The sequence below is a fragment of the Rhizorhabdus sp. P4_G5 genome (genome assembly GCF_056401065.1).
Genome location: NZ_JBFUKB010000001.1, coordinates 112,480 through 341,668 on the forward strand (window position 1 = coordinate 112,480; position 229,189 = coordinate 341,668).

The 229,189-nt window shown below is 65.0% G+C and carries 213 protein-coding genes, 6 tRNA genes and 1 pseudogene (2 of these 220 running past the window's edge); 109 read left to right on the top strand and 111 right to left on the bottom strand.

Translation table 11 applies throughout. From position 1 onward, the window contains the following. From AC1DQK_RS00525 to hflX, 4 genes are all read left to right on the top strand, one after another. A protein-coding gene (locus tag AC1DQK_RS00525) for a sensor histidine kinase (RefSeq protein ID WP_477866955.1) crosses the window boundary here: on the top strand, positions 1–262 show its final stretch. It extends 1,991 nt beyond the left edge of the window; only the last 262 of its 2,253 coding nucleotides appear in the window; its start codon lies off the left edge, out of view; the stop codon is at positions 260–262. 3 nt (positions 263–265) lie between these two features. Further along, entirely contained in the window at positions 266–1,654 is a 1,389-nt protein-coding gene (gene ntrX / locus AC1DQK_RS00530) for a nitrogen assimilation response regulator NtrX (RefSeq protein WP_477866291.1), read from the top strand. Positions 1,655–1,795: 141 nt separating this feature from the next. Further along, a complete protein-coding gene (gene hfq / locus AC1DQK_RS00535; RefSeq protein ID WP_477866293.1) occupies positions 1,796–2,317 on the top strand; it encodes an RNA chaperone Hfq in 522 nt (173 codons plus the stop codon). Beyond that, positions 2,314–3,630: a GTPase HflX gene (hflX, locus tag AC1DQK_RS00540; protein ID WP_477866295.1), complete on the top strand. Its 1,317-nt coding sequence runs from the start codon at positions 2,314–2,316 to the stop codon at positions 3,628–3,630. The genes hfq and hflX overlap by 4 nt, the downstream gene beginning before the upstream one ends. A 32-nt stretch (positions 3,631–3,662) precedes the next feature. Here the strand turns inward: hflX and mazG are convergent, their stop codons facing one another. Together mazG and AC1DQK_RS00550 are read right to left on the bottom strand one after the other, a co-directional pair. Further along, on the bottom strand, positions 3,663–4,394 hold the full coding sequence (gene mazG, locus AC1DQK_RS00545) for a nucleoside triphosphate pyrophosphohydrolase (RefSeq protein WP_477866297.1): 732 nt from the start codon (positions 4,392–4,394) through the stop codon (positions 3,663–3,665). 5 nt (positions 4,395–4,399) lie between these two features. Beyond that, positions 4,400–5,290 carry a LysR family transcriptional regulator gene (locus tag AC1DQK_RS00550; protein ID WP_477866299.1) on the bottom strand — a complete coding sequence of 297 codons (891 nt, stop codon included), beginning with the start codon at positions 5,288–5,290 and terminating at the stop codon, positions 4,400–4,402. Positions 5,291–5,434: 144 nt separating this feature from the next. On the opposite strand from AC1DQK_RS00550, the gene AC1DQK_RS00555 reads away from it, so the two are divergent. Both AC1DQK_RS00555 and AC1DQK_RS00560 read left to right on the top strand, forming a co-directional pair. Next, entirely contained in the window at positions 5,435–6,541 is a 1,107-nt protein-coding gene (locus AC1DQK_RS00555; protein ID WP_477866301.1) for an acyltransferase family protein, read from the top strand. A gap of 21 nt (positions 6,542–6,562) precedes the next feature. Continuing rightward, on the top strand, positions 6,563–7,537 hold the full coding sequence (locus AC1DQK_RS00560) for a glycosyltransferase family 2 protein (protein WP_477866303.1): 975 nt from the start codon (positions 6,563–6,565) through the stop codon (positions 7,535–7,537). Here the strand turns inward: AC1DQK_RS00560 and AC1DQK_RS00565 are convergent. Both AC1DQK_RS00565 and AC1DQK_RS00570 read right to left on the bottom strand, forming a co-directional pair. Beyond that, positions 7,504–8,277, bottom strand: a complete 774-nt coding sequence (locus tag AC1DQK_RS00565; protein ID WP_477866305.1) for an ABC transporter ATP-binding protein — start codon at positions 8,275–8,277, stop codon at positions 7,504–7,506. The genes AC1DQK_RS00560 and AC1DQK_RS00565 overlap by 34 nt on opposite strands. Continuing rightward, positions 8,271–9,275, bottom strand: coding sequence for a FecCD family ABC transporter permease (locus tag AC1DQK_RS00570; protein WP_477866307.1), 1,005 nt, complete (start codon positions 9,273–9,275; stop codon positions 8,271–8,273). The genes AC1DQK_RS00565 and AC1DQK_RS00570 overlap by 7 nt, the downstream gene beginning before the upstream one ends. Before the next feature lie 45 nt (positions 9,276–9,320). On the opposite strand from AC1DQK_RS00570, the gene AC1DQK_RS00575 reads away from it, so the two are divergent. Next, positions 9,321–10,196 carry an ABC transporter substrate-binding protein gene (locus AC1DQK_RS00575; protein WP_477866309.1) on the top strand — a complete coding sequence of 292 codons (876 nt, stop codon included), beginning with the start codon at positions 9,321–9,323 and terminating at the stop codon, positions 10,194–10,196. Between the two features lie 43 nt (positions 10,197–10,239). Here the strand turns inward: AC1DQK_RS00575 and AC1DQK_RS00580 are convergent, their stop codons facing one another. Further along, positions 10,240–10,953: a hypothetical protein gene (locus AC1DQK_RS00580; RefSeq protein ID WP_477866311.1), complete on the bottom strand. Its 714-nt coding sequence runs from the start codon at positions 10,951–10,953 to the stop codon at positions 10,240–10,242. Positions 10,954–10,958: 5 nt separating this feature from the next. Beyond that, positions 10,959–12,146, bottom strand: a complete 1,188-nt coding sequence (locus AC1DQK_RS00585; protein ID WP_477866313.1) for a toxic anion resistance protein — start codon at positions 12,144–12,146, stop codon at positions 10,959–10,961. A 383-nt stretch (positions 12,147–12,529) separates the two neighbouring features. Here AC1DQK_RS00585 and typA point away from each other — a divergent pair, with 383 nt between their 5' ends. Beyond that, complete coding sequence (gene typA, locus AC1DQK_RS00590; protein ID WP_477866315.1) at positions 12,530–14,353, top strand: translational GTPase TypA; 1,824 nt, start codon at positions 12,530–12,532, stop codon at positions 14,351–14,353. Positions 14,354–14,459: 106 nt separating this feature from the next. Here the strand turns inward: typA and AC1DQK_RS00595 are convergent, their stop codons facing one another. The 3 genes from AC1DQK_RS00595 to gltB all read right to left on the bottom strand — a co-directional run bounded on the left by AC1DQK_RS00595 (position 14,460) and on the right by gltB (position 21,140). After that, on the bottom strand, positions 14,460–14,723 hold the full coding sequence (locus tag AC1DQK_RS00595; protein WP_477866957.1) for a TFIIB-type zinc ribbon-containing protein: 264 nt from the start codon (positions 14,721–14,723) through the stop codon (positions 14,460–14,462). Positions 14,724–15,046: 323 nt separating this feature from the next. Beyond that, positions 15,047–16,483: a glutamate synthase subunit beta gene (locus AC1DQK_RS00600; protein WP_477866317.1), complete on the bottom strand. Its 1,437-nt coding sequence runs from the start codon at positions 16,481–16,483 to the stop codon at positions 15,047–15,049. A 13-nt stretch (positions 16,484–16,496) separates the two neighbouring features. Beyond that, complete coding sequence (gltB, locus tag AC1DQK_RS00605; protein ID WP_477866319.1) at positions 16,497–21,140, bottom strand: glutamate synthase large subunit; 4,644 nt, start codon at positions 21,138–21,140, stop codon at positions 16,497–16,499. A 121-nt stretch (positions 21,141–21,261) separates the two neighbouring features. Between gltB and AC1DQK_RS00610 the strand changes: the two genes are divergently transcribed. Beyond that, positions 21,262–21,927 carry a hypothetical protein gene (locus AC1DQK_RS00610; RefSeq protein WP_477866321.1) on the top strand — a complete coding sequence of 222 codons (666 nt, stop codon included), beginning with the start codon at positions 21,262–21,264 and terminating at the stop codon, positions 21,925–21,927. A gap of 30 nt (positions 21,928–21,957) precedes the next feature. On the opposite strand, the gene AC1DQK_RS00615 is transcribed toward AC1DQK_RS00610, so the two are convergent. After that, positions 21,958–22,632: a protein-L-isoaspartate(D-aspartate) O-methyltransferase gene (locus AC1DQK_RS00615; RefSeq protein ID WP_477866323.1), complete on the bottom strand. Its 675-nt coding sequence runs from the start codon at positions 22,630–22,632 to the stop codon at positions 21,958–21,960. A gap of 244 nt (positions 22,633–22,876) precedes the next feature. After that, positions 22,877–23,065: pseudogene (locus AC1DQK_RS00620) on the bottom strand (30S ribosomal protein S4); the annotation flags it as partial. A 144-nt stretch (positions 23,066–23,209) separates the two neighbouring features. Between AC1DQK_RS00620 and AC1DQK_RS00625 the strand changes: the two are divergent. From AC1DQK_RS00625 to AC1DQK_RS00635, 3 genes are all read left to right on the top strand, one after another. After that, positions 23,210–23,749, top strand: a complete 540-nt coding sequence (locus AC1DQK_RS00625) for an acyloxyacyl hydrolase (protein WP_477866325.1) — start codon at positions 23,210–23,212, stop codon at positions 23,747–23,749. A gap of 90 nt (positions 23,750–23,839) precedes the next feature. Next, positions 23,840–24,157, top strand: coding sequence for a PilZ domain-containing protein (locus AC1DQK_RS00630; RefSeq protein ID WP_477866327.1), 318 nt, complete (start codon positions 23,840–23,842; stop codon positions 24,155–24,157). 162 nt (positions 24,158–24,319) lie between these two features. Continuing rightward, positions 24,320–26,182, top strand: a complete 1,863-nt coding sequence (locus AC1DQK_RS00635) for a M10 family metallopeptidase C-terminal domain-containing protein (protein ID WP_477866329.1) — start codon at positions 24,320–24,322, stop codon at positions 26,180–26,182. On the opposite strand, the gene AC1DQK_RS00640 is transcribed toward AC1DQK_RS00635, so the two are convergent. The 3 genes from AC1DQK_RS00640 to AC1DQK_RS00650 all read right to left on the bottom strand — a co-directional run bounded on the left by AC1DQK_RS00640 (position 26,175) and on the right by AC1DQK_RS00650 (position 26,803). Then, the gene (locus AC1DQK_RS00640) at positions 26,175–26,375 is read right to left on the bottom strand and encodes a helix-turn-helix domain-containing protein (RefSeq protein WP_477866959.1); all 201 of its coding nucleotides are present in this window, start codon (positions 26,373–26,375) and stop codon (positions 26,175–26,177) included. The genes AC1DQK_RS00635 and AC1DQK_RS00640 overlap by 8 nt on opposite strands. After that, the gene (locus AC1DQK_RS00645) at positions 26,282–26,641 is read right to left on the bottom strand and encodes a hypothetical protein (protein ID WP_477866331.1); all 360 of its coding nucleotides are present in this window, start codon (positions 26,639–26,641) and stop codon (positions 26,282–26,284) included. Before AC1DQK_RS00645 ends, AC1DQK_RS00640 begins: the two co-directional genes overlap by 94 nt. 86 nt (positions 26,642–26,727) lie before the next feature. Next, positions 26,728–26,803: transfer RNA gene (locus AC1DQK_RS00650), tRNA-Glu, on the bottom strand. A 158-nt stretch (positions 26,804–26,961) separates the two neighbouring features. Here AC1DQK_RS00650 and AC1DQK_RS00655 point away from each other — a divergent pair. Next, entirely contained in the window at positions 26,962–27,168 is a 207-nt protein-coding gene (locus AC1DQK_RS00655; protein WP_477866333.1) for a hypothetical protein, read from the top strand. Positions 27,169–27,290: 122 nt separating this feature from the next. On the opposite strand, the gene AC1DQK_RS00660 is transcribed toward AC1DQK_RS00655, so the two are convergent. Next, the gene (locus AC1DQK_RS00660; protein WP_477866335.1) at positions 27,291–28,664 is read right to left on the bottom strand and encodes a class II 3-deoxy-7-phosphoheptulonate synthase; all 1,374 of its coding nucleotides are present in this window, start codon (positions 28,662–28,664) and stop codon (positions 27,291–27,293) included. Between the two features lie 118 nt (positions 28,665–28,782). Continuing rightward, positions 28,783–29,904, bottom strand: coding sequence for an OpgC domain-containing protein (gene opgC, locus AC1DQK_RS00665; RefSeq protein WP_477866337.1), 1,122 nt, complete (start codon positions 29,902–29,904; stop codon positions 28,783–28,785). Positions 29,905–30,037: 133 nt separating this feature from the next. Here opgC and lon point away from each other — a divergent pair, with 133 nt between their 5' ends. After that, on the top strand, positions 30,038–32,440 hold the full coding sequence (gene lon, locus AC1DQK_RS00670) for an endopeptidase La (RefSeq protein ID WP_477866339.1): 2,403 nt from the start codon (positions 30,038–30,040) through the stop codon (positions 32,438–32,440). A gap of 51 nt (positions 32,441–32,491) precedes the next feature. On the opposite strand, the gene AC1DQK_RS00675 is transcribed toward lon, so the two are convergent. From AC1DQK_RS00675 to AC1DQK_RS00730, 12 genes are all read right to left on the bottom strand, one after another. Next, on the bottom strand, positions 32,492–33,067 hold the full coding sequence (locus AC1DQK_RS00675) for a JAB domain-containing protein (protein ID WP_477866341.1): 576 nt from the start codon (positions 33,065–33,067) through the stop codon (positions 32,492–32,494). Further along, positions 33,064–33,492 (bottom strand): hypothetical protein, encoded by a 429-nt coding sequence (locus AC1DQK_RS00680; protein ID WP_477866343.1) that lies wholly within the window; start codon positions 33,490–33,492, stop codon positions 33,064–33,066. The genes AC1DQK_RS00675 and AC1DQK_RS00680 overlap by 4 nt, the downstream gene beginning before the upstream one ends. Before the next feature lie 52 nt (positions 33,493–33,544). Beyond that, positions 33,545–33,889, bottom strand: coding sequence for a hypothetical protein (locus tag AC1DQK_RS00685; protein ID WP_477866345.1), 345 nt, complete (start codon positions 33,887–33,889; stop codon positions 33,545–33,547). A gap of 50 nt (positions 33,890–33,939) precedes the next feature. Then, positions 33,940–34,479, bottom strand: coding sequence for a LuxR C-terminal-related transcriptional regulator (locus tag AC1DQK_RS00690; RefSeq protein ID WP_477866347.1), 540 nt, complete (start codon positions 34,477–34,479; stop codon positions 33,940–33,942). Positions 34,480–34,595: 116 nt separating this feature from the next. Then, the gene (locus AC1DQK_RS00695) at positions 34,596–35,084 is read right to left on the bottom strand and encodes a GreA/GreB family elongation factor (protein ID WP_477866349.1); all 489 of its coding nucleotides are present in this window, start codon (positions 35,082–35,084) and stop codon (positions 34,596–34,598) included. Further along, positions 35,081–35,884 (bottom strand): TrmH family RNA methyltransferase, encoded by an 804-nt coding sequence (locus AC1DQK_RS00700; RefSeq protein ID WP_477866961.1) that lies wholly within the window; start codon positions 35,882–35,884, stop codon positions 35,081–35,083. The genes AC1DQK_RS00695 and AC1DQK_RS00700 overlap by 4 nt, the downstream gene beginning before the upstream one ends. Before the next feature lie 106 nt (positions 35,885–35,990). Further along, positions 35,991–36,260 carry an HPr family phosphocarrier protein gene (locus AC1DQK_RS00705; RefSeq protein ID WP_477866351.1) on the bottom strand — a complete coding sequence of 90 codons (270 nt, stop codon included), beginning with the start codon at positions 36,258–36,260 and terminating at the stop codon, positions 35,991–35,993. Next, the gene (locus AC1DQK_RS00710; RefSeq protein WP_477866353.1) at positions 36,257–36,664 is read right to left on the bottom strand and encodes a PTS sugar transporter subunit IIA; all 408 of its coding nucleotides are present in this window, start codon (positions 36,662–36,664) and stop codon (positions 36,257–36,259) included. Before AC1DQK_RS00710 ends, AC1DQK_RS00705 begins: the two co-directional genes overlap by 4 nt. Before the next feature lie 19 nt (positions 36,665–36,683). After that, positions 36,684–37,610, bottom strand: coding sequence for an RNase adapter RapZ (rapZ, locus tag AC1DQK_RS00715; RefSeq protein ID WP_477866355.1), 927 nt, complete (start codon positions 37,608–37,610; stop codon positions 36,684–36,686). Then, entirely contained in the window at positions 37,607–38,044 is a 438-nt protein-coding gene (locus AC1DQK_RS00720; RefSeq protein ID WP_477866357.1) for an HPr kinase/phosphorylase, read from the bottom strand. Before AC1DQK_RS00720 ends, rapZ begins: the two co-directional genes overlap by 4 nt. Before the next feature lie 3 nt (positions 38,045–38,047). Then, positions 38,048–39,655: a sensor histidine kinase gene (locus AC1DQK_RS00725; RefSeq protein ID WP_477866359.1), complete on the bottom strand. Its 1,608-nt coding sequence runs from the start codon at positions 39,653–39,655 to the stop codon at positions 38,048–38,050. Further along, complete coding sequence (locus tag AC1DQK_RS00730) at positions 39,624–40,331, bottom strand: response regulator transcription factor (protein WP_477866361.1); 708 nt, start codon at positions 40,329–40,331, stop codon at positions 39,624–39,626. Before AC1DQK_RS00730 ends, AC1DQK_RS00725 begins: the two co-directional genes overlap by 32 nt. A 267-nt stretch (positions 40,332–40,598) precedes the next feature. Between AC1DQK_RS00730 and AC1DQK_RS00735 the strand changes: the two genes are divergently transcribed. From AC1DQK_RS00735 to AC1DQK_RS00760, 6 genes are all read left to right on the top strand, one after another. After that, positions 40,599–42,197, top strand: coding sequence for a phosphoenolpyruvate carboxykinase (locus tag AC1DQK_RS00735; protein WP_477866363.1), 1,599 nt, complete (start codon positions 40,599–40,601; stop codon positions 42,195–42,197). Between the two features lie 90 nt (positions 42,198–42,287). Then, positions 42,288–42,728 carry a hypothetical protein gene (locus tag AC1DQK_RS00740; protein ID WP_477866365.1) on the top strand — a complete coding sequence of 147 codons (441 nt, stop codon included), beginning with the start codon at positions 42,288–42,290 and terminating at the stop codon, positions 42,726–42,728. A gap of 64 nt (positions 42,729–42,792) precedes the next feature. Further along, positions 42,793–43,923 (top strand): GGDEF domain-containing protein, encoded by a 1,131-nt coding sequence (locus AC1DQK_RS00745; protein WP_477866367.1) that lies wholly within the window; start codon positions 42,793–42,795, stop codon positions 43,921–43,923. A 151-nt stretch (positions 43,924–44,074) separates the two neighbouring features. Further along, on the top strand, positions 44,075–45,532 hold the full coding sequence (gene guaB / locus AC1DQK_RS00750; RefSeq protein ID WP_477866963.1) for an IMP dehydrogenase: 1,458 nt from the start codon (positions 44,075–44,077) through the stop codon (positions 45,530–45,532). Between the two features lie 6 nt (positions 45,533–45,538). Beyond that, positions 45,539–46,708 (top strand): RsmB/NOP family class I SAM-dependent RNA methyltransferase, encoded by a 1,170-nt coding sequence (locus tag AC1DQK_RS00755; protein ID WP_477866369.1) that lies wholly within the window; start codon positions 45,539–45,541, stop codon positions 46,706–46,708. Between the two features lie 35 nt (positions 46,709–46,743). Further along, positions 46,744–47,274, top strand: a complete 531-nt coding sequence (locus AC1DQK_RS00760; protein ID WP_477866371.1) for a hypothetical protein — start codon at positions 46,744–46,746, stop codon at positions 47,272–47,274. A gap of 28 nt (positions 47,275–47,302) precedes the next feature. On the opposite strand, the gene rsmA is transcribed toward AC1DQK_RS00760, so the two are convergent. From rsmA to AC1DQK_RS00780, 4 genes are all read right to left on the bottom strand, one after another. Then, positions 47,303–48,136 carry a 16S rRNA (adenine(1518)-N(6)/adenine(1519)-N(6))-dimethyltransferase RsmA gene (rsmA, locus tag AC1DQK_RS00765; RefSeq protein ID WP_477866373.1) on the bottom strand — a complete coding sequence of 278 codons (834 nt, stop codon included), beginning with the start codon at positions 48,134–48,136 and terminating at the stop codon, positions 47,303–47,305. Next, positions 48,133–49,128: a 4-hydroxythreonine-4-phosphate dehydrogenase PdxA gene (pdxA, locus tag AC1DQK_RS00770; protein WP_477866375.1), complete on the bottom strand. Its 996-nt coding sequence runs from the start codon at positions 49,126–49,128 to the stop codon at positions 48,133–48,135. The genes rsmA and pdxA overlap by 4 nt, the downstream gene beginning before the upstream one ends. A gap of 4 nt (positions 49,129–49,132) precedes the next feature. Continuing rightward, positions 49,133–50,479: a peptidylprolyl isomerase gene (locus AC1DQK_RS00775; protein WP_477866377.1), complete on the bottom strand. Its 1,347-nt coding sequence runs from the start codon at positions 50,477–50,479 to the stop codon at positions 49,133–49,135. A 71-nt stretch (positions 50,480–50,550) separates the two neighbouring features. Further along, positions 50,551–52,797, bottom strand: a complete 2,247-nt coding sequence (locus AC1DQK_RS00780; RefSeq protein ID WP_477866965.1) for an LPS-assembly protein LptD — start codon at positions 52,795–52,797, stop codon at positions 50,551–50,553. Between AC1DQK_RS00780 and AC1DQK_RS00785 the strand changes: the two genes are divergently transcribed. Then, positions 52,730–52,921 carry a hypothetical protein gene (locus AC1DQK_RS00785; RefSeq protein ID WP_477866991.1) on the top strand — a complete coding sequence of 64 codons (192 nt, stop codon included), beginning with the start codon at positions 52,730–52,732 and terminating at the stop codon, positions 52,919–52,921. The genes AC1DQK_RS00780 and AC1DQK_RS00785 overlap by 68 nt on opposite strands. 48 nt (positions 52,922–52,969) lie before the next feature. Continuing rightward, a complete protein-coding gene (locus AC1DQK_RS00790; RefSeq protein ID WP_477866379.1) occupies positions 52,970–54,439 on the top strand; it encodes a leucyl aminopeptidase in 1,470 nt (489 codons plus the stop codon). A 110-nt stretch (positions 54,440–54,549) separates the two neighbouring features. Here the strand turns inward: AC1DQK_RS00790 and AC1DQK_RS00795 are convergent, their stop codons facing one another. The 5 genes from AC1DQK_RS00795 to AC1DQK_RS00815 form a co-directional block, all read right to left on the bottom strand. Next, complete coding sequence (locus tag AC1DQK_RS00795; RefSeq protein ID WP_477866381.1) at positions 54,550–55,053, bottom strand: energy transducer TonB family protein; 504 nt, start codon at positions 55,051–55,053, stop codon at positions 54,550–54,552. 243 nt (positions 55,054–55,296) lie between these two features. Continuing rightward, the gene (gene cofC, locus AC1DQK_RS00800; protein WP_477866383.1) at positions 55,297–55,878 is read right to left on the bottom strand and encodes a 2-phospho-L-lactate guanylyltransferase; all 582 of its coding nucleotides are present in this window, start codon (positions 55,876–55,878) and stop codon (positions 55,297–55,299) included. A gap of 1 nt (position 55,879) precedes the next feature. Next, positions 55,880–56,803, bottom strand: a complete 924-nt coding sequence (gene cofD / locus AC1DQK_RS00805; RefSeq protein ID WP_477866385.1) for a 2-phospho-L-lactate transferase — start codon at positions 56,801–56,803, stop codon at positions 55,880–55,882. Next, entirely contained in the window at positions 56,800–57,573 is a 774-nt protein-coding gene (cofE, locus tag AC1DQK_RS00810) for a coenzyme F420-0:L-glutamate ligase (RefSeq protein ID WP_477866387.1), read from the bottom strand. The genes cofD and cofE overlap by 4 nt, the downstream gene beginning before the upstream one ends. An 85-nt stretch (positions 57,574–57,658) precedes the next feature. Beyond that, positions 57,659–57,735 (bottom strand) — tRNA-Arg (locus AC1DQK_RS00815). A gap of 59 nt (positions 57,736–57,794) precedes the next feature. On the opposite strand from AC1DQK_RS00815, the gene AC1DQK_RS00820 reads away from it, so the two are divergent. Continuing rightward, positions 57,795–58,553, top strand: a complete 759-nt coding sequence (locus AC1DQK_RS00820) for a queuosine precursor transporter (RefSeq protein WP_477866389.1) — start codon at positions 57,795–57,797, stop codon at positions 58,551–58,553. 6 nt (positions 58,554–58,559) lie between these two features. On the opposite strand, the gene AC1DQK_RS00825 is transcribed toward AC1DQK_RS00820, so the two are convergent. The 11 genes from AC1DQK_RS00825 to AC1DQK_RS00875 form a co-directional block, all read right to left on the bottom strand. Continuing rightward, a complete protein-coding gene (locus tag AC1DQK_RS00825; RefSeq protein ID WP_477866391.1) occupies positions 58,560–58,973 on the bottom strand; it encodes a GFA family protein in 414 nt (137 codons plus the stop codon). Further along, positions 58,970–59,635, bottom strand: coding sequence for a phosphoribosylformylglycinamidine synthase subunit PurQ (gene purQ / locus AC1DQK_RS00830; protein ID WP_477866393.1), 666 nt, complete (start codon positions 59,633–59,635; stop codon positions 58,970–58,972). The genes AC1DQK_RS00825 and purQ overlap by 4 nt, the downstream gene beginning before the upstream one ends. 15 nt (positions 59,636–59,650) lie before the next feature. Then, entirely contained in the window at positions 59,651–59,881 is a 231-nt protein-coding gene (gene purS / locus AC1DQK_RS00835) for a phosphoribosylformylglycinamidine synthase subunit PurS (protein ID WP_477866395.1), read from the bottom strand. Between the two features lie 68 nt (positions 59,882–59,949). Beyond that, positions 59,950–60,813, bottom strand: a complete 864-nt coding sequence (locus AC1DQK_RS00840) for an FAD:protein FMN transferase (protein ID WP_477866967.1) — start codon at positions 60,811–60,813, stop codon at positions 59,950–59,952. A 95-nt stretch (positions 60,814–60,908) separates the two neighbouring features. Continuing rightward, positions 60,909–61,775 (bottom strand): DUF4198 domain-containing protein, encoded by an 867-nt coding sequence (locus tag AC1DQK_RS00845; protein WP_477866397.1) that lies wholly within the window; start codon positions 61,773–61,775, stop codon positions 60,909–60,911. Between the two features lie 11 nt (positions 61,776–61,786). Then, positions 61,787–62,269, bottom strand: coding sequence for a DUF2271 domain-containing protein (locus AC1DQK_RS00850; protein WP_477866399.1), 483 nt, complete (start codon positions 62,267–62,269; stop codon positions 61,787–61,789). 10 nt (positions 62,270–62,279) lie between these two features. Then, positions 62,280–62,948 (bottom strand): PepSY-associated TM helix domain-containing protein, encoded by a 669-nt coding sequence (locus tag AC1DQK_RS00855; RefSeq protein ID WP_477866401.1) that lies wholly within the window; start codon positions 62,946–62,948, stop codon positions 62,280–62,282. Positions 62,949–63,112: 164 nt separating this feature from the next. Next, positions 63,113–65,137 (bottom strand): RNA polymerase sigma factor RpoD, encoded by a 2,025-nt coding sequence (gene rpoD, locus AC1DQK_RS00860; protein WP_477866403.1) that lies wholly within the window; start codon positions 65,135–65,137, stop codon positions 63,113–63,115. Between the two features lie 53 nt (positions 65,138–65,190). Continuing rightward, positions 65,191–67,077, bottom strand: coding sequence for a DNA primase (gene dnaG / locus AC1DQK_RS00865; protein WP_477866404.1), 1,887 nt, complete (start codon positions 67,075–67,077; stop codon positions 65,191–65,193). Continuing rightward, a complete protein-coding gene (locus tag AC1DQK_RS00870) occupies positions 67,074–67,424 on the bottom strand; it encodes a GIY-YIG nuclease family protein (protein ID WP_477866406.1) in 351 nt (116 codons plus the stop codon). The genes dnaG and AC1DQK_RS00870 overlap by 4 nt, the downstream gene beginning before the upstream one ends. A 107-nt stretch (positions 67,425–67,531) precedes the next feature. Then, positions 67,532–67,984 (bottom strand): GatB/YqeY domain-containing protein, encoded by a 453-nt coding sequence (locus AC1DQK_RS00875; protein WP_477866408.1) that lies wholly within the window; start codon positions 67,982–67,984, stop codon positions 67,532–67,534. 141 nt (positions 67,985–68,125) lie between these two features. Here AC1DQK_RS00875 and carA point away from each other — a divergent pair, with 141 nt between their 5' ends. From carA to AC1DQK_RS00900, 5 genes are all read left to right on the top strand, one after another. Continuing rightward, positions 68,126–69,295 carry a glutamine-hydrolyzing carbamoyl-phosphate synthase small subunit gene (gene carA / locus AC1DQK_RS00880; protein WP_477866410.1) on the top strand — a complete coding sequence of 390 codons (1,170 nt, stop codon included), beginning with the start codon at positions 68,126–68,128 and terminating at the stop codon, positions 69,293–69,295. Between the two features lie 17 nt (positions 69,296–69,312). Beyond that, positions 69,313–69,579: a hypothetical protein gene (locus tag AC1DQK_RS00885; protein WP_477866412.1), complete on the top strand. Its 267-nt coding sequence runs from the start codon at positions 69,313–69,315 to the stop codon at positions 69,577–69,579. Further along, positions 69,579–72,911: a carbamoyl-phosphate synthase large subunit gene (gene carB, locus AC1DQK_RS00890; RefSeq protein ID WP_477866414.1), complete on the top strand. Its 3,333-nt coding sequence runs from the start codon at positions 69,579–69,581 to the stop codon at positions 72,909–72,911. Before AC1DQK_RS00885 ends, carB begins: the two co-directional genes overlap by 1 nt. A gap of 83 nt (positions 72,912–72,994) precedes the next feature. After that, positions 72,995–73,471, top strand: coding sequence for a transcription elongation factor GreA (greA, locus tag AC1DQK_RS00895; RefSeq protein ID WP_477866416.1), 477 nt, complete (start codon positions 72,995–72,997; stop codon positions 73,469–73,471). A gap of 17 nt (positions 73,472–73,488) precedes the next feature. Continuing rightward, the gene (locus tag AC1DQK_RS00900) at positions 73,489–74,115 is read left to right on the top strand and encodes a rhomboid family intramembrane serine protease (protein WP_477866418.1); all 627 of its coding nucleotides are present in this window, start codon (positions 73,489–73,491) and stop codon (positions 74,113–74,115) included. Positions 74,116–74,123: 8 nt separating this feature from the next. Here the strand turns inward: AC1DQK_RS00900 and AC1DQK_RS00905 are convergent, their stop codons facing one another. From AC1DQK_RS00905 to AC1DQK_RS00925, 5 genes are all read right to left on the bottom strand, one after another. Further along, positions 74,124–74,339 carry a DUF4170 domain-containing protein gene (locus AC1DQK_RS00905; protein WP_477866420.1) on the bottom strand — a complete coding sequence of 72 codons (216 nt, stop codon included), beginning with the start codon at positions 74,337–74,339 and terminating at the stop codon, positions 74,124–74,126. A 125-nt stretch (positions 74,340–74,464) separates the two neighbouring features. Then, a complete protein-coding gene (locus tag AC1DQK_RS00910; RefSeq protein ID WP_477866422.1) occupies positions 74,465–75,061 on the bottom strand; it encodes an MlaC/ttg2D family ABC transporter substrate-binding protein in 597 nt (198 codons plus the stop codon). 102 nt (positions 75,062–75,163) lie between these two features. Next, positions 75,164–75,667 carry a hypothetical protein gene (locus AC1DQK_RS00915; RefSeq protein ID WP_477866424.1) on the bottom strand — a complete coding sequence of 168 codons (504 nt, stop codon included), beginning with the start codon at positions 75,665–75,667 and terminating at the stop codon, positions 75,164–75,166. Continuing rightward, positions 75,664–76,392 (bottom strand): DUF3618 domain-containing protein, encoded by a 729-nt coding sequence (locus AC1DQK_RS00920; protein WP_477866426.1) that lies wholly within the window; start codon positions 76,390–76,392, stop codon positions 75,664–75,666. The genes AC1DQK_RS00915 and AC1DQK_RS00920 overlap by 4 nt, the downstream gene beginning before the upstream one ends. 7 nt (positions 76,393–76,399) lie before the next feature. After that, complete coding sequence (locus AC1DQK_RS00925) at positions 76,400–76,957, bottom strand: hypothetical protein (RefSeq protein WP_477866428.1); 558 nt, start codon at positions 76,955–76,957, stop codon at positions 76,400–76,402. Positions 76,958–77,096: 139 nt separating this feature from the next. Here AC1DQK_RS00925 and eno point away from each other — a divergent pair, with 139 nt between their 5' ends. The 3 genes from eno to AC1DQK_RS00940 all read left to right on the top strand — a co-directional run bounded on the left by eno (position 77,097) and on the right by AC1DQK_RS00940 (position 81,805). Then, positions 77,097–78,380 (top strand): phosphopyruvate hydratase, encoded by a 1,284-nt coding sequence (eno, locus tag AC1DQK_RS00930; protein WP_477866430.1) that lies wholly within the window; start codon positions 77,097–77,099, stop codon positions 78,378–78,380. A gap of 111 nt (positions 78,381–78,491) precedes the next feature. Further along, on the top strand, positions 78,492–80,093 hold the full coding sequence (gene purH, locus AC1DQK_RS00935; protein WP_477866432.1) for a bifunctional phosphoribosylaminoimidazolecarboxamide formyltransferase/IMP cyclohydrolase: 1,602 nt from the start codon (positions 78,492–78,494) through the stop codon (positions 80,091–80,093). Positions 80,094–80,140: 47 nt separating this feature from the next. Continuing rightward, entirely contained in the window at positions 80,141–81,805 is a 1,665-nt protein-coding gene (locus tag AC1DQK_RS00940; RefSeq protein WP_477866434.1) for an MFS transporter, read from the top strand. 29 nt (positions 81,806–81,834) lie between these two features. On the opposite strand, the gene AC1DQK_RS00945 is transcribed toward AC1DQK_RS00940, so the two are convergent. From AC1DQK_RS00945 to AC1DQK_RS00955, 3 genes are all read right to left on the bottom strand, one after another. Further along, on the bottom strand, positions 81,835–83,322 hold the full coding sequence (locus AC1DQK_RS00945) for a lipopolysaccharide biosynthesis protein (RefSeq protein ID WP_477866436.1): 1,488 nt from the start codon (positions 83,320–83,322) through the stop codon (positions 81,835–81,837). Beyond that, positions 83,319–86,108, bottom strand: coding sequence for a DNA polymerase I (gene polA, locus AC1DQK_RS00950; protein ID WP_477866438.1), 2,790 nt, complete (start codon positions 86,106–86,108; stop codon positions 83,319–83,321). The genes AC1DQK_RS00945 and polA overlap by 4 nt, the downstream gene beginning before the upstream one ends. A gap of 248 nt (positions 86,109–86,356) precedes the next feature. Beyond that, entirely contained in the window at positions 86,357–88,114 is a 1,758-nt protein-coding gene (locus AC1DQK_RS00955; protein WP_477866440.1) for a cation:proton antiporter domain-containing protein, read from the bottom strand. A 60-nt stretch (positions 88,115–88,174) separates the two neighbouring features. Between AC1DQK_RS00955 and AC1DQK_RS00960 the strand changes: the two genes are divergently transcribed. Further along, positions 88,175–89,407: an FAD-dependent oxidoreductase gene (locus AC1DQK_RS00960; protein ID WP_477866442.1), complete on the top strand. Its 1,233-nt coding sequence runs from the start codon at positions 88,175–88,177 to the stop codon at positions 89,405–89,407. A 170-nt stretch (positions 89,408–89,577) separates the two neighbouring features. Here the strand turns inward: AC1DQK_RS00960 and AC1DQK_RS00965 are convergent, their stop codons facing one another. Beyond that, complete coding sequence (locus AC1DQK_RS00965) at positions 89,578–90,798, bottom strand: NADP-dependent isocitrate dehydrogenase (protein WP_477866444.1); 1,221 nt, start codon at positions 90,796–90,798, stop codon at positions 89,578–89,580. 164 nt (positions 90,799–90,962) lie between these two features. Between AC1DQK_RS00965 and AC1DQK_RS00970 the strand changes: the two genes are divergently transcribed. Together AC1DQK_RS00970 and AC1DQK_RS00975 are read left to right on the top strand one after the other, a co-directional pair. Continuing rightward, the gene (locus tag AC1DQK_RS00970; protein ID WP_477866446.1) at positions 90,963–91,697 is read left to right on the top strand and encodes a phosphatidylserine decarboxylase; all 735 of its coding nucleotides are present in this window, start codon (positions 90,963–90,965) and stop codon (positions 91,695–91,697) included. Positions 91,698–91,728: 31 nt separating this feature from the next. Then, complete coding sequence (locus tag AC1DQK_RS00975; protein WP_477866448.1) at positions 91,729–92,517, top strand: CDP-alcohol phosphatidyltransferase family protein; 789 nt, start codon at positions 91,729–91,731, stop codon at positions 92,515–92,517. Here AC1DQK_RS00975 and AC1DQK_RS00980 read toward each other — a convergent pair. Next, the gene (locus tag AC1DQK_RS00980) at positions 92,465–92,686 is read right to left on the bottom strand and encodes a hypothetical protein (protein WP_477866450.1); all 222 of its coding nucleotides are present in this window, start codon (positions 92,684–92,686) and stop codon (positions 92,465–92,467) included. The two genes, AC1DQK_RS00975 and AC1DQK_RS00980, sit on opposite strands and share 53 nt — an antisense overlap. A gap of 224 nt (positions 92,687–92,910) precedes the next feature. Here AC1DQK_RS00980 and rpsB point away from each other — a divergent pair, with 224 nt between their 5' ends. The 14 genes from rpsB (at position 92,911) to AC1DQK_RS01050 (ending at position 105,519) form a co-directional block, all read left to right on the top strand. Next, positions 92,911–93,666: a 30S ribosomal protein S2 gene (gene rpsB / locus AC1DQK_RS00985; RefSeq protein ID WP_340315899.1), complete on the top strand. Its 756-nt coding sequence runs from the start codon at positions 92,911–92,913 to the stop codon at positions 93,664–93,666. 116 nt (positions 93,667–93,782) lie between these two features. Further along, positions 93,783–94,706: a translation elongation factor Ts gene (gene tsf / locus AC1DQK_RS00990; protein WP_477866452.1), complete on the top strand. Its 924-nt coding sequence runs from the start codon at positions 93,783–93,785 to the stop codon at positions 94,704–94,706. 184 nt (positions 94,707–94,890) lie between these two features. Next, positions 94,891–95,613: a UMP kinase gene (gene pyrH / locus AC1DQK_RS00995; RefSeq protein WP_477866454.1), complete on the top strand. Its 723-nt coding sequence runs from the start codon at positions 94,891–94,893 to the stop codon at positions 95,611–95,613. 2 nt (positions 95,614–95,615) lie between these two features. Further along, positions 95,616–96,173, top strand: a complete 558-nt coding sequence (frr, locus tag AC1DQK_RS01000; RefSeq protein WP_477866456.1) for a ribosome recycling factor — start codon at positions 95,616–95,618, stop codon at positions 96,171–96,173. Next, a complete protein-coding gene (locus tag AC1DQK_RS01005; protein WP_477866458.1) occupies positions 96,170–96,916 on the top strand; it encodes an isoprenyl transferase in 747 nt (248 codons plus the stop codon). Before frr ends, AC1DQK_RS01005 begins: the two co-directional genes overlap by 4 nt. A 6-nt stretch (positions 96,917–96,922) precedes the next feature. Next, positions 96,923–97,729, top strand: coding sequence for a phosphatidate cytidylyltransferase (locus AC1DQK_RS01010; protein ID WP_477866460.1), 807 nt, complete (start codon positions 96,923–96,925; stop codon positions 97,727–97,729). Continuing rightward, positions 97,726–98,889: a 1-deoxy-D-xylulose-5-phosphate reductoisomerase gene (locus AC1DQK_RS01015; protein ID WP_477866462.1), complete on the top strand. Its 1,164-nt coding sequence runs from the start codon at positions 97,726–97,728 to the stop codon at positions 98,887–98,889. The genes AC1DQK_RS01010 and AC1DQK_RS01015 overlap by 4 nt, the downstream gene beginning before the upstream one ends. Then, complete coding sequence (gene rseP, locus AC1DQK_RS01020; RefSeq protein WP_477866464.1) at positions 98,886–100,019, top strand: RIP metalloprotease RseP; 1,134 nt, start codon at positions 98,886–98,888, stop codon at positions 100,017–100,019. The genes AC1DQK_RS01015 and rseP overlap by 4 nt, the downstream gene beginning before the upstream one ends. 126 nt (positions 100,020–100,145) lie before the next feature. Further along, complete coding sequence (gene bamA, locus AC1DQK_RS01025) at positions 100,146–102,800, top strand: outer membrane protein assembly factor BamA (protein WP_477866969.1); 2,655 nt, start codon at positions 100,146–100,148, stop codon at positions 102,798–102,800. Then, positions 102,800–103,438, top strand: coding sequence for an OmpH family outer membrane protein (locus AC1DQK_RS01030; protein WP_477866466.1), 639 nt, complete (start codon positions 102,800–102,802; stop codon positions 103,436–103,438). Before bamA ends, AC1DQK_RS01030 begins: the two co-directional genes overlap by 1 nt. Positions 103,439–103,448: 10 nt before the next feature. Then, complete coding sequence (gene fabZ / locus AC1DQK_RS01035; RefSeq protein WP_477866468.1) at positions 103,449–103,922, top strand: 3-hydroxyacyl-ACP dehydratase FabZ; 474 nt, start codon at positions 103,449–103,451, stop codon at positions 103,920–103,922. Positions 103,923–104,025: 103 nt separating this feature from the next. Continuing rightward, positions 104,026–104,256, top strand: a complete 231-nt coding sequence (gene rpmE, locus AC1DQK_RS01040) for a 50S ribosomal protein L31 (protein WP_340315886.1) — start codon at positions 104,026–104,028, stop codon at positions 104,254–104,256. A 70-nt stretch (positions 104,257–104,326) separates the two neighbouring features. After that, a complete protein-coding gene (locus AC1DQK_RS01045) occupies positions 104,327–104,695 on the top strand; it encodes a VanZ family protein (protein ID WP_477866470.1) in 369 nt (122 codons plus the stop codon). Then, positions 104,692–105,519 carry a class I SAM-dependent methyltransferase gene (locus AC1DQK_RS01050; RefSeq protein WP_477866472.1) on the top strand — a complete coding sequence of 276 codons (828 nt, stop codon included), beginning with the start codon at positions 104,692–104,694 and terminating at the stop codon, positions 105,517–105,519. The genes AC1DQK_RS01045 and AC1DQK_RS01050 overlap by 4 nt, the downstream gene beginning before the upstream one ends. On the opposite strand, the gene AC1DQK_RS01055 is transcribed toward AC1DQK_RS01050, so the two are convergent. Further along, a tRNA-Ser gene (locus tag AC1DQK_RS01055) sits at positions 105,486–105,575 on the bottom strand. The genes AC1DQK_RS01050 and AC1DQK_RS01055 overlap by 34 nt on opposite strands. Before the next feature lie 124 nt (positions 105,576–105,699). On the opposite strand from AC1DQK_RS01055, the gene AC1DQK_RS01060 reads away from it, so the two are divergent. The 9 genes from AC1DQK_RS01060 (at position 105,700) to AC1DQK_RS01100 (ending at position 113,863) form a co-directional block, all read left to right on the top strand. Further along, positions 105,700–106,815 (top strand): lytic murein transglycosylase, encoded by a 1,116-nt coding sequence (locus AC1DQK_RS01060; RefSeq protein WP_477866474.1) that lies wholly within the window; start codon positions 105,700–105,702, stop codon positions 106,813–106,815. Next, positions 106,799–107,719: a septal ring lytic transglycosylase RlpA family protein gene (locus AC1DQK_RS01065; RefSeq protein ID WP_477866476.1), complete on the top strand. Its 921-nt coding sequence runs from the start codon at positions 106,799–106,801 to the stop codon at positions 107,717–107,719. The genes AC1DQK_RS01060 and AC1DQK_RS01065 overlap by 17 nt, the downstream gene beginning before the upstream one ends. Then, positions 107,716–108,894 carry a D-alanyl-D-alanine carboxypeptidase family protein gene (locus AC1DQK_RS01070; protein WP_477866478.1) on the top strand — a complete coding sequence of 393 codons (1,179 nt, stop codon included), beginning with the start codon at positions 107,716–107,718 and terminating at the stop codon, positions 108,892–108,894. Before AC1DQK_RS01065 ends, AC1DQK_RS01070 begins: the two co-directional genes overlap by 4 nt. Positions 108,895–108,898: 4 nt before the next feature. Beyond that, entirely contained in the window at positions 108,899–109,525 is a 627-nt protein-coding gene (gene tmk, locus AC1DQK_RS01075; RefSeq protein ID WP_477866480.1) for a dTMP kinase, read from the top strand. After that, positions 109,522–110,493, top strand: a complete 972-nt coding sequence (locus AC1DQK_RS01080; RefSeq protein ID WP_477866482.1) for an AAA family ATPase — start codon at positions 109,522–109,524, stop codon at positions 110,491–110,493. Before tmk ends, AC1DQK_RS01080 begins: the two co-directional genes overlap by 4 nt. Before the next feature lie 100 nt (positions 110,494–110,593). Then, positions 110,594–112,153, top strand: a complete 1,560-nt coding sequence (metG, locus tag AC1DQK_RS01085; protein WP_477866484.1) for a methionine--tRNA ligase — start codon at positions 110,594–110,596, stop codon at positions 112,151–112,153. Next, positions 112,153–112,929 carry a TatD family hydrolase gene (locus tag AC1DQK_RS01090; RefSeq protein ID WP_477866486.1) on the top strand — a complete coding sequence of 259 codons (777 nt, stop codon included), beginning with the start codon at positions 112,153–112,155 and terminating at the stop codon, positions 112,927–112,929. The genes metG and AC1DQK_RS01090 overlap by 1 nt, the downstream gene beginning before the upstream one ends. Continuing rightward, on the top strand, positions 112,926–113,690 hold the full coding sequence (locus AC1DQK_RS01095) for an MBL fold metallo-hydrolase (RefSeq protein ID WP_477866488.1): 765 nt from the start codon (positions 112,926–112,928) through the stop codon (positions 113,688–113,690). The genes AC1DQK_RS01090 and AC1DQK_RS01095 overlap by 4 nt, the downstream gene beginning before the upstream one ends. Beyond that, a complete protein-coding gene (locus AC1DQK_RS01100) occupies positions 113,687–113,863 on the top strand; it encodes a hypothetical protein (protein ID WP_477866490.1) in 177 nt (58 codons plus the stop codon). The genes AC1DQK_RS01095 and AC1DQK_RS01100 overlap by 4 nt, the downstream gene beginning before the upstream one ends. A gap of 84 nt (positions 113,864–113,947) precedes the next feature. On the opposite strand, the gene AC1DQK_RS01105 is transcribed toward AC1DQK_RS01100, so the two are convergent. From AC1DQK_RS01105 to mutL, 3 genes are all read right to left on the bottom strand, one after another. Continuing rightward, positions 113,948–114,328 carry a hypothetical protein gene (locus tag AC1DQK_RS01105; RefSeq protein WP_477866492.1) on the bottom strand — a complete coding sequence of 127 codons (381 nt, stop codon included), beginning with the start codon at positions 114,326–114,328 and terminating at the stop codon, positions 113,948–113,950. 125 nt (positions 114,329–114,453) lie between these two features. Continuing rightward, positions 114,454–115,428: a DMT family transporter gene (locus AC1DQK_RS01110; RefSeq protein ID WP_477866494.1), complete on the bottom strand. Its 975-nt coding sequence runs from the start codon at positions 115,426–115,428 to the stop codon at positions 114,454–114,456. Further along, a complete protein-coding gene (gene mutL, locus AC1DQK_RS01115) occupies positions 115,425–117,194 on the bottom strand; it encodes a DNA mismatch repair endonuclease MutL (protein ID WP_477866496.1) in 1,770 nt (589 codons plus the stop codon). The genes AC1DQK_RS01110 and mutL overlap by 4 nt, the downstream gene beginning before the upstream one ends. A gap of 127 nt (positions 117,195–117,321) precedes the next feature. On the opposite strand from mutL, the gene AC1DQK_RS01120 reads away from it, so the two are divergent. From AC1DQK_RS01120 to AC1DQK_RS01145, 6 genes are all read left to right on the top strand, one after another. Next, positions 117,322–118,362 (top strand): rod shape-determining protein, encoded by a 1,041-nt coding sequence (locus AC1DQK_RS01120; RefSeq protein WP_477866498.1) that lies wholly within the window; start codon positions 117,322–117,324, stop codon positions 118,360–118,362. A gap of 16 nt (positions 118,363–118,378) precedes the next feature. Further along, a complete protein-coding gene (gene mreC / locus AC1DQK_RS01125; RefSeq protein ID WP_477866500.1) occupies positions 118,379–119,254 on the top strand; it encodes a rod shape-determining protein MreC in 876 nt (291 codons plus the stop codon). Next, positions 119,251–119,763 carry a rod shape-determining protein MreD gene (locus AC1DQK_RS01130; protein ID WP_477866502.1) on the top strand — a complete coding sequence of 171 codons (513 nt, stop codon included), beginning with the start codon at positions 119,251–119,253 and terminating at the stop codon, positions 119,761–119,763. The genes mreC and AC1DQK_RS01130 overlap by 4 nt, the downstream gene beginning before the upstream one ends. Beyond that, positions 119,760–121,769, top strand: coding sequence for a penicillin-binding protein 2 (gene mrdA, locus AC1DQK_RS01135; protein WP_477866504.1), 2,010 nt, complete (start codon positions 119,760–119,762; stop codon positions 121,767–121,769). Before AC1DQK_RS01130 ends, mrdA begins: the two co-directional genes overlap by 4 nt. Next, positions 121,766–122,866, top strand: a complete 1,101-nt coding sequence (gene rodA / locus AC1DQK_RS01140) for a rod shape-determining protein RodA (RefSeq protein ID WP_477866506.1) — start codon at positions 121,766–121,768, stop codon at positions 122,864–122,866. The genes mrdA and rodA overlap by 4 nt, the downstream gene beginning before the upstream one ends. A 121-nt stretch (positions 122,867–122,987) precedes the next feature. Next, positions 122,988–123,063 (top strand) — tRNA-Lys (locus AC1DQK_RS01145). A 78-nt stretch (positions 123,064–123,141) separates the two neighbouring features. On the opposite strand, the gene AC1DQK_RS01150 is transcribed toward AC1DQK_RS01145, so the two are convergent. Continuing rightward, on the bottom strand, positions 123,142–123,951 hold the full coding sequence (locus tag AC1DQK_RS01150; protein WP_477866971.1) for a kinase: 810 nt from the start codon (positions 123,949–123,951) through the stop codon (positions 123,142–123,144). Positions 123,952–123,976: 25 nt separating this feature from the next. Then, positions 123,977–124,972: a 2-hydroxyacid dehydrogenase gene (locus AC1DQK_RS01155; protein ID WP_477866508.1), complete on the bottom strand. Its 996-nt coding sequence runs from the start codon at positions 124,970–124,972 to the stop codon at positions 123,977–123,979. Positions 124,973–125,169: 197 nt separating this feature from the next. Here AC1DQK_RS01155 and cofH point away from each other — a divergent pair, with 197 nt between their 5' ends. Further along, positions 125,170–127,536, top strand: a complete 2,367-nt coding sequence (gene cofH, locus AC1DQK_RS01160; protein WP_477866510.1) for a 5-amino-6-(D-ribitylamino)uracil--L-tyrosine 4-hydroxyphenyl transferase CofH — start codon at positions 125,170–125,172, stop codon at positions 127,534–127,536. A 30-nt stretch (positions 127,537–127,566) separates the two neighbouring features. Here the strand turns inward: cofH and alaS are convergent, their stop codons facing one another. The 9 genes from alaS to dapA form a co-directional block, all read right to left on the bottom strand. Continuing rightward, the gene (gene alaS, locus AC1DQK_RS01165; RefSeq protein ID WP_477866512.1) at positions 127,567–130,221 is read right to left on the bottom strand and encodes an alanine--tRNA ligase; all 2,655 of its coding nucleotides are present in this window, start codon (positions 130,219–130,221) and stop codon (positions 127,567–127,569) included. 187 nt (positions 130,222–130,408) lie between these two features. Then, positions 130,409–131,035, bottom strand: coding sequence for a glutathione S-transferase family protein (locus AC1DQK_RS01170; protein WP_477866973.1), 627 nt, complete (start codon positions 131,033–131,035; stop codon positions 130,409–130,411). A 44-nt stretch (positions 131,036–131,079) separates the two neighbouring features. Further along, a complete protein-coding gene (locus tag AC1DQK_RS01175) occupies positions 131,080–131,427 on the bottom strand; it encodes a VOC family protein (RefSeq protein WP_477866975.1) in 348 nt (115 codons plus the stop codon). Positions 131,428–131,530: 103 nt separating this feature from the next. After that, positions 131,531–132,604, bottom strand: coding sequence for a recombinase RecA (gene recA, locus AC1DQK_RS01180; protein WP_477866514.1), 1,074 nt, complete (start codon positions 132,602–132,604; stop codon positions 131,531–131,533). A 113-nt stretch (positions 132,605–132,717) separates the two neighbouring features. Next, positions 132,718–135,144 carry a hybrid sensor histidine kinase/response regulator gene (locus tag AC1DQK_RS01185; RefSeq protein ID WP_477866516.1) on the bottom strand — a complete coding sequence of 809 codons (2,427 nt, stop codon included), beginning with the start codon at positions 135,142–135,144 and terminating at the stop codon, positions 132,718–132,720. A gap of 86 nt (positions 135,145–135,230) precedes the next feature. Continuing rightward, positions 135,231–135,404: a hypothetical protein gene (locus tag AC1DQK_RS01190; RefSeq protein WP_477866993.1), complete on the bottom strand. Its 174-nt coding sequence runs from the start codon at positions 135,402–135,404 to the stop codon at positions 135,231–135,233. A gap of 70 nt (positions 135,405–135,474) precedes the next feature. Continuing rightward, positions 135,475–136,047 (bottom strand): DUF2062 domain-containing protein, encoded by a 573-nt coding sequence (locus tag AC1DQK_RS01195; RefSeq protein ID WP_477866518.1) that lies wholly within the window; start codon positions 136,045–136,047, stop codon positions 135,475–135,477. Continuing rightward, positions 136,047–136,529 carry an SsrA-binding protein SmpB gene (gene smpB / locus AC1DQK_RS01200; protein WP_477866520.1) on the bottom strand — a complete coding sequence of 161 codons (483 nt, stop codon included), beginning with the start codon at positions 136,527–136,529 and terminating at the stop codon, positions 136,047–136,049. The genes AC1DQK_RS01195 and smpB overlap by 1 nt, the downstream gene beginning before the upstream one ends. 115 nt (positions 136,530–136,644) lie before the next feature. Then, entirely contained in the window at positions 136,645–137,520 is an 876-nt protein-coding gene (gene dapA / locus AC1DQK_RS01205; protein ID WP_477866522.1) for a 4-hydroxy-tetrahydrodipicolinate synthase, read from the bottom strand. A 97-nt stretch (positions 137,521–137,617) separates the two neighbouring features. Here dapA and AC1DQK_RS01210 point away from each other — a divergent pair, with 97 nt between their 5' ends. From AC1DQK_RS01210 to AC1DQK_RS01235, 6 genes are all read left to right on the top strand, one after another. Next, on the top strand, positions 137,618–139,615 hold the full coding sequence (locus AC1DQK_RS01210; protein ID WP_477866524.1) for a transglycosylase SLT domain-containing protein: 1,998 nt from the start codon (positions 137,618–137,620) through the stop codon (positions 139,613–139,615). Positions 139,616–139,763: 148 nt separating this feature from the next. Beyond that, a complete protein-coding gene (locus AC1DQK_RS01215; protein WP_477866526.1) occupies positions 139,764–141,212 on the top strand; it encodes a circularly permuted type 2 ATP-grasp protein in 1,449 nt (482 codons plus the stop codon). Then, positions 141,212–142,147, top strand: coding sequence for an alpha-E domain-containing protein (locus AC1DQK_RS01220; RefSeq protein ID WP_477866528.1), 936 nt, complete (start codon positions 141,212–141,214; stop codon positions 142,145–142,147). Before AC1DQK_RS01215 ends, AC1DQK_RS01220 begins: the two co-directional genes overlap by 1 nt. Further along, positions 142,147–142,974 carry a transglutaminase family protein gene (locus AC1DQK_RS01225; protein WP_477866530.1) on the top strand — a complete coding sequence of 276 codons (828 nt, stop codon included), beginning with the start codon at positions 142,147–142,149 and terminating at the stop codon, positions 142,972–142,974. Before AC1DQK_RS01220 ends, AC1DQK_RS01225 begins: the two co-directional genes overlap by 1 nt. A gap of 64 nt (positions 142,975–143,038) precedes the next feature. Beyond that, a complete protein-coding gene (gene sppA, locus AC1DQK_RS01230; RefSeq protein ID WP_477866532.1) occupies positions 143,039–144,922 on the top strand; it encodes a signal peptide peptidase SppA in 1,884 nt (627 codons plus the stop codon). Then, a complete protein-coding gene (locus AC1DQK_RS01235; RefSeq protein ID WP_477866534.1) occupies positions 144,907–145,446 on the top strand; it encodes an N-acetyltransferase family protein in 540 nt (179 codons plus the stop codon). Before sppA ends, AC1DQK_RS01235 begins: the two co-directional genes overlap by 16 nt. A 6-nt stretch (positions 145,447–145,452) precedes the next feature. Here the strand turns inward: AC1DQK_RS01235 and AC1DQK_RS01240 are convergent, their stop codons facing one another. Together AC1DQK_RS01240 and AC1DQK_RS01245 are read right to left on the bottom strand one after the other, a co-directional pair. Beyond that, positions 145,453–146,109: a hypothetical protein gene (locus tag AC1DQK_RS01240; protein ID WP_477866536.1), complete on the bottom strand. Its 657-nt coding sequence runs from the start codon at positions 146,107–146,109 to the stop codon at positions 145,453–145,455. 105 nt (positions 146,110–146,214) lie between these two features. Continuing rightward, on the bottom strand, positions 146,215–146,823 hold the full coding sequence (locus AC1DQK_RS01245; protein WP_477866977.1) for a trimeric intracellular cation channel family protein: 609 nt from the start codon (positions 146,821–146,823) through the stop codon (positions 146,215–146,217). 84 nt (positions 146,824–146,907) lie between these two features. Here AC1DQK_RS01245 and AC1DQK_RS01250 point away from each other — a divergent pair, with 84 nt between their 5' ends. The 8 genes from AC1DQK_RS01250 to AC1DQK_RS01285 all read left to right on the top strand — a co-directional run bounded on the left by AC1DQK_RS01250 (position 146,908) and on the right by AC1DQK_RS01285 (position 158,506). After that, entirely contained in the window at positions 146,908–147,918 is a 1,011-nt protein-coding gene (locus AC1DQK_RS01250) for an arginine N-succinyltransferase (RefSeq protein WP_477866538.1), read from the top strand. Next, the gene (locus AC1DQK_RS01255; RefSeq protein ID WP_477866540.1) at positions 147,915–149,189 is read left to right on the top strand and encodes an N-succinylarginine dihydrolase; all 1,275 of its coding nucleotides are present in this window, start codon (positions 147,915–147,917) and stop codon (positions 149,187–149,189) included. The genes AC1DQK_RS01250 and AC1DQK_RS01255 overlap by 4 nt, the downstream gene beginning before the upstream one ends. Positions 149,190–149,258: 69 nt before the next feature. After that, positions 149,259–150,263, top strand: coding sequence for an arginine N-succinyltransferase (locus AC1DQK_RS01260; protein ID WP_477866542.1), 1,005 nt, complete (start codon positions 149,259–149,261; stop codon positions 150,261–150,263). Continuing rightward, entirely contained in the window at positions 150,260–151,663 is a 1,404-nt protein-coding gene (gene astD, locus AC1DQK_RS01265; protein ID WP_477866544.1) for a succinylglutamate-semialdehyde dehydrogenase, read from the top strand. The genes AC1DQK_RS01260 and astD overlap by 4 nt, the downstream gene beginning before the upstream one ends. Further along, positions 151,660–152,862, top strand: coding sequence for a hydrolase (locus tag AC1DQK_RS01270; RefSeq protein WP_477866546.1), 1,203 nt, complete (start codon positions 151,660–151,662; stop codon positions 152,860–152,862). Before astD ends, AC1DQK_RS01270 begins: the two co-directional genes overlap by 4 nt. Before the next feature lie 39 nt (positions 152,863–152,901). After that, on the top strand, positions 152,902–154,731 hold the full coding sequence (locus tag AC1DQK_RS01275; protein ID WP_477866548.1) for a tetratricopeptide repeat-containing sulfotransferase family protein: 1,830 nt from the start codon (positions 152,902–152,904) through the stop codon (positions 154,729–154,731). A gap of 87 nt (positions 154,732–154,818) precedes the next feature. Continuing rightward, on the top strand, positions 154,819–157,194 hold the full coding sequence (locus AC1DQK_RS01280; RefSeq protein ID WP_477866550.1) for a TonB-dependent receptor: 2,376 nt from the start codon (positions 154,819–154,821) through the stop codon (positions 157,192–157,194). 7 nt (positions 157,195–157,201) lie between these two features. After that, positions 157,202–158,506: an amino acid permease gene (locus tag AC1DQK_RS01285; RefSeq protein ID WP_477866552.1), complete on the top strand. Its 1,305-nt coding sequence runs from the start codon at positions 157,202–157,204 to the stop codon at positions 158,504–158,506. A gap of 156 nt (positions 158,507–158,662) precedes the next feature. Here AC1DQK_RS01285 and AC1DQK_RS01290 read toward each other — a convergent pair whose 3' ends face one another. Both AC1DQK_RS01290 and AC1DQK_RS01295 read right to left on the bottom strand, forming a co-directional pair. Further along, on the bottom strand, positions 158,663–160,264 hold the full coding sequence (locus AC1DQK_RS01290) for a phytoene desaturase family protein (protein WP_477866554.1): 1,602 nt from the start codon (positions 160,262–160,264) through the stop codon (positions 158,663–158,665). Beyond that, positions 160,261–161,451 (bottom strand): aromatic ring-hydroxylating oxygenase subunit alpha, encoded by a 1,191-nt coding sequence (locus AC1DQK_RS01295; RefSeq protein ID WP_477866556.1) that lies wholly within the window; start codon positions 161,449–161,451, stop codon positions 160,261–160,263. The genes AC1DQK_RS01290 and AC1DQK_RS01295 overlap by 4 nt, the downstream gene beginning before the upstream one ends. A gap of 177 nt (positions 161,452–161,628) precedes the next feature. Between AC1DQK_RS01295 and AC1DQK_RS01300 the strand changes: the two genes are divergently transcribed. The 12 genes from AC1DQK_RS01300 to AC1DQK_RS01355 all read left to right on the top strand — a co-directional run bounded on the left by AC1DQK_RS01300 (position 161,629) and on the right by AC1DQK_RS01355 (position 182,283). Further along, positions 161,629–164,094: a glycogen/starch/alpha-glucan phosphorylase gene (locus AC1DQK_RS01300; RefSeq protein WP_477866558.1), complete on the top strand. Its 2,466-nt coding sequence runs from the start codon at positions 161,629–161,631 to the stop codon at positions 164,092–164,094. A gap of 148 nt (positions 164,095–164,242) precedes the next feature. Beyond that, entirely contained in the window at positions 164,243–166,402 is a 2,160-nt protein-coding gene (glgB, locus tag AC1DQK_RS01305) for a 1,4-alpha-glucan branching protein GlgB (RefSeq protein ID WP_477866560.1), read from the top strand. Continuing rightward, complete coding sequence (gene glgC / locus AC1DQK_RS01310) at positions 166,402–167,682, top strand: glucose-1-phosphate adenylyltransferase (protein WP_477866562.1); 1,281 nt, start codon at positions 166,402–166,404, stop codon at positions 167,680–167,682. Before glgB ends, glgC begins: the two co-directional genes overlap by 1 nt. 7 nt (positions 167,683–167,689) lie before the next feature. Continuing rightward, the gene (gene glgA / locus AC1DQK_RS01315; protein ID WP_477866564.1) at positions 167,690–169,147 is read left to right on the top strand and encodes a glycogen synthase GlgA; all 1,458 of its coding nucleotides are present in this window, start codon (positions 167,690–167,692) and stop codon (positions 169,145–169,147) included. After that, the gene (locus tag AC1DQK_RS01320; protein WP_477866566.1) at positions 169,144–170,775 is read left to right on the top strand and encodes an alpha-D-glucose phosphate-specific phosphoglucomutase; all 1,632 of its coding nucleotides are present in this window, start codon (positions 169,144–169,146) and stop codon (positions 170,773–170,775) included. Before glgA ends, AC1DQK_RS01320 begins: the two co-directional genes overlap by 4 nt. After that, the gene (gene glgX, locus AC1DQK_RS01325; protein ID WP_477866568.1) at positions 170,776–172,746 is read left to right on the top strand and encodes a glycogen debranching protein GlgX; all 1,971 of its coding nucleotides are present in this window, start codon (positions 170,776–170,778) and stop codon (positions 172,744–172,746) included. After that, complete coding sequence (bglA, locus tag AC1DQK_RS01330) at positions 172,743–174,374, top strand: beta-galactosidase BglA (protein WP_477866570.1); 1,632 nt, start codon at positions 172,743–172,745, stop codon at positions 174,372–174,374. The genes glgX and bglA overlap by 4 nt, the downstream gene beginning before the upstream one ends. Before the next feature lie 86 nt (positions 174,375–174,460). Further along, positions 174,461–176,566 carry a TonB-dependent receptor gene (locus AC1DQK_RS01335; protein WP_477866572.1) on the top strand — a complete coding sequence of 702 codons (2,106 nt, stop codon included), beginning with the start codon at positions 174,461–174,463 and terminating at the stop codon, positions 176,564–176,566. 57 nt (positions 176,567–176,623) lie between these two features. After that, on the top strand, positions 176,624–177,022 hold the full coding sequence (locus tag AC1DQK_RS01340) for a DUF2946 family protein (RefSeq protein WP_477866574.1): 399 nt from the start codon (positions 176,624–176,626) through the stop codon (positions 177,020–177,022). Positions 177,023–177,069: 47 nt separating this feature from the next. Further along, positions 177,070–179,343, top strand: a complete 2,274-nt coding sequence (locus AC1DQK_RS01345; protein ID WP_477866576.1) for a TonB-dependent receptor — start codon at positions 177,070–177,072, stop codon at positions 179,341–179,343. Positions 179,344–179,345: 2 nt separating this feature from the next. Further along, positions 179,346–180,704, top strand: coding sequence for a PepSY-associated TM helix domain-containing protein (locus AC1DQK_RS01350; protein WP_477866979.1), 1,359 nt, complete (start codon positions 179,346–179,348; stop codon positions 180,702–180,704). A gap of 25 nt (positions 180,705–180,729) precedes the next feature. Next, positions 180,730–182,283, top strand: a complete 1,554-nt coding sequence (locus AC1DQK_RS01355; protein ID WP_477866578.1) for an alkaline phosphatase D family protein — start codon at positions 180,730–180,732, stop codon at positions 182,281–182,283. Here AC1DQK_RS01355 and AC1DQK_RS01360 read toward each other — a convergent pair. From AC1DQK_RS01360 to AC1DQK_RS01430, 15 genes are all read right to left on the bottom strand, one after another. Further along, positions 182,270–182,440, bottom strand: coding sequence for a DUF1289 domain-containing protein (locus AC1DQK_RS01360; RefSeq protein ID WP_477866580.1), 171 nt, complete (start codon positions 182,438–182,440; stop codon positions 182,270–182,272). The two genes, AC1DQK_RS01355 and AC1DQK_RS01360, sit on opposite strands and share 14 nt — an antisense overlap. A 7-nt stretch (positions 182,441–182,447) precedes the next feature. Further along, positions 182,448–184,502: a protein-disulfide reductase DsbD family protein gene (locus AC1DQK_RS01365; RefSeq protein WP_477866582.1), complete on the bottom strand. Its 2,055-nt coding sequence runs from the start codon at positions 184,500–184,502 to the stop codon at positions 182,448–182,450. A gap of 43 nt (positions 184,503–184,545) precedes the next feature. Next, entirely contained in the window at positions 184,546–185,250 is a 705-nt protein-coding gene (gene gspN, locus AC1DQK_RS01370; protein WP_477866584.1) for a type II secretion system protein N, read from the bottom strand. A 14-nt stretch (positions 185,251–185,264) separates the two neighbouring features. Continuing rightward, complete coding sequence (gene gspM, locus AC1DQK_RS01375; RefSeq protein ID WP_477866586.1) at positions 185,265–185,735, bottom strand: type II secretion system protein GspM; 471 nt, start codon at positions 185,733–185,735, stop codon at positions 185,265–185,267. Beyond that, positions 185,732–186,814, bottom strand: a complete 1,083-nt coding sequence (gene gspL, locus AC1DQK_RS01380) for a type II secretion system protein GspL (protein ID WP_477866588.1) — start codon at positions 186,812–186,814, stop codon at positions 185,732–185,734. Before gspL ends, gspM begins: the two co-directional genes overlap by 4 nt. Before the next feature lie 3 nt (positions 186,815–186,817). Then, positions 186,818–187,792 carry a type II secretion system minor pseudopilin GspK gene (gene gspK / locus AC1DQK_RS01385; RefSeq protein ID WP_477866590.1) on the bottom strand — a complete coding sequence of 325 codons (975 nt, stop codon included), beginning with the start codon at positions 187,790–187,792 and terminating at the stop codon, positions 186,818–186,820. Next, entirely contained in the window at positions 187,789–188,478 is a 690-nt protein-coding gene (gene gspJ, locus AC1DQK_RS01390; RefSeq protein WP_477866592.1) for a type II secretion system minor pseudopilin GspJ, read from the bottom strand. Before gspJ ends, gspK begins: the two co-directional genes overlap by 4 nt. After that, on the bottom strand, positions 188,478–188,849 hold the full coding sequence (gene gspI / locus AC1DQK_RS01395; RefSeq protein ID WP_477866594.1) for a type II secretion system minor pseudopilin GspI: 372 nt from the start codon (positions 188,847–188,849) through the stop codon (positions 188,478–188,480). Before gspI ends, gspJ begins: the two co-directional genes overlap by 1 nt. Continuing rightward, positions 188,839–189,294, bottom strand: a complete 456-nt coding sequence (locus tag AC1DQK_RS01400) for a GspH/FimT family pseudopilin (RefSeq protein WP_477866596.1) — start codon at positions 189,292–189,294, stop codon at positions 188,839–188,841. Before AC1DQK_RS01400 ends, gspI begins: the two co-directional genes overlap by 11 nt. After that, positions 189,269–189,694, bottom strand: coding sequence for a type II secretion system major pseudopilin GspG (gspG, locus tag AC1DQK_RS01405; protein WP_477866598.1), 426 nt, complete (start codon positions 189,692–189,694; stop codon positions 189,269–189,271). Before gspG ends, AC1DQK_RS01400 begins: the two co-directional genes overlap by 26 nt. Positions 189,695–189,792: 98 nt before the next feature. Continuing rightward, positions 189,793–191,016 carry a type II secretion system inner membrane protein GspF gene (gspF, locus tag AC1DQK_RS01410; protein WP_477866600.1) on the bottom strand — a complete coding sequence of 408 codons (1,224 nt, stop codon included), beginning with the start codon at positions 191,014–191,016 and terminating at the stop codon, positions 189,793–189,795. Next, positions 191,009–192,514, bottom strand: coding sequence for a GspE/PulE family protein (locus tag AC1DQK_RS01415; RefSeq protein ID WP_477866602.1), 1,506 nt, complete (start codon positions 192,512–192,514; stop codon positions 191,009–191,011). Before AC1DQK_RS01415 ends, gspF begins: the two co-directional genes overlap by 8 nt. Continuing rightward, the gene (gene gspD, locus AC1DQK_RS01420) at positions 192,511–194,628 is read right to left on the bottom strand and encodes a type II secretion system secretin GspD (protein WP_477866604.1); all 2,118 of its coding nucleotides are present in this window, start codon (positions 194,626–194,628) and stop codon (positions 192,511–192,513) included. The genes AC1DQK_RS01415 and gspD overlap by 4 nt, the downstream gene beginning before the upstream one ends. Next, a complete protein-coding gene (locus tag AC1DQK_RS01425; RefSeq protein ID WP_477866981.1) occupies positions 194,625–195,452 on the bottom strand; it encodes a type II secretion system protein N in 828 nt (275 codons plus the stop codon). Before AC1DQK_RS01425 ends, gspD begins: the two co-directional genes overlap by 4 nt. A gap of 102 nt (positions 195,453–195,554) precedes the next feature. Further along, positions 195,555–195,941, bottom strand: a complete 387-nt coding sequence (locus tag AC1DQK_RS01430) for a DUF983 domain-containing protein (RefSeq protein ID WP_477866606.1) — start codon at positions 195,939–195,941, stop codon at positions 195,555–195,557. Positions 195,942–196,766: 825 nt separating this feature from the next. On the opposite strand from AC1DQK_RS01430, the gene AC1DQK_RS01435 reads away from it, so the two are divergent. Together AC1DQK_RS01435 and AC1DQK_RS01440 are read left to right on the top strand one after the other, a co-directional pair. After that, the gene (locus AC1DQK_RS01435) at positions 196,767–198,698 is read left to right on the top strand and encodes a hypothetical protein (RefSeq protein ID WP_477866608.1); all 1,932 of its coding nucleotides are present in this window, start codon (positions 196,767–196,769) and stop codon (positions 198,696–198,698) included. Between the two features lie 518 nt (positions 198,699–199,216). Continuing rightward, a tRNA-Gly gene (locus AC1DQK_RS01440) sits at positions 199,217–199,290 on the top strand. A 129-nt stretch (positions 199,291–199,419) separates the two neighbouring features. Here AC1DQK_RS01440 and AC1DQK_RS01445 read toward each other — a convergent pair. Both AC1DQK_RS01445 and AC1DQK_RS01450 read right to left on the bottom strand, forming a co-directional pair. Then, positions 199,420–200,595 (bottom strand): aminotransferase class V-fold PLP-dependent enzyme, encoded by a 1,176-nt coding sequence (locus AC1DQK_RS01445; RefSeq protein WP_477866610.1) that lies wholly within the window; start codon positions 200,593–200,595, stop codon positions 199,420–199,422. Next, a complete protein-coding gene (locus AC1DQK_RS01450; protein ID WP_477866612.1) occupies positions 200,592–201,413 on the bottom strand; it encodes a tryptophan 2,3-dioxygenase in 822 nt (273 codons plus the stop codon). Before AC1DQK_RS01450 ends, AC1DQK_RS01445 begins: the two co-directional genes overlap by 4 nt. 129 nt (positions 201,414–201,542) lie before the next feature. Here AC1DQK_RS01450 and AC1DQK_RS01455 point away from each other — a divergent pair. Further along, a tRNA-Arg gene (locus AC1DQK_RS01455) sits at positions 201,543–201,619 on the top strand. A gap of 55 nt (positions 201,620–201,674) precedes the next feature. On the opposite strand, the gene AC1DQK_RS01460 is transcribed toward AC1DQK_RS01455, so the two are convergent. From AC1DQK_RS01460 to AC1DQK_RS01475, 4 genes are read right to left on the bottom strand one after another with little or no spacing between them, the layout of a single operon-like run. Then, on the bottom strand, positions 201,675–202,139 hold the full coding sequence (locus AC1DQK_RS01460) for a DUF1178 family protein (protein WP_477866614.1): 465 nt from the start codon (positions 202,137–202,139) through the stop codon (positions 201,675–201,677). Continuing rightward, positions 202,136–202,963 carry a carbon-nitrogen hydrolase family protein gene (locus AC1DQK_RS01465; RefSeq protein WP_477866616.1) on the bottom strand — a complete coding sequence of 276 codons (828 nt, stop codon included), beginning with the start codon at positions 202,961–202,963 and terminating at the stop codon, positions 202,136–202,138. Before AC1DQK_RS01465 ends, AC1DQK_RS01460 begins: the two co-directional genes overlap by 4 nt. Then, entirely contained in the window at positions 202,963–203,220 is a 258-nt protein-coding gene (gene grxC / locus AC1DQK_RS01470; RefSeq protein ID WP_477866618.1) for a glutaredoxin 3, read from the bottom strand. Before grxC ends, AC1DQK_RS01465 begins: the two co-directional genes overlap by 1 nt. Positions 203,221–203,268: 48 nt before the next feature. After that, positions 203,269–204,024 carry a ComF family protein gene (locus AC1DQK_RS01475; RefSeq protein ID WP_477866620.1) on the bottom strand — a complete coding sequence of 252 codons (756 nt, stop codon included), beginning with the start codon at positions 204,022–204,024 and terminating at the stop codon, positions 203,269–203,271. Here AC1DQK_RS01475 and AC1DQK_RS01480 point away from each other — a divergent pair. From AC1DQK_RS01480 to AC1DQK_RS01495, 4 genes are all read left to right on the top strand, one after another. Then, entirely contained in the window at positions 204,023–204,928 is a 906-nt protein-coding gene (locus AC1DQK_RS01480) for a methyltransferase domain-containing protein (RefSeq protein ID WP_477866622.1), read from the top strand. The two genes, AC1DQK_RS01475 and AC1DQK_RS01480, sit on opposite strands and share 2 nt — an antisense overlap. A gap of 51 nt (positions 204,929–204,979) precedes the next feature. Next, a complete protein-coding gene (locus tag AC1DQK_RS01485; protein WP_477866624.1) occupies positions 204,980–206,128 on the top strand; it encodes an alpha/beta fold hydrolase in 1,149 nt (382 codons plus the stop codon). 194 nt (positions 206,129–206,322) lie between these two features. Continuing rightward, positions 206,323–207,864 (top strand): 2-isopropylmalate synthase, encoded by a 1,542-nt coding sequence (locus tag AC1DQK_RS01490; protein ID WP_477866626.1) that lies wholly within the window; start codon positions 206,323–206,325, stop codon positions 207,862–207,864. 42 nt (positions 207,865–207,906) lie between these two features. Beyond that, on the top strand, positions 207,907–208,842 hold the full coding sequence (locus tag AC1DQK_RS01495; protein WP_477866628.1) for a DMT family transporter: 936 nt from the start codon (positions 207,907–207,909) through the stop codon (positions 208,840–208,842). A 9-nt stretch (positions 208,843–208,851) separates the two neighbouring features. Here the strand turns inward: AC1DQK_RS01495 and AC1DQK_RS01500 are convergent, their stop codons facing one another. Together AC1DQK_RS01500 and AC1DQK_RS01505 are read right to left on the bottom strand one after the other, a co-directional pair. After that, positions 208,852–209,607, bottom strand: coding sequence for a molybdopterin-binding protein (locus AC1DQK_RS01500; RefSeq protein WP_477866630.1), 756 nt, complete (start codon positions 209,605–209,607; stop codon positions 208,852–208,854). Next, the gene (locus tag AC1DQK_RS01505; RefSeq protein ID WP_477866632.1) at positions 209,604–210,476 is read right to left on the bottom strand and encodes a cytochrome b/b6 domain-containing protein; all 873 of its coding nucleotides are present in this window, start codon (positions 210,474–210,476) and stop codon (positions 209,604–209,606) included. The genes AC1DQK_RS01500 and AC1DQK_RS01505 overlap by 4 nt, the downstream gene beginning before the upstream one ends. 129 nt (positions 210,477–210,605) lie before the next feature. On the opposite strand from AC1DQK_RS01505, the gene AC1DQK_RS01510 reads away from it, so the two are divergent. Then, positions 210,606–210,926 (top strand): PilZ domain-containing protein, encoded by a 321-nt coding sequence (locus AC1DQK_RS01510; RefSeq protein ID WP_477866634.1) that lies wholly within the window; start codon positions 210,606–210,608, stop codon positions 210,924–210,926. A gap of 22 nt (positions 210,927–210,948) precedes the next feature. Here the strand turns inward: AC1DQK_RS01510 and hrcA are convergent, their stop codons facing one another. After that, complete coding sequence (gene hrcA, locus AC1DQK_RS01515) at positions 210,949–211,977, bottom strand: heat-inducible transcriptional repressor HrcA (RefSeq protein ID WP_477866983.1); 1,029 nt, start codon at positions 211,975–211,977, stop codon at positions 210,949–210,951. A 113-nt stretch (positions 211,978–212,090) separates the two neighbouring features. On the opposite strand from hrcA, the gene rph reads away from it, so the two are divergent. From rph to hemW, 3 genes are read left to right on the top strand one after another with little or no spacing between them, the layout of a single operon-like run. Beyond that, complete coding sequence (rph, locus tag AC1DQK_RS01520) at positions 212,091–212,807, top strand: ribonuclease PH (protein ID WP_477866636.1); 717 nt, start codon at positions 212,091–212,093, stop codon at positions 212,805–212,807. Then, a complete protein-coding gene (gene rdgB, locus AC1DQK_RS01525) occupies positions 212,804–213,442 on the top strand; it encodes an RdgB/HAM1 family non-canonical purine NTP pyrophosphatase (protein ID WP_477866638.1) in 639 nt (212 codons plus the stop codon). The genes rph and rdgB overlap by 4 nt, the downstream gene beginning before the upstream one ends. A gap of 35 nt (positions 213,443–213,477) precedes the next feature. Further along, positions 213,478–214,677, top strand: coding sequence for a radical SAM family heme chaperone HemW (hemW, locus tag AC1DQK_RS01530; protein ID WP_477866640.1), 1,200 nt, complete (start codon positions 213,478–213,480; stop codon positions 214,675–214,677). Here the strand turns inward: hemW and AC1DQK_RS01535 are convergent. Next, positions 214,674–215,858 (bottom strand): penicillin-binding protein activator, encoded by a 1,185-nt coding sequence (locus tag AC1DQK_RS01535; RefSeq protein ID WP_477866642.1) that lies wholly within the window; start codon positions 215,856–215,858, stop codon positions 214,674–214,676. The genes hemW and AC1DQK_RS01535 overlap by 4 nt on opposite strands. 12 nt (positions 215,859–215,870) lie before the next feature. On the opposite strand from AC1DQK_RS01535, the gene rsmI reads away from it, so the two are divergent. The 4 genes from rsmI (at position 215,871) to AC1DQK_RS01555 (ending at position 218,741) form a co-directional block, all read left to right on the top strand. Beyond that, positions 215,871–216,752: a 16S rRNA (cytidine(1402)-2'-O)-methyltransferase gene (gene rsmI, locus AC1DQK_RS01540; RefSeq protein WP_477866644.1), complete on the top strand. Its 882-nt coding sequence runs from the start codon at positions 215,871–215,873 to the stop codon at positions 216,750–216,752. After that, entirely contained in the window at positions 216,749–217,099 is a 351-nt protein-coding gene (locus tag AC1DQK_RS01545; protein WP_477866646.1) for a YraN family protein, read from the top strand. Before rsmI ends, AC1DQK_RS01545 begins: the two co-directional genes overlap by 4 nt. Before the next feature lie 81 nt (positions 217,100–217,180). Further along, the gene (gene gshB / locus AC1DQK_RS01550; protein ID WP_477866648.1) at positions 217,181–218,128 is read left to right on the top strand and encodes a glutathione synthase; all 948 of its coding nucleotides are present in this window, start codon (positions 217,181–217,183) and stop codon (positions 218,126–218,128) included. Between the two features lie 13 nt (positions 218,129–218,141). After that, the gene (locus AC1DQK_RS01555) at positions 218,142–218,741 is read left to right on the top strand and encodes a DedA family protein (protein WP_477866650.1); all 600 of its coding nucleotides are present in this window, start codon (positions 218,142–218,144) and stop codon (positions 218,739–218,741) included. A gap of 18 nt (positions 218,742–218,759) precedes the next feature. Here AC1DQK_RS01555 and AC1DQK_RS01560 read toward each other — a convergent pair whose 3' ends face one another. From AC1DQK_RS01560 to hisI, 3 genes are all read right to left on the bottom strand, one after another. Then, positions 218,760–219,221 carry a DUF1465 family protein gene (locus tag AC1DQK_RS01560; RefSeq protein ID WP_477866652.1) on the bottom strand — a complete coding sequence of 154 codons (462 nt, stop codon included), beginning with the start codon at positions 219,219–219,221 and terminating at the stop codon, positions 218,760–218,762. A gap of 107 nt (positions 219,222–219,328) precedes the next feature. Then, the gene (locus AC1DQK_RS01565; protein WP_477866654.1) at positions 219,329–219,739 is read right to left on the bottom strand and encodes a MerR family transcriptional regulator; all 411 of its coding nucleotides are present in this window, start codon (positions 219,737–219,739) and stop codon (positions 219,329–219,331) included. 102 nt (positions 219,740–219,841) lie between these two features. Beyond that, on the bottom strand, positions 219,842–220,222 hold the full coding sequence (gene hisI, locus AC1DQK_RS01570) for a phosphoribosyl-AMP cyclohydrolase (RefSeq protein WP_477866656.1): 381 nt from the start codon (positions 220,220–220,222) through the stop codon (positions 219,842–219,844). A 153-nt stretch (positions 220,223–220,375) separates the two neighbouring features. On the opposite strand from hisI, the gene purF reads away from it, so the two are divergent. Together purF and AC1DQK_RS01580 are read left to right on the top strand one after the other, a co-directional pair. After that, a complete protein-coding gene (gene purF, locus AC1DQK_RS01575; RefSeq protein ID WP_477866658.1) occupies positions 220,376–221,836 on the top strand; it encodes an amidophosphoribosyltransferase in 1,461 nt (486 codons plus the stop codon). 20 nt (positions 221,837–221,856) lie between these two features. Further along, on the top strand, positions 221,857–222,567 hold the full coding sequence (locus AC1DQK_RS01580) for an SDR family NAD(P)-dependent oxidoreductase (RefSeq protein WP_477866660.1): 711 nt from the start codon (positions 221,857–221,859) through the stop codon (positions 222,565–222,567). A gap of 104 nt (positions 222,568–222,671) precedes the next feature. Here AC1DQK_RS01580 and AC1DQK_RS01585 read toward each other — a convergent pair whose 3' ends face one another. The 5 genes from AC1DQK_RS01585 to AC1DQK_RS01605 all read right to left on the bottom strand — a co-directional run bounded on the left by AC1DQK_RS01585 (position 222,672) and on the right by AC1DQK_RS01605 (position 227,155). Further along, positions 222,672–223,946 carry a class I SAM-dependent methyltransferase gene (locus AC1DQK_RS01585; protein WP_477866662.1) on the bottom strand — a complete coding sequence of 425 codons (1,275 nt, stop codon included), beginning with the start codon at positions 223,944–223,946 and terminating at the stop codon, positions 222,672–222,674. Between the two features lie 85 nt (positions 223,947–224,031). Next, positions 224,032–225,420 carry a cryptochrome/photolyase family protein gene (locus AC1DQK_RS01590; RefSeq protein WP_477866664.1) on the bottom strand — a complete coding sequence of 463 codons (1,389 nt, stop codon included), beginning with the start codon at positions 225,418–225,420 and terminating at the stop codon, positions 224,032–224,034. Further along, a complete protein-coding gene (locus AC1DQK_RS01595; RefSeq protein WP_477866666.1) occupies positions 225,417–225,875 on the bottom strand; it encodes a hypothetical protein in 459 nt (152 codons plus the stop codon). The genes AC1DQK_RS01590 and AC1DQK_RS01595 overlap by 4 nt, the downstream gene beginning before the upstream one ends. A gap of 18 nt (positions 225,876–225,893) precedes the next feature. Then, positions 225,894–226,517 carry a GTP cyclohydrolase I FolE gene (gene folE / locus AC1DQK_RS01600; RefSeq protein WP_477866668.1) on the bottom strand — a complete coding sequence of 208 codons (624 nt, stop codon included), beginning with the start codon at positions 226,515–226,517 and terminating at the stop codon, positions 225,894–225,896. 62 nt (positions 226,518–226,579) lie between these two features. Then, positions 226,580–227,155 (bottom strand): cytochrome b, encoded by a 576-nt coding sequence (locus AC1DQK_RS01605; protein WP_477866670.1) that lies wholly within the window; start codon positions 227,153–227,155, stop codon positions 226,580–226,582. Between the two features lie 115 nt (positions 227,156–227,270). Here AC1DQK_RS01605 and AC1DQK_RS01610 point away from each other — a divergent pair, with 115 nt between their 5' ends. After that, positions 227,271–228,713 carry a glycosyltransferase family 2 protein gene (locus AC1DQK_RS01610; protein ID WP_477866672.1) on the top strand — a complete coding sequence of 481 codons (1,443 nt, stop codon included), beginning with the start codon at positions 227,271–227,273 and terminating at the stop codon, positions 228,711–228,713. An 18-nt stretch (positions 228,714–228,731) separates the two neighbouring features. Beyond that, positions 228,732–229,028, top strand: coding sequence for an alkylphosphonate utilization protein (locus AC1DQK_RS01615; protein WP_477866674.1), 297 nt, complete (start codon positions 228,732–228,734; stop codon positions 229,026–229,028). A gap of 57 nt (positions 229,029–229,085) precedes the next feature. On the opposite strand, the gene AC1DQK_RS01620 is transcribed toward AC1DQK_RS01615, so the two are convergent. Then, a protein-coding gene (locus AC1DQK_RS01620; protein ID WP_477866676.1) for a metallophosphoesterase crosses the window boundary here: on the bottom strand, positions 229,086–229,189 show its 3' end. Its footprint extends 766 nt past the window's final position; only the last 104 of its 870 coding nucleotides appear in the window; its start codon lies off the right edge, out of view; the stop codon is at positions 229,086–229,088.

Consider the following 229,189-nt stretch of genomic DNA (forward strand, 5'->3'; position numbering starts at 1 on the left):
CCTGCCGGCCGAGCGCAATCGCCTTACCGAGCCTTATATGACGACGCGCAAGCGCGGCACCGGCCTCGGCCTCGCGATCGTCCGCAAGATCGTCGAGGACCATCTCGGGACGCTGGCGCTGCGCGACCGGCCCGGCGGCGGCACTCTGGTCGAGCTGGATTTCGACCTCGAATCGCTTCGCGGACTGAGCGTTGCCGACGATGCCGTGCACGACAATGAAGACGCGAAATTTCCTGAACTCACGCGAAGTGGAACTGGTTGAGCCATGGCTCTGGAAATCCTGATCGTCGACGATGAAGCAGACATTCGCGACCTGGTGGCGGGCGTCCTCGAGGACGAGGGCTATTCCGCGCGCACCGCGGCCGACAGCGATGCCGCGCTCGCTGCGCTCGATGAACGCCGTCCGTCGCTGGTGCTGCTGGACGTCTGGCTGCAGGGTTCGCGGCTCGACGGGCTGGATCTGCTCGAGGAGATCAAGCGGCGCGATCCTACCCTGCCGGTGCTGATGATCTCGGGCCATGGCAATCTCGATACCGCGGTGGCGGCGATCCGCCGCGGCGCGACCGACTTCATCGAGAAGCCCTTCGAAGCCGAGCAGCTGCTGTTGCTGGTCGGCCGCGCGACCGAGACCGATCGTCTGCGCCGCGAGAATGCGACGTTGAAGGCCCAGATTGGCCAGGAGGAAGAGCTTACCGGCAATTCCGGGGCCATCAACGCGATCCGCGCCACCCTGAAGCGCGTTGCGGCAACCGGAAGCCGCGTGCTGGTCAGCGGCCCCGCCGGCGTAGGCAAGGAAGTGGCGGCGCGCCTGCTCCATCTGTGGAGCAATCGCGCCCAGGCTCCTTTCATCGTCGTCAGCGCGGCGCGGATGGAACCGGAGCGGGTCGAGGAGGAGCTGTTCGGCGTCGAGGCGAATGGCGAACTGCTCCGTCCCGGCCTGCTCGAGCAGGCGCATGGCGGAACGCTGTTCCTCGATGAGATCGCCGACATGCCGCTCACGACCCAGGCCAAGATCCTGCGGGTTCTGACCGAGCAGGCGTTCAACCGGGTCGGCGGCCAGCGCATCGTCAAGGTCGACGTGCGGGTCGTCTCGGCGACCGCGCGGAACCTTGCCGACGAGATCGAAGCGGGCCGGTTCCGGGAGGATCTCTATTACCGGCTGAACGTCGTGCCGGTTCATATACCCGCGCTCAACGAGCGCCGGGAGGATATCCCAGCACTGGTCGAGCATTTCCTTGCCCGATTCGCATCCGAGCGGCGCGTGCCCACGCCGATGGTCACCGACGATGCGGTCGGCGCGCTGCAAACCTATGACTGGCCGGGCAATGTCCGCCAGCTGCGTAACATCGTCGAGCGGACGATCATCCTGGCGCCAGGCGACCGCATCGGCCGGATCGAGCTCGACATGCTACCGCCGGAGGTGCTGAGCGACCAGGCTCGCCTCGCACCCGGCGAAGCGGCGCGATCGATCATGGGAACGCCATTGCGCGAAGCCCGCGAAACCTTCGAGCGCGAATATCTGCGCGTCCAGATCAGGCGCTTCTCGGGGAATATCTCGCGAACCGCGTCGTTCATCGGGATGGAGAGGTCGGCCCTTCACCGCAAGCTGAAGACGCTGGGGCTGGTCGATCCTCGCGAGGATGAGGTGGAATAGGCCGGCGATTCCTCGGCATCTGTGCGCCGAATTGAATGCTGCAACTGCGAGATAGACGCCGGCGATTCGCTTCGCTATCATCCCTGTAGTCCCGCATAAGGCGTGGCTGCACGACGCTAAGCACGGCGCAACCAGCGGGCCATGACCCGCCAAGACCGGAGACCGGCAATGGCCGATAAGGTCAATAATCTCCAGGATATCTTCCTGAACTCGGTCCGCAAGACCAAGACTCCCGTCACCATGTTCCTCGTCAAGGGCGTGAAGCTCCAGGGCATCATCACCTGGTTCGACAATTTTTCGGTTCTGCTGCGCCGCGATGGCCAGTCCCAGCTGATCTACAAGCACGCGATATCGACGGTCATGCCCGCGCATCCGATCGACATGAGCGAGATCGACAAGAGCTTCGAGGAGAAGAAGGCCCACCTGCTGCAGGAAGTGTTCCTGTCGGCAGTGCGCAAGGCGCGTGAGCCGGTGACGATGTTCCTGGTAAATGGCGTGATGCTTCAGGGCGAGATCGCGGCCTATGACCTGTTCTGCATGTTGTTGCGGCGCGACGGCCTGAGCCAGCTGGTCTACAAACATGCTATATCGACGGTGCAGCCAGCGCATCCTATCAACCTCGCCGAGGTCGACGATAGCGACGACGAAGATGAGGACGATTGAGCGTTTTCAACCGTGAAGATGACGACGGGCTGAGCCGCGGCGCGCGAGCGCTGGTGGCTTTGCCCGAGCGTTCCGGCGACAGCCAGCGCAGTGCCGAGGCACGGCTCGACGAGGCGGCGGGTCTGGCCGCCGCCATCGGCGTCGACGTCGTGGAGAAGCTTGCCTTCCGACTGCGCGATCCCAAGCCCGCCACTTTGTTCGGTTCGGGTCAGGTTGACCAGATCGCAACGGCCGCACGGATGGGCGAGGCCGAACTGATCATCGTCGACGCGGCTCTTACCCCTGTCCAGCAGCGCAACCTCGAAAAAGCGATAGAAGCCAAGGTCATCGACCGAACCGGGCTGATCCTTGAGATATTCGGGGAACGCGCGGCGACAGCGGAAGGCCGCCTGCAGGTCGAGCTGGCCCATCTCGATTATCAGGCCGGCCGGCTCGTCCGCAGCTGGACCCACCTCGAACGCCAGCGCGGCGGCTTCGGCTTTCTCGGTGGTCCGGGCGAAACCCAGATCGAGGCCGATCGCCGCTTGATCCGGGACCGCATGGCCAAGCTGCGTCGTGAACTGGAGCAGGTCCGGCGCACCCGCGGGCTCCATCGTGCCCGGCGGCAGCGCGCGCCCTGGCCGGTTATCGCGTTGGTCGGGTACACCAATGCCGGCAAGTCGACCCTGTTCAACCGGATGACCGGCGCCAAGGTGATGGCTGAGGACCTGCTGTTCGCCACGCTCGATCCGACCATGCGCCAGATCAGCCTCCCCGGCATCGACAAGGCGATATTGTCGGACACCGTCGGCTTCGTCTCGGACCTTCCTACGCAGCTCGTTGCAGCGTTCCGCGCGACGCTGGAGGAGGTGACCGGCGCCGATCTCATCCTCCACGTCCGCGACATCGCTCATCCCGACAGCGACGCCCAGGCCGCCGACGTGCTCGGCGTGCTGGGGGATATCGGGGTCGGCCCCCGCGCGCCGGACCATGACGCCGGAGAGGGCGCCCCGATCATCGAGATCTGGAACAAGATCGACATGCTCGATGCCGAATCACGCGCCGCGATTGAAGCCGAGGCGATGCGTCGCGAGGATGTGGTGACCCTGTCGGCGCTGTCGGGCGAGGGCGTCGATACCCTACGTCGGGTCGTTTCCGAACGCCTCTCGACCGGAAACCGCGTAAGGACCTTGTCGGTTTCACTACAGGACGGCTCGGCGCTCGCCTGGCTGCACCAGAATGGTGAGGTGCTCGGGCAGGAGGTCGACGGCGACCGCATAGCCGTCGAGGTGCGGCTTTCGAACAGCGATCTCGCCCGGTTCGAGGCGCGGTAGACTGGATTGAGCGCCGTTCCGGAGGCTCGCTCTTATGTTCGCTTCGCCTCCACCCAAAGTGCTTCCTTCTCGTCCAGCGAAAGACCCGCGAAGGTATCGCCTGCCATCGCCTCTATCGTCCGGAATCGTTTTTCGAACTTGGCATTCGCGCCACGCAGTGCCGCTTCCGGATCGATTCCCAGCTTGCGCGACCAGTTGACCACCGCGAACAGAAGATCTCCCATCTCCTCGGCGCGATGTTCGTCGGATCGCGCTTCGGCGACTTCGGCGATTTCTTCTTCAATCTTGGCGAGGGCCCCCGCTGGGTCGGGCCAGTCGAAACCGGTTCGCGCCGCCCGCTTCTGGAGCTTTTCGGCGCGCAGTAGCGCGGGCAGGGCGGCCGCGACGCCGGCCAGGGCGCTCCGGTCGTCGGACTTTCCGGCTCGCTCGGCGGCCTTGATCTCCTCCCAGCCGGGGCTTGCGCCCTCGCCGAAGACATGCGGATGGCGCCGGGTCATCTTGTCGCTAATGCCGTCGAGCACGTCCTGGAGGCTGAAAGCCCCCCTTTCCTCGGCTATCTGCGCGTGGAAGACGACCTGGAGTTGAAGATCGCCGAGCTCGTCGCACAGGGCCGGCATGTCGTCGCGCTCGACGGCATCGGCGACTTCATAGGCCTCTTCGATCGTATAGGGGGCGATCGTGCGGAAATCCTGTTGGACGTCCCACGGGCAGCCTGTTTCGGGGTGGCGCAGCCGCGCCATTATGTCGCGGAGTCGTTCGATCATGTCGGTCACCTATCCCAGGGTGGCAGCGGCGAGAAGAGTGCCCGGAAATACTCGATGAACGCCCGCACATTCGGGGCGGTTTCCGCGCCGCGCGGGTGGACCGCGTAGATCGCGACGTCGGTTGCCCCGCAGACATCGGGAAGAACGCGGACCAATGTGCCGTTGCGCAGCGCCGGGCCGATGTCCCAGGTCGAGCGCAGCGCGATGCCAAGCCCGGCGATAGTCAGTTCGCGGGCGACCTCGCTCGAATTGGTGCGAACGGCACTGGCGCCATCGACAGTGACCGGGCCGGCAGGGCCCTCGAGCCGCCAGGGCAGCTGATGGGCGGCAGCGAGCAGTCGATGGCTGGCAAGATCGGCGATGCCGGCGGGCGTGCCATGCTCGGCGAGATAGACGGGCGCAGCGCATAAGATGCGGTGGTTGTCGGCAAGCCGGTGCGCCACCAGCGACCCCGCGGGCTCGGATGCGATGCGAATGGCGATGTCGACCCGTTCGGCGAGAAGGTCGGAAAATCCATCATCCAGTTCCAGCGACATTTCGATGCGAGGATTGAGATCCAGAAAGCCCTTGAGGTGGGGTGCGATGTGCAGCCGGCCGAAGGACGTCGGCGCAGATACGAGCAGTCGACCGCCGGGCTGGCCGATCCGACCGGCGACGCGCGCCTCCGCTGCGCGCGTCTCCTCGATGATGCGGCGGACATCCTCGTAGAAGCCCTGGCCGACGTCTGTCAGCACCAGCCGCCTGGTGGTGCGGTGGACGAGCGTAGAGCCGAGGCGGGCTTCGAGGCGCGCGAGCCGCTTGGACGCCATCGCCGGTGAGATTCGCAGGCGCCGCCCGGCGGCCGAGAGGCTGCCGGCCTCGACGATGGCTACGAACAGCGCATAATCTTCGTGCATGGCGGAGAGCTAGCCCGATCATGCGTTGCAATGCCATCGCTAATCCCTGATGACGGCGCAGGAGTGGCGGGCAGGAGACGGGGGCGTAGCGTGCGCCGGCTCGCCTGGCATTACAGGCAGGAGGCCCCGGGGGCGGGTGGATCTTTGAACGCGTCCGTGGACCAGAGCGACCGACGCCGCACGGCGTTGCGGGATGTCGGCGAATTGGCCGGAGTCCAGTATCTGCGCGGCGTCGCCGCGATCATGGTGCTCATCTATCATGTCCCCGTACAGCTTGGCCGGATGGGCTATGCCGGGCCCTGGCCGGCAGGGTTGGCGGGCGGAGTCGACATCTTCTACGTCATCAGCGGATTCATCATGTGGGTGACCACGGTGGGGCGTCCGCAGGATACGCCACTGACCTTCTGGCGTCGCCGCATCCTGCGCATCGTCCCGCTCTACTGGGCGGTTACCGGCTTCGTCACGGCGGTCATGCTGGTTTCGCCCGGCCTGCTGCAATCCTCGCGGTTCGATCTTGCTCATGTCGCGGCATCATTCCTGTTCGTCGGCTACAGCCACCCGCTCACGCATATGATCGAGCCGGTGGTCATCCCGGGCTGGACGCTCAATCATGAGATGTTCTTCTATCTGCTGTTCGGATTGTTCCTGCTGGTGCCGGCGTCATGGCGTTTCGCCGGCATGATCGCGACCCTGGCGTTGCTGGTGCTGCTCGGCTCGATCAGCCGCCAGGCGCCCGACAGCGTTGGCGGCTTCTACACATCGGGCATGCTGCTAGAGTTCGGGCTGGGCGTCGCGGTTGGCGTGATCGCAACCCGGGGCGCTGGCCTGGCGCGGCTATCCTCCGCTACCGGTTGGGCCATGCTGGCCATCGGCGCCGCGGGGGTCATGATGCTGCCACAGGTTGTCGCCCTTCCACGCCTGCTCGCCAGCGGCCTGCCATCGGCGCTGCTGCTGGCAGGCCTGCTGGTGGTGGAAGCGCATCACGGGCTGTTTCGCTCGGCGCTGCTGCATGGACTGGGCGACGCCTCCTATTCGATCTACCTGTCGCACATGATCACGCTATCGGCGACGAGCCAGCTGTGGCGCGCGCTGGGCTTCGCCACCGACTTGCGGGCGCTGGCGCTATATGCGCTGCTGTCGATCGCGATCAGCGTAGCGGCGGGCTGCCTGTTGTATCTGCTCGTCGAAAAGCCGTTATCGCGGCGCCTTGGTGGGCAGCACCGATTACATGCCAGACTGGCAACCGCCTGAGGGTCGATGACAATAGCCGAAATGACCTCTATCACTGCCGCCATGCCAGCCGATATCGCCGTGATCCTACCTTGCTACAATGAAGAGGCGGCGATCGCCACGACGATCGCCAGCTTCAAGGCTGCGCTGCCTGACGCACGCATCTACGTCTTCGACAACAACAGCAAGGACCGCACCGTCGAGGTCGCGCGGGCGGCGGGGGCGATCGTCCGCACGGAGCGGATACAGGGGAAAGGCAACGTCGTCCGGCGCATGTTCTCCGATGTCGAAGCCGACATCTACGTCATGGCCGATGGTGACGCGACCTATGATGCATCGGCAGCGCCGGAGATGATCCGGATGATGCTCGACGAGCGCCTCGACATGGTGGTGGGCGCGCGGCGATCCGAAGTGGAGGCGGCCTATCGCCGTGGCCATCGCTTCGGAAACGCGATGCTGACAGGTCTTCTGGCGCGTCTTTTTGGGAGAACTTTCTCCGATATCTTATCAGGTTATAGGGTTTTTTCGCGACGGTTCGTTAAGAGCTTCCCGGTGCTTTCGGCAGGCTTCGAGATCGAGACCGAGATCAGCATCCATGCGCTGGAACTGCAGATGCCGGTCGGTGAGGTCGTCACTCATTATGGCGCCCGGCTGGAGGGTTCGACCTCCAAGCTGTCGACCTATCGCGATGGCTGGCGGATCCTGTCGACGATCGGCACGCTGTTCCGGATCGAGAAACCGGTGCTCTTCTTCGGAGCGATCGGAGGGCTGCTCGCCCTGCTCGCGATCATCCTCGCGATACCGCTGGGCATCACCTATCTGCAGACCGGACTGGTACCGCGACTGCCGACGGCCTTGCTCGCGACCGGCCTGATCATCCTGGCCGTGCTCAATTTCTTCTGCGGCCTGATACTTGCTACGGTGGTGCGCGGGCGGCGCGAGGTGCGGCGGCTCGCCTATCTGAGTTTCGCGGCGCCGGGCGGTCAGGATCGCGACAAGGGCAGCACCACCGGCTGATCTTCGATCGTCCCGGTCCAGGCCCGGATATTATAGCAGCGGCTCAGATGTTCCGGGGTCAGCACGGTCGAGGCAGGGCCATCGGCGACCAGCCGGCCTTCGTGGATCAGGATCAGCCTGTCGCAAAAGCGCGCTGCCATCGCCAGGTCATGGAGCACCGCGATCACCAGCGTCCCGGCAGCGGCCTCCGCCTTGAGGAGCTCCATCATCTGCAGCTGATGGCCTGGATCGAGCGCCGCGAGCGGCTCGTCGGCTATGAGGGCGGGCGCTTCGACGGCAAGCGCACGCGCGATCAGCGCGCGGGCGCGCTCTCCGCCCGACAATTCGGTTACGACGCGATCGCGCAGCTCGAGTATTTCGGCGCGCGCCATCGCACGCTCAACCGCCGCCCGGTCGGCACCGCCAACCGAGGAGAACGGCGCCAGGTGCGGCAGGCGGCCTAGCGACACCAGCCGCTCCACCGTCAGCGGCCAATGAACCATCTGCCCCTGCGGCAGATAGGCGATGCGATGCGCAAGCCTCGCGCGCGGCACGCGCTGCACGTCCGATCCGTCGATGAGGACCTGTCCCGCAGCAGGCTGGATCAAGCCGGTGATGGCCCGCGCCAGCGTCGATTTGCCCGCCCCGTTGGGCCCGATCACCCCGACCAGCGCACCGGGTTCGATCCGGGCATCGACAGCATGGAGGACGGTGCGCTTGCCAAGCACCACCTGCAGCGCCGAAATGGTGAGACTCACCATAGCCGTCGCTCGCGAACCAGATGGTAGAGGAACACCGGGACCCCGAGCAGCGCCGTCAGCACGCCGAGGCGGAGTTCGCTGTCGGTCGGGATCAGCCGGACGGCGATGTCGGCCGCGCTGAGCAGTGCCGCTCCGCCTAGAGCGGAAGGCAGCAGCAGCGCCGATGGCGAACGATCGCCGAGCGGACGTAGCAGATGCGGCACGATCAGCCCGACGAACCCGATCGCCCCGGACACCGCCACCGCTCCGCCGACGCCGATCGCGATCCCGCCGAGGAGTCGCCAGCGCAGGGCGCGCAGGTCGACGCCGAGGGTTTGCGCCGCATCCTCGCCAAGGGTGAGCGCATCGAGCGCCCGGCCGTTCCACAACAGCAGCACCGCGCCGATGGCGATGCACGGCAGAGCAAGCCAGAGATGGACGAAGGAGCGATCCTCCAGCGAGCCCATCAGCCAGCTCATGATCTCCATCGCCGCGAAGGGATTCGGCGCGAGGTTGAGCGCAAGGCTGATCCCGGCGCCGGACAGCGTGCCGACCGCTATGCCGGCGAGGATCAGCGACAGCGGGCTCTCGGCGCGGCCGGCGAGCAGCATCAGCGGCGCCAGACCGATCAGCGCGCCACCGATAGCCAGCAGCGGCAGGCTCAGCGGATGGGCTTGCGTCAGCCCGAAATAGAGGGCGACCACCGCGCCGAGGGCGGCCGCGTTGGAGGTGCCGAGCACCGAAGGCTCGGCGAGTGGATTGCGCAGATAGCCCTGCAGCACCGCACCGGCGAGGCCAAGCATCGCACCGACCAGCAGCCCCAGCAACGCTCGCGGCAAGCGCAGCTCCAGCAGCACGGCGCGCAGCATGGGGTCACCGCTGCCGGAGAGGATCTCGATGATCTCGCGGGATCCGAAGCGGGTCGGCCCCGTCAGCAGCGATCCGACGCCAAGCAGCGTCGCGGCCAGCGCGAGAGCGGCAATCAGCAACATGCGTCGGGTTAGGGGGCTGATGGTCATCGCGCTCGCTTGACCCTAGCCGCCCGATCTTCGATTGAGAAGGCGATGCGGTTCCGAAATCATCGCTGGTTCCTGCTGGCCGCAGCACTGCTCTGCGCGGCGCCCGCCACCGCCGCTCCGAAGCGGATCGTATCGCTGAGCCTGTGCGCCGATCAATATCTGCTCGCGCTCGCCGATCCTTCGCAGATCGTCGCGCTCAATCGCTTCTCGCACGATCCGGCGATGTCGTGGGGCGTGGCGAAGGCGCGCCGCTTCCCGGCGATCCGCGGCAGCGCCGAGGAGATGCTGACGCTGAAGCCCGACCTTGTATTTACGTCCGGTTTCGGCACTCCGGCGGCGCTGGCGGTGCTTAGAAGCCACAAGGTCACGATCATCGACCTGCCCCGGGACGATGATTTGGCGAGCATCGAGAGCACCACCAGGATGGTCGCCGCGGCGATCGGCCACCCGGCGCGCGGCGAGGCGTTGATCGCATCGATGCGCAGCCGCCTGGCGAAGCCGGGCAACCCGCCGGGCAGGGGCCGGACCGCGGCTTATTATCAGCGGCGCGGCTATCTGACCGGGCAGGGCACCCTGATCGACGAGATCATGCACCGCGCTGGGCTGGTGAACCTTGCGACGCGACTGAACCGGCCGATGCTGTCTTATCTGTCGATCGAGGACATGGCGATGGCCCGGCCCGACTTCCTGATCGTCGACAATGGCGGCCGCGTGACCGACAAGGGCACCGAGATGCTGGAGCATCCGCTGCTGTCGCGGTCGATCCCGAAGGCGCGGCGGATCGATATCCCCGAGGCGCTGACGACCTGCGGCGGCCCATCCTATCCCGATGCGATCGAAAGGCTTGTGACGGGGATCAGGCAGGCGGACCGGGTCGACCAGCCAGGCTCGTCATCCCGGCGGAGGCCGGGATCTCAGTAGAGGTTCGCCCCCTTGACCCGCTCCGTCCCTGTGACGGAATGGCTTACCTCGTCTCGCCGTCCTCTCCGCGATATTTCAGCTCGAGATAACGCCCCTGCGTGGCGAGCTTGTCGAGGTCGCCGCTCGCGAGTTGTTCGGCCATCCGTACCAACTGCTCGTCGACAACCCGCAGGCCCTCGACAAGCTGCTTGTCGGGCGAACTGCCGTTGCGGTCGGCGCGGCGCATTGCTTCGGGCACGCGCTTATAGCCGTCGATCAGTTCCGGCAGCTCCTCCGCCATCAGCTTGCGCAGTTCGTAGGCCGCGGGCGCACGGGCGTCGAGCGTGGCAAGCTGCGGACCGATCGCCTCGAGCTTGATGCCGATCTCGTCTGCAAGCCGCTGCGCCGGGGCGGGAAGGGCAGGGCGCTGCGCTTCGAGCCAGCGTTCGGTCTGCGAGGGCAGCAGCGGCAGATCGCTCTTCGCCATCTGCTCCGGGGTCGGCTCGGCAGCGTGCGGCCAGCCGAGGATGCCGAAGAAGACGATCGCCATCGCGACCAGCATCAGGAAAAAGCCGCCGATACCCAGTGGAGTTATGAACGTACCGATCAATCCGGCGGCTAGCATCACGCCGAGCACCGCGAAGAACGCATATTTCACGCGGCGGAAGAAGCCGGCCACGCGCCGCCGATGCGCCTTGATCTGCCGGGGCGAGGTGCGCGCGCGGACCCTTTCGAGGATTTCCTCGGCGCGATCCATGGTGCCGCGGCTGTCGACCATGGCGGCTATTCCAGCGCCCGGAAAGGCTCGGCCTGGCTTTGCGCCGCGCCCTCGGCCCGCGCGATATAGCCGCGCGACTTCTCGACTTCGGTAGTAAGCGTGCCGACGGTCTGCTTCATCGAGGACAGCGCTTCGACCTTGAAGCGGTCTATCGCGTCCATCGTGTCGTAGATGTTCTGGAACGCCCGCTGCAACGTCTCGACCGGAATGGTCGAGGCGGCCGCCTGCGTGTGGATCTCGCCGGTCTGGTTCTTGAGCATCTCCCCGGTGGAATCGATCATGTTCGCAGTCGTGCTGTTGAGAGCGGTGATCTGCTCGAGCACCAGCTTCTGGTTGGTCAGGGCCTGCGCGACGGTGACCGCCGTGCGCAGCGCCGCTACCGTCGTGGTGGAGGCGCGGTCGACACCCTTGACCAGTTCGACATTGTTCTTCTTGACGAGATCGAGCGCCAGATAGCCCTGCACCGTCACCGCCATCTGGGTAAGCAGGTCCTGACTGCGTTGGCGCACGTAGAAGAGCGCCGTTTCGCGGATTGCCTTGGCCTTTTCGGGATCGCTGCTGTCGAGTTCGAGCGCCTTGGTCTCGAGCCGCTCGTCGAGCGTCTTCGAGAGATGGATCATCTGCTCGAGCCTGCCCATCGCCGCCCAGAGATTCTGCCGCTCGACATCGATGGCGGCGTTATCCTTGATCAGCTCGTCCTTGCCCGACGCAAGGCTGCGCAGGATGGAGGAGATATGGCTCTGCGCCGATTTGTAGCTGTCGAAATAGTCGCGCATTCGATTGCCGAACGGAAAGATGCCGAACAGCTTCTTGCGCGTGAACAGGTCGCCCTTGCTGCCCGGGTCGAGATCCTCGATCGTCCGCCGCAGCTGGGCGAGATCGGCGCCGACGCCGGTGTCGGCGTCGATCGCGCGCACCGGGCGATCGAGAAAACGGTTCGACTGACCCGCGGCCTCGGCGATTTCACGACGGCCCATGTTGCTGATCGAATCAACCCGCTTGCCGAACTCGGGGCTATTGACGTCCTGCGCCACCAGCTCGTCGACGAAGCTGTCGACCTTTTCATCGAGCTGGCTGCGCTGCTCGTCCTTCAGAGGGACGAGGCCGGCGGCCTTATCGGGAGCGAGCACCTTGACGGGTGCCGGCGCCTGCAGGACGAGATCAGGTTCTTCGGTCGTCGTCGTGCTGGCCATTGCCGGCATCTCCCTATGTTTTGACGAGGCGGAAGATGGCGGCAAGAGGTGCATTATTCAAGCGATACGGTCTGCGGCCCTGCTCCGATCCAGCTGGTGCAAATGCTCAAATTGCAATGATTGCAAAAATTGCATCTATCGTTGTTGCATGAGCAGTTGTCGAATCGAACGCTGCACCGCAAAAGGAACGGGCCTTTCAGGCATCCTCTCCTAATAACTCAAGGGTCGGTTCCAACGAACCGGCCCCTTTTTTTGCCCGTCGCGGCGCGCATTGCGGTTGCGAGATTAGCGCCGCCGCATCGCTCACTCGGTTCCGGCCTTGTTGCGTTGCGCCAATTCAGCTATGCGGCCGGCAAATACCTCCAATCAGGATCATCAGAATCATGAGCCTCCGCAACGTGGCGATCATTGCGCACGTCGATCATGGCAAGACCACGCTCGTCGACCAGCTATTCCGTCAGTCGGGCACCTTCCGCGACAACCAGCGCATCGAAGAACGCGCGATGGATTCGAATGATCTCGAGAAGGAGCGCGGCATCACCATTCTGGCGAAATGCACTTCGGTCGAGTGGGAAGGCACGCGCATCAATATCGTCGACACGCCCGGCCACGCCGACTTCGGCGGTGAGGTCGAGCGCATCCTGTCGATGGTTGACGGCGTGATTCTGCTGGTCGATTCATCCGAAGGCGCGATGCCGCAGACCAAGTTCGTGACGGGCAAGGCGCTGGCGCTGGGCCTGCGCCCGATCGTGGTCGTCAACAAGATCGACCGGCCCGACGAGCGGACCCAGGAAGTTCTGGACGAAGTATTCGACCTCTTCGTCTCGCTCGACGCCACCGACGAGCAGCTCGATTTCCCGGTTCTCTTCGCCAGCGGCCGCAACGGTTATGCCAGCGAAAACCCGCAGGCGCGCGAGGGCACCCTCAAGCCGCTGTTCCAGAAGATCGTCGATCATGTGCCGGCGCCGGCCGCCGATCCGGACGGACCCTTCAAGTTCCTGGTGACCCTGCTCGACCGCGACAATTTCCTCGGTCGGATCCTCACCGGCCTGGTATTCTCGGGTTCGGTCAAGACCAACCAGGCGATTCACGCACTCGATCCGGACGGCAAGATCGTCGAGACCGGCCGTGCGTCCAAGATCATGGCGTTTCGTGGCCTGGAGCGGGTTCCGGTCGAAGAAGCCAATGCGGGCGACATCATCTCGATAGCCGGTCTCGCCGTTGCGACGGTGGCGAACACCATCGCCGATCCGACCGTGTCCGAGCCGCTGCATGCGCAGCCGATCGATCCGCCGACGCTGTCGATGCGCTTCGCCGTCAACGACAGCCCGATGGCTGGTCGCGAAGGCACCAAGGTGACGAGCCGAATGATCCGCGACCGCCTGTTCCGCGAAGCGGAATCGAACGTCGCGATCAAGGTGACCGAAAGCGCCGACAAGGACAGCTACGAAGTCGCTGGTCGCGGCGAGCTCCAGCTCGGCGTGTTGATCGAGACGATGCGCCGCGAGGGGTTCGAGCTCGGCATTTCGCGCCCGCGCGTGCTGTTCCGCGAGAATGAGCAGGGCGGCAAGGAAGAGCCGTACGAGACCGTGGTCATCGACGTGGATGAGGAATATTCGGGGACCGTCGTCGAGAAGATGGCGATCCGCAAGGCGGAGCTTCTGGACATGCGCCCCTCGGGCGGCGGCAAGACCCGCATCACCTTTTCGGCGCCGTCCCGCGGCCTGATCGGCTATCATGGCGAGTTCCTGTCGGACACCCGCGGCACTGGCATCATGAACCGGCTGTTTGAGAAATATGGCCCCCACAAGGGCAATATCGAGGGCCGCAAGAACGGCGTGCTGATCTCGAACGGTGCTGGCGAGGCGAACAGCTATGCGCTTGGCCCGCTCGAGGAGAGGGGCATTCTCTTCGTCGCGCATGGCGAGGCTCTCTATGAGGGCATGATCATCGGCGAGAATGCCAAGACCGACGATCTCGAAGTGAACCCGATGAAGGCGAAGCAGCTTACCAACTTCCGTGCTTCGGGTGGCAAGGACGACGCGATCCGGCTGACCCCGCCGAAGCGGATGACGCTGGAACAGGCGATCGCCTATGTCGACGACGACGAACTGGTGGAAGTGACGCCGAAGTCGATCCGGTTGCGCAAGCGCCACCTCGACCCGCATGAGCGCAAGCGCGCGAGCCGGGCCAAGCAGGCGGCGTAATCGGCCTGACGGAAAGAGGGGCGCCAGAGAGATCCGGCGCCCCTCTTCTTTTTCCTTATGGCGTTACTCCGGTGGAGCCCGGCTTCTCAGGCGTCTGACGCGCGGGTCAGTCGAAAAGCTCTTCCAGAAACGACTTCTTCCGCTTGTGCTTGTAGCGCGGATCATAGCCAAAGGGCTGCTGTTGGGGCGGCGGCGCATAGTGCTGCTCGCGTCCCTGCGGCGCAGGCACGGCTTCTGCGGCCGATCGCTCGATGATCTTGTCGAGCTCGCCGCGGTCGAGCCAGACGCCGCGGCATTGCGGACAATAGTCGATCTCGACATTCTGACGTTCGCTCATCGTCAGCGGTACCGCGCAGACAGGGCAATTCATATTCGGATGGGTCAACTTGTATCTCCCTCGATTTCGCGCTCGGCGCTGAGGAAGAGGGGACCCCGCGGCACCGAGCATTGCTCGATGCGGTCCGACATCACGATCGGTTTCGATCGCCAGAGGGGCCCGGCCCGCGCAACCAAGATAAGGGCGCGGCCGGGTTCGACAAGGGGTTTCGCATCCTCCCTTTTATCGTCACTCCAGCGAAAGCTGGAGTCTCAGGCATTAGGAGAAGATGTCGAGGCAGGAGCCTTGCCGAGATTCCAGCTTTCGCTGGATTGACGGATCAGACTAGGAAAGCAGATCCTCCCTATCCCGACCTTTCAGCTCGGCAGGTCGCTCTTGCCCATCAGGTGAAGATCGACCGCGCGGGCGCACTGGCGGCCTTCACGGATTGCCCACACGACCAGACTTTGACCGCGGCGCATGTCGCCGCAGGCGAAGATGCCGTCTTGGCTGGTCGCGTATCCGCTCGTATCCGCCTTCACATTGCCCCGTGCATCGAGTTCGACGTCTGCCTGTTCGATGAGACCGGCGGTGTTGGGGCCGACAAAGCCCATCGCCAGCAGCACCAGGTCGGCTTTGAGCGTGAACTCGCTGCCGGCGACTTCCTGCATCTTGCCGCCGACCCACTCGACGCGGATGCATTCGAGCGCGGTCAGCTGGCCGTTGGTCCCGACGGCGCGTTTCGTCACCACCGACCAGTCGCGCTCACAGCCTTCCTCGTGGCTCGAGGAAGTGCGCAGCTTGAGTGGCCAATGCGGCCAGGACAGCGCCTTCGCCTCCTTCTCGGGCGGCCGCGGCATGATCTCCAGCTGGGTGACCGATGCGGCGCCATGGCGGTTGGAGGTGCCGACGCAATCCGATCCGGTATCACCCCCGCCGATCACGACGACATGCTTGCCGGTCGCGGTCAGCGTGCCGCGCGGGGCGGCGCGGAGTTCGTCGTCTCCGGCGTTACGCTTGTTCTGCTGGGTAAGGAATTCCATCGCATAGCGGACGCCTGGGAGCTCGAAGCCCGGGATCTCCAGCGGGCGCGGCTTTTCAGCGCCGCCGGAAAGCACGACCGCGTCGAAATTCTCCCGGAGCGAATCGATGGAAACCTGAACACCGACCTCGGTGCTGGTGCGAAAGGTGATCCCTTCGGCCTCCATCTGCACCAGGCGCCGGTTGACGAGGTGCTTCTCCATCTTGAAGTCGGGGATGCCATAACGGAGCAGGCCTCCCATCCGATCGTTCTTCTCGAACAGCGTGACGCTATGTCCGGCGCGGGCGAGTTGCTGCGCGCATGCCATGCCGGCGGGTCCCGATCCCACGACGGCCACCGACTTGCCGGTCTTGCGAGCCGGCGGCATTGGTACGATCCAGCCTTCCTCCCATCCCCGATCGACGATAGCGCATTCGATCGACTTTATCGCGACCGGTGTGTCCTGGATGTTCAGCGTGCATGCCGCCTCGCACGGCGCAGGGCAGATGCGGCCGGTAAATTCCGGAAAATTATTTGTTGAATGAAGCACTTCAAGTGCGTTCTTCCAATCGGACTCATAGACCAGATGGTTCCAGTCCGGGATGATGTTGTTCACCGGACAGCCGGTATGGCAGAACGGGATGCCGCAATTCATGCAGCGGGAAGCCTGATCTCGCAGTTCCTTGTCCGGCATTGGCAGGACGAACTCGTTCCAGGTCTTCAGCCGCTCCGCAGGCTTCAGATAGCTGCGCTCCTTGCGCTCGATCTCGAGAAAACCGGTTGCCTTGCCCATCTTTATTCTCCGGTCATTCCGCGGCGATATCAGCGGCAGCGAGGCGCTCGGCCTCCAGCTGCTGCAGCGCGCGGCGATAGTCTCGCGGCATCACCTTCACGAACCGGGTGATGGTGGTCTGCCAGTCGTCGAGGAGGGCACGCGCCTGGGCGCTGCCGGTGTGCAGATGATGTCGCTCGAGCAGGATGCGCAACCGATCCGCGTCATGGCGGAGCATGTCGCCCATGCCATAATCGTGGACGCTTGCGGGGCGCTGCTGCGGCCGGCCCGTACCCTCATCCGCGTCGGGGGCAGCGTTGATGGGCTCGACATCGACCATCGCCGGATTGCAGCGGTCGCGGAAGCGGCCATCGACGTCGAGCACATAGGCGATGCCCCCCGACATACCAGCGGCGAAGTTGCGCCCGGTCTGGCCCAGCACCGCGACGACGCCGCCGGTCATATATTCGCAGCCATGATCGCCGGTGCCCTCTACCACCGCGATTGCGCCCGAGTTGCGCACGGCGAAGCGCTCGCCGGCGACGCCCTGGAAATAGGCTTCGCCGGCGATCGCGCCGTACAGCACCGTATTGCCGACGATGATATTCTCCAGTGGATCGCGGCTGACATGCCCAGGCTGGCGGACGACGACGCGGCCGCCGGAAAGTCCCTTGCCGACATAGTCATTGCCATCGCCGGTCAGTTCGAGCGTGACGCCATGGGCGAGGAACGCGCCGAAGCTCTGCCCGGCGACGCCGGTAAGGCGGATGGTGATGCTGTTTTCCGGCAGTCCGGCATGTCCGTAGCGCCGCGCCACTTCGCCCGACAGCATCGCGCCGACGGTACGATTGACGTTCAGCACCGGCCGCTCGATCACGACATGCTCGCCACGTTCGAGCGCGGGCGCCGCAGCGGCGATCAGGTCGTTGTCGAGCGCCCCGTCGAGGCCATGGTCCTGGAACTTGGAATGGTGCAGCGTGTTGCCCATCGCCGGTTGCGCCTGGTGGAGCAGGCGGCTGAGATCGATCCCATGCGCCTTCCAGTGATCCAGCGCGGCGCGGGTTTCGAGCCGATCGACCCGGCCGACCATCTCCTGAACCGTGCGGAAGCCCATCTCGGCCATGATCGCGCGCAGTTCCTCGGCGACGAAGAAGAAGTAGTTGATGACGTGCTCTGGCTGGCCGGTGAAGCGCGCGCGCAATACCGGATCCTGCGTGGCGACGCCGACCGGACAGGTGTTGAGATGGCATTTGCGCATCATGATGCAGCCGGCGGCGATCAGCGGCGCGGTTGCGAAGCCGAACTCGTCGGCACCGAGCAGCGCGCCGATCGCGACGTCGCGGCCGGTGCGGATGCCGCCGTCGACCTGCACCGCGATACGGCTGCGCAGGCCATTGAGCAGCAGGGTCTGCTGGGTTTCGGCCAGGCCTATCTCCCATGGGCTGCCGGCGTGGGTCAGCGATGTGAGCGGCGAGGCGCCGGTGCCGCCTTCATAGCCGGAGATCGTCACATGGTCGGCGCGCGCCTTCGAGACACCGGCAGCGACCGTGCCGACTCCAACCTCGGAGACGAGCTTCACCGAGATCCGCGCACCGGTGTTGACGTTCTTCAGGTCATGGATGAGCTGCGCCAGATCCTCGATCGAATAGATGTCATGGTGCGGCGGGGGCGAGATCAGGCCAACGCCGGGGGTCGAGTGGCGCACCTTGGCGATGTTCTTGTCGACCTTGTCGCCGGGCAGCTGGCCGCCTTCGCCGGGCTTGGCGCCCTGCGCCATCTTGATCTGGATGTCGTCGGCATTGACCAGATATTCGGCGGTGACGCCGAACCGGCCCGAGGCGACCTGCTTGATGGCCGAGCGCATCGAATCGCCGTTGGCCAGCGGCACGAAGCGATCCGGCTCCTCGCCGCCTTCGCCGGTGTTGGAGCGGCCGCCAATGCGGTTCATCGCCACCGCCAGCGTGGTGTGCGCCTCGCGTGAGATCGAGCCGAAGCTCATTGCGCCCGTGGCGAAGCGCTTGACGATCTCCGACGCCGGCTCGACTTCGCTGATATCGATCGGGCGATCGGCCGGCTTCAGCCGCATCAGACCGCGGATCGTCAGCAGCCGCTCGCTCTGCTCGTTGATCGACCGGGCGAACTCGGCGTAGCGATCCTGGCTGTTGCCGCGCACCGCATGTTGAAGCGAGGCGATGTTTTCGGGCGTCCAGGCATGGTCCTCGCCACGGACGCGATAGCCATAGACCCCGCCCACATCGAGCATGTTGCGATAGATCGGATTGTCGCCGTAGGCAGCGGCGTGGCGGCGGACGGTCTCCACCGCGATCTCGGCAAGGCCAATGCCTTCGATGGTGGTCGCCGTGCCCGTGAAATAGCGTTCGACGAACGTCGAGGACAGCCCGATCGCGTCGAAGATCTGTGCGCCGCAATAGCTCTGATAGGTCGAGATGCCCATCTTGGACATGACCTTGAGGATGCCCTTGCCGACAGCCTTGATATAGTTCTTCCGAACCTCGTAGCCGGACAGCGGCAGCGCCTGGCGGACGCGGATCTCTTCGAGCGTGTCGAAGGCGAGATACGGGTTCACCGCTTCCGCGCCATAGCCCGCGAGGACGCAGAAATGGTGGACTTCGCGCGCTTCGCCGCTCTCGACGACCAGGCCGGTCTGCATGCGCAGCCCCTGCTTGACGAGATGATGGTGGACAGCCGCGGTCGCCAGCAGCGATGGCATCGCGATGCGGTGCGCATCCTGCGCCCGATCGGACAGGATCAGGATATTCTTGTCGGCCAGGACAGCTTCGGTGGCGGCCCAGCACATTTCCTTGATCGCAGCGGCAAGTCCGGCAGCCCCGGCTGCAGCCTCCCAGGTGATGTCGATCGTCTGGGTGCGGAAGGCGCCGTCGAGTTGGGCCTCGGCCGAACGAATCTTGGCCAGATCCCCGTTGGTGAGGATCGGCTGATCGACCTCAAGACGCTTGTGGGTGCCGGCCTGGCGGCCCAGCAGGTTGGGACGCGGACCGATCATCGACACCAGCGACATGACCAGCTCCTCGCGGATCGGATCGATCGGCGGGTTGGTGACCTGAGCGAAGTTCTGCTTGAAATAATCGTAGAGCAGCCGCGACTTGCTCGACAGCACCGCGATCGGCGTGTCGGTTCCCATCGACCCGATCGGATCCTCGCCGTTGCGGGCCATCGGCTCGAGGAACTTGGCGATATCCTCCTGCGTGTAGCCGAACGCCTGCTGGCGATCGAGCAGGGTCTGGGGATCATTCGGCAGGGCGGGAGCCTCGGCCGTCTCCAGCGCCTCGAGATCCTTGAGCTTGTACTGCGCCGCCTCCAACCACTTGGCATAAGGCTTGGCGCTGGCAAGGCTGGCCTTGATCTCTTCGTCCTCGATGATTCGGCCCTGCTCCATGTCGATCAGCAGCATCTTGCCCGGCTGCAGCCGCCATTTGCGGACGATGTTCTCCTCGGGGATTGGCAGCACGCCCGACTCGGAGGCCATCACGACATGATCGTCGTCAGTCACGCAGAAGCGCGCCGGCCGCAGGCCGTTGCGATCGAGCGTGGCGCCGATCTGGCGGCCGTCGGTGAAGGCGACGGCGGCGGGGCCATCCCATGGCTCCATCAGCGCGGCGTGATATTCGTAGAAGGCCTTCCGTGCCGGATCCATCATCGGATTGCCCGCCCAGGCTTCGGGAATGAGCATCATCACCGCATGGGCGAGCGAGTAGCCGCCGGCGACGAGAAGATCGAGCGCATTGTCCAGGCAGGCGGTGTCCGACTGGCCGTGCGGGATGATCGGCCACATCTTGTCGAGATCGGAGCCCAGCAGCTCCGATTCCATGGTGCGGCGGCGCGCGTTCATCCAGTTGACGTTGCCGCGCACCGTATTGATCTCGCCATTGTGGGCGATGAAGCGATAGGGGTGCGCCAGCTTCCAGCTTGGGAAGGTGTTGGTCGAGAAGCGCTGGTGGACCAGTGCGATCGCCGAGGTGGTGAGCGGATCACCGAGGTCGCGATAGAAGCTGCCGACCTGGCCGGCGAGCAGCAGCCCCTTATAGACGACCGTGCGGCTCGAAAAGGACGGCATGTAGAAGTCGGTGAGACCCGGCAGGCCGTGCGTGGCTTCGAGTTCGGCGAGCGGATTCTGGGTTTGCTTGCGGATTGAGAGCAGCTTGCGCTCGAAAGCATCCTGATCGGCGCAGTCCGGGCCGCGGCCGATGATGGCTTGCCGGATGACCGGCATCTCATCGAGAACGGCCTGACCCAGGCCGGTCGTGTCGACGGGCACGTCGCGCCAGCCGATCAGGCTTTGGCCTTCCTTGACGATCAACTTCTCGAAATGCGCGATGCCGAATGCGCGCGCGGAATCATTTTGCGGCAGGAAGCACATAGCGACCGCATAATCACCGGCGGGCGGAAGGGTGAGGCCGGCGCCGGCCGCCCAGTCGCGCAGCAGCGCATCCGGGATCTGGATCAGGATACCGGCGCCATCGCCGAGCAGCGGATCCGCGCCCACGGCACCGCGATGGTCGATCTTGAGGAGGATCTCGAGGCCGCGCTGTACGACCGTGTTGGACTTGGCGCCACGGATGTTGGCGATGAACCCGACGCCGCAAGCATCATGTTCATTGCGGAAATCGTACAAACCCTGATTCGGCGGATAGGTCATCCGGCGGCAAGCTCCCCCTGGTCCGTACCGACGGACCTTCGCGGTGGCTGCTATACATATATGACCCGCGGAGTGAAGCCTACAAAAGTCCCTTGCCCAACTAGCGCAGCTTTCAGCAATCATGTTGCGTAGCCAGATCGCGCAAGCCGCGACGCGCCTTGGCTACTCGATGAACGGAGGGTGCCGCTCCGGCGAATCGCGGCCGAAGGCATCAGGCCGACGAAGGCCAGCAACACGGCTGCAAGCGCATATGTCCGATGACCCAGGCCCGGCCGGAGCGGATGCGGCGGATAGCCGCTGGTCGCGAAGAACGCGTCTTGAAGCTGGAGGAGGTGGACTGGCCCGCCGCCGCCCCCGGCAGGGAGAAGCTTCGCATGCGGGAGCTGCCCGGCCCGCAGAACAAACCGGACGGGATCGAGCCCTGCATTCGACATCCCTCGGAACCGGGAAAACCTCCCGCAGTTTAGCACCGCAGGAGGACTTTCCCATGATGCCACGTGATCCCGCCGATATCGAACCCAACAGCGAGCAGCGCGATGAAGGGCAGGCGCAGGATGTCGCATCCGACGCGCTCGACATCGAGCATCTCGCGGTCATCGACACCGAGCGTGGGAGCGGGTCCAATCCGGCGTCGCTGATTCCGGACGATGTGCCCGATCTGGTGGAAAAGATGAACGATATGATCGCAAGCGGCCGCCTCGACTTTGATGCCTTCGCCGGCGAGCCTGTCCATGATGACGAAGAGAGTTCGTTCGGATCCACCGATCCGGATGACGAGGATGAATGAAGGCATTCACTGGATCGCGGTGCCGGTGCGTCACAGGGTTTCCAGCTGCGTGAACAGCACGCCCATGATCTCGCGTACCGAAGCTTGGCTGCTGCCGTCCCAGCGGATCTGGGCGAGCCGTTGCCCGTTTTCGTCTCCGACGGGCAGGACAAGGCGGCCGCCGGGCTTGAGCTGGCGGATCAGCGCCTCGGGGATTTCACGCGCTGCGGCGCTGACCAATATCGCGTCGAAGGGCGCCGCGTCCGCCCAGCCGCGCGTTCCGTCGCCCACCCGAAGGCTGATATTGGCATAGTCGAACTGCTCCAGAAGCGATGCCGCCGTGGCGATGAATTCCTCCACCACATCGACGCTCCAGACCTCTCCTGCCAGTTCGGCGAGCAGGGCGGTCTGATAGCCCAAGCCGGTGCCCACTTCGAGCACCTTGGAGGCGGGGGTGAGTTCGAGCATGTCGACCATCAGGGCCGACATGAAGGGCTGTGAGATCGTCTTGTCGAAGCCGATCGGCAGCGGGCGGTCCTGATAGGCCATCAGGGTGAACTGAAGCGGTACGAAATGGTGACGCGGTACCTTGAGCAGGGCGGCGCGAATCGGCGGGGCGGGGCGCAGATGCCCGATTTCCTCGCTCATCAGGTCATATTCGATCTCGATCACCTCGACCATGTGGCGGCGAAGGATGGACATATGCTCCTCGGTCAACTGCTTCATGCGGATGTGCCTTTGCTGCCTCTACAGAAACGCACGACGCGAGCCGTCGACGATCGACATTCCCGAGCGTGCACCTTCAGCTCGACCCGGCCCGATACCGCCGTGACGAAAGCGCCCGGGCGGTTCGAACTTGAAGGAGATCATGTCTCGGTGAGCACGGCCAAATGGGAGGAGCAAAAGACTGCAAGGGCCATCGATTCTGCCGGAAAGCCGGACGAAGCGTTGATCAGCGCGAATGGAACTTGCCATGATAGCCTTTGAGCTTCTGCTTGGCCTTCAGCTCGAGGCCATAGTCCGAGATCTTGCTCTTGCGGCGCTGGCCATGTTGGCCGGGGCTATAGGGGCGGGTATTGACCGGGCTCCTGGCGCGGCCCCAGATATGCTCAGCGATTCTGCGATCGAGCTTGTGCCTGGCGCCGTGCCGTTTCGACATGTGCCGCTCCCACGGATATCTGCCTGAAGTTTAGGTTTTCCCGAACTGATCACAGCCACATAGATTAAGACTCTGTTGCCGGATCGGCAGTGCGCCTTTCCAGGGGGTGATTGTTGCTGTGATGGCATGGATCGGTCACGAGCGGTGCGCGTTGTGCTCGCGATGAAAGCAATTCCTGCCGCGCTGACCATCGCCCTGCTTCCATTGGCATCCGGCGCACGCGCAGACCAGCTGTGGCTCGGCGTGTATCAGCACGATGTTACTATGTCCGAAACCAAGTTCGAAACCGGACAGGACATCAAGGCCGGATGGATCGGCGATCCCATCCAGTCGTTCCGATCAATCGGCCGGCCCGCGCCGCATCTGCTGGTTTCGAAAAGCCTGAACGGGGGAACCGACTATGTCGCTGCGGGACTCAACTGGACATTCGGAACGCGGGTCTATGTTCGGCCCGGGATCGGCGTTTCGGTCAACGACGGGCCATCGCGTGCCTATCGCGAGGGGCGGCGGGTTGATCTTGGTTCACCCGTCACCTTCGAGCCGGAATTGGCGCTGGGCTGGCGGGCCAACGAGCATATGTCTGTCGAGGCGTCCTGGATACACCTCAGCCACGCCACCATTTTCAGCCGGCAAAATCGCGGCATCGACAGCTTGGGCGTGCGCGCCTTGCTGACATTGCGATAATCGACTGGCTGCAACGGTCATTCCGGTAGCGTTTTACCGCGCAGTAATAAACGCCGTGTTAGGCATGCTTCCATCGCGGAAGGAATGCGGATGTTTTCATCAGAGGTTACCGTGTTGGAACATCGCCGCGGCGAGGAGCGGCTCCCCGCTGATGTGCGGGCGCGTTACGGCACCGGCGGCCGCCCTGAGCGTGCGCTGTGCCGCGTGCTCGACGTTACGACGCGCGGCGCCCGGCTGGAAGTGTTTTGCGACCTGCCGCGCGGTACCAAGATTACGCTGAAGCTGCCCAATGCCGACATCGTGCGCGCAAGCGTGATCTGGTCGAAGGATTTCGAAGCCGGTTGCAAGTTCATCGAACCGCTGAACGAGCGGGAACTGGCGTCGATCTTCATGAAGGGTCACGCCTGATCCGCCAACTTGTCTCGCAGTTGGTTCAGGTCCATCCAATAATCCGCGCGCGTCACACATCATCCAAATCGGAGGATTCGTTTCAGCGCCATCGTTGACACTGGCGAGACCCTGGGGCCAACCAAGGGGTCGGGGCATTAGGGATCGACCGGGGGCAGTTGGATGGCGCTTTATTCAGCATACACTCCAACTTCGCTGTTCACGCGCGCGATGTTCAATCTTGATGCAAGCGGGATCAGTGACTTCCGCRTCAATGGCCAGATCCGCGTCAGCGTGTCGGACGGATTTGCCACTGGACCCTACGCCCTCGGGCTCGACAATGAGGTCCCGTGGCAGTCTACCAATCTGTCCAACATTCAAGGAATCTTAGGAGTATTCCAGCAGTTCGCGAACCTGAACTTCGCCACGGTAGTCGACTACGATACGACCTCGATCAGTTCAATCGCCGATCCATCAAGCGTCGGCCCGTTCGATCTCTCCGATATCAACATCACGTTCTACCGCCCTTCCAATCCGGACATACTCGGCGAATCCGCCTTGGCCACGGACAGCTTTGGATACTCCGGTTCCCGGGGTGACATCTTTATAAATCCGGACTCGTCAATTTTTGGCGAAGATCTCTCCTTCGGCGAGTTCAGCAAGGTCAAGGAGGTCCTGATGCATGAGTTGGGACATTCTTTCGGCTTGTCCCACCCGTTTGTCTCATCGTTCGGCGTTGACCAAGTCACGTCCGACTTTTCAGCCCTTGTAAGCGCCGGCTTTCAGAAGCTGGGGTTTTCAATCACCAGCGGCGCTAGCCTGAACAAAGAATATTTCACCATCATGTCCTATGATGATGAACATGAGGACCCGTATCTCAACGCATATACTCCGATGATCTTGGATGTGATCGCTCTTCAACAGGTATATGGTGAAGGTTCTGGGACTAGTGGGGCGGGAAATGACATCATAGAAGCCGGGAATATTGGGTATCGTACGTATTTCGATAAGGGCGGAATTGACACGATCGAAGCCCAATTCTACGAGGATGGCGTCTACATCAACCTGGGTGTGTCCATCACCGGAGCTGATCATCTGGTAGGCATCGTCATGAGTCAGCTAGATGCTGAAACAACTATATTGAATGGGGGAAACCCTGACAGTCTACGTTGGCTTTATGGCGAATATGAAAATGCTAACGGCTCAGCTAGCGACGATCTTATCGTGGGCAATACGCTGAACAATGTTCTGATCGGACGAACGGGTAATGACTATCTCCTGGGTGATGACGGCTCCGATTCGCTTGGCGGCGATGACGGACACGACAATTTGTTCGGGGGAGCGGGTACGGATACGCTGGAGGGAGGCGCGGGTAATGACCATCTCTACGGTCAGAGCGCGAGCGGTGGCAGCGATGGCGCCGACAGCCTCTCAGGGGGCGGCGGCAGCGATTATCTCCAGGGCAATGCCGCGAATGACACGCTAGACGGAGGCGATGGTTCGGATCGCATCCAGGGCGGCCGCGACGATGATTTGATCCGCGGCAGCGGTGGCAATGACACTGCCAACGGGAACCTCGGCAACGACACGATCGACGGCGGTGACGGTAACGATTCGCTGCGGGGTGGGCAGGGCAATGACCTGGTCGTTGGCGGCATCGGCAACGATCTTCTGTCCGGAGATCTCGGCACCGACACCCTCACGGGGGGCGCAGGCTCAGACATCTTCATGGTGTCCGGCCAGGCATCGACCGTGGTCGCAGGCCCTGACCGCATCACCGACTTTGTCGACGGTACTGATCGCATCTCGGTGGGTTATACCCCCGCCATCGTGCTCACCGGAGCAGCGCGATCGAGTCTCATGGCTGCAGCTACGGCCGCACAGCAGCTGTTCGACGCTCGCGAAGGCAATGGAGAGATTGCTGTGCTGGGAGTCGGTACCGACACCTATGTGTTCTATTCCAGCAACGGCGGAGCGACGGCGGACTCAGCGATCCTTGTGGCAAATGTCGGATCGAGCGCCTTTAATGCTGCAGACTTTATTTAGCCCTCGGGGAAGTCTTCAATAGTCGATAAACGCTCGCTCTGGAGATGCCCAGTCGTTTGGCGATCTCAGTTGCTCCTACTTGATTGGCCCGTAGAGCTTCTATGCCGTTGACGGATATGTTCGGCGGCCAGCCGCAGTAGGTCCCGCGCTCCCTAGCCTTCTCGATCCCGTTACGCTGCCGCTCTCGTCTGATGTCGTTTTCGAACTCGGCAACCGCGCCGAGAATCGCGAGCGAGGCAGGATGCGGGCGATATAGGTCTTCTCGCCCTCATCATCGACGCTGCCGCCTGCGGGATCATCATCTTCCGCCGGGTCGTCGTCCTCCCTATCGGGATCATTGGCGACAGCGAGCAGGCTGATCGCCACCTCAATGAAGTCCTCGATCTGCTTGCGGTCCAAGCGAGACAGGATGCGCTCTACCGCGCTGGTGGCGGTTGGGATCTGGAATACGCTCGCCATTTCATGCCCTCCCGGACGCGGCGAGGCGGCGAATACCTGCGCGACGCCGGGATGTCTGCGTCGGTGAGCTTGACGTCCTTAAGGCTTGGTGACCCCTACGGGACTCGAACCCGTGTTTTCGCCGTGAGAGGGCGACGTCCTAGACCGCTAGACGAAGGGGCCGTGCGAGCGGAGCGGCGTCATTATGGGGCGGGGTGGGGCAAGTCAAGGCGGATCGGAAGCGAGCGCTTTCCATGCTCGAAAAGCGCTATTCCCGCTCCGTCATGCTTTCCGTGAATCTACGCACTGGCCTCCCCGGCCGGCACCGCTAAGCTCGGAGGATGGAGGCAGAGCTCATATGGCAGGACGAGGCGGAGAGCCTCATGCTGGTGCATGGCACCGGCGCCATCGGCGCGCTCGTCAGCCAGATTTCGGACGCGGTTCGCCTCTGTGACGATCAGGCGGTGCGCAAGCTGGACCATATGCTGCAATTGGTCGAAGCCCGGCTCGAAGAGCCCTGGCGCCTGCCTGCCGCCAGAGCGGATTAAAATGAACTCGGGCGGGCCGCATCACCTGCGGCCCGGACGTCACTGCAGATCAAAAGAAGCGCGACTCGACCCGGTTCTGGTTGAACGGGCCGAGCCTATCGCTCTGGCCGGTTGGAGCGCGATCAGGCGGCTGCCCGATCGCGCTCCTTCATCTCCTGATTGAGCATCTCGGCTAGCAGGAACGCCAGTTCGATGCTCTGGCCGGCGTTGAGCCGGGGATCGCAATGGGTGTGATAGCGATCGGCGAGATTCTCGTCGGTCACCGCCATGGCGCCGCCGGTGCATTCGGTGACGTTCTGGCCCGTCATCTCAGCATGAATGCCGCCGCCATGCGTGCCCTCGGCGCGATGGACCGCGAAAAAGCCGCGCACTTCGGCCAGGATGCGGTCGAACGGCCGGGTCTTGTAGCCGTTGCCCGCCTTGACGACGTTGCCGTGCATCGGGTCGCAGGACCACACCACCTGGCGGCCTTCACGCTTCACGGCGCGGACCAGCGTGGGCAGATGCTTCTCGATCTTGTCATGCCCATAGCGGGTGATCAGCGTGATGCGGCCCGGCTGGCGGCCAGGGTCGAGCGTGTCCAGCAGGCGCAGCAACACGTCGGGTTCGAGACTCGGACCACATTTGAGGCCGATCGGATTGCCGACGCCACGCAGGAATTCGACATGCGCCGAGCCCTCGAAGCGGGTGCGGTCGCCGATCCACAGGAAATGGGCCGAGCAATCGAAATAATTGCCGGTGAGGCTGTCCTCGCGGGTCAGCGCCTGCTCATAGGGGAGCAGCAGCGCTTCATGGCTGGTGTAGAACTGGGTGCCCTTGAGTTGCGGCACCGTCTCCGGATTGATCCCGCACGCGGCCATGAAGTCGAGCGCGTCGCCGATCCGGCTCGCCACCTCGCCATATTGTGCCGCCCAGGGGCTGCGGCCCATGAAGTCGAGCGTCCAGGCATGAACCTGGTGGAGATTGGCATAGCCGCCCTGGGCGAAGGCGCGCAGCAGGTTGAGCGTCGCGGCCGACTGGCTGTAGGCGCGGATCATGCGCCGCGGGTCCGGAGTACGGCCTGCGGCTTCGAAAGCGATGTCGTTGATGATGTCGCCGCGGTAGCTCGGCAGCGACACGTCGCCCTGCTCCTCGGTCGGCGTAGACCGCGGCTTGGCGAACTGGCCCGCCATGCGGCCGACCTTCACGATCGGCATTTTGGAAGCATAGGTCAGTACAACCGCCATCTGGAGGATGACGCGGAACGTGTCGCGGATGTTGTTGGGGTGGAACTCGGCGAAGCTCTCAGCGCAATCGCCCCCCTGCAGCAGGAAGGCCTTGCCGGCCGCGACCTCGGCCAGCGTCGCGGTCAGTTCGCGCGCCTCGCCCGCGAACACCAGCGGCGGATAGCTCGACAGTTCGTTCTCGGCCGCAGCCAATGCCGTCGCGTCCGGATAATCCGGCATCTGCACCGCTTTTTGTTGACGCCAGCTTTGGGGCGTCCAGTTCGTCGCCATTCCCAGTCCCACTTCCTTTTAGGGCGCTCCCAATGCGCGCGGGGCCCGCGAAAGGCAAGGGCAGGGTGGATTGGGGCAGCGCAAGATTAACTCGTCACGCGCTGGCAGGCAGCCGACCTCAGCGGTGCTGAACCTTCCAGCGCATATAGAGATTGGCGAAGATGCCGAGCAGGATCGCGCTGCCGATGCAGAGACCGATATAGGCGGCATGGGTCGGCAGATATTCGATCCAGAGAAAGCCCGCCGCATAGCTGAGCGCTACGCACACGACGAAAGTCTGCAGCGAATTGGACCCGATTATCGCAAACTGCCGCATCAGCCATAGCCGCTGCAGGCGCGGCCACATCCACAATATGCTCATGATCAGCCAGCAGACCGACATCGCGTGCGCCACCCGGATCGGCCCGATCCTGATCTTGCTCTGGTACAGGACCTCGAACGAGAACCAGCCCTGGGCCAGGAACAATATGGTAAGCCCCGCGAAGATCAGGACCGGCGGCACCAGCCAGCGCCAGTCGCCTTCTGCCCGCCGCTCCATTCTCGCCAGCAGCCGGTAGCGGCCGGCTGTCATCGCGCCGAAGAACAGCAACTGCCAGGATGCAGGGTTGAAGTTCCACAGCCAGTCGCCGACCGGCGAGCCGCCAATGATGTTGAACCAGGCATTCTCATGCGCGAACCAGTAGAGCCCGATCGAGGCGAGCAGCCCGAGTAGGACATGGATCCGCAGCAGCAGTGCGAAGATCGGCGCGGTGGCGAGCAGCGCCATATAGGTGACGAGAATCTCCAGGCAGTAAGGCTGGATGTAGAGGATTAGGAAGTCGATCAAGGAGGCCGGCCCGCGCTGGATGAACCAGCTGTAGAAGCTCAGCCGGGCCAGGTCGGCGGATTCGATGCACAGCGGCAGCAGCACCAGGAACAGGCCGAGATTATAGACATAGAGCTTGCCGGCCCGTGGCCATACCTTCGCGGCGAATCCGCGTAGCGTCACGTCCCGGTCAGCACGCAGATAGACAGCGCCGACCAGATAGCCGGACAGCAGGAAAAACACTTCGGCCGCGCTGGAAAAGCCCCATAGCGTCAGCGTCGGGAACTGCATCCCGACCATGTGCATCCGGTCGGTGAACCCGGTTATGTGGTTGATCGTAATGGTGATCAGCGCCAGTCCGCGCAATATGTCGATGCTGGAGTCGCGCTGGCTCGGGCGCGGCCCGCCGGTCTGACTGGAATCGATGGAAGTCACGCCGCGGCCTTACTGCGCGCGCGGAAAAATACAATGTGGACGCATGCCATGTCGCTGTTCATTGATCATGAAGATGGGCGGGCCCATATAGGTGCCAAGCGATGCGCCTGGCGGCGCTCCGATCGGAGAATACATGACTGAGAATCTGCCCGTATTGCCATTGCGCGATATCGTCGTTTTCCCCCACATGATCGTGCCGCTGTTCGTTGGACGCGAGAAATCGGTGGCCGCGCTGGAAAGCGCGATGGCCGCCGACAAGTCTATTTTCCTGGTCGCCCAGCTTGATCCGGCGGAGGACGATCCCGATCGAGACGCGCTCTACGACCTGGGCGTGGTGGCGACCGTTCTCCAACTCCTCAAGCTGCCGGACGGCACCGTGCGCGTCCTGGTCGAAGGCAAGCAGCGCGCGCGCCTGGACGAGCTGTCGAGCGGAGAGTCGCATCTCACCGCGACCGTCGAGCTGATCGAGGAAGCCGAGGCCGAAGGTACCGAAGTGTCGGCGCTGATGCGGTCGGTGATCGACCAGTTCGAGAACTACGCACGCCTCAACAAGAAGCTGCCGGCGGAGACGTCGGTCCAGCTCGGCCAGATCGAAGACGCCGCCAAGCTCGCGGATGCGGTCGCCGCGAACATCTCGATCAAGGTATCGGACAAGCAGGCGCTGCTTGTCGAACTCGATCCCGCCAAGCGGCTCGAAATGGCGTTCGCCCTGATGGAGGGCGAACTGGGTGTGCTCCAGGTCGAGAAGAAGATCCGCAGCCGCGTGAAGCGGCAGATGGAGAAGACCCAGCGCGAATATTATCTCAACGAGCAGCTCAAGGCGATCCAGCGTGAACTGGGCAACGGCGAGGGCGAGGACGCCGGCGACGAACTGGCGGAACTTGCCGGCAAGATCGCCAAGCTCAAGCTGTCCAAGGAGGCTCGCGGCAAGGCCAATGCCGAGCTGAAGAAGCTGCGGACAATGGCGCCGATGTCTGCAGAGGCCACCGTCGTGCGCAACTATCTCGATGTGCTGCTTGGCCTGCCCTGGGGCAAGAAGTCGAAGCTCAAGAAGGACATCGCGGCGGCGCAGGCGGTGCTCGATGCCGATCATCATGGCCTCGAAAAGGTCAAGGATCGCATCGTCGAATATCTCGCCGTGCAGGCGCGCACCAACAAGCTCAAGGGGCCGATCCTGTGCCTCGTCGGTCCTCCCGGCGTCGGCAAGACCTCGCTCGGCCGCTCGATCGCCAAGGCAACCGGCCGCGAATTCGTCCGCCAGTCGCTCGGTGGCGTGCGCGACGAAGCCGAAATCCGCGGCCATCGCCGCACCTATATCGGCTCGCTGCCGGGCAAGATCGTGACCAACCTGAAGAAGGCCGGCGCCTCGAACCCGCTGTTCCTGCTCGATGAGATCGACAAGCTTGGCCAGGATTTCCGCGGCGATCCGGCGTCGGCGTTGCTCGAGGTGCTCGATCCGGAGCAGAACAGCCGCTTCCAGGATCATTATCTGGAGATCGATATCGATCTTTCGGATGTGATGTTCGTGTGCACCGCGAACAGCCTGAATCTGCCGCAGCCATTGCTCGATCGCATGGAGATCATCCGGCTCGAAGGCTATACCGAGGATGAGAAGGTCGAGATCGCCAAGGCGCATCTGCTCGACAAGCAGATCGAGGCGCATGGCCTGAAACCCGCCGAGTTCGAGCTCACCGACGAGGGCCTGCGCGACCTGATCCGCTATTATACCCGCGAGGCCGGCGTCCGCACGCTCGAACGCGAGATCGCGAAGCTGGCACGCAAGAGCCTGCGCAGGATCCTGGAAGGCAAGGAGAGCCGGGTGGTGATCACGCCGGATAACCTGTCCGACTTCGCCGGCGTGCGGAAGTTCCGCTTCGGCATTGGCGAGGAAGAGGACCAGGTGGGCGCTGTCACCGGGCTTGCCTGGACCGAGGTCGGCGGCGAGCTACTGACGATCGAGGCGGTGACGGTCACCGGCAAGGGCGGCATCAGCACCACCGGTAAGCTTGGCGATGTGATGAAGGAAAGCGTCCAGGCGGCGTTCAGCTTCGTCAAGGCGCGCGCGCCGGCCTACGGCATCAAGCCGAGCCTGATCGGCCGCAAGGACATCCATATCCATTTGCCCGAGGGCGCGGTTCCGAAAGATGGCCCTTCGGCGGGCATCGGTATCACCACCGCCATCGTCTCGACCTTGACCGGTATCCCGGTGCGCAAGGAGATCGCGATGACCGGCGAGGTGACGCTGCGCGGCCGGGTGCTGCCGATCGGCGGCCTCAAGGAGAAACTACTGGCGGCGCTGCGCGGCGGCATCACCACCGTTCTCATCCCCAAGGAGAATGAAAAGGATCTTGTCGAGATCCCGGCCAATATCCGCGAGGGGCTGACGATCATCCCGGTGAGCCATGTCGATGAAGTGCTGGCGCTGGCCCTGGCGGGCAAGCTTACGGCGATCGACTGGACCGAGGCGGACGAGTTGGCTCTCACCCTTCGGGGCGCAACCAGCCCCGACGGGACGGAAGTCGCCGTCCGTCACTGACCGGTGGCAGCGAAGCGGCCAAGTGGAATGCCGAGCCGCTTCACTGCCCGGTCAGAAATGTCCCTTGGCCCGGAAGCTGTAAAAGCCTGACCGGCTGACGATGATATGGTCGAGCAGGCGGATATCGAAGAGCTTCGCCGCCGCGAAAATCGCGCGGGTAACGGCCATATCGCAGTTGCTTGGCGTGGAATCGCCAGAGGGATGGTTATGGGCCAGGATCATGCCTGTGGCGCCGATGTCCAGCGCCTGACGCACCAGCTCGCGAGGCGCCAGACTGACCCTGTCGACGGTGCCATAGGCGACGACATCGTCGCGTATCAGCCCGTTCTTGGCGTCGAGGTGGAGTATGCGCGCCTGTTCGACAGGCATATGGGCCATATGCGCGAAGAGATATTGTTGAACAGCGCGATCGTCTCCGAGGATCGTGCGTTGCCGGATTTCCTGGCCTAGCGAATGCAGCAGAAGCTGCCGGGCGGCCAGCAACAACTCGACGACGTGGGTGGCATCCGGCAGAGCCCGTTTCAGCCGCTCCGGACTTGCGGACAGGGCCGAGGAGGATGTGCCGAATTCGGCGATGAGCCGGTCGGCCAGTCGCGCGGCCCCAGGGCGTTCGACCGTATGGATCAATCGGTGAAGAAGGTCTCGCCCCTCTTGCGCCGATGATGGCGCCACGTCGCGCAGGCCAATGTGGCGAGCATCGGATAGACCCACATGGCTATCGCATTCGCATATGCCCACGGAATGACATGCGGGACATAAGGCGCGAAATGAGTGAGGGCCGTGAGTCCCTGCATTGCCGTAAGCCATAGTGGCCAATATTTTTCCGTCGTCATCGAAAGGCAGAGCAGAACCACGAAAAACGAGCCGTCGACCATGAAGACCGGCAACTCCATGTGGCGAAACCGCAAGGCCACCGAGCTCACGAAGAGCAAGCTCAAATAGGTCATGGCTATGATGCCGACAGCCGCTATCCGCTCAGCCTTGCCACCTCGAAGCAAGGCGTAGCCGCAAACGGCCCACATCAGGGCGCCATAGATTAGTTGCCGGGTCACCCGCTAAGCCCATCACGGCCAGGGGCCTGACGTCAAGGGGTGACCCGTCATCTCACGCTGCGCGCAGCGGCGCGACCTCGCGATCGTCGATTACCGGCGGGGCCGGGATCTTGTCACCGCCGGCGACCACCGGCAGGTTGAACTTGCGCTGGACCACCGCGAGCTGCCGATGGCCTTCCACGACCTGTCCCCGCGCAGCGATGATGGTCGAAAGCGAACCAAATAAGTTGGAGAAGGCGCCCTGCGCCACCTCCATGGCAAAGTTGCCATCGAGGCGCGCCATCGGCAGTTCCGCCGCGAGCATGGCACCCCTGTTGGCTGCGATGTCTAGCGCACGCTCATATTCCTCGAGCGCGGCATAGACGCGTAGCGTCGCATCATCACGGTTCTTGGACATAATTCTCCCCATGCGCCGGATAGGGCGCCTCAGATCGATTGCAGGGATGTCTAGCGCTTCAGCGCCAGGACAATATTCGACAGAGCAGCGAAGCCAGAGAGTAGCGCGCCGGTTCCCAAGCCAATTCCGATGATCAACACTGCGATCCAGAACAGGCGTTGGGCGATCGTCAGATCGTTGCGTGGTTTCCCTCTGGTAGGCACGGGCAGCGGGAAATCTATGAAGGTTGCTTCGCCGTAGGTCAGGTAGGGAACCTGATCCTCTCGAAGCGCGCTCATGGCATCTCCATGCCCGTTACCGACCGAAGCCGGTGACTGCATGATGAGCGTTTCGGACCGCGAGGCAACGGAGTGCGGTTGACTAGTCAACCGCTGACTAGGCTCCTCGCGCTCGAAGGAATCCAGCAATCGCGCGGCTTCGAGGCGATTGCTCACCCCCAGGGTCTGGATCGCGCTACGGAAATGATTGTCCACGGTCATCGGCGAAATGCCGAGTTCGCGGCCGATTTCCTTTGACTGCTTGTGCTGAAGGACCAAGCGCAGACAGTCGCGCTGCCGCGCGGTCAACTTGGTGATGGCCTCATGTCCCATGCGCTGAAATTACTCGATCGCTCCGCCAAGTCGATGCGAATCTGAACAGCTTTATACTTTCGGATGATCCGTGGCGGGACGACAGGGGGCGAATCGGCCCTCCCAGCCCCTTGTCTTCAGTCGATGGGATAGCTGATTGCGAGCACTTCATGTTCCCTGGTGCCGGCCGGTAGCGTCACGCGCCGGACGTCTCCGACCGCAGCACCTTTCAGCGCATGGGCAAGAGGGGAGCGCCAGCTGATCCGACCTTGACTGGCATCGGCTTCGTCCTCGCCGACCAGCGTAAGCACCCGCTCGACATCGTCGTCATCGACGATGGTCACCGTCGCGCCGAAGAAGACCCTGCTGCGATCGGCCTGGCGGGCTGGGTCAACCACCTTCGCCGATTTCATTCGCCGCGAGAGATGGCCAAGCTCGCGATCGATTTCGCGCAGCTTCTTGCGGCCATAGATATAATCCCCGTTTTCGGATCGGTCGCCGTTGCCGGCGGCCCAGCTTATCACCTCGACCAGCGCCGGCCGCTCGGTGCCGAACAACAACTCGTAACGCTCGCGCATCGCCGCGAAGCCCTCTGGCGTGATATAGTTGACGCGCTCCTCGGTCACCGCTCGCGCCGCTGGTTGAGGACCTCATAAGCCATCACCGCGGTTGCCACCGCCGCGTTCAGGCTGTCGGCCTTCCCCAGCATCGGCATCTTCACCAGCAGGTCGCATTCGGTTTCATATTCGGCCGGCAGCCCCTGCGCTTCGTTGCCGACAAGGATGAAGGTCGGGGCCGCATAACTGGGCGCCTGATAATCCTGGGCGGCCTTGAGGCTGGTTCCGACGAGCTGTCCTGGGCCGGCGCGCAGCCATGCCAGGAAGTCGGGCCAGCGCGCCGTCGCGATCCGCTGGGTGAACAGCGCTCCCATCGTCGCCCGTACGGCCTCGACCGAGAAGGGGTCAACGCAATCGTCCACAAGGATGAGTCCACCGGCTCCCACGGCGTCGCCGGTGCGCAGGATCGTTCCGAGATTCCCTGGGTCGCGCAGCGACTGCGCGACGATCCAGATATCGGCGGCGCTACGGTCTAGCCGGTCCAGCGTGGTATCGAACTCCCGATACACACCGATGACTGTCTGCGGATTGTCCTTGCCCGACAGCTTGGCGAGAATGTCGCGATCGGTCTCGATCGCGTCGCCGCCGGCTTGTTCGACCAGACCGATCAGCCGCTGCGTCATCGGATGTCCAGCGCCATCCTTGGTGAAGAAGATCATCTCCGGAAGGGTGCCGCTGTCGGCGGCCTCGGTCAGAATGCGCAATCCTTCGGCGAGGAACAGCCCCGCTTCACGGCGATGCCGCTTCTCGCGCAGCGAACGCACGCGTTTGACCAACGGGTTGGAAAAGGCGGTGATCTGGCGGGGCAGGGTGAAGACTCTCGGCTGATGTTCCGCGCATCTCGAGCAAAGTCGAGGAGCGCCGTTCTGGCGAAACATGTCTCGACTGCGCTCGGTACGAGCGCAACCTAAGTTGCTATTCCTCGCCGAACTTGCCCTCGACGAGTTCGACCAGCGCGCTCAGCGCCTTTTCCGCACCGTCGCCACGAGCCGAGATGATGACGCTGTCGCCCTTCGCGGCGCCCAGCATCATCAGCCCCATGATCGAGGTGCCCGCGACCTTGGAACCGTCCTTCTCGACCTCGACATCGGCACTGTGCGAACTCGCCAGCGTCACGAACTTGGCGCTCGCCCGGGCATGCAAGCCGCGGATATTGGTAATCTTGACCTCACGCTGGAGCGTCATGCAGCAGCTTCCCCCAGCACTTCGGATGCAACCGATATATATTTACGCCCTGCGTCGCGTGCTGCTGCGACTGCAGCCTTTATGTTCATCATCTTTCGCGCGCCTTCAAGGCGAATCAACATCGGCAGGTTGATTCCCGCGATAACCTCGATCCTTCCCGGCTCCATCAGCGAAATGGCGAGATTGGACGGTGTGCCACCGAACAGGTCGGTGAGCAGAATGACGCCGGATCCGTCGTCCACCGACTTGACCGCGCGCGCGATGTCGGCGCGGCGGCCTTCCATGTCGTCGTCCGGACCTATGCAGATCGCCTCAATGGCAGTTTGCGGCCCCACGACATGTTCCATCGCGGTAACGAATTCGGCCGCAAGACGACCGTGAGTAACGAGCACCAATCCGATCATTCGACTAACAACCCAATGGTCACGATCCTAAGCCTGGCAAGGTGCTCTCCCCGACGTCCGGCTTCGGCTGAGCCAGATCGCGGTGGCGAACCGTGGGCGAAAATCCCGCCTCGCGCAACCGCATTGCGAGCGATTCCGCGAAATGCACCGATCGGTGCTTCCCGCCGGTGCAGCCTATCGCGACAGTGATGTAATTCTTTCCCTCCGCCTCATAGCGTGGGAGAAGCAGCAGGATCAGCTCCTCAATCCGCGCCTTGGCCTCGGAATAGACGGGGTCGCCGGCGATATAGGCGGCCACCTCCGTGTCGAGCCCGGTGCGAGGCTTGAGCTCCGCGACCCAGTGCGGATTACGCAGGAAGCGCATGTCGAACATCAGGTCGGCGTCGCGGGGAACGCCGCGTGAAAAGGCGAAGGACATCACCGTCAGCGTAGCGCTGCCCGGACCAGACTTGCCGAAGCGCTGGCGCAGCAAGGCCTGCAAGTCGTTGGTCGAGCGCCGGCTAGTCTCGACCAGCTCGTCGGCAGCCTCGCGCAGCGGCGCGAGCAACTCGCGTTCGTAGATGATCCCATCCTCCACGGGACGGTCCTGTGCGAGCGGGTGCCGGCTGCGGGTTTCCGAATATCGGCGGCTAAGCTCTGCGCCTGAACAGTCCAGGAACAGAATTGAGGTATCGCGCCCATCGTCGCGCAGCGACTGTGCCCGGCGGACGATCCGGTGACTGTCGAAGTCGCGCGTACGGCTGTCGATACCCACCGCCAATGGACGATGGTCGTCGACGCTGCCTTCCGGCGGGCTGGCGGCAAGCAGCCTGTCGAGCAGTGACACGGGAAGATTGTCGACCGTTTCCCAGCCCATGTCCTCGAGCGCCTTGAGGGCGGTTTTCTTGCCCGCCCCCGACATTCCCGTGACGAACAGGATGCGGCGCGGACCCGGCGACACTCTCATGGCCTCGCGTCCAGTCCGAACATCCGGAGCGCCTGTTCGGCCTTGATCGGTGCCGATGCCTCCAAGGCGGCGAAAGCGAGGACCGGGACGGCGATCCCGCAAAGCATATCGGTCGGCAGAGTTTCGCCGGCCATCCGTGCGGGGACGGTGTCGAGGTCAAGCATCAGCGCCACCGGACCTTCTCCGCCAAAACCTATATCGACGAGACCGATGCCTCGAATCTCGATCCGTCCGGCAATCTGGGACGGTGAGCTCGCATATAGGATCCCGCCGCGCGCCTCGAGCCCGGTATAGTCGTCCGCAATGAGCAGCGCACCGCGGTCGATCAGGCGCAGCGCCAGGTCGGATTTGCCGCTGCCCGACTGGCCGGACAACAGCAGCACGCGGCCGTCTATCAGGACGCTGGTCGCGTGCAGCGGATTGGTGTGCGGCACGGCTCATCGGCTCCAGGCGGGCAGGCGAATGACGAATCGCGCGCCAGAGGGGGCATTGTCCCGGTCGGTAGCCATGATCGTGCCGTTATGCCCTTCGACTATCGCCTTCGCGATGGCGAGGCCGAGCCCGCTATGCCGGCCGAACTCCTCGCCGTCCGGGCGATCGCTGTGGAATCGGTTGAAGATCGCCTCGCGCGCCTCGGGCGGCACGCCGGGCCCCTCATCCTCTACCCGGATCACCACATCATCGCCATCGCGGGTGGCTGCAACCTGAACGAGCCCCTGGGGTGGGGAGAAAGATACTGCGTTTTCAACGAGGTTCTCGACGACTCGGGTAAGGCGCGAGCCATCTCCGAACACCACTGCCGTCCCCCGGTGCGGCCGCGCGAAGGCGACGCGAACATTGCCGTTGCGGCCACGTTCCTCGCGCGTCGTCAGCAGCCCTTCGATCATGATGCCGAGGTCGATCGACTCGAATCGGGCCCGGGCCAGCTCGGCGTCGACCCGCGACGCTTCGGCAATGTCGGTGATCAGCCGGTCCAGCCGCCCGACATCATCGCGGATCACGTCGATCAGCTGCTTCTGCAGGGCAGGGTCCTGCACGAGCCCGAGACTGTCGACCGCAGAACGCAGCGAGGCGAGCGGGTTCTTGAGCTCGTGGGTGACATCGGCGGCAAACGCCTCGGTCGCGTCGATCCGCTGCCGAATCGCCAGGCTCATGTCGGACAAGGCCCTGGCGAGAGTGCCGATCTCGTCGCGGCGGTCGGGCAGGCGGGGAACCTGCACTTCGCGCGCGCGGCCGAGCCGCACGCGGTGCGCAGCCAAAGCGAGACGGCGCAACGGGCGGACGATGGTGCGGGCCAGGAACAGCGACAGGCTGACCGACACCAGTACCACGAGCAGCAGGACCACGCTCAACCGCAGCCGTTCCGCGCGCACGATACGGGTGATGTCGCGCTGGTTCTCGGTCGACAGCAGCACATTGCCGCCGCCATCCGGCCCTTGCACATCGATCGCGGCAATGATCATGGGCGTGCGGTCTGGCGCGCGCTGCACGTCGGTCACGATGTTGCGGCTTCGCACGGCCTCGATCGCCTGGGGCCAGGCGGCCAGCGTGTCGACCTGAGGCTCGCGGTAGTGGCGGGGGCGATCAGCCCCCACGACGACATCGATCGACCGATCGAGGAAGCGCGCGGCGCGTTTCTGCCATTCCTCCAGCGTCGGATCGCGCAGCTGATAGGTGGGACCGGAGATCGCCCAGCTGTCGAAAGTGGCAGGAACCTTGGCAGCGCGGGCGCGGCGCGACGGGTAATGATAGACGCGCAGCCTGGTGTCGGTGACGGTCCCCAGCTTGGCGAGAAGCGCCGGCCGGCCACCGGGAGGCGTCACCGAATAGGCTTCGGCGATCAGCCGCACCTGGGTCGCCGTCTCCTCGAGCCTGGCGTCGATCAGCTGCGATCGGTAGCTGTCGAGATAGAAGAAGCCGCCGGCCAGCATGGCCAGCGCGAAGATGTTGACGGCCAGGATTCGCGTGGTGAGCGACGTCCGTGCGGCGGCTTCGGGAGTGCCCAGCGCGCTGTCATTCCTCGGCAAAGCGGTAGCCCACGCCATAGAGGGTCTCGATTGCCTTGAAGTCGTTGTCGACCTGCCGGAATTTGCGGCGCAGGCGTTTGATGTGGCTGTCGATCGTGCGATCGTCGACATAGACATCGTCCTGATAGGCGGTGTCCATCAGCTGGTCGCGCGATTTGACGAAACCGGGCCGTTGCGCAAGCGCTTCCAGGATGAGGAATTCAGTGACGGTCAGCGTCACGTCCTGCCGGTTCCACTGGACCCGGTGCCGGGCGGGATCCATCTCGAGCCGCCCGCGCACGATCTTCTCGGCCGGCGGCGCATCGGGCTGGTCCTCGGCTTCGGCGCGAGCCTCGGTGCGCCGCAATATCGCGCGGATCCGCGCGATCAGGAGCCGCTGCGAGAAGGGCTTTGTGATATAGTCGTCGGCGCCCATGGCGAGACCCAGCGCCTCGTCGAGCTCGTCGTCCTTCGAGGTAAGGAAGATCGTCGGGATGCTGCTCTTCTCGCGGAGGCGCCGCAGCAATTCCATGCCATCCATGCGCGGCATCTTGATATCCAGCACGGCAAGATCCGGTGGATTGTCGAGCAGGGCCTTCAGCGCGGCTTCGCCGTCGGAATAGACCCGCACGCTGAATCCTTCGGATTGCAGCGCGATCGAGACCGAAGTGAGGATGTTACGATCGTCATCGACCAGAGCGATGGTAGGCGACATGGGCCGGATGGCCTCCCCGAGAAAATGGGCGAAAGGAATTGGCCTACACGCCATGGCCCGGAAACTGTGCACCCTGACTAGCCTAGCCCTTATGCGCGTTCAACTATGCCGCGCACACTCTTTACGATCAGCCGCTTTGAAACTATGCGCGAGAGAAACAGCTAAAGGCGCGGATGAGGCTCGATCGACGAGTTCGAGCCCCATAGACGCACCCAATCATTAGGAGGGCGGCCGCCCGTTGCGGTCTAACCCGTATAGGAGAACAATGTGCCTAAGCTCCCGCCCGCCTTTGGCCTCGACAAGCAGGGTCTTGATGTCGACGCTCAGCTTCACTGGAACCTCGGAACCGCACCGCTCGTAGAGCTGGCCATCCAGCGTGGCGAGGGCCTTCTTGCCAAGGACGGCCCGCTGGTGGTCAAGACCGGTGCCCATACCGGGCGTTCGGCGAACGACAAGTTCATCGTCCGCGACGCCGAGACCGAAGACACCGTGTGGTGGGGCAAGACCAACAAGGGCATGACGCCCGAGCATTTCGCGGCGTTGAAGGCCGATTTCCTGGCCCATCTCAAGACGAAGGACATGCTGTTCGCGCAGGACCTGTTCGGCGGATCGCAGCCGGCGCATCGCGTCAATGTCCGCGTGATCACCGAGTTCGCCTGGCACAGCCTGTTCATCCGCACCCTGCTGGTGCGCCCGCAAGCGGCCCAACTGGCATCGTTCGTGCCCGAGTTCACGATCATCGATCTGCCGAGCTTCGTCGCCGATCCGGCGCGCCACGGCTCGCGCAGCGAAACCGTGATCGCCGTCAATTTCACCGAGAAGCTGATCCTGATCGGCGGCACCCGCTATGCTGGTGAGATGAAGAAGTCGGTATTCGGCATCCTCAACTACAAGCTGCCGGTGAACGGCGTGATGCCGATGCACTGTTCGGCGAATATCGGCCCGAAGGGCGATACCGCGGTGTTCTTCGGCCTGTCAGGCACCGGCAAGACGACCTTGTCGGCCGATGCCAGCCGCACCCTGATCGGGGATGACGAGCATGGCTGGTCGGATGAGGCGGTCTTCAACTTCGAAGGCGGCTGCTATGCCAAGATGATAAATCTCTCGCCGGAAGCCGAGCCGGAGATCTATGCGACCTCGAAGCGCTTCGGCACGGTGCTCGAAAATGTCGTGATCGATCCCGAAACGCGCGAACTCGACTTCAACGACAGCAGCCTGGCCGAGAACAGCCGCGGCTCCTATCCGATCGATTTCATTCCCAATGCCTCGAAGGATAATCTCGGTCCGGTCCCGAAGAACATCATCTTCCTCACCGCCGACGCCTATGGCGTGCTCCCTCCGATTGCGAAGCTGACCCCGGATCAGGCGATGTACCATTTCCTGTCAGGCTACACCGCCCGCGTCGCTGGCACCGAAATCGGCGTGACCGAGCCGTCGGCGACCTTTTCGACCTGCTTCGGCGCCCCGTTCATGCCGCGCCATCCCTCGGTCTATGGCAACCTGCTGAAGGAGCGCATCGCCAAGGGCGGGGTCGACTGCTGGCTGGTCAACACTGGCTGGACCGGCGGCAAATACGGCGTCGGCAATCGCATGCCGATCAAGGCCACCCGCGCGCTGCTCAACGCTGCGCTCGACGGCAGCCTGAACGATGCCGAGTTCGTCACCGATCCCAATTTCGGGTTCAAGGTGCCGCTCGCGGTCGCCGGTGTCGACAGCAAGATCCTTCAGCCCCGGGACACCTGGGCGGACAAGGCCGATTATGACGCGACCGCGCGGAAGCTGGTCGGCCAATTCATCGAGAATTTCGCGGAATTCGCGGACCATGTCGACGAAGGCGTTCGTCAGGCGGCGCCGAAGGCGGCCTGACGCAAGTCCGGAAAGGGCCGGCGGCCTTCAGGAGGGCGCCCCAGCTTCGGCCGGGGCGCCCTTCTTGCATTTGAGGGACAGGAAATGACGATGTTCGAAGCGCCGCGGCTGTTCGGAGACGAGCGCGAGATCCGTCGCATCGGCCTGGGCCTGCTCGATCGCAGCTTGCCGAAGGAGCAGTGGACGCATGAGGCGCACCTGGCGGCATGCCTGTGGATCCTGACCGAACGCCCCGACATCCTGCCGGAACGCGACATGCGCGAGATCATAAGCGGCTATAATGCAGCTATGGGCGGCGTGAACGACGACAGCAGCGGCTATCATGACACGATCACCCACTGCTTCATCGCCGGCGTCAGGAGATGGTTGGATCGCACCGACGCGCCCTCGCTGCTCGAGCGGGTCAACGGGCTGCTGCTGGCACCGGAGGGGCAGCGCGACTGGCCTCTGCACTTCTACGATCGCGAAACGCTGTTTTCGGTCGAAGCGAGGCGCGGAAAAATCGCTCCGGACGTGAAATATTTACCATGAATCTCCTACTAAAAATTAAGGCGGCGGCCCTTAAACCGATCAGGAAATCTCCTGGGCGGATGCAATGTACGAATCCAAACCACCTTCGTCTGGCGGCCGGAAGGGCTGGAGCCTCGACGCCCTGTTCGGGCGCTCCGTCGAGCAAGCCGCGGCGACCCCGTCACCGCTGATCGCTCCGGCGCTAGAACCTGCCCCGGCGGCCACCGACATCTTCTCCCGCATTGGCGGGTTCCTGCGCGCGCATCGGCTCGATCCGACGCCGATCAACTATGATCTCGCCTATAAATATCTGAGCGGCAACGATCCGACGCTGGTCGCCTCGGTTGACACCGCGATCGTGCGCGACGGCCTTCTTCGCCCCGAAGTGGCGGAGCAGATCGCCGAGGCTGCCGCTAACCAAGTCTCCTCCGAACTGGTCGGGAAGCTGATCGACCAGGCACACCAGAGCATGACGCTGGCAGCCAGCCTCGTCGGCCAGTCGCGGACCGACGTGAAGGTTTTCGGCACAGCCCTCGACAAGGGGGCGTCCGCAATCGACGCTGGCGGCGAATCTGCCGCAAGGGCGCTGGAGCTGATGGTCGAGCTGACGCGCACGATGATCGGCAAGACCCAGGATGCAGAGCGCCGTCTCGCCGACATGGGCGCGCAGATGGAATCCTTGCAGGGCGACCTGGCCGAGGCGCAGGCCGTGGCCGAGAGCGATCCGCTGACCGGGCTCGCGAATCGCCGGGCCTTCCAGTCCCGTCTCGCCCGCGCGATGACGCAGGCCCAGGCGGAGAATTATCCGTTATCGGTGGCGTTCTGCGACATCGATCATTTCAAGTCGATCAACGACAACCACGGCCATGACACCGGCGATCGGATCCTCAAGATGGTCGCGGATGCCTTGTCGGAAGGTGCGGGAGAGGATGCCTTTGTCGGACGCTTTGGCGGTGAGGAGTTCCTGATCCTGTTCGACGGCATCATGGCGCGCCGTGCGGCGATGCGCGTCGACGAGATTCGCGACGAGCTATCTGGCCGCCATCTGGTTTCGAGGACGACGGGCGAACCCCTGGGTACCGTCACCTTCTCGGCCGGGATCGCGCAACTCCTGCCCGGGGAAGCCGATGGCGACATGCTGCGGCGTGCCGACGAGGCGCTTTACAACGCCAAGAACAGCGGGCGGAACCGCGTTATCATCCACGGAGAAGATTGACGGAGCCCTTGCTCAGCCCTTCGATCGCCGGGCGCGGGACATCCGCCTCCGCCCGGTGTTCGAAGGCGAAAGCGAACAACCCGCTGGTTATCCCCGCGCTCTCACCATATATGGCCTCGAATCCTTCACCACCTCGCTGGGATTCGACTTCATGGACATCAGCCTCGGCCTTACCTTCGACGACGTGCTTCTCCGGCCCGCCGAGTCCGAAGTCCTGCCGAGCCAGGCCGATACCGCCACGCAGGTAACGAAATCGATTCGCCTTAATATCCCGGTGCTGTCCTCGGCGATGGACACCGTTACCGAGGCCGATATGGCGATCGTGATGGCCCAGCTCGGCGGCCTCGGCGTGCTCCACCGCAACCTCACCGTGGAAGAGCAGGCCGCCGCGGTCCGTGCGGTCAAGCGGTTCGAATCGGGGATGGTGGTCAACCCTATCACGATGCGCCCGGAGCAGAGCCTCGCCGAGGCGCTTGAACTGATGGCGCGGCACAAGATTTCCGGCATTCCAGTGGTCGAGGCGAGCGGCAAGCTGCTCGGAATCCTCACCAACCGCGACGTGCGGTTCGCGGAGAATCCCAAGCAGCCGGTCGCCGAGCTCATGACCAGCCAGAATCTGGCGGTGGTCCGCACCGGCGTGTCGCAGGAAGAGGCGCGCCGGACCCTGCACCAGCGCCGCATCGAAAAGCTGCTGGTGGTTGACGACAGCTATCATTGCGTCGGCCTGATCACGGTCAAGGATATCGAGAAGGCGGTGAATTACCCCAGCGCCACCAAGGATGGCACGGGGCGGTTGCGCGTCGCGGCCGCGACGACGGTCGGCGACAAGGGTTTCGAGCGCACCGAGGCGCTGGTCGACGCAGAATGCGACCTGATCGTCATCGATACCGCGCATGGCCATAACCGCGACGTCGCCCGCGCGGTCGAGCGGGTGAAGCGACTCTCCAACTCGGTCCAGGTGATCGCGGGCAACGTCGCCACGGCGGAGGCCACGCGCGCGCTGATCGACGCCGGCGCCGATGGCATCAAGGTGGGCATTGGCCCCGGTTCGATCTGCACGACACGGGTGGTCGCGGGCGTTGGCGTGCCGCAGCTCACCGCAGTCATGGAGTCCGCCGAAGAGGCCGCGAAGTCGGGCATCCCGATCATCGCCGATGGCGGGCTGAGGACGTCGGGCGATCTCGCCAAGGCGCTGGCCGCCGGCGCGAGCTCGGTGATGGTCGGATCGCTGCTGGCGGGCACCGCCGAAGCCCCCGGCGAGACCTTCCTGTACCAGGGGCGCGCCTATAAGAGCTACCGCGGCATGGGCTCGGTCGGTGCAATGGCGCGAGGCTCGGCAGACCGCTATTTCCAGCAGGATATCAAGGATCAGATGAAGCTGGTCCCCGAGGGGATCGAAGGTCAGGTGCCGTTCAAGGGCGCGGCGCGCGACGTCATCCACCAGCTTGTCGGCGGCGTCAAAGCAGCGATGGGCTATACCGGATCCCGCACCATTCCTGATCTCCAGAAGCGCGCGCAGTTCGTCCGCATCACCAATGCGGGCCTCCAGGAAAGTCATGTTCACGATGTATCGATCACCCGCGAGGCACCGAATTATCCGACGCGGTAGGCCCGCATGACCCCAGGCGGGCGGGCGCAGGCCGCGATCGAGCTTCTCGACGAGATCATCATCGCCGCGCGCGACGGCGGGGCCGCGGCCGACACGCTGATCGCGCGCTATTTCAAGACACGACGCTATGCCGGATCCAAAGACCGGCGGGCGATCCGTGAACTGGTTTACCGGGCGATCCGACGCGCGGGCGACCCACCCAAAAACGGCCGCGCGGCCCTGATTGGCGTTGCCCGCAGCGATATCGACCTCGCAGCCGCCTTTGACGGATCGCCGCATACGCCGGCGCCCATCGAGCCAAGGGAGATCGGCGCGACGGGCGGCATCCTGCCGACCTGGCTCGCTGCCCGCATCGCCCCATCCGAGCATGACGCGCTGTTGGAGCGCGCCCCGCTGGATATCCGCGTCAATCGACGCAAGGCCGATCGCGACAGCGTGGCGGCGCTGTTGCCCGATGCCATGCCGACGCCCTTCGCGCCGCATGGCCTGCGCCTACCCGAAGGAACGGCGGTAGAGGTGAGCGAGCCTTGGCAACAGGGGCTGATCGAAATCCAGGACGAAGGCAGCCAGCTGATCGTGCAGGCGGCGCGCGCGCGGCCGGGCATGACGGTGCTCGACCTTTGCGCGGGTGCCGGCGGCAAGACCCTGGCGCTGGCCGACGACATGGCGGGAGAAGGACGGCTGATCGCCAGCGACACCAATCGCGCGCGGCTTTCGCGCCTCGCACCGCGGGCCGCGCGGGTCGGGGCCGAATTAATCGAGGCCCGGCTACTCGACCCCGGCCGCGAAAGCGCAGCGCTGGCCGATCTCGAGGGGGCCTGCGATGTCGTTCTCGTCGACGCGCCCTGCTCGGGCAGCGGCACCTGGCGGCGCAATCCCGAAGCCCGCTGGCGGCTGACCCCGGACCGGCTCGCGAAGCTGGCGGAAACCCAGGCGCGGCTGCTCGATATCGCCGCGCCGCTGGTCAAGCCGGGCGGCGCTCTGGTCTATGCCGTCTGCTCGCTGCTCGACGAGGAGGGCGCAGGGCAGGCGGCGGCGTTTCTCAGCCGTGCATCGGGATTCCGCCCTGAAAAGGATCTGTTCACCCCCGGCTGCTACCAAGGCCCCGGCAAGCTGCTGAGTCCGGCGCGCGACGGTACCGATGGCTTTTTCATCGCCAGGTTCGTCCGCGCATGATAGAAGGCCAGCATGCTTCTGTGTTGGAGATGTTGATGCGTTTTTCGCCTGTTGCGATTGCTTTGTCGCTGACCCTGTTGGCGGTTTCGAGCGGGGTAAACGGCCAGAAGGCCGATGACGAGATCAATCCGAAGTCGATGGCGCTGCTCGCCGAGGGGCAGGCGGCGCTGAAGGCAGGCAATCTGATTGCCGCCAACGACGCGCTGGAGACAGCCTTGGCGATAGACCCGCGCAATCGCGCGGCATTCGTCTCGCTGGGCCGTGTCGCGCAGGCGCAGCAACTGCCCGGCAAGGCGATCCGCATGTATTTCGAGGCTCTGTCGCTCGAGCCGAACGACGTCAATGCGTTGTCGGCGCAGGGTGAGGCCATGGTGCAGAAGGGAGCCGTCGAGCGCGCCCGTGCCAATCTCGCCCGCGTCAAGACGCTGTGCAAGACCGAATGTGCTCCCGCGATGCAACTTGCCGCGGCGATTGCCAAGGGGCCTCCGGCGCCGGTGCTGGCGGCACAGCAGAGTGACAAGGTTCCGCCGAAGGGCCAGGAAAAGAGCACCGCCGGCGAGAACTGAGGGGCTACCGTCGGAGAGGCGTCGAGGGTCAGGCCTCGAGCGCCCGCCCGATAGTCACGAATTCCTCCACTGACAGGGTTTCGGCGCGCCGCTCGGAATCTATCCCGACTGCGCGGAGCGCCTCGACGGCGCCGGCCAACCCCTTCAGGCTCTGCCGCAGCATCTTGCGGCGCTGCCCGAAGGCGGCGGCGGTCAGGGCTTCGATGGTGTGCACCGACACGCCGTCAGGCTGGCGGCCTGGAACGACATGCACCACGGCTGACATTACCTTGGGTGGCGGTACGAACGCCGAACGATGCACGTTCATCGCTATGACCGGGCTGGCGCGCCACTGCGCCAGCACCGCCAGCCGTCCATAGGCCGAGCCGCCGGGCCTGGCGACGATCCGCTCCGCGACTTCCTTCTGGAACATCAGGGTTAGCGAGCGCCACCAGGGAGGCCAGCAATCGAGCGTCATCCAACGCACGAACAGAGCGGTTCCGACATTATAGGGAAGGTTTGAGGCGATATGCGCGCCTTCGCCCGCCTCCGCACGCTCATCGATCTTCATCGCATCCGCGGATATCACCCGCAGCCTTCCGTCCGAAGCCCGGTTCAGTTCGTCGAGTGCAGGCAGGCAGCGGTCATCGCGTTCGACCGCCACCACGGAAGCCCCCGCGCCGAGCAGCGCGCGCGTCAGGCCGCCCGGCCCGGGGCCGACCTCGTACACGGTCTGCCCGTCGAGATTGCCGGGCACCCGCGCGATCCGGTCGAGAAGCTGCCCGTCGAGCAGGAAGTTCTGCCCGAGCGCCTTATTGGCACTCAGACCGTGGCGCGCGATCACGTCACGCAGCGGCGGCAAATCCGGCAATGCGCGATTCATGCGTAGATGAGGCGGTTCCGCGCGGCCTCGGCGGCGAGCGCGATGGCGGCTATCATAGCGCCGGGGTTCGCCTTGTTCTGCCCGGCTATGCCGAAGGCCGTGCCATGGTCGGGGGCGGTGCGCACGATCGGCAGCCCCAGGGTCATGTTGACCCCCTCGTCGAAATGGAGCGTCTTCAGCGGGATCAGTGCCTGGTCATGATAAAGGCACAGCGCGCAATCGTAGAGCGCGCGGGCGCGGGCATGGAACATGGTATCGGCCGCCAGCGGGCCGACGATGTCGATCCCCTCCGCACGCAGAATTTCCACAGCCGGGATGATCAGTTCGATTTCCTCGCGTCCGATCGAGCCCTGCTCCCCGGCGTGCGGGTTGAAGCCGGCAATCGCGAGCCGCGGCCGTTCGATCCCGAAGTTGCGGGCGAGGCCGCGGTCCGTAGCGCGCGCCTTGGCGACGATGAGGTCGACCGTTACAAAGTCGGCGACGTCGCGCAACGGCATGTGCGTGGTGATCGGCACCGCGCGCAGCGTAGGCCCGGCCAGCAGCATCACTGCATTGGCGGACGCGATGCCGCACCGCTCGGCGACGAACTCGGTCTGGCCAGGATGCGTGAAGCCGATCGCATAGAGCTGTGCCTTGGCGACCGGTGCGGTGACAAGCCCGCCGACCATCGGCGAGCGGGCCAGCCCGGCGGCCATTTCGAGCGAGTCCAGCGCACAGCGGGCGCCGGCGAGGTCCGGCTCGCCTGGGATGATGAGGCCGGTATCTTCGATCTGGATCAGCGGCAGTGCACGGTCGAAATAGGCGACCGCCTCATCGGGGCTGGAGATAAGCTGGATCGGGCCGTTCCACACTGCCTGGATCGAGCGCCGGTCACCCACGGCAAAGAATGGCGCCAAGCCATATTGCGTGCGCGCGTCCCATGCCTTCGCGGCGATTTCAGGTCCGATCCCGGCGGGATCGCCCAGCGCGACGGCAAGCGGGCTCATCTCCATCGCGTTACCGATATTCGATCACCGCATCGCGGCGCAGATCCCGCAGATAACGCTGGGCGCGGCGGTTCACGCGCTCCTGTTCGATCTGCGACTGAATCTGCTCGAACGAGGGGCCTGAAGCGGGCTGTGGATCGTCGCGGCCGCACAGCACCAGGGCGCGGACGCCATCGGCGAGCGAACCGAACGGCGGCGTGGCCTGGCCGACCTGGAGCGTGAGCATCAGATCCTGCAGCTGGGGCGGGAGATCGCGGACCTTGATCTGGTCGTTGTTGACGACATCCGCGCCTACGGTCGCGGCGACTTCGTTGGCCTTGCCGCAACCCTGGAGAGATTGCAGCGCGCGCGCGAATGCCTCGACCTTCGGTGTCGCCTGCGCCTGCGTCATGCCCGCCGGGAAGGCGATGGTGAGCTGCTTGAGCGCCAGGATCGCATCGCGCGGATCGGTGCCGAGCACCTGGCGCTTGTCGATCAGCAGGATGATCGAATAGCCGCCCGGGACCGGTATGGGAGAGCTGATCTGGCCTGGGGAGAGACCGGCGACGACACCGGCCAGCTGCTCGGGAAGCTGTTCGGCACGCACCCAGCCGAGATCGCCGCCCACAGCCGCCGTCGACGCTTCCGAAAACTGCCGGGCATAGGCGGGGAAGGAGGCGCCCTTGCGGATCTGGTCGATGATCCGCTCCGCATTGGCGCTGGCGTCCGCCATGCTTTCAGGCGTTGCGGACAGGAATATCTCGCCGACGTGGAACTCGTCCGCGCCCTTGGCGGCGTTCAGGCGCGAGATGATGGCGTTAACCTCTTCGTCGCTGACCGCGACGAACGGCTCGACCCTGCGGCTGAGCACGCGCCGCCAGGCGTTTTCGCCCTGGATCTGGCGCTTGATCGACGCTTCCGATGAGCCTTGCTCGCGGAGGAATTTGCTGAACTCCTTGGGCGTTTTCTTGAAGTTGGCTGCCACCCGCTGATAGGTTTGCTCCACTTCCTCCGGTGCGATCTCGATTTTCTGCGCGGTCGCTTCCTGGATCTGAAGCGTCTCGTCGATCAGGTTGCGCAGCACCTGGAGGCGCAGCCGCTCCTTCTCTTCGTCGGGCAGCTTGCCGCCATTGGCCGCGACCACCAGCGCGAGCCGCTGGTCGACATCGGTCTGGGTGATGATGGTGCCATTGACGATCGCGGTGGCGGTGCGGACATTGGGATCGCGATTGCCGAAGACGGTGATGTCCTTCGGCAGATTCAGGCCGCCGGACATTTCGGGCTCGTCGCCGGACACCGTCTGGCCGATCAGCGGAGCCGACATCGCGACCGCACCGGCAACCGCCATCAGGAGGAATTTGCCCTGGCTCAACTTCATTCCGCGCACCTAGTCACATCCTCGATCATATGGGGTGGGCTTCTCCTGGCACTCGCCCGCTGAATGAACGCTTAGCGGCCCAAATTCTTGAGCGCCAGCCGCAACAGGAAGGTATTCCCGCGCCGCGCGTCGCCGATTGCGTCATATTCGCGCCGCCAGGTGACGCCGAGTTCGATGCAGTCGTCGTCATAGAGTATGCCCAGCCGGTGCCGAATCGGCTGATAACCGTCGGATAAGGTGAGCGGATCTTCCTGGCGGCTCGTCAGGTCGATGACCGTGGATCCGAAGATCGACCAGTAGCGCGCAATCTGAATTCGGCCGCCGAGGCGCACTTCTTCCCGGTCGCGCAGGTCTTCGATGCTCGCCACCACGTCCCGGTTCAGCTTCAGATAGCCGATGGTCGCGTAGGTCCTGGTGGTACCGATGGTGGCATCGAGCTCGTTGCGGCGGACCGCGAAATTATCCTTGTCGAGACGGAAGCGATGCGTGATTTCTAGGAAACGGCCATATTGGAGGGTCGTCCGGCCGACGATGTCCGATGTCCGGTCGGACAAGCCGGTGCCGACCGGCAAGATGCTCGGCTTGCTCGACAGCCGGTAGCTTTGGCCGATCACGGTACTGAACGCAATGCCGGGCACGTTGACGGCCCATTCGGCGCCATAGGTGATGCGGCTGCCGTCCTCCCACCGATCATAGCCGGAGAAGCGGTTCAGCGCGAATAGGTTGCTATCCTCGAGATCGATGGAGCGCGCATCTTCGTTGGGCAGGCTCAGGTTGCGCGTCCGGGGGCTCGCGACGATCTGCACGCGCGGCGTGAGGCGCTGCGTGCCGTTGAGGAAATTGCCGATCAGCGGCCAGCGCATGTCGGCGGCGAGGGCGGCGATCCCGCGTCCGCTCCAGCCTGGATTGCCGCGATAGACTATCGTCGCCGTCCGACCGACCTGATCGGTATGATAGGCATCGCCGCGGCCATAGGCGGTGAGGGAGAACTCCTGCCCCAGCGGCGTGTAGCGGCGCAGGTCCCACTGGATCGCGGCAAAGGCGCGCTGCGTGTCCTGGCCATTGGTGCGCAGCAGCGCGAGCGTGTTGGCCTGGAGCTGAAGGCGACCGCCAACCCAGGGGTCGGTCAGTCGAAGGCGATAGTCGATCGCGGGCAGGGCGATCGGCTGCTGGCCCTGCGGGTCATTGGTGCGCAAGGTCTGCACCGCCCACCCCTTGATCGACAGATAGCTGTCGGGGGTGATTCGCTCGGCATTGACCTGGTTGCGCAGCCGATCGTCGCGCGAGATATCATAGCGGCGCAGGAACGTGCGGTCGGTCGTCGCCCTGATCGAACCGGACAAGGTCCAATAGGGGCCGTACTGGAACTGCCCGTTGGCATCGACATAGCCACGGAGGTCGCGGTTGCCGTTGGGCGCAGCAGTGCCGGCAGCGGTCGCGGCGAAGCGCGAGCTATAGGTGGCCATGGCCGTAGCCTGCCACGCGCCATGATCGGTCAGCGCCCGATATTGGGCTTCGAGGGCGGGAAGGACTTCGCTGTAGACATGCGGGGTGATCGTCAGGTCGCGATTGGGCGCGAGCTGGATATAGTAGGGCACCGACAATTCGGCGCCGTTGACCCGATTATACTGGATATTCGGGAGCAGCAGGCCGGAGCCGCCTCCCTGGCTGCCGTCGGGGTGGGACAGGCCAGGCAACCACAGGATGGGCGCGCCAAGAAAGCTGATCCGGGCGCCGTCATAGCTGATGCGATGCTTGACGGGATCGTGAACCACGCGGACGGCGCTGATCTTCCAGATCGGCTCTGTGGGGCAGCCATGGCTGTCGACCACGGCGCACGGCGTGTAGACCGCCTTGTCGAGCGTCGAGACCCCGTCCTTGCGCACGCCATGGACAGCGGCCAGGCGGCCGCCATCATTGAGCACCAGCAGCAGATTCTCGATGACGCCGTCGCGCAGCGAGTCGGTCAGTTCGACCGAGTCTCCGTAGACGGTGTCATTGCCCGAGTTCACCACGGCGACATCGCCGGTGGCGCGGACCACGCCCGTCGCCTGGTTCCACTCGACCTTGTCGGCACGCAGGCGATCGCCGCGGCGCATCATCTGCACGTTACCGGTCGCCGTCACGACTTCGCCATTGCTGTCATAGGCCAGCGTATCGGCGGCGAAGGTCACCTCCTGCTCGTTAGCCGGCATCGGCGCGTCGCCGCGTTGCGGGGGAGGTGCAGCAGGGGTGGCCAGACTTTGTGCGATGAGCGGCGTTCCCGCGCAGAGCAAGGGAAGGGTGGTCGCCAGCAGGAAAAATCTCGGCTTCTTCACACTACCCCACAGGACGGGTGCGACGGGCAAGGCCTTCAATCGCGTTCGCGCCGCCTATCGCACCCGGCGCTCCGCTGCAATCCTCTGGTGCGGCGATGACGATCACCACCGTTGCGGCGCGTGAATCGCCATCCTAGATGTGGTGCACGAACCAAATAAGGAAATCTCATAAATGCGTATCAGCTTTGCCGACCATCGGCCGGCCGCGACTCATGCTCTGGCAATCGTCGTTGCGCCCGGCACCCTGGGCGGCGGGGGCGTCTCGGCTTTGCCGGCTTCGATCCAGGCGCTGGCACGCGCGGCCGGCGCGGCCAATCGCTTCGATGGCGACAATGGCGCGGTAGTGGAGTTCTTCGGCGAAACCGACGGCGCGCATCGCCGCCTGTTGCTCGTCGGGATCGGCGCCAAGAAGGATTTTGAGCGCGCCGGCGCGGCGCTGGCGGCCAAGCTGTTGACCTCGGGAGAGAAGAGCCTGGTGGTCGACATTTCGGGCGCTTCTGGCAGCGATCAGGCCGAGGCGGCGGTGTCGCTTGCCTTCGGGGCGGCGCTGCGGAGTTGGCGGCACGACATCTATCGCACCAAGCTCGATGCCAAGCAGCGGCCTTCGCTGGAGGAGATCGTGATCATCGGCGGCGGCGCCGACGCGGCATCGCTGTGGGCCGCCCGCGAGGCTGTCGCCGAAGGGGTGATGTTCACCCGCACGCTGATCACCGAGCCGGCCAACATCCTTTATCCGGAAAGTTTCGTCGAACGCTGCCGTCCGCTTGCCGATCTCGGCGTCAGGATCGACGTGCTGGGCGAAGAGGAGATGGCGGCCCTCGGCATGGGCGCGCTGCTCGGCGTTTCTCAGGGATCGGTGCGGCCGGCCCGGCTCCTGGTCATGACCTGGGACGGCACGGATGGCGCGGAGCCGCCGATCGCGCTGGTCGGCAAGGGCGTCACCTTCGACACCGGCGGCATCTCGCTGAAGCCGCCAGCCGGCATGGAGGACATGAAATGGGACATGGGCGGCGCCGGCGCGGTTGCGGGCACGATGAAGGCGCTCGCCCTGCGCAAGGCCCGGGCGCATGTTATCGGCGTGTGCGGGCTGGTGGAGAATATGCCCGACGGCAATGCGCAGCGGCCGGGCGACGTAGTGACCTCGATGTCGGGACAGACGATCGAGGTCATCAACACTGACGCCGAGGGCAGGCTTGTCCTGTGCGATGCGCTGACCTGGGTCCAGAAGACCCATTCGCCGAAGACGATCATCGATCTCGCCACCCTTACGGGCGCGATGATCGTGTCGCTCGGCTATGAATATGGCGGCATGTTCGCCAATGATGACGAACTCGCCGGGCAGTTGCTGGCGGCGGGCACGTCCGTCGGCGACAAGCTGTGGCGGATGCCGCTGGGCGAGGCCTATGACAAGCTGATCGACTCCCCGATCGCAGACATGAAGAATGTCGGCCCCCGCGAGGGCGGCTCGATCACCGCCGCACAGTTCCTCAAGCGCTATATCGACGATGGCGTGCGCTGGGCGCATCTCGACATCGCGGGTATGGTGTGGGCCTCGAAGCCCGGCGCGACTTGGGACAAGGGCGCCACCGGCTATGGCGTCCGCCTGCTCGATCGGTTCATCGCGGACAGCATCGAGAAATAGCGAAAGGGTATTTGGGGGATCCGGCAGCCTGGATCCCCCAAATATACGCCAACAGTAACAGATGTCTTCCGGTTACGCCTTTTCGCCCCGCTGGAGGTCAGGGCGAGGGACTATCGGGAATGAATGGGCACTATGCCCACACTCGCGAACCGCGCGTCTTTCCCGAACCACGCGTTACGCAGTGCTACCTCCTTGGATATCTTCTTCATAATGGCATCCCTGCTGTCCTCGCTCGTCGCGAACAGCACCAGCGCTTGGAACTTCTGGCCGTGGTCAATCCCGTCAGGCAGGGGATGTAGCGTGGCGATGTGGGAAACCGCGCGCAGGGCGGCGGCGTCCAGATCTCGTGAACCTGACGATTTCTCCAGTGCGACCGCGGCCGGAGATCCACTGTCGCTGCAGTTGAACTTTACAGTGACGACGCCTTCGTTGCTCGCCTTGCCGAGGAGGCCAGGCGGGTAGGAAAGCCCATGTTCCAATGCACGCGTTACGCGACTAGACCATTGTGCCAGGGTAACATGCTCTTCCGCCGTGCCGGTCGATTGAGCTGTTGCCCGAGATGTCGGTGCGAAGAGACATGCTCCCGCAATCACCATGGACAAAAAGCGTTTCATCTCGATCTCCCCGATAAAGGACGATCGGCCGCTCGCATGAGCTGTCCGGCGACGTTTCTGACGTCACTTCACGCTTATGGTCGAAGGGGGCGCCGAGTCGGCACGCCCAATCCGGAGCGTTATGCTTCCGCGAGATGAGTGCAACTCCAAATCGCGTAAATTTAACCCATGTATTACAACTTCCTAGGCAGATCTTGATCCATGTTGCGGGGGGTGCGACGAGGTCCTCTCCATCGCTTGCGGTCAGCCCCTCGAAAGCTCCGCGAGATCTGCGGGGGTGTCGATATCGCGCGCCAGACCCGGCGAATCCACCACGACCGCCTTCAGCCCGGCTTTCTTGGCGGCTACGAGATGTGCCGCGAGACTGCCTGGTCCGTAGCAGAACGGGATCGCGAACGGCCGCCGCATCAACAGGGCATTCGTGCCGCTGTGCAGCCTATCGGTCGCGATCACGAGGTCGCCATCGGCCGCAAGCATCGTCGTTACATCCTCGACCGTGAGAAAGGGCAGGTCGCTGCTTAGCGACAGCAATTCCGTCGCTCCCCTGTCGACCGCAGCCCGTCCCGCTTGCGACAAGGCCTGGTTGAGATCGTTGCCGTGTTCCGGCTCGGCATGGCAGCCCGCCGCGCGCGCTTGATCGAGCAACGCCGCGGACCGGCTGACGACTGTGATGTGCGCGGGCAAGACCACTTTTTGCGCTACATCAAGAATATGCTGGAACATTCTGTAATTCAGCAATTCTCTGGCCGTATCGTTGAGTACGCCGGCGAGCCGGCTCTTGCCCTCGCCAGGTGGGCGAACCGCAAGAAGGACATGGCAGGCCATGTCAGCCGATGGCGCGGGCGAAGGCCAGCGTCGTAGCGGCAAGCTGATGCTGGTCTTGGCGTCCGCGCATCAGCGTGTCGGTGACGTGCAGCTTGGCCGAGGCCACAGGATCGCCTGCATCGGCATGGTGGACGACGATGCCGTCGAGCAGGCCGCCATAATAATCCACGAGACCGACCGCGCTGGGGGCGACGCCGATCTCAGCCATGATCTTCGCGGCGGGGCCTTTGACGGCCTTGCCACCGATGAACGGCGAGACTGCCACGACAGGGACCCTGCGTGCGTCGAGACGCGCGCGGATGCCCGGAATGGCGAGGATCGGCGCGATGCTCAGCACCGGGTTGGAGGGGCACAGGATGATCGCCTCGAGAGCGGGATCGTCGAGCGCCTGGAGAAGTGCGGGGGAGGGTTTCGCAACCTCGATCCCTTCGAACCGGATGGAGCGGAAGCGCGGCGCCGCGCGACGGCGGACGAAATAATGCTGGAAGGCAAGCTCGCCTTCGTCGGTATCGATCATGGAGCGCACCCGGTCGTCGCTCATCGGTGCGATAAGATGGGTTATGCCGAGGGACGATGCGAGACGGGCGGTTATCCCGGAAAGACTTTCTTGCCCGAGCATGCCGGTTCGGGTGACGTGGGTCGCCAGGTCCCGGTCGCCCAAGGCGAACCATGTGTCGCCGCCGAGACGCCCGAGCGCCTCCATGAACGCCCAGCTTTCCCCCTCGATACCCCAGCCTTGCGCGGGGTTGTTGATGCCTGCCAGCGTGTAGCAGACGGTGTCCAGGTCGGGGCAGATCAACAGCCCCAAGTGCTCGAAATCATCGCCGGTATTCACGACGATCATGAGCTGTTCTGGTGGGAGGATAGCCGCCAGACCATTGGCGAGCCGGGCGCCGCCGACCCCGCCTGCGAGCGCGAGGATCATGGGAACATGTCCATGTGGCGTGGGCGGATCAGCTCGGCGGCAGTGCCGTCGCGCCGTCCATAGCCCACGCCGCGTGCGAGGACGATCGGTCGACCTTCGTCGGCCTGGCCCATGATCAGCGAGGCGGCGGCGGCAACCTCATCGGCGAGACCAAGCTCGCTGGTCGCAAGCGTGCGGCCGTGAAGATCGGGCTGGCCGCGCAGATCGACCAGCCCGGGCATGCCGGCCACGCCGATCGCGGTACCGATGGTCCCGGTTCGCCAGGCGCGGCCGAGACTGTCGATGATCAGCACCGCAACGTCTGCGCCGGTGCGCTCCACCAGCGCCCGGCGGATCCGTTGCGCGCTGGCATCGGGATCCTCAGGCAGCAGCAAGGCGAAGGTTGCGCCGCCATGATCGATGTTGGACTGGTCGATACCGGCGTTGGCCAGCACCAGTCCCAGCCTGTGGCGCACGATCAGCGCGCCCTTGCGCACCCTCATGACTTCCTGCGATTCCCGCAGGATAAGTTCGACGAGCCGCGGATCCTTGTCGGACTCTTCCCCGAGATCGACCGCCCGGGGTGATACCGCAATCGTGGCGAGATCAACCAACCGGCCCTCGGCCTTGGAGACGATCTTCTGCGCGAGGATAATGACATCGCCGTCGATGAGCACCTGCCCGTCATGCCCGACCGCTGCCAGGACGATCTCCGCGAGATCGGCGCCCTCGTCGATCATCGGTACGTCGCCGAGGGCGAAGAGCGTGAGCGCAGTGCAATGGTCCGTCATGCGAGCGCCTTAGGGTCCACCGCGGAGCGGCGCAACATCAGTGGGCGCGAGCCAGCGCGCCCAGGACGGATCAGCATGCGAGAAATGGCGCGCCCGACAGGATTCGAACCTGTGACCCCAAGCTTAGAAGGCTCGTGCTCTATCCAACTGAGCTACGGGCGCGCATAAGGCCGCCAGATAGCGTGGTTTGCGCCGCGATGGAACGAGGTTAGTCAGCCCCGATGAAGGATTTGCACGACGTTACACCCGGAACGCTCACCGCGATCGACGCCGAAGCCCTGAAGGGACGCCCGCTACGCTATTTCGATTTCGTGATGGCGGCGTTCGTCACGATCCTGCTGCTGTCGAACGTGCTGGGTGCGGGCAAGGTCGCAACCGTCGACCTGCCGGGGATCGGCGCCTGGCCATTCGGCGCCGGCATATTGTTCTTCCCGATCGGCTACGTGCTCGGCGATATCCTGACCGAGGTCTATGGCTATGCCCGCGCGCGCCGCTGCATCTGGGCGGGAACGGTGGCGCTGCTGTTCATGGCGTTCATGAGCTGGGTGGTCGTGGCCCTGCCTCCCGCCGCGGATTGGGGCGGCCAGGCGGCCTATGAGCAGGTCTTCGGACAGGTGCCGCGCATCGTTTTCGCGTCGATCGTCGCTTTCTGGTCAGGCGAGTTCGCGAACAGCTTCGTACTCGCCAAGATGAAGGTGATGACGCAGGGCAAGCATCTTTGGACGCGGACGATCGGCTCGACGGTGGTTGGGCAGGCGGTCGACAGCATCATTTTCTATCCTCTCGCCTTCCTCGGTGCGCAGGGCTGGACGACCGGGCTGGTGTTCAAGGTGCTCGTCACGCAATGGGTGCTCAAGGTGAGCTGGGAAGTGATTTTGACCCCGGCGACCTATGCCGTCGTCAACTTCCTCAAGCGGCGCGAGGGCATCGACATCTTCGATGGAAAGACCGACTTCACGCCGTTCAAAGCGGCGATCTGACGAGCATCAGCCAACCGGCAGGGGCTGTTTCTCGATGCTCGGTATATCGGCTGAGATGCAGGCCCAGTCGGGCGCCTGCGAGGTCCAGATCGTTATCTGCGGACCCATCAGGTTCGGGTCGTCGAGGGTTCCGATGCGCAGGAAGATCAGGGTCGGGCGGCTGAGCGCCTGGCTGGTCAACGGCGTGCCGCAGGTCGGGCAGAAGCCGCGGCGCATCAGGTTGCCGCTGTCGGCGATGCGGTCGAAATATCGGATTTCGCCGCTTGAGCTGACCTTGTCAGACGGAAAGCAGATATTCGCGGTCGCAGTGCCGCCGCCGAGATATTGGCACAGCCGGCACCAGCATGTGCGGGCCGCCATCGGCTCGGCCTCGATCGTGAAGCGGACGGCGCCGCAGAGGCAGCCGGCCCCGTGGCTCACGCCACGGTCTCGAGCAGCCCTTCGAACAGCCGACGGCCGTCCGTCTTGCCATGCGCGGTTTCGATGACGCGCTCGGGATGCGGCATCATGCCCAGGACATTGCCGGAATCGTTGAGGATGCCGGCAATATTGCGCGCCGAGCCGTTGACAGCCTCGGCATAGCGGAAGGCGACGCGGCCTTCGCCTTCGATGCGATCGAGCGTTCCGCTGTCCGCCGTGAAGTTGCCGTCATGATGCGCCACCGGCAGGTGGATCGTCTCGCCCGCGTCGTAGCGCGCGGTGAAGGTCGACTGGCTGTTCTCGACGGTCAGGGCGACATCGCGGCAGACGAAGTTCAGCCCCTCGTTGCGCATCAGCGCGCCGGGCAGCAGCCCCGCCTCGGTCAGGATCTGGAAGCCGTTGCAGATGCCCAGAACGGGTACGCCCCGGCCGGCCGCCTCGACGATCGCGCGCATGATGCGGGAGCGCGCCGCCATGGCGCCCGAACGCAGGTAATCGCCATAGGAAAAGCCGCCGGGCACCGCGATCAGGCCGATGCCGTCCGGCAGTTCGCTTTCGCCATGCCACAGCATCTCCGGCGCGTGGCCGGTGACGTCGCGGATCGCGACGGCGAGGTCGCGGTCGCAGTTCGATCCGGGAAAGACGATGACGGCGCTCTTCATGGCCTGGTCTCCGCTTTAGCTGCGTTCGATCCGGAAATTCTCGATGACGGTGTTGGCAAGGAGCTTCTTGCACATCGCCTCGATATCGGTGTCGCTGACACCCTCGTCATGGTCGAGTTCGATCAGCTTGCCGGCACGGACATCGTTCACGCCCGAGAAACCGAGCGAGCCCAGCGCGTGGTGGATCGCCTTGCCCTGCGGATCGAGCACGCCGCCCTTCAGGGTCACATAGACGCGGGTTTTCATCGCGGCCTCATAATCTGGAATGTGCCGCCCCTATGACGACGAAGGCGGCAGCGGGCAAGGGGCGTCGGCTAATAATCGAGCATCGCCGCGAGCGCGGGGCTGAGAAGCTCGATATCGCTTATGATCCGGGCCGCCAGCCCCTCGCGCGCCGCCAGCGCCAGACCTTGTTCCTCCCCCAGTACGGTCAGCGCGGTCGCCCAGGCGTCGGCCAGCATGGCGCTTTCGTGAATGACGCTGACCGAGCGGATACCGTTGTCGATCGACCTGCCCGTGCGTGGGTCGATGCTGTGCGCCCCGCGCCGATAGTCGCCCGATGTCGCGACGGCCAGGCCATGCAACGCTATCCGCAGGCGGGGAAGGGCGAGGCCCGGCGGATCTTCCAGCTCGACCCACCAGGGGTCGCCGTCCGGGCGCACGCCGCGTCCGGCCAGTTCGCCGCCGATCTCGACCAGTGCATGGCCGATGCCCTGCTCGGCCAGCTGAGCGACGAGCGCGTCGACGGCATAGCCTTTGGCGATGCCCGAAAGGTCAAGCGCGAGGCCGCCTGGCTGGAGCAGGCGCCCACCGTCCCGGCGCAGGCGCTGCCAACCCGCCGCGGCGCGGGCCGCTTCGATCATGCGCGCGTCGTCGCTCCGGTTCGCCGGTTCGGGACCGAAGCCGCGCAGATCGACGAGCCGGCCGATCGCGGGATCGAACGCGCCCCGGCTGCGCCGGGCGATGTCCAGAGCGGCGTCGATGACGGCGACGAAATCCGGTGGGAGTTCGACCCATGTTCCGGGTGCCGCGCGGTTGTAGGCGGAGATCACCGAGTCCGGGCGCCAATGGCTCATCTCCGCGATGATCCGCTCGAGCCGCTCCAGGAGCGCAGCCTCGACCATGGCGATATCGCAAGCGGCAGGTGCGGCGAAAAGAACCGACCAGCGCGTCCCCATCGTCTCGCCCCCCAATGTCCTCACGGGACGCGACGGATCGCGATCGGCAAAGGCGCCGATCGCTATCTCGCTGGGCAGGGCAATGCGCGGCTGGCTCAGGGGAGCAGCACCTCGACGGTCGTCATGTAGGTGAGCCGGCGCTGGCTGGCCCGCGGTTCGGAGGTCCTGTTGTCGGTGGCCGTGGCGTTGATCCAGTACATCCCCGCCGCCGGCCAGTCGATCCGAACGACACCATCGGCGCCAGCGGTCAGCTCGCGCGCGCCATCGTCGTTGCGATAGCGCTTGCCGCCCGGCACGACGGTTACCTTGAGGCCCGCGACGGGCTTGCCGTCGACCAGGAAGCGAAAGCTCGCCGTCTCGCCGGTCACCAGTTCGTCGGGGTGGGTGATCGGCTCGAGCTCGAGACCCTTGCCGATCGGCTTGAAAACCGTCGTGCTCGGCGCATCGGCGGTCACGAAGATCTCGTTGCGGCTGACCACCTCGATCAGCTTCACATCGGTTGCCTCGGGCGGGATTTCCGTGACCGATACCGCAGGCGCGCGGGGAGGGGCGCCCGGCGCACCTGCAGCCATGGCCGGCGCGCCGCCGGGCCGCCCGCCGACGCGGCGCTCTTCGCCATTCAGCTTGAAGCTGCCCATCACGTTGGTGCCCTGGGTGCCGATCTTCCAGGTGCCCGGCTTGTCGAGCTTGACGTCGAACGTCGATCGGTAGCGGCCGGTCGACGCGTTCTCGATCCTGGCCTCGCTGCCGTCCGGAGCCCAGGCCTTGAGCCCGTCAAGCCGCATCGGCTGATGGTCGGCGAAGAACAGGTCGTTCGAGGCGGCGGCGTCGACGGTGACCCAGCTGTCGGTCCCGGAGAAGATCGTGGCGCTGGGGAGCAGCCACTGGCGATGCGCCGAGGCGGCGACCGGCAGCGACAACAGGGCGGCTGCGGCAAGCAGGCGGGCGGCGAGGCGCTTCATGGCCGTTCCTTTCAGCGGGCGGAGAGGGTGATGGTGCCGAGTTCGCTCTTGCCCCCCGCCTTGGCGGCCTTGGCGGGTATGCTGATCGGCATCGATACGACCTCGCGGCCACCGGTCTCCCGCGCAGCCTCGACATTGAGGACATAGGCGCCGGGCTTGAGATCGGCGGGCAGGGGGATGGCATAGCTGCCGGGTGCGCGGGTCGCGCCGCTGATACCGTCGGCGGGCATGTTCAGGCTCTTGCCGCCCTTGCGCCACCATGCGCGCAGTTCGGACAGCCATTTGGTGCCTGGCTCGTTGCCGCCCTTCTTGAGATCATACCAGATCGCCACTGTGCGCGGCGCGCCGCCACCGGCCGGCTCGATCCACACCGCCATATAGGGCTTGTGATATTCGGCGACGTTCAGGCGAGGGATGGTGACGTTGACGGTGCCGGCCGCCATGGCAGGTGCCGCAACCATGCCGCTCAAAGTCAGGAAGGACGTATAACGCATCGATATACTCTCAATGGACGAAGAGGAGGATGAGCAGCAGCGGCGCGACCATGCCGAGGCCGATCAGCGGCCAGGTCAGAGGGCGCGGCTTCGAATGCATGTAGAGCAGGAACAGCCCGCTGAGCGTGAAGAGGATGCAGGCGCCCGCGAAGATGTCGATAAACCAGCTCCACGCGGCGCCGGTATTGCGTCCCTTGTGGAGATCATTTGCCCAGCTGATCCAGCCGCGGTCGGTGACTTCGGCTGTTATCGCGCCGCTGCGCCGATCGATGCTGACCCACGCATCCCCGCCCGGGCGAGGGAGTGCGATATAGACTTCGCCTTCGGACCATTCGCCGGCCTTGCCGCTGGCGTCCAGTCCTGTGCTGCTGCGGAGTTCATCCGCTACGGGAGCGGGCAGGCTGGCCGCGTCCGAGGCAGGCTTGGCCAGCCGGGACAGCAGGGGGGCAGCAAGCTGGCCCTTGAGCGCGCGCGTCTGCGGGACCGCGTTGATCGTCGCCGCGTGGTTGAGGGTGATGCCGGTTGCGGCGAACAGCAGCATGCCGATCATCGACACGGCTGCGCTCATCCAATGCCATTTGTGCAGCTGCTTGAGCCACCAGCCCCGCGACCGATACCAGGGCCGCGCTATAGGCTTGCGCCTCTCGACGAAGGTGGCGGGATCGGGCGACCGGTTCACCACCGCCGAGTAACGCGAAGGCTGGCGCGCCGCAATAGCTAATGCGAATAATTCGCAATACAGGACAGGCGATGAGTGCGTGCCGCTACCGATCGTCTCGACCGTTTATCCTCGGGAACCACTCGCCGAAGCTTGGTCTCCTCCGGTTGAGCGGGATCGCTTCGCTATTGATCCAGGAAGCTGCGCATCTTGCGGCTGCGGCTCGGGTGCTTGAGCTTGCGCAGCGCCTTCGCCTCGATCTGGCGGATGCGCTCGCGCGTCACCGAGAATTGCTGGCCGACTTCCTCGAGCGTGTGATCGGTGTTCATGCCGATGCCGAAGCGCATCCGCAGCACGCGCTCCTCGCGCGGGGTGAGACTCGCCAGGACGCGGGTAACCGTCTCCTTGAGGTTTGCCTGGATCGCCGCGTCGACTGGAATGATCGCGTTCTTGTCTTCGATGAAGTCGCCGAGATGTGAATCTTCCTCGTCGCCGATCGGGGTCTCGAGGCTGATCGGCTCCTTGGCGATCTTCATCACCTTGCGGACCTTCTCGAGCGGCATCGACAACCGTTCGGCCAGTTCTTCGGGCGTCGGCTCGCGGCCGATCTCGTGGAGGATCTGGCGGCTCGTACGAACGAGCTTGTTGATCGTCTCGATCATGTGGACCGGGATGCGGATAGTCCGCGCCTGATCCGCGATCGAGCGGGTGATCGCCTGCCGGATCCACCAGGTCGCATAAGTGCTGAACTTATAGCCGCGCCGATATTCGAATTTATCGACGGCCTTCATCAGTCCGATATTGCCCTCCTGGATCAGATCCAGGAACTGCAATCCGCGGTTGGTATATTTCTTAGCGATCGAGATCACGAGCCGCAGATTCGCCTCGACCATCTCCTTCTTGGCGATGCGTGCTTCGCGCTCGCCCTTCTGGACCATGTTGACGATGCGGCGGAACTCGCTGAGCGCCATGCCGGTCGCCTGGGCGATCTCGTTGATCTCATTGCGAATCCGCTCGACAGAGTCGGCCTCGGTGACCGCGAAATTCGCCCACTTCTTGTCGATCTTGGCGACCCGCTCCAGCCAGCCTTCTTCCATCTCGTGGTTGATATAGGCGTCGAGGAAGTCCTTGCGCGGCACCTTGTGGCGCTCCGCGAGGCGGAGCATCTGGCCGCCCAGCGTGGTGAGCCGGCGGTTGAACGAGTAGAGCTGATCAACGAGATATTCGATCTTGGCACCGTGGAACTGGACGCTCTCGACCTCGGCGGTCAGCTGTTCGCGCAGTTCCTGGTAGCGATCTTCTTCGGACGACGGGAAATCGTCGCCGACGCTGAGCGCGGCGACGCGCGCCGCCTGAACGGCGGAAAAGGACTTGTAGAGATCGGTGATCGTCGCGAACCGCTCGAGCGCCAGTGGCTTGAGCTGCTCCTCCATCTGGGCGAGGCTGAGCGTGTTGTCCTCGTCATCGTCTTCCTGCGGGCGCGGCGCGCGCCGTTCGGTCATCGATTCCTCGTCCTCGTCGGCGGCGGGCTCCTCCTCGGGCTCTTCCTCCTCCTTGAAGGTCGGCCCGGCGGTCTCGGCGGATATCTCGCCCCCTTCGTCCTCGTTCTCGACCTGCTCGGCGGTCGGGCCCTTCGACAGCATGGCGTCGAGATCAAGAATCTCGCGCAGCTGCATCGTGCCTTCGTTGAGCGCGTTCGACCAGTCGATGATCGCGTTGAAGGTGATCGGGCTCTCGCACAGCCCCAGGATCATCGTGTCGCGGCCGGCCTCGATGCGCTTGGCGATGGCGATCTCGCCCTCGCGGCTGAGCAGCTCGACGGCGCCCATCTCGCGCAGATACATCCGCACGGGATCGTCGGTACGATCGACGGTTTCCTTCTTGACGGTGGTGGTAAGGGTAGGGCCGGCGTCGGCCTCCTCGGACGCGGCAGCCTCGTCGGCGCTGTCGTCCTCGGGCTGCTCGTCCTCGCCGCCTTCCTCGTTCTCGACGATGTTCACGCCCATCTCGTTGAGCGCGGACATGACGTCCTCGAGCTGGTCGGAAGTCATCTGGTCCTGCGGCAGCGCTTCGTTGAGCTGCTCATAGGTGATGTAGCCCTTGCGCTTTGCGCGGGCGATCAGCTTCTTCAGCGACCCTTCGTTGAGATCGATGAGCGGGGCATCGCCATCAGTCCGATCGCCACCATCGCTCCCGTTCGTCTTCGCCATTAAGACCAGCCCTCAAATTCGAATAACCCAGGCCGAACCCGGCCCAAACAAGTTTAAGCGCCCTCGCCGTCCCCGCCCTGGGCGAGATCGGTGAGCGCGCGATCCGCCGCGTCACGGGCCATAAGCAGTCTGTGCTGCTCGTCCAGTCCCGCCTCGTCGGTTGCCATACCCAATCTCTCGGTCGCCTCCCGCAGCGCCGCATCCAGCATGGGACGCGCCGCCAGGGCCTCGATTGCCGCCGAAAGATCGCGCACAGCACGGTCAGGATCGGCATTGCCGCGCAAGAAGGAAAAGGCAAGAGCGTTCGTTGCCTTGAGCTCCTCGATCACGACCCCAAACCCCGCCTCACGCAATATGGTTTCAAGACTGTCCTTTTCAAGCGCGGCTCCGGCGAGGCTGGCCTCGAAAGCGGCGGAACGGAGGCGCTCCAGCCGCTCATCGCCCAACTCGAGCCGGCCGATCGCCTCGATATCGGTGGCGAACAGCGCGGGATAGCGCAACAAGCCGGACAGGATCGCGCGGACGAGCATCCGGTCGATGCCCGACAGGTTGACGGCATGGGCGGCGCGCGACGGCGGCAGTGATTCGGGCTTCCAGGGCTTGCCGGGACGGCGGCCAGCGGCACCGCCACCCGCACCGCCACCGCGGGGCTGAAACTGACGCTCGAACGGACGACGCGGCGGGGCGGCGAACAGGTCGTCGAAGCGACGGCGGAACTCGCCCTGATATTGTTCGCGGACATCGCGGTCCTGGATCGTGCCGGCCAGTTCGCCCAGCCTTTTGCGCAGGCCCGCCCGCGCCTCGGGCGTGTCGAGCGGCTGCGCTTCATATTCGCTGCGCCACAGCAGCTCGTCGAGGCTGATCGCCTGGCCGAACACCGCCTCGACCGCGGAAGCGCCGCCGGTCTTGACCAGATCGTCGGGATCCTGTCCGCCCGGCAGCAATGCGAAGCGCAGCGTGCGGCCTGGCGCGATCATCGGCAGCGCGCGCTGGGCGGCGCGGATCGCCGCCTTCTGCCCGGCCTTGTCGCCGTYGAAGCACAGGATCGGCACCTCCGCCATCCGCCAGAGCCGTTCGAGCTGCATCTCGGTCAACGCGGTTCCGAGCGGGGCGACCGCTTCCTCGATGCCGGCCCTGGCGAGCGCGATCACGTCCATATAGCCCTCGACTGCGACGATCCGTCCCGCCTTGCGGGAGGCCGGGCCAGCGTGATCGATGTTGAACAGGGTACGGCCCTTATCGAACAGCGGTGTGTCGGGAGAGTTCAGATATTTCGGCTCGCCGCTGTCGAGGATGCGGCCGCCGAACGCGATCACCCGGCCGCGCTGATCGCGGATCGGGATCATCAACCGGCCGCGGAACCGGTCATAGGGCTCCTTCTCCTCGACCAGGATCAGCAGGCCGGTCTCGATCAGTTTGCTCTCGCCGAACGCTTTGAGAGCGCTCTTGAGCTTGCCGCGCGAATCGGGCGCAAAGCCGATATGGAAGGCCTTCGCCAGCCGATCATCGATGCCGCGCCGCTTCAGATAGGCACGCGCTTCCGCACCCTCCACGCCGGCAAGCTGTTCCTCGAACCACGTAGCGGCACCGGCCATCACTTCATGCAGCCCGGCATGATGGTCGTTGCGCTCGGCTGCGCGGGGATCGGGGGCAGGAACCTCCATTCCCGCTGCCTGGGCGAGCTCCTTGACTGCATCCATGAACGGCAGGCCCTTTGCCTCGGTCAGGAAGCGGATCGCGTCGCCATGCGCGCTGCAGCCGAAGCAGTGGTAGAAGCCCTTGTCGTCGTTGACGTAGAAGCTGGGCGACTTCTCGTTATGAAACGGGCAGCAGGCCTTGAACTCGCGACCGGCCTTCACGAGCTTCACCGACCGGCCAATCAGCGTCGAGAGCGTGGTGCGCTGGCGTAGTTCGTCAAGGAATTGCGGGGAGAGGCTCAACGCTCCTCCTTCCCGCCAACGGGGACATCCTGAAGCCCGTTCGTCCCGAGCGAAGTCGAGGGACGTTCGCGAGGGGGACGCGCGAAGTGGGAGACAGATGCCCAATCGCCCCGAATCAACGCGTCCTTTTTGGCTCGCGACCACGGCTTGATACGCCGCTCCGCCTCCAGCGCCTCTATCCGCGTCTGGAAATTCTCAAACCACATCAATCGAACCGGGCGCCGCCTGCTCGTAAACCCGCAGAATCCGCCTGCCTGATGCTCCGCCACTCGTCTATCCAGATCATCCGTATGGCCGGTATAAAAGCGGCCATCGTCACATTGCAGGATGTAGACCCAGAACGCCATCGGGTGAATCTGCTACAGCGCTACGGGCCTGTCGAGCCGACAACGTCCCTCGACTTCGCTCGGGACGAACGGATGGAGGCTGTCCTCCCTTGGCAGGGAGGGAGCTTTTAAGCCAGTCGCGCCTTCACCAGGCCGCTGGCCTTCGCCATGTCCATCTGGCCGGCGTGGCGTTCCTTCAGCGCCGCCATTACCCGGCCCATGTCCTTGACCGACGCCGCCCCCAGCTCGGTGGCGATCGCGTCGACGGCGGCCGTCGCTTCCGCTTCGCTCATCTGCTGCGGCAGGAAGCGTTCGATCACCGCGACCTCGGCGGCTTCGGCGGCGGCCAGTTCGGGGCGGTTGCCCTTCTCGTACATGTCGATCGATTCGCGGCGCTGCTTGATCATCTTCTGCAGCACTTCGGTGATCAGCAGATCGTCGTCGGGCTGGCTGGCGGCGGTGCGCAGCTCGATGTCGCGGTTCTTGATCGACGACTGGATCAGCCGGATCGCCGCGGTCGTCGAGGCGTCGCGCGCCTTCATTGCGACGACGAGCGCCGTCTTGATATCGTCTCGAATCATGGGGGGCCTGTCGCAGCTGGATCGGAAAGGCGGAGTGCTAGCACAGAGATTCTTATTTTAATAGAATTGACCCTGCCGGGACCGGTGCCTAGTTACGCCGCCGTTTGCCCCGCACCCTGTTGCCAAGAGGAGAGCCCGATCGTGGCCGAAACCGATCACGCGCGTCTGACACCCCCCGAGGGCGCAACGGGCGTTTTGGTGTTGGGAGACGGCACTTTAATCTGGGGCAGGGGATTCGGCGCAACCGGCGACGCGGTTGGCGAGGTCTGCTTCAATACCGCGATGACCGGATATCAGGAGGTGATGACCGATCCCTCCTATGCCGGGCAGATCATCACCTTCACCTTCCCGCATATCGGCAATGTCGGCACCAACGTCGAGGATATCGAGGCGATCAACCCGCATGCGCTGGGCATGGTGGTGCGTGAGGATGTCACCGACCCCGCCAATTTCCGCTCGACCCAGCATCTCGACGCATGGTTGAAAGCCAATGGCCGGATCGGCCTGTCGGGGGTCGACACCCGCGCATTGACCCGGGCGATCCGGATCGGCGGCGCGCCGAACGGCGTCATCGCGCACAGCCCGAGCGGCAGGTTCGACATCGCCGCCCTGCAGAAGAAGGCCCGCGATTGGCCGGGCCTCGAAGGCATGGATCTCGCGAAACAGGTCTCATCCACCCAGAGCTACAAATGGTCTGACGGATTGTGGGCGTTGGGCGAGGGCTATGACGTCGACGCCGCACAGCCCGATGCTCCCCATGTCGTCGCGATAGATTTCGGCCTGAAGCGCAACATCCTGCGCAATCTCGTCGCCGCCGGCGCCCGTGTCACCGTCGTGCCCGCCACCGCGACCTTCGAGGAGGTGATGGCGCACGAACCGGACGGCGTGTTCCTGTCCAACGGGCCGGGCGATCCGGCCGCCACCGGCGAATATGCGGTGCCGGTGATCCGCCAGCTGCTCGAGATCGGCAAGCCGATCTTCGGCATCTGCCTGGGCCACCAGATGCTGGGCCTGGCGGTGGGCGCGAAGACCTTCAAGATGCACCAGGGCCACCGCGGCGCGAACCATCCCGTCAAGCGCGCCCAGGACGGCAAGGTCGAGATCACATCGATGAACCACGGCTTCGCGGTCGACGCGGAGACGCTGCCGGCCAATGCCGAGGCGACCCATGTGTCGCTGTTCGACGGTTCGCTGGCGGGGCTTCGGCTCACCGACAAGCCGGCGTTCAGCGTGCAGTACCACCCCGAGGCCAGCCCTGGGCCCCAGGACAGCCACTATCTGTTCGAGCAGTTCGTGAGCCAGCTCAGGTGAAGGCGTGGCTTGCAGCAGTGGCGCTGGTCGGCATCGCCATGCCGGCGGGAGCGGTTGAGCGTAGCGCGAGCCGCATCACCCAGGGCGAGCTTGACACCATGGCCGATCTCTGCGCCGTGGATAGATTGTCCTACAAGTTATTGAAAACAGGTAATATAAAGTTCAAGTCGCGAAAGGTTGCTCGCCGCAAGACGACCGGCTGCCTGCTGACCAGGATCGTGCAGGACCATCCCGGTACGCGGATCATCTTCCCCGACAAAGCGCCTCGTTCGAAAGCCCGATAATGCCAAAACGCACCGACATATCCTCCATTCTGATCATCGGCGCGGGCCCCATCGTGATCGGGCAGGCGTGCGAGTTCGATTATTCGGGAACGCAGGCCTGCAAGGCGCTGCGCGAGGAGGGCTATCGCATCATCCTCGTCAATTCGAATCCTGCGACGATCATGACCGATCCGGACATGGCCGACGCCACTTATGTCGAGCCGATCACGCCGGAGATCGTCGCCAAGATCATCGAGAAGGAGCGGCCCGACGCGGTCCTGCCGACGATGGGCGGCCAGACCGCGCTCAACACCGCGCTCGCGCTGTTCAACGACGGCACGCTCGAGAAATATGGCTGCCAGATGATCGGCGCCGATGCCGAGGCGATCGACAAGGCCGAGGATCGGATGAAGTTCCGTCAGGCGATGGACAAGATCGGCCTCGAAAGCCCGCGCTCGGACGTCGCCCACACGCTCGACGAGGCGCTGCGCGCACTCGACAATGTCGGGTTGCCGGCGATCATCCGGCCCAGCTTCACCATGGGCGGCACCGGCGGCGGCATCGCCTATAACAAGGACGAATTCCTCAAGATCGTGACCGGCGGGCTCGATGCCTCGCCGACCACCGAAGTCCTGATCGAGGAATCGGTGCTCGGGTGGAAGGAATATGAGATGGAGGTCGTGCGGGATCGCAACGACAACTGCATCATCATCTGTTCGATCGAGAATATCGACCCGATGGGCGTTCATACCGGCGATTCCATCACCGTCGCCCCAGCGCTGACGCTGACCGACAAGGAATATCAGATCATGCGCAACGCGAGCATCGCGGTGCTGCGCGAGATCGGCGTCGAAACCGGCGGATCGAACGTCCAGTTCGCGGTGAACCCGGTGGACGGGCGGCTCGTCGTGATCGAGATGAACCCGCGCGTGTCGCGCTCCTCGGCGCTGGCCTCCAAGGCGACGGGCTTCCCGATCGCCAAGGTCGCCGCCAAGCTTGCCGTGGGCTATACGCTCGACGAGATCATGAACGACATCACCGGGGCGACCCCGGCCTCGTTCGAGCCGACGATCGATTATGTCGTCACCAAGATCCCGCGCTTCGCCTTCGAGAAGTTCAAGGGGGCCGAGCCGCTGCTGTCGACGGCGATGAAATCGGTCGGCGAGACGATGGCGATCGGCCGCAACATCCACGAATCGATGCAGAAGGCGCTGCGCGGCCTGGAAACGGGCCTTGCCGGCTTCAACATCGTCGAAAGCCTGTGCGGTGCGTCCAGGTCGGCGATCGAGGAGGAGCTCGCCCGGCCGACGCCCGATCGCTTCCTCGTCGCGGCCCAGGCCCTGCGCGAGGGGATGACCGTCGAGGAGATCCACCGCATCTCCAGGTTCGATCCCTGGTTTCTCGAACGGCTCGCCGAGATCGTCGCTGCCGAAGAGCGTGTCTGCCGCGATGGATTGCCGCGGGATGCCGCCGGGATGCGCCGTCTCAAGGCGATGGGCTTCTCGGACAAGCGGCTCGCCTGGCTGGCGCTGCAATCGGCCAATCTCGCGGGCATGGCGCGCGAGCAGGCGCGCGGATCGGGCATAGTCCACGATGCGGCGAAGGCGTTGACCGGCGGCATCACCGAAAAGGAGGTGCGCGCGCTGCGCCACCGGCTCGGCGTGCGCCCGGTGTTCAAGCGGATCGATACCTGCGCGGCCGAGTTCGAGGCGAAGACGCCCTATATGTACTCGACCTATGAGGCGCCGAGCTTCGGCACGCCCGAGTGCGAGAGCATGCCGACGAACCGTGAGAAGATCGTCATTCTCGGCGGCGGTCCCAACCGGATCGGGCAGGGCATCGAGTTCGATTATTGCTGCTGCCACGCCTGCTTCGCGCTGGCCGATGCAGGTTATGAGACGATCATGGTCAACTGCAATCCCGAGACCGTCTCGACCGATTACGACACGTCCGACCGGCTCTATTTCGAACCGTTGACCGCCGAGGACGTGCTGGAGATCCTGCATGTCGAGCAGTCGAACGGGACGCTGAAGGGCGTGATCGTCCAGTTCGGCGGCCAAACTCCGCTCAAGCTCGCACAGGAACTCGAGGATGCGGGCATCCCGATCCTCGGCACCTCGCCCGACGCGATCGACCTCGCCGAGGATCGCGAGCGCTTCGCTGATCTGGTTGGCAAGCTGGGGCTGAAGCAGCCGCGCAATGGTCTTGCCCGCAGCCGCGAGGAGGCGCTCGCCGTCGCCGAGCGGGTCGGCTATCCCGTGCTGATGCGCCCGTCCTATGTGCTGGGTGGCCGCGCCATGGAGATCGTCGAGGATCCGGTGCAGCTCGATCAATATATTAACACTGCGGTGCAAGTATCTGGTGATTCGCCAGTTTTGATCGATCAGTATCTGCGTGATGCGATCGAGGTGGACGTCGATGCGATCTGCGACGGTGACGATGTCGTGGTCGCCGGCGTTCTCCAGCATATCGAGGAAGCCGGCGTGCATTCGGGTGACAGCGCCTGCTCGCTGCCGCCCTACAGCCTGTCGCGCGACATCGTCGACGAGATCGAGAAGCAGACCGATGCACTGGCGCGGGCGCTGTCGGTGCGCGGGCTGATGAACGTGCAGTTCGCGGTGAAGGATGGTGCGGTCTACCTGATAGAGGTGAACCCGCGGGCGAGCCGCACCGTGCCCTTCGTCGCCAAGGCAATCGGCGAGCCGATCGCCAAGTTTGCGGCGCGGGTGATGGCCGGCGAGAAGCTGAAGGACCTGCCGAAGATCAGCCTCGACATCGCCCATATCGCGGTGAAGGAAGCGGTCTTTCCGTTCGCGCGCTTCCCCGGCGTCGATCCGGTGCTGAGCCCCGAGATGAAATCGACGGGCGAGGTGATGGGCATCGACAGCGATTTCGCCACCGCCTTCGCCAAGGCGCAGTTGGGAGCAGGCACCAAGCTTCCGCTCGGCGGCACGGCCTTCGTCTCGGTAAAGGAGAGTGACAAGGGCCCGATCTTGCCGGCGGTTCAGAAATTGATCGCGATGGACTTCACGATCCTCGCGACCAGCGGCACCGCCGCCTATCTGCGCGCGCAGGGGCTGGAGGTCGAAACGGTCCTGAAAAAGCGCGAGGGCAGACCCAACATCGTCGACCGGATCGTCGACGGCGATGTCGACCTGATCTTCAACACGACCGAAGGTTGGCAGTCGCTGCTCGATTCCAAGGCGATCCGCACGTCGGCACTCTATGGGCGGGTTCCCTATTTCACCACCGCGGCGGCCAGCGTCGCTGCGGCGCAGGCGATAGAGGCGCTCAGGGAGCGCAAGCTTGAAGTACGCGCGCTTCAATCCTATTATTCAGCATCGCACGCCTGATCCCCACATTGCAGGAGACGGTGCGGGCGGCCCGAATGGGGCCGGCCGGGGATTGCGGCTTTTGACGAAGGGGTTTGAGGACGATGGCGAGCGTTGAGAAGATGCCGATGCTGGCGGAGGGGCAGAAGATGCTCACCGAAGAGCTCGCGCGCCTCAAGGCCGAACGGCCGACGATCATCGATGCGATCGAGGAAGCTCGTGCGCACGGCGATCTGTCGGAAAATGCCGAATATCACGCGGCCAAGGAACGCCAGGGCCAGATCGAAGCGTCGATCGCGGACATCGAGGACCGGCTGAGCCGTGCCCAGGTGATCGATCCGCGCGATCTGTCGGGTGACAAGATCGTGTTCGGCGCGACCGTCACCCTGCTCGACGACGACGAGAAGCCGGTCCGCTACCAGATTGTCGGACAGACCGAGGCGGACGCCAAATCGGGCAAGATCTCCTATAATTCGCCGCTCGGCCGCGCCCTCATCGGTAAGCGCGTGGATGACGAGGTCGAGGTGACGGTGCCGTCGGGTGACCGTTTCTACGTCGTGTCGAAGATCGAGTTCATCTGAACCGAACGGCGGCAGCGATGCGATTGCCGCCGACACGCGCCACCGGCTTGATCGCTGCCGCGACGGTGGCGAGCTATGTGTTGCTGATGCTGTCCGGTTGGGCTGACAGCGCCGATTTGCTCGGCGGTTTCGTGCCCGCGCGGGTGAGCGGCTTCGAACTGCCCGGTGCGCTTCCAGTCTGGATCACCCCGCTGACCGCCACCTTGCTGCATGGCGGGCTGTTCCATATCGGCTTCAACCTGCTGATGTTCGTCTTCTGCGGGCGGATGGTGGAGGCGGTCATCGGGCCGCTCGGACTCGCCATCCTATATGTCGTGGGCGCTTATGCGGCGGCGGGCGCGCAATATCTCGTTGGCCCTTATGACATGGCACCGATGATCGGGGCGAGTGGCGCCGTTTCGGCGGTGTTCGGCGCCTATGCGCTGCTCTATGGCCGACCGCGCGGCTTTGCGGCCCATCCGCGGATCGGGCTTGCCGTCAACATCCTCTGGCTGGCGGTGGCCTGGGTCGGCGTGCAGTTCCTGATGGGGATGGCATTGGGGATCATGGGCATGGCGATCGCGACGGCCGCGCATGTCGGCGGATTTATCGCAGGCCTGGCGTTGATCCGGCCGCTGCTGGCAATGGAACGGCGCCCAGCCTGAAGTGAGAGCTACGCCAGGTCTGGCTCCAGCAGCTTGTGGAGGTGGACCACAACATATTTCATCTCGGCGTCATCCACCGTGCGCTGAGCGGCGCCGCGCCAGGCCTTCTCGGCGCTCTTATAGTCCTCGAAGAAGCCGACGACGTCGATCTTGGACAGGTCTTCGAAATCGAGGCCCCGCGGATCCTTGACGCGCCCGCCGAAAACCAGGTGGATCTTGCTCATGCCGATACTCCGTTGATCGCCACAGGGGCGAAGCCATCGCCACCTCCTGTCGAAAAACAGCCGCAATTGAAAGGTCGTTATGCAAGGTGACGGCGCGCCGCGAGCTTGCCGTCACCCAGCGGAGGTCAGCCGCGCGCCTTCATCATGGCGATCAGGCCATCGATGCCTTTGCGTTGGATGATCGCGTCGAAATCCTGCCCCTGGGTTACCGCCAGGTTGATATTGGCGACGGTCAGGTTGGTAACCTTGAACGCGCCGCCGACGTTGGCGACCGACCATACGGCAGTAATCGGCTGGGCACCGGGCTTCTGGACCTGCGTGGTGACGTTGAAGCCGCTTCCTGCCGGCGCCGTGCGGATCACCTTCATCGACGCATTGGCATAGTCGTACAGATTATCGGAATAAGTGCCGATGATGAAGGTCGGGATTGCCTGCTTATAGGATGCCTTCTGGGCCGGCGTGATCTGGCTGGACCAGCGACGGATGAGACGCTCACCAATCGCATCGATGGCGAAATGCTGTGACAGAAGATCGCGGAACTTGGCGCGCACGGCGGTCTTGTTCCCGGTCTTGAGCACTGCGAAAGCTTCGGTGCCGAGCGACGATATGAACGTGCCGGCGTCCTGGTTGGCGACCACGGCCGCCCGTGCGGGCGCGATCGGGGCCGTCATCATCGTGCCGGACATCAGCGCCGCGCCGGCAATATACCAAATGGTCTTCATTATGTGCCTTCTTCTGCATGGGCTCGCCATAGGCGCGCCGTTGGGGACCGCCCTAGAAGCGGCGCCATGAACCCTGATTGAACCGTGGCCGTTCCGAAGCGATCAGCGGCGAACGGCGTCGACGGCCGCGCTGCCGGCGGTTTCCGCGACCTGAGCGATCGAGTCGATCAGCTTGCCGACGGTCTTGCCGGCCGAATTGCTGCTGATGCCGAGCTCGTCCAGCTTCGCCTGTCCGGCCTCCCGAGCCGCGGTGACCGCGCCCTTGGCCTTGTCGTTGATCGAGCCACCGATTGATCCGAGCAACTGCTCTTCCTGGCGCGTGCGCGGCAGCAGCGCTCCGATCACCGCGCCTAGCGCCACGCCTCCCACCAGCGCTGCCACCGGAAAGGCGTCGACGCCCTCGACGGCCTTCCGGCTCGCCGCGCGTGCGGCGGCGCTGCTGCCTTTGAGCTTCTCGCCCGCAACCGCCGTAACGCGGGTGGCGCGCGCCTTGATGCCGGCTGCGCCTTTCGCTGCCGGCCTGGCCCGATTATTCCGGCTTTCCGTGCCGGAGGCAGCCTTGCCCCGGCCGGTCTTGCCCTGCTCACCCTTGCCTGGCGTCTTCATGAGCCTGTCTCCTCGTCTTGCGATCGGGACGATCGCGCAGCTTGTTGGCGTTTCAAACTCGCCGCGCTTCGCCGGGTTGCACGGCCAAGCCCGGTCACGAACCGATAGATGGGCGGGCGCACCACCAGCAGCAAGATGGTGACGGCCACAGCGGTTGCCCTTGCGGGCCGACGGCGGACGGCGGCGAGCGCAGCGTGAGTCAAAGCCTGCGCCCGATCCACCACCTCGTCGGCGAGATCGGCGAGCAGAGCCTGCGGATGCAGTCGCGCCTGGGCTGCTCCCACGGTTTCCGCCAGTTCGGCGCGCGCCAGGTGCGAGCGTTCCCGCATGCTGGCGAAGAGCTCTTCGAGCCGGCTTACCCCCTTGCCGTCGTCATTCTGCTCGTCGTCGATATCCTCGACGACGAGCATCAACTTCTTCACGCCGGCACGGACCAGGAAGACGGCGAGGCCGACACCCAGCGCCACCGACACCGCTGCCCCCCCGAGGCGCCCGATCCAGGGCGTCAGCACGAAGGACAGGGTGACAAGGAAGGTCACGGCCGCCGCCTGGCCCATGATCGCGCCGATCAGGCACAGCAGCGCGCCAGTGCGCGCGCGGCCGATGCGCCTATAGAAATCGGTCCGGAACAAGGTGAGCTCGGCCTTGGCAACCGTGCGCGCGTCGTCGAACAGCCGCGCGAGCAGCGCGCCGATCGTTTCCTGTTCCTGCTCTGGCCCCGGCAACAAAGGATCAGCTGATCGGCGGTATGAAGTCCGGCGCGCCCGGCGTTGACACGGGATCACCCGTGTGGACCGTCTCCGGCGCGTTCTTGCGCGGCGCGACAGCAGCATCTTCGGGCGCTGCCTTCGCGGCCTTGGGCGTAAAGCCCGACTTCACCACCCTGGCCGCCAGGAAACCGACCGCCGCCGCCGCGGCGATCGCGATGGCAGGCGAGCTGCGGACAGCGTTGCGGGCATCGTCGATCAGTTCGTCGGCATCCTTGTCGCGCAGCGTGTTGGCGAGGCCACTGACCGCATCGGCAGCCTGCTGGACATATCCGCCATATTGATCGCCGAGCTTGCCGCTGACCTGGTTCGCCGCGTCGCCGACGAGGCTCGCTACATTGTCGAGCGCCTCGACTGCACGGTCCTTGCCTTGGCCGGCATAGTCCCGCGCCCGGGAAGCGGCCTGCTCGGTGAAGCTCGATGCGGTGTCGCCGAACGCCTTGCGGGCGCTTTCGAACGGGCTTTCGGCAGCGCTGCCGCTGCCCTCGTTCAGATTGTCGGTCGCCATGTCGATCGTCTCCATTTGGGAAGTCAGTCCATCAACCACGTGGGGAGAATAGCGTTCCTTTTCCAGATCCGAAACGACTTCATATTTGCCTATCTCAAGCCGCGCGGATAGAGCGCGCGCAACCTACCGTCCACCAGCAAAGGTATTCGCGCACATGACCGCCATCGTCGACGTCCATGCCCGCCAGATCATCGATAGCCGGGGTAATCCCACCGTCGAAGTCGACGTGACCCTGGAGGATGGCAGTTTCGGCCGTGCAGCGGTACCATCCGGCGCTTCGACCGGCGCCTATGAGGCGGTGGAGAAGCGCGATGGCGACAAGAAGAAGTGGCTCGGCAAGGGCGTCGAAACTGCGGTCGATGCCGTCAACGACGATATCGCCGACGCCATCATCGGCATGGAAGCCGAGGACCAGGGCGAAATCGATGCCCGGATGATCGAACTCGACGGCACTCCCAACAAGAGCCGACTCGGCGCCAATGCCATCCTGGGCGCGAGCCTCGCGGTGGCCCGTGCGGCTGCCGAAGCACGCGCGCTACCGCTCTACCGCTATGTCGGCGGGGTTTCGGCGTCGGTGCTGCCGGTACCGATGATGAACATCATCAACGGTGGCGCGCATGCCGACAATCCGATCGATTTCCAGGAATTCATGATCATGCCGGTCGGTGCGCCGACGCTGTTCGATGCGGTTCGCTGCGGTTCGGAAATCTTCCACACCCTGAAGAAGGCGCTGCACGACAAGGGCCTGGCGACCGCGGTCGGAGACGAGGGCGGCTTCGCGCCCAATCTCGCCTCGGCACCCGATGCGCTCGACTTCATCATGCAGTCGATCGAGAAGGCGGGCTATCGGCCCGGGGACGATGTCGTGCTGGCGCTCGATTGCGCAGCAACCGAGTTCTTCAAGAACGGCGTCTACGATTTCCACGGCGAGGGCGTGAAGCGCTCCCCGGCCGAAATGGCCGACTATCTCGCCGATCTCGCCGCGCGTTATCCGATCGTGTCGATCGAGGATGGCATGGGCGAAGATGATTTCGAAGGCTGGAAGATCCTGACCGACAAGATCGGCCACAAATGCCAGCTGGTCGGCGACGACCTGTTCGTCACAAACCCCAAACGGCTCGCGCAGGGGATCAAGGATGGCCTGGCCAACTCGCTGCTCGTCAAGGTCAACCAGATCGGCACGCTGACCGAGACGCTCGAGGCGGTCAACATGGCGCAGCGCGCGGGCTATACCGCAGTGATGTCGCACCGCTCCGGCGAGACCGAGGATTCGACGATCGCCGACCTCGCCGTGGCCACCAACTGCGGACAGATCAAGACCGGCAGCCTGGCGCGCTCCGATCGGCTTGCCAAGTACAACCAGCTCATCCGCATCGAGGAAGAACTCGGCACCATCGCGACCTATGCCGGCCGCGGGGCGATCAAGGCGCTGCGCTGATTTCGACGTCATTCCAGCGAAAGCTGAAATCTCTCTTTCTCGCTACAGATGGAGTGAGATCCCAGCTTTCGCTGGGATGACGATATCAAACATCCCAACCAGGATCTTCGCATGAAAACCCCCACCACAGCCGCTCCCGACATCGTCACCTTGAAGCGCGCGCTGCTGTCGGTGTCCGACAAGAGCGGGCTCGTCGAACTGGGCCGGGCTCTGGCCGGGTGGGGGGTCGAACTCGTTTCGACCGGCGGCACCGCCAAGGCGCTGCGGGACGCCGGCCTGGAGGTGAAGGACGTGTCCGACATCACCGGTTTTCCCGAGATGATGGATGGCCGCGTCAAGACCCTTCATCCGATGGTTCATGGCGGACTGCTCAGCGTGCGCGACGATCCCGAGCACGCCCGTGCGATGGCCGAGCACGGCATCGGCGCGATCGACCTGGTGGTGGTCAACCTCTATCCCTTCGCGCAGACGGTGGCCAAGGGCGCCGGGCGCGACGAGATCATCGAGAATATCGACATAGGCGGCCCGTCCATGGTGCGCTCTGCGGCCAAGAACCATGCCTATGTCACGATCGCGACCGATCCCGCCGACTATGCGGAAATCATTGCGAGCGGCGGCACGGTCAGCTTCGACATGCGCAAGCGTTTCGCTGCCAAGGCCTTCGCCGCGACTGCGACCTATGACGCCATGATCTCCTCCTGGTTCGCGCATGCCGATCAGGGCCAGTTCTTCCCCGACACGCTGTCGGTGCCAGTCCGCAAGGCGGAAGAGCTGCGTTACGGCGAGAACCCGCACCAGCAGGCCGCGCTCTATGTTCCGGTCGGCCCGGGCGCGCGCGGCATCGCCCAGGCAACCCAGGTCCAGGGCAAGGCGCTCAGCTACAATAACTACAACGATGCCGACGCCGCGCTCGAGCTGGTGAGCGAGTTTCGCGACGGACCGCCAACGGTGGTGATCGTCAAGCACGCCAACCCGTGCGGCGTTGCCACCGGCGAGACGCTCATCGAAGCCTATGAGGCTGCGCTGGCTTGCGACAGCGTGTCGGCCTTCGGCGGCATCATCGCGGTCAACCGGCCGCTGGACGGCAAGACTGCCGAAGCGATCAGCGGCATCTTTACCGAGGTGGTCGCAGCACCCGACGCCGATCAGGACGCCAGGGCGGTGTTCGCCAAGAAGAAGAATCTCCGGCTGTTGCTGACCGGCGAGCTTCCCGATCCCGCGCGCCCTGGGCTTGCGATGAAGACCATCGCTGGCGGTATGTTGTTCCAGTCGCGCGACAATGGCCGGATCGCCGAAGCGGATCTCAAGGTCGTTACGAAGCGGGAACCCAGCGCGCAGGAGCTCAAGGATTGCCTGTTCGCCTGGACGGTCGCCAAGCATGTAAAGTCCAACGCCATCGTCTACGCCAAGGACGGCTCGACCGCAGGCGTGGGAGCCGGCCAGATGAACCGCCTCGAATCCGCCCGCATTGCCGCCTGGAAGGCGAAGGACGCCGCCGACAAGGCGGGATGGCGCGAACCGCGGACCATTGGCTCTGCGGTCGCCTCCGACGCATTCTTCCCTTTCGCGGACGGCTTGCTGGCGGCAGTGGACGCGGGCGCCACGGCCGTCATCCAGCCCGGCGGGTCGATCCGTGATGCCGAGGTGATCGCCGCCGCGGACGAGGCTGGGCTGGCAATGGTCTTCACCGGGATGCGCCACTTCCGGCATTGACCCGGGCGACGCCGCCTGCCTTTAGGAGAGGGCAGGGAGCGTTGGACATGGCCGAGGACTATAGCGAAGCGAACCAGCGCCAAGGGACGTTCGGGCCGCTGCGTGAGCCGCTGTTCCGCCGGATCTGGACCGCCAGCCTGTTTTCAAACTTCGGCACGCTGATCCAAGGCGTAGGCGCCGCCTGGGCGATGACGCAGCTGACGGGACGGGCGGATATGGTTGCGCTGGTACAGTCGGCCACCTTCGCTCCGTTGATGCTGATCTCTCTTCCCTCGGGGGCGATCGCAGACAGCTATGATCGCCGCAAGATCGCGCTGGTCGCGCTCGGCATCGCCTTTCTCGGTGCGATCGGTCTAAGCCTGGTGACCGTCCTGGGACTTCTCACGCCGGGCTTGCTGCTGCTGTTCTGCTTCATCGTCGGCACGGGCACGGCTCTGCTGTCGCCGGCGTGGCAGGCTTCCGTCGGCGAGCAGGTGCCGCCTAGTGCGCTTCCCCAGGCTATCACGCTCAACTCGATCAGCTATAATATCGCGCGCAGCTTCGGTCCGGCCATTGGCGGGCTGCTGGTGGCGATCGCCGGGGTCCTGGCGGCTTTCGTGTTCAACGCGCTTGCCTATCTTCCCATGATCATCGTGATGTTTTTGTGGCGGCGGCCGCCGGAAACATCGCGGCTGCCACCCGAAGCGCTGGGACGCGCCATCATTTCCGGCGTGCGGTTCGCGATCCATTCTCCGCCGATCCGGACGGTGTTTCTGCGGACCTTGATGGTCGGCATGATCGGTGCGTCGATCTCCGCCCTGATGCCGCTCGTCAGCCGCGAACTGCTCCGCGGCGGCGCATCGTTATACGGGATATTGCTCGGCTGCTTCGGTATCGGCGCGGTGCTGGGCGCGCTGGTGATGGCGCGGGTCAAGGATCGGCTGAGCGAGGAACAGACCGCCGCGGCCTGCCTCGTTCTCGTCGGGCTGTGCATGTTTGGAATCGGGCTCAGCCGCGATCGCCTGATGACTGGCCTGCTGCTGCTCGGCGCCGGGGCCGGGTGGATGATCCTGATGGCGATCAGCAACATCAGCATTCAGGTGTCGTCGCCGCGCTGGGTTACCGCGAGAGCGCTCGCGGCCTTTAGCACTGCCATCTGCGCCGGCCTCTCGATCGGTGGCTGGGTCTGGGGCCATGTCGCAGCCGATCATGGTACCGGTTTTGCGATGATGTTGTCCGGTAGCACGATGATCCTTTCGGCTACCGTGGGGCTGGTGCTGCGGATGCCGGAAATCGAGGAGCAGCGCGATCCCGATCTCGTTCCGAGCGAGCCGGACGTCCAATTGGAGGTCAGCGGCCGCAGCGGGCCGGTCATATTGACCATCGAATACCGAGTTCGCGCCGATCGCGCGCGCGCATTCTATACGGCGATGCTCGACATGGAGCCGATCCGGCATCGCACCGGTGCCTATGCATGGTCGCTGTCGCGGGACGTCGGCGATCCGGAACTGTGGATCGAGCGCTATCACATCCCGACCTGGCATGATTATCTGCGTCAACGCAGCCGCCTTACCGCCGCGGATGTCGCCCTCTGGGACCGCGCCCTTGCCTTCCACGAGGGGGGAGAGGTGACCATCCGCCGGATGCTGGAGCGGCCTTATGGCTCGGTTCGCTGGAGCGAGGATGTGCCTGACCGGGGCATATTGCTGCCGCTCCCACCTCAGGGCAGCTAGCCCTAGACACTCGGCGTAGTTTCAGGCGCTCAGGCTTGCTTCAGGCGGAACAGCATGCGGTCTTCGCTGGTGAAGCCGAAGCGCCAGATCACGATGCCGAAGGTCAGCAGGATCGCGGGGATGCCCAGCGAAAGCTCGAGCCATTCGGGGAGGTGCGTCGCGAGAGTTCCGGTGATGCCGGCCGCCAGGGCAGCCCAGATCAGCGGCCAGCGCCAGCCCGAGACCGGGGCCTGCAGCAGGAATGAGAGCAGCCGCGCCTTCATGATCGAGGCGATTCCCAATGCTATGGCCAGCGCTATCGCCGGCCCGGCCGCCTGCCAGAGCGGCGGCACGCCGAGTTCGTCCCGCAAGATCAGCACGATGGCGAAGCTGAGCATGATCTGGATGCCGATCATGCCGATCGAGATCCACAGGTTGAGGTGGCGCGCGACATAGATCAGCGCGGCTTCGGACACCGCCGCGGTCGCCGCCACCACTTCGGCGAGCAGCAGGAAGGCGAGAGCGCCCGTTCCCCCGACGAAGTTGGGGCCGACGAGGCCCATGACGCCCTCGCCCGGAATACCGAGCGCCAGCCCGATCGCCGCCTGTGCCGCGATGATCCAGAAGCCGACCTGTGCGACCTGTTTCGCGACTGCCTGGCGGTTGCCGGTCTCCAGATTGCGGGTGATCACCGGCCCGAGGATGGGATCGAAGCTCGTCTTGAGCTTTTGCGGCAGCGACGCGACCTGTTGCGCGACATAATAGATGCCGACGATCGCCGGGGAGAAGAACAGCCCCAGGATCGCGATGTCGAGGCGGCGCGATCCCCATTCTATGGCGTCGGCGGCGGCCAGCGGGACGTTGCGCCGGGCAAGCGAGAACAGCGATGCGGGGCGGGGACGCCAGCCGCGCGGCCGGCCGAAACTTTTCAGCAGCGGCCAGATCGAGGCGACCAGCGCTGCCGCCATAGAGATGACATAGGCGATGATCAAACCATCGCGGAGCGAGTAGAAGGCCAATGCGAAGGCGGCGATGCTGATCGTCCATGGCTCGATGACCGACCGCGCACGCACGGTGGCGGCGATGTCCAGGCGATAGGCCAGCGCCGCGAGCGAGATATCCGACCAGGCGAGCGCGAATATCGTCAGCGGCAGCAGCCATTCCAGGCCGTTGATGCCGCTATTGGGGAACATGAGTTCAGGCAGCGTGCCGAGCACCGTCGCGGCGATGGCCGAAGCGACCGCCGCAACGAGCAACGCGTCCCATACGACATGGACATGGGGCCGATCGGTCGCCGAGAGTTGCGCCGCCAGGCCGCGCTTCAGGCCGAGCGTGGCGAGCGTCGCAACGAATTCGACGATGATCACGGCATAGGCAAAGCGGCCGAGAGCGTCGGCGCCGTACCAGCGTCCGGCGATGAACAGGAAGGGCAGGCGCGCGGCCAGGCGCAGCAGGAAGCCGAAGAAATTCGTCCGGCCGCCCTTCGCCAGGGCCTTGATGTCGTCGCCTGCCTCCGGCGGCTCAGGAACTGGCGTCAATGCGCCGCGCCCCAGCTTTGGCCGGTGCCGATCTCCACGCCGAGCGGAACCGACAAGGTGACCAGAGGCTCCGCAGCCCTGGCCATGACGTCGTGGATCACTGCCGACGCGGCCTCGGCCTGGTCGGGCGCGAGTTCGAACACCAGTTCGTCGTGGACCTGCAGCAGCATCTTGACGTCGCCCAACCCGGCAGCCGCGAGTGCGGGATTCATTCGGATCATCGCCCGCTTGATGATGTCGGCGGAGGTGCCCTGGATCGGCGCGTTGATCGCCTGGCGCTCGGCCGACTGCCGTTCGCCCTGTTTGGCGCTGCGGATCCACGGCAAATGAGTCTTGCGGCCGAACAGGGTCGTCACGAAGCCCTGTTCGCGAACTTGGCCCAGCGTGGCCGCGATATAGTGGTTGATGCCGGGGAAGCGGGCAAAATAGCGGTCGATCATTCCCTGCGCTTCCTCGCGCGAGACTTCGAGCCGGCCAGCCAAGCCCCAGGCCGATATGCCGTAGAGGATCGAGAAATTTATCGTCTTTGCGCGAGCGCGGGTGTCGCGGTTGACCTCGCCGAACACCTCCTGCGCGGTCAGCGAGTGGATGTCGTCGCCGTTGGCGAACGCTTCCTTGAGCGCCGGGACATCGGCCATATGGGCGGCGAGGCGCAATTCGATCTGCGAATAGTCGGCCGACAGGATGATCTTGCCGGGCTCGGCGACGAAGGCGTCGCGGATCCGCCGGCCGTGGTCGGTCCGGATGGGGATGTTCTGCAGATTGGGATCGGTCGAGGAGAGCCGGCCGGTCTGCGCCACCGCCATCGAGAAGCAGGTATGGACGCGGCCGGTCCGGGGATTGATCTGGCTCTGCAGGGCATCGGTATAGGTCGACTTGAGCTTGGTGATCTGGCGCCAGTCGAGCACCAGTCGGGCGATCGCCACATTGTCGCCGGCAAGCCGTTCGAGCTCGGTGACGTCGGTTGAATAGACCCCCGTCTTTCCCTTGCGGCCGCCCTTCAGGCCCATCTTGTCGAACAATATGTCGCCGAGCTGCTTGGGGCTGCCGACTGTGAACGGCGTACCCGCCTCGGCGTGGATAAGCGCCTCCAGACGAGCGGCTTCGCCCGCGAACTCGTGCGACAGCCGTGCCAGTTCCTCGCGGTCGACCCGAATCCCGGCCATTTCCATGTCGGCGAGAACCGGCACCAGCGGTCGATCGACCAATTCGTAGACGCGCGTTGCGGCTTCGGCGGCGAGGCGACCCTTGAGCCGCTGCCACAGCCGGAAGGTAACGTCGGCGTCTTCGGCGGCATATTCGGTGGCGGTGTCGAGCATCACCTTGTCAAAGCTGATCTGCGCCTTGCCGGTACCGCAGACCGTCTTGAACTCGATGCAGGCATGTTCGAAGTGGCGCCTGGCGAGTTCGTCCATGCCATGACCGCCGAGCCCGGCGTCTAGATCGTAGGAAAGCAGCATCGTATCGTCATAGGGCCCTACCCGGATACCGTTCCGCGCGAGCACGACCATGTCATATTTAATATTCTGGCCGATCTTGAGGATATCGGGCGCCTCCAGCAGCGGCTTCAGCTTGGCCAGTGCCAGCGCCAGCGGCAATTGCTTTGGCGTTTCCGACAACAGCCCGTCGCCGACATGCGCGAGCGGGATATAGCAGGCTTTGCCCGGCGCGATCGCCAGGCTGACACCGACCAGCCCGGCGCGTACCGGGTCCACCGAATCGGTTTCGGTATCGACAGCGACTCGTCCACAGGAAAAAGCGTCGGCAATCCAGCGGTCTAGATCTGCTTCTTCGACAACCGTCTCATAGTCCTTGTGATTGAACGGTATATTCTCGACCACCGGCGCGGGCTTCTCCTCCGGCCCGGGCGCCAGCGCGAGCATGGTCGGACCGCCATTGGGAAGCGTGGCCGGGCCATTGCCGCCGCCGACCTTGGCGAGCAGCGACTTGAAACCCTGGTCTTCCAGGAAGGCGCGCAACGGCTCGGGCGGCAGGCCCTTCAGCTCCAGGCCATCGAGCGGCTCCGGCAATGGCGAGTCGCATTTCAGTCGCACCAGCTCGCGCGACAGCCGCGCATTGTCGGCATGGTCGATCAGCGACTGCTTGAGCTTCGGCTTCTTGATCTGGTCGGTGCTGGCGAGCACCGTCTCGAGATCGCCGAACTGGCGGATGAGCTCGCTCGCCGTCTTGGGTCCGATGCCCGGAACGCCGGGAACATTGTCGACGCTGTCGCCCATCAGCGCGAGCACGTCGCCCAGCGCCTCCGGCTCCACGCCGAACTTTTCCAGAACATGCTCGCGGCCCAGCCGGCGGTTGTTCATCGTGTCGAGCAGGTCCAGCCCCGGCCGGATCAGCTGCATCAGATCCTTGTCGGACGAGACGATGGTCACCTGCCAGCCTGCCGCCATCGCGGCTTCGGAATAGCAGGCGATGATGTCGTCGGCCTCGAGCCCGATCTCTTCGATGCAGGGCACCGAAAAGGCCCGGACCGCGTCGCGGATCAACGGAAACTGCGGGACGAGATCCTCGGGCGGTGGCGGGCGGTGCGCCTTGTACAGGTCGTACATGTCGTTGCGAAAGGTTTTGGACGACGCGTCGAGAATCACGGCAAGATGCGTGGGACCGTCGGCATGGTGCAGCTCATTGATCAGCTTCCACAACATCGTGGTGAAGCCATAGACTGCTCCGGCAGGGATACCGTGACGGTTGGTGAGCGGCGGCAGGCGATGATAGGCGCGGAAAATATAGCCCGAACCGTCGACCAGATAGAGATGCTTGGATGACATGGGACGGGTGGATAGCAGGCGTCGGGGCAGGGGGAAACCGGTGTAGCGCGGACATTGCACGATATCGCCGCCGGCCCGGCCAGCCTTTGTCCGCGGGCGCGAATCTACTATCGTCCGCGCAGGACAAGGGGGATGCCTTGAGCCGCACTCTGTTGCTCGCCTTCGGCGCTGCCGCCTATCTCATTTTGTCGAAGCGCTACGCGCGTCCACCGGAAGCGTGATTCAGCCTGAACCGATCAAGGTCTGGGTCAGCGCAGGCGGCCGAGGCGCGGCTCCTTGTCGATTTCGCCCATCTCCATGATCTTGGCGCGCAATTCCGCGCGCTTCTCGTGGATCGAGGCGATGACCGGGCCCATGGCGATGCCGAGATCGACCAGCACCGCTTCCGACAGCTGTAGCGAGGATTCGAGGGTCTCCGGCACCGCATCGGTGGCGCCTGCCCGATATAGCTCGGCCGCGTGGTTCGGGTCTCGCGCACGGGCGACGATGGTCAGGCCGGGATGGTGTTCGCGGGCATAACGGGTGATGCGCACCACCTGGACCGGATCGTCCATCGTCAGGACCAGCGCGGTAGCTTTCGAAAGGTCGAGCAGCTCGATCATCCCCGGCCGGGCGATGTCGCCATACATGATCTCATAGCCGCGCCGCCGCGCGCTGATGACCGCATCGATGTCGGCATCGACGGCAAGATAGTTCTGGCCATGGGCATCGAGCATCTGCGCGACGAGCCGGCCCACACGGCCGAAACCGGCGATGATCGCCCGCCCCTGGGCGGTGGCCGGGATCTTGGCGTCGGACTTGTGCTCGCCTTCGTCGAACTTGCGCGCGATATCGTGGCCGACCTTTGCGAGGATAGGCGTGATGGTCAACCCGATCGCGGTGACCACCTGCCAGAACGCGGCGGTATCCGCGCCGATCAGCCGCGCCTGCGCGGCCGTCCCCAGCACGATCAGCGTGGTTTCCGAGGGTGAGGACATCAGCAGGCCGGTCTCGGCCGAAACCGCGCGCTTCGCGCCCCAGAAGCGCAGCAGCAGCGCCGTCAGAAGTGCCTTGGCTACCACCACGGCGATAACGGCGAGAGCGAGTTCGTGCCAATTTTCCAGGAGCATCGCCGGATCGAGCGACATTCCCACCGTGATCAGGAAGACGCCCAGCGCGAGCCCTTTGAACGGCGCGATCACCAGCTCGACTTCGGCATGATAGTCGGTTTCGGCGATGAGCAGCCCCGCGATCAGTGCGCCGACGATCGGCGATAGCCCGGCTGCGGTCGTCGCGATGCTCGCCAGGATCACGACCAGCAGGCTAGCCGACAGGAACAACTCGGGATTCTTGGCGCGGGCGGCCTGTGCGAACAGCTTGGGGAGCAGATAGCGGCCGCCGATCATCATCGCGCCGATCACCAGCGCACCGAGGCCCAATGTCCGGAGCAGGCCATCCCAGCCGGCATTGTCGCCATAAGGCGCCAGTGCGCCGAGGATGAAGATGATCGGCACCAGCGCCAGATCCTCGAACAGCAGGATTGCGAAGGCGCGTTTGCCGACGGCGCCGGTCGTGCCGACCATCGGCAGCACCAGCGCAGTCGACGACAGCGCGAGCGCGAGGCCGAGCCCCAGCGCGCCGCCCGGCCGTTCGCCGAAGAGCAGCAGACCGCCGCCGATGATCAGTGCCGACAATATGAGCTTCGACGAGCCAAGCCCAAATACCGCGCGCCGCATCCCCCATAATCGGCGGAAACTCAGCTCCAGTCCGATCGAGAACAGCAGCAGGATGATGCCGAATTCGGCGAAGGGTTCGATCGCATGCGGATCGCTGATCGTGACGAAATACAGCCAGGGGAAATCGGCAATCAGATGGCCAAGCGCGTTCGGCCCGATCAGCGCACCGACCAGGATGAATCCGATAACAGGGGTGATCCGAAACCGGGTAAAAGCCGGAATTACGAGCCCGGCGGTGCCGAGGATGACAAGCGTGTCGCTGAAGGCTGCCGAGGTGAGTGAAAAAGCCATGGCGGGATAGTGGCGGCAATGGCGTATAAATGCCACCCGGCGGGAGGGGATAACTGATCAGTGACACACAAAGCATTGGTGATCGCCGGCGGAGGGCCTGCCGGGATGATGGCGGGGCTGCTGTTCGCACGGGCGGGCATCGAAACGCTGGTGCTGGAGAAGCATGGCGATTTCCTGCGCGACTTTCGCGGCGACACCGTTCACCCGTCGACCGTCGCCCTGTTCGATGAACTCGGTCTCGCCGACGCGTTGCTGGCCCGGCCGCATGATCGGGTGACCGCGATCAAGGCGCGCGTCGGCGGAAGCGAATATGGCGTTGCCGATCTGCGCCACCTGCCGGTGCGTCACAAATTCATGATGATGATGCCGCAGTGGGAGTTTCTCGATTTCGTTCGTGACGAGGCAAGCCGATGGCCCGGTTTCTCGCTGCGCATGGACGCCGAGGTGGCCGGCCTTGTCGAGCAGGCGGGCAGGGTGACCGGCGTTCGCCTGGCCGATGCCACGACCATCGCGGCCGATCTGGTCATTGCCGCCGATGGGCGCGGCTCCGTGCTGCGGGAGGCCGCGCAACTGCCGCGAGAGGATCTCGGCGCTCCGATCGACGTGTTCTGGTTTCGAGTGCCCAAGCCGCGGACACCGGAGAATCGCACGGCCGGCCAGTTTGCGCCGGGCACCGTGATCGCGATGATTGATCGCGGCGATTATTGGCAATGCGCTTTCGTGTTCGCCAAGGGCGGCGCCGAGCGGATCCGCAGCGAAGGTATCGCCGCATTCAAGGCAAGGGTGGCCGGCACTGTGCCGGGGATAGCGAATGGCCTGGAAGCGATCAGCTCATGGGACGATGTGAAGCTGCTGTCGGTATCGCTCAATCGGCTGAAGCGGTGGCACCGTCCCGGCCTGCTGGCGATCGGCGATGCGGCACATGCGATGTCCCCCGTCGGCGGGGTCGGCATCAACCTGGCAATACAGGATGCGGTCGCCGCGGCGAACATTCTGGCGGCGCCGTTGGCGCGGGGCGAGGCTGTCGATCGGCTGCTCGCCAGCGTACAGGACCGTCGCTTCTTTCCGGTGCGGGTCATCCAGGCGATGCAGCGCGCCGTTCATGCCAATGTGCTCGGGCCGACGCTCGGCGCTACCGTGCAGATGGAAGCGCCGTTCGCGCTCAGGATGCTGGATCGCTTTCCGGTGCTGCAGCGTATCCCGGCGCGGATCGTCGGCCTCGGTGTGAGGCGCGAGCATATCCGCTCGCCGGTCAGTACATCCTCCGAGAATAGCGGGATCTCAGGGGGTTAGGGGATCATCTTCCAAGCCGTCATCCTGGCCCTTCAACTGCCTGCAAAGCAGGGGCTCAGGATAACTTCAGCCAAAGGCTGAGGGCCGGAATCCCAGGAGATAAGGGTGCACCCCGCCATCATGAGATTCCGGCCTCCGCCGGAATGACGATCTTCATCGAATGGCTGAGCTTATGCCCAACTGGCCATTTCCTTTTCGAGGTTGACGCGGATTTCCTCGAAGAACTGCTCGGTGGTCATCCAGGGCTGATCCGGACCGATCAGGATCGCGAGATCCTTGGTCATGCCGCCCTTCTCGACGGTTTCGATGCATATCCGCTCGAGCGTTTCGGCGAACCTGATGACGTCCGGGGTATCGTCGAACTTGCCGCGGAACATCAGGCCCTGGGTCCAGGCGAAGATCGAGGCGATCGGATTGGTCGAGGTCTGCTTGCCCTGCTGGTGCATGCGGTAATGGCGAGTGACGGTGCCGTGCGCGGCCTCGGCCTCGATCGTCTTGCCGTCGGGCGACATCAGCACCGAGGTCATAAGCCCAAGCGATCCGAAGCCCTGCGCGACCGTGTCCGACTGGACGTCGCCGTCGTAATTCTTGCAGGCCCACACGAACTTTCCGCTCCATTTGAGCGCCGAGGCGACCATGTCGTCGATCAGACGATGCTCATAGACGATGTTGCGTGCCTTGAACTTGGCGGCGAATTCGGCGTCGAAGACTTCCTGAAACAGATCCTTGAAGCGGCCGTCATAGGCCTTGAGGATCGTGTTCTTGGTCGACAGGTAGAGCGGCCATCCGCGGTCGAGCGCATAGTTCATGCTCGCACGGGCGAAATCGCGGATCGAATCATCGAGGTTGTACATGCCCATCGCGACGCCTGCGGACGGGTAATCGAACACTTCATGCTCGATCTTCTCGCCATTTTCGCCTTCCCAGATCATCCGCAGCTTGCCCGGGCCGGGCACGCGGAAGTCGGTGGCGCGATACTGATCGCCGAAGGCGTGGCGGCCGACCACGATCGGATCGGTCCAACCCGGCACCAGCCTGGGCACGTTCTTGATCACGATCGGTTCGCGGAAGACTACGCCGCCGAGGATGTTGCGGATGGTGCCGTTCGGCGACTTCCACATCTTCTTGAGCTTGAACTCTTCGACGCGGGCCTCATCGGGCGTGATCGTCGCGCATTTTACGCCAACGCCATATTGCTGGATCGCCTTGGCGCTATCGATGGTGATCTGGTCACCGGTCTCGTCACGCTTCTCGACCGAGAGGTCATAATATTTGAGGTCGATATCGAGATAAGGGAGGATCAGGCGCTCGCGAATCCACTGCCAGATGATGCGGGTCATCTCGTCGCCGTCGAGTTCGACGATCGGGGTCTTCACCTTGATCTTCGCCATGCTTTTCTGTCTCCGGGGAGGAATATTGCGGCCGTCCCTATGCTACGAAATCGGTGGGATCAACCGTTCGGGCATGGTTTTCTTGACGTTCCGGGAGGCCTTGGCGGAACCCCGCTGCGGCGGCAACGATTGTCAGCCCCGCCCCTCGGCCCTAGGAAGGTGCGATGACTTCAATCGATAAGCCCGATATTGGAACCACTTCGGTCAAGTGGCGCTGGCCCAGCGTTCATCCCGAAGGCCGCAAATTCGTCCTCATCTCCGCGGTGATCGCGCTGATCTTCGCGTTGCTCGCCTGGGAGACGCTCGCCTGGCCGATGGCAGGCATCACCGTCTGGGTGGCCGCGTTCTTCCGCGATCCTGTCCGCAGCACGCCGACTGGCGAGGGGCTGGTGATCGCGCCGGCCGATGGCCTCGTTACGATGATCACCATCGTCCCGCCGCCGCGCGAGATGGCCGGCGAGGACGGGCTTGGCGATGCGCCGATGACCCGCGTCTCGATCTTCATGTCGGTGTTCGACGTCCATATCAATCGCACGCCGATCCCCGGCACGATCCGCAAGGTGGCCTATATCGCCGGGAGCTTCCTCAACGCCGATCTTGACAAGGCGAGCGAGGAGAATGAGCGCCAGCATATATTGGTCGAGGGCGCTGACGGCACCCGGATCGGCTTCACCCAGATCGCCGGGCTGGTGGCGCGGCGCATCGTACCGTTCGTCAAGGCCGGCGATATCGTCGGGCTTGGCCAGCGCGTCGGCCTGATCCGCTTCGGAAGCCGGGTGGACGTCTATCTGCCTGCTGGAACCGGGCATCGCGTCGCGCTGGGCCAGCGCACCATCGCCGGCGAAACCGTCATCGCCAGGATCGGCGAGCCCGAGCGGACTGTCGGCGCGGCGCAATGACAAGGGCGTCACGGGCGAAGGGGCGGAACTGATGCGCGGTCGTCGCCAGAATATAAGGCGGGGCATACCCGCGCGGGCGGTGGCGCCCAACGCCGTGACGGCGCTGGCGCTGTGCTCTGGACTCACCGGTGTGCGCTTCGCCCTTGCCGGGGACTGGGAACGCGCGCTGTTCGCCATCCTGATCGCCGGCATATTGGATGGGCTCGACGGGCGCATCGCCCGCCTGCTCAAGGGTGAAAGCCGCTTCGGCGCGGAGCTCGACTCGCTCTCGGACGTCATTGCGTTCGGGGTGTCGCCGGCGATCATCATGTTCCTGTGGTCGCTCAACGCGATTCCGCGCTTCGGCTGGATCTTCGCGTTGGGCTATGCGGTGTGCGCGGCGCTCAGGCTTGCGCGCTTCAACGCTTCGATCGACAGCGCCGAACATCCGCGCAAGGCAGCGGGCTTCCTGACCGGCGTTCCGGCGCCCACCGGTGCCGGCATGATGCTGGTGCCGGTGGCGATGTGGCTGTGGAGCGGGCTCGACGTCTTCCGCGATCCCTATTTCATCTGCGGCTGGTCATCGCTCATCGGCTTCCTGATGATCTCGGACCTGGCGACCTATAGCTGGTCGTCGCTCCACATCTCACGCGCCTGGCGCTTGCCGGCACTGTTGCTGGTCGCAATGGCCGGAGCGGCCCTGTTCACGGCGCCCTGGCATACCCTCAGTTTCCTGATGCTGTTCTACCTGAGCACCATACCATTTAGCGTGATCGCCTATAGCCGCATCAGGCGGCAGCGCGGAGCGCCTTTGGACCAGCCGGCGCCGCCTGGAATATGACGCGCACGCGTCGCTCGCCGGTGGAGCGCAGCGGCGGTACAGGCGCCGGGGCGATGCCGAGGGCACGAAGAATATGGGCCATCTCCGCCTGGACGGTGGCGACGATCGCCGCGATCGAAACCAGCAGGACCGTGCTGAACAACGCGAAGGAAAGAAGCTGAAGCATCATGTTCGTCCTTTGTCGTCCGTTTCCTTCGAACCGGGGGATAGCCGAAAGCGCCTGAAACGGTGTGCCGTTCCACATGTTCATGATTTGTTCTATCGTGTCAAGCCTTGATTTTGCGTGTCGGCTCGCATAAAGGCGCGGGCATTCCACATGTGGGGCACATAATCCGGTGCCGGGTTTCCCGGTTACCGCTCCACAGAGGTTCAACCGGGTAAGGAGAAAATCCTATGGCGGCTCCCACCGTCTCCATGCAGGCATTGCTCGATGCCGGCGCACATTTCGGTCACCAGACTCACCGCTGGAATCCGAAGATGAAGCCGTATCTCTTCGGAGACCGCAACGGTGTTCACATCATCGATCTCTCGCAGACCGTGCCGCTGTTCGCACGCGCGCTCGAATTCGTCGCCCAGACCGTCCAGAATGGCGGCAAGGTTTTGTTCGTCGGCACCAAGCGTCAGGCGCAGGAGCCGATCGCAGAAGCAGCGCGCCGTTCGGGCCAGCATTATGTCAACCATCGCTGGCTTGGCGGCATGCTCACCAACTGGAAGACCATCTCGATGTCGATCAAGCGCTTCAAGGCGCTCGAGGAGCAGCTGTCGGGCGACACCCATGGCCTGACCAAGAAGGAAGTCCTCCAACTCACCCGTGAGCGCGACAAGTTCGAGCTTTCGCTTGGCGGCATCCGCGACATGGGCGGCATTCCGGACGTAATGTTCGTGATCGACGCCAACAAGGAAGAGCTGGCGATCAAGGAAGCGAACACGCTCGGCATCCCGGTCGTCGCGATCCTGGATTCGAACGTCAGCCCGGACGGCATCGCCTTCCCGGTGCCGGCCAATGACGACGCCGCTCGCGCGATTCGCCTTTACTGCGAGTCGATTGCCGAAGCGGCGACCCGTGGCGGCAACGACGCGCGCCAGTCGCGCGGCGAAGACTTCGGCGCTGCTGCCGAGCCACCCGTCGAGCAGGCTCTGGCGAACTGATCCGGCACGGCCTGCTGGGCCGCTGTCATGAACATGTCTCGGCTCAAGCCGAGAACGCGCGGGGGTAGGGGTGGCAACGCTCCTTCCCCCGTCCCGTAAGCAAGAAGGAAGAGAATATGGCGGAGATCACCGCTGCTGCCGTGAAGGACCTGCGCGAAAAGTCGGGTGCCGGCATGATGGACTGCAAGAAGGCGCTGACCGAGAACAACGGCGACATGGACGCCGCGATCGACTGGCTCCGCACCAAGGGCCTCGCTACCGCTGCCAAGAAGTCGAGCCGCACTGCGGCCGAGGGTCTGGTCGGCGTGGCCGTCGAAGGTACCCGTGGCGCTGCCGTAGAGGTCAATTCGGAAACCGATTTCGTCGCCAAGAACGAGCAGTTCCAGGACTTCGTCCGCACCGTTTCGAAGCTTGCGCTGGCCACCGGTGAGGAGGTCGCGGCGCTCGGCGCGGCGGGCTATCCCGGCGGCGGCAGCGTCAGCGAGAAGCTGACCTCGAACATCGCCACCATCGGCGAGAACCAGACGCTGCGCCGTGCGAAGATCGTCGAAGTGTCTAAGGGCGCAGTCGTGTCCTACATGCACAACGCGGTATCGCCGGGCCTGGGCAAGATCGGCGTGCTCGTCGCGCTCGAGGGCGATGCCCCGGTCGACGCGATGGAAGCCCTGGGCAAGCAGATCGCGATGCACATCGCCGCCGCTTTCCCGCATGCGCTGACCGAGGACGGACTGGACCCGGCCGTGATCGAGCGTGAGCGCGCGATCGCTGCCGAGAAGGCCGCCGAATCGGGCAAGCCGGCCGAGATCGTGGAAAAGATGGTCCAGGGCGCGGTCGCCAAGTTCCGCAAGGAAAATGCGCTGCTCAGCCAGGTCTTCGTGATCGACAACAAGACCCCGATCGCACAGGTCGTGGCCAATGCGGCGAAAGCCGCCGGCGGCTCGATCACGCTCAAGGATTATGTCCGCTTCCAGCTCGGTGAAGGCATCGAGAAGGAAACCAGCGACTTCGCCGCGGAAGTCGCCGCAGCGGCCAAGGGCTGACCCTCTCCAGCGAGGCCCGCCTTCCTGCTTTTCAAGCCGGAGGGCGGGCCTTTTTGTCTTGGATGAGCCGCTTTCCGAGTCGGCGGATGTCATCCTCCGCCTTGAAAGCGCGCTGGCGCTTGGCAGGCTTGTAAGCTGCCCCTAAGGTGCCCATCGCTTCCTGTAACGCATGAGATCCCAACCTATGGACCGACCACGCTTCAACCGTATCCTGCTGAAGCTGTCGGGCGAGGTGTTGATGGGGCAGGGGAACTTCGGCATCGATCCCGATACCGTCGCCCGCGTCGCCAGAGAGATCGCCGATGTCGCCGCGAATTACGAACTCTGTCTCGTCGTCGGCGGCGGCAATATCTTTCGCGGGCTGGCGGCTGCCGCAAAGGGTTTCGACCGGACCAGCGCCGATTATATGGGCATGCTCGCCACGGTGATGAACGCGCTGGCGGTGCAGAATGCGCTCGAGCAGATCGGCGTCGATACCCGGGTCCAGTCGGCGATACCGATGAGCACGGTGTGTGAACCGTTCATCCGCCGCCGCGCCGAACGGCACCTCCAGAAGGGCCGGATCGTCATATTCGCCGCCGGCACCGGCAATCCCTATTTCACCACCGACAGCGCCGCAGCGCTGCGCGCCGCCGAAATGGGCTGCGATGCCCTGATCAAGGGCACTTCGGTCGATGGCGTCTATGACGCAGATCCGAAGAAGGTCGCGACCGCCAAGCGGTACGACACGGTGACCTTCGATCGCGTCCTTGCCGACAATCTGAAAGTGATGGATGCAAGCGCCGTCGCGCTGTGCCGCGACAACAACATTCCGATCGTGGTATTCAACATCCGCGAGCAGGGCAATCTGGCCAAGGTGCTTGCTGGTTCGGGCACCGCCACGATCGTCCAGAACCAGGAGAGGTAAACATGCCCGCATACGACAAGGCCGATCTCGAACGCCGCATGCACGGAGCCGTGGAATCGCTGAAGAGCGATCTGGTCGGCCTGCGCACCGGCCGGGCTTCGGTGAACCTGCTCGATCCAGTGACGGTCGAGATATATGGCAGCCATATGCCGCTCAACCAGGCCGCCACGGTCACCGCCCCGGAACCGCGCATGCTGTCGGTGCAGGTGTGGGACAAGTCCAATGTCGGGCCCGTCGACAAGGCAATCCGTTCGGCGGGGCTCGGACTCAACCCGATCATGGACGGCCAGACGCTGCGCATCCCGATTCCTGACCTGACCGAGGAGCGCCGCAAGGAGCTAGCCAAGCTCGCCAGCCAATATGCCGAAAAAGCCCGCGTCGCTGCCCGCAACGTCCGCCGCGACGGCATGGACAGCCTCAAGGTCGACGAGAAGAAGGGCGTCATCAGCGAGGACGACCGCAAGCGCCGCGAGGTCGAGGTGCAGAAGCTGACCGATAGTACCATCGCAGAGATCGACGCCGCAGCGGGCGCCAAGGAAAAGGAAATCCTCGGCAAGTGAAAGGCCTCTCGGCCAGCCCTGTCGCCAATGCGGTCGCCGCCACGAGCAGCGGGCCGCGCCATGTCGCGATCATCATGGATGGCAATGGGCGTTGGGCGAAGCGCCGCTTCCTGCCCCGCGTGGCAGGCCATAGGGCAGGCGCGGAGGCTGTCCGCACGACCGTGAAGGCTGCGGCCGATCTCGGGCTGCAGGCGCTCACCCTTTACGCTTTCTCGTCGGAGAACTGGCGGCGCTCGACCGAGGAAGTGTCGGACCTGATGGGGCTGCTGCGCCATTATCTCCGCAAGGAGGTCGACGAACTCGATCGCAATGGCATCCGCCTGCGCACTATCGGCGATATCAACGGGCTCGAGGGCGACCTGATCGATCTGGTTCGCGAGGGCGTCGAACGCACCAAGGACAATCGCCGGCTCGATTTCGTGTTGGCGCTCAACTACGGCGCCCAGGACGAGATGGTTCGCGCCATGCGCGAGATCGCCATGGAGGTCGGCGCCGGAAGGCTTTGCCCGGGCGACATCGATGCCGCCGCGATCGAGGCGCGCCTCGACACCAGCGATCTTCCGCCGCTCGACCTGCTGATCCGGACCTCGGGCGAGCGGCGGCTCTCCAATTTCCTGCTGTGGCAGGCCGCCTACGCCGAATTGCTGTTCGTCGACACGCTCTGGCCCGACTTCGATGGCAAGGCACTTGCCGCCGCCATCGCCGATTTCGGCACGCGCGAGCGCCGCTTCGGCGGACGATAAGCTGCCATGGCACAGGCTGCGGCCTCCGAACTGAAGCTCCGCGTCCTGTCGGGCATGGTGATGATCGCCATCGCGCTGGCAGCGCTCTGGCTGGGCGGCGTCGCTTTTTGGGGGCTCGCCTCGCTGTTCGCGGTCCTCATGATGATCGAATGGGCCGCAATGGCCAAGGCGGCCCGGTGGCAGACCGTTCTTGGGGCGGCGCTCGCAGCTGCCATCATGGGCGTGGCGCTGGCTTTCACCAATGCGACGCAGCTCGCCGCCTATGAGGATCGCATCATTGCGCAGACGCTGGATCTTGCCGGGCTGGGCGCGATCCTGCTCGCGGTCATCACCTTCCGGGCACGGCTCGGCGCAGGATTGCTCTATGCCGTAATCCCGGCGATCGCTCTGGTTTTCCTGCGCGAGCAGCCTGGGCAGGGGCTGATGCTCGCGCTGTGGACGCTGGTGATCGTCTGGGCGACCGACATCGGCGCCTATTTCGCAGGACGGGCGATCGGCGGCCCGAAGCTTGCGCCTGCGCTGAGCCCGAACAAGACCTGGGCCGGGCTGGTCGGCGGCATGGCCGCCGCGCTGCTCGCCGGGGCGGGCATCGCCTCGGCCGGAAATCTTCCGCTGTTCTGCTGGATCGCTGGCGCTCCGCTGGCCGTCGCCGCCCAGATGGGCGATCTGTTCGAAAGCTGGCTCAAGCGTCGCTCGGGCGTCAAGGACAGCGGCAAGCTGCTGCCCGGCCATGGCGGCGTGCTCGACCGCCTCGATGGCGTGGTGCCGGTCGCCGTGCTGGTGGCTGCGGGCGTCGCGGCGGGCCTGTTATGACGGTTCGCAGCGTCTCGATCCTCGGCGCGACAGGCTCGATCGGCACCTCGACGCTCGATCTGATCGAACGTGAGCCCGAGCGCTTCGCGGTAGCGGCGCTGACGGCCCAACGTGAGGTTGCTGGCCTGGCCGATGCCGCGCGGCGCACGAATGCCGGACTGGCCGTGATCGGCGATACGTCGCTGTACCCGGCGCTGAAGGAGGCTCTTTCGGGCACCGCGMCGCGCGKCGCGGCCGGGGAGCAGGCAATTATCGACGCGGCGTCGCTCGGCGCAGACTGGACGATGGCGGCGATCGTCGGGATCGCCGGCCTGAGATCGGCGATGGCGGCGCTCAGCGCGGGTGGGACGGTAGCGCTCGCCAATAAGGAATCGCTCGTCTCTGCCGGCGCGCTGATGACCAAAGCCGCGCAGGTTCATGGCGCAACGCTGCTTCCGGTGGATTCTGAGCATAATGCCGTATTCCAATGCTTCGACCATGCCGCACCAGGCAGCATCCGGAAGGTGACGCTCACTGCCAGCGGCGGCCCGTTTCGCGACTGGAGCATCGAGGCGATGCGCGCCGCGACGCCGGCCCAGGCGGTAAAACATCCCAACTGGTCGATGGGCGCGAAGATTTCGGTCGATAGCGCGACGCTGATGAACAAGGGGCTCGAACTCATCGAGGCCTATCACCTGTTCCCGTTACCGGCGGACGGCTTCGACGCGATCATACATCCGCAGTCGGTGGTTCATGCCCTGGTCGACTATATCGACGGCTCGGTGCTGGCCCAGCTCGGCACGCCCGACATGCGCACGCCGATCGCGCATAGCCTCGCCTGGCCGCAACGGATGGCGACGCCGTGCAAGCCGCTCGACCTGGCCATGGTCGGGCGGCTCGATTTCAGCGCTCCCGATCTCGATCGCTTCCCCGCGCTTGCCCTCGCGCGCGAGGTGCTTGCCGCCGGCGGCGCGCGTCCCGCAATCCTGAATGCGGCCAACGAGGTTGCGGTCGCAGCATTTCTGGAAGGTCGGATCGGCTTTCTCGATATTGCGTTAATCGTGCGCAAAGCCTTGGAGCGCTACGATCCGCCGATGCCCGTATCGCTCGACGATGTTTTTGCGATCGATGCCGGTGCCCGCGCCACCGCGCGGGCCGCGATGGAGATTATCACAGCGTGACAGATAACCCAGGCATCCTGTTCACTGTACTCGCTTTTCTGCTGGTCATAGGCCCGCTGATCTTCGTCCACGAACTCGGCCATTATCTCGCCGGACGCCTCTGCGGGGTGAAGGCCGACGCCTTCTCGATCGGTTTCGGCCGGGAGATCGCCGGTTATACCGATTCGCGCGGCACCCGCTGGAAACTCGGCTGGATGCCGATGGGCGGCTATGTGAAATTTGCCGGCGACATGAATCCGGCGAGCCAGCCGACAGCCGAGTGGCTTGCGCTACYGCCCGAGGAGCGGGCGCAGACTTTTCAGGCCAAGTCGGTCTGGCAGCGCTTCTTCATCGTCTTTGCCGGCCCGCTGACGAATTTCCTCGTGGCGATCGGCATCTTCATGGCGTTTTTCGCGGTCTATGGCGTGCCGAGGACGCCATCCGTGATCTCCGCGGTCATGTCGAACTCGCCGGCTGCCAAGGCGGGATTGCAGCCCGGCGACCGCGTGGTATCGATCGCTGGCCGCCCGGTTCACACCTTCGACGAACTCGCCGAAATGATCCGGTTCCGCCCGGACGAACGCTTGCGGCTGCGGATCGCGCGCGATCACGAGCGGCGGACGGTCTATGTCACCACCGCGGCTACCATCGAGCGGGACCGGTTCGGGAACGAGTTCCGCAAGGGCTCGATCGGCGTGATGTCGGGGCAGCAGGTGATCGAGCCCGTCCCGTTGATGCAACTTCCTGTCGAGGCGACCCGCCAGACTTTCGGCATCGTCCGGACCATGGTCGACACGCTCGGCCAGATCGTGACCGGGCGGCGTTCGGTCAAGGAACTGGGCGGTCCGATCAAGATCGCGCAGGTTTCGGGCCAGCAGGCGTCGCTCGGCCTGCTCAACTTCGTCATGCTGATGGCGCTCATATCGATTAATCTGGGATTCATCAACCTGTTGCCAATCCCCATGCTCGATGGAGGACATCTGGTCTTCTACCTTTTCGAGGGGATTGCGCGTCGGCCGGTGCCGGAGCGGGCGATGGAATGGGCGTTCCGATCGGGATTGGCGGTGCTTCTGTCCTTCATGATCTTCGTAACGCTTAACGATATTCTCTCGCTGGGTGCCCTCAAGAGGCTTGCCGGGTTGATCGGCTGAGCTTGTTGGGGCAGTGCAGGCGCACGCTCCCTGACGAGCGGACGGATTCTATGAAGCGGGGAACGCGTGACGGCGACGGCGAACATCAATCGGGCGCGGCTCGTGCCGGCGCTCCTCGTCGGCACGATGCTCGGCGGCATGGCACAACCGGTACTGGCTCAGACGGTGGGAGAGCCCGCTGCATCTGCGCCGTCACTTCCCGCCGCTCAGCCACCTGCCGTCACAGCGGCGCCTGCCGGATCGGGCATCATCAAGACCGTCAATGTCGCCGGCTCGGAGCGCCTCGAGCCGGATACGGTACGATCCTACGTCAAGCTGACGCCTGGTGAGCCTTATACCCGCGAATCGCTCGATCAGGCGCTGAAGGATCTCTACGAGACCGAATTGTTCGCGGATGTTCAGATCCGCGATGACGGTGCCGGCAATATCATCCTGCAGGTGCGCGAGAACCCGGTGATCAACCGGATCGTGCTGGAGGGCAACAAGCGGCTCAAGGCCGAGAAGATCAATCCCGAGATCAAGCTGGCGCCGCGGCAGATCTTCACCCGCTCGAAGGTGCGCGCCGACGTCAACCGGATCATCGAGCTCTACCGCCGCCAAGGCCGCTTCGCCGCGACGATCGAGCCGAAGATGGTGCTGCTCGACCAGAACCGCGTCGACATCATTTTCGAGATCCACGAGGGCGACAAGTCCAAGGTCCGCAAGATCAACATCATCGGCAACGAGAAATTCTCCGATGGCCGCCTTCGCGGCGAGATGGTGACCAAGCAGACCGGCATCACCAAGATCTTCTCGTCGGGCACCAGCTACGATCCCGACCGGATGTCCTATGACCAGCAGAAGCTGCGGCAGTTCTACCTGACCAATGGCTATGCCGATTTCCGCGTGGTTTCGGCGGTCGCCGAGCTGACGCCGGACCGCAAGGACTTCATCATCACCTATGTCGTCGAGGAAGGCGATCGCTACAAATTCGGCGACGTCGATCTCGAGAGCGAGATCCGCGACATCAAGGCGGACAAGTTCAAATATCTGCTGCCGATGAAGAAGGGCGACTGGTACAACGCCAAGCAGGTCGAGGATACGGTGGACTCGATCACCGAAGTGACCGGTCTGTTCGGCTTCACCCCCGATGTCCGTCCCGATTTCAATCGTGACAAGGACAGCAAGACGATGGGCGTCGTCTTCAAGATCAACCAGGCGCCGCGCGTCTATGTCGAACGGATCGACATCAACGGCAATACGCACACCAAGGACAAGGTCGTCCGCCGCGAGTTCCGCCTCGCCGAGGGCGACGCGTTCAACAGCTTCAAGGTCAAGCGGTCGCGCGATCGCATCCAGTCGCTGGGCTTCTTCCAGGACAAGTTCGAAGTCGAGCAGAAGCCGGGTTCGGCGCCCGATCGCGTCGTGCTGGAAGCCAATGTCGAAGAAAAGTCGACCGGCGAACTTCAGGTTTCGGCGGGCTATTCCAGCCTCGAGAAATTCATCGTCGACCTGTCGATCCGCGAACGCAACTTCATGGGCAAGGGCCAGGAGATCCGCGCCGGCGTCAGCTACTCGACCTATTCGAAGTCGGTCGAGCTCGGCTTCACCGAGCCTTATGTGTTCGACAAGAATATCGCCGTCGGCGTCGACCTGTTCCGGCGCGACTATAATTCGTTCAATTTCAATAGCGGCGATCGCGACACCACCTACAAGCAGGCGACCACCGGTTTCCAGCTGCGTGCGGGCGTGCCGCTGACCGAGTTCATCACCATGGCGATGCGCTACGGCCTCAGCTATGACGATGTTTCGCTGAACAAGTTCACCTTCTACACGAACGGCGCCTGCGATCCGCTCGTTGCCGGCCGCTATCTGTGCGAGGCGATCGGCAAGCGGCTGACCTCGTCGGTCGGTTATTCGCTGGTGTTCGACAACCTGAACAACCGCCTACGCCCAACTCGAGGCCAGCGTGCCGTGCTGAGCCAGGATTTCGCCGGTCTGGGCGGCGAGGTCCGCTATATCAAGACGTCTGTCGAGGCGACGAAATATTGGGGTTTCGGCGGCGGCTTCGTTTTCTCAGCCGGCATCGAGGGTGGCTATATCAAGGGCCTCGGGCAGAACGTTCGCCTGACCGATCGTTTCTATCTTGGCGAGCCGGAAATGCGCGGGTTCGGAATCCGCGGCGTCGGTCCACGCGTGAGGCGTTCGCTATACGACACGGCCACCAAGTCCTTCCTGAGCGACAAGGATCATTCGGTCGACGACGCGCTCGGCGGCGACACCTATTACAAGGGTCGACTGGAGCTTGAGTTGCCGCTGGGCAACGGCGCCCGGGAACTCGGGCTGAGGCCTTCGATCTTCATGGATGTCGGTGCGGTATTCGGCGTGAGCCGTCCACCGCTCACGGCGCCAGGACTCCCCGGCTATCCTTTCCAGCAGAATGCCGACGGTACCTATGAGCCCTCCCTGCGGAACATCGTGGACAGCAAGGGCCGGCAAATCTATCAGGTTCCGGTAGGCGCGCCAAATGCAGGGGCGCAGACCTTGTGCCAAACCGGCTATTCGAACACCGCAAACGGGCCGTGCGTCGGGAACTTGGCGAATACGCCGGCGTCCAGCCCGATCCAGCCCTTCAGGGAGGATTTCCTCGGCGACTCCCCCAAGCCGCGCCTGTCGGTGGGCTTCGGAGTGAACTGGAACTCGCCGTTCGGACCGTTCCGCCTAGATATCGCCAAGGTCCTGCTGAAGGAAAAGGGCGACAACACCAAACTCTTCACTTTCAACGTAGGGACACAGTTCTGATGAAATCGCTTCTGAAGATGACCGCGCTTGCGGCTGGCGTTGCGTTCATGCCGATGGCGGCGCACGCTCAGGCTGCTGCTGCGCCCGCCGCTGCCACGGTGAATACCGGCGTTGCGGTGGTCAATCTGGACGCAGCCGTTGCCAATTCGGCAGCCTATAAGGCAGCCGTCGGCCAGATCCAGACCACCTACAAGGCACAGATCACCGCTTTCCAGACCCGCCAGACTGCGATCCAGAGCGAGCTGACGCCGCTGCGGACCGAGATCGAGACACTGCAGCGCAACCCAGCGACGCCCAAGGCGACGCTGGAAGCCAAGATCAATGCCTTCCAGGCGCGCGGGCAGGCTGCGCAGAATGAGCTGCAGCGCATGACGATGCCCTTCGCGCGCCCGGAAGCCTATGTGAAGGAGCAGATCGGCAGCAAGGTCGAGCAGGCGCTGAAGGCGGCGATGGCGGCCAAGCGCGTCGGTATCGTGCTCTCTCCCGACGCCGTGGTTGCGGTGCAGGGCGGATCGGACATGACGCTTGATGTCGTGACCCAGCTCAACGCGCTCGTCCCCAGCGCGTCGATCACGCCGCCGGCCAACTGGCAGCCGGGCCAGGCCGAGCAGCCCGCCGCCGCCGCCACGGGACGCTGATCGCCAGTCTATGAGCGAATCCGTAAGCGCCACGCTTGGCCCGCTGGATATCCGGCGGGTCATGGCGGCTTTGCCGCATCGCTACCCCATGCTCCTCGTCGATCGCGTCGAGGAACTGGTGGTCGACGAGCGGATTTCCGCGGTGAAAGCGGTCACGATCAACGAGAGCTTCTTCCAGGGGCATTTTCCGGGCCGCCCAATCATGCCGGGCGTGCTGATCGTCGAGGCGCTGGCACAGGCTGCCGGCGTGCTGGCGGTGGAGACGTTCGGGCTCGCCGGGTCGGGCAAGCTGGTCTATTTCATGGCGATCGACGAGGCGAAGTTCCGCGCACCGGTTGAGCCGGGCGTGCTGCTCCGCCTCGAGGTCGCTTTTGTCCAGAAACGTGCCAGCGTCTGCAAGTTCGAGGGCAAGGCCTATGTCGGCGACAAGCTTGCTGCCCAGGCGAACTTCACCGCCATGATCGCCGATCCACCAAAGGAATAAGGCGCGCAGCCGGACCCTTGCCATATAGCGCCTCAGCCTGTAGAGGCCGCGCTTCGCTTCTCCGGCTGGTCGGAAACCAGCCTTTCTCTCGGAGCCAGAAGACATGAAGAAAGACATTCATCCCGATTATCATCGGATCAAGGTGCAACTCGTTGACGGCACCGTCTATGACAGCCGCTCGACCTACGGCAAGGAAGGCGACACCCTCCAGCTCGACATCGATCCTTCGGTGCATCCGGCCTGGACTGGTGGCAAGTCCGGCCTGCTCGACACCGGCGGCCAGGTGGCTCGCTTCAACAAGCGCTTCGGTGGACTGACGCTCGGCAAGAAATGAGCCTGGCGTCCTCCTTCGGACCAATGGACATGGCTGGGCATCGCCCGGCCATTTTCATTTTGGGGCTTTCATGGTTCTGACGCTTTACCGCCGCTATCGGTTGCCGATGTTCTGGACGGTGCTGCTGATCGTCTATCTGTTCGCCATAGCGCCACGCGATGAAGCGCCATCGCTGGGCGGCAGCGACAAGACCGATCATATCGCCGCCTTCCTGGTGCTGACCCTGCTCGGACGGATCGCCTATCGGGCGCGCCCCGGCTGGCTGCTGGTGACGGGGCTGTCGCTGTTCGGCGCGTTCATCGAGATCAGCCAGGCGATACCGTTCATCGGCCGCGATGCAAGCGTGTGGGACTGGGTCGCCGACAGCGCGGCGATCCTCGTCGCCATGGGCGTGGCCGCACTGCTCGAGAAGCGCTTCCCGATCCTGTTCGCCGCATGACCGTTCCGCCGCGTCCCACCTTCGATCCCGAAGGTGCGGCCCAGCGGCGTTTCGAACAGGCAGCCTGCGCCGCCGGCCTCGACCCTGCCGACCGCTGGGTAGGCGGCTATGCCGATTATGAATGGGACCATCTCCGCCCTGCGCTCCGGGCTTACCGGATCGAGGCGGCGAACCGCGACGTGCTTGAGTTCGGCTGCAACGTCGGGGGCTCCGCCGTGGTGCTGGCCGCCCTCGGCGCGCGGGTGACAGCCGTCGATATCGATCCGGCGCTCATAGCGGTCGCCGAGACCAATCTGCAGCGGCACGGCCTGGCCGGAACCGTTCGCCATGTTGCAGCGGGGCAGGGCCTTCCGCTGGTGGACGCGAGCTTCGACCTCATCATCGCCAACAGCGTTCTCGAATATGTCGATCCGGTACGGCTGGATGCCGTGCTCGCCGAACTGCACCGGACATTGCGGCCGGGCGGCCACCTCTTCATCTGCGGCACGGCAAGCCGCATCGCGCTGCGGGAGCGCCATTCGGGACGATGGCTGGTCAACTACCTGCCGCGCGCGGCAGATCGCCTCACCGGCCGCGTCTTGCAGCGCGGCCTGTCTCCATGGCGGCTGATGCGCGCACTGCGCGGGCGTTTCAGCATGGATGGAGGCGCAAACTGGCTGGCGGCACGGCATGCGATCCACGGCGGTGATTCTATCGCAGGCAGGATATACGCATCGCTCGGCAAGCTGGCAAACTGCCCTCCGGGCTTGATCGCACCCTATATCGAATTGCTGCTGCGCAAATCGCACAATGGCGGAGAGGGTGGGATTCGAACCCACGGATAGCTTGCACCATCGGCGGTTTTCAAGACCGCTGCCTTAAACCACTCGGCCACCTCTCCGCATCGAACGTCCGAGCGGAAGGGCTCCATATCGTCGGTGCGGCCTTTCGTGCAAGCGGCGCGATCAAAGCATTTCACCGCCGGTCCAAGCTGTGGCAAGCAGATTGCGAACAAAGGGGATGTAATGCCAAGCCTGTTGCGTATCGCGGCCGCGGCCATGACAATGATGGCGCTCGCCGCCATGGAAGCGCCTTCGATCGCGCAGACGATCGCGGGGGAGGGGCAGGCGCCCGACGACGCTGCGCAGGTCGTCGACACGCCCGCTCCCGTCACGCCTTCGCAGGATAGCCTGATGCGCACCTACGTCGCGGGCCTGCGCCCGCGTGCGCTGGCGATGGGGATCAGCCCGGCGCTGTTCGATTCGACCCTGCCGACGCTGAGCTTCAGCGCGCGGGTGGTTCGGCTCGATCGCGCGCAGCCCGGGGCGACGCCTGCCACGGTCGTCAATCCGCCGGATTTCGCGCCATACCTCGCCAGCCATGTCGATGCGGTGCGGATCGGCATGGGCCGTTCGCGCTATGGATCGCTGCGCCCGCTGCTGCTGTCGATCGAACAGAAAAGCGGCGTCCCCGAGCAGATCATGCTCGCAATCTATGGTCATGAGACCGGCTATGGCACCTTCACCGGCAATTTCGACCTGCTGAGCTCGCTCGCCACGCTCGCTTTCGAAGGCCGCCGCCGCGAACTGTTTGCCGACGAGTTCCTCAATGCCTTGCTGCTGCTCCAGCAGGGGGTGCCGCGCGCGCAACTGAAAGGGAGCTGGGCGGGCGCGACCGGCTATCCGCAGTTCCTGCCGAGCGTCTATCTGCGGCTCGGCACCGATGGCGATCGCGACGGCAAGGTGGATATCTGGCGCAGCGAACCGGATGCGCTGGCGTCGATCGGCAATTATCTGAAGGATGCGGGGTGGAAGCCCGGCGTGCCCTGGGGCGTGGCCGTGCGCGTACCGGATGGGATCGACCGGGCCGCGATCCGCTCGCCGCTATCGTCGCCGCGCTGCCCGCGCGTGTTCGCACGCCAAAGCCGCTGGCTCACCATCTCGGAATGGCGCGACAAGGGGCTGACGATGCTCAGCGGCCGGGTGCCGGCGGAGGATGAGCTGGCGACCCTGATCGAGCCGGACGGCAACGGGCGAACCGGCTATCTGCTCACGACCAACTACCGCTCGATCCTCGATTATAACTGCTCGAATTTCTACGCGCTGTCGGTGGGCCTGCTTGGCGATGCGATCGTCCAGTAGACTCGCCGCGCTGGCGCTGACCCTGCTGCTGGCGAGTTGCGGACTGTCCCCGCCCGAGCATCCCTCCGGCCGGCCGCGCCACAAGCCGGGCCGTGTCGTCCCGCAACCCAAGCCAAGCGGCCCTGCCTCCGACACCCCAGTCAAGCTGGGCAAACCCTATGAGGTCGGCGGCATATGGTATTATCCTGCCGATGCCGTCGGCTATGACGAAGTCGGGCTGGCCTCCTGGTATGGGGCGCAATTCCATGGCGGGCAGACCGCCAATGGCGAAGTTTTCGACATGGATCGCGTCGGTGCGGCGCACAAGACCTTGCCCTTGCCCTGCTATGTCGAGGTGACAGCGCTCGACACCGGCCGCACTATTGTCGTCCGCATCAACGATCGCGGCCCGTTCGTCACCAATCGCATCATCGATCTCTCGCGCCGCTCGGCCCAGTTGCTGGGCATCGAGCGCACCGGCGTATCGCGCGTCCGCGTCCGTCGCGTCTTCCCGGGCGATTCGGACCGACTGGCGCTGCGCTGGGGGCGTCCCGCCTCGGCAAGGCCCAATGCCAACGGCGGTGAACTTGCCCTCCTCAACCAGCGCTTCGCGGCCCGTGCGCCCGATCCGGTTGCGCCGCCGCGGGTCGCCGCCGCCATACCCGATGCGGCCGTGCCGGTCGGCGGCTGGTTCGTCCAGGTGACGGCCGTCGGCCTGCGTAGCCGGGCCGAAGAGATCGCTGAAATGGTCGCTGGCCGCATCGAGCCGGTGGGCGCATTGTGGCGGGTGCGGACGGGCCCCTATAAGAGCGAAGACGAGGCGACAAGCGCGCTGGCGCAGGTCCGGTCGGACGGCTATCAGGATGCCAGGCTGGTCCTGATCTCCAGCAACAGCAAGATTCCAGAGGGAACGATTCCACAATGATGCGCCGCCCGATCGCCTTGATGCCCGCGCTTTTCCTGCTCGCCGGCCTGCCTGCCCAAGCCGCCGCTCCGGTCTTCGACACGCCGGCACCGGTCGCCTTCATGAAGGACCTGTCGTCGGGCGCGATTCTCTATGCCAAGAACCCGGATCAGCGCATGCCGCCGGCATCGATGGCCAAGATGATGACCGTCTATGTCGCCTTCGACCTGATCGAGAAGGGCGAGTTGAAGCTCGATGCGATGGCCACGGTTAGGCCCGAGACCTGGAAGCAGTGGCACGGCCCTGCCGCCGGCTCGACCATGTTCCTGTCCCCGGGCGAGCAGGTCAGCATCGCCAACCTGCTGTTCGGGATCGTGACGCTCTCCGGCAACGACGCCTGCGTCGTGCTTGCCGAGCATATCTCGGGCACCGAACAGGCTTTCGCCGCGCTGATGAACCGGCGCGCGCAGGAAATGGGCCTGACCAACAGCCATTTCGGCAACTCGAACGGCTGGCCCGACGCGGGCGTCACCTATGTCACCGCACGCGATCTCGCCACCTTGGCCGAAAAGACCATCGAGGAGCATCCGAAGCTCTACAAGACCTTCTACAGCCGCCCGAACTTCACCTGGGGCAAGACGATGGGCAGCGGCACCGCGATCACCCAAGCGAACCGCGATCCATTGCTTGGCCGTGTCGCCGGCGCCGACGGGCTCAAGACCGGCCACACCGAGGAGGCCGGCTATGGTTTTACCGGCTCGGCCGAGCAGAATGGCCGCCGGCTGGTGATGGTGCTGTCCGGGCTGCACTCGTTCAACGAGCGGATCGACCAGTCGGTCACCTTCATGAACTGGGGCTTCCGGGCCTGGCAGGCCAAGCCGCTCGTCGCCAAGGGCCGCAAGGTCCAGACCGCCGAGGTTCAGCTCGGCGACGAGCGCGAGGTCGGCCTGGTCGCGCCGAAAAACCTGACCGTTACCATTCCGGCAGGCCTGGGATCGGACCTGAAGACCAAGGTGGTCTATCAGGGGCCGATCAAGGCGCCGTTCAACGCGGGCGATCATATCGCCGACCTCGTCGTCACCGGGCCGGACATGGTGCCGCAGAAGCTTCCGCTGGTCGCCGACAAGGATGTCGGCACGGCCGGCTTCTTCGACCGGATCATGGCCGGGCTGCGCTGGCTGTTCGGCCTCGCCTGAGGCCGTGACCGGCAAGTTCATAACGCTGGAGGGCGGAGAAGGGGTCGGCAAGTCCACGCAGGCGCGCGCGCTCGCCGCGGCCCTGCGAGACTGCGGCCTGGACGTGGTCGAAACCCGCGAGCCGGGCGGCAGTCCCGGCGCCGAGGCGATCCGGGCACTGCTGCTCGAAGGCGCCGGCGACCGCTGGAGCGCGCGGGCGGAGGCGCTGCTGTTCGCGGCGGCGCGTGCCGATCACCTCGAGAAGACAATCCTGCCAGCCATAGAGGTCGGAAAATGGGTGATCTGCGACCGATTTCTCGATAGCTCGCTGGCCTATCAGGGGGGCGCCGACGGGCTGGGCGCCGACGCGATCCAGACGCTGCACCAGATTGGCAGCAAGGACTTCCTGCCGGATCGGACGCTATTGCTGGATATGCCCGTTTACGACGCCAGCTTCCGCCAGGCGGCCGCCGGCATCGGACTGAGCGATCGTTTCGAGAAGCGGGATGGCGGCTTCCACGACCGCGTGGCGGCGGCATTTCGCGAGTTGGCGCAGGCCGCGCCGGAGCGGATCAGGCTGATATCGGCGGAAGGCAAGCCCGAAGAGGTGACAGCCCGGCTGATGGCCGAGCTATCGGACCTGCTGCCGTGAAGCTCGTCGGCCATGACAGCCAGATCGCCGCCTTCCGCGACGCAGCCGACTCCGGGCGGCTCCATCATGCCTGGCTGCTGACCGGCCCGGAGGGTGTCGGCAAGGCAAGCTTCGCGCTTCAGGCGGCCACCCGGCTTCTCGCCGATGCCGCCGGGCCGCGCGTGCATCTGCCCGGCTTCGAAACGCCCGACGATCATCCCGTCGCACGCTATATCCGCGCCGGCAGCCATCCCGACCTGCGCATCCTCGCCCGGTTGACCAAGGACAAATCCGACGATCTGGCGCGGTCGATCAACATCGAGCAGGTGCGGTCGCTCCAGGGCCTGTTCGCGACAACGCCCAGCCTGGCGCCGCGCCGGGTGGTGATCATCGATGCGATCGACGACCTGGAGCGCAACGGCGCCAATGCGCTGCTCAAGAATCTCGAGGAACCGCCCGCGGGCACGGTCTTCCTGCTGATCAGCCATGCTCCCGGCAAGCTGCTGCCGACGATCCGCTCGCGCTGTCGGCTACTGCGCTTCGGCGCGTTGAGCGGCGATCAGATGCTGCTCGCGCTCCAGCGCCTGCTTCCGGAGGAGCCTCGCGACGAGATCGAAGCGCTGGTGGCGGTGGGCGAAGGATCGCCCGGTCGCGCGCTGGGTTTTGCCGGCCTGGACATCGGAACGCTCGATGCGGCGATAGACCGGCTGGTGGGGGAGGGCGACCCCACCAACGCGATCCGCTCGGCGCTGGCGAAGCAACTCGGTATCAAAGCGGCGCAGGCTCGCTACGAAGCCTATCTCGGCCGCGTTCCGGCCCGCATCGCCGCCGAGGCCCGGGGCCGCGAGGGGCCGGCGCTGGCAAATGCCATCGCGCTATGGGAGGAGGCGCGCCGCGTCGGCGAAAGCGCGGTCCATCTGTCGCTCGATCCATCGACGACCGTGTTCGAGCTGGCGACGCTGCTGGCGAAACTGGCACCGGACAAATAATCGCCATTCCGGCGAAGGCCGGAACTCCGCCGTCGCTCGATCGACAGGGAACGATCACCGCCGTTGCGGATAGTAGCTGGCGTCCCTAATGGCTGAGCGCATGTCGACACCCTATTATATCACCACGGCGATCAGCTATCCGAATGGCCGGCCGCATATCGGCCATGCCTATGAGGCGATCGCCGCCGATGCCATCGCCCGGTTCCAGCGCTCGATGGGCCGCGACGTCCGCTTCCAGACCGGCACCGACGAACATGGTCTGAAGATGGCGCAAGCGGCGCGCGCGCGCGATATCACGCCGCGCGCCCTGGCTGACGAAATGGCATCCCATTTCAAGGAGATGGATGACCTTCTCAACATCTCCTATGATCGCTTCATTCGCACCAGCGAGGCCGAGCATTACGCCGCGAGCCAGGCGCTCTGGAAAGCAATGGAGGCCAATGGCGACCTCTATCTGGATCGCTACGAGGGCTGGTATTCGGTTCGCGACGAGGCCTTCTACGACGAAAAGGAACTTATCGCGGGAGACGGCGAGGCGAAGCTGTCGCCGCAGGGCACGCCCGTGGAATGGACGGTGGAGGAAAGCTGGTTCTTCCGCCTGTCCAGCTATCAGGAGCGATTGCTGGCGCTGTACCGCGATCAGCCCGACTTCATTCGCCCGGAAAGCCGCCGCAACGAGGTGATGAGCTTCGTTTCGGGCGGGCTCAGCGACCTGTCGATCTCGCGCACCAGCTTCGATTGGGGCGTGCCGGTTCCGGGCAGCCCGGGCCATGTCATGTATGTCTGGGTCGATGCGCTGACCAACTATCTCACCGGGCTTGGTTATCCGGATGGCGGCGAGACCTTCGATCGTTATTGGCCCGCCAATCTGCATCTGATCGGCAAGGACATCGTCCGCTTCCATGCAGTCTATTGGCCGGCCTTCCTGATGTCGGCGGGCATAGAGCTGCCCCAGCAGGTGTTCGGCCACGGATTCCTGCTGAACCGCGGCGAGAAGATGTCGAAGTCCGTCGGCAATGTCGTCGACCCTGGGGCGATGGCCGAACGCTATGGGGTCGACCAGCTGCGCTATTTCCTGCTGCGCGAGGTCAGCTTCGGCCAGGATGGCAGCTATGGTCATGAGTCGATCGTCAACCGCTGCAACGCCGAACTGGCCAACAGCTTCGGCAACCTGGCGCAGCGCACGCTCTCGATGATCTTCAAGAATCTCGACGGCGAGTTGCCAGCACTTGACCGGAACGAAGAGGATGCCGCACTTGTCCGCGCCGTCGCCGCAGCCTGCCTCGACGAAACGCCGCGGGCCTTCGAGCAGCTCGCCTTTTCCGTCGGCATCGAGGCATGGATGAAGGCGGTGTTCGCCTGCAACCAATATGTCGATGCGCAGGCGCCCTGGGCGCTGCGCAAGAGCGATCCCGAGCGGATGAAGACCGTGCTTGGCACCCTTTTCTCCGTGATCCGTGACCTTGCCATCGCGATCCTGCCGATCATCCCGGACAGTGCCGCCAAACTGCTCGACCAGATGGGTATCGCGGCAGATGGCCGCGATTTCGCGGCGATCGAGGATCAGGCCTGGTATGACGCCTTGCGGACCTCGGGCTACAAGGTCGCGCAGCCGGTGCCGCTGTTCCCGCGGCTGGAGCTGGAGGAAGCCGAAGCCTGATGTTCGTCGACAGCCATTGCCACCTGAACTACGCCGGCCTCGCCGACCGCCAGCAGGAAGTCCTGGCGGCTGCGCGCGCGGCGGGCGTCACGACCATGCTCAATATCTCGACCCGCGCCGCCGAATGGGATGCGGTCCTCGAGACAGCCGAGCGCGAGCCCGATGTATGGGCAAGCGTCGGCATCCATCCGCATGATGCCGACACCCATGAGGATATCGAGACGACGCTGCTGGTCGACAAGGCGGCGCATCCGCGGATCGTCGGCATCGGCGAGACGGGGCTCGACTTCTATTATGACAAGTCGGACCGCGATCGCCAGCGGGGCAGCTTCCGCCGCCATATCGCCGCGGCGCGCGAGACGGGCCTGCCGCTGATCGTCCACACCCGCGACGCGGAGACCGACACGATCGCGATCCTCGACGATGAAATGGGGAAGGGGGCTTTCACGGCGGTCATCCACTGCTTCACCGGAAGCGCCGATCTCGCGCGGGCGATGCTGGATCTCGGATTTTCGATCTCCTTGTCGGGAATCGTGACCTTCAAGAACGCTGCCGACCTGCGCGAGACGGCCCGTGTCATCCCGCGTGACCGGCTGCTGATCGAGACCGACAGCCCTTTCCTGGCGCCGGTGCCGCATCGCGGCAAGCCATGCGAGCCGGCCTTCGTAGCCGACACCGCGCGCGTCCTGGCGAAGGAACTCGACTGGAATATCGATGATCTTGCTCGAGAAACCAGCGCTAATTTCTTCAAACTGTTCACGAAAGCTCGTCCATGAAGCTCCGCATCCTCGGGTGCGGCACGTCATCCGGGGTGCCGCGGATCGGCAATGACTGGGGCGATTGCGATCCCAACGAGCCGCGCAACCGGCGGACTCGTGCCTCGATCCTGGTCGAAAGCGGCATCCAGCGCATCCTCGTCGATACCACGCCGGATATGCGCCAGCAGCTCCTCGACGCCGATCGCGGCATCCTCGACGCGATCCTGTGGACCCATGACCATGCCGATCACTGCCATGGCATCGACGATGTCCGGCAGATATTCCATGCGCGGCGGGCGCCGGTGCCCGGCTATGCCGTCGCCGAGACCATGGCACTGCTCCAGCAGCGCTTCAGCTATGTGTTCGAAGGCCGCGATGGCTATCCGCCGACCGTGGAAACGCATGTGCTGCGCAAGGATATGCAGCTCGGTGATATCCGGGTCCGCTACGTCGTACAGCCCCATGGCAGCATATTCAGTGCCGGTTTCCGCTTCGACTGCGCCGGTAAGTCCGTCGGATATTCGACGGATTTCCATGAGGTTACGAGCGACATGATCGACATGTTCGCAGCTGTCGACATCTGGGTGGTCGACGCCTTGCGCGAACGCCCGCATCCGACCCATACGCATCTCGCGCAGACTCTCGAGGCCGTCGCGACATGCCGGCCTGGCCGCGCGATCCTGACGCACATGGATCATTCGATGGATTATGCTCGTCTATGCGCATCGCTGCCCGATGGGGTCGAACCGGGCTATGACGGGATGGAGGTCCAATTGTGACGGCCGATCAGCTGGTCGGCTGCGTCGCGATCGCCGCCATGCTGTCGCTTGTGCTGCCTCGGCTCGCACGCGATCGCACGCCACGGAGCAGGATGCTGCTGATGGCGCTGCTCTGGATCGCGATCATTGCGGTCGTCACAGTCGTCGTCATGGTCATCTTCAGAAACACATGATTAAACCGCGCATTTAACATAATATATATTATCGGACAAGACCTTTGCGGTTGCTGAAAATAACATTCATCGCCGATGACCAATTTATCGACCTTCCTGCGTTCCATTGTCGAAAAGCCATTCTCGCGCGCGCTGTTCGTCGAGGAAGGCCCGCATGTTCGCATAAGGATAGAGGCGCTCTACCTGCAGTTTGGAAAGCACGCTGCTGACGAGAATTGCAGTCTTGCCGCTGTTGGCCGTGCAGCTGCTCTTCATGCCTTTGAAAAGCACTTCCATTACGTCCATAGGCTGCAGAGGCATCTCCCTGGAGTCGGAAATAGTTGCAAAGCTGGGATGCCGGCGCTTTATTCGAGCGACCACTGACTCAACTTCAGCGACATAGGCCTTGGCCGTCTCCACCGACCAGAACCCCCACAAGCGTCTCTTCATCAGGCCTTGCTTTTCGTCGAATTCTATTTCGAACATTGACGTTCCCTGGAGACTTTCCGATGCATCGGCTACGACCTCCCCCTTTTGGGAATCGCGCTGCCCTCCTATGTGATCGCTTTATAACCGACTTTTACTGCGTTCTTCAGACCTATTTCAGCTCGCTAGACGTGATGCGAAGAGTCCATGCCTCCACGACGTCTATGGGCGGGATCATTAGCGGCAGCAGGACCGCCGGGCGCGGTCAGGATACCAAGCGCAATCCCCCCGAGGATGAACGCCATGCCAGCGATATGGTAGCCGTGCAGCGGCTCGTCGAGCAGTATCGCCGCCAGCCCCGCGCCGAACAGTGGCATCAGCGAGATCGTCTGCCCGGCCCGGCTCGCGCCAATGCGCTCGACAGCCATGTTGAACAGCAAATAGCTAAGCACTGACGGGAAGATTGCGACATAGGCGCAGGCGGCGAGCAATTCGGCGTCGAATTCCATCCGCTGGGCAGCGTTCCATTCCGCTAGCGCCAGCGGCGCCATGCACAGTGCGGCAATCACGAAGGTCACGAGCAGGAAGCTGAGCTGATGGACTGCGGGCCTGAGCCGCAACAGGCTGGTGTATAGGGACCAGACCAGCACCCCGCCCAGGACGAGCACATCGCCGAAGCTGAACCGGAAGCTGGCAAGCAGACGGACGTCCCCCTGCACCACCACGACGATCACGCCGATCGTCGACAGCAGCACGCCCACGATCTGCCCGGCCGATGATTTCTGGCTGAACCACAGCCGGTCGATCAGCAGCACGCCGCCGGGGATCGCGGCCTGGAGCAGCAGGCTGTTGGTCGCGCTTGTATAATGAAGCCCGGAATAGAGGAAGCCATTGAAGCCAGCCACGCCAAACACCGCCAGCGCCAGCACGATCTTCCAGTGGCGCAGCATCGCCTCATGGTCTTTTACCAGATGCCGCCAGGCCAGAGGCAGCAGTACCGCAGACGCGCCCGTCCAGCGCACCAGCGCCAGGGTGAACGGCGGGATCTCATCGCGGATCGCGCGTCCGACGATCGAATTGCCGGCCCAGAACAGCATCACGAAGGCCAGCGTGGCATAGGCATAGCGCGCGCCGCCGCGCGCCGCAGCGACCGAACTCATTTCCGCCCGAACAGTTTTTCGATGTCGCCATGGCCCAGCTTGATCCAGGTCGGCCGCCCATGGTTGCACTGGCCCGAGTGCGGCGTCACCTCCATCTCACGGAGCAGCGCGTTCATCTCGGCGACCGACAGGGTGCGGCCCGCCCGGACGGAGCCGTGGCAGGCCATCGTGGCCGCGACATGATCGAGCCGCTCCTTGAGCGACAGTGCCTGGTCATATGCCGCCAGCTCGTCGGCCAGATCGACCACCAAGCCGCGCGTATCGCCCTGCCCCAGCAACGCGGGCGTGGCGCGGACGAGCATCGCCTTGGGGCCGAAGCGCTCGAGCTCGAGGCCCATTTCGGCGAGTTCGTCGATCCGCGCCTCGAGCCGGTCGCAGCCGGGCTCGTCGAGTTCGACCACCTCGGGCAGCAGCAGCGTCTGGCGCGACACGCCGCCATCGGCCATCGCCCGGCGCATCCGTTCGAGCACGAGCCGCTCATGCGCGGCATGCTGATCGACGATCACCAGCCCGTCCTCGGCCTCGGCGACGATATATGTCGCCGCCACCTGGCCGCGCGCCACCCCCATCGGATAAGCCTTATACTCCACCGACGGCGCGAAGGCCGCCTCCGCGCGGGCCATCGGTGGCGGGGTATAGTCCGCCACGCGATCCCACACGCTGCCCTGCCCGTTTGCCGCAGCAGCAGCCGGGAAGGCGAAGCCGTTGGGAATGGGAGACGGCGAACCGCCGCCGACCTGCCAATTGCCGAGCGCCCCCGCCGATGGCCGCTGCACGCTGCGATGGCCGGCGGCGTCGAGCGCGGCGCGCAACCCGCCGACGATCATCCCGCGCACCAGCGCAGGATCGCGGAAGCGCACCTCGGTCTTGGCGGGGTGGACATTGACGTCGACCTGGTCGCCCGGAAGGTCGACGAAGAGCGCCACCACCGGATGCCGATCGCGCGCCAGCATGTCCTGATAGGCGGCACGCACGGCACCGATCAGCAGCCGGTCCTTCACCGGTCGGCCGTTGACGAACAGGAACTGGTGGTCGGCCACGCCGCGATGAAAGGTGGGCAGGCCCGCGACCCCGGTGAGCGACACCGCCTCGCGCCGGTAATCGACCGCGACGCTGTTCTCCGCCAGATCGCGGTCGGTGAGCGCGGCGACGCGATCGACCCGCTCTTCCTCGGCCGAGACCAGGACGGTCCGGCGGCCGGCGTGATCGAGCGAGAAGCCGATGTCCGGCCGCGCCATGGCCAGCCGCTTGATGACGTCGACGCACGCGGCATATTCGGCCCGTGCGGACCGCAGGAACTTGCGCCGCGCCGGCACCTTGGCGAACAGGTTCGACACCCGGATCCGCGTCCCGGGCGGCAGGGCGGCGGGCCCCTCGCCCACCAGCACGCCATGATCGATCCGTCGTGACCAGCCGTCGGCGCCGCGCACGCGGCTTTCGATCGTCAGGTCGGCGACGCTGCCGATCGAAGGCAGCGCCTCTCCGCGGAAACCCAGGGTCGTCACCGCCTCGATCGCATCGTCTGGCAATTTGGACGTAGCATGCCGCTCGAGCGCGAGCGCGATCTCCGGGGGTGCCATGCCGCAGCCATCGTCGGTCACTTCTATAGACGAAAGTCCGCCTTCCCAGAGGCTTACCGATATCCTGGCGGCTCCTGCATCGATTGCGTTCTCGACAAGTTCCTTGAGCGCGCTGGCGGGTCTTTCGACCACTTCACCGGCGGCTATGCGATTCACCAGATGCTCTGGCAGGCGGCGTATTGACATGGGACAAGCTCTAGCCCAAGCGGCGCCCTTCCGCATCCCCAGATAGTGGCCAGATCCCAGTCGTCGATCAGGCGATGCGAGCGACAAGCATATCGGCCTGGAACGGGCTTAGGAAACGGACAAAAACATGTTCTTCCAGCGTTATTTCAAGTTCATGTCGCACGATATGGCGATCGATCTCGGCACCGCGAATACGGTCGTCTACGTCCGGGGCCGCGGCATCGTGCTCAACGAGCCTTCGGTGGTGGCGATCGAGACGCTGAACGGCGTGAAGCGGGTGCGCGCCGTCGGTGACGACGCCAAGCTGATGATGGGCAAGACGCCGGGCTCGATAGAGGCCATCCGCCCGTTGCGCGATGGCGTGATCGCCGACATCGACGTGGCCGAGCAGATGATCAAGCACTTCATCCAGAAGGTGCACGGCCCCCGCCGCTTCCCGCGCTGGCCGGAAATCGTGATCTGCGTGCCCTCGGGTTCCACTTCCGTCGAGCGCCGCGCGATCCGCGATGCCGCGTCGAACGCCGGCGCTTCGCAGGTCTGGCTGATCGAGGAGCCGATGGCGGCCGCGATCGGCGCGGGCATGCCGGTAACAGAACCGATCGGATCGATGGTCGTCGATATCGGCGGCGGCACCACCGAAGTCGCCGTACTCTCGCTGCGCGGCCTGGCCTATACGACCTCGGTTCGCGTCGGCGGCGACAAGATGGACGAGGCGATCGGCTCCTATGTCCGTCGCAACCACAACCTGCTGATCGGCGAAGCCACAGCCGAGCGGATCAAGCAGGAAGTCGGCGTCGCCAGGATGCCCGCCGACGGCAAGGGCCTGACGATCCACATCAAGGGACGCGACCTGGTCAACGGCGTTCCCAAGGAGATCACCATCACCCAGGCGCAGATCGCCGAGGCGTTGACCGAACCGGTCTCGGCGATCGTCGAGGGCGTGCGCATCGCGCTCGAGAACACGCAGCCAGAACTCGCTGCGGACATCGTCGACCAGGGCATCGTCCTGACCGGCGGCGGCGCGCTGCTCACGGGCATCGACGAGGTGCTGCGCGAGGCGACGGGGCTGCCCGTCTCGATCGCCGACGACCCGCTCACCTGCGTGGCGCTCGGCACCGGACGCGCGCTGGAAGATCCGATCTTCCGCGGCGTGCTCCAGACAGCCTGAGAGGCGCTGACTGGTAATGGCGGCGCCGCGACATAGGCGTCGAGGTTTTTCCCGCAGGGTCCAATTTGGCCTGTTCGCGGGCTATGTGATCGCGACCGTCGGCCTGATCGTCGCGCTGGCGCTGCTGCTGGTAGCGCGCTTCGATCCCCGCGCCTTCTCCACCGTGCGCGGCATCGCGATCGATGGTGGCTCCCTGTTCACGGGCGTCGGTCGCACCGCAATCCGCAGCCTGCACGATGCGGGGGACGAGATCGACGCTTATGTCGATGCCGGCGGGCAGAACCGGGCGCTGAAGCGCGAGCTGGCAGCCGAGCGCCGGGCGGTTATCGCCGCCAAAGCGATCCTGCTGGAAAATGCGCGGCTGAAGCGGCTTGCGCTGCTCACCGAACATCTGCCCAGCCCGATCCTGTCGGCGCGGCTGATCGGATCGACGCCGAGCGGCCAGCGCCGGTTCGCGACTCTCGCCGCCGGCCGCCGCGAAGGCGTGCGCCCGGGCATGGCCGTACGCGCGCCCGAGGGTCTTGTCGGCCGCATCTTCGAAACGGGCATCTTCGCCTCTCGCGTGCTGCTGCTAACCGATGGCGAGACCGCCGTTCCGGTTCGCATGACGAGGAGCAACATCGCCGCGCTGGCAACGGGCCAGGGCGACGGCACCATGGAGATCCGCAGCCTTATCGCGGGCGGCCGGCCGTTCCGGCGCGGCGACCTTGCGGTGACGTCCGGGACCGGCGGCGTCTATGCGCCGAACGTGCCCGTCGCGGTGGTCGTCGAGGTGCGCAGCGATCGCGCAATTGCCCGCCCCTTGGCCGATCCGGCGCGCGCCGATTTCGCTGTGGTCTACCCGATCTTCCAGGCGCCCGTCGTGGAACCGCCGGCACAGCCGAAGCCATGATGTCCGCCCGCGAACATGACTATGTGGCGAAGCCGCCGCTCCGCACGATCGCCGTGCCGATCGGATCGATCCTGCTCGGCTCGGCCATGGGGCTCTTGCCCGTCATCGCCACGGAGCCGATCCTGCCACCGCTCGGCCTCATGATGCTGCTGGCATGGCGCCTGCTCCGCCAGGAAATGTGGGCGGCCTGGGCAGCCCTGCCGCTGGGCCTGGCAGACGACCTGATCAGTGGCCATTATCTCGGTACTTCGATGATATTGTGGACCGTCGCGCTGCTGGTGCTCGACTGGGTCGATCACCATCTCGTCTGGCGCGACTGGTGGATGGAATGGCTGATCGCAGCGATCGGTATCGTCGCCATCGACATCGGCGCCTGGGCGGCTTCCCAGCCGACCGACAGCAGTACGCCGATCAAGACGCTGATACCCCAGCTGATCGGCGCGATCCTGCTGTTCCCGGCGATCCTGCGCCTGACCGCGACGCTCGATCGATGGCGGCTCAGGCGATGAAGCGCGTTCGCATCATCACCGAACAGAGCCAGACCTTCTCCTTCACCCGTCGGGCGTTCGTGCTGGGAGGCGCCCAGGCGACCGTCGGTGGCCTGCTCGCCGCACGGATGGCCTGGCTCTCGGTCGCGCAGAACGAGCGCTATACCACGCTCTCGGAAAGCAACCGGGTGCAGTTGACCCTGGTGCCGCCCCGGCGTGGCTGGATCATCGACCGAGCCGGCAAGCCGATCGCGATCAACCGCACCACGTTCCGCGTCGACATCATTCCCGATCAGCTCAAGCATCCGAAAGCCGTACTCGGCCAGCTCCAGCAGCTGCTTGCCCTGAGTGCCGACGATCTCGACCGGATCCGTGCGGACCTCGCCAAGGCGCGTGGCTATCAGCCCGTACCGGTCGCCGAAAATATCGATTATGAGCGTTTCGCCGCGGTGAGCGTGCGTCAGTCCACCCTCCCCGGGGTCGCGCCCGCGAGCGGTTATGGCCGCTATTATCCCGCGGGCTCGGCAGTCGCGCATCTGGTCGGCTATGTCGGCCCTGCCTCGGCCGCGGACTATGACAAGACACACGACCCACTGCTGATCACGCCAGGATTCAAGATCGGCAAGGAAGGTCTTGAAAGGACTATGGAAAAGTGGCTGCGGGGCAAGCCTGGAGCCAAGCGGAGCGAGGTCACGGCGCATGGCAAGGTGGTCCGCGAGCTGACCACCCGGCCCGAAGTGGTGGGCAACGCCCTCCAACTGACCATCGATGCCGGGCTACAGCGCTACGCCGCGAGCCGGCTCGGCTCGGAAAGCGCGTCGGCGGTCGTGATCGACACTCACAGTGGCGGCATCCTGGCGATGGCGTCGATGCCGGCCTATGATCCTAACAGCTTTTCCGACGGGATCAGCCATGCCGAGTGGGGCCAGCTCTCCAGTGACGACCACCTACCGCTGACCAACAAGGTGATGCAGGGGCTCTATCCGCCGGGTTCCACCGTCAAGCCGATGGTCGCGCTTGCCCTGCTCGAGGCCGGCGTTGATCCCAACCAGACGGTGGTCTGCACCGGGCGCTACCGGCTGGGCAGCAGTTATTTCCACTGCTGGCGCCACGGCGGACATGGCAGCGTCGACATGCATCGTGCGATTGCTTCGAGCTGCGACATCTATTTTTACACGATGTCACGGCTGATCGGGATGGACCGGATCGCGGCGATGGCGCGGCAACTCGGCCTGGGCCAGGAATATGACCTGCCGATGCCCTCGCAGCGCTATGGCACGGTTCCAGATACAGAATGGAAGGCGCGCCGCTACAAGGGCGCCCGCTGGACGACCGCCGACACGCTCAACGCGACGATCGGCCAGGGCTATATGCTCGCCAATCCGCTTCAGCTGGCGGTGATGGCGGCGCGGATCGCGAGCGGCGCGGCGCTCGTGCCGCGCATGATCGTCAACAAGCGCTACGGGCAGCAGGGCGGCGCGCTCGACGTGTCGCCCGAGCATCTCGACCTTGTGCGCCAGGCGATGAGCGACGTGATCAACAGCGGCATGGGCACCGGGGGATCGGGGCGTCTCAACTTGCCGGGCGGCGAGCTGATGGGCGGAAAGACCGGCACCGCGCAAGTCCGGCGGATCTCGATGGCGATGCGTCGAGCCGGCCTGACCGGCACGGAAGGCATGCCGTGGAAATATCGCGACCACGGCCTGTTCGTCGGATTCGCGCCGGTTCAGGCCCCGCGTTACGCCGTATCCGTGGTGATCGAGCACGGCCTCCATGGTGCGGCCGGCGCCCCGATCGCACGCGATCTGATCACCTATCTCTACGACCCGAAGCGCGCCCAAGACCGGCTCGCCGCGCTCGAGGAGGGCTGGGGCGGAACCATCGAGGCGCGCATGGCGAAGAAAGCGGAGGCCTGGGCACATCGCGAAGATCCATCGGTGGAGCATGCGGCGCCGGTCGGCGACCCCACCCGTGCGGCCCCTCCCCCACCCACCAGCGCGGAAGATGAGGAGCGCGATCCCGAATGAGCCGGGATTCGATCATCCCGGCGCCGCTTCAGCACATTCCCTGGCGGGTGCTCTCGCTGATCATCGCGATCGGCTGTTTCGGCCTGGTCGTGCTCTATTCGGCGGCAGGCGGCAGCCTGACGCCCTGGGCGATGTCGCAGGGCATCCGCTTCTGCATGTTCATCGGGCTTGCGGTCGTCATTTCCTGGGCCGGCGAGGACCGGCTCAAGCGCGCGGCGCTGCCGACCTATATGCTGTTGGTGACCCTGCTGCTGCTTGTCGAACTCTTCGGCTTCGTCGGCGGCGGCAGCCGACGGTGGCTCGACCTCGGCTTCATCCGGCTGCAGCCTTCCGAATTGATGAAGCCGGTGATCGTGCTGGCGGTGGCGCGCTTCTACGATCTGTTGCCGGCCAGCGAGATCCGCGGCTGGAGCGCCGTCTGGCCGCCCGCGCTGCTGATCGGCGTTCCTGCCAGCCTCGTGCTCATCCAGCCCGACCTGGGGACCGCGCTGATGATCTGTGCGGGTGGGATCACGGTGGCCTTTCTGGCCGGGCTGCCGATCCGCCTGTTTGCGGGCGCCGCGCTCACCTTTGCCGCAGCCTTTCCCATCGCGCTGTCGATGATGCACGGCTACCAGCGTGATCGGATCGAGATCTTCCTGAACCCCGAAAGCGATCCGCTCGGCGCCGGCTACCATATCATCCAGTCGAAGATCGCGATCGGATCCGGCGGCATCTTCGGCAAGGGCTTCCTGGGCGGCACCCAGAGCCACCTCGATTACCTCCCCGAGCGGCACACCGACTTCGTCTTCGCGACGATGGCCGAGGAATGGGGCCTTGTCGGCGGCGTGTTCCTGATCCTGGCCTTCATGCTGGTCATCCGCTGGGGGATGCGCGTCGCCGGTCGCGCCCGCTCCCGCTTCGCCCGGCTGACCGCGGCCGGGCTTGCCACGACGATCTTCTTCTATGTGGCGATCAACCTCATGATGGTGATGGGGCTCGCGCCGGTCGTGGGCATCCCGCTGCCGCTGGTGTCGTTCGGCGGATCGGCGATGATGACGGTGCTGATCTGCCTCGGGATGCTGATGGCGATCGACCGCTCCTCCCGCCCCGCATGACGGTGCGGCAGGAAATCGCGCTGCTGCAAAATTATCGCGCCTAGGCGGTTTACATCCCGCCCGACCCGATGCTAAGGGCGCGCCTCCACGACGGGAAGCCAACACCCGACAGTCGGATAGTGGACGCATAGCTCAGTTGGTAGAGCAGCTGACTCTTAATCAGCGGGTCCTTGGTTCGAGCCCAAGTGCGTCCACCATTTCCTTTCATGAATAGTTTAATCTGCCCCCCAGGTGAGACAGCGCGATCGTCTTGGTCGGGCGCCGCTTCCCCTTGTTCAACCCAACCTTCCCCCTTTTGCGCAGATGATGTCGTGCGGGCGCCGATCCTCGCCGAGCATCGCTACGAGATCGGCGCGCGCGGGCATCTCCTCGAGGATGTGCCGCGTCAACCGTTCGTAATGCTGGACGAAGCGGGACAGTTCTGCGTCCGACATCACCCCCTGTGCGCCGGGAGGCGCGCTGGCCCGAAGGTCCCGCTCCTGTTCGATGCGCCACTGCCGGACGATCGCGAAGTTCGGCGCGGCGAGCAGCAGCAGCAGGTCGATACGGGCGAACAATCGTTGATAGTCGCCCGCCAGTGCCTGATTGACGAAGCTGCGCCAGATCCCGTCCGGATCCTCGTTGCGCTCGAGTGCATTGACGGGGTCCGCCAGGGCCGCTTGCGGCTGGGCGCGCGCCCCGACGCACCAGCCTTCGAAGATCAGGACGTCGGTGTTGGAGGCGGCGCTGCCCCAGCGCGCCGTCGCGGCACGATCGTCCCTGGCCTTGTCGAAGCGGGGCAGCGCGACGGCGCGGCCACGATCGAGACTCTCGAGCACGCTGAGACCGAGGTCGACATCGTGCGTGCCCGGCACGCCCCTAGTGCGGAGCAGCGGATGTACGTCCCGGGCGAGATGCTCGCGCTCAGCTCGCGTCCTGTACAGATCATCGATCGAGAGTATCGCGGCGGAGACGCCGTCATTTTCACAACAGCTCGCCAAACGGCCGGCCAGGGTCGACTTGCCGCTGCCCTGCGCCCCGCACAGGCCGACGATCAGCGGCCGCCGCCTATGGTCGTGTGCCCGCGCCTGGCGGATCGCCGCCATGGCGGCATCCAGGATATTGCGAGGCTCAGGCGACACGATTGGGTGGCTCCCGGCCAGCGAAGAAAGCTTCGAGATTGGCGGCCGCCTGCATGCCCATCGCCGTCCGCGTCTCGACGGTCGCGCTACCGAGGTGGGGAAGCAGCACCACATTCTCGAGCGTTGCCAGGTCCGGGTGAACCGCGGGCTCGCGCTCGAACACGTCGAGCCCGGCAGCGGCCAGCCGGTTCGATCCAAGCGCAGCGGCGAGCGCCGCTTCATCGACGATCGAGCCGCGTGCGCTGTTGATCAGGATGGCGCTGGGCTTCATGCGCGCGAGCAAGCGTTCGTCGACCAGGTGGAAGGTCTCGCTGCTAGCGGGCACGTGGAGCGACAGGATATCCGCTTCTGCCGCGAGCGCGTCCAGCGAAGGCGCGCGGCTCGCCGCGAGCGCCACCTCGATATCGACGGGCGCAGGCCGGCGGCTATGATAGCGGATGCGCATGCCGAACGCGATTGCGCGGGCGGCGGTCGCCTGGGCGATCCTGCCGAAGCCGACGAGGCCGAGCGTCTTGCCGGAGATGTCCTGCCCCATCATGTGGGTCGGCCGCCACCCGGTCCAGCGCCCGGCGCGCAACTCCCGCTCCCCCTCGCCCGCGCGACGGGCGGCCATCAGGATCAGTATCAACGCCAGATCGGCGGTGGCCTCGCTCAGGGCATCGGGCGTATTGGTGACGACAATCCCTGCCCGCCGTGCCGCCGCCAGATCGATATGCTCGAAACCGGCGCCGAAATTGGCGAGCAGGCGAACCGTCGCGCCCGGCGCGGCGATCATCTCGGCATCGAAGCGATCGGTGATCGTCGGGCAGATCGCGTCGTACCGCGTCATCGCATCGAGCAGATCATTCCGCGACAGGGGAACGTCCTCCTCGTTCAGCCGCACGTCGAAACGCGCCTGTAGATGCTGCTCCACAGCGGAAGGCAGCCGCCGCGTCACGCGCAGTCGCGGGCGCTTTTCCACGGGTTCGCAAGGATCAATGGCCATCGCGCACAGTGTCCGTCACAGCGCCCGCAATCTCCTCCGGATCCATTTCACCTCGCGGCAGATATCAGCCAGGCGCCACTATCCCACGACATGACAATTTCGGGCAGCCGGGCAAGTCCAGCGCGAAGTTATTGCGCGAAAGCAAAAGCCTGCATAGCAGCAAGGGTATGACAAGGCTTGTGCATCTCCCTGGACCCATGACGGATATGCTCTCCGGTCCGCTCGACCTGATGATGGCGGAGGCCGCGCGCCTGCGCGACGAGGGGCATGGCCGCATCCAGAGCTGGTCGCCCAAGATATTCATTCCGCTGACCCAGCTGTGCCGCAACCTGTGTCATTACTGTACCTTTTCCCAGCCGCCGAAAGCGGGCGAATCCGCGTACCTTACGCGCGAGCAGGTGTTGACGATCGCGCAGGCCGGCAAGGCCGCGGGCTGCACCGAGGCGTTGTTCACGCTGGGCGACAAGCCCGAGCTGCGCTTCAAGGCCGCGCGGGATGAACTCGCGAAGCTGGGCCATGAGACGACCCTGTCCTATCTCATCGATGTCTGCCGGGCGGTTCGCGACGAGACGGGCCTGCTGCCCCATGTCAATGCGGGGGTGATGAGCCGAGAGGAGATGGCGGCACTCCGTACCGTTTCGGCCTCACAGGGATTGATGCTGGAATCGGTTTCGGAACGGCTCTGCGAGAAGGGCGGGCCGCATTACCGCTCGCCCGACAAATCCCCTGCCGTGCGGCTGGAGATGATCCGGCTGGCAGGCGAACTGGCCGTTCCTTTCACGACCGGGATACTGATCGGCATCGGTGAGACGCGCGAGGAACGAATCGAGGCCCTGATCGCCATCCGCGACCTGCACGCGCGCTACGGCCACATCCAGGAGGTGATCGTCCAGAACTTCCGGGCCAAGGCCCGCACGGTGATGGCGGAAGCGCCCGAACCGGGCATGGACGAATTGCTGTGGACGATCGCGGCCGCGCGCCTCGTGCTCGGCCCGGCCATGAACATCCAGGCCCCACCCAATCTATCGGCGGACGATTTCCCGACATTGCTGGCGGCGGGGATCAACGACTGGGGCGGGGTGTCACCGGTGACTCCGGACCATGTCAATCCCGAGGCGCCCTGGCCGGAGGTTGATCATCTGCGAAACGCGACCGCTAGGGCAGGCCGTATTCTCGTCGCCCGCCTGCCGGCCTATCCGGCGTGGGGCTCGCGCGGCCTCGCCCGCTGGCAGGACTCGTCCATGGCTCGGCACATCCTCGCATCCGCCGACACAGCGGGCTTCGCGCGCGCCGATCCCTGGTCGCCCGGGCTTTCGCTGCCCGAACGCCCGCCCGAAATCGCCAACCTCTCCAGCGTCGATCCGACCGTCGCAGCTATCGTTGCGCGCGCCATGGCGGGCGAGGCTATCGGCGAAGACGATATCGTGACCCTGTTCAAGGCGCGGGATGCCGATTACGAGCATGTCTGCCGATCGGCGGACAGGCTGCGCTCGCAGGTGAATGGTGACACCATCACCTATGTCGTCAACCGCAACATCAACTATACCAACATCTGCACCTACAAATGCGGATTTTGCGCCTTCTCGAAAGGCAGCACGGCGGATGCCCTGCGCGGTAAGCCCTATGACCTCGACATGGAGGAGGTCGTGCGCCGGGCTGGCGAGGCCTGGGAGCGGGGCGCGACCGAAGTCTGCATGCAGGGCGGCATCCATCCGCACTATACCGGCGAGACCTATATCGAGCTGGCACGGGCCGTGCGCGCGGCGGTGCCGGATATGCACATCCACGCCTTTTCGCCGCTCGAAGTGACACAGGGAGCGGCGACGCTCGGAATCTCTATCGAGACCTTCCTGCGCCGCCTCAAGGAGGCTGGACTCAACACGCTGCCCGGCACCGCGGCCGAGATCCTCGACGACGAGGTGCGGGCACAGATCTGCCCCGACAAGCTCGATGCCCAGACCTGGTTAGACGCGATGGCAAGCGCGCATCGGGTGGGCTTCCGCACGACGGCGACGATCATGTTCGGCCATGTCGAGGAGGAACGCCACTGGGCGCGCCACCTGCTCCTTATCCGAGCGATGCAGGCCCGCACCGGGGGCTTCACCGAGTTTGTTCCCCTCCCCTTCGTTCATATGGAAGCCCCGATGGGCGTGCGAGGGCAGACCCGCGCAGGGCCGACCTTCCGGGAGGTCGTGCTGATGCACGCCATCTCACGCCTCGCGTTGCACCCGCTGATCACCAACATCCAGACCAGCTGGGTGAAGCTGGGCCCGGCGGGCGTATCAGCCTGCCTGAACGCCGGCGCCAATGACCTGGGTGGCACATTGATGAACGAGAGCATATCGCGGGCGGCAGGGACGCAGCATGGGCAGGAGATGCCGCCCATCGCGATGGAAGAACTGATCCGCTCGATCGGCCGCACAGCTCGCCAACGCAACACCATCTATGGCGCGGTGAGCGAAGACGTGCATCGGCGCGGCCTGACGGCCGGCGTTTTGACGCCGATCGCGCTCACGCCGCCTCGCAAGCTGCGCGGGCGTGCCAAGGCCGAACCAGCTCTCTAATCTTCGCCGCTGGTTGGAGCAACAGCCCGATCAGGCTGGAACCTTTGCCAGCGCGTCTCTCGCCGCAGCGACCGCGTCTGTCGCCTTGGTGCCGTCGGGCCCGCCGCCTTGCGCCATGTCCGGTCGCCCACCGCCGCCCTGCCCGCCCAGCGCCTCGACCGCAGCCTTGACGAGATCGACGGCGCTGATCCGGCCGACGAGGTCGGCAGTGACGCCGGCTGCCACGCTCGCGCGGCCATCGTTGACGGCGACGATCATCGACACGCCCGAACCGAGCGCCGACTTCGCCTCGTCGACCAGGCCGCGCAGTCCCTTGGGATCGAGCCCCTCGACGATCTGCGCCAGGAACTTCACACCCGCGACGTCTTCCGGACCGGCCGCATCGGCCCTGGCCGCGCCGCCGCCCAGCGCCAGCGCCTTCTTCGCGTCGGCCAGCTCGCGCTCCAGCTTGCGGCGCTCCTCGACCAGCGCGGCGATCCGCGCCGGCACCTCGTCGGGCGAGGTCTTCAGCGCTGCGGCGGCTTCGCGCAGCCGCTCGTCGCGATGGGTCAGCCAAAGCCGCGCGGCTTCGCCCGTCAGGGCTTCGATGCGGCGAACGCCGCTCGATACCGCGCTCTCCGAGATGATCTTGAACAGCGCGATATCGCCCAGCGCCGAGACATGGGTGCCGCCGCACAGCTCGACGGAATAGGTGCCGTCATTGGCGCGGCCCATCGAGAGAACGCGGACCTCGTCGCCATATTTCTCGCCGAACAGCGCCATCGCCCCGGCTTCGATGGCCGCATCGGGCGTCATCAGTCGCGTCGACACCTCATCATTCTCGCGGATATGCCGGTTCACCTCCGCCTCGACCGCGGCGATGTCCTCGGCAGTCAGCGCCTTGGGATGCGAGAAATCGAAGCGGAACCGGTCGGCCGCGACGAGGCTGCCCTTCTGGGTGACATGGCCGCCGAGACGGTGGCGCAATGCCGCGTGCAGCAGGTGCGTCGCGCTGTGGTTGGCGCGGATCTGGGAGCGACGTACCCCGTCGACGCTTAGATGGAGCGTGTCGCCGAGCTTCACCGAACCACTGAGGATGCGAGCCTTGTGGGCGTGGAGGCGGCCGAGCGGCTTGGTTGTGTCGCTGACCTCGATATCCAGCCCGTTGTCGCCGGTGATGCGGCCGGCATCGCCCATCTGGCCGCCGCTCTCGCCATAGAAAGGCGTCTGGTTGGTGATCAGCGTCACCTCGTCGCCGGCCGCGGCGGCATCGACGCGCTTGCCGTCGCGGACGATCGCGAGCAGCTGGCCCTCGCCTTCCTCGCTCACATAGCCGGTAAACTCGGTGCCGCCATGTTCCTCGGCTATGTCGAACCAGATCTCTTCGGAGGCCTTGTCGCCCGATCCCTTCCAGGCGGCACGGGCCGCGGCCTTCTGTTCGGCCATGGCAGCGTCGAAACCGGCGCGGTCTACGCCGAGATCCTGGGCGCGCAACGCATCCTCGGTCAGGTCGTAGGGGAAGCCGAAGGTATCGTAGAGCTTGAACGCGACGGCTCCGGGCAGGACGTCGCCCGATTTCATCGAGCCGGTCGCCTCGTCGAGCAGACGCAGGCCATTGGCCAGCGTCTGGCGGAAGCGCGTCTCCTCGAGCTTCAGCGTTTCCTCGATCAGCGGCTGCGCGCGAACCAGTTCCGGATAGGCGGCACCCATCTCGGCGACCAGGCTGGGTACCAGGCGGTGCATCAGCGGGTCGGCGGCGCCCAGAAGATGGGCATGGCGCATCGCCCGGCGCATGATCCGGCGCAGCACATAGCCGCGGCCCTCATTGGCGGGCAGCACGCCGTCGGCCACGAGAAAGCCGGAAGCCCTCAGATGGTCGGCGATCACCCGATGCGACGCCTTGTTCGCCCCGTCCGTCGCGGTCCTGGTGAACTCGCCCGAGGCAGCGATCAGCGCCTTGAAGGTGTCGGTGTCGTAATTGTCGTGAACGCCCTGCAGCACCGCGGCGATGCGCTCGAGCCCCATTCCGGTGTCGATCGAGGGCCTGGGCAGGTTGATCCGGCTGTCCTTGTCGACCTGTTCATATTGCATGAACACGAGGTTCCAGATCTCGACGAAGCGATCCCCATCCTCATCCGGACTACCCGGGGGGCCGCCGGGAATATGCTCGCCATGATCGTAGAAAATCTCGGAACAGGGTCCGCACGGGCCGGTATCGCCCATCGACCAGAAATTGTCGGAGGTGGCGATGCGGATGATCCGGCTCTCGGGCATGCCAATCTTCTTCCAGAGATCGAACGCCTCGTCGTCGCTATGATAGACGGTGACGGTCAGCCGGTCGGGCGATATTCCCCAGGTGCCGGTGATCAGGCTCCAGGCGAGGCTGATCGCGCGTTCCTTGAAATAGTCACCGAAGGAGAAATTGCCGAGCATTTCGAAGAAGGTATGATGCCGGGCGGTATAGCCTACATTGTCGAGATCATTGTGCTTGCCGCCGGCACGCACGCATTTCTGGGACGACGTCGCGGTCGAATAGGGCCGGGTTTCGAGCCCGGTGAAGACATTCTTGAACGGCACCATGCCCGCATTGACGAACATCAGCGTCGGATCATTGTGCGGCACCAATGGCGCCGACGGCACCGGCGCATGGCCTTCGCGCGCGAAATGATCCAGGAAGGAGCGGCGGATGTCGTTGGTCGATGTCATGGGTGGGACTTAGGCGACGCGCGACCGGTTCTCAAGCGGTTCGGCGGAGTAGTCGAAGGTTGATCACTCTGCTGCGGAAAAATGCGCGATCTGGTCTGCATAAGCCTTGACGCAGGCCGATCGGGCAGCGGCGCGCGCGACATTGGTCGCGGCAGCCATATTCCCTCACGTCAAACAGGCCACGGCATCAGGCATAGGCATAGGCCCCGCCCTTCTCCAATGCAGCGCGATAGGCCGGCCGCGCGTGGATACGGTCGAGCCATTCGGTGATCGTCGGCCGCTTGCCGTCGAGCTTCAGCCGCTCGCGGGCCGCTTCGAGCGGAAAGCTCATCATGACGTCCGCGGCGCTGATCTCATTGCCCGCAAACCATGGGCGCTGGCTGAGCTCGGCCTCGACATAGTCGATCTGCACCATCGCCATGTTGGTGACGGTCCGCTTCGCGACCCATCCGAACGGTCCCATCTTGTCGATCACCAGGCGGAGCAGCAGCGGCGGCATCAGCGAACCCTCGGCATAATCGAGGAAATAGCGCCAGCGCAGCGCGCCGTTCCCATCCTGAGGCGGACCGAAATCCCCGCCGGCCAGCGCGACGAGATATTCGACAATGGTGGCCGTTTCGGCGACGATGCGGCCGTCATGTTCGATAACGGGAGATTTTCCGAGCGGATGAACCTTGCGCAACTCGGGGGGCGCCAGCATCGTCTTCGGATCGCGCGCGTAGCGGCGGACCGCATAAGGCAGGCTAAGTTCCTCGAGCAGCCAGAGCACCCGCTGCGAGCGTGAGTTTTCGAGATGGTGGACGATGATCGGGATTGTCTTGGTCATGGGGCGGCTCCGCTGCGAGGGGCGGGCCGCTGTCAGTCGGCCGGCTCGTTCACGTAGACGGCAAGTTCGATACCCGACGGTTCAAGGAAGTGAAAGCGGCGGCCGCCGGGAAAGGCGAAGATAGGCCGCACGACCACACCGCCCGCAGTCTCCACCGCCAGCTGGGCGGCTTCGAGATCGTCGACTTCGATCACCGCCAGCGGAGCCTTGCTTGCCTCGGCGGGGTCACCGTTGAGGCCGATGTCGCAACCCTGCCCGATCGTCGCGGCGTAATCCGGGCCGAAGGCGGTCAACGACCAGCCGAATGCCTGTTCGAAAAAGGCCTTGCTGCCGGCAGTGTTCCCGACTGGCAGTTCGATATAGTTCAGACGCGCCGCCATCATCCGATCTTCCCGTCCGTTCGTCCCGAGCGAAGTCGTGGGACGTGGGTCTGCGCACCGTGCCTCGACCTCGCTCGACACGAACGGGGAAAGCCCCGTCGGATCAGATGTCGTCGTCTTCGGCCGGACCCGCCATCAGCGCATCGCCAACCGTTTCGGTATTGCCGCGAATTGCCGATTCGAGCTTTGCGGCCAGTTCGGGATTTTCGCGCAAATAGGCCTTGGCATTCTCGCGGCCCTGGCCGATGCGAACCGAGTCATAGCTGAACCATGCGCCCGATTTTTCGACCAGCCCCGCCTTGACGCCGAGATCGATCAGCTCGCCGACCTTCGACACGCCTTCGCCATACATGATGTCGAACTCGACCTGCTTGAACGGCGGCGCGACCTTGTTCTTGACGACCTTTACCCGCGTCGCGTTGCCGACGACCTCATCGCGATCCTTGATCGCGCCGGTGCGGCGGATATCGAGCCGGACCGAAGCGTAGAATTTGAGCGCATTGCCGCCGGTCGTCGTTTCCGGCGAACCATACATCACGCCGATCTTCATACGAATCTGGTTGATGAAGATGACGAGGCACTTGGAGCGGCTGATCGAGCCGGTGATCTTGCGCAGCGCCTGGCTCATCAGACGGGCCTGCAGACCGACATGGCTGTCGCCCATCTCGCCCTCGATTTCGGCCCTGGGAACCAGCGCCGCGACCGAGTCGATCACCAGCACGTCGATCGCATTGGAGCGCACCAGCGTGTCGGCGATCTCGAGTGCCTGCTCGCCGGTATCGGGCTGCGACACGATCAGCTCGTCGATGTTGACGCCCAGCTTCTTCGCATAGACCGGGTCCAGCGCATGCTCGGCGTCGATGAACGCGGCGGTGCCGCCGCCCTTCTGCGCCTCGGCGATCGCATGCAGTGCCAGCGTCGTCTTGCCCGAGCTTTCGGGGCCGAAAATCTCCACGACACGGCCACGCGGCAATCCGCCGATGCCGAGTGCGATGTCCAGCCCCAGCGAGCCGGAGGAGATCGCCTCGACCTGCATCGCCTCACGCGATCCGAGTTTCATCGCCGAGCCCTTGCCGAAGGCACGATCTATCTGCGCCAAAGCGGCTTCAAGGGCCTTCTGTCTATCCATATTCGCCGCGTCCTTTTCGGATCCGATGAGCTTCAACTGTGCCGCCATGGGTCAACTCCCTCGTAGATCGCGTGATCGAAAGCTTCAAACACGATCTTCGTACATGGAATGTTCCACTGGAACAAGAGATAAACATTCGTGATTTGTTCCACGAAGGCGGCCTAGCTGACAACCTCCGTCCGGGCGTGGTCCGCCAGCGCCTCTCGCGCCGCCTGCCCGATCTGCTGGACCGAGAAGGGTTTCGGCAGGAAGCCGATATTGTCGAGGTCGATCGACTTGCGCAGTTGTTCCTCGGCATAACCAGACATGAAGATGATCGGCAGATTTGGTTGCTTCTCCCTTGCCGCCCGCGCCATGGTCGGGCCGTCCATCGTCGGCATCACCACATCGGAGATCACCAGGTCGATCGGTTCTTCGGAGTTCTCGATGATCTCGAGCCCCTCCTCACCATTGGTGGCCGTGAGGATCTTGTAGCCCTGGCGCGCCAGGGCGCGCTCCGCCACCGCGCGCACCATGGCCTCGTCCTCTACGAGCAGGATGGTGCCGGTCCCCCATAATTCGGTGCTGACTTCCTTGGCTTTGACCAGCGGCGCCACCGCCGAAGCCGGCGCCTCGTGCACCGGCAGATAGATGACGAAGCTGGTGCCCTTCCCCAGCTCGCTCTCGGCGAAGATGAAACCGCCGGTCTGTTTGACGATCCCGTATACGGTCGACAGCCCCAGGCCCGTGCCCTTGCCGACTTCCTTGGTCGTGAAGAAGGGTTCGAAAATCTTGGTGATGATCTCCGGCGCAATGCCACCGCCGGTGTCGGTCACCTTCATCGCGGTATATTCGGTGACCGGCATGATCTCCATGCCGAGACGCCGCACGTCGGCCTGCGACATCGCATAGGTCTGGATCGTCAGCGTGCCGCCATCAGGCATGGCGTCGCGGGCGTTGACCGCCAGGTTGACGATAACCTGTTCGAGCTGGCCCGGGTCGGCCCGCACCGTGCCGAGATTGCGGCCATGGCTGACCTCCAGCTTGACGGTTTCGCCCAGCAGCCGCTTCAACAGGTTCGAAATCTCGGAGATCACGTCCGGTATCTGGAGAATCTGCGGCCGCAGCGTCTGCTGGCGCGAGAAGGCGAGCAACTGGCGGGTCAGCGCCGCGGCGCGGTTCGAGTTGTGCTTGATCTGCTGGATATCGTCATAGTCGCTGTCACCCGGAATGTGGCGCATCGTCATCAGGTCGCAATGGCCGATGATCGCGGTCAGGATATTGTTGAAGTCATGGGCGACGCCGCCGGCCAGCTGGCCCACGGCCTGCATCTTCATCGCCTGCGCCACCTGGCGCTTGAGCTTGGATTCCTCGCTATTGTCCTTGAGGCTGAGCAGCACCGCGGCATTGCCGAGTCCCTTGGCCGCCGCGATGGTCAGCGAGACATTCTCCTCGGGCCGTTCCTTGAGGCGCACCGAGAGATCGCTGGCAGACCCGCGGCCGGCCGAGAAGCGGCGCACCGCGTCGGAAACCGCCGCCTTGTCCTCCTCGACGACCAGGTCGCCCGGATAGACGATCGTCGACTCCGGCCCCAGCCCTGCCGCGCGCCGGAATGGCGCGTTCATGAACAGCACGCGGCCGTCCCGCTCTGCTACCGCGAGACCGAGCGGCAGCATGCCGAGCAATGCGTGGAGATCGCCGGTGGCGACCCTGCGCGCCTCGGCGCCCATGTTGCCGCCGCCCAGCTCGTCGAGCAGCAGGAACAGCGTGGCGTTGACGGCACCGTGATCGTCGAGCGGGATCTGGATCAAGCGGACCGGATCGCCACCCGGCGGGTCGGCTGCGAGCCGGATCACATCGCCATCGCTGCGCAACAGTTCGGCAAAGGCCCAGCCCGAGCTCGGCGCATCGGCGGAACCAAGCGCCCTCTGGAGGAAGACCCGATTGGCGGTGATGCCGATGCCGTTGCCATCGACTAGCGCCCCCATCAGACCCGCGCTGCCGATCCGCCGACCGATATCGCTTCCCAATATGCGCAGGATATCCGCCATGTTGTCCGACTGGCTCGAACGGTGGAAGCGCCAGACGAGATGGCTGTCCTCGTTGCCGGCGCGCCTTACGATGATATCCACCAGCCCCCGGTCGGTGGCGAGCTTGGCGAGATCGGCCCGCCCATCGCGCATCGCCGCTATCGCGGCGGCGGCAAGCTGCATGCGCACCTCGTGCGGCAGCGGCAGCGCAGGCGGAGTCGGCAGGCCGCCGAACCAGGTTTCGAACTGGCGGTTCGCGCAGACCAGCTCGCCATTCGGCCCTGTGATGGCAACGCCGGCATCGGCATCCTCGATGCTGCCCAGCACCAGCCCAAGATCGGTCTGCCGCATCGGCCGCACATGGATCTGGGAACGGATCATCGCGACCAGCAGGATCATGCCGACGCCCAGGATGAACGCGAGCATGAACAGGCCCGCGACAAGAAGGTTGTCGGTTGCGCCCCAGATCATGCCCGCCATGCCGACCGATGATACGAGCGTCAGCATGGCCAGCATCGCATTGAGCACGAGCCGCCCCAGGCGGGGGGACATGGTTCTGGCGGGATAGCTGCTCGACATGAATGCCTTGTTCTCCCGACGTTCCGGCTTCGTCAAGCGGCGCCTTGATGCCTTTCCCGTCGGACGCAGAACATCCGGCCGGCTTATCACCAGATTCGGACGCGTTCGGCCGGTGCCAAATACATCTTCTCCGCCGCCTTGAAGGGATCGAGATTCCGCACCAACCAGCTGCGCTGGACCGATGGCGAGTGCGGGTCGGTCAGCAGCCGCTGGCGGCTACCCATGCCGGCGGTGTCGAAGCCGAAGCTGAGGGCGGTCAAAAAATATCTTCATGGGACATCGGTGTGTCATTCAGCTATGACAGCTGACTTATCATCACCATTGTCAGTATCAAGTCTCGATGGTCTCGCGTCCGGCGCGGTGGCGCTCGCGAAGCGCCCATTTGCGCGAAATCCACGCCCGCCACACACAACTCGACAACAGATAGCCGATCGCACCCGAAACGGTGGCGATTACGAACAACCCGGCGATCAGCGCAGGTGCCGCCGCCGAGGCTGCCCAGCCCGCCCATTCGGCCAGCGATGCACCATGATCGATCATCGCCGAAACCGTGCCGAGATCCGCGGTCGAGTGCACGAACCGGTTGCCGACGACGAGCGAGAGATAGAGCAGGAAGGGCGTGGTCGCGGGATTGCTGAGGAAGGTCATCGCGATCGCGATCGGCACATTGGCGCGGCATGGCAGCGCCAGCAGAGCAGCGCCGATGATCTGCAGCCCCGGGATCATCAGGAATATGCCGACCAGCAGGCCCAGCGCTACGCCGCGCGGCACCGATCGCCGCGTGAAGCGCCACAGGCTCGGCTCGAGGACGCGATGGGCGAACGGCCGCATCCAACGCACCTCCTCCAGCGATTCGCGGGTCGGAGCGTTTTTACGCCACCATCTGCCAATGCTGTCGAACATCAGCCGCGGTCCCTGAGCAGCCGCTGCTGTTCGCGCTTCCAGTCGCGGGTCTTTTCGGTTTCGCGCTTGTCGTGCAGCTTCTTGCCCTTGGCGAGCGCCAGTTCCACCTTGGCCCGCCCCTTGCCGTTGAAATAGATCGACAGCGGGATCAGCGTCATGCCCTCGCGCGACACCGCGGTGCGCATCTTCTCGATCTGCCGGTGGTGCAGCAGCAGCTTGCGGGGCCGCTTGGGCTCATGATTGAAGCGGTTGCCGTGGCTGAACTCGGGCACATTGGCGTTGACCAGCCATATCTGATCGCCCTTCACTTCGGCGTAGCTCTCGGCGATCGAGCCCTCGCCGAAGCGAAGCGACTTCACTTCGGTACCGGTCAGCGCGATGCCCGCCTCGAAGAACTCCTCGAGGAAATATTCATAACGGGCGCGCCGATTCTCGGCGACGATCTTTGTCTTCTCGAACTCGGCGGGACGCGGACGGACCATAAATCTCTATATCACCCCTCCCGCTGGGAGGAGACGGGGGTGGATGGAACGGCTCGATGCCGTGATCTCTACCGTGTTGGCAAGTCAATATGCTGTGTGACGCGCGCAACCGGCGTCACACCGCGCCAGCATGCTTCAGAGCGGCGTCCACGGCATCGCGGCTCGCCTGCGAGGGCCAGGTCATGGGCATGCGCAGTTCCGCCGGGAAGTCCGGATAGGCCTGGGTCAGCGCATATTTGACCGGCCCCGGCGAAGCATCGGTGAACAGGGCGCTATGGAGCGGAAACAACCGGTCCTGCAGCAGGAGCGCGTCGGCCCACCGGCCTTCCCTGCAGGCTCTCTGGAAATCGGCGCACAGCCCCGGCAGGACATTCGCCGTCACCGAGATGCACCCGACGCCGCCCATCGCATTGAATCCGAGCGCCATGTCGTCATTGCCGGACAGCTGGCAGAAGTCGGATCCGCAATGCTGCCGCTGCGCAGAGACCCGTTCCACCTTGCCGCTTGCATCCTTGATCCCGACGATCGTCGGGATCTCGGCCAGCTTGCCCAGCGTCTCCGGAAGGATGTCGGTCACGGTCCGCGTCGGCACGTTGTAGATGATGATCGGCAGGTCGCAATTTTCCGCCAGATAACGGTAATGGAGCAGCAGGCCGTCCTGGTTTGGCCGGTTATAATATGGCAGCACCACCAGCGCCGCGTCGGCGCCGGCAGCCTTTGCCGATCGCATATGCTCGAGCGCGACCGCGGTGTCGTTCGAGCCGCAGCCGGCGATCACCGGCACCCTGCCCGCGGCCTGCTCGATGCAGACCTTCACGACATGGTTATGCTCTTCGATCGACATCGTCGCGCTCTCGCCGGTCGTGCCGCACGGCACCAGCGCGCTCGAGCCCTCGGAAATCTGCCAGTCGACGAAGCCACGGAACAGTTTCTCGTCGAACGCCCCATCGCGAAACGGCGTCACAAGGGCAGGAATCGACCCAAAGAACATCACGCTCTCCCTTCACCTGGAGCGCTTCCAAGGCCATAATGGCGCGATGAAGCTCGTCCGAGAAACGAATGCGCCCAATAGGTTCGCTGACACCGCCATGTCCAGCAGGAGTCGCCGTCTTTTTACGGCTGTTGCCCTGCTGGCCTCCACGGCGGCAATCGCGGCGACCATTGCTCCCGAACTGCCGCAGTCTAGCGGCAACCTCTCTCCCGCCCCCGGCGCGCCGGCCTGGCGCGAAGACCTCCTCCAGGGCGCCATCGTTGAATGGCGCCGCCTGCAGCAGAGCGATTCGCTGCCCTTTCAGGATTATGCCGCCTTCCTGATCGCGCATCCCGGCTGGCCTGGAGAAACGTCGATGCGCCGCGCAGCCGAGCGGCAGATCAACCCGAACAGCTACGACCCCGCCCTGGTGGTCACCTTCTTCACCCGCTTCGCGCCGCTCACCGCTGCCGGCCAGACCCGCTATGCCGAGGCGCTCGCTGTCACCGGCCGGATGGCGGAGGCGCGGGCCAATGCCGCCGGCGCGTGGACGACACGCGGACTGAGCGCCGACGACGAAAGCCGGCTGATGGCACGCTTTGGCGCCAGCATGACGCGCGCCGACCATGATCGGCGCATGGAGAGGCTGCTGCTCGATCGTGCGACGACGGCAGCGAGCCGCCAGATCTTCAACGCCTCGCCTGCGAAGCAGCCGCTCTACGCGGCGCGCCTTGCCCTGCTGCGGCAGGACCCCGACGTCGAGGCGCGCATCGCCGCGGCGGGCGACGCGGTGAACCATGATCCCGGCTACATGGTCGAGCGAGCGCGTTATCTGCGCGATCGCGGTGACAGCCGCGGCGCCCGCATCTGGCTCGGCCAATCCCGCAACCTGACGAGCGCGCCGTTCGACACCGCCTATTTTCTCGACAACCTGCTGAGCTTCGCGCAGGCCGCCAGCGCCGACGCGCAATATGACGTCGCGCTGGCGATCGCCAAACATGCCGAGCAGGCATTTCCGCCGGGAACCCGGGTCCGTGACCGTCCCTTCGCGGAACGCGACGACTATACCAGTCTGATGTGGCTTGCGGGGACGGTCGCGCTCGACAGGCTCGGCCGCTACGACGACGCCATGGCGATGTTCGATCGCTACGCCCGCGCCGCCCAGACGCCCGGCACCCAGACCAAGGGCTGGTATTGGGCCGGCCGCGCTGCCGAGCGGGGCGGCAAACCCGATTGGGCGCAGAGCTACCTGACCCAGGCCGCGCAGCATATCGATCAATTCTATGGCCAGCTGGCCAATGAGCGGCTTGGACGCGAACTCATCATGCCGGCTGAACCGGCCCGCGGTGCCATATTGGCGACAGACCGCGCCGCCTTCGAGGCCAGCGAGGTGGTGCGCGCCGCGCGGCTGCTCGGCCGTTCCGGCCAGTGGCAGGACCAGACCGCCTTCATCCGGCTGATCGCTGCCAATGCCAAGACCGATACCGATCATATACTGGCCGGCGAACTGGCCCAGTCGATCGACCGCCCCGACCTCGGCGTGATGGTGTCGCGCGCGGCGCGGACCAGCGGCACCGCCGATCCGCTGCGCATAGGCTTCCCCGAAGTGCCCGTGCCGGCGTCGATGAACAGCCATTGGACGCTGATCCATGCGATCAGCCGCCAGGAGAGCCAGTTCGACCGGCAGGCGACGAGCCGCACCGGCGCACGCGGGCTGATGCAGCTGATGCCGGCCACGGCGCGCGAGCAGGCCGGGAAGATCGGGCTGGACTATGATCCGTCCAAGCTCGCGGAGGTCGGCTACAATGTGATGCTCGGTTCGTCCTTCTTCGATCGCATGCTCAACTATTATGGCGGCAGCTACGTGCTAGCCATTGCCAGCTACAATGCCGGTCCCGGCAATGTGAACAAGTTCATCCGCGCCAATGGCGATCCCCGCCTGTCGGGGGTCGACGTGGTCAGCTGGATCGAGGCAATTCCATTCGTCGAGACGCGCGGCTATGTGCAGAAAGTGCTCGAAAACGCGGTCGTCTACGATCTGCTCAATCCTTCGAGGGCGCGCGGCGTCATGCGCAACCGGCTTTCCACCTATCTCGGCAAGGTCCGTCCCGGTTGACGCCTACAGGAATCGCTATGGCCCGATCGCGTTTTGGGGCTTTAGGGGCGGGCTTTATTCTGCAATCGTAACAACCCTGCAAAGGCTCTTGTGCAGCGCAACAAAGCGTTGCACCATCGGCTTGGCGATCAGGACATGACGGAGCGGTATGGCAGGGCAAGGCGCTTTCGACGAAATCCGGGGAACACCGGGCGATCCGACAGGACGACCCGAATTCGCGCGACTTTCGGAGTGGATAGAAAACACACCCGTGGTCGAACTCGATCGCCGGCAGAAAGCCGCCGAAGCCGCGTTCCGCCAGCTGGGGATCACCTTCGCAGTCTATGGCGAGGAAGAGTCCGCCGAGCGGATCATCCCCTTCGACATCGTTCCCCGCGTCTTCACCGCCCGGGAATGGTCGAACCTGTCGGAGGGGCTTGTCCAGCGGGTGGAGGCGATCAACGCCTTCCTGGCCGACGTGTACGGCGATCGGAAGATCCTCAGGGACAAGATAATCCCGGACGAGCTGGTCCTGGCCAATCCGCAGTTTCGCCCCATGCTGGCCGGCGCCCGTCCGCCGCACGGCGTGTTCGCCCATATCTGCGGCATCGATCTGGTGCGCACCGGCCCGGACGAGTTCTGGGTGCTGGAGGATAATGCGCGCACCCCGTCGGGCGTCTCCTACATGCTCGAAAATCGCGAGGCGATGCTGCGGCTCTGCCCCGAACTGTTCCAGCAATATGACGTCCGCCCGATCGACAGCTATCCCGACGCGCTGCTCGAAACGCTGCAGTCGGTATCGCCGCGGGTCCAGGGCGCGGGGGCGGTCTGCGTGCTGCTGACCCCGGGACATTTCAACTCCGCCTTCTACGAGCACAGCTTCCTGGCGGACTCGATGGGCATCGAACTGGTCGAGGCGGCCGATCTCGAAGTCGACGACGACAAGGTGTGGATGCGGACGATCGAAGGCCGCGTCCAGGTCGACGTGATCTATCGCCGCATCGACGACGATTATCTCGATCCTCTGGTTTTCAAGCCCGACTCGCTGCTCGGCGTGCCGGGGATCGTGGCCGCTTACATGGCCGGCAACGTCGCGCTGGTGAACGCGCCGGGAACGGGCATCGCCGACGACAAGGCGATCTACAGCTACATGCCCGAGATCGTGAAATATTATTCGGGCGGCGAGGCGAAGCTGCCCAATGTCGAAACCTATCGCTGCCGCGAGGCGGACGCGCTCCAATATGCGCTCGACAATCTCGACAAGCTGGTGGTGAAGCTCGTCGACGGATCGGGCGGATATGGCATGCTGGTCGGCCCGACCGCGACCAAGGCGCAGATCGAGGAGTTCCGTATTGCCCTGACGGCGGAGCCGCAGCGTTATATCGCGCAGCCGACGCTGGCGCTGTCGACGGTTCCCACGCTGTGCGACAAGGGCGTCGCCCCCCGCCATGTCGATTTCCGTCCATTCGTGCTGTCCGGTGCCAAGGGGGTGACGATCACCCCTGGAGGCCTGACCCGAGTGGCGCTGCGCGAAGGGTCGCTCGTCGTCAATTCGAGCCAGGGCGGCGGCACCAAGGATAGCCTGATCCTGGCGTCCGGCCGGGAGGATGCAGCCTGATGCTCTCCCGCACCGCCAACTCGCTGTTCTGGATCGGCCGCTATGTCGAGCGCGCCGAGTTCACCGCCCGGCTTATCGAGGCGACGATACGGCTCGACGCCCTCTCCCCTCGTCCGGCCGGCCAGGCCGCCTGGGACAGCGCCCTGCTCGTCGCCGCCGCCGACTTTGACTTCGCGCTGACCGGCGAGACCCGTTCGCCCGTCGCGATCAGCCGCTACCTCACCTTGTCCGCTTCCAATCCGAATTCGATCCGCTCCTGCCTCGACTCGGCGCGCAGCAACGCCAAGTCGGTGCGCACCGCGCTGAGCCGCGACGCCTGGGAAGCCATCAATCGCGCCTGGCTGGGCCTGCGCGGCCGTGCGTCGACCGGTGGCAGCCAGTCCACGCTTGCCCTGGTCGAACAGATCCGTGCCGAAACCCGCGGCTTCGAAGGCGCCCTGCACCGGATGCTGCGCAACGAAGCCTATAGCTTCATCGGCCTCGGCGCCGCGGTGGAGCGCGCCGACAACACCGCCCGGCTGATCGACGTCAAATATCATCTGCTGCTGCCCGAGGGCGAGAAGGTCGGTGGTCCCATCGACAGGGACCAGTGGACGACGATCCTCCACACCGTCTCCGCGGTCACTGCTTATCGCTGGCTGTATAGCGAGGGGCTGAAACCCTGGCTCGTTGCCGAGCTCCTCAGCCTCAAGCCCGAACTGCCGCGCTCGCTGATTGCATCGTCGGAGGAAGCGGTCATGCACCTTAATGCGATCGGCAAGCGCACCGGCCTCCAGGGCGAAGCCGACCGCCTGGCGCGACTGCGCCACAACGCACTGGAACGCACGACGATCGATGCGATCTTCGCGCAGGGTTTGCACGAATGGCTCACAGCCTTCATCTATGAGAACACCCGCATCCACCATGCGATCGGGCAGCAATTCCGGTTCGGCTGATGCGGCTATTGATCCATCATCAGACAGAATATCGCTTCACGGAGCCGCAGGCGCGCGTCGTCCAGATGCTGCGCCTGACGCCATGCAGCCATATCGGCCAGAACGTCGTCGATTGGCGGATCGACGTCGACTGCGACGCCAGGCTCAAGCATTTCAGCGACGGCTTCGGCAATGTCGTTTCGATGCTCTATCTGGCTGGACCGATCGAGCGGATCGGGCTGAGGGTCACCGGCGAGGTGCTGACCGAGGATCGCGCCGGCGTAGTATCAGGTGCGATCGAGTCGCTGCCCCCGGCAGTCTATACCCGCCCCACGGAGCTCACGGCCGCGGATGACGCGATCCAGGCGCTCGCCGAGGAAAACCGGTCGGCGACCGGCAACGAACTCGGCCGCGCTCACGCGCTGAATTCCGCCGTGCACGAACTGATCCGCGGCACGCCCGAGCGCAGTCCCGTCGTCCGGTCCGCGTCCGAGATCGTTGCCGTCGGCTCGGGCTGCAGCATGGACATGGCGCATGTCCTGATCGCCGCGGCCCGGACGGCCGGCTTCGCCGCCCGCTTCGTCACTGGCTACATCTACCGCGACGATCCCGATCACGGCCACCGCCAGGCGCCTCATTTCTGGGCCGAGCTCGATGTGCCCGGATATAGCTGGATCGGCTTCGATCCGATCAACGATCAATGCCCCGACGACCGCTATGTCCGCATCGCCAAGGGCCTGGATTTTCGCGATGCCGCGCCGATTTCCGGAGCGCGCGTCGGCGGCGGGCACGAGGTGCTCAATGTCGGCGTCGACGTGACCCTGTCGCAGGGCCAGTCTCAATCCTGATGCCATGGACGGCCGGTCCATTGCGGCCTATCTGGGCGGATCATTGGCGGGAAATGATCGCGACATGAAGCTGGTTCGAGGGCTCTGGAAACTACTGGTCGGGATCAAGGACGGGCTCGTCCTGATCGCGATGCTGATCTTCTTCGCCTTCCTGTTCATGGCGCTGTCGATCAAGCCGAACAGCGTCGTGCCCAGCTCCGGCGCATTAGTGCTGGATCTGTCGGGCACGCTGGTCGAACAGCCGGCCGAGACCGACCCGCTGAGCCTGTTGTCGGGCAACCGGAGCCTGATCCACGAGACACGGCTGCGCGATCTGGAACGCGCGTTGCAGACCGCCTCGACCTCGACGAGCATCAAGGCCGTCGTGCTCGATCTGGACGCCTTCCTCGGGGGCGAACAGGCCGCGATCGCGACCGCCGGCAAGGCGATCGACAAGGTGCGCGCGGCCGGCAAGCCGGTCTATGCCTATGCCACCGGCTATAGCGACGATGGCTATCAGCTGGCCTCGCATGCGACCGAGGTCTGGCTGAACCCGCTCGGCGGGGTTCTCCTGTCGGGGCCCGGTGGATCGCGGCTCTATTATAAGGGGCTGATGGACAAGCTCGGCATCACCGCCAAGATCTATCGGGTCGGTGCTTTCAAGTCGGCGGTCGAGCCCTTCATCCGCAATGATCAGTCGCCCGAAGCCCGCGACGCCAATCAGGCGCTGGCCAATTCGCTCTGGGCGAGCTGGCAGGCCGATGTCGCCAGGGCGCGGCCGAAGGCCAGGCTCGCGCCCTATCTCGCTCGTCCCGACGCGATGATCGCCGCTGCCGGGGGGCAGATGTCGCAGGCCGCGCTCAGGGCCGGGCTCGTCGACAAGCTGGGCGATCGAAACGCCTTCAACTCGCGGGTCGCGGCAGTCGCAGGCGATGCCAATGATGGCGGCATCAACGACTTCAAGGCCATCCCGCTCGATCGCTGGGTCGCCTCGCACGGTGAAAAGTCGAGCGGTACACCGCTCGGCGTGCTGACCGTCGCCGGCGAGATCGTCGATGGCGAAGCCTCGCCCGGATCGGCCGGAGGCACCACGATTTCCAACCTGCTGCTCGACGAACTCGCCCGCAAGCGGATCAAGGCGCTGGTCGTCCGGGTCGATTCGCCCGGCGGCTCGGTTATGGCATCGGAACAGATCCGTTCGGCGATACTCCAGGCCAAGGGCCTCGGCCTGCCGGTGGTGGTGTCGATGGGCGGCGTCGCGGCGAGCGGCGGGTACTGGATCTCTACCCCGGCCGACCGGATCATCGCCGACCCATCGACCGTCACCGGCTCGATCGGCGTGTTCGGCATCCTGCCGACCTTCGAAGGGTCGTTGGCCAAGCTTGGCCTTTCGGCCGACGGCGTCAAGACAACCCCGATGTCGGGCGAACCCGATCTCTATCGCGGCACCTCCCCGATGTTCGATGCGATGATGCAGGGCTCGATCAACGACATCTACCGGCGCTTCATCGGCCTGGTCGCGCAGTCGCGCAAACTACCGATCGAGCGCGTTCGCGAGATTGCTGAAGGGCGCGTCTGGGCGGGCAGCACCGCACGGCAGATCGGCCTGGTCGACCGCTTCGGCAGCGTCGACGATGCTATTGCCGAAGCGGCCAGGCTGGCCAAGATCGATCCCGGCTCGGTCCGTCCACTGTATATCGAAAAGCCGCTGTCGCCTTGGCGGCAGATGATCAGGTCGCTGGTCGAACCGGATCAGCAGGACAGCGATGCGGCGCGGGCAAGCGGCCCGTGGGGCGCGGTTGCCGGACGGCCCGACCGTATCCTGCTGCGTGCGCTGGCCGAGGCGCAGCATATCCTGACCGGTCCCGCGATCCAGGTCCGCTGCCTCGAATGCACCGCCAGCGAGCCGCCGCCCCGTCCCGGCGACATCAGCGCCGTCCGCGCCCTGCTGGCATGGGCTACACGCTGAAGGTTCGGCCTGCCGCGCGCGCGGACGCGGCGGCGATCGCTGCGATCTACGCCCATTATGTCCGCAACTCGATGATAAGCTTCGAGGTCGACCCGCCCGACGCGGAGGAACTCGCCGCGCGGATGGATCACATCCTGCCACATTATCCGTTCCTCGTAGCCGAGCAGGATGGCATCGTGGCCGGCTACGCCTATGCAGCGAGACTATACGAGCGCGCGGCCTATCGCTGGGCTGCCGAGGCGACGGTCTATGTCGCGCACGGCCAGCATCGCCAGGGCATTGGCGCGGCGCTCTACCGCACGCTCATCGCCGCTCTTGGTGAACAGGGGTTTCAGGCGGTGGTCGGCAAGATCACCCTGCCCAATGCCGCCAGCGTGCGGCTTCACGAGTCCTTCGGATTCGTGCGCTGCGGAATATTGTCGAAGGTTGGCTACAAAATGGGTAGCTGGTACGACGTCGGGCTCTACCAGCTCGATCTGGGCACGCGCCCGGCAAGGCCGCTGGAAACCCGGCCATTCGCGTGATGAGGATCAGGAAAAGCGGCTGGTGCAGATCTTCATCACCTCGGCCGGCGCGCCGAGTTTCGTCATCTGCACCAACGCCGCTTCCTTGAGCGCCTGCGTCTTCACATAGCTGCCGGCGCCGCGAGCCTTGAGAGCACTGCCGATCGGCCCGTCGAGCCGCCGCTTCATCTTCTGGAAGGCGGCGAAGCTCTCCTGTGCCCTTGGATCGGTGGTGGTCACTGTCTTCACCAGGAAATCGCCCATCGAATAGCAGCCCAGCTCGGCGTCGAACCGGCCCTTGGGCAGCTCGATGCCGTCGATCTTCTTGACGACCGGATAAGCCTGATCGCAGGGCGCGACCAGATCCTGCCACTTGCCGTTGGTGATGTCGGCTTCGACCTCGCCCATCCGGTTGACGACGGCCGAAGCGCGCTTGGCGGAAAAATTATTCCCGTCCGACCCTGCGATCATCGCGTAATGGATGATTCGGGTCTGTGCACCGAAATCCAGATCGCCCTTTGCCTCGGGCGCGTTCGCGCGCGAATCGGCGGCGCTCACTACTGCACAGGTCGCGGCCCGGTCGATCGGATCGCTCGGAAGCGCCAGCTGCTTGGGGCCACAGGAGGCGAGCATCAACGCTGCCGCAGATACCACGGCGACCTTGCCCAACAACCAGCTACGCATCTTCACATCCTCGACTTCACAGTGCACGACTCTACGTTTCGTTGCCGTCAGGGTTCCCATGGGCAACCAGGATGTCGCCACGGTGAACGGCGCGCTCGGTTACGTTCATCGGTCTTGATATCCCGGCAGGGCGATCCCCCGCACGATCGCGAACGCGCGCAGCACGAAGCCTGCCCCGACGGCGATCGCTGCTGCGGCGAGCAGCGGCGTGCCCAGCATCGTCAGCAGCACGAAAAGGCCCGCCGCCAGGGCCGCCGCGGTGACATAGACTTCGGGGCGCAGCAGGATCGAAGGCTCGCCGGCCAGCACGTCGCGGATGATCCCACCCATGCAGGCGGTAATCACCCCCATGGCCGCCGCACCCAGCGGCGGGACCCCGAATGCCAGCGCCTTCCACGATCCGAACACGGCATAGGCAGCAAGCCCCAACCCGTCGAACCAGTCGATCGCCTTGACCGGCCATATCTGCTGAGGCGTCACCCAGACGGCGATAGCAGCCAGCAGGCAGACCGCCAGCGCCCGATTGTCGTGGATCCAGAATACCGGCGCGCCGATCAGGAGATCGCGAAGCGTCCCGCCGCCGGTACCGGTCACCGCGGCGAAAAAGACGAAGGTGACGATGGTCTGCCCGCACCGCGCCGCCGCCAGCGCGCCGCTGACCGCGAAGATGGCGATCCCGGCAATGTCGAGCCAGGGCAACACGGAACGCGCCATCATGAGATCGGGAAGAAGCACGGCCCGCCCTTACGCAAAACAACCCTCGCTTGAAAGGCAGAGTGCAAACCAACACTATGCCGCATGTCCGAATCCCCCTCGATCCAGATCCGTCCGGTGCGTGAGGACGACATCGACGCGATGTTGGCGCTGGCTGCGGGAGCGGGCCCCGGCTTCACCAATCTCCCACCCGACCGCAAGGCGATGGCCGACCGCATCGCGCGCAGCATTGCACTGCTCGACGGAGACAATCTCGGCGGTGCGATCATCCTGGGGCTGGAAATCGACGGCCGGGTCCGCGGCTGCGGCATGGTCTTCCCCCGCCTCGGCACCGACTGGCCCTTCTATAGCTACCGGATCAGCTACACGACGCAGCGATCGAGCATCGACGGCCGGATGGTGCGCTTCCCGGTGCTCACCCTGACCAACGACCTCGAGGATTGCGCCGAAGTCGGCGGCTTGATCGTAGATTCGGCGCTCCGCCACGGCGGCTATGGCCGGATGATGGCACGGAGCCGCTACCTGTTCATCGGCCGCCACCGGGCGATGTTCCGCAATCGGGTGATCGCCGATCTCAGGGGCTGGCTCGACGAGGGCAGATCGCCCTTCTGGGATGCCGTCGGGGGACGCTTCTATGCGATGAGCTTCGCCGAGGCCGATCATATCAACGGCACCACCGGCAACCAGTTCATAGCCGATCTCGGCCCGCGCGCGCCGATTTACGTCAATATGCTGTCGCAGGAGGCACAGGCGGTGATCGGCAAGGTGCATGACGATGGCCGGTCGGCGCGCAGCCTGCTCACCCAGGAAGGTTTCCGCGACGAAGGCTATGTCGATATCTTCGATGCCGGCCCTACCCTCGTCGCCACCATCGACGATCTCCGCGCGATCCGCGATCTCCGTCACGCCATGTTCGTGCGCGGCAGCGACGCCGATGTGCTGCGTGATCACCTGATCACCACCGGCAGCGGCTCCGCATTTCGCTGCACCGCGGGGTCTGTCGAGGCCTCCGGCGGACAGGCCGTCACCGACCGGGCGAGCGCGGCGAGCCTTGGCCTGTCGGCAGGCGATGGCTTCAGTTATCTCGCGTTATGACGATCGAGATCAACTTCGACGGGCTGATCGGCCCTATGCACAACTATACCGGGCTGTCGGACGGCAACATCGCCAGCGCCAGCAATGCGGGCGCGGTGTCGCAGCCGCGGGCCGCGGCGCTGCAGGGGCTGGCCAAGATGAAGCGGCTGATGGACCGGGGCCTGACGCAGGGCTTCATCCCCCCGCCACGCCGCCCGGCGGTTGCAGCATTGCAGACGCTCGGTTTTACCGGCGATGACAATGGCATATTGAGGCGCGCCGCTGCCGACGATCCTATGCTGTTCATCAATGCCTGTTCGGCATCGGCGATGTGGGCGGCCAATGCGGCGACCGTGATCGCCGGACCCGACAGCGCCGATGGTCGCGTCCATCTGGTCACGGCCAATCTCGCCACGATGCTGCACCGAAGTCTCGAGGCGCCGGATACCTATCGGATGCTGCGCAGCATCTTTCCCGACCAGCGCCATTTCGCCGTCCACCCGGCACTGCCCGCGACGCAGCATTTCAGTGACGAAGGCGCAGCGAATCACATGCGGCTGACCGAGCGTCACGGTGCGGCCGGCCTCAATATCTTCGTCCATGGCACAGCGCGCGGCAGCCGCTTTCCCGAGCGCCAGGCGCGGCGCGCCAGTGAGGCGGTCGCCCGGATCGCCGGCATTACGGGCTTCCACATGCTGCAGTCGCAGGCCGCGATCGAGGCTGGTGCTTTCCACAACGATGTCGTCGCGGTCGCCAACGAGCATGTCCTGCTCGCCCATGCTGCAGCCTTCGAGGATCGTAACGGGCTTTTCGCCGCAGCGGAACGGGCCGTGCCCGGATTCACCCCCGTCGAGGTCGACGGCATCGGCCTCGACGATGCCGTCAGCTCCTATCTGTTCAACTCGCAGCTCGTCACGCTGCCCGAGGGCGGAATGGCGCTGATCCTGCCGGGAGAAGCCCAGGCCAATGCCCGCGTCTGGCGGGCGGTCGAGGCGATCCTCGCCGGGAACAATCCGATCAACGAGGCCATCGTCGTCGATGTGCGCGAGAGCATGCGAAACGGCGGGGGCCCGGCCTGCCTGCGCCTGCGAGTCCCGATGAGCCCTGAAGCTCGGCTCGGCGTCGACCCGCGCTTCCTGCTCGACGAACGGCGCTGGACCGCACTGTGCGAACTGGTCGAGCGCCATTGGCCGGCACGGATCGCGGCGGCCGATCTGCTCGATCCCGAGCTGTGGGGTCGGGCCAGTGCCGCGCATGATGCTCTCGATGCACTACTGCTGCGCGACATTTGAACTTCCGAAACGGATGCCGCACAAGGTGGTGATGGCTTCCCATCTCCAGACTTTGGCTTTGGCGCGCTGATGCTCGTCGTGCGCCCCGCCGGCCCGTCCGACCTCGACGCCCTGATGGAACTGGCCATCCTGTCCGGGCGTGGCTTCACCAGCTTGCCCGAGGACGAGGAGACGCTGCTCAACCGGCTGACGCTGTCGGAAGGCAGCTTCACCGGCGCGATCCCGCCGCGCGAAGCCTGGTACACGCTGATGCTCGAGGATCTGGAGACCGGCCGGGTCGAGGGGCTTTGCGGCGTGCGCGCGGCCGTCGGCGTAGCCCGCCCCCATTTCTCCTTCCGGGTGATGACGCTCGCGCAATTCTCCTCGGCGATCGGCACCCGCTTCGACCACCAGGCGCTGGTGCTGGTCAACGAATGCGCGGGATGGACCGAGGTCGGCTCGCTCTATCTGCGCCCGGAGCGGCGCTCGGGGGGCGCCGGCAGCCTGCTCGCCCGCTCGCGCTACATGCTGATCGGCGTCGACCGGACGCGCTTCTCGGAGACCGTGATGGCCGAACTGCGCGGCTATTTCTCGCCCGACGGCACCTGTCCCTTCTGGGAAGGCGTCGCGAGCAAATTTTTCCACCTGCCGTTCGACGAGGCCGATCACATGGTGATGTCGACCGACGGGCAGTTCATCCTCGATCTGGCGCCGCGCCACCCGATCTATGTGGAGTTGATCGCTGAATCGGCCCAGGCAGCGATCGGCAGGGTCCATGTCGAGGGCGAGGCGGCCCGGGCGATGCTCGAACATGAAGGATTTCGAGGGTCGGGGCTGGTGGATATTTTCGACGGAGGTCCCACCTATTCGGTCCCGCGCGAAACCATCAAGACGATCGAGCGGACGACGGCCCTGCCGGTCGTGATCGGTAATCCGGTCGAGGCGCCGGAGCGACTGATCTCGACCCTGTCGGTTCCCGGCTTTCGCGCCACCCGGGCGAAGGTGCGGATCGAGGACGGGGCGGCGATGCTCGATATCGCGGCGGCCGATGCCCTGCGGCTGAAGGATGGCGATCTGGTGAGAGTGAGGCAATGATGCGCTCGATCGATCCCGCGACGGGACAGACGATATGGGAAGGCGAGGAGACCGCGCCGGAGACGGTCCCAGCGATCGTCGCCCGCGCCCGCACCGCGCTTCCCGCCTGGGCGGGGCTGAGGGGCGAAGCCCGCATCGCCATCCTCCGGCGCTATGCCGACACGCTGAAGGCCCGCACCGAGGATATCGCACGCGATATCGCACGCGAAACGGGAAAGCCGCTATGGGAAAGCCGCGCCGAACTCGGCTCGATGATCGCCAAGGTGGCTGTCTCCATCGCCGCGCAGGCGGAGCGCGCCGGCACGCGCAGCGCGGACACCGCGTTCGGCCGGGCGGTGCTGCGCCACAAGCCGCATGGCGTGATGGCGGTGCTCGGACCCTATAATTTTCCCGGCCACCTTCCGAACGGGCATATCGTGCCGGCGCTGCTGGCGGGCAACACCGTCGTCTTCAAGCCGTCCGAGGAAACCCCGCTGACCGGCCAGCATATGGCGCGGGCATTGCACGATGCCGGGGTGCCGGAGCATGTCTTCCAGATCGTCCAGGGCGGCCGCGACCAGGGTGCGGCGCTGATCGACGCCGACATCGACGGGTTGCTGTTCACCGGTTCGGCCGCCACCGGGGCGCACTTCCGCCGGGTGATGATCGAGCGGCCGCATGTGATCCTCGCGCTCGAACTGGGCGGCAACAACCCCCTCATCGCCTGGGGGGCTGCGGATGCATCGGCAGCGGCGATCGTCCAGTCGGCGTTCGTCACCACCGGGCAGCGCTGCTCCTGCGCGCGGCGTCTGATCGTGCCCGAGGGGGTGGAGGGCAATGCGATCATCGAGGCGGTGCATACGCTGGCTTCCCGGCTGAGGATTGGGGCGTGGGACGATCCGGAGGAACCCTATATGGGTCCGTTGATCTCGCCCCGCGCGGCGCAGAACGCGCTCGATGCGGCCGCAGCGCTCAAGGCACAGGGTGCGAAGCCCCTCCTCCCGTTCGAACGGCTCGAACGCAGCGAGGGCTTCGTCACCCCGGCGATCTACGACGTGACCGGCATCGACGTTCCCGATGCGGAAATCTTCGCGCCGATCCTGCAGGTGATCCGCGTGCCCGATTTCGACGCGGCCATCGCCGCCGCAAACGCCACCAGCTTCGGCCTGTCGGCGGGGCTGCTCGCCGATGACCCGGCGCTATGGCAGCGTTTCATCACCGAATCGCGCGCCGGCGTCGTCAACTGGAACCGGCCGACGACCGGCGCTGCGGCAAACATGCCGTTCGGGGGGCTGGGCAAATCTGGCAACCACCGGCCGAGCGCTTATTATGCCGCGGACTATTGCGCCTATCCGGTCGCGAGCTTCGAGGCCGACGCGATCGCGGACCTTTCGGCGGAACTGGCCGGACGGCTGCTGTGATCGACCGGCACCGCGCCGCTCTGGACGCCGCCGCCGCGGCACCGATGCTGGCGCAGGTGAGGCGGTGGAGCGCGGTCAACAGCGGTTCGCGCAACCTCGACGGTCTCGCGGCCATGGCGGACCTGCTCGTGGACGCTTTCTCGATATTGCCGGGCGAGATCCTGTTGCGCGATGCTGCGCCGGGAGAGGAAGTCGACCGGGCGGGCCAGGTGCAGCCGCTCGTCTTCGGCCGGAACCTGCATGTCCGCGTTCGCCCGCATGCGCCGGTGCAGTTGCTCCTCACCGGCCACATGGACACGGTCTATGCCGTCGAACACCCATTCCAGACGCTGACCGATCTCGATGGCGGCGCCGTGATCAACGGGCCAGGCGTCGCGGACATGAAGAGCGGCATCGCCCTGATGCTGGCTGCGTTGCACGCGATCGAGCTCTCGCCGCTTGCAGCGCGGATAGGCTATGAGGTGGTCATCAATTCGGACGAGGAGATCGGCTCGCCGGGCTCCGCGACGCTGATCGCCCAGGCCGCCCGCGGCAAGCTTGCCGCGCTGACCTATGAACCCGCGGCGCTGCCGGACGGCACGCTCGCCGGGGACCGGCCCGGCAGCGGCAATTTCTCGATCATGATCACGGGGCGTTCCGCCCATGCCGGCCGCAATCCCGAAGATGGCCGGAATGCCGTCGTCGCCGCGGGTGATCTCGCGCTGCGCCTGTCCCGTGCGCGCCGCTCCGGCCTGGCGATCAACCCCGCGCGCATCGACGGCGGTGGCCCCAATAATGTCGTGCCCGACCAGGCGATCTTGCGCGTCAACCTCCGCCCCGCTCTGCCCGCCGATCAGCAGGTGGCGCAGGTGCTGCTCGATGCACTGGCGCGCGCCATCGCCGCCGAACATGATGTGTCGGTCCATGTGCATGGCGGCTTCGGGCGTCCACCCAAGCCCATCGACAAGAAGGCCGCACGGCTGTTCGCGCTGGTCGAGGACAGCGCCGCGCTGCTCGGCCGGCCGATCGGGCACAAGGCGACCGGAGGCGTGTGCGACGGCAATAACATCGCCGCTTGCGGCGTGCCGGTGGTGGACACGATGGGCGCTCGCGGGGGTGCGATCCATTCGCCGGACGAATATCTGGTCGTCGAGAGCCTCGCCGAACGGGCGCAGCTTTCGGCGCTGGTGATTCTGAGACTGGCCGAGCAGGGGCTGTAATCCGTTGACACTCGCCCCGCCCGTCCTTGTAATGAACCGGTGGGATCGCGCAGCACGACATCGCCGGATCAACTTGATGCCGCGTTCGAGCGCGCCTCGCTGTTGGTCGCCGACGATCCCGCCGCCGCGCTGGAGATAGCGCGCGGCCTCCTCGACCAGGCGCCGTCGAGCCCCGACGTGCGCCGGCTCACCGGCCGCATCCACCGCGCGCTGGGCAATCATAGCGCAGCCGAGCATGCGGAACTGGCGGCAATCAGCCTTTCGGCAGGCGATCCGGAATTGCTCCGGGCGGCTCAGGCTCTGGTGGAGAACGAGCTTCATATCGCCGAACCGCTGCTGCGGGCTCGCCTGAAGGCATCGCCGTTCGATGTCGCCGCGATCCGGATGATGGCCGAACTGGGCGCAAGGGTCGGCCGCTATCGCGATGCCGAAACTCTGCTGCGCCGCGCCCTCGAACTGGCGCCGGCCTTCACCGCCGCCCGCGCGAATCTCGCCACGATCCTGCATCGCCAGAACCGGACCCAGGAAGCGCTCGCCGAACTCGACCGGCTCGGCAGCACCGAACCCGCCAATCCCGCCCACGCGACGCTACGGGCGGCCGTGCTCGGCCGGATCGGCGACTATGAGGAAGCGATCGCGCTCTACCGCGAGGTGCTCGCGGTTCGGCCCGATCAGCCCAAATTGTGGATGAGCTATGGCCATGCGCTGAAGACCGTCGGCCGGCTGGACGATGCGATCGCCGCCTACCGCCGCGGGCTCGACGCCGACCCGACGCTGGGCGAGATCTGGTGGAGCCTCGCAAACCTGAAGACGGTGCGCTTCGACGACGCCGATGTCGCCCGCATGCAACAGGCGCTGGAAGACCCGGGGCTGTCCGACGAGGACCGGCTGCATCTCGACTTCGCGCTGGGCAAGGCATCCGACGACGCCGGGCAAGTGGACGCAGCGTTCACTCATTATGCCCGCGGCAACGCGCTGCGCCGCAGCCAGATCGGCTATGATCCCGACGAGATCAGCCGGCAGGTCGACGCGATGATCGCGCTGTTCCAGCCCGACTTCCTGGCCGCACGGGCCGGCCAAGGCTGTCCGGCGGCCGATCCGATCTTCATCCTCGGCATGCCCCGCGCGGGTTCGACGCTGATCGAGCAGATCCTGTCCTGTCATTCGCTGGTCGAAGGCACGATGGAACTCCCCGACATCCCGCGACTGGCGGCGAAGGCAGCCACCCTAGCCGGCGGCTATCCGGGCGATCTTGGCAAACTCGACGCCGCGCAGCTCGCGATGCTCGGCGAGGACTATCTCGACGCGACCCGCATCCAGCGGCGCGAAGGCAAGCCGCAATTCATCGACAAGCTGCCAAACAACTGGCTGCATTGCGGCTTCATTCACCTGATCCTGCCCAATGCCAGGATCATCGACGCCCGCCGCCATCCTCTCGATTGCGGATTCTCGAACTTCCGGCAGCATTTCGCGCGCGGCCAGGGATTCAGCTACGGGCTGGATGATATCGGACGCTATTATGCCGATTATGTGCGACTGATGGCCCATATCGACGATGTGCTGCCGGGCCGCGTTCACCGTGTCATCCACGAACAGCTGCTCGACGACCCCGAGCGCGAAGTGCGCGTGCTGCTCGACGCGCTGGGCTTGCCCTTCGAGCAGGCGTGCCTCGACTTTCACGAGAGCCGGCGCGCCGTCCGCACGGCCAGCAGCGAGCAGGTACGCCGCCCGATCAATCGCGATGGTGTCGACCAGTGGCGCCCTTATGCCGACAAGCTCGGCCCTCTGATCGATGCGCTGGGCCCGGTGCTGACGGCCTATCCCGAGGTCCCGCCGCTGTGTTCATTGGGCAACACAGCGCAGAATTAACAAGCCTGTTCACGGCGCTAAATCATTCGACCTTGCAGCGCATGGGGTTTCGTGGGGAATTGCCCGCAGACGAGAAGGGATGATATCATGAAACCTGCGCACCTTCACCCAGTCGGTCGTACGGTCGCGGCTCTCCTGCTGACCTCGACCTTCCTTGCGACATCCGGCACGGCGCTGGCGCAGGCGGCGCCGGCAGATGTCGACACCGGCGAAATCATCGTCACCGCGACCAAGCGCAACGAAAGCATCCAGCGGGTGCCAATCAGCCTGCAGGCGCTCAGTACTGAGACGCTAGCGCAGCATCAGGTCAGCAACCTTGACGACTATGTGAAGCTGCTGCCCAGCGTCAGCTTCCAGACCTATGGACCTTCGCAGTCCGACATCTCGATCCGCGGTGTCTCCACCGGCGGCATCAACCTGCCTGGCGGATCACTGCCGACCGTCGGCATATATCTCGACGAGGTTCCGGTTTCGACGATCGGCGCGATGCTCGATGTCCACGCCTATGATCTGGCGCGCGTCGAAGCGCTTTCGGGACCACAGGGCACGCTGTACGGCGCAAGCTCTCTGGCGGGCACGATCAGGATGATCACCAACAAGCCCGTCCTCGGTAAGTTCGAAGGCGGCTACGACCTTGACCTCAACAAGTTCGGCAAAGGCAATGTGGGCGGCGGTGCCGAAGCCTTCGTCAACCTGCCGCTGGGCGAGAATGCCGCAGTTCGTGCGGTCGGCTGGTATCGGCACGACGGCGGCTATATCGACAATACCTTTGCGACGCGCACCTACCAGCTGTCCGATGGCGACCCGACCACCAACCTGACCGTAAACAACCAGGCTTTCGTCAAGAAGGACTTCAACGAGATCGATACCTATGGCGGGCGCGTGGCCCTCGGAATCGAACTCGACGACAACTGGACCGTTACACCCGGTGTTCAAGGGCAATATCAGAAAGCGAAAGGCACTTTTGGCTTCGATCCGGTTCGCGCAGGCGATCTCGAAGTCCACGAATTCGCGCCTGATCTGAACATAGACAAATGGTATCTCGCCAGCCTGACCATTCAAGGCAAAGTAGGCGATTTCGACATTACCTATGCGGGCGGCTATCTGAAGCGGTCGATCAACAATGACCAGGACTACAGCTATTACACCGTCTTTTATGACAGCCTCGACACTTACTATACCAATTTCCCCGATGGCAATGGAGGCTTTCTCGACCCGACCCAGCGCTACCACAACGAACAGCGCCTGACGAAGCAGAGCCACGAATTCCGGATCAGTTCGGATCGTGACAAGCCTTTGAGCTTCATCGCCGGTCTGTTCTATCAGCGCCAGTCGAACAAGAATCTCGCCGATTATTTCGTGCCGGGCCTCGCCGCGACCGGGGCTGGCTTCCTGACCATGGGCGACGATATCTTCACCACCGATACCCGGATCATCGCACGCGACTACGCGGCGTTCGGCGAGGTCTATTACAAGATCACGCCTGACCTGACACTGACCGGCGGTATCCGCGGCTTCAAGGCGCGCAATACTCTGCGGGGCTTCTCGGGTTTCCAGGGGAATGCCACGGATGCCGGCTGTACCATTCCGATTTCGGTAGGGAGCTGCGAGAATATCGGCTTGCCCGGAACAGGAAAAATCTACAAGGAGAGCGGCGAGACCCACAAGATCAGCCTCGCGTGGCAGATCGATTCGGAAAAAATGGTCTATGCGACATATTCGACCGGCTTCCGGCCGGGCGGCAACAATCGCAGACCTGGCATCGACCCATATGATGCCGATACGATCGACAATTACGAACTGGGTTGGAAAACGAGCCTGTTCGATCGGCGGCTCCGTTTCAATGGGTCAGTCTACTATATGGAGTGGAACAAGCTCCAATATACCCTGGCGCCGGTCGGGTCGATCGGCGTTGTTAACATCTACAACGCCGGGGACGCACGCATCTACGGTGCTGAGCTCACCGCCGCTTACACCTATGGCGGCCTGACGCTCTCTGGCACCGGCACGTTCACCGACGCCAAGTTGACGAAAGACTTCTGCGCCATAAACCCCGCAGGCAATCAGGATTGCACGGCAGGCCCCGTGGCAGCGCCCAAGGGTACGCGCTTGACGGTCCAGCCCAAGTTCAAAGGCACTGCCACGGCGCGGTACGACTTCGAACTGGCTGGGAACGAAAGCTTCGTACAGGGTTCGGTTCTGCAACAGGGCGGCGCGCGGCAGTTCCTCGCCACGGCGGATGACGCCGCGGTCGGGCGTACCAAGGCCTTCACCACCTTCGATTTCTCGGCGGGAACGGCGTTGGGGTCGATCAAGGTCGAGGCCTATATCCAGAACGCCTTCGACAAGCGCGGCATCGCCAGCAAGAACACCTTCTGCGCCCCGACCTATTGCGGCCAATATGCACGATCCTATCCAATCAAGCCGCAGCTGTTCGGGATGAAGGTCTCGCAGCGTTTCTGATGCTGGGATGACCCATCCAGGCGGCGGCAGGTCTCCCGCCCGCCCGCTCGGGCTGGTCATGGCGACGGCGCTGGTGGTCGGCAACATGATCGGCTCGGGCGTCTATATGCTCCCGGCAAGCCTCGCCCCCTATGGCTGGAACGTGATCCCCGCCTGGGGGATCACCATCGCCGGCAGCCTGTGTATAGCGGCCCTGTTCGCCGGGCTGTGCCGGGCACACCCGCAGGCGGGCGGTCCCTATGTCTATGTCCGCGCCGCCTTCGGGATGGATGCGGCCTTCTTCATCGCCTGGGCCTACTGGATTTCGCTGTTCGTCGGGAACGGGGCGATCGCCGTTGCCGCCGTCAGCTACCTGTCCGCCTTCATTCCCGCGCTGGCGACCAACGCGCTGATGTCGACAAGCGTGACGATCCTGCTGGTCTGGGCGCTCACCGCAATCAACCTGAGCGGCACCCGCAACGCGGGCTGGGTGCAGCTCGTCACCACGCTGCTCAAGATCCTGCCGCTGGTCGCCGTCGTCATCATCGCCGCGCTGGCGGTGCCCTCGGGAGAGCTCACCCTGCCCGATCCCCATCGACCGGACATCAGCCTCGGCGCGATCACGGCCGCGGGGACGCTGACCTTATGGGCGTTCCTGGGCCTGGAATCCGCAACAGTGCCCGCCGGCAAGGTCGTCGATCCCGCCCGCACCATCCCGCGCGCGACTCTCGGCGGCACGGCCGTGACCGGCCTGATCTATCTCTTCGCCTGCACCGCGGTGATCCTGCTGCTGGCCCCGGACGTGGCGGCGCATTCGGCTGCGCCCTTTGCCGAGGTGATAGGCCGCTATTGGGGCAGCGGCGCGGCGCACATCGTCGCCGCCTTCGCAATGATCAGCGCCCTCGGTGCGCTCAACGGCTGGATATTGCTCCAGGGCGAAATGCCTGCCGCGATGGCGGCCGGCGGCGTCTTTCCGAAGATGCTGGCGAAAGTTGCGACGAATGGCGTGCCGGTCCGCGCGCATATCCTGTCGAGTTGCCTCGTCACCGCAGTGTTGGCGCTCAACGCCAGCAAGACCACGGTCACCCTGTTCACCTTCGTCGCGCTGCTCGCGACTACGGCCTCGCTGGTCATGTACCTGTTCGTCGCCGCGGCCGCGCTCAAGCTGGGCGGGGTGAAACGCCGGGTCGCAATCGCGGGCGGGATCTATTCGGTCTGGGCGCTCTATGGCGCGGGTATCGAGGCGAACCTGTGGGGGGCGGTGCTGATCCTCGCCGGCGTGCCGATGTGGTGGATGATGCGGCGTCCTGCCACCGCCGCAGCCCGCATATGAAAACCAGAGCATGTTGGGATTAGACTGATCCGCTCATCCTGAGTAAGGGCTGAGCTTGGCGAAGACCGCATCGAAGGACGTCCTTCGACACGCCCCTTCGCCAAGCTCAGTGGCTGCTCAGGATGAGCGGGTGATTTAATCTAAACACCGCATGCGCTAGCTGAAGAACCGCGCCAGCCCGCGATCCGCCAATATCGCCTGCGCGGCGTTATGCCCCGGCGCGCCGGTCACGCCACCGCCGGGATGCGAGCCCGCGCCGCACATGTAGAGCCCCTTGATCGGGCCGCGATAATCGCCATGGCCAAGGATCGGCCGCGCCGCCCACAGCTGGTCGAGCGCCATATGCCCGTGCATGATGTCGCCGCCGATCAGGCCGAAGGTTCGCTCCAGGTCGAGCGGCGACAGGATCTGCCGGCCGATGACCGATTGCGCGAAGCCCGGCGCATGCGCCTCGACGGTGGCGATGACCTGATCCGCCGCCGCCTCGCGCTCGTCGTCCCAGCTTCTCCCGTCGGGCAACTCGGGCGCGAACTGCTGGCAGAACAGGCTCGCGACATGGCTACCCGCGGGCGCGAGGCTGTCGTCGACGGTCGAGGGGATCAGCATCTCGACGATCGGCTGCTTGGACCACCCAAAGGCGCGCGCATCGGTGAAGGCCCTGTCCATATAGTCGAGCGTCGGCGCGATGATGATGCCGCTGCGGTGATGCTCGCCCTCGCCCGGCAGCGCCGTGAAGTTCGGCAGCGCCGACAGCGCGACATTCATGCGGAAGGTGCCCGATCCGGCACGGAAGCCCTTCATCCGCCGCCGGAAATCGCCGTCGAGATCGGCCTGGTCGACCAGCTGGCGATAGAGCAGTCCCGGTCCGACATTGGAGGCGACGACCGGCGCCATATGCTCGGCGCCGCCTTGCGTCCGCACGCCGACGGCCCTCCCACCGTCGACCAGCAACCGTTCGACCGCGGTCTCCGTCTCGATAATCACGCCATGCTCCTCGCACGCCGCCTTCATCGCCTGGGTGATCGAGCCCATCCCGCCGATCGCGTGGCCCCAGGCGCCCTTCTTGCCGTTCACCTCCCCGAACACATGGTGGAGCAGCACATAGGCGGAGCCGGGCGTGTCGGGGCTGGCATAGTTGCCGACCACCGCGTCGAAACCGAAAGCCGCCTTCACGGCCTCGCTCTCGAACCAGCCATCGAGGAAGGTGCGTGCGCTCTTCACGAACAGGTCGAGCATGTCGCGCTGCGCGGGCAGCCCGGCGCCGGCGATCTTGCGCCCCTGCCCGGCCGCCTTGAGCAGCTCCAGCAGGCCGCCGCCCGGATTGGGAGGAATCTTGAGCGCAAGGTCACGCAGCACGTCGGCCACGCCTTCGAGCGCATCATAATAGGCCGGCAGCGCCTCGGCGTCGGCTTGCGAGAAGCGCCGGAACTCGGCCTGGGTGCGATCCAACCCGCCGCCGAGCTTGAGATAGCCGCCATCCTCCAGCGGCAGGAAATTGGAGATCGGCCGCTCGACGATCCGCAGGCCGCGCTTGTAGAGCCCCATATCGGCGATGACGCGCGGCTGCAGCAGGCTGACCGTGTAGCTCGCTACCGAATTGCGGAAACCGGGATGGAACTCGTCGGTCACCGCCGCCCCGCCGACGACCTTGCGCCGCTCGAGCACCCGCACCTTCAGCCCCTTGCGCGCAAGGTAGAAGGCGCAGACCAGCCCGTTATGCCCGCCGCCGATGATCACGGCGTCCTGTCGGGTCGTCACGAAAGCCGGCCCTCGACGCTGTTGGCGCTCCAGCCCATCGCGGGACGCTTCGGCTGGCGCGCCTCCGGGATCAGCACGCGCAGCTTGCGCGCGAAACTCTTGAGGCAGACCTCGCTGTTGCCGAGCGGTCCCTGGGTATAGCTCTCGGTCTGCATGCCCTCCTGCACCCGCGCCACCAGCTTCGTATCTTCGGCATTGACGAGCCGGTTGATCCGCCAGTTGAGATAGCGCGCGGCCTTCATCTCGCGCCGCTGGTCGGGCAGCACATAGGCGATCTCGCGGATCATCGTCTCGGTCGGCGACACCGGAAGGAACTGCATGAAGTCGATCTGGTCCGGATAGATATCGAAGGCGCTGTTCGGCCATAGCTTGAAATAGAGCCACATTCGCTGGCGCTCGGCCGAGAGATGCTCGACCGGCGGCAGGAATTTGCGGTAGAGCGCTTCTGAGGAACTGCCCGGCACGCCTTCCAGCAGCGGGCCGCTCATCCTGTCGACCCACTCGCTGGCCTCGATGCCATAGCCTGGGCCGAACAGCCGCTTCAGTCCCGGATGCGCGACCGGGATATGCAGCCCATCCGAATAATTGTCGGCGATATTCTTCCAGTTGACGCTGCGCGGGCGCATCACCACCCGGCCCAGCGCGCGCATGTCCTCGAAGCGGTAAGGCGCGATCTCGGCCTCATAGGGCGCCATCATCTCCGCGACCGAGGGGCCATCTCCTTCGATCCGCACGAAGATGAAGCCGCGCCACAGCTCGACGGCAAAGCGATGCAGGCCATGATCGGCCATGTCGAATGCCGGGTAATCGCGCTTGCCGGGCACACCGCTGAGGCTGCCGTCCAATTCGTAAGTCCAGGCGTGATAGGGGCAGACCAGCTTCCTGGCACAGCCCTCCGCGCCGTCGAGCAGCCGTGCCGCGCGGTGGCGGCAGACGTTGGACATCGCCCGCACCTCGCCGTCATCGCCGCGGATAACAAGGATGGATTCCTGCCCGATCGCCAACGCCTGCCAGTCGCCGGCATGGGGGACATCGCTCAGATGGCAGACCAGCTGCCAGCTCCGGCGAAAAATACGCTTCTGTTCGAGCGCAAAGGCCTCGGCATCATGATATAGCCAGCCCGGCAGGCCCAAAGCCTCGTCTGGATCGGCCGCCACTCCGAAATCCTTCACCACGCCCAACGTCATCGGCACTCTCAAAAAGCTGCTGGTGCGGATGGTCCGCTATACATCCCTGTCAGCAACCTGCCCCCATCCGCCTCAAAGGGCAAATGAAAGCGCTTGCCGCAGTGCAACATGGCTGTTGCGCCGCCGGTCCGCTGCGATACACTCGGCTCGATCCAAGGCCCCGGGGGAATCGCGACGATGAGCAGCACCAGCACCGCAGCCCTGCCGAAACCCGCCCAGCGGACGTCGGATCCCTCGACCCTCGCCGAAGAAATCATTGAACGGCTGACCTACCGGATCGGCAAGAGTGCCGCCGCGGCCAAGAGCCACGACTGGCTGGCGGCCGCCATCCTGGTGATCCGGGATCGTGTCATCGATCGCTGGATCGAAAGCACCCATGACACCTATGAGGCGGGCGGCAAGCGGGTCTATTATCTCAGCCTCGAGTTCCTGATCGGCCGGCTGATGCGCGACGCCGTGTCCAACCTCGGCCTGATGGACGAGATGCGCGAGGCACTGGCGCTGCTCGGCGTCGACATCGACATCATCCGCGAGCTTGAGCCCGATGCCGCGCTGGGCAATGGCGGCCTCGGCCGCCTCGCCGCCTGCTTCATGGAGTCGATGGCCTCTGTCGACATCCCCGCTTATGGCTATGGGATACGCTATGTGAACGGGATGTTCCGCCAGGAGATATCCGAAGGCTGGCAGGTCGAACTCCCCGAGACCTGGCTCGCCCACGGCAACAACTGGGAGTTCGAACGCCGCGAGGCGAGCTATGAGATCGGCTTCGGCGGCGTAGTCGATCTCGCCGCGGCGGACGGCAGCGGCGATCATGCCCGCCTTTGGAAACCGCACGATCGCTTCATCGCCACCGCCTATGACACGCCGGTGGTCGGCTGGCGCGGCGCCCGGGTCAACACGCTGCGGCTGTGGACCGCGCAGCCGATCGATCCGATCCTGCTCGATGCGTTCAACGCGGGCGACCATATCGGCGCGCTCAAGGAGAGCAACAAGGCGGAAGCGCTGACCCGCGTGCTCTATCCAGCCGATTCCAACGCTGCCGGCCAGGAGCTGCGCCTGCGCCAGGAATATTTCTTCTCCTCGGCCTCGCTGCAGGACATCGTTCGACGCCACGTCCAGTATTTCGGCGATATCCGCACCCTGCCCGACAAGGCGGCGATCCAGCTCAATGATACCCATCCGGCGGTATCGGTCGCCGAGCTGATGCGGATCCTGATCGATCTCCACGCTATGGACTTCGACGAAGCCTGGGACATCACCCGCGCGACCTTCGGCTACACCAACCATACTTTGCTGCCCGAAGCGCTGGAAAGCTGGCCTGTGCCGCTGTTCGAGCAGCTGCTGCCGCGGCACATGCAGCTGGTCTACGCGATCAACGCCAAGCTGCTGATCGCGGCGCGGCGCGAGCACGGCTTCGACGATGCCGGGATCAGCGCGATCTCGCTGATCGACGAGGGCGGCGACCGGCGGGTGCGCATGGGCAATCTCGCCTTTGCCGGCTCGCATAGCGTCAACGGCGTGTCGGCACTGCATACCGAGTTGATGAAGGGGACGGTGTTCGCCGATTTCCACCGGCTCTATCCCGATCGCATCAACAACAAGACCAACGGCATCACGCCGCGCCGCTGGCTGATGCAGTGCAACCCGGAGCTGACTGCGCTGATCCGCGAGGCGATCGGCGACAGGTTCCTCGACGACACCGAGGCGCTGCACGCGCTTTCGAAATTCGCCGAGGACAGCGCGTTCCAGGAAAAATTCGCGGCGGTGAAACTTGCCAAGAAGGCGGTGTTGTCGAACCTGCTGCGTGATCGCATGGGCCTGAAGGTCGATCCGACCGCGCTGTTCGATACCCAGATCAAGCGTATCCACGAATATAAGCGCCAGCTGCTAAACATCATCGAGGCGGTGGCGCTGTACGATCAGATCCGTTCGCATCCCGAGCGCGACTGGGTGCCGCGCGTCAAGCTGTTCGGCGGCAAGGCGGCGCCGAGCTATCACAATGCCAAGCTGATCATAAAGCTGGCCAACGACGTGGCGCGGGTCGTCAATCACGATCCTGCGGTGCAGGGACTGCTGAAGATCGCCTTCGTGCCGAACTACAATGTCTCGATGGCCGAGATCATGATGCCGGCCTGCGACCTGTCGGAGCAGATCTCGACGGCGGGAATGGAGGCATCGGGCACGGGCAACATGAAATTCGGGCTCAACGGCGCACTCACCATCGGTACGCTCGACGGCGCCAATGTCGAGATGCGCGACCATGTCGGTGCCGAGAATATCATCATCTTCGGCCTGACCGCGGCCGAGGTGGGCCAGGCCCGCGCGGACGGCCACGATCCTCGTCAGATCATCGAGCAGTCACGCGAGCTCAACCAGGCGTTGCAGGCCATCTCTGGTGGGGTGTTCTCGCCCGACGACCGCGACCGCTACAAGGCGCTGATCGCCGGGCTGTACGAGCATGACTGGTTCATGGTCGCCGCAGACTTTGACAGCTACCACGCCGCGCAACGCGGCGTGGACCGGCTCTGGACCGATCGCCGGGACTGGAATGCCAAGGCGATCCGCAATGTAGCGGGGATGGGCTGGTTCTCGTCTGATCGCACGATCCGTCAATATGCCTCTGAAATTTGGGGTGTTCTCTGAAAACTTCGGCCGACCGATTGATCTCATTCCTGTTTTCGTCACCCCAGCGTAGGGTGAGGTCCATGACTGCCTTCCGTCGAGAAGTGCTCGCGTGGCGAGAGACATGGATCCCAGCCTTCGCTGGGATGACGGAAGTAGCTTTGCGGCTATGACCCAGCTTCCCAGCGCCGAAATATCGGCTCTCACCAAGGGCCAGCATGGAGACCCCTTCGCCGTGCTCGGGGTCCATGCACAGGACAAGGGCCTCATTGCCCGTGCCTTCATTCCCGGCGCCGAGACGGCGGAGGCGCTGACACTCGCCGGCAAGGCTGCGGGCAGGCTCGCAATGATCGACAAGGCGGGACTGTTCGAAGGCAGGCTCTCGATCCGCAAGCCGCAGCCGCTGCGCTATCGCGCCGCCAGCGCCGCGGGCGAATGGGTCGTGGCCGATCCCTATAGCTTCGGCCCAGTGCTCGGCCCGATGGACGATTATTACATCGCCGAGGGCTCGCACCTGCGGCTGTTCGACAAGATGGGCGCGCACAAGCTCCGCCATGAGGGCGCCGATGGCATCCACTTCGCGGTCTGGGCGCCCAATGCGAGGCGCGTTTCGGTGGTCGGCCTGTTCAATGCGTGGGATGGCCGCCGTCACCTGATGCGGCTGCGGCGCGATACCGGCATCTGGGAAATCTTCGTCCCCGATATCGGCGAGGACGAGCCCTACAAGTTCGAGATTATCGGCCCGGACGGGAAAGCATTGCCCCTCAAGGCCGATCCCTTCGCCTTCCGTTCCGAACTGCGCCCGGCGACCGCATCGATCACCACTGCCGGGCTGGCGCATCGCTGGCAGGACGACGCGCATCGCGATTTCTGGGCCAAGGCCGATATCCGCCGCCAGCCCATGTCGATCTACGAGGTCCACGCCGGCTCCTGGCAGCGCGACGGCAAGGGCGAGTTCCTGTCCTGGGACGAGATGGCGGACCGGCTGATCCCCTATGTCGTCGAGATGGGCTTCACCCATATCGAGTTCCTGCCGATCACCGAATTCCCCTATGATCCGAGCTGGGGCTACCAGACCACCGGCCTCTATGCGCCCACGGCGCGGTTCGGTTCGCCCGAGGGATTCGCCCGCTTCGTCGAAGGAGCGCATCATGCCGGCATAGGCGTGATCCTCGATTGGGTGCCGGCGCATTTCCCGACCGACGCGCATGGGCTGGCCCAGTTCGACGGCACCGCGCTCTACGAACATGCCGATCCGCGCAAAGGCTTCCACCCTGACTGGAACACCGCGATCTATAATTTCGGGCGGCGCGAAGTGTTGGCGTATCTCGTCAACAACGCATTGTTCTGGGCCGAGAAATATCATCTCGACGGGCTGCGCGTCGATGCCGTCGCGTCGATGCTGTACCTCGATTATTCGCGCAAGGCGGGCGAGTGGCTGCCGAACAGCGAGGGCGGGCGCGAAAATCTCGAAGCGGTCGAGTTCCTTCGCCGCATGAACAAGGAGCTCTACGGCCATCATCCGGGCGTCATGACGATCGCCGAGGAATCGACCAGCTGGCCCAAGGTCTCGCACCCGGTCCACGAAGGCGGCCTGGGCTTCGGCTTCAAGTGGAACATGGGCTTCATGCACGACACGCTGCGCTACATGGCGCGCGAGCCGGTGTACCGCCAGCATCACCATGACGACATCACCTTCGGCCTGCTCTACGCCTTCGACGAGAATTTCGTGCTGCCGCTCAGCCATGACGAGGTTGTTCATGGCAAGGGTTCGCTGCTCAACAAGATGGCGGGCGACGACTGGCAGAAGTTCGCGAACCTGCGTGCCTATTACGCGCTGATGTGGGGTTATCCGGGAAAGAAGCTGTTGTTCATGGGCCAGGAGTTCGCGCAACGCGCGGAATGGAGCGAGGAACGCGCGCTCGACTGGCACCTGCTGGATGCGCCGGCGCATGCGGGCGTGAGCCGCCTCGTCCGCGATCTCAACCGGGTCTATCGCGACCGCCCCGCCCTCCACGCCCGCGACTGCGAGCCCGAAGGTTTCCACTGGGCAGTGGTCGACGATGCCGCAAATTCGGTGTTCGCCTGGGAACGCCATGCCCCCGGAGAGGCCCCCATCGCCGTGATCTCGAACATGACGCCGGTACCACGCCATGGCTATGGACTCCGCCTCTCGCGCGGCGGAGAGTGGCGCGAGATCATCAACAGCGATGCCGCGATCTATGGTGGGGGCAACATGGGCAATGGCGGTCGTATCACCGCGAGCGACGACGGATATGCCAGCATAACATTGCCGCCGCTCTCGACCTTGATGATCGAGGCGGTGTGATGGTGGAGGGCGATATCATGAAGGACCGGCGCAACCAGCCTTTGGCGCGCGATGCCATGGCCTATGTTCTGGCCGGTGGCCGCGGCAGCAGGCTCTATGAGCTGACCGACCGGAGGGCCAAGCCCGCGGTCTATTTCGGGTGCAAGACGCGGATCATCGACTTCGCCCTGTCCAACGCTCTGAACTCGGGCATCCGCCGCATCGGCGTGGCAACCCAATACAAGGCCCATTCGCTGATCCGGCACCTACAGCGCGGCTGGAACTTCCTGCGCCCGGAACGCAATGAAAGCTTCGACATATTGCCGGCGAGCCAGCGCGTATCCGAGACCCAGTGGTATGAAGGCACGGCCGACGCGGTCTTCCAGAATCTCGATATCATCGAGTCCTACGGGCCGGAATATATGATCATCCTGGCCGGCGATCATATCTACAAGATGGATTATGAACTGATGCTCCGCCAGCATGTCGATGCCGGCGCGGACGTCACTATCGGCTGCCTGGAAGTGCCGCGCCTCGAAGCGACCGGCTTCGGCGTGATGCATATCGACAGCAAGGCGCGGATCAAGGCCTTCGTCGAGAAACCCGCCGATCCCCCCGCCATGCCCGGCAAGCCCGACACGGCGCTCGCATCGATGGGCATCTATGTTTTCAACACGAAGTTTCTCGCCGAGGAGCTGCGCCGCGACGCGGCCGATCCGACATCGAGCCATGACTTCGGCGGCGATATCATTCCCCATATCGTCAAGCACGGCATGGCGGTGGCGCACCTGTTCTCGCAGAGTTGCATCCGCGCCGACAGCGAGCCCGAAGCCTATTGGCGCGATGTCGGTACGCTCGACGCCTATTGGGAGGCCAATGTCGACCTGACCGATGTGGTGCCGCAACTCGATCTCTACGAGCGCGACTGGCCGATCTGGAGCTATGCCGAGGTGAGCCCGCCCGCCAAGTTCGTCCATAATGACGAAGGCCGCCGCGGCGCCGCGACGTCTTCGCTCATTGCGGGCGGCTGCATCGTCTCGGGCGCCTCGCTGCACCGAAGCCTGCTGTTCACCAACGTACGGGTGAACAGCTTCTCGTCGATCACCGAGGCGGTGATCATGCCGGGATGCCAGATCGGCCGCGACGCACGGCTTGACAAGGTGGTGATCGACCAGGGCGTTCAGATCCCCAAGGGCCTGGTCGTCGGCGAAGATCCTGTCATGGATGCACAACGCTTCCGCCGCAGCGAAAAGGGCGTGTGCCTGATTACCCAGGCCATGATCGACCGACTGGTGGCATAGAGGGATCATGCCGCTGCGCCTGTTATCGGTTGCCTCCGAGCTCCATCCGCTGATCAAGACCGGGGGCCTCGCCGATGTGGCGGGGGCATTACCGGTCGCGCTCGCCCGGCATGGCGTCGAGGTTCGCTCGCTGCTGCCCGCCTATCCCCAGGTGTTGAAGGCGCTGCCCGCCGCAAAGCCCATCCATGCCTACAAGGCGCTGTTCGGCGGCCCGGCCCGCATTCTCGCGGCGAAGCTGAAAGGGCTCGATCTGCTGCTGCTCGACTCCCCCCGGCTGTTCGGCGCGCGCGAGGGCGGGCCCTATGGCGACGGCAGCGGGCATGACTGGCCGGACAACTGGCAACGCTTTGCGGCGCTGTCGGCCGCAGCGGCCGACATCGGCGCTGGCGCGATCAAGGGCTGGGCGGCCGATGTCGTGCACGCCCATGACTGGCAGGCGGCGATGTCCGCCGCCTATGTGCGCCATGGCCGCGCACCGCGGACGCCGGTGGTGGTCACGGTGCATAATCTCGCCTTTCAGGGGCGGTTCGAGGCGCGCATCTTCCCCGAACTCGGCCTACCCGCCTCGGCCTTCGCGGTGGACGGCGTCGAATATTATGGCGGCGTCGGGTATCTGAAGGCCGGCCTGCAATATGCCGATGCGATCACCACGGTAAGCCCGACTTATGCGGAAGAGATCCGCACCCCCGAGTTCGGCATGGGCCTCGACGGGCTGTTGCGCAGCCGCGGCGACGCCGTCAGCGGGATCGTCAACGGCATCGACAGCAGCGAGTGGAATCCCGAGACCGACCAGCATCTCGCAGCGCCCTTCTCGGTCCGCAAGCTCGGCGCCCGCGCCGCCAATCGACGCGCGCTGGAGAAGCGCTTCGGGCTGAAGCGCGGCAACGGCCCGATCTTCGCGATCATCAGCCGGCTGACCTGGCAGAAGGGCATCGACATGATGGTCGATGCCGTCGATCATATGGTTGCCCATGGCGGGCGGCTGGCGGTGCTCGGGTCGGGCGACAGTACATTCGAGCGTGCGCTGCTGGCCGCGGCAGACCGCCATCGCGGGCTGGTGGGCGTGGTCACCGGCTATGACGAGGCGCTGGCCCACCTGATCCAGGCGGGCGCCGATGCGATCCTGATCCCGTCGCGCTTCGAACCCTGCGGCCTGACCCAGCTTTACGGCCTGCGCTACGGCACCGTGCCGGTCGCGGCGCGCACCGGCGGGCTGGCCGACACCATCATAGACGCCAATGAAGCGGCACTGACCAGCGGGTGCGCGACCGGCATTCTCCACCCGCCCGACTCCAGCGAAGCCCTGAAAGCGGCGATCGGCCGCGCAATCGCGCTGTACGGCATGCCTGGGATATGGGCGGGCATGCGCAAACAGGGCATGCGTGCAGATTATGGCTGGGATCGCAGCAGCGCCCGCTATGCCGCGCTCTACCGATCATTGCTCGACAGGAACCAGGCTGCATGACGATCCGCGAGGTTGCCACCACCGCCTTCACCGACCAGAAACCCGGGACTTCCGGGCTTCGCAAGAAGGTGCCGGTGTTCCAGCAGCCCGGCTATGCGGAGAACTTCATCCAGTCGATCTTCGACTCGCTCGAAGGCTTCGAGGGACAGGCGCTGGTGATCGGCGGCGACGGCCGCTTCTACAATCGCGAGGTGATCCAGACCGCGATCCGTATGGCAGCGGCGAACGGCTTCGGAACGATCATTGTCGGACGCGGCGGCATCCTGTCCACACCAGCGGCGAGCCATGTGATCCGCTCCCATGGCGCGTTTGGCGGCATCGTGCTGTCGGCAAGTCACAATCCCGGCGGCCCCACCGAGGATTTCGGGATCAAATACAATATTTCGAACGGCGGCCCCGCGCCCGAGAAAATCACCGAGGCGATCTATGCGAAGAGCAGGACGATCGCCCGCTACCTGACGCTCGATGCGCCCGACGTCGACCTCGACCGCGACGGCGACACCCGGGTCGGTGGCGCGACCGTGCGGATTATCGATCCGGTCGCGGATTATGCCGATTTGATGGAAGGCCTGTTCGACTTCCCCGCGATCCGCGCGCTGATCGGCTCCGGCTTCCGCATCGCCTTCGATGCGATGAGCGCCGTCACCGGCCCCTACGCCACCGAGATATTGGAGCGCCGCCTTGGTGCGCCGGCGGGAACCGTCCGCCACGGTACGCCGCTACCCGATTTCGGCGGGCATCACCCCGATCCCAACCTCGTCCACGCGAAGGCGCTCTACGACGACATGATGCGCCCCGGCGCGCCCGATTTCGGCGCCGCCTCCGACGGCGACGGCGACCGCAACCTGATCATCGGCAAGGGCATCTTCGTCACGCCCTCGGATTCGCTGGCGATGTTGGCCGCCAACGCCCATCTGGCGCCGGGCTATGCCAGAGGCCTCTCCGGTATTGCCCGCTCGATGCCGACCAGCGGCGCGGCCGACCGGGTCGCCGAACGGCTCGCCATCCCGCTGTACGAAACGCCGACAGGCTGGAAATTCTTCGGCAGCCTGCTCGATGCCGGCAAGGCAACGATCTGCGGCGAGGAGAGCGCCGGTACAGGTTCCGATCATGTCCGCGAGAAGGACGGGCTGTGGGCGGTGCTGCTGTGGCTCAACATCCTCGCCGTTCGCGGCGAGAGCGTCCGCGCGATCGCCGAGGACCACTGGGCTCGCTACGGCCGCAACTATTATGCGCGTCATGATTATGAAGGCGTCGACAGCGCCGCGGCCGACGCGATGATCGAGGGATTGCGGGCGCGCCTCGCAAGCCTGCCGGGCGAGCGCGTGGGGGCGCTCACCGTCGCCGCCGCCGATGACTTCGCTTATCTCGATCCGGTCGACGGCTCCGAAAGCCGCAATCAGGGAATTCGCATCCTGTTCGACGGCGGTTCGCGGATCGTGTTCCGCCTGTCGGGCACGGGCACCTCTGGCGCGACGATCCGCGTCTATATCGAGCGATACGAGCCGACAGATGGCGACTTGCACCGCGAGACCGGCGACGCGATTGCCGATCTTGTCGCCGCGGTCGAGGCAATTGCGGGAATCACCCGGCACACGGCACGGACCGCGCCCGATGTGATCACCTAGATGGCGCTTCAACCCCCTGACCGCTTTGGCGCCACGATCACGGCCAGCGGCGTCCACTTCGCGCTCTGGTCCGAAACCGCCGCCGCGGCCTGGGTCTCGATCTTCGACGACAGCGGCAACGCCGAAGTCGACCGCTTTCCGCTCGATCGCGGCCCTGCCGATATTTTCCAGGCGACAGTTCCCGGTCTCGGTGCGGGCGCCCGCTACGGCTTTCGCGCCGATGGCCCCTATGATCCGGCGCACGGCCTGTGGTTCGATCCGTCGAAGCTGCTCGCCGATCCCTACGCCATCGCTATCGACCGGCCCTATGCCTACGACCCGCGCCTCGCTGCGCCTCGCGATGCAGCCATCGATACGGCTCCGTTGATGCCGAAGGCGATCGTCACCGCGCTGCCCCCGCCGGTCGCGCACCGCCCCCCCTGCTTCACGGCCGGCGGGCTGATCTACGAGGTCAATGTCCGCGGCTTCACCAAGCTGCATCCGGACATCGCGGAACGGCAGCGCGGTACGATCGCGGCGCTGTCGCACCCCGCAATCATCAGTCATCTCAAGGCGATCGGCGTCGGCGCTATCGAGCTTATGCCGATCACCGCCTGGATCGACGAACGCCATCTCGGCCCGCTCGGCCTGACCAACAGCTGGGGCTATAATCCGGTCGGCTTCATGGCCCTCGATCCCCGCCTTGCGCCGGGCGGCATCGCCGAACTGCGCGACACGGTGGAGGCGCTGCACACCGCGGGCATCGCCGTGCTGCTCGACGTCGTGTTCAACCATAGCGGCGAAAGCGACGCGTTGGGGCCGACCCTGTCGCTGCGCGGGATCGACAACCATGCCTATTTCAGCGCGGTGCGCGACGAGCCGGGGACGCTGGCGAACGACAGCGGCTGCGGCAATACGCTCAACTGCGATCATCCCGCGACCCGACGGCTCGTTTTCGACGCGATGCGGCACTTCGTCGCCAATGCGGGGATCGACGGCTTCCGCTTCGATCTCGCACCGATCCTAGGGCGGGGCCGCGACGGCTATGAGCCCGATGCCGCCTTCTTCCGCGAACTGCGCCGCGACGCCGTCCTGTCGGACCGCATCCTCATTGCCGAGCCCTGGGATGTCGGCCCCGGCGGCTACCAGCTCGGCAACTTCGGTGCCCCATTCCTCGAATGGAATGATCGCTACCGCGACGATGTCCGCCGCTTCTGGCGCGGAGATCCGCACAGCGTCGGCGATCTCGCCACCCGACTGGCCGGGTCATCCGACATCTTCGGTCACCATGGCAGCACGCACAGCCGCACCGTCAACTTCATCGCCGCGCATGATGGCTTCACCCTCGCCGACGTCACCGCCTATGGCACCAAGCACAACGAGGCCAATGGCGAAGCCAATCGCGATGGCCACAACGACAATTTCAGCTGGAACAACGGCGTGGAGGGGCCAACCGACGATCCGGTAGTGCTCGCCGCCCGCCGCAGCGACGCCAAGGCGCTCCTGGCGACGCTGTTCGCCTCGCGCGGTACGATCATGCTCACGGCCGGGGATGAGTTCGGCCGCAGCCAGCGGGGCAACAACAACGCCTATGCCCAGGATAATGCGGTCAGCTGGGTCGACTGGCACAATCGCGACATGGAGCTGGAACGCTTTGCCGCGCGCTTGGCGCAGATCCGGGCCGCACACCCCGCCTTGTCCGATCCGGTGCTGCTCGGCGCCGCCGATGTCGACTGGCTGACCTTCGATGGCGAGTTGTTCGAAAGCGAGGACTGGCACGATCCCAAGACCGCGAGCATCGTCATGCTCATCCACTTGCCGGAGCAGGAAAAGCGGATCGCCGTTGCCTTCAACCGCACGGCCGAAGCGCGTGCGCTCCTGCTCGCAGTCAAGGCGGACCATCACTGGCGGAGGCTCGACGAGGACGGGCGATCTCTGATCGTGCCGCCCCGGTCTGTCGCCTATCTGATCGAGGAAGAGGGACAGGCATGAGCGATGGCGGCGACCGGGACTGGTGGCGCGGCGCGGTGATCTATCAGGTCTATCCGCGCTCCTTCCAGGACAGCGATGGCGATGGCGTCGGCGATCTCGCCGGTATTACCGCGCGGCTCGATCATATCGCATCGCTCGGCGTCGACGCGATCTGGGTGTCGCCCTTCTTCAAGTCGCCGATGGCCGACATGGGCTATGACGTCTCGGACTATCGCGATGTCGATCCGATGTTCGGCACGCTTGCCGATTTCGACGCCATGCTGGCGCGCGCGCACGAACTCGGCCTGAAGATCATCATCGACCAGGTGCTCAGCCACACCTCTGACCAGCACGCCTGGTTCAAGGAAAGCCGCTCCAGCCGCGATAATCCCAAGGCCGACTGGTATGTATGGGCCGACCCCAAACCCGACGGCACCGCGCCCAACAACTGGCTGTCGATCTTCGGCGGCCCTGCCTGGGAGTGGGACGGAACGCGGATGCAATATTATATGCACAGCTTCCTGGCATCGCAGCCCGATGTGAATTTCCACTCGCCCGAGATCCGCGACGAGCTGATCGAGGCGATGCGCTTCTGGCTCGATCGCGGTGTCGACGGCTTTCGGCTCGATGCCTGCAACCATTATTTCCACGATGCGAAGCTGCGCGACAACCCGCCGGTGAAGCGAAGCGGCGCCCATGATGTCCCCGACAGCAATCCCTATGGTTTCCAGGAGCACAGATACGATAAGACCCAGCCCGAGAATCTGCCCTTCCTGCGGCGCATCCGGGCGCTGCTCGACGAATATCCCGGCACGCTGGCGGTGGGCGAAGTCGGCGATGGCGATCGATCGCCGTCGACCGTCGGCCTCTACACCTCGGGCGGCGACGCGCTGCATTTCTGCTACACCTTCGACCTGTTCGGCCCCGAATTCTCCGGCGACCATTTCCGGCAGACCATCGCGAAGTTCGAAGCCGCGGCCAAGGACGGATGGGTGTGCTGGGCGCTGTCGAACCATGATGTGGTCCGCCATGTCAGCCGTTTCGCACAGCCGGGCGACGATCTCGACCGCATCGCCCGGCTGTCGCTTGCGATCCTGATCGCCCTGCGCGGCACGATCTGTCTCTATCAGGGCGAGGAGCTGGCTCTGCCGGAGGCGGAGATCGCTTATGAGGATCTGCGCGATCCCTATGGCATCCGCTTCTGGCCATCCTTCAAGGGCCGCGACGGTTGCCGCACGCCGATGCCCTGGTCCTCCGCCGATGAGCAGGCAGGCTTTTCGTCGGCCAAGCCGTGGCTGCCAATCCCCGCCGCGCATCGCCCTCGCGCGGTGGACGTACAGGAGCGCGACCGCAGGGCGGTGCTCGGCTTCTACCGCCAGGCGCTCGCCTATCGCCGGAGCAGCATCGCCCTCCAGCGCGGCGACATTGTTTTCCTCGAAGCGCCGGACGAGATCCTGGCCTTCACCAGAAGCTTCGACGGCCACACCACATTATGTCTATACAATATGTCGCGCGAACCGCAGGACTGGCTGCTGCCCTCCGCTTTCTCTGCCGCCATCGCCGAACCGCTCTCCGCGCCAGGCATCACGGTCAACCCGAAGAAGGCGCGGCTGCCGGCCCTATCATGGGCGTATCTGCGGTCGTCCTGAGTTCGCCACGGCGGCCGAAACAAATCTCTTGATATAACATATCATCACCTCTACCGACCGGCGCGACAGGCCAGGGATGATATAGCATGACACGGTCGCCAGTTCAGATCCTCTCCTTCGCCCTCATCGGCATCGCCGCCGCCACCGCTGCCCGCGCCGAAGAAGATACGGATTTCCACAAGCCCGATCCAGCCAACATCATCGTAACCGCCGCTGTGAAGCGCGATCGGATGGACGTGCTCGCCGGCACCTCGGTATTGACCGGCGCGCAGCTGACCAACGCATTGCGGCCCACCATCGGCGAGACGCTGGAGCGGACACCCGGCGTCTCGGCCACCTCCTTCGGCCCCAACGCGTCGCGGCCGATCCTGCGTGGCCTGCAGGGCGAGCGGGTCCGGGTGCTGACCGACGGCATCGGCTCGGTCGACGTTTCGAACACCAGCGTCGATCATGCCGTCGTCATCAACCCGCTCCTCGCCGAGCGCATCGAGGTGCTGCGGGGCCCGGAAGCACTGCTCTACGGCTCGGCCGCGATCGGCGGCGTGGTGAATGTCATCGACAAGCGGATCCCGCGCGCGATTCCCGACGAGACGATCCATGTCGATGCCATTGCCAGCTATGGCAGCGCCGCCAACGAACGATCGGGCGGCGTCGCGATCGATACGCCGATCGGCCATGGCTTCGTCGCCCATCTCGATGGCAGCTATCTGAAGACCGGCGACATGCGCATCGGCGGGCATGCCCTGGCCGCACGGGCGCGTGCCGAGGCGCTGGCCAGCGCGCAGCTGCCGGCCGATCCGGATGCCGCGGAGCCGATCGACTTCGCCGCCAACGCCGCCGTCAGGGGCAAGCTTCCGAACAGCAGCGCCAAGACCTGGGTGGCGGGTGGCGGCCTGGCCTATGTCGACGGCGACAGTCATTATGGCTTGTCCTACAGCCATTATGACAGCGTCTATGGCGTGCCGATCCGCTATGCGACCTTGCCCGGCCAAGGCCAGGAAGCGCCGCGAATCGACCTCGTCCAGAACCGCCTCGACGCGCGCGCCGAGGTCGCCACGGGCGGATCGGTGATCGAGACGATCCGCGCCCGGGTGGCTTACGCTCAATATCGCCACTTCGAACTCGAGGAGGACGGTTCGGTCGGCACCGCCTTCTACAATCATGGCTTCGAGGGGCGCATCGAACTGATCCAGGCCGGCCGTGGCGTCTGGCACGGCGCTTCGGGAGCGCAATTCTTCACCCGCGATTTCAACGTCGTCGGCGACGAAGCCTTTTTGCCGCGGAACCAGACCCAGCAGATCGGCCTCTTCACGCTGCAGCAGCTCGATTATGGCAAGCTCAAGATCGAGGCTGGCGCGCGCTATGAGAAAAGCTGGCTGTCGGCCAACCCGTTCGAGGATCAATCGCAATTCTTCAGCGGCCGCCGCAGCTTCGAGACGGTGTCCGGCTCGATCGGCGCGTCCTATGGCCTCGCTCCCAACTGGCGCGTCGGCGGCAACCTGCTGCGCACGGCGCGGGCGCCATCGGCCGAAGAGATGTTCGCCAACGGCCCGCATGCCGGCACCGAGGCGTTCGAGATCGGCGACCCCGAGTTCAGGACCGAGCGCAGCTGGGGCGTCGAGGCGGTGCTTCATGGCAAGGGCCCAGCCTTCACCTTAGACGCCTCGCTCTATTACAACTGGTTCGACAATTTCATCTATGACAGCCGCGACGGCACGGTGCGGGACGGGCTGCCCGTGTTCCGCAACTTCCAGGCCAAGGCGCGCTATTATGGCGCCGAGGTCGAAGGCACGCTGAAGCTGGCGGCCATCGGCGATGTCGCGATCAAGGCGGACGCGCTGGGCGATTATGTGCACGCCCAGATCCAAGGCAGCGGCCCGGCGCCGCGCATTCCGCCACTCCGCCTGCTCGGCGGGCTCAGCGCCGACAGCGAACGCGTCGATGGCCGCGTCGAGGTGGAATGGACCGACAGGGCGCGCCGGCTGGCGCCGGCCGAGACGCCGACCGACGGCTTCACCATGGTCAACGCATCGCTGACCTTCCGGCCGCTGGCGGACAATCGGGGCACCAGCGTGATAGTGTCGGCCAACAATATCTTCGACGTGAACGCGCGCCGTCATGCGAGCTATCTCAAGGACTTCGCGCCGCTGTCGGGACGGGATTTCCGGATCACCACACGAATCTCCCTTTAGCGGCCCGGGTCCAGCTTTCGCTGGAAAGGCGGACCATCCTGGTCTAACAGCCGCCCCATGACAGGGGCCCGCGACATGCTGCACCGCCATGCCGTGATCGCGATGGCGATCATGGTGCTGGCGCTTGCCGTCCGCGCACTTATCCCTACGGGCTATATGACCAGCGTCTCGCCTGCCGGCCTGACCGTGGAGCTCTGCAGCGGCGTGTCGGGCAAGACCGTCACCATCGCCCTGCCTGGCCAGCCTGGCCATCAGGACCATGGCAAGGATCAGGCGGACAAGCCTTGCGCCTTCGCTTCGCTGAACCAGGCGGCGACATCGGCCACCGATCCGATCCTGCTGGGCTCAGCCATAGCGTTCGTCATTGCCTTGGGCCTAAGGCTCGAACAATCGCCGCCGCAAGCGCGCAGCGCACATCTTCGGCCACCGCTGAGGGGGCCTCCAGTCGTAGCGTAACTCGTCGCCGCCCCTGGCGGCTGTTGCCACACGATTCCGAGGTTTCCATGTCGACTTTCGACTCCCACCGCCTGTGGGCGGTTCTCGCCGCCGTTCCGCTCGCCGCGGCCCCCGTCCATGCCGAAGATCCTTCGGACAGCATCCTGGTGGTCGGCCAACAGGACCATCCGATCAGCATCGAGCCGCGCGGCCTCTCGGTGAGCCTCGGCGACGAACAGTTCAAGCGAATCAACGCGTTGAACGTCGAAGATCTGATAAAATATGCGCCCGACTTCTTCGTGCGCACCCGCTTCATCGGCGACAACAACGCCGTGCCCGGCTTCCGCGGCACCCACAGCACCCAGAGTGCGCGGGCGCTGGTGATGGTCGACGGCTTCGTCATCTCCAACTTTCTCGGCAACAGCTTCGCCTTCCCGCCAGCCTGGGGCGTGGTCAGCCCATCCGAGGTCCGGCAGTTCGACGTGGTCTATGGCCCCTATTCGGCGCGTTATCCCGGTAACTCGATGGGCGGCATCATCAACATCACCACCCGTGCCCCCGAACGCACCGAAGCATTCGGCACCGTCCAGGGTTTCATCCAGCCCTATCGCCAATATGGCACGCAGGAGAGCCTGTGGGGCGGTTCGGTCGAGGCCGGCTTCGGCTTCACGCAGAAGGACGGCCCCTTCTCGGTGCGCGTCTCCGGCCGCCGGCTGGAAAATAATGTGCAGCCCCAGCAATTCTATCAGCTGGTCGCGGCTGCGCCCGGCGCTCCCGCGACGCCGATCGCCGGCGGCGTGGTCGATCCGGACCTCATCATCAAGACCCCCGTGGCGGGCGACTACGCGACAGGGCATACGCGGCAGGATCAGGCGCGCGCGCAGCTGCGCTTCGACAGCGGCGACGTGCATGTCGAGGCGCTGTTCACCTATTGGTGGAATGTCGAGCGCCAGCTCGATCCCAAAACCTATTTGCGCACGGCTGCCGGCGCGCCCTTCTACGGATCGGCGGCCAATGGCGGCAGGGTGCTGCTCAACGGCACCACCTACACGCTTAATCCCTTCCTCAATTTCAATCAGGGGATCGCAGCCAAGAACGAATGGCTGGGCGGGCTCAAGGTCGCCGCGCCGCTGCTGGGCTTCGATGTCAGCGCGAATCTGTCGACCCTGCAGTTCGACAAGCAGACGATGCGCCGCTCCAACGGTTATGCGGCCGGGCTTGCCGATGGGCCCGGCATCCTCATCGAGCAGGGACCGACGGACTGGTACACGCTCGATCTGGCGGCATCGCGGACGATCGGCGGCCATGCCATAGCCTTCGGGGTCAACACCAACCGCTATCGCACCGACCAGGCGAACTATGCGACCGCGCGCTGGCGTGAGGCGACCGGACGCACCTTCTTCTATCGGACGCTCGGCAAAAGCCGGCTGATCGGCCTGTTCGCGGAAGACGAGATCAGCCTTGGCGAGGGATTGACCGTCACGCCCGGTATCCGCGCCGACTTCTGGCGGGCCTATGACGGCGGCCTGATCAGTCGCAGCAGCGCAACGCGCTACGCGCCGCGCCGCGATCATAGCGTCGATCCGAAGCTGTCGGGACGCTGGGCTTTCGCGCCCGGCTGGGCGACCGAACTCAGCCTCGCCACTGCCACCCGCTTCCCAACCGTCGGCGAGCTTTTTCAGGGGACGCCCAACGGCGATGGATCTTTCAATACCAACAGCTTCGATCCGAATCTTAAACCGGAACGGAGCCGTGACGCCAATTTGTTGCTGCGTCATGCGCTCGGGCCGGTCACGATCACGGGCAGCATCTTCTACCAACGGGTGAAGAATGGGATCTTCAACTATCTGGGCTTCAACGCGAACGGCGTCTCGAGCCTGACGTTCAAGAATATCGACGTCACCCGCCAATATGGCGCCGAGCTTATCGTCGAGACCCATGACTGGCCGTTCAATGGCCTCGACATCGACGCCAACGCCGCCTGGATCGATGCGGTCACGGTCAAGAATCGTGCCGATCCTGCGTCGGAAGGCGTACAGTTCCCGCGCATCCCGCGCTGGCGATTGAGCGGCGATCTCAGCTACCGGCTCGATCATGCAACCGATCTGTCGCTCGGCGCGCGCTATGCGTCGCGACCCAATAGCGATATCGACGGGCTCCAGCGCGGCGATACCTATGGCTACACGTCGGAGCTGTTTCAGGTCGATGCGAAGATCAACCACCGCATTGCCGACGGGCTGCGCATCTCGGCGGGGGTCAACAACCTTACCAACGACAAGGCCTGGGTCTTCCACCCTTATCCGCAACGAACCTTCGTGATCGAGGCCGGCTGGGTCCTGTGAGCGTGGAACAGGCCGGGAGCCGCTGGTACAACGCCGTATGGCGTTGGCATTTCTACGCAGCCATCTTCTGTATCCCACTGATAATATGGCTGTCCGTTACCGGATCCATCTATCTTTGGAGGCCGCAGATCGAGGCGTTGATCGACCGTCCCTTTGCCGATGTCGCAACGGCCGGGCCAAGGATGAGCGCCGCCCGGATCGCTCGTGCGGCGGTCGACGCGGTGCCGGGATCGGTGCTCCATCGATATCAGCTTCCCGAGACGCCGCGCCAGGCAGTCCAGGTCATCGTCGGCAAGGCCGGCGGGGAAAGCCGGGTCTATGTCCACCCGCAGACGCTGGCGATCCTGAAGAATGTCCGGGAACAGGACCGGCTGATGCGCTGGGTGTTCCGGCTGCACGGCGAGCTGATGATCGGCGATACCGGCAGCTGGGTCGTAGAGACGGCCGCCTGCTGGGCGATCATGATGATCCTGACTGGCGTTTATCTCTGGTGGCCACGCGGTGCGAAGGGGCTGGCCGGCGTGCTGTGGCCGCGTCTCCGGCTCGGTGGGCGTGCGTTCTGGCGCGACCTGCACGCGGTGACCGCGATCTGGATCTCGGGGCTGGCACTGCTGCTGATCCTCACCGGCCTGCCATGGGCCAATGCCTGGGGCGGCTATCTCAAGGAAGTCCGGGCGATCACCGGCGCGACCGATGGGCCGCAGGATTGGTCGACATCTTCACGCGGCGGGGCTGGTTCGGGCACCGCCCAGATGATGGGCGACCATGCCGAGCATATGGGAATGACGATGGCCCATCCGCGCATCGACTATGCGCCGCTGGATCGGATCATCGCCAATGTCGCACCGCTTCGCCTGGCCGGGCCGGTGCTGATCGCGCCGCCCGCTGGCAGCGATGGCCTGTGGACCGCCAAGTCGGACAGCGCCAACCGGCCGCTTCGCGTGAATCTCACCGTCGATGGGGTCAGCGGCACCATCGTGGGCCGGAAAGACTTCTCCGAGCGGCACTGGATCGACCAGCTTGTCGGCTATGGCACCGCTGCGCACGAAGGCCAGCTGTTCGGGCTGGGGAACCAGTTGCTCGGCCTGCTGGCGGCGATCGGCCTGTTGGTGACGGCCGTCACCGGCGCGGTGATGTGGTGGCGCCGGCGACCGCAGGGGCTGCTCGGCGCGCCGATTCCGCTCGGCCGGCCGCGTTTCGGGCCTTTGCTGATCGGCGCAATCCTGCTGCTCGCGTTGTTCTTCCCGATGTTCGGCGCGACCCTGGCGGGCGTGCTGTCGCTGGAACGGCTGGTTTTCCGCCGGAGCCGCGCCGTCGCCCGCTGGCTCGGCCTTGCCGCCGTGCGGACGCCCGCGTCATAAGGCTGCAACGCTGGAGGCGCAGGCCATGACGATGATTTCCCGCCGCAACGTCCTGGCCGGTGCCGCGACGGCCCTTCTCGCTGCGCCCGCCATCCTGCGCGCGCAGCAGCTGTTCACCGCCTTTCCCTTCCGGCTGGGCGTCGCCTCGGGCGATCCAGGCCCCGACGGGTTCGTGCTGTGGACCCGACTCTGTCCCGATCCGCTCGACGATCATGGTGGCATGCCCACCGCCCCGGTCGATGTCGACTGGATGGTCTTCGATGATCCCGGCATGAAGCGGGTCGTCCAGAAGGGGGTCGCCACGGCCTGGCCCGAGCTCGGCCATTCGGTGCATGTCGAGATATCCGGGCTCGATCCAGACCGGCCCTATTGGTACCGCTTCATGGTCGGCCGGGAGAAGACCCAGCTCGGGCGAACGCGGACGACTCCGCTCCCCGGCAAGCAGCTCGACAGCCTCCGCTTCGGCGTGGCCGGCTGCCAGCATTATGAGGACGGGCTGTACACCGCCTACGCCCATCTCGCGCGGGAGGATGTCGCCTTCATCTGGCACTATGGCGACTATATCTACGAGGATCGCGCGCGGCAGGTGAATTACGAGCGCGACGGATCGCCGCGCATCCATGTCCGCGATCATGTCGGCAGCGAATGCTACACCATCGGCGACTATCGGCGGCGCTACGCCCAGTACAAGATGGACCCGGACCTGCAGAGTGCCCATCTCGCGGCCCCCTGGTTCGTGACCTTCGACGATCACGAGGTCGTCGACAACTGGACCGGCGGCGTCAGCCCCTTCCAGAAGGATCCCGCGCTGTTCGCGCTGCGCCGGGCGGCGGCGATGCAGGCCTACTACGAACATATGCCGTTGCGCAGGGCCTCGATGCCGGCCGGCGGCACGATGCAGCTCTATCGCCGGGCGCTCTATGGCGACCTGCTCGACGTGCATTTCCTCGATACTCGCCAATATCGCAGCCCCCTGCCCTGCACGGGCAGTTTCGAACCGGTCTGCCCGGATGTGGCCAGGCCGGACAGGACGGTGCTCGGGACCGGGCAGGAAGCCTGGCTGGCGAAGGCGCTGCGCGAAAAGGACAACCGCTGGAATCTGATCGCCCAGCAGGTCATGATGATGCCGCTCGATCGCCGCATCGACGACGGCCGCGCCGAACTGCGCAATATGGACAGCTGGGCCGGCTATGATGCAGCGCGCGAACGCATGCTCGCCGGGCTGAAAGGCCTAGGCAATGTCGTCGTGATGACCGGCGACGAGCATCAGAATCTCGCCGGAGAGCTGCGCCGCGATGCCGGCCGGGGGGAGGCGGTGGCGGTCGAACTGGTGTCGACCTCGATGTCCTCCGGCGGCAATGGCAGCGACAGGCGCCCCGGCACCGATCGGCTGATTGCGCGCAACCCGTTCCTGTCCTTCACCAACGACCAGCGCGGCTACATGATCTGCGATCTCAGCCGCGATATGTGGCGGGGCCATTTCCGCGTAGTGGATCAGGTGACCGCACCCGGCGGCACCGTCTCGACCCGCGCGACCGCCACGATCGAGCGCGGGCGCCCCCGGCTCAGCCTTTCCTGAGCGCGCGCGCCTTCACCCCTTCGAGAACCGCGCGCTTCCAGCCATCGTCGGCCGCGCCCCAGGCGGCGATCTCTTCGATGGTGCGGAGGCATCCGCGGCAATAGCCGCTACGCGCTTCTATCTGGCAGACTTGCGTGCAGGGCGACGCCACGGCCATGATCCGACTATGCCGCGAGGCCGGTCAGCAGGGCCGGCGTAAGGATCTGGGGAAGCATCTCCACACGCCCGTCGCGATGATAGAACAGGTACAGCGGCACGCCTGAGCGGCCCTGCGCCTCGAGGAATCGGCCGATCGCCGGATCGCCATTGGTCCAGTCACCGACCATGACCGTGATGCCCTTCGCCGCAAAGTCATCGCGCACCGCCTGGCGTTCGATCGCTGCCTTCTCGTTGACTTTGCATGTCAGGCACCAGTCGGCGGTGAAATAGAGGAATACCGGCTTGTTCTGGCCGGTCAGCGCAGACAGCCGCGCCTCGCTGAAGGGTTCACCGCCACCCTCCCCGGCCTGGGTGGCCGGTGCTGCGGCGGTTCCTATCGGCGTCAGCAGCGTCAGTGCCGCCGCTGCGGCCATCACCGGCAGGACCGGCACCCAGCTGAAGCGAAGCCCGCGCGCTTGCCGTGCCCCCACCCACCAGAGCGCAAGCCCGAGCAGCATCGCCGCGCCGAGGCCGAATATCATATGATCGACCCCCACCTGCCGCCCCAATATCCATGCCAGGCCGAGCGCCGTCGCGAACATCGGCACGGACAATATCCGCCGCAGCCGGTTCATCCACGCGCCAGGCCGGGGCAACAGGCGCCGCAGGGCAGGCACGAAACCGATCAACAGGAACGGTATCGCGAGGCCAAGGCCAAGGCCGCCGAAAACCGCGACGGCCGCGAAGGGCGGCAGCAGCAGCGCCGTCGCGACCGCGCCGGCCATGAACGGGCCGCTGCACGGTGTCGCGATCAGCGCCGCGAGCACCCCGGTCCAGAACGCCGGCACCGCGCCGCTTCCTTGGGTCATCGTGTCGCCGATGCCGATCGCGCCAAGCTCGAACAGCCCGGCAAGGTTGAGGCTGATCGCCGTCACCAGCAACAGCAGCAGCATGACGAGGCGCGGGTCCTGAAGCTGGAATCCCCAACCCGCACCGGGCATCGCCGTTCGCACTGCGAGCAGCAGAAGCCCCAGTGCGATACAGCTCAGCACCACGCCGCCGGTATAGGCCAGCGCCTCGGCCCGCGCGTGGCGATTGGTCTCGCCACTGCGAGCGAGGCTCAAAGCCTTGAGGCTGAGGATCGGAAACACGCACGGCATCGCATTGAGCAGCAGGCCGCCGAGCAGCGCCCCGCCCAGCGCGAGCAGAAACAGGCGGCCGGTGCCTTCGGGAACGGCATCGCCCTGCGAGACGACAGGCGTTCCCGCGGCCGGGACATTGCCGGGCCGGGCCGTCAGCGACAGGCCGCGATCCTGGCCTATGGCGATCACCCCCTCGAGCGGGCCAGCGGGCGCGGCGGCCTGGCTGGCTTTCACCTCGATGATCAGCCGGTCGCCGCGCCGGCTGATCGCCTGCGGGGCGGCATAGTCGATGATGTCCGGCGTAGCCGGGTAGAAATAGGGGCTTGAGACCGGCCGCGCCTTCGGGAAAGGCACGGCGATCCTGATCCGGCCGTTCTTCTTCTCGAAGCTTGCGGCCTGGCCGAGCGGCATCGGCAGCTTCGCGCGCCATCGATCGAAGCTCGCCCGGCCGGCAGCGGTAACGGCGCCGTCGCCGACGACCATGTCGATTGCGACCGGCCCCTGCTCGGGCACGCAGATCGACGGCGAACAGGCCAGCCAGCGCGCCTTGCCGGCAATGTGCAGCTTCGTGCCCGGCGTTGCGCCCTTGGGCACGGTCAGGCTCATCAGCAGCGCATAAGGCCGCTCATAGACATAGTTCATCAGCCCCTGGACGATCAGCCGCTCGGGCACTGGATAGCGCAACGGGCCTACCGCCACGCCCTGCGGCAGCGTCCAGGCGACATCGGTGGGCGCTCCGGCGTCGCCGGGGTTGAGCCAATAGCCGTGCCAGTCGGGCTGGGGCGTCATGCTGAGGGCGATGGTGACGCGGCTGCCGGGGGCAGGCCGCGATGTCTCCGCCACCAGGGCAGCGCGAATATGTGCGGCCTGCGCGCCCACGGCGCTGGCCAGCAGCACCACGGCAACGCAGAGGCGCGCCAGGATCTTGATCGCGTTCATGGCCGGCTTATGGCCCCGTCCGGGGCCGGTGGGAAGCCATGGATCAGAGGGTCCGCTCCTCCTCATAGGCATAACCGTCGTCGGCCGGCACGAAACCCTTGGACTGGAGGAACTGGCCGACCTGCGGCGAAGCGGGCCGGATGAACGCACGAATTTTGTAGCGGTTGGCGGCAAGGATGGTGATCAGCTCCTGCTCACGCCCGCTCGGACTCGCCAGGTCGAAGGCCAGCTTGCCATCGCGGCAAAGCGCCGGGCCGCTCATCTCGCCGGGAAGGCCGACTGCGGGCAGCGCACCCGACAGATAGGCGCGCACCTCGCCGCTGCCATCGGCGCAATCGCCGCCGGGAAAATGCGCCTTCAGCCCATCGACGATCAGCGTGACCCCACCGATCGGCGGCGGGCCCGCCATCACGGGCATGCCGATGTCGAAATCGTCGATGCCCGCCCCGCCGAGGCCATAGCTGAACACCCCCTTGAGCCGGGACACTTCGTCGGTGCCGGCGATGTCGAGCCGCAGCCGGCCCTTGGTGATGTCAGCAAGCGACAGCTTGCTGGTCACGTCGCCGAGGGCGATCTTGCCAAGATGGGCGTCGAACAGCTGGCCCGACCAGATATTGCCCTCGATCTGCGCCGCTTCCAGCCCAAAACGGCGAAGCTGGAGCAGGTCGACCGCGATCTTGAGCGGGACGAAGGCAATTGCCGCAAAGCCCGCGGCGATTACCAGCAGAAACCAGATTATCGTTTTCATCCCACTCTCCCCCTTCAGCGCGCGCGTTGGAAGCGCATCGCGATCGACAATGTCGCATCCGCATTCGGCCGTGCGGTTAGCCGCGTCACGATCATGCCGCGGCGCTGCTTCATCGCCGCAACCCAGGCGAAGAAGGGCTGGGACCGCACCGCGTCGATCGTAAGCAGCGCGCCCTCGCCATCGCGCGCGACACTGGCAACCGTGAAGCCCGCCCGCTCGGCATCGGCCAGGATCAGCGCGTCGACCGGCCGCGTGTCGCGGATCGGACGATCCGCCGCCCGGATCCTGCCTGCCATCAGCAGCACGTCGGCCAGGTTGCGCGCTTCCACGTCACGGGCACGCTGTCCCGCCTCCAGCGCGCGATCCATCGGTCGGACGACGCCGTACCAGAGCAGCGTCGGCACGGCGATCACCGCCAGTACCGCCAGCAGCCGGCGTTCGCGAGAACTTCGCTGCCGCCACCATGCCTGCAGCCGCTCGATCATGGCTGCCACACCCGGATGCTGCTGGTCCCCTGCCCGTTGCCGCTGGTCTCGACGGCCAACCCGCTGGAGCCGATCCGCCGCACCAGCTCGGCCAGGTCGGCGCCGCTGGTCGAGCGGACGCTGGCGAGCAGCGTCCCGTCTTCTCCGAAGGTCAGGTCGGCAAGCTCGACATTGGGCGTCTGCCGCACCGCGCCGAACAGCACGGCCGATCCCGCGACGAAGCCCATGCCGGGCCCCTGCAGTTCCTCGAGCCTGTGCTGGAGCGCTGCGCGGGGATCATCCGGCTTGTCTCGCGATCCCAAGGCCGATTGCGCGACCTCCGCCGCCTCGCCATGCATCCGATAGGCATCCCAGGCGAGCCGGCCGAGGCGCGCAACCGGGATCAGCATGAACAGGATCGCTGCGGCCACGGTGTAGCGCAGCATACGCCGCCGCCACTGGCCATCGACGCGCCACGCCTGCCGCCGCCGCCAGGCGCCCTGGCGCAGGTCGAGCGGTAGCGCCAGCAGGGCAGCCGGCAGTTCCGCCTCGAAGCGGGCATCATCGATCGCTTCGATCGTCGCATCGCCGAGCAGCACCTCCGCCAGCTCGGGCTCGGCCGCAAAGGCCTGGAACGCGCCATGCACCAGCGTGCGGCGCGGGCGGGCCCAGGCCCGCGCGGGTCCCTCGCCATGCGCGATCAGCAAGGGAAGCGGCACGATATGATCGGGATCGATGCCGAGGCTCGCTGCCCAGTCGAGCCACGCAGCGATTCGCTCATGCGCAATAGCGGCGACGAGGCGATGGCCGCCATGAACGCGCCCGAGCACGACATGGAGCGCATCGATAGGCCCGAGGCTGTCGTCGGCAATCGCCAGGCGGGCGGCAGCGAGCGCCTGTGCTTCGGTGAGCATCGGCAGGGCGAGCCAGCGCATCGTCACCTCGCTGCCGGCCAGCAGCAGGAACAGGCGCTCGCCCGCCTCGCGTGGCGGCAGGACGTCGATCTGCGATCCGCGCGCGACGACGCGGCCGTCGACGAGCCGGAACCAGCCCTCGATCGCGCCAACCTGATCCTCGGCAAAGAGCAGCAGCGCGCGCATCTGCTATCGATTCCCCCAGGCCCTGCTGACCACCCGCGACGGCGCGATGCCGCCGTCGATCAGAGCCGCTTCCTTCACCTGCGCACCGTCCAGCGTCACGTCAAGCTCCAGCGAGAACCAGCGTGACCGGACGGCGATTTCCTCGCCAGGGCCGGTTGCGTGTCCGGCAGCGGCAATGGCCGGCAACCGGCGGAAATCCGCTGCATCGGCCCAGCCACCGGCGGGCCGGCCGCGCAGCAGCGCCGCCGCCTGCAGGACAGAGAGCCGGCCGCCATAGAGCATCGCCAGCAGCGGCGCGCGCTCGGGCGGCAGGATGTTGACGTTGATCGGTGCGACCTCGTTGAGCGGCAAGGCGCAGACCCAGGGCCGCAGCGCCGCATAGACGGCCGGTGTCACTCCGGCCACGGCGCGCAGCTCGCTGACATCGGCCATCAGCGTATTCGCCGTGCGATAGGGCACCGGCGCGCGCGCATAGACTGAATCCTCGGCGCCCTGCGGCTGCGGCGTCCCGTCGCTGTCGATCCAGTCGGTGATTGCTGCGACGATCGGCCGGGCGCGGGTCGGCTGGACGCCCGCTAGCAGCAGCAAGGTGGAAAGCCGCTCCATCGTCTGCGGGCGTGCGGAGAAACCGCTCAGCTGGTTGCCCGTCACCAGGCTGTTGACGTTGAAGCAGGCGCCGCCGTCGCGGAGCCGGGCCCGGATCACGCCGCCCTCGATCGGAATGGCGCGCGTCTCGCCCGCCCATCCCGCCGGCAAGGATGCCTCGCCCTTTACGCGGTCGCTGAGCCGGTCGACGATCAGCGTGGCGAGTCCCTCGGCGCCAAGCGCATAGCCCCGCGCCTGGTCCACCGCCCGCGCGTTGCCGGCAAGCCGCGTCGCCAGAGCGAGCCGGTCCATCGCCAACGCCGCCAGCGTCGCGATCAGCGCCACCAGCAGCAGCACCGCGAGCAGCGCCGCGCCGCGTTCGCCCGGCTTCACCGGCTGATCCCGACAAGGAACAGCTGGCGAATGTCGCCGATGCCGTCGACCGTCATGGTGAGTTCGATCGCATCCGGGACATCGGCCGGCAGGCGCGGTTGCCAGCTTTCGGTCCAGGCACCCGCCATCCGGTAGCGCAGGCCAAGCCGCGACACGCCCGTCACCAGCGCGCTGCGCACGGCCCGGTCTGGTGCGACGCCGTCGACCATCGGCCAACTGGTGCGGATGAGGGCCCGCCCGACGAGGCTGTAGGACACCTTCTGCAGCGCCGAGCGCGGCGCATCGCTGTCGTTGATCCAGCCTCCCCGCACGAAACCGAGTGCGCTCTCCCCGCCTATCACCGCCGGCTGCCGGTCGCCGCGTTCGTCGCGGTTCGTCCGCGGCAGGATCTGCGCCATATCCGCGGTCAGCAGCACCGAGGCGCGACGCACGGCGGCCACCCGATCGAGCGAGCGCCCGCTACTCTCCTGCGCGCGCAGCGAGAAACCGAGCAGATAGCCGCCGGCGACCGCGAGCAGCGCGAAGATGGCGAGGGCGACGAGCAGTTCGACGAGGGTGAAGCCATTTGATCTGCATTCCGTCGTCCCCGCGAAAGCTGGGACCTGATTGTTCTTCTTCGACGTGGGGCGGAGGCAGGGAGATCCCAGCTTGCGCTGGAATGACGATAGCGAGTGCCGCGCGCGCATCACGTCACCCGCCGATAGACGGTGATCGCCGCCGCCTCGCCGCCGAACGGGCTCGCGACGTGGATCGACACCGCGACGAGCCCGGCATCCGGCATCGGCCGCGTGACGCGCACCCAGGGCCAGGGCCGCCCAGCCTGCATCTCGCTGCCGCTGACCTTGCCGATCGACGGCGCGATGGGGTCGGTCAGCACCTCGACGGCGCGGTTGCGCGCGACGATCTCGGCGGCGGTGCGGACCTCGAGCATGCGCGCGTTGGTCATGGTCGCACCTTCGAGCCGCAGCAGGGTCAGCGCGGCGAGGCTGAAGACGGCGAGCGCCACCATCACTTCGATCAGCGTGAACCCGCGCTGCTGGCTATCGTCAGCTGCCAAGCCGAACATCCCCCCCCGCATCGACCGTCACCGTTCGCCGCAGCCCCTGATAATCGAGCGAAAGCACCACCGGATCGGCCAGGCCGGTGGTGTCGAAGCGAATGCGCTGCTCACCCGAGGGCACGGCAGTCACCGACATGCCTTCCGGCAGATCGACATGGCGGAACGGCTTGCCCGTCTCGGCGACCCAGGCGCCGCCGTCATATCGTTCGAAGCCATAGCCGCCGGCACCGATCCGGATCGCCATCGGCTTCGACGCCATCACCGCTTCATCGCGCAACGCCGCCGCCTGCGCGGCAAGCCGCTCGCTGCTGTCGCGAAGCGTCCGCTCGGGGCCCCGCAGGCTCAGCAGCACCGCGGTCGCACCGACGGCGATGATCGCCAGCACCACGAGCAGCTCGATCAGCGTGAAGCCGCGGTCATTTCCAGTTGCCGATATCGGCATCCTGTCCCTCGCCGCCCTCGCGGTTGTCCGCGCCCAGGCTATAGATATCGACCGGTCCATGCCGCCCCGGTGCCTGATAATGATAGGCATTGCCCCAGGGATCGTCGGGCAGCCGCTTGATATAGCCGCCCTGCGGATAGCGCTCCGGGTGCGCGAGCCCGGCCGGCGGCCGGACCAGCGCCTGAAGGCCCGCCTCGTTCGACGGATAGGCGAACATGTCGAGCCGATAACGCTCGGCCGCCTGCTCGAGCAGCGCGACATCGGTACGGGCCTTCTCGACCATCGCCTTGTCCTGCGCCGGCATGACGTTGAGCGCGACGACGGTGGCGAGCAGACCGAGGATCAGGATGACGACCATCAGTTCGATAAGCGTGAAGCCGCTCTCCCCGTCCCCCGTCATCCCGGCGAAAGCTGGATTCTCACTGCCTTCCTCGCCTGGCGAGCGAGAGAAAAGAGATTCCAGCTTCCGCTGGAATGACGAGAGAAGATGGAAGCGTATCACGAAATTCCCGCCAATGTATCGAGTTGCAGCACCGGCAGCAGGATCGCCAGGATGATCAGCGCGACAACCGCGCCCATCACCACGATCACCGCGGGTTCGAGCAGCGACAGCATCGTCGCCGTGAACATGTCGAACTCGCGTTCGAGATAGTCGGCGGCACGTTCGAGCATATCGTCGAGCCGGCCTGCCGCCTCACCGCTCGCCGCCATGTGGACCAGGATCGCCGGGAACAGCCCGGCGCGGCGCAGCGAGGCCGACAGGCTCGACCCGCCCCGGATATCCTCGACGATAGCGCGAGTGGCGTCGCGCAACGCGTGGTTGCGCAAAGTGGGGATCGTCATGGCAAGTCCCTCGACCACCGGCAGTCGACTTTCGACCATCTTCGCCAGCGTCCGCGCCATCCGCGCAGCGTGCAGGTCGCGGATCAGCCCGCCGATCAAGGGCAAGCGCAATAGCCAGCCATCGAAGCGGAGCCGCCGGACGGGATCGGCGATCAGCCGCGCGAACACCAGCGCCGCCGCCGCGAAGCCAGCCAGCATTGCCCACCACCAGGCACCGATGAAATGCGAGGTCGCGATGACGATGCGGGTGAGGAGCGGCAGCTGCTGCCCCACCGTTTCGAATTGCTCGACGATCCGGGGCACCACGAACAGCATCAGCGCCAGCACGACGCCAGCCGCGACTAGCGCCAACGCCGCAGGATAGGCCAGCGTGCTGACCAGCTTGTTGCGGACCTCGGCCTGCCGCTCCTGCAGATCGGCGACCCGCGACAATATGTCGGGCAGGGTGCCGCTCGCCTCACCGGCTGCCACCATCGCACGATAGAGCGGCGGGAAACTGGCCGTCTCGACGGCGAGCGCATCAGCGAGCCGATGGCCACTCAGCACCGACGCCTGGACCGACTCGATCACCCCGACCGCCCGCGGCTTCGTCATCTGGCGGGCGATGCTGCGCAGCGCCTCTTCGATCGGCAAGACCTGGATCAGCGTCGCGAACTGGCGGGTGAACAGGGTCAATTCACGCAGGGAAAGCTTCGGCCGCCGCTGGAACAGGCTGGCGGCGAGGCTGGGCCCCGGCCCCTCCCCTGCCTTGTCGACCGTCACCACATAATAGCGGCGCGCCTCGAGCCGTGCCTTCGCTTCATCCAGCGACGGCGCGTGGATGCGGCCGCGGCGTTCGCGCCCGCCGGAGTCGATCGCATGCCAGGCGAAATCAGCCATCGCCGCCATCGCTACGCAGGATTCGCAACGCCTCCTCGGGACTGGTGACGCCATCGCGAACGAGCCGCCGCGCCGCTTTCGCCAATCTGTCGCCATCGGCGAAGGCGAGCCGCGCGATCGCATCCTCGTCGCCATTGTCGTTGATCACCGCGCGGATGCGATCGTCGATCCGGATCAGCTCGAACAGCCCGATCCGCCCGCGATAGCCGCTCTGCCCACAGGCGTCGCAGCCGCCCGGCGAACGCACCTGCTCGTCCTTCTTGAGCTTCAGCCCGATCCGCACGCCGGGCGCCGGCAGATCGGCGATGCTGCACATCGGGCAAAGCCGGCGGACGAGCCGCTGGGCGATCACGACGCGCAGGGTCGATGCGATGAGGAAGGGCTCGATCTTCATGTCGCGCAGCCGCGTGATCGCCCCGACGGCATCGTTGGTGTGAACGGTCGACAGGACGAGATGGCCGGTGAGCGACGCCTGCGTCGCGATGTCGGCCGTCTCGCGATCGCGGATCTCGCCGACCATCACCACATCCGGATCCTGGCGCAGGATCGCGCGCAGCCCGGCCGCGAAGTCCAGGCCAACCTTCGGATTGACCTGGGTCTGGCCGACGCCGTCGATCGCATATTCGACGGGATCCTCGACCGTCAGGATATTACGGCTGCCGTCGTTGAGCAGGCGGAGCGCCGCGTAGAGCGTGGTGGTCTTGCCCGATCCGGTCGGCCCGGTGACGAGGATGACGCCGTTGGGTTCGGTCAGCGCGTGGTGGAACGCGTTCTCTATCCGCGCCGGCATCCCCAGCGCCTCGGGCGCGATCCCGGCCGCTTCCTTGTCGAGGATGCGCAGCACCACCCGTTCACCCGAGCGGCCGGGCAAGGTGGAGACGCGCACGTCGAGCAGGCGCCCGGCGATCGACAGGCCGATGCGCCCATCCTGCGGCAGGCGGCGTTCGGCGATGTCGAGCCGCGACATCACCTTGATGCGGCTCACCACCAGCGGCGCGACCGCGACCGGCAGGCGCAGCCGCTCGGCCAGCACCCCGTCGATCCGCATGCGGATGACGAGCCCGCTGTCATAGGGCTCGAAGTGAATGTCCGAGACGCCGCTGCGCACCGCGTCGGCGATCACGCCGTTGATCAACCGGATGATCGGCGCGTCGTCGGCGCTGTCGAGCAGGTCGGCGCTCGTCGGGATGTCGCTGGCAAGCGCGCTCAGCTCCTCGCCGGTCACCAGTGCGCCACCGAGGATTTCCGCCGCCTGCCCATCGATCGCATAATGTTCGGAGAGCGCCCGCTCGAACCGGTCGGGCGCGAGCGGCTCCACCACGAAGCCATGGCCGAGATAGCGGCGTAGCTCGATCAAGGCATTGCGGTCGGCGGCACTGCTCATCCCGATGATCGGGCGGCCTTCTCCATCGCTTGCCGCAAGCGGCACCAGCCCGGTGCGCCGTGCAAAGGCATAGGGAATGGCCGGCGCGGATGCGATGGTCGCCGCTTCGCTCATTGCCCGCGCGGCTTGGCGGAGGGCGGCACCGGCACGGGGCGAATCACCTGGCGTGATGTGGTCACCTTGGGGACGATGATCTCGGGCTGCCCGGCTGGAGCGGCCGAAGCCGGCGGAGCCACCGGCGCGGTCGTGCCCATATAGTCGGTCACCAGCTCGTCGATCCCCGGCTCCTCGCCCGGCTTGCCGTAGCGGATCTGCTCGCCGCGGATATAGCCGTAGCGCTGCGCCGCGAGCCGCTGGGCGTCGCCAGGGCTGCGCAGGATGGTCGGCCGGATGAACACCATGAGGTTGGTCTTCACATGGCTGCGCGAGCGCGACTTGAACAGCTCGCCGATGCCGGGGATCCGGCTCAGCAGCGGGATCGCCTCGATCGTCCGGCGCTCATTGTCGTCGAGCAGACCGCCGAGCGCGATGATGTCGCCATCGTCGACGGTCACCGTCGTCTCGATCTCGCGCTTGTTGAGGATCAGGTCGGCCGAGCCGCTGGTGACAGGCCCCGCGATCGAGGAGACCTCCTGGCGCAGGAACAGCTTGATCGCGCCGCCGGCATTGATCTGCGGCTTTACCTCGAGCTGGATGCCGACATTCTGGCGCTGGACGGTGCGGAACTGGTTCTCGAAATTGTTCGACAGCGCCTGGCCGGTGGTGATCGGGATTTCCTGCCCGACCAGCAGCTTGGCCTCCTGATTGTCGAGCGTCAGCACCGATGGCGTCGACAGGATGTTCGACTTGGTGTCGGTCTGCACCGCGTTGATGATCGCCCCGAAGATCGCGTTATGCCCGATCTTGTCGGCAAAGCCGGCGAAACCGCCGCCGGCATTGAGGATCGAGCTGACCGCTGCCTCGGCGAGCTGGTCGCTGATCGCGCTGTTCTCGGTCGTGGTCGTGGTGGTGCCGTTGACGACGGTCGTCTTGGTGGCAAGCTCGCGCGCGCCGACGGCGCCTGCGATCGTCAGGATGTTGGGCGCGGCATTCGAATAGTTGGTCGCCGCGATCGGCACGCCCGAGCCGGGCTTGCCGCCCAGCAGAAACTGGACGCCGAGCTTGCGGGCGGCATCGTTCGAAATCTCGACGATGATCGCCTCGACCAGCACCTGATCGCGGCGCGTATCGAGCTGCCGGATCACCCCGCCCAGCGTCCGCTGCACGTCGGCCGGCCCGGCTATGATGATCGCGTTGGCGCCTTCGTAGCGGGTGACGATAGCCTCGCCCTTGCCGTGTGGCGCCGGAGCGGGCGCCGCAGCCGTTGCGGCGCCATTGCCGGCGGTCGGCGCAGGGACCTCCCCGGCCTGGCCGATCAGTTGCTGCAGCACAGGCATCAGCTTGGCGGCGTCCGCATATTGCAGGAAGATCACCCGGATCTCGCTGGCACTGGCGGCGCGACTGTCGAGATCCTCGGCTAGCGCGGCCATCCGCGACACGCTCGGGCCGTCGCCGCGCAGCAGCAATGCGTTGCCGCTGTCGACCGCCACCACGGTGGCGCCGCTGGCGGCACCGCCCTGCCCCGCCGTCAGCGTGCTGAGCGCAGAAGCGATCTCGCGAGCACCGGCATTCTTCAACGGGATCATCCGGGTGGTCGTGCTGTCGCGGTCGATCTGCGCGATCAGGCTGCGCATGCGGCGCAGATTGTCGGCATAGTCCGCGATCACCAGCGAATTGGCGCTGCGATTGGCGGTGATCGACCCTTGCGGGCTGACCAGCGGCTTGAGCGTGTCGATCGCGGTCGTCGCATCGGTGGCGCGCAGCCGGACGACGTCGGTCACGAAATTATTGCCCGAACCATTGGCCGAGCCGATCCGTCCGGCAAGCGCCGCCGCGCCCTCGGCAGGCTGGATGCGGAAGCCACCGCCGCTCATCGGCACCGCGACCAGGCTGTTGACGCGCAGGGTCGACAGGAACAGTTCGAAATACTCGCTCCTGCTGAGCGCGCGGTCGGTCACGACCGACACCTTGCCGGTCACCCGGGGATCGATGATAAAATTCCGCCCGGTCACGCGCGCCGCATCCTGGATGAACGCGCGAATGTCGGCATCGCGCAGGTTCAGCACCTGCTGCGCCGCGATTGGGGCTGCGCACAGCGCCAGCGCGCCGAAGGCTATCCACGGCTTCACTTCGCTGCTCCGATCGTCAACGTCATCGGCTTGCCGCCACGCTCGATCTGGACGGATACCGGCTTGCCGCCGCCGGCGAGCTGCTCCAGCCCTGCGCCGTCGCCCACGGCCCGGTCATTGATCGTCATCAGCACATCGCCCGGCAGCAGGCCCGCCCCGGCGAACGCCGTGCCCACCGATCCGGGGCGCAGGATATAGCCATCGACCCGTCCGCCACGCATCCGCGGCTCGGCCGAGATGTCGGCGATCAGCGGCGGTGGTGCCGATGCCGCGCCGCCGGCCCGGATCGCCGCGAACGGGTCGGGCGCAGTCGCGGCAGCGGGAGCGGCGGCGATCGGGGCGGCGGTCGACTGGTCGAGATACAGCGTCTCGCTGGCGCCATCGCGGCGGATGGTGACGCTGTCGAACGCCACCCCCGCCAGCACCGCGCCCGGCACGATCTCGTCGCCGACCGCATAGCTGTTCTGGGTGCCGTCGGGCAGGCTGATGATCGCCGAGCCGCGGCCCGATGCCTGGTCGGCTCTTACGCCGTGGAGGGTGAGGTTGAGCGAGGTGACCACGCCCGGCTCGCCCGCGCCGCGGCTCAGCCGGAAGAAGGGGTCGAAGGCGACGAAAGCGGCTGGCGTCCTGTCGAAGCGTGCCGGCGCAGACGACCCCGCATCATCACGCGCGGTCGGTGCCGCGAGCGCCCAGGCGAGGCCAAGCGCGGCGGCCCCGACCAGCGCGATCATCGCATATTCGCATGCCTTCTGCAGCTGCGGCGCCGTGAATTCGCGGGGCCGTCCCCAAGCACGCCAGGTCAGCGTGCGCCAGTCCGATCCCACCGCCAACTCAGCTTCCCCCGCAAACTCGCCCCGGCAGCTATAATCGAGATTAGAGCGGCTTAGAAAGCATCTTGTGCGCCGGATCGAATAGAAAGGCCGCCGTCATCGCCCGCCCGAAAAGCCGTGCATCCGCCGCGCCCATTGCAGCCCGATCACCGCGCCCTTGGCGGGCTGGATCATCAGCGTCGCCAGGATCAGGGCGAGCCCCGGCCACAGCGTCATCTGCACCCACATCGGCATGTCGAATCGCAGATTGGCGGCGACGACGAACGGCACGAGGATATGGCCGAGGATCAGCACCACCAGATAGGCGGGCAGATCGTCGGCGCTGTGCAAGGTCCAGTCCTGGCCGCAGCCCGGGCATTGGCCCACCGGCTTCAGGAAGCGCGCGAACAGCGCAGCCTCGCCGCACGCCGGGCATGCGCCCCGAGCGCCGGATATCATTGCGGTCCGCACATCGCGTCGGGTATCAGGACTGTCGTGGGTCATGCCGACGCCTTAGCAGAACAGACTGCACGTTGACCAATGGCCTGTCCTTGTCGCAATCGGCGGGCGGATCAGGCGATGGCCATCGGCAGATGCCCAACGCCGCTCGATCCCACGGATGGAAAGCCCGGCTTTCCTCGACCTTTCTGTCCTCATGCTGACCATTCTGTCCTCATGCTGACCATGCCGTTCACCCCTACGCATTCTATAGTGGAGACAGAAAGGAGACAGATTGTGCCCGAGATACTTTGACGGAGATCAGCATTCGGGGTCTGAAAGGCTCCGACAAGAATCCCAAGTTCTTTGATACCAAGACACCCGGCTTCGACAACCGTGTCGGCTGAAGACCAAAACGTGGATCGTCATGTGCGGCCACAACCGCAAACTCGTCACCATCGCGAAATACCCGACCTGTCGCTGGTAGAAGCCAGGACGGAGCGAACTCAAGCTTGTCTCGAACGCTTCAGGAGACGGCACCAGAAGCATTTTCCGGCCCCTCATCCTCTGAGGCACCCGGAACGAGGAAACCTGCGTCCTGATCGCCTCAAGGAGAAACGAGCTGCGTTGGGTCGATATGAGACCTTTCTAGGCAATATCATTTCGAAATAGCAAACCTCTGATTTAACGCGCTTTCCTTGAAAGCACGATGCCCTTCCTTCGGGGAAGGGCATTTTTTCGATCCATAACGGATAAGAAACAGATTGATATTATGGCTCATCTGCCTCGACATCGATAGATCCATATTCTGATACTCGTCTACTGCGCGTGTTTGCACCTAATATTGCATCGGTTCGACTATCGATAAGATAGGATCCATCCCGTGCGGCGATGAATGTTTTGGCGACACAGGGTTCGTTGGGGGAAACAATGGGAGCTAGAGTTTGGCATATTGGCGCCACTTTGCTGTGCATAGCGCTAACGGGCTGCCTCGGAAACGGCGACGATGTGGCCAGCACATCGAGCAGCGTTAGAACGTCGATGGTTCCGGCTAGCGTTCCATATTACGTCGACTTGTGCGGTCCCGAGGCTGATAAAAGCTATCGCCTATTTGCGCCATCCAAACTGAAGGGCTGGCTGGATGCCGAGGACGTGACAGATGGTCACGACAAGGTCGCGCAAGCGCGGGGAAACTGCGCCCTTCGCAGAAAAATCGCGAATGGAAGTCCAATTACTGTACGTTTGCACCGGGTCGGTATTGGTGGTTTGGCCAAGTTCAATCCCGCGGGGCAGTGCAAGAAACATTGCAGGCGCGATATTGCGATTGTCCTCGACTTCAATGGCGCTAAAGCCTTGCAGAAGCCAATCGTCGCCTTTTACCAGACGGACGTCCCGCCCGAAGGCAACCTTCAATTCCTGAATCAGGTTATATTCTCACAGAATGAATGGTTCTACCTCTACCCGCCGAGTGTACGAGTAAGACTATACGATGTTCGGGATGATAAAGATGCAGCCTTGCGCGCCAATCTTGAAGCGATCAAGAAAGGCGCGAGCTTCATTAGCTCCTACATATCGGGAGCGGCGGCCGCTGGGCCAATCGTTGATACCGCCGTGCAAGTCGCGGATCAGCTCATTTCAGGTAAGCACAATCGCGCAATCTTGGATATGTCGTTCCAGCTCTTTCCAAACGAGCAGCAGAAGGTCGAACCGGACACTACCACATCGGAAAAATCGTCTAATGAAGTAAGTAGTGCCCAACTCAGTGATGCTGAAATCAAAGCACTTCAGCGCGAATTGGGATCAGGCCTCAAAATAGATGGTAAACCCGGCGCGAAGACGCAAGCCGCTCTCCGCGTTAAAATACCTGACCTCGGCGCTCTTCCGGTAGATACACCCGCATTCAATAAGGCGGTTCGCCAGCACCTTGTCGCCGTTGTCAGCAAACAAAATCCACAGGCGCAGGACGCTACCTTCGCAACACCGGTCTACGCTTCGCAATTTATCGTGTTCGACGAAGCCGCACGAACTCGTCCGTGCGTTCCACCGGTATCGAATAGTGACGATCCACAACCCCGCGAACGTCTTAGCAAGCTAGAATCCTCGCAGCGTCGGCGTAACTTGGCCGGGATGCCCCTGCCTGACTATCGGTTCGTGCCTGACGGCCTGAGGTACGGCGGAGCCCGTGTTTATTCGATCAACGAGAATTCAACCGCTTTTTGCTTGTTAGAGACGGCATATGTAATTTTTGAAATTACGAAAGATTCAACCAATGTTGCGGCCGATGTCGCCAAACGCATATCGGATCTCCAAGCAAAGTTCGCTCCCAGTCAGGCAGTCAGCGAAGACGCCGTAGCATCGCTGAACGCCGCGAGGGTGGATGCTGAACTTGCGTTGGCTATTGACCGACTAGAAAACGTACGCGGCGCTGACCAGTTGCAATCGATGCTGCGGAAGCTGGGGAATCTTGTGAATGAAGCCAAGGTCGCCACAATTCCTGATCGTCCGTTGTCACCTTTGCCGAGCACTCCCTTCCGTTATCGCGCCTTCCGGCTGACGAAAGACTATTTGGATTGCTCCCTTTCAGACCTCATCACCGGCGATCAAATATTGACCTTAGCGAACGCCCTGACAGACGAGGCTTGGCAAGGCGTCATCCGCGAGGAAGGTGCTCCAACGCCGTATTTTGGTAAAGAGGCACATACACTCAAGCTCGCATGCCCCGTGACCGAGCCCGACCAGCCAGCCGATGACAAGGATAAGCAGCCCTCTGCTGCTGCACCGGCTGCGGACACGGCACCAGAAGGCGGAACTCCGATCGGTTAGGTTACGAAAATATCGTTACATAAAGGGGAAACCCGCCGATCTGGCGAAGTACGCGGGCTTCATGGTACGGTTGCTCGCCCAAGGGTGAAACCTTGAGCCTCGCGAGGCTCCAGAGATGGCGTTCGCGATGGATAGGTTGCTCTCAAAGAAGCAGGTGCGTGCGGTTGTGCTGTACAGCCCTGCCCACATTGCCCGCCTTGAGGCGGTTGGACAATTCCCCAAGCCGGTAAGTCTTGGCGTCGTGACGTGCGTACAAACATATCCTTTCACAATATCGCCGCCTACGACGGCGATCGGGGTTGCAATAGGACACAAGCAGGTTCGGTACACCGAAATCGCCTGCCAACGTAGTAAGGGCATCGGCACGGGTCAAAACCATGTGGTGCGGCGTAGCTTCTGCCCCTTCACATACCAATCCGATTTGCTAAGAGGGTCCGGCACGACGTCATGCGATGCTCGAGGAATAAGAGACAAAAAAGAGACAAATTACTTTCAAAAAGTCTCTAAGTGATTGAAATGCGGGTGTAGCTCAATGGCAGAGCAGAAGCTTCCCAAGCTTACGACGAGGGTTCGATTCCCTTCACCCGCTCCAATTTTCGGTCTCAGGGAATCCCCAGCAGCGTTGCAAATCCACATATGCCCCGCTGCGGCCTTGCCGATCCGATAATCGCATTGGCCTAATCATGCATTGAAGGTCCCACCATCCGGACCGCGCGACAGCCTACGGCCCCAGCCTGCCCAATATCGTGATCAGTCGCTCGACATCGTGCCGATCATGATACAGCCCCAGGCCGATCCGCAACACATCGCCCCGCACATCGACAATAACCTGGTCCTCATCGAGCGCAGCCTTCCAGGGCGCGGCGCGTGAGGAACGGAATGCGAGGAAGCGGGCCTGCGCTGGTCCGCCTGGCGGGTTGAGCAGCTCGGCGCTGCCCAACGCCGTTGCATCGACGCACGCCAGCAATGCAGCGCGCAATGCAGAGACGTGCGCGCAGATCGACTCCGTGGAGTGACCTTCGGCATCGAGCATGTCGCGGACGGCGACGAAGCGATACAGTCCCGACGGGTCGAAGGTTGCGCCAAGGTAGCGACGCGCATCCTGGGCATAACCCACCGTCCCCCGCGGCAAGGCGAGATCGTCGAACTCCGCATACCATCCGCTGACGATCGGTCGTGGTCCGAAGCCCGCAGGAGCATGCATCAGCGCCACGCCTTCGCCCGCCATCGCATATTTATAACCGCCGGCGAGGTAGAAGACGCGATCGGCGAAAGCGGAGAGATCGGTCTCGATCGCCATGAAGCCATGATATCCGTCGATCACCACCCATGGTCCCGCCGCATCTGCGAGCTCAGCCAGTTCACCCAGGCGATCGAACACAAGGCCGCTGCCGAACATGACATGGCTGACGAATATCAGGTCATGCTCGCCACTTCTTGCGCGGGCAATGAAGCGCTCGGTAAAACCGTCTCCCGTAACGGGCACAGACTCCAGCACGATCTCGCCCGCCTCCGCCCAGCGCGCCGCCTGGCGGCGAAAGCTGTGAAACTCGCCCTCGCTGGTCAGCACCCGTAGCGGACGCGCGGCGGGATGCGACGAGACGAGGCGGACCAGGAGCTCATGCGTGTTCGGTGCGAAGACTATGCTCGTCGGATCGGGCAGCCGCAGCTCAGCGGCGACATGGCGTTGCGCCGCGGGCCAGACTTCGCCCAACACGCGATCCCATTTGCGATCGGCAAGGCGCGCCGCATCCTCCCATGCTGCCATCTGGCCGGCGAAGCTTGCGTCCGGCCAGAGGTGATGGCTGTGCGCCGCCATGTGCAGGCGACCCGGCGCCGCGGCGAGAGCACGCTGGAACAGATGCTTGTGATCCGGCCGTGCCGCAGGGCCATTCACAACTGCGTTCTCAGGGACCAGAGTTCGGGAAAGGCGCGCTTGACGACGGTGGATTGAAGATAAGCGACCCCGGCCGTCCCGCCCGTGCCCCGCTTGCCGCCGATGATGCGCGACACGGTGAGCATATGCGTGTGCCGCCAGATCGCCAGCGCCTCATCGATGTCCACCAACTTCTCGGCGAACTGGTACAGCTCCCACCAGCGGCCCGTGTCGCGATACACCTCGGCCCAGGCGGCCTCCACCGCCGGATCCGGAACATAGGGCTGGCTCCAGTCCCGCTCGAGAATGTGGTCCGGCACGGCAAAGCCCGCCGCGGCCAGCGCGGCATTGGCATCGTCCCAAAGCGACGGGGCATATAAGGCGGCTTCGAGGGCGGCGTGCGCGTGCGGAGCCTCCAGCTGGTGCTCGAGGTGGCCAGCCTCCTTCAGTCCGAGCAGGAATTCGACGGTACGGAACTGGTAGGACTGGAAGCCCGAACTTGCCCCGAGGACGCCGCGGAAGCCGCTATAGTCGCTCGGAGTCATCGTCGCGAGCACATCCCACGACAATGTCATGACCGCCTGGATACGCGAGATTCGCGCGAGCGACTTATAGGCCTCCACCAGCAGGCCTGTCCGTGCGAGACGCTTTGCCAGCATCAGCTCGGCGATCATCTGCTTGAGCCATAACTCCTTCGTTTGATGGATGATGATGAACAATAGTTCGTCATGCATGTCGGACAGGGGCTTCTGGGCAGAAAGGATGACATCGAGCGCCAGGTAGCCCGCGTAGGAGACGGGATCTGTGCCATCGTCACCAGGTGTTTGCCTGCCGGTCATCCTGCATACATGTTGATCTTTAATGCCGTCCGAGTCGAGCCCGGCAGCCGACCGCGGATCGAAGCCGGGATCGAGCTGCGCCGAGACGGCTGGACCGAATCATCTCGCGGGACTAGGAAGCGCCTCCGTGGTTCCGTAGCTCAGCCGGATAGAGCGCCACTTTCCTAAAGTGGGCGTCGGGGGTTCGAGTCCCTCCGGGACCACCAAACCCTCTCCTTTGCCAACCGCTACACGTCCGGCGAACGCCGGCGGGCCCCATAGTCAGTTCTTCGACTCGGGGGGCACCACCGGCAGCAGCGGCGCGACCGGCACGCCTTCCTCGATCAGAGCCTTGGCTTCCTCGACGGTGGTCTGGCCGTGGATCGGCCGCGCGTCCTGTTCGCCCAGGTGCATCGAGCGCGCCTGATCGGCGAAGCTGGGGCCGACATAGTCGGATCCTTCGAGCATCCTGGCCTGCACCTCGGCCAGCTTTTTCACCATCGCCTTGAACTCGGCCGGCGACGGCACATTAGCGGCGGCTGGCACGACGGCGGTCGCCGCCTCGCTGCGGCTGTTGCCCTTGGCACCGACATTGGGCGCCATCACCGCCTTGTCGATGTCGGTCGATCCGCAATAGGGGCAGCTCACCAGCCCGCGGGCCTTCTGCTCCTCATAGTCGGAAGAAGAGCCGAACCATATTTCAAACACATGGCCCGCACTTTTGCAGCTGAGATCGAAGACAATCATGCGCTGATCTCGACCGGCGCGATAGCTCGGCGATGCTGGAGAACGGGCACCCGAGCCCGAATGTCGGCAAGCCGGGCCATATCCAGATCGGCAAAGCCGACGCCCTCGCCCTCGCCCATGTCGAGCAGGACCTCGCCCCATGGATCGACCACCAGCGAATGGCCGTAGGTGGCGCGACCGTCCTCATGTTCGCCGGATTGCGCCGCAGCGATCACGAATGCTCCGGCCTCGATCGCGCGGGCCCGCAGCAGAACATGCCAGTGCGCCCGGCCGGTCGGCACGGTGAACGCAGCCGGCACCGACAATATCTCCGCGCCGGCGTTGCTCAGCGCGCGATAAAGGTCCGGGAAGCGCATGTCGTAGCAGATCGACAGGCCGATCCGGGCCCAGGGCGTCACCGCGACCACGCTGCGCCCGCCCGGCGCATAGGCAGCGGACTCGCGCCAGCTTTCTCCGGTCGGCAAGTCGACATCGAACAGATGGATCTTGTCGTAGCGCGCGCGGATCGCGCCCTTGTCGTCGATGATGAAGCCGCGGTTGACCAACCGGCCATCGGACCCGCCGGTCAATGCCAGCGAGCCGAGATCCACCCACAGGCCCGCATCGGCCGCCGCGGTACGGACCGCCGCCAGCACCGGATCGCTCGCCTCGTCGTGCAGATGCTCGGACGCGCGAGCCCGCTTCTGATCGAGCAGGCCGGACATTTCGGGGGTGAACAACATGTCCGCCCCGCCGGTCTTCGCCCGGCGAATCGCCTCGACGAGGGATCGGGCATTGGCGGCGGGATCGATCCCCGTCCGGCTCTGGTGGATCGCAACGCGCATCAGGCGGTCAGCAGTGGATCGAGCTTGCCGGCGCGATCGAGCGCGAAGATATCGTCGCAGCCGCCGATATGACTGCCGTCGATGAATATCTGCGGCACGGTGTAGCCCCCGTTCGAACGGTGCAGCATCTCGGCCCGCTTCGCACCGCCCGAACTGATGTTATATTCCTCGAACGCGACGCCCTTCACATCGAGCAGCGCCTTGGCGCGCGAGCAATAGGGACAGAAATCCTTCGTGTAGATCTCTACTTTGGGCATGCGGCAGGGTCCTTCTCACCGTCGAAATGTTGTCGGGCCGGCGGAAAGTCAATGCGCCAGGTCCTGCGCGACATCCTCATCGCGCACGACGCGCGCCCAGCAGAGCACCTCCACCCGCGTCGCGCCGGCACGCTTGAGCGCCCTGGCGCAGGCGTTGACGGTGGCGCCCGTGGTATAGACATCGTCGACCAGCAGCACCGGCCGCCCGGCCACAGCCGCCTTGTCCCGCACCGCGAAGGCGCCGCGCACCGCCCGCGCGCGGCGATCCGGCCCCAGCCCGCGCAGCATCGGCGTCGCGCGGGTGCGGGACAGCGCGTCGAGCAGGAGGACATGGCCCGATTCCGGGAGCAGCGCGCGCGCGATCAGCGCCGACTGGTTGTAGCCGCGCGACCATACCCGCCAGCGATGGAGCGGCACCGGCACGATCAGCCACTCGCCATCGCGTGCCATGTGCCGTCGCATCTGCGCAGCCATGGTGCGGGCGATACCCGGCCGCCGTCCATATTTGAGCTTGAGCGCCAGCGCACGTGCGATGGCTCCATAGGCGACGGCCGCCCGCATGGCGTCGATCGGCGGTGGGTCGGCATGGCAGGCGCCGCAAAGCGCACCCGTGCCGGGATCGACTTCGAACGGGGCGCCGCATCGTGCGCATTGCGGATCGCCCAGGAAAGCGAGCGCCGACCAGCAATCGATGCAGAAGACGTCGACATCGGGAGTGATGGCGCCACAGCCGGGGCAACGCGGCGGCAGCGCAAACGCCACCCCCGCCCCGATCACCGCCTTGACGCCCCGGATCAGCCCCATGGAGCCTTGTCATGCAACCGGCCCGGCGGCACAAGCGCCGGCGATGGACCAGCCCGAGATTTTCGACCGGACACTGCGACGCCTGCGGCGGGATCGCGCCGCGCCTATGTTCGCGGATCATGGTTTCCTCATCGAGCATATGGCCGACGAGCTGGCCGAACGGCTCGCGATGGTTACACGCGCGTTCGACAGGATGCTGGTGCTGGGCAGCCATGACGGGCTGCTCGCCGAACGCCTTGCAGCGCCCGAACGCCGGATCGTCAGCGCCGACGCGGGTTTCGCCTTCGCCCACGCCTCTGGCGGCGTTCAGTGCGACGAGGATCGCCTGCCCTTCGCTGATGCGAGCTTCGACCTCGTGGTGTCAGTGGGTGTGCTCGACAGCGTGAACGATCTTCCCGGTGCGCTCGCGCTGATCCGGCGGGTGCTGCGGCCGGACGGCCTGTTTCTGGGTAGCTTTGCCGGCGCCGGCAGCCTCGCCTGGCTGAAATCGGCGACGCTCGCGGCCGACAGCACAGCCAGCGGCGGCGCGGTGCCGCGCATCCACCCCCAGATCGACGTTCGCTCGGCGGGCGATCTGCTGTCGCGTGCAGGGTTCGCACTGCAAGTGGCCGACAGCGAGCGCCTCGACATCGGTTATGGCGATCCGCTCCGGCTGATGCGCGACCTACGCGGGATGGCCGCCACCAACATGCTGGTGCAGCGCGCGCGCAAGGGGCCGGGGCGTGCCTGGCTCGTCGAGCTGTTCCGACAATTCCAGACTGCAGCCAGCCCCGACGGACGGCTGCGCGAAACCTTCGAACTCATCTACCTGACGGGCTGGGCTCCCGCTCCCGATCAGCCCAGGCCTGCCCGAAGGGGCAGCGCCACCGCCTCGCTCACGGAAGCGCTCCGTCCGAAATCCTGATTGCCAGCACCTAGGGCAATGCATAGGTGTTCAGCATATCGTGGAGAGATCATGTCGATAATCGAGAGCTTCCAGATCGCAGTTCCGCAGGCCGAGATCGACGATCTCCATCGTCGACTGGACCATGCCCGCTGGCCGGAGGCGGAGCCTGTGGACGACTGGTCGCAGGGCGTACCGCTCGCGAAGGTCCGGGCACTCTGCGATTACTGGCGCAATGGCTATGACTGGCGGCGCTGCGAAGCCCGGCTCAATGCGCTGGGCCAGTATCGGACCGAGATCGATGGTCTGCAGATCCACTTCATGCATGTCCGATCCCCTCATCCCGATGCGCTGCCACTGCTCCTGACCCATGGCTGGCCCGGGTCGATCATCGAGTTCCTGAAGGTCGTCGGGCCATTGTCGGATCCCACCGCGCATGGCGGCAGGGCCGAGGATGCCTTCCACCTGATCATTCCCTCGCTCCCCGGCTATGGCTTTTCCGGCAAGCCGGCGGAAACCGGCTGGAACGTCGAGCGCGCCGCCCGCGCGTGGGCGATCTTGATGGACCGGCTCGGCTACGATCGCTATGTGGCGCAGGGTGGCGATTGGGGCTCCGCCGTCACGACGAAGCTGGGCGCGCTCGCCCCGGCGGGTCTGGCCGCGATCCACCTCAACCTGGTGAGCGCCTTCCCCGATCCGAGCGATCAGTCGGACTGGACGGCGGAGGAAAAAGGATATTGGGCGTCATTCGCCGCCTTCCAGAAGGAGGAGACCGGCTACTCGACCGAGCAGATGACCCGGCCGCAGACGATCGGCTACAGCCTCGTCGATTCCCCGGTTGGCCAGGCCGCCTGGATATATGAGAAGTTCCACGCTTGGACTGATTGCGGCGGCGATCCCGAAAATATCCTCAGTGTCGACGAAATGCTCGACAATATCAGTGTCTACTGGCTGACGGGCAGCGGCGCCTCATCCGCGCGGCTTTATTGGGAAAGCCTGGCCACCACCTTTCTCCCCACGAAGGTGCTGGTGCCCACCGGGTGCAGCATCTTCCCCAAGGAGATCCTGCGTGCCAGCAGGCGCTGGGTGGAACGCAACTATCCGAATATCGTCCACTGGAACGAGCTCGACCGGGGCGGCCATTTCGCGGCGTTCGAGCAGCCGGAACTCTTCACCAGCGAAGTCCGCGCCTGTTTCCGGCCGTTCCAGCAGGTGCGATGAATCGCCTATGGACTTGCCAAGCCTGTTCGATGTATCAGCGCGGCGCAATGACGCGGCACACCGCCCTCCTCCTGCTTCGACTTACGCGCCCTTAGGCGCGCGTTTTCGCTTGGGGTCGGCCGGCCCGGCAAGCCACGGCGTCTAAGGGGTCAGCATCAGCCCAGAATGACCACCCTGCAGCAGGAGCAGGTTCCGTGACCAGAATAATCAAGATTTTCGATACGACCTTGCGCGATGGCGAGCAGTCTCCCGGCTGCTCGATGAACCTCGAGGAGAAATTGCAGGTCGCCGCCCAGCTGGAGGCGATGGGCGTCGACATCATCGAGGCCGGTTTCGCCATCGCATCGCCGGGCGATTTCGAAGCAGTGTCCGAAGTCGCGCGCCAGTGCCATCGCGCCACGGTCGCCAGTCTGGCGCGCGCGGCAAATGCCGACATCGAACGGGCCTGGGAAGCAGTGCAGCACGCGGTTGCGCCGCGTATTCATACCTTCATCGCAACGTCGCCGCTGCATATGCGGGTCAAGCTGAACAAGTCGCCCGACGAGGTGCTGGAGGCAATCGACCGCACCGTGCGGCTGGCGCGCAACCTGTGCCCCGATGTCGAATGGTCGGCCGAGGACGCGACCCGTTCCGAGCCCGATTTCCTGGCGCGAGCCATCGAAATCGCGATCGCCGCCGGAGCGCGGACAATCAACCTGCCGGATACTGTCGGCTATGCCACGCCGGAAACCTATGGCGCGATGTTTCGCGACATGATCAATCGCGTGCCCAATGCCGGCCTGGCGACCTTTTCAACCCATTGCCACAATGATCTGGGCCTGGCGGTGGCGAATACGCTGGCGGCGGTGATGGCCGGCGCCGGCCAGGTTGAATCGACCATCAACGGCATCGGCGAACGCGCCGGCAACGCCGCGGTCGAGGAGATCGCCATGGCGCTGAAGGTCCGTCACGACGTGATGCCGGTCGCCACCAGCATCGTCTCGACCGAGATCACCCGTGCTTCGCGCCTGATTTCGGGCATCACCGGCTTCCAGGTGCAGCCCAACAAGGCGATCGTCGGCGCCAATGCCTTCGCGCATGAAAGCGGCATTCATCAGGACGGCATGATCAAGGACAGCTCGACCTACGAGATCATGACCCCGGAAAGCGTCGGCCTGACCCAGTCCAGCCTGGTGATGGGCAAGCATTCTGGCCGCGCCGCGTTTCGACAGAAGCTCGAGGAGCTGGGCTATACGCTCGGCGACAACGCCTTCCAGGATGCTTTCGGCCGGTTCAAGCAGCTCGCCGATGCAAAAAAGGCCGTCTTTGACGAGGATATCGTCGCGCTCGTGGATGACGAGGTGCTGCGCGGCCACGATGCCATTCAGGTCCGGGAAGTCGAGATCTATTGCGGATCGAACGGGCCACAGCGCGCGATCCTGACGCTCGAAATCGATGGCGAGGAAAAGACTGTCACGTCGCGCGGCAACGGCCCCGTCGACGCGCTGTTCAATGCCATCCGCCTGATCGTCCCGCACGACAGCTCGGTGCTCGAACGCTACGAAGTCCACGCCGTCACCGGCGGCACCGACGCACAAGCCGAGGTCTCGGTGCTGCTGTCGGAGCACGGCCGCACCACCCGAGGCCGTGGCGCGCATCAGGACACGATGGTCGCCTCGGCCAAGGCCTATGTGAACGCGCTCAACAAGATGATCGTGAAACGCGGCCGCGCTCCGGTCGACCAGGCCTCGGCCTGAACCTCATCCCCCTCCCGCACGCGGGAGGGGAAAGGATTATCGATGGCTATCCGATTTACGCCGGCAGAGCGGTGGCGGCTGACGGGCTTTGCCCTGTCCGCCGCGGGTGCGATGCTGTTCGCCGTCAAGGGCGTGCTGATCAAGCTCATCTATGTCTATCCGATCGACAGCACGAGCCTGCTCGCTGTTCGGATGATGCTGTCGCTGCCGGTCTTCGCCATGGTCGGCGTGATCGAATGGCGGCGGCGGCCGTTCGACAAGCGGCCCGATATACGCAGCATCGGCCTCGCCGCCGTGGTGGGCATAATCGGCTATCACGTCTCGTCCTGGCTTGATTTCGAAGGGCTCGCGACGCTCGAGGCCCAGACCGAGCGTCTGATCCTGTTCACCTATCCGTTCCTGGTGCTGCTGTTCGGGCGAGTGCTGCTCAAGCACCAGCTGCGGCTGCACGCGCTGGTCGGAGCGTCGATGAGCTATGCCGGGTTGATTGTGATGTTCGGCGCAAATCCGTCACGCCTGACACCGACGATGCTGGGCGGGGCCGCGCTGGTGTTGACGGCGGCGGCGACCTTCGCCCTCTATCAGCTGTTCGCCCGCGAGATGATCCTGCGCTGCGGCCCCGGGCTGTTCTCGGCAATCGCCCTGAGCGCCGCGGGCGTAACGCTGATCCTCCAGTTCCTGGCGACGCACAGCATTTCGGTGCTGGCGCTGCCGCCCCATGCCTGGCTGCTGATATCGTATCTCGCGATCTTCTCGACAATCATACCCACCTTCATGATGTCGGCCGGCACGGCGCGGATCGGTGCGCAGGGCACGGCGATCATCTCTACCCTCAGCCCCCTGGTGACGATCGTCCTTGCCATCGTCGTGCTCGGCGAACCCTTCGGCCTGCCGGAAGCGGCGGGGACGGCGCTGGTGATCGGCGGCGTCGGGTTGTTCAGCTGGATCGAGAGCCGCAGGCCTGCCCCGCTGGGATGAGGCGCAGGTTCAGATCCCGGCATACCAGGCATAATCGTGATAATCCTCCCAATAACCGCCCTTGCCGAGCCCGCGGCCGGCCAGGCTGTCTACCGCTTCGATCCGCTGGATATATTTGGCATGCTTGTAGCCCAGCTGCCGTTCGACCCTCAGCCGCAGCGGTGCGCCATTGCCGACCGGCAGGAGCTTCCGGTTGAGGCCCCAGGCGAGGATCGTCTGCGGGTGGAAGGCATCGATCAGGTCGATGCTCTCATAATAGTCCGCCTGTGCGTAGCGGTCAGCGCAGTGGAAGATCAGGTAGCGGGCATTGGATCGCAGCCCGGCCTGGTCGAGCAGCAGCTTGAGCGGCACACCGGTCCACTGCCCGATCGCGCTCCAGCCCTCGACGCAGTCATGCCGGGTGATCTGGGTCCGCTGCGGCATCGCGCGGATCTGCGCCATCGACAATGTCTGCGGCCGTGCGACGAGCCCATCGACGGTCAGCCGCCAATCCGCGAAACCGGACAGCCGGTGCGACTCGTAATCGGCGCCGGCGGGCTGACGGGTGCCGTTGGAGCGGAACACCGGCGACAGATCGGCAGCGGTGAACTCGCGCGCCAGCGTAGTGCGGTCGCCGATGATCCGCTGCGCGCGCATCGTCAGCCCTTCGGCGCTCTGCAGCAGCAACCGCACGCCGGGATCGGCGTTGATCTTGTTACAGCCCGACAGCAACACGCCGCCAGCACCCGCGGCAAGCGAGCCGATCAGTCCGCGTCGGGTGATCATGACTGGCGCTTCCCAGGCAAGCGGAATCGGCCGGTGATCATCGAACGCACCTCGTTATAGGGCCCGGCCAGGACCACCATCAGCAGGTGGACCAGGATGAACAGCACGAATCCGAAAGCGCAGAGAAAGTGGATCGAGCGTGCCGACTGCCGCCCGCCGAAGAGATCGAGCAGCCACGGCCAGGCCGCATCGACGGCGGGCGACATGGTCAGGCCGGTCAGCACGATCAGCGGAAACAAGATAAATATTACAGATAGATAGGCAAGTTTCTGAAGAATATTATAGCGAAGCGTGGCCACGCCTTTCGGAAAACGCAGCCGGGCATGATCGCGGATGTCCTGCCAGATATGCCGCGGATGAAGCTCGCCGCGGCGGGGCAGCAGGTCGCGCTGCACATGCCGGTTTAAGAGGCTGACCAGCCAAAAGCCCAGCCCGGCAATCACCAGCACCCAGGCGAAGAAGAAGTGCCACAGCCGTGCGTCGGCCAGACTGTAGCTGGAGGGGATCGTCGCCCACCAGGGAAAGGCGCGGCGCTGTATCGCCCCCTGCGGGTCCTTCCACAGGCCGAGCATGCCCGTCGTCTCGATCTTCTTGCTGCCCAGCACGAGAACGCCGCGATCGCCGGACGCTCCAATCTGCAGCCAGGCCTTGTCGGCATTGGCTCCATAATGGCCCCAATAGAGCCGCGGATGCGCATTGAAGATCATCAGGCCGCTCATCAGCATGACGAAGATGGTGAACGCATTCAGCCAGTGCCACAGCCGCGTCGACAACCGGTGACGCGCCACGAGTTCGCCTGCCTCCGGCGCCGTGTCCGAAGCTGTAGGCGGCGCTTCCACCGTTACTGACCCGATCGACGGCTCGCTCATTGGGTGCTTTCTACCACAGCCGCGGACATCAGGGGAAAAATGTCGTCAACTGCTCACAGTAACAATTCATTAGCGATAATCCCGGTAAACGAAGGATCGCAACGGAATCTATCTGGGATCAGGGACCCCATGGCCTTCGCCAGTGAACAAGTGGAAGCGAACGAGCGACGCCATGGCCGCTTTCGCATCATGCTCGCGGCGACCCTCTACTCGGTGCATGGCGAATCCAGCGGCGTGCTGCTCGACGTGTCGCAAGGCGGCGCGATGCTGAGCGCTTCGCCGCCCCCTCCGGTCGGCTGCAGGCTGCTGCTCGAACGACAGAGCCTGGAGGTTCCGGGTATCGTCCGCTGGGTCGAGGGTAATCGATTCGGCATTCAGTTCGAGGAAATGTTGAGCGAGCCGATCGTGATGGCTTTGGTGTCCAAGGGCGGGCAGCACAACAGCAATTGAGCTATGTGCAGGCGACGGTTGTTCAGGCCATCATCCGGGTCAGCGCCTGGGCGGTGAAATCGACCATCGGCACGATGCGCGCATAGTTGAGCCGGGTCGGCCCGATCACCCCCACCACACCCACGACGCGGCCGTCGGCGCCGCGATAGGGAGCCGCGATCACCGAGGAGCCCGACAGCGAGAACAGCTTGTTTTCGGAGCCGATGAAGATCTTCATCCCCTGCCCCGCGCGGGCACCTTCGAGCAGCCGGGCGATCTCTTCCTTGCTCTCGATCTCATCGAGCAGCTGGCGCACGCGCTCGAGATCTGCCGCGGCGGTTGGATCAATCAGGTTGGCCTGGCCGCGCACGATCAGTACCGGTCGTGCGCTTCCGTCCTGCGACCAGACCGCAAGTCCTTGCGTTACCAGCGCCGCCGCCGCCTGATCCAGCGCAGCCCGTTCCCGGCCGATCTCCGCCTCTATCCGCATCCGCGCCTCGCTGAGCGTCAGCCCTGCGAGCCGTTCGCTGATGAAATTGCCGGCTTCGACCAGTGCTGAAGGCGGCAGGTCGGCCGGCAGGTCGACCACGCGGTTTTCGACGCTGCCATCCTCGCCCACCAGCACGGCTACGGCCTGCTGGCGCGACAGCGGCACGAAGCTGAACTGGCGCAGCACCGGCTCGTGGCGGGGCACCAGGACAATGCCCGCACAGGCCGACAGGCCGGACAGTACCGCGCTCGTCTGCGCCAGCGCCTCCTCGACCGGACTGCCGCGCGATGCACGCGCTTCGATCGCCGCGCGCTCCTCGGCTGAAGGCTCGGCCGTCTGCATCATGCCATCGACGAACAGCCGCAGCCCACTTTGGGTCGGCATGCGGCCGGCCGACGTATGCGGCGCCTCGAGCAGGCCCAACTCCTCCAGGTCCTGCATGACATTGCGGATCGACGCCGGAGAAAGATTGAGCCCGGCGAGCTTCGATATCGTGCGCGAGCCGACCGGGGTACCCGACCCAAGATAGCTCTCGACCACCACGCGGAACACCTCGCGCGCGCGAGTCGACATTTCGGACATCGGCTGACTGTTCACGGGCCACAGATAGGGAAGCTTCGGTTGCTGCTCAACAGGCTTCCAACTTTCATCGCCGGCTCCTAAGAGACCCGGCTCATAACAATGAAGGAATCTCTATGCGCCCATCCGGCCGCACCCCCGATCAGATGCGCCCGATCAGCATCGAAACCGGCTTCACCGTCCATGCCGAGGGATCGGTCCTGATCGGCTTCGGCGGCACCAAGGTGCTCGTGACCGCATCGATCGATGAAAAAGTGCCGCCCTTCCTGCGCGGCAAGGGCCAGGGCTGGGTCACCGCGGAATATGGCATGCTGCCCCGCGCCACCCACACCCGCGGCAGCCGCGAGGCGGCGAAGGGCAAGCAGTCGGGCCGCACCCAGGAGATCCAGCGTCTGATCGGCCGCTCGCTGCGGGCCGTAGTCGACATGACCAAGCTCGGCGAGCGGCAGATCGTGATCGACTGCGACGTCATCCAGGCCGATGGCGGAACCCGCACCGCCTCGATCTCGGGCGGGTGGGTCGCGCTCAGGCTCGCCGTCGACAATCTCCTGGCGTCCGGGCAGCTGGCCGCGGATCCGATCACGGCGCAGGTCGCGGCGGTCTCCTGCGGTATCTACGAGGGAACTCCGGTGCTCGACCTCGATTATATCGAGGACTCGAACGCGCATGCCGACGCGAATTTCGTGTTGCTCGACGACGGCAATATCGCCGAGGCGCAGGCCACCGCGGAGGGCGCCACTTATGACGAGGAAGCGCTCTTGAGACTGCTCCGGCTGGCACGCATCGGCTGCGGCGATATCTTCGCCGCGCAGCGCAAGGCCGTCGGGCGGTGAGCGACGTCGCCGAGATCCCCCACCGCAAGCTCGCCCCTGGCAAGCTGGTGATTGCCAGCCATAACAAGGGCAAGCTCCGGGAAATCGGCGAACTGCTCGCACCCTTCGGGATCGAGACGGTCTCGGCAGGCTCGCTCGGCGTGCCCGAACCGGAGGAAACCGGGGTCAGCTTCGTCGCCAATGCCGAGCTAAAGGCCCGCTTCTCGGCGGACCTGACCGGCCTTCCCGCGCTCGCCGACGACAGTGGGCTGTGCGTCGAGGCGCTCGGTGGGGAGCCGGGGATCTTTTCGGCGCGCTGGGCCGAACTGGCGGACGGCCGCCGCGACTTCGACGAGGGCATGCGCCGTGTCCACGCCCGGTTGGTCGAGAAGGGCGATGATGTGGGCCGGGACGCCCATTTCGTCTGCGCGCTCTCGATCGCCTGGCCCGACGGGCATGTCGAAACCTTCGAAGGCAGGGTCGATGGCGTGCTCATCTGGCCGCCGCGCGGCGAAAATGGCTTCGGCTATGATGCGATGTTCCAGCCGCTTGGCCATGACGTCAGTTTCGGCGAGATGGACCCGGCGGCAAAGCATGCGATGAGCCACCGCGCCGATGCGTTCGCAAAGCTGGTGGCGGCGGTTTTCAAGCAATAAGGGCTAGATGCCCTTGGCGGAGCTCTACGCTATCTATGTCGGAAGCTCGCTACATTCGCACCGATCCGCTGACATCTTCTCCTGAAAGGGAGAAGGACTCCGCGCTGGCCCTCTACATCCACTGGCCGTTCTGCGTATCCAAATGCCCCTATTGCGACTTCAACAGCCATGTCCGCGAGAGCGTCGACCAGGCGGCGTGGCGCGCTGCCCTGCTCAAGGATCTCGCTTATGAAGCCGAGCAGCTTCCCGGTCGGCGCCTGACCTCGATCTTTTTCGGCGGCGGCACGCCTTCGCTGATGCCGCCCGAGACAGTGGCCACACTGATCGACGCCGCGACGAGCCATTGGGGCGTCGCCGAGGACATCGAGATCACGCTGGAGGCCAATCCCTCCTCGGTCGAAGCCGCCCGCTTCGGCGACCTCGCCCGCGCCGGGGTGAACCGCGTGTCGCTCGGTCTGCAGGCGCTCGACGACGAGGTGCTCGGCTATCTCGGCCGGGCGCACGGCGTCGCCGAAGGGCTCGCGGCGCTCGATACGGCGCAGAAGTCGTTCGATCGGGTCAGTTTCGACCTGATCTACGCTCGACCGGGGCAGTCGCCGGACGACTGGGACGCCGAACTCGCCCGCGCGCTGAGCTTCGGCACCGAGCATCTGTCGCTGTACCAGCTCACCATCGAGCCCGGCACGCAGTTCGCCGCGCGGCTCGCCAAAGGCGATCTGGCGACGCTCGACCCCGATCTGGCCGCCGATCTGTTCGAACTCACCCGCGCCCGCACGGCCGCCGCCGGCATCCCGGCTTACGAGATCTCGAACCACGCCCGTCCCGGCGGCGAGAGCCGGCACAACCTGACCTATTGGCGCTATGGCAGCTATGCTGGCATCGGTCCCGGTGCGCACGGCCGCCGCGATGGCATGGCCACCGTTCGGCGCAAGAAGCCCGAGAACTGGCTCAGCCGCGTCGACGCGAACGGCCATGGCATCGAACAGGAGAATCTGCTCAGCCCCGAAGCCCGCGCCCAGGAAGCGCTGCTGATGGGCCTCCGACTCGGCGAAGGCGTCGATCTGGCCAGGATCGCCCGGATGGCGGACCTGGCCGTCGAGCGCCTGATCGACGAAGCCGCCGCAGCCCGGCTTGCCGCCCAGAACCTGCTGCTGCACGACGGCAGCCGCCTCCGTGTCACCGAGGCGGGAATGCTGCTGCTCGACGCCATTCTCGCCGAGATCGTTGCGGTTTAATCCTTGAAGTTGGCCGGCGCCGGCGACACCGTCTTCACCCCCGCAGGGCTCGCCTCGTCCACCTCCAGGGCACGCTGGGCGACCCCGCTGGGGCCGAAGCGGAACGCGCCATCGACGCCAACGAAGCCGTCCTCGTCGCGCAGCCGATCGGCAGGAAAACGCTCGGTCATCGGCCAGTCGCGGGCGATCTTGACGACCAGCAGCATCGAATCATAGCCGAGGCTCGCCAGGCGGAACGGCGACTTGCCGAACTGCCGACGATAGGCCGCGGCGAGCTGGCGATAGCGCGCGTCGGAAACGCTGGCGAACCACGCACCGCCCAGCGCGCCGGTGCCGAGCGCGCCCGGCTCCGCGGCCCATAATTCGGTGCCGAGGATGCGCGCCTGCGGGCTTGAACTCTTGCGGATCAGCGGCACCGCACTGATGGCGAGACGGGCATTGTCGGCGATCAGCACGCCGTCATAGGCTTGGTTGCGGCCCAATTCCGCAACCGCGCGTTCCAGCGCCTTGGCGTTGCGGGTGTAGCTCTTCATCGCCACCAGATTGCCGCCGACATTTTCGACCGAGCGAATCATCGCGGTCGAGGCGTTGCGGCCGTAGAGGCCGGTGGGCACCAGCGCCGCGAAACGGTGTACGCCCCGGCCCTTGGCAAAGCGAACCACGCGGTCGATCGACTGGGCCGGCGAAAAGCCCATTACGAATATGCCATTACCCGCGACCGACGCGTCGTTGGAATAGGAGATGACCGGCACGCCGGCACTGCGTGCGGCGGGCGCCACCGCGGCCGCATCTTCGGACAAAAGCGGGCCGAGAAACAGCCGGTTGCCGTCGGCGAGCGCACGCTGCGCGGCAGCCGTCGCGCCGGCCGCGGTGTCGTAGGTCGTCATGCGCACCGATTTTGTGCCCGTGTCGATCAGCGCCATCGTCGCGGCGTTGGCGATGGACTGGCCCACCGCCGCGTTCGCGCCGGTCAGCGGCACCAGCAGAGCGACCCGGTGGCGCTGTTGATCCTGCGGCAATGCACCTTGGTTCTGGGCCTCAGCCGGCCGTTCCGGAGCGACCGGACCGGGCCGGCCCTTGGGAATCATGCCGGTGCAGCTCGCCAGCAAGATCGACAGCCCGAGCGCCGCCTTTTTAAGAAATGCATATCTCGGTTGCCTGTAAGCGGGGGCGTCTGCCATCTACTCTGCCTTATGAACCTTATTGCCGACCAGGGTGCGGCCGACGCCCAGGCGTCCGAAGCACCCCTGCCCCCGGGCCTCTATATCGTGGCCACGCCAATCGGCAACTTGGGCGATCTTTCGCCGCGCGCTGCGTCGGTGCTGGCGCGCGCCGAGACGATCGCCGTCGAGGACAGCCGCGTCACTGCCAAGCTGCTCCACCGCATCGGCGCCAAGCGGCCGATGACGCCCTATCACGATCATAATGCCGACAAGGTGCGGCCCGGGCTGATTGCGCGGATGGCGACGCAGGCGGTGGCGCTCGTCTCTGACGCGGGAACGCCGCTGATCTCCGACCCCGGCTACAAGCTGGTCCGCGACGCGCGCGCGGCCGGGATCTCGGTCACCACCATCCCCGGCCCTTGCGCAGCGGTCGCGGCGCTGACGCTCGCCGGCCTGCCGACCGACCGATTCTTCTTCCTGGGCTTCCTGCCCGCCAAGGAGAAGGCGCGCGAAGACGCGATCGCGGAAGTGGCGACAGTGCGTGCCACGCTGATCCTCTACGAATCCGGACCGCGCCTCGGCGCCACGCTGAAGACCCTGGCGCAGGGGCTGGGCGAGCGCGACGCGGCGGTCGTGCGCGAGATCAGCAAGACCTTCGAGGAAGCCGTCACGGCACCGCTGACCGATCTGGCGGCGCGCTATGCCGATGTCGCGCCCAAGGGCGAAATCGTGGTGATCGTCGGGCCACCCGGCCCCAAGCCCGTCGCGACCGCCGATGATGCAGACGCGCTGCTGCGTGCCGCGCTCGAGCATCTGCCGGTGGGCCGCGCCGCAGGCGAGGTCGCCAAGACGACGGGCCTCAACCGCCGCGAACTCTACGCCCGGGCGATGGCGATCAAGGACAGCGATTGAACCGCCGCGCCGCGGAGCAGCAGGGCCGCTCCGGCGAGCGCATCGCCGCCTGGTGGCTGCGGCTGCAGGGATGGCGGATCGTCGGCGAACGCGTGCGCACGCGGCGCGGCGAGGTCGACCTGATCGCCCGCCGCGGACGGACCCTCGCTTTCATCGAGGTGAAGACCCGGGGCGATGCAGCCTCTCTCGCGATCGCGATCGACGAATATCGGCTCCGGCGCGTGATCGATTCGGCGCATGCGCTGGTCGCGCGCTATGGCGCGGGGGCGGAGGATATCCGGATCGACGTGATGCTGGTGCGGCCGTGGCGGGTACCGGTGCACCTCAAGAATATATGGCATGGCTGAGTGTTGCCGCCCGCTGCGGCAGGGGTGGTAAGTCGACGCCTCACCGCCTAGTTACACCTCCGAACCTGCCGGAGCCCGCTTATGTCGCTGAATGTTGCCGTCCAGATGGACCCGCTGGAGACGATCAACATCGCGGGCGATTCGACCTTTGCGATCATGCTCAGCGCACTCCAGCGCGGACACAGGCTCTGGCACTACCAGGCGGGCGACATCTGTTACCGCGATGGCCGCGTGTCGGCACCGGCCCGGCCGATCGTGGCTTTGCAACGCGTGAAGGGCGATCACTTCGCCGTCGGCGAACCGGTGCTGCTCGATCTCATCGACGATGTCGACGTGGTGCTGATGCGGCAGGACCCGCCGTTCGACCTTGCCTATATCACCGCCACGCACCTGCTCGAGCGGATCCAGCCCCACACGCTGGTGGTCAACGATCCCGCCTCGGTGCGCAATGCGCCCGAGAAGCTCTTCGTCCTGGACTATGCGCAGTTCATGCCGCCGACGATGATCACGCGGCGGCTCGAAGACGCCCGGGCCTTCCACGAACTCCACGGCGAAGTGGTGGTCAAGCCGCTCTACGGCAATGCCGGCTCGGCGGTGTTCCATGTCGGTCGCAACGACGCCAACCTCGCCGCGCTGACCGAGCTGTTCGGCCAGGTGTGGCGCGAACCGTTCATGGTCCAGGCCTTCCTCCCGGACGTTTCCAAGGGCGATAAGCGGATCGTGCTGATCGACGGCAAGGTTGCCGGCGCGATCAACCGGCTGCCCAAGGCCGGCGAGATCCGCTCGAACCTCGCGGCCGGTGGCCGCGCCGACGCGACCGAACTGTCGGCGCGCGAGATCGAGATATGCGATGCGCTCGGCCCCGATCTCGCGAAGCGCGGGCTGCTGTTCGTCGGCATCGACGTCATCGCCGGGCATCTGACCGAAATCAACGTCACCTCGCCGACCGGCATCGTCGCGATCGACAATTTCAACGGAAGCGACACACCGGCGCTGATATGGGACGCGATCGAATCGAAGGCAGCGTAGCGAGGCGCAGGGCATGACCGACTGGGTACAGGAGATGATCGCGCAGAGCGGCTATCTCGGCGTTTTCCTGCTGATGCTGGGTGAAACGATATTCCCTCCGATCCCGTCCGAAGTGATCATGTCGATGGCCGGATTGCAGGCCGCCAAGGGCAACATGTCGCTCGCCTGGGCGATCCTGGCGGGCACGGCGGGCGCGATGGTCGGCAACATCATCTGGTATCTGGCTGCGCGCGCCCTCGGCCTGGAACGCTTCAAGCCGCTGGTCGAACGCCATGGCCGCTGGCTGACGATGGACTGGTCCGAGGTCGATCGCGGCGAGCGCTGGTTCTCTCGCTATGGCTATCTCTTCGTGTGCATCGGACGGATGATGCCGACGATCCGTTCGCTGGTCTCAATACCCGCCGGGCTGGTGCGGATGCGCTTCCTGCCCTTCGCGATCTGGTCCTCGGTGGGTACGCTCGGCTGGTCGGCTATGCTGGCGACCGGCGGCTGGATTCTCGGCACGCGCTTTGCCGAGATGGAGGCATGGCTCGGCCTGGCTTCGACGCTGCTGCTGATCGCGCTGGGCGGCTGGTATCTGTGGCGCGTGCTGACCTGGCGCCGATCGAGCTGATCGCGTCGGTTCAGCCGTTCAGAAGGCGCGTTCCAGCCGGGTGAGCAGGTTGAGCGCCGGGCTGCTGCCCGGGGCCGCATCGCGGGGCTCGGCTTCCAGCCGACGAACCCGGGCGTAAAGATCCTGGCTCGCGTCGATCAGCACGATCGCAGCAGCCGGCAAGCCTTCGACCGACGCGGCGTCGGTCGCTGCGGCATCGCCCAGCCGCCGCGCGGACGCGGCAGCCTCCTGCTCGTCCATCTGGCCAAGTTCGATCGCCCGTTCGGTGAGCAGCCATGCGAGCAGGTGCATCAGCCTGGTGGTGATCTTGAGCGATTCGCAACTCAGCGTGATTCGCGCCAGCGGATCGAGCACTTCCCGGTCGGCACGGCCCTGATGATCGAAATAGGCGCGAGCTTCGTCCGCGAGGACCATCGCTTCGGTGTAAAGGCCGTTGACGAGCCGTCCGCGCAGCCGAATCTCTTTGGAACATATGTTCATGGGCAAGGAATGACACAGGCTGGCAGGAGGCGGAACGCGGAAAGTAGGTTAAGATGGCCAGTCTGTGCCGAAACGGGTCGGCCGCGCCGCTGGAACTTCCGTCGCCCTCAATCCTGCCCTTCCAGGCTGTGGGCGAATGTCGTCAGCTGGTCGATCGTCACCTGCAATTGCTCGAGCTGCCGGCAAAGCATCGCGGCGCGGGTGCGGCAACGCTCGGCAGTGGCAGCACGCTGCGTCTCCCGATTGTCGCCGAGATCGTATAGATCGATCAGCTCGCGGATATCATCGAGGCTGAAGCCGACGCTCTTGCCTCGCATGATCCAGGCCAACCTGGCGCGATCGCGACGCGAATAGATGCGGACAGGTCCATCCCGCCTTGGCGTGAGGAGGCCTTCCTCCTCATAGAAGCGCAGGGCGCGGGCGCTGACGCCGAACTCCCGCGAAAGCTCCCCGATCGCAAAGGTTTCAGCCGTGGTGGGCCGAAGAGGAAACGCTACAAGACAATTACTTACAGTCACAAAAAGCCCCCAGGCCAGACGCACGATCATAGATCGGAGGGGGGATCGGGACCAATGGGCAAGTGGCTATGGCCGGTTGCTACTTTAGTCTAGCGGTCTGTTTCATTCCGGGGCAGTCGGCAGCCGGGCGAGCCCTCCCCCGCTCATGTCGAGCCGCCGATAGAAGCAGCTCGCCTCGCCTGTGTGGCACGCGGGACCGGCCGGCCGGCAGCGCAGCCATATCGCATCCTGATCGCAATCGATCCGCGCCTCGACGACGCGCATCACGTTCCCGCTGGTCTCGCCCTTCTTCCACAATCGCCCGCGGGACCGCGAAAAGAAGGTCGCTTCGCCGCTGGCCATCGTCGCCGCCAGCGCTTCGGCATTCATATGCGCGACCATCAGCACATCGCCTGAGCCATGGTCAGTGACCACCGCGGTGATCAGCCCGGCGGCATCGTAGCGCGGGTCGAGCGCGCTGCCTTGTTCGCGATCCTGTTCCATGTCACGGCGATGCGCGAAACCGTCGCCGGGGGCAAGCTTCGGAACGCCCGACAGGGCGGACAGGCCGCGTTGCAGAAATGTTGCGACGGTGGGGCGACAAACAGAGGTTAGCTAACTATATGCGGCGCATCAGCCACCGCGAAGGGATTCGCGATGCTCACCACGCATCCATTTGACGACGACAAACTGCGCGAAGAGTGCGGTATCTTTGGAATTTGGGGCGCCGAGACCGCCGCTGCGATGGTGGCGCTCGGCCTTCACGCGCTCCAGCACCGCGGGCAGGAAGCCGCCGGCATCACCAGCTGGGACGGTCACGCCTTCCACACCCATCGCGCAATGGGCCATGTCGCCGGCAATTTCGACAAGGACGAGGTGATTCGCGGATTGCCCGGCCGCGCCGCTTGTGGCCATGTCCGCTATTCGACCACGGGCGAGACCGCGCTGCGCAACGTGCAGCCATTGTTCGCCGAGCTGTCGTCCGGTGGCTTCGCGATCGCCCATAACGGCAACATCTCCAACGCGATGAAGCTCAAGCGCGACCTGGTCCGGTCGGGCTCCATCTTTCAGTCGACCAGCGATACCGAGACGATCATCCACCTTGTGGCGATGTCGAAGTACCGGACGCTGCTCGACCGATTCATCGATGCGCTCAAGCAGGTCGAGGGCGCCTATTCGCTGATCTGCATGACGCCCGAGGGCATGATCGCCTGCCGCGATCCGCTCGGAATCAGGCCGCTGGTGCTTGGGCGGATCGGCGACTCCTATATCTTCGCGTCGGAGACCGTCGCGCTGGATGTGGTCGGTGCAACCTTCATCCGGCAGGTAGATCCGGGCGAGATCGTGATCGTCTCGGAAAGCGGGCTTCGCTCGATCCGGCCGTTTGCCGATGTCCGCCCCCGGCCGTGCATCTTCGAGCATGTCTATTTTTCGCGCCCCGACTCCATCGTCGACGGCTCCTCGGTCTATACGGTCCGCAAGCAGATCGGCGTCCAGCTGGCGATCGAGAGCGGCGTCGAAGCGGACCTGGTGATACCGGTTCCCGATTCGGGCACGCCTGCCGCGATCGGCTATGCGCAGGAATCCGGCATCCCGTTCGAGCTGGGCATCATCCGGTCGCATTATGTCGGCCGTACCTTCATCCAGCCGGGTGATCAGGTTCGCCATCTCGGCGTGAAGCTAAAGCATAATGCGAATCGCGCCCTGATCGACGGCAAGCGCGTCGTGCTGATCGACGATTCGATCGTCCGGGGCACCACCAGCGTCAAGATCCTGCAGATGCTGCGCGATGCCGGCGCCCGCGAGGTTCACCTCCGGATCGCAAGCCCGCCAACCCGGCACAGCTGCTTCTACGGCGTCGACACGCCGGAACGCGCCAAGCTGCTCGCCGCGCAGATGAACATCGCCGAGATGGCCGCCTATATCGGCGCGGACAGCCTGGCCTTCGTGTCGATCAACGGCCTCTACAAGGCCTTGGGCGAGGCGGATCGCGTCGATCGCCAGCCCAGCTATTGCGATGCCTGCTTCACCGGCGACTATCCGACCCACCTGACCGACCAGGAAGAACTGATTCCGACCGATCAGCTGGCGCTGCACGGCGAACGCGTGGTCGCCTGACCTTCCGAAAGACTATCGACATGGCAACTCCCCTTTCAGGAAAGCTGGCGCTCGTCACCGGTGCCTCGCGCGGTATCGGCGCCGCGACCGCCGAAGCGCTCGGCAAGGCCGGTGCGCATGTCATCCTGACGGCGCGCACCGCCGGCGGGCTGGAAGAGGTGGAGGACCGGATTCACGCCGCAGGCGGTACCGCCACGATCGCTCCGATGGATCTTGCCGAGAATGACAGCATTGCCCGGCTGGCGGAGGCCATCGCCGGTCGATGGAGCGCGCTCGACATCCTCGTGCTCAATGCAGCCATGCTGGGCACCCTGGCGCCCGTCCCCGCCATCGATGCGAAAGAGTTCGCCAGGCTGCTGACCCTCAATGTGATGGCGCAGCAGCAGCTTATCGCCGCCTTCGACCCGCTGTTGCGGGCGTCTGCGGATGGCGCCGTCATCGGTGTGACGAGTTCGGTGGGCGCGCATGCCCGGCCCTATTGGGGGGCCTATGGTGCTTCCAAGGCGGCACTCGACACGATGCTGCTGGCCTATGGCCAGGAGATGGCGAACATCAGCAAGATCAAGGTCGCGATCGTCGATCCGGCCGCAACCGCCACCAAGATGCGTGAGAGCGCGTTTCCAGGCGAGGACCAGGCCACGCTGAAGAGCCCGGCAGTCGTCGGCAACGCTATCGCGCAATTGGTGAGCGATGGGTTCGACAACGGACATCGGATCCGTATCGAGCGCTGAGACCCCCGCTACCGCTGACCCGGTGGCCCGAGGAAGACGCCGGGAGCCTACTGATCAGAGGGCATCGAGCATTTACTCTGACGCAGCCGAATCCGCTCTGTGCCCTAAGCCTTCACCAGCGTGACCTGTGCGACATCGATGCCGCCGCCGGCGAAGCCGCCCTCACAATACATGAGGTAGAAGCGCCACAACTTGACGAATGCCTCGTCGAAGCCTTTCGGCAGGCGCCCGTCCTCGATGGCGCGATCGAAGGTCTCGCGCCAGCGCTTCAACGTCTCGGCATAATGCAAGCCGAAGCGCTCGACATTTTCCCAACGTAGTCCGGCCTTCTCCGCTGCCGCACGGAAGCGGCTTTCCGAGATCAGCATGCCGCCGGGGAAGATGTAGGTCTGGATGAAGTCGGCGTCGGTGCGGTAGCTTTCGAAGATCGCGTCATCGATCTCGATATACTGGATCGCGGCACGCCCGCCGGGTTTGAGCGCGCGGGCGATCGCCTCCATATAGGCCGGCCAATATTTCTCGCCGACGGCCTCGACCATCTCGACGCTGGCCACGGCATCGTAGCGGCCCGGCACATCGCGATAATCGCAGATCTCGAAGCGCGCCTTATCGGCGAGACCGGCCTTGGCGATCCGCTCGTCGGCCCACGCCTTCTGCTCGATCGACAGGGTGATACCCGTCACGTCAGCGCCATATTCCGCCGCAGCGACCTCGGCCAGACCGCCCCAGCCGCAGCCGATCTCCAGCAAGGTCGACCCCGGCTTGAGATCCAGTCGATCCAGCAGCGCGGTGATCTTGCGATGCTGCGCGATCTCCAGCGGCTCCGCGCCGCTGATCGGCTCGGCGAACAGCGCCGAGGAATAGCTCATCGTCCGATCCAGCCACAATTCGTAGAAATCATTGCCGAGATCATAATGGAAAGCGATGTTGCGGCGGGCATTGGCGCGGCTGTTGCGGCGGAAGGCGTGCAGGATCAAATTGAAGAATCGCAGCGGCCCCTGTGCGCGACCAAGCTCGCCCAACGGATGCCGGTTGCGCATGAAAAGATCGAAGATCGGAACGGGATCGGGGCTGGTCCACTCGCCCTCGGCCCAGCTGCGATACCAGCCCACCGAGCCGGTGGTGACCAGCCGGACCAGCGGGCGCCAGTTCTTCAGCTCGACGATCGCGACCGGCCCCGGCCGTCGGCCACCCAGCACCCGAAAGGTACCATCGGGCAAGGTCGCCTCGATCGCGCCTTCTTCGAGGCCGCGGTCGATCGTATCGAGCAGGCGCTGGAATCCCGGCGAGAGCAGGCGCGCGATCCAGCTCGACCCAGTGGCAAATCGACGATCGGCTAGAAGAAGGTGCTGTCCCCGCACCGGAGGCTGGGCATTCATCTGGTCTCGTCCGTCCCCGTTACCGCTCCGCGCGACTCTAGCCGCATATATCGAGCCTTACGGCTGGAAAAGAAGCTCCGTTGCATCAATCGCCAAGTTTTTTTCCTAGCCGCGCGGAAGCAGCAAGCGCTCTTGCCCGCGCTTCCTTGTGGCCGACGATCGGGGCAGGATAGCCGGCGATCGTTACGCCGGCACCGAACGGGTCGTGGATGGCATCGCCTTCCACCGCCGACAGCTCGGGCACCCATTGCCGGATATAGTCGCCGGCATCGAATTTCAGCGACTGGACAAGCGGCGCCATGATCCGCCCGAACGGATTGGAGTCGATCCCCGTGCCCGCCACCCACTGCCAGTTGACCGCGTTGCTGCCATAATCGGCGTCGAGCAGCGTGTCCCAGAACCAGCGCTCGCCGCGCCGCCAGTCGAGCAGCAGATGCTTGATGAGGAAGGACGCCGTGATCATCCGCACCCGGTTGTGCATGAAACCGGTCGCCCACAGTTCTCGCATGCCTGCGTCGACGATCGGATAGCCAGTCAGCCCTCTCGTCCAGGCGCGGTAATCGCGATCGGCCGCCACGCCCGTTCTCCACGGAAAGTCGTCATAGGCAGCGCGGCCACTGGCGGCGCCATAATCCGGCAGAATATCGATCACATTGGCGCAGAAGTCGCGCCATCCGAGCTGCCGCAACCAGGGCTCGGCATTCGACCGTGCCTGCCGCGAGGCGCTGTACCAGAGCGTCGCGGGCGAAATTTCGCCGAAATGAAGATGGGGAGAGAGTCGGGAGCTACCCTCCACCGACGGACGATTCCTGTCTTCGTCATAGTCTTCGATGAGAGGAAGGAAGGCGTCCAAGGCGCCACGCGCGCCGTCCTCGCCCGGCGTCCAGCGCCGGAAGCCGGCCGCCCAGTCGGGCTCGGTCGCCAACAGGCCCCAGTCATCGAGCCGATCGCCTGCCACCCTGCCCCCCGCCGTCGAGATCATGTCCGGCGCCTCGACCGGCCGGCGGGGCGGCATCTGCTCCTTCAGCGCGCGCCAGTAAGGCGTGAAGATGCGGTAGCGGCCATGCGTGGCGGTGAGCACCGCGCCGGGCGGAACAAGCCGCCCGCCATCGTAGAGCCGCAGGTCCGCCAGCGCCGCGAGCTGCTGCTCGGCAGCCTGCCACCAGGGTTCATAATGCCGCAGCGCATGAATGCGCGTGGCGCCGATCGCCTTAGCCATCGCACGCAACTCGGCGATGCTGCCCCCGCGCCGAAGGACGAGGCGACCGCCTTTCGCAGCGATATCACGCTCCAGCGCCTTCAGGCTGTGATGCAGCCACCAGCGCTGCGCTCCGCCCATCGCCCAGTGGCCCGGCAGTGCATCGTCGAGAACATAGACACCGGTCCAGCCACCCTCGGCCGACGCCGCGGCAACGGCAGCCTGGTCGGCAAGCCGCAGATCCTGGCGAAACCAGACGATCGATGCGGCGGTCAACGCCCCGTTTCGGCCGGCTTCGAGCTCTGCAGGCGGGCTGGATTGGCGAGATTTTGCAGCAGCGCCACGCGATCGGCATCGGACAATGCCCTCAGCAGTTCGAGCAGGCGATCATTCTGCTTGGCCCGCAGCTCGGTCTGAAGGGCTTCCTCACGACGCATCAGCGGCTCGAGCTTGTCGACGTCGACGGTAGCGCCGCTGAGAAACTGCGCCTTCTCCTGACGGATCGCGGCGAGGTCCATCTGGATCTGTGCCACGCGCGGGTCCTTCTCGCCCATGATCCGGGCGGCGATGGCATTGCCTTCCGGCGACAGAGGGACGCGCCGCACCCCCGTGGACAGCGCCAGCGGCGCGGCGGCGTTTCCGGCAGGCTTGGCGGCCGGCTTGGGCGGTGCGGCAATAGCCGCACCGGACAACACCGCCGTGACGATCACCAGCTTCATGGTCCGCGTCATGACTTATTTCTCCAATGTTCAGCCAAGCCCCATCAACGACAGCACTTCCTTGCGGCTCCGATCGTCCTCGCGGAACACCCCCATCATGCGGCTGGTGGTCATGCCGACGCCGGGGGTTCGAACCCCACGCGCGGTCATGCAGCTATGGCTGGCCTGGATCACCACCGCGACCCCGGCCGGTTCAAGATGCGTCCAGATGCAGTCCGCCACCTCGGCGGTCAGCCGCTCCTGGATCTGCAGCCGACGAGCGAAGCCATGAAGCACGCGGGCAAGCTTCGAAATGCCGACGACGCGGTTGCGCGGCAGATAGGCGATATGGGCGTGACCGATAATGGGCGCCATATGATGCTCGCAATGCGACTGGAACGGAATGTCTTTCAGCAGGACGATCTCGTCATAGCCGCCGACCTCTTCGAAGGTCCGGCTCAGGAACAGCGACGGATCCTCTTCATATCCTACGCAATATTCCTTCCAGGCACGCCCCACGCGCGCCGGGGTATCGCGCAGTCCCTCGCGATCGGGATCGTCGCCCGACCAGCGGATAAGGGTGCGGATCGCATCCTGCACCTCCTGCGGCACAGGCAGCTTCCCGGCGGTGGCGCCATCCGGCGCGCCGTCTTCTTTGTCGTCGAGTATCGACATCCCTTGACCTTATCCCATTCTTTTGGCGTTCGCCTAACGCATGGCTCCGCCCAATGTAAGCATCAGCGCGGCCACATTCTCCGGAATTCGGGCTCGCCATCGATGAACTGGTGCTTGAGCGCTCCCGCCAGGTGAAGAATCACAAGCGCGATCAGCATATAGCCGCCCACTTCGTGCATCGTTCCCAGCACATCGTGCAGATATTCCTTGCGCTCCGCCGGCAGCGCCATGATGAAGCCGATCCGCGGCCATTCGAACACCCCAAACAGCTTCATCGGGATTTCCGGTGCAGCCTTCCAAGCGCTGTCATGGGCCCATCCGGTGAGCGGCATCCACAACATCAGGACATAGAGACCGAGATGCGTCGCATGCGCCAGGCCTCGCTCCCACGGTGCCATGCTCTGTGAGAACAGCGGGGGCTTGTGACTCAACCGCCACAGGGTCCGCATCGCCACCAGGCCGAGGACGATGATCCCGATGGATTTATGGGTATCAATCGCCAGGCGAATCCGATCGTCGGGCAGCTTCTCGGCGACGAGCCCGAGGACGATGTTGCCGATCATGAGCAGTGCGATCAGCCAATGGGCTATGATGGCGGGCCTGGTGTAGCGCGGCGTCAGCGAAGGTTCATCGGTCAAGGCTAGGCTCTCCGGAGGCGGATCGTTGCGGTGCGTCAATTTTCCGATCATAGAGCCCGGGGCTCGGCTTTCCAGCCGGTTCTCCTATGGAATGCCCCTTTGGATCCTACTTCGCATGAGTCCGACCTCCTCGCTCGAAGCGCGCTTCAATATGACATCGCCGCGATTGAACCGGCCGCCGCTCACCCTGGCAACAGTCCTGCTCCACGGCGGTGCTCTGCTGATGCTGGCGGTCCTTACGGCCCAGGCATGGGCGCAGGCCGGCATCCTGGCCTGGTCGGTCGGGCTGGCCTATCTCGCTTACGACACCGTATTGCTGGTCTTCGTCGGCGCAAAATCGCTGCCGCTCCGTCATTTGGCGGCGATCGAGCCTGCCCGCTGTGATCCGCCCACGCTGGCGGTGCTGGTGGCGGCGCATAACGAAGCCGCTGTCCTGAAGGCGACGGTGGAGGCGTTGCTCGCCCAAAAGGACCCGCCCGACATCATCCTGATCGCCGACGACGGTTCTACCGACGGCACAGCACTGACGATGGGCAGCGCCTTTGGCATGGAGATGCCGCCGCTGGGCGGCATGGCGTCCTCGCCGGTCGTGGCATCGCTCCGCTGGCTCCGCCTGCCCCATGGCGGCAAGGCGCGCGCGCTGAATGCCGCGCTCGAGTGCACCGACTGCGACGTGGTGCTGACCGTCGATGCCGACACGTTGCTGGCCGAGGACGCGATCGCGGCAATGCGCAGCGCCTTCCACCGCGAGCCGGCGCTGGTGGCCGCCACCGGGCTACTCCGGCCGATCTGCGACCGGACGATTGCGGGGCGGTTATTCCAGTGGTTCCAGACCTATGAATATGTCCGCAATTTCATCTCGCGCTTTGCCTGGATGCGGGTCGATGGGCTGCTGCTGATCTCGGGCGCGTTCGCGGGGTTCCGGCGGGACGGCGTGATTGCGGTGGGCGGATTCGATCCTGAATGCCTGGTCGAGGATTATGAACTGATCCACCGGCTGCATCGCTGGTCGATCGATCATCGCCTGGGCTGGAAGGTCCGCGTGCTCGGCGAGGCGCGCGCCTATACCGATGCGCCCGGCCACCTGGTCCCGTTCCTGCGCCAGCGCCGGCGTTGGTTCGGCGGCTTCCTGCAGACGCAATATTGGAACCGCGACATGGTCGGCAATCCGCGCTTCGGGCGGCTCGGCACGATGATGCTGCCGGTCAAGGCATTCGACACGGTGCAGCCGCTCTTCGGCCTCGTCGCCTTTGCGCTGCTAGCGGGGTTCGTCATCAGCGGCCGCAGCTTGGTCGTCGGCCCGATCCTGCTGGCTATGCTGGCCAAGGCGGCGATAGACTTCGCCTTCCACTGCTGGTCGATCATGCTCTACCGGCGCTGGTCGGGCGGGATGCTTCCGGAAGGCTGGGGCCGGGTGCTCGCGACATCGCTGGCCGAACCTTTCAGTTTCCAGCTGCTGCGCCATCTTGGCGCCGCCTGGGGCTGGATAGCCTTCCTGACCGGTCGCTCGACCTGGACCAGGGCACGGCGCGGCGGAATCCTGGCGCGGCAGGGCTGAACCGAAAGGAAGGATGCCATGAGCAACGATGATTATGTCTACGACGAAGCGACAGGCGAGTGGATCAGCGCAGGTGATGTGGCGGTGCCGGCGGCCGGCGGCGTAGAGGTGCGTGATTCGGTCGGCAACCTGCTCGTCGACGGGGATGCCGTGACGCTCATCAAGGATTTGAAGGTCAAGGGGGCCAACCAGACCCTGAAGCGCGGAACGCTGATCAAGTCGATCCGGCTGACCGGCGACGATCAGGAGATCGACTGCCGCTATGAGGGTATCAAGGGGCTGGTGCTGCGCGCGGAGTTTGTCAGGAAACGCTGAGATCCGGATGCGCGGTATCGATGCAAAGGCCTTGCCGCGGCCCTTGAGGCCAGAGCCTCAGGCGGCCGCAGCGCCCCGCTCGACGGATTCATGCTCCTCGGCGAGCGCCTGGACCAGCGGCTGGAGATTGCGATCGTAGCGCGCGAGCACGTCGGGCGCGC

Bases quoted from the DNA above. Each gene is read 5' to 3' on its own strand.
- ntrX (WP_477866291.1), top strand. From the start codon at position 266: ATGGCTCTGGAAATCCTGATCGTCGACGATGAAGCAGACATTCGCGAC.
- hfq (WP_477866293.1), top strand. From the start codon at position 1,796: ATGACCCGCCAAGACCGGAGACCGGCAATGGCCGATAAGGTCAATAAT.
- mazG (WP_477866297.1), bottom strand. From the start codon at position 4,394: ATGATCGAACGACTCCGCGACATAATGGCGCGGCTGCGCCACCCCGAA.
- AC1DQK_RS00550 (WP_477866299.1), bottom strand. From the start codon at position 5,290: ATGCACGAAGATTATGCGCTGTTCGTAGCCATCGTCGAGGCCGGCAGC.
- AC1DQK_RS00560 (WP_477866303.1), top strand. From the start codon at position 6,563: ATGACCTCTATCACTGCCGCCATGCCAGCCGATATCGCCGTGATCCTA.
- AC1DQK_RS00565 (WP_477866305.1), bottom strand. From the start codon at position 8,277: ATGGTGAGTCTCACCATTTCGGCGCTGCAGGTGGTGCTTGGCAAGCGC.
- AC1DQK_RS00570 (WP_477866307.1), bottom strand. From the start codon at position 9,275: ATGACCATCAGCCCCCTAACCCGACGCATGTTGCTGATTGCCGCTCTC.
- AC1DQK_RS00575 (WP_477866309.1), top strand. From the start codon at position 9,321: ATGCGGTTCCGAAATCATCGCTGGTTCCTGCTGGCCGCAGCACTGCTC.
- AC1DQK_RS00580 (WP_477866311.1), bottom strand. From the start codon at position 10,953: ATGGTCGACAGCCGCGGCACCATGGATCGCGCCGAGGAAATCCTCGAA.
- AC1DQK_RS00585 (WP_477866313.1), bottom strand. From the start codon at position 12,146: ATGGCCAGCACGACGACGACCGAAGAACCTGATCTCGTCCTGCAGGCG.
- typA (WP_477866315.1), top strand. From the start codon at position 12,530: ATGAGCCTCCGCAACGTGGCGATCATTGCGCACGTCGATCATGGCAAG.
- AC1DQK_RS00595 (WP_477866957.1), bottom strand. From the start codon at position 14,723: ATGAATTGCCCTGTCTGCGCGGTACCGCTGACGATGAGCGAACGTCAG.
- AC1DQK_RS00600 (WP_477866317.1), bottom strand. From the start codon at position 16,483: ATGGGCAAGGCAACCGGTTTTCTCGAGATCGAGCGCAAGGAGCGCAGC.
- gltB (WP_477866319.1), bottom strand. From the start codon at position 21,140: ATGACCTATCCGCCGAATCAGGGTTTGTACGATTTCCGCAATGAACAT.
- AC1DQK_RS00610 (WP_477866321.1), top strand. From the start codon at position 21,262: ATGTTGCGTAGCCAGATCGCGCAAGCCGCGACGCGCCTTGGCTACTCG.
- AC1DQK_RS00615 (WP_477866323.1), bottom strand. From the start codon at position 22,632: ATGAAGCAGTTGACCGAGGAGCATATGTCCATCCTTCGCCGCCACATG.
- AC1DQK_RS00630 (WP_477866327.1), top strand. From the start codon at position 23,840: ATGTTTTCATCAGAGGTTACCGTGTTGGAACATCGCCGCGGCGAGGAG.
- AC1DQK_RS00645 (WP_477866331.1), bottom strand. From the start codon at position 26,641: ATGGCGAGCGTATTCCAGATCCCAACCGCCACCAGCGCGGTAGAGCGC.
- AC1DQK_RS00655 (WP_477866333.1), top strand. From the start codon at position 26,962: ATGGAGGCAGAGCTCATATGGCAGGACGAGGCGGAGAGCCTCATGCTG.
- AC1DQK_RS00660 (WP_477866335.1), bottom strand. From the start codon at position 28,664: ATGGCGACGAACTGGACGCCCCAAAGCTGGCGTCAACAAAAAGCGGTG.
- lon (WP_477866339.1), top strand. From the start codon at position 30,038: ATGACTGAGAATCTGCCCGTATTGCCATTGCGCGATATCGTCGTTTTC.
- AC1DQK_RS00685 (WP_477866345.1), bottom strand. From the start codon at position 33,889: ATGTCCAAGAACCGTGATGATGCGACGCTACGCGTCTATGCCGCGCTC.
- AC1DQK_RS00690 (WP_477866347.1), bottom strand. From the start codon at position 34,479: ATGGGACATGAGGCCATCACCAAGTTGACCGCGCGGCAGCGCGACTGT.
- AC1DQK_RS00705 (WP_477866351.1), bottom strand. From the start codon at position 36,260: ATGACGCTCCAGCGTGAGGTCAAGATTACCAATATCCGCGGCTTGCAT.
- AC1DQK_RS00710 (WP_477866353.1), bottom strand. From the start codon at position 36,664: ATGATCGGATTGGTGCTCGTTACTCACGGTCGTCTTGCGGCCGAATTC.
- rapZ (WP_477866355.1), bottom strand. From the start codon at position 37,610: ATGAGAGTGTCGCCGGGTCCGCGCCGCATCCTGTTCGTCACGGGAATG.
- AC1DQK_RS00725 (WP_477866359.1), bottom strand. From the start codon at position 39,655: ATGGCGTGGGCTACCGCTTTGCCGAGGAATGACAGCGCGCTGGGCACT.
- AC1DQK_RS00730 (WP_477866361.1), bottom strand. From the start codon at position 40,331: ATGTCGCCTACCATCGCTCTGGTCGATGACGATCGTAACATCCTCACT.
- AC1DQK_RS00740 (WP_477866365.1), top strand. From the start codon at position 42,288: ATGTTCGAAGCGCCGCGGCTGTTCGGAGACGAGCGCGAGATCCGTCGC.
- AC1DQK_RS00745 (WP_477866367.1), top strand. From the start codon at position 42,793: ATGTACGAATCCAAACCACCTTCGTCTGGCGGCCGGAAGGGCTGGAGC.
- guaB (WP_477866963.1), top strand. From the start codon at position 44,075: ATGGACATCAGCCTCGGCCTTACCTTCGACGACGTGCTTCTCCGGCCC.
- AC1DQK_RS00755 (WP_477866369.1), top strand. From the start codon at position 45,539: ATGACCCCAGGCGGGCGGGCGCAGGCCGCGATCGAGCTTCTCGACGAG.
- AC1DQK_RS00760 (WP_477866371.1), top strand. From the start codon at position 46,744: ATGCGTTTTTCGCCTGTTGCGATTGCTTTGTCGCTGACCCTGTTGGCG.
- rsmA (WP_477866373.1), bottom strand. From the start codon at position 48,136: ATGAATCGCGCATTGCCGGATTTGCCGCCGCTGCGTGACGTGATCGCG.
- pdxA (WP_477866375.1), bottom strand. From the start codon at position 49,128: ATGGAGATGAGCCCGCTTGCCGTCGCGCTGGGCGATCCCGCCGGGATC.
- AC1DQK_RS00775 (WP_477866377.1), bottom strand. From the start codon at position 50,479: ATGAAGTTGAGCCAGGGCAAATTCCTCCTGATGGCGGTTGCCGGTGCG.
- AC1DQK_RS00785 (WP_477866991.1), top strand. From the start codon at position 52,730: ATGAGCGGCGTTCCCGCGCAGAGCAAGGGAAGGGTGGTCGCCAGCAGG.
- AC1DQK_RS00790 (WP_477866379.1), top strand. From the start codon at position 52,970: ATGCGTATCAGCTTTGCCGACCATCGGCCGGCCGCGACTCATGCTCTG.
- AC1DQK_RS00795 (WP_477866381.1), bottom strand. From the start codon at position 55,053: ATGAAACGCTTTTTGTCCATGGTGATTGCGGGAGCATGTCTCTTCGCA.
- cofC (WP_477866383.1), bottom strand. From the start codon at position 55,878: ATGGCCTGCCATGTCCTTCTTGCGGTTCGCCCACCTGGCGAGGGCAAG.
- cofD (WP_477866385.1), bottom strand. From the start codon at position 56,803: ATGATCCTCGCGCTCGCAGGCGGGGTCGGCGGCGCCCGGCTCGCCAAT.
- cofE (WP_477866387.1), bottom strand. From the start codon at position 57,573: ATGACGGACCATTGCACTGCGCTCACGCTCTTCGCCCTCGGCGACGTA.
- AC1DQK_RS00820 (WP_477866389.1), top strand. From the start codon at position 57,795: ATGAAGGATTTGCACGACGTTACACCCGGAACGCTCACCGCGATCGAC.
- purQ (WP_477866393.1), bottom strand. From the start codon at position 59,635: ATGAAGAGCGCCGTCATCGTCTTTCCCGGATCGAACTGCGACCGCGAC.
- purS (WP_477866395.1), bottom strand. From the start codon at position 59,881: ATGAAAACCCGCGTCTATGTGACCCTGAAGGGCGGCGTGCTCGATCCG.
- AC1DQK_RS00840 (WP_477866967.1), bottom strand. From the start codon at position 60,813: ATGGGGACGCGCTGGTCGGTTCTTTTCGCCGCACCTGCCGCTTGCGAT.
- AC1DQK_RS00845 (WP_477866397.1), bottom strand. From the start codon at position 61,775: ATGAAGCGCCTCGCCGCCCGCCTGCTTGCCGCAGCCGCCCTGTTGTCG.
- AC1DQK_RS00850 (WP_477866399.1), bottom strand. From the start codon at position 62,269: ATGCGTTATACGTCCTTCCTGACTTTGAGCGGCATGGTTGCGGCACCT.
- rpoD (WP_477866403.1), bottom strand. From the start codon at position 65,137: ATGGCGAAGACGAACGGGAGCGATGGTGGCGATCGGACTGATGGCGAT.
- AC1DQK_RS00870 (WP_477866406.1), bottom strand. From the start codon at position 67,424: ATGGCGTTCTGGGTCTACATCCTGCAATGTGACGATGGCCGCTTTTAT.
- AC1DQK_RS00875 (WP_477866408.1), bottom strand. From the start codon at position 67,984: ATGATTCGAGACGATATCAAGACGGCGCTCGTCGTCGCAATGAAGGCG.
- carB (WP_477866414.1), top strand. From the start codon at position 69,579: ATGCCAAAACGCACCGACATATCCTCCATTCTGATCATCGGCGCGGGC.
- greA (WP_477866416.1), top strand. From the start codon at position 72,995: ATGGCGAGCGTTGAGAAGATGCCGATGCTGGCGGAGGGGCAGAAGATG.
- AC1DQK_RS00900 (WP_477866418.1), top strand. From the start codon at position 73,489: ATGCGATTGCCGCCGACACGCGCCACCGGCTTGATCGCTGCCGCGACG.
- AC1DQK_RS00905 (WP_477866420.1), bottom strand. From the start codon at position 74,339: ATGAGCAAGATCCACCTGGTTTTCGGCGGGCGCGTCAAGGATCCGCGG.
- AC1DQK_RS00910 (WP_477866422.1), bottom strand. From the start codon at position 75,061: ATGAAGACCATTTGGTATATTGCCGGCGCGGCGCTGATGTCCGGCACG.
- AC1DQK_RS00915 (WP_477866424.1), bottom strand. From the start codon at position 75,667: ATGAAGACGCCAGGCAAGGGTGAGCAGGGCAAGACCGGCCGGGGCAAG.
- AC1DQK_RS00925 (WP_477866428.1), bottom strand. From the start codon at position 76,957: ATGGAGACGATCGACATGGCGACCGACAATCTGAACGAGGGCAGCGGC.
- eno (WP_477866430.1), top strand. From the start codon at position 77,097: ATGACCGCCATCGTCGACGTCCATGCCCGCCAGATCATCGATAGCCGG.
- purH (WP_477866432.1), top strand. From the start codon at position 78,492: ATGAAAACCCCCACCACAGCCGCTCCCGACATCGTCACCTTGAAGCGC.
- AC1DQK_RS00940 (WP_477866434.1), top strand. From the start codon at position 80,141: ATGGCCGAGGACTATAGCGAAGCGAACCAGCGCCAAGGGACGTTCGGG.
- polA (WP_477866438.1), bottom strand. From the start codon at position 86,108: ATGTCATCCAAGCATCTCTATCTGGTCGACGGTTCGGGCTATATTTTC.
- AC1DQK_RS00955 (WP_477866440.1), bottom strand. From the start codon at position 88,114: ATGGCTTTTTCACTCACCTCGGCAGCCTTCAGCGACACGCTTGTCATC.
- AC1DQK_RS00965 (WP_477866444.1), bottom strand. From the start codon at position 90,798: ATGGCGAAGATCAAGGTGAAGACCCCGATCGTCGAACTCGACGGCGAC.
- AC1DQK_RS00970 (WP_477866446.1), top strand. From the start codon at position 90,963: ATGACTTCAATCGATAAGCCCGATATTGGAACCACTTCGGTCAAGTGG.
- AC1DQK_RS00975 (WP_477866448.1), top strand. From the start codon at position 91,729: ATGCGCGGTCGTCGCCAGAATATAAGGCGGGGCATACCCGCGCGGGCG.
- AC1DQK_RS00980 (WP_477866450.1), bottom strand. From the start codon at position 92,686: ATGATGCTTCAGCTTCTTTCCTTCGCGTTGTTCAGCACGGTCCTGCTG.
- rpsB (WP_340315899.1), top strand. From the start codon at position 92,911: ATGGCGGCTCCCACCGTCTCCATGCAGGCATTGCTCGATGCCGGCGCA.
- tsf (WP_477866452.1), top strand. From the start codon at position 93,783: ATGGCGGAGATCACCGCTGCTGCCGTGAAGGACCTGCGCGAAAAGTCG.
- pyrH (WP_477866454.1), top strand. From the start codon at position 94,891: ATGGACCGACCACGCTTCAACCGTATCCTGCTGAAGCTGTCGGGCGAG.
- frr (WP_477866456.1), top strand. From the start codon at position 95,616: ATGCCCGCATACGACAAGGCCGATCTCGAACGCCGCATGCACGGAGCC.
- AC1DQK_RS01010 (WP_477866460.1), top strand. From the start codon at position 96,923: ATGGCACAGGCTGCGGCCTCCGAACTGAAGCTCCGCGTCCTGTCGGGC.
- bamA (WP_477866969.1), top strand. From the start codon at position 100,146: ATGCTCGGCGGCATGGCACAACCGGTACTGGCTCAGACGGTGGGAGAG.
- AC1DQK_RS01030 (WP_477866466.1), top strand. From the start codon at position 102,800: ATGAAATCGCTTCTGAAGATGACCGCGCTTGCGGCTGGCGTTGCGTTC.
- fabZ (WP_477866468.1), top strand. From the start codon at position 103,449: ATGAGCGAATCCGTAAGCGCCACGCTTGGCCCGCTGGATATCCGGCGG.
- rpmE (WP_340315886.1), top strand. From the start codon at position 104,026: ATGAAGAAAGACATTCATCCCGATTATCATCGGATCAAGGTGCAACTC.
- AC1DQK_RS01045 (WP_477866470.1), top strand. From the start codon at position 104,327: ATGGTTCTGACGCTTTACCGCCGCTATCGGTTGCCGATGTTCTGGACG.
- AC1DQK_RS01050 (WP_477866472.1), top strand. From the start codon at position 104,692: ATGACCGTTCCGCCGCGTCCCACCTTCGATCCCGAAGGTGCGGCCCAG.
- AC1DQK_RS01060 (WP_477866474.1), top strand. From the start codon at position 105,700: ATGCCAAGCCTGTTGCGTATCGCGGCCGCGGCCATGACAATGATGGCG.
- AC1DQK_RS01065 (WP_477866476.1), top strand. From the start codon at position 106,799: ATGCGATCGTCCAGTAGACTCGCCGCGCTGGCGCTGACCCTGCTGCTG.
- AC1DQK_RS01070 (WP_477866478.1), top strand. From the start codon at position 107,716: ATGATGCGCCGCCCGATCGCCTTGATGCCCGCGCTTTTCCTGCTCGCC.
- metG (WP_477866484.1), top strand. From the start codon at position 110,594: ATGTCGACACCCTATTATATCACCACGGCGATCAGCTATCCGAATGGC.
- AC1DQK_RS01090 (WP_477866486.1), top strand. From the start codon at position 112,153: ATGTTCGTCGACAGCCATTGCCACCTGAACTACGCCGGCCTCGCCGAC.
- AC1DQK_RS01095 (WP_477866488.1), top strand. From the start codon at position 112,926: ATGAAGCTCCGCATCCTCGGGTGCGGCACGTCATCCGGGGTGCCGCGG.
- AC1DQK_RS01105 (WP_477866492.1), bottom strand. From the start codon at position 114,328: ATGTTCGAAATAGAATTCGACGAAAAGCAAGGCCTGATGAAGAGACGC.
- AC1DQK_RS01110 (WP_477866494.1), bottom strand. From the start codon at position 115,428: ATGAGTTCGGTCGCTGCGGCGCGCGGCGGCGCGCGCTATGCCTATGCC.
- mutL (WP_477866496.1), bottom strand. From the start codon at position 117,194: ATGTCAATACGCCGCCTGCCAGAGCATCTGGTGAATCGCATAGCCGCC.
- AC1DQK_RS01120 (WP_477866498.1), top strand. From the start codon at position 117,322: ATGTTCTTCCAGCGTTATTTCAAGTTCATGTCGCACGATATGGCGATC.
- mreC (WP_477866500.1), top strand. From the start codon at position 118,379: ATGGCGGCGCCGCGACATAGGCGTCGAGGTTTTTCCCGCAGGGTCCAA.
- AC1DQK_RS01130 (WP_477866502.1), top strand. From the start codon at position 119,251: ATGATGTCCGCCCGCGAACATGACTATGTGGCGAAGCCGCCGCTCCGC.
- mrdA (WP_477866504.1), top strand. From the start codon at position 119,760: ATGAAGCGCGTTCGCATCATCACCGAACAGAGCCAGACCTTCTCCTTC.
- rodA (WP_477866506.1), top strand. From the start codon at position 121,766: ATGAGCCGGGATTCGATCATCCCGGCGCCGCTTCAGCACATTCCCTGG.
- AC1DQK_RS01150 (WP_477866971.1), bottom strand. From the start codon at position 123,951: ATGGCGGCGATCCGCCAGGCGCGGGCACACGACCATAGGCGGCGGCCG.
- AC1DQK_RS01155 (WP_477866508.1), bottom strand. From the start codon at position 124,972: ATGGCCATTGATCCTTGCGAACCCGTGGAAAAGCGCCCGCGACTGCGC.
- cofH (WP_477866510.1), top strand. From the start codon at position 125,170: ATGACGGATATGCTCTCCGGTCCGCTCGACCTGATGATGGCGGAGGCC.
- alaS (WP_477866512.1), bottom strand. From the start codon at position 130,221: ATGACATCGACCAACGACATCCGCCGCTCCTTCCTGGATCATTTCGCG.
- AC1DQK_RS01175 (WP_477866975.1), bottom strand. From the start codon at position 131,427: ATGGCGGCGCGTCTGAACTATATCGAACTGCCAGTCGGGAACACTGCC.
- recA (WP_477866514.1), bottom strand. From the start codon at position 132,604: ATGGCGGCACAGTTGAAGCTCATCGGATCCGAAAAGGACGCGGCGAAT.
- AC1DQK_RS01185 (WP_477866516.1), bottom strand. From the start codon at position 135,144: ATGTCGAGCAGCTATCCCGCCAGAACCATGTCCCCCCGCCTGGGGCGG.
- AC1DQK_RS01195 (WP_477866518.1), bottom strand. From the start codon at position 136,047: ATGTTCGACAGCATTGGCAGATGGTGGCGTAAAAACGCTCCGACCCGC.
- smpB (WP_477866520.1), bottom strand. From the start codon at position 136,529: ATGGTCCGTCCGCGTCCCGCCGAGTTCGAGAAGACAAAGATCGTCGCC.
- dapA (WP_477866522.1), bottom strand. From the start codon at position 137,520: ATGTTCTTTGGGTCGATTCCTGCCCTTGTGACGCCGTTTCGCGATGGG.
- AC1DQK_RS01210 (WP_477866524.1), top strand. From the start codon at position 137,618: ATGTCCAGCAGGAGTCGCCGTCTTTTTACGGCTGTTGCCCTGCTGGCC.
- AC1DQK_RS01215 (WP_477866526.1), top strand. From the start codon at position 139,764: ATGGCAGGGCAAGGCGCTTTCGACGAAATCCGGGGAACACCGGGCGAT.
- AC1DQK_RS01220 (WP_477866528.1), top strand. From the start codon at position 141,212: ATGCTCTCCCGCACCGCCAACTCGCTGTTCTGGATCGGCCGCTATGTC.
- AC1DQK_RS01225 (WP_477866530.1), top strand. From the start codon at position 142,147: ATGCGGCTATTGATCCATCATCAGACAGAATATCGCTTCACGGAGCCG.
- sppA (WP_477866532.1), top strand. From the start codon at position 143,039: ATGAAGCTGGTTCGAGGGCTCTGGAAACTACTGGTCGGGATCAAGGAC.
- AC1DQK_RS01235 (WP_477866534.1), top strand. From the start codon at position 144,907: ATGGGCTACACGCTGAAGGTTCGGCCTGCCGCGCGCGCGGACGCGGCG.
- AC1DQK_RS01240 (WP_477866536.1), bottom strand. From the start codon at position 146,109: ATGCGTAGCTGGTTGTTGGGCAAGGTCGCCGTGGTATCTGCGGCAGCG.
- AC1DQK_RS01245 (WP_477866977.1), bottom strand. From the start codon at position 146,823: ATGGCGCGTTCCGTGTTGCCCTGGCTCGACATTGCCGGGATCGCCATC.
- AC1DQK_RS01250 (WP_477866538.1), top strand. From the start codon at position 146,908: ATGTCCGAATCCCCCTCGATCCAGATCCGTCCGGTGCGTGAGGACGAC.
- AC1DQK_RS01255 (WP_477866540.1), top strand. From the start codon at position 147,915: ATGACGATCGAGATCAACTTCGACGGGCTGATCGGCCCTATGCACAAC.
- AC1DQK_RS01260 (WP_477866542.1), top strand. From the start codon at position 149,259: ATGCTCGTCGTGCGCCCCGCCGGCCCGTCCGACCTCGACGCCCTGATG.
- astD (WP_477866544.1), top strand. From the start codon at position 150,260: ATGATGCGCTCGATCGATCCCGCGACGGGACAGACGATATGGGAAGGC.
- AC1DQK_RS01280 (WP_477866550.1), top strand. From the start codon at position 154,819: ATGAAACCTGCGCACCTTCACCCAGTCGGTCGTACGGTCGCGGCTCTC.
- AC1DQK_RS01285 (WP_477866552.1), top strand. From the start codon at position 157,202: ATGACCCATCCAGGCGGCGGCAGGTCTCCCGCCCGCCCGCTCGGGCTG.
- AC1DQK_RS01295 (WP_477866556.1), bottom strand. From the start codon at position 161,451: ATGACGTTGGGCGTGGTGAAGGATTTCGGAGTGGCGGCCGATCCAGAC.
- AC1DQK_RS01300 (WP_477866558.1), top strand. From the start codon at position 161,629: ATGAGCAGCACCAGCACCGCAGCCCTGCCGAAACCCGCCCAGCGGACG.
- glgB (WP_477866560.1), top strand. From the start codon at position 164,243: ATGACCCAGCTTCCCAGCGCCGAAATATCGGCTCTCACCAAGGGCCAG.
- glgC (WP_477866562.1), top strand. From the start codon at position 166,402: ATGGTGGAGGGCGATATCATGAAGGACCGGCGCAACCAGCCTTTGGCG.
- glgA (WP_477866564.1), top strand. From the start codon at position 167,690: ATGCCGCTGCGCCTGTTATCGGTTGCCTCCGAGCTCCATCCGCTGATC.
- AC1DQK_RS01320 (WP_477866566.1), top strand. From the start codon at position 169,144: ATGACGATCCGCGAGGTTGCCACCACCGCCTTCACCGACCAGAAACCC.
- glgX (WP_477866568.1), top strand. From the start codon at position 170,776: ATGGCGCTTCAACCCCCTGACCGCTTTGGCGCCACGATCACGGCCAGC.
- bglA (WP_477866570.1), top strand. From the start codon at position 172,743: ATGAGCGATGGCGGCGACCGGGACTGGTGGCGCGGCGCGGTGATCTAT.
- AC1DQK_RS01335 (WP_477866572.1), top strand. From the start codon at position 174,461: ATGACACGGTCGCCAGTTCAGATCCTCTCCTTCGCCCTCATCGGCATC.
- AC1DQK_RS01340 (WP_477866574.1), top strand. From the start codon at position 176,624: ATGACAGGGGCCCGCGACATGCTGCACCGCCATGCCGTGATCGCGATG.
- AC1DQK_RS01345 (WP_477866576.1), top strand. From the start codon at position 177,070: ATGTCGACTTTCGACTCCCACCGCCTGTGGGCGGTTCTCGCCGCCGTT.
- AC1DQK_RS01355 (WP_477866578.1), top strand. From the start codon at position 180,730: ATGACGATGATTTCCCGCCGCAACGTCCTGGCCGGTGCCGCGACGGCC.
- AC1DQK_RS01360 (WP_477866580.1), bottom strand. From the start codon at position 182,440: ATGGCCGTGGCGTCGCCCTGCACGCAAGTCTGCCAGATAGAAGCGCGT.
- AC1DQK_RS01365 (WP_477866582.1), bottom strand. From the start codon at position 184,502: ATGAACGCGATCAAGATCCTGGCGCGCCTCTGCGTTGCCGTGGTGCTG.
- gspN (WP_477866584.1), bottom strand. From the start codon at position 185,250: ATGAAAACGATAATCTGGTTTCTGCTGGTAATCGCCGCGGGCTTTGCG.
- gspM (WP_477866586.1), bottom strand. From the start codon at position 185,735: ATGATCGAGCGGCTGCAGGCATGGTGGCGGCAGCGAAGTTCTCGCGAA.
- gspL (WP_477866588.1), bottom strand. From the start codon at position 186,814: ATGCGCGCGCTGCTGCTCTTTGCCGAGGATCAGGTTGGCGCGATCGAG.
- gspJ (WP_477866592.1), bottom strand. From the start codon at position 188,478: ATGCGCGCGCGGCACTCGCTATCGTCATTCCAGCGCAAGCTGGGATCT.
- AC1DQK_RS01400 (WP_477866596.1), bottom strand. From the start codon at position 189,294: ATGCCGATATCGGCAACTGGAAATGACCGCGGCTTCACGCTGATCGAG.
- gspG (WP_477866598.1), bottom strand. From the start codon at position 189,694: ATGACGGGGGACGGGGAGAGCGGCTTCACGCTTATCGAACTGATGGTC.
- gspF (WP_477866600.1), bottom strand. From the start codon at position 191,016: ATGGCTGATTTCGCCTGGCATGCGATCGACTCCGGCGGGCGCGAACGC.
- AC1DQK_RS01415 (WP_477866602.1), bottom strand. From the start codon at position 192,514: ATGAGCGAAGCGGCGACCATCGCATCCGCGCCGGCCATTCCCTATGCC.
- AC1DQK_RS01430 (WP_477866606.1), bottom strand. From the start codon at position 195,941: ATGACCCACGACAGTCCTGATACCCGACGCGATGTGCGGACCGCAATG.
- AC1DQK_RS01435 (WP_477866608.1), top strand. From the start codon at position 196,767: ATGAATGTTTTGGCGACACAGGGTTCGTTGGGGGAAACAATGGGAGCT.
- AC1DQK_RS01450 (WP_477866612.1), bottom strand. From the start codon at position 201,413: ATGACCGGCAGGCAAACACCTGGTGACGATGGCACAGATCCCGTCTCC.
- AC1DQK_RS01460 (WP_477866614.1), bottom strand. From the start codon at position 202,139: ATGATTGTCTTCGATCTCAGCTGCAAAAGTGCGGGCCATGTGTTTGAA.
- AC1DQK_RS01465 (WP_477866616.1), bottom strand. From the start codon at position 202,963: ATGCGCGTTGCGATCCACCAGAGCCGGACGGGGATCGATCCCGCCGCC.
- grxC (WP_477866618.1), bottom strand. From the start codon at position 203,220: ATGCCCAAAGTAGAGATCTACACGAAGGATTTCTGTCCCTATTGCTCG.
- AC1DQK_RS01480 (WP_477866622.1), top strand. From the start codon at position 204,023: ATGGAGCCTTGTCATGCAACCGGCCCGGCGGCACAAGCGCCGGCGATG.
- AC1DQK_RS01475 (WP_477866620.1), bottom strand. From the start codon at position 204,024: ATGGGGCTGATCCGGGGCGTCAAGGCGGTGATCGGGGCGGGGGTGGCG.
- AC1DQK_RS01485 (WP_477866624.1), top strand. From the start codon at position 204,980: ATGTCGATAATCGAGAGCTTCCAGATCGCAGTTCCGCAGGCCGAGATC.
- AC1DQK_RS01495 (WP_477866628.1), top strand. From the start codon at position 207,907: ATGGCTATCCGATTTACGCCGGCAGAGCGGTGGCGGCTGACGGGCTTT.
- AC1DQK_RS01500 (WP_477866630.1), bottom strand. From the start codon at position 209,607: ATGATCACCCGACGCGGACTGATCGGCTCGCTTGCCGCGGGTGCTGGC.
- AC1DQK_RS01505 (WP_477866632.1), bottom strand. From the start codon at position 210,476: ATGAGCGAGCCGTCGATCGGGTCAGTAACGGTGGAAGCGCCGCCTACA.
- AC1DQK_RS01510 (WP_477866634.1), top strand. From the start codon at position 210,606: ATGGCCTTCGCCAGTGAACAAGTGGAAGCGAACGAGCGACGCCATGGC.
- hrcA (WP_477866983.1), bottom strand. From the start codon at position 211,977: ATGTCCGAAATGTCGACTCGCGCGCGCGAGGTGTTCCGCGTGGTGGTC.
- rph (WP_477866636.1), top strand. From the start codon at position 212,091: ATGCGCCCATCCGGCCGCACCCCCGATCAGATGCGCCCGATCAGCATC.
- hemW (WP_477866640.1), top strand. From the start codon at position 213,478: ATGTCGGAAGCTCGCTACATTCGCACCGATCCGCTGACATCTTCTCCT.
- AC1DQK_RS01535 (WP_477866642.1), bottom strand. From the start codon at position 215,858: ATGGCAGACGCCCCCGCTTACAGGCAACCGAGATATGCATTTCTTAAA.
- rsmI (WP_477866644.1), top strand. From the start codon at position 215,871: ATGAACCTTATTGCCGACCAGGGTGCGGCCGACGCCCAGGCGTCCGAA.
- gshB (WP_477866648.1), top strand. From the start codon at position 217,181: ATGTCGCTGAATGTTGCCGTCCAGATGGACCCGCTGGAGACGATCAAC.
- AC1DQK_RS01555 (WP_477866650.1), top strand. From the start codon at position 218,142: ATGACCGACTGGGTACAGGAGATGATCGCGCAGAGCGGCTATCTCGGC.
- AC1DQK_RS01560 (WP_477866652.1), bottom strand. From the start codon at position 219,221: ATGAACATATGTTCCAAAGAGATTCGGCTGCGCGGACGGCTCGTCAAC.
- hisI (WP_477866656.1), bottom strand. From the start codon at position 220,222: ATGGAACAGGATCGCGAACAAGGCAGCGCGCTCGACCCGCGCTACGAT.
- purF (WP_477866658.1), top strand. From the start codon at position 220,376: ATGCTCACCACGCATCCATTTGACGACGACAAACTGCGCGAAGAGTGC.
- AC1DQK_RS01580 (WP_477866660.1), top strand. From the start codon at position 221,857: ATGGCAACTCCCCTTTCAGGAAAGCTGGCGCTCGTCACCGGTGCCTCG.
- AC1DQK_RS01585 (WP_477866662.1), bottom strand. From the start codon at position 223,946: ATGAATGCCCAGCCTCCGGTGCGGGGACAGCACCTTCTTCTAGCCGAT.
- AC1DQK_RS01595 (WP_477866666.1), bottom strand. From the start codon at position 225,875: ATGACGCGGACCATGAAGCTGGTGATCGTCACGGCGGTGTTGTCCGGT.
- folE (WP_477866668.1), bottom strand. From the start codon at position 226,517: ATGTCGATACTCGACGACAAAGAAGACGGCGCGCCGGATGGCGCCACC.
- AC1DQK_RS01610 (WP_477866672.1), top strand. From the start codon at position 227,271: ATGAGTCCGACCTCCTCGCTCGAAGCGCGCTTCAATATGACATCGCCG.
- AC1DQK_RS01615 (WP_477866674.1), top strand. From the start codon at position 228,732: ATGAGCAACGATGATTATGTCTACGACGAAGCGACAGGCGAGTGGATC.